We start from the raw sequence: 228637 nt of genomic DNA, 5'->3' as shown, positions 1-228637 counted from the left end.
TCGCCGACCCGGTGGCCGTGGACAGGAGCGAGGTCGCCTCGGCCGGCACGTACGGCGCCGGGCTGGCTCCGTTCTTCGCGAGCCTCGCCGGCTGGATCGGCATCTACGCCCTGTTCCTGATCGTGAAGCCGGTCTCGCGCCGCGCGATCACCGCGCTGCACTCGCCCCTCCGGATCACCCTCGCCGGCTGGCTGACCCCGGGCCTGCTCGGAGTGGTCCAGATGGCCGGGCTGTTCGCGATCATCTCGCTCGCCCTCGGCTTCGACGTCGCCTCGCCGCTCGGCGTCTACGGGGTGATGGCCCTCGCCTCGCTGACGTTCGCCGCGATGATCCTGGCCCTCAACGTCTGGCTGGGGAGCGTCGGACAGTTCCTCGGCCTGGTGCTGATGGTGGTGCAGCTCGTGACTGCGGGCGGCACGTTCCCCTGGCAGACCCTCCCCGGGCAGCTCGCCGCGCTGCACCACGTGCTGCCGATGGGCTTCGCCACCGACGCCGTGCGGCAGCTGATGTACGGCGGCGACGGCGGCGCGGCGCTGCACGACTCCCTCGTGCTGCTCTGCTGGCTGGTCGGCGGTCTGGCCCTCGCGGCGATCGGAGTGGTCCGCATGACGCGGTTCCGCACCCTGCGCGATCTGCAGCCGTCCCTGATCGGGTGACGCCGAGACGGCTCAGACGCTGGCGCCGGAGATAGCATCGGGGGCATGGCAGCACATCGCGGCGAGGTCGAGGCCTGGCTCACCGACATGGACGGCGTGCTCGTGCACGAGAACAAGGCGCTCCCCGGCGCGCCCGAGCTGATCCAGGAGTGGACCGACGCGGGCGTCCCGTTCCTGGTGCTCACCAACAACTCGATCTTCACTCCGCGCGACCTGGCCGCGCGCCTGCGCGCCTCGGGGCTGCACGTGCCGGAGGAGCGCATCTGGACGAGCGCGCTCGCCACCGCCGACTTCTGCGCCTCGCAGATGCCCGGCGGCAGTGCGTTCGTGATCGGGGAGGCGGGCATCACGACCGCGCTCCACGAGGCCGGCTTCATCATGACCGAGACCTCCCCCGACTACGTCGTCGTCGGCGAGACCCGCAACTACAGCTTCGAGGCGATCACGAAGGCGATCCGCCTGATCATCGGCGGGGCCCGGTTCATCGTGACGAACCCGGATGCGACCGGGCCGAGCTCCGAGGGCGTCATGCCCGCGACGGGAGCGATCGCCGCGCTGATCACCAAGGCCACCGGCAAGGACCCGTACGTCGTCGGCAAGCCGAACCCGATGATGTTCCGCTCGGCGATGAACAAGATCGGTGCGCACAGCGAGAACACCGGCATGATCGGCGACCGGATGGACACCGACATCGTCGCCGGCATCGAGGCGGGCCTGCACACGGTGCTCGTGATGACCGGGATCAGCGACGCCGCCGAGATCGAGCGCTACCCGTTCCGCCCCGACGAGGTGCTCAGCGGCGTGCACGAGCTGCTGTCGGGCGAGCCCCTCGAGTCGGAGTTCCCGCCGGACGTCGTGGTCTGACCCGCGGTTTCTCGCGCTCAGAAGCGGACGTGCTGCAGCACCCAGGCGTGCATCGCGACCGCCGCGGCCGCCGACGCGTTGATCGAGCGCGTCGAGCCGAACTGCGAGATCTCGAGCACGGCCTCGGAGGCGGCGATCGCCTCGTCCGACAGGCCCGGCCCCTCCTGACCGAAGAGCAGGACGCAGCGCTCGGGCAGCGCGAAGGTCTCGATCGGGACGCAGCCGGGCACGTTGTCGATCGCGATCAGCGGCAGTCCCTCCGCCCGCGCCCACTCGACGAGCTCGGCGACCGTCTCGTGGTGCTGCACGTGCTGGTAGCGGTCGGTCACCATCGCGCCGCGCTTGTTCCAGCGGCGCCGGCCCACGATGTGGACCCCGCGGGCTCCGAACGCGTTGGCGCTGCGCACGATCGAGCCGATGTTCATGTCGTGCTGCCAGTTCTCGACGGCCACGTGGAACGGGTGGCGGGAGCGGTCGAGCTCGGCGACGATCGCCTCCATCCGCCAGTAGCGAAAGCGGTCGATCACGTTGCGGGCGTCGCCGTGCGCGAGCAGCTCCGGATCCAGCCGCTCGTCCTCGGGAGGCTCGCCGATCCACGGGCCCGCACCGTTGGTCGTCGCCTCGACGGAGGGCGCGGGGCCGGTCCCGGCTGGCCTCTCGTTCTCGTCCACGATCGGCAACCCTACAAGCAGGGGCGGCCGGTTCCCTCGGGCCCTCGACGCCGGGGATACTGACGCAGGGGCACGCCGAGAACGTCTCCCGCGAGGAGACGACCATGACCCGCTTCCACCCCGCTCTGCGCGCCGGAGTCGCGACGGCCGCGGTGCTGCTCGCCCTGGCCGGGTGCGCCGAGCCGGCGACGCGCGCCCCCTCGACCCCGAGCGCCGCGGGGACGGCGGCTCCTGTGCCCGACGCCACGGATCCGAGCGCGACGCCGGGGGCCGCTGATCCGAGCGCGGCGCCGACGACCACCGCTCCGAGCGCCGGGGTGCCGACCGGAGGCGCGACCACCGGCCCGGGTGCGCAGGCCTCGCCTCCCGCGCTCAGCGACCTCGTGCTCACTCCGGACGGGCTGATCGCGCCCGCCGGATCCGCCTCGCTGATCGTCGGGCAGCCGATCCCGAGGGGTGCCGGCGCAGCGGCCCTCGCCGTGTTCGACGCGGACTTCTGCACCCCGGCCTGGACGGAGGCGGGCGTCGAGGTCGACGGAGCGCCCGGCCGCTGGGTGCCGAACTACCCCGACGAGACGCAGGCGGGAGTGCTGGGGCGGTTCCCGTTCGGACTCCTCGCCGACGAGGAGACCGCTCCGCTGCGGCTGATCCTCGTGAGCAGCCCGGCACTCCGGAGCGCGGGCGGTGCCGGCATCGGCTCCACGCGCGCCGAACTCGAAGCGGCGCTCGCGGGCGCGGCGCAGGTGACCGGCACCGACGACCCGGCGGGCGTGGACGTGTACACCGTGCGCGGTGCGAACGCGAGCCTCACCTTCGAGGTGGGCAACGGCACCGACGTCGTCGAGCTCGCGCACGTCGGGCCTCTGCTCGACGTGCCCCTCAGGCTGTGGGGGACGGACGCCGGGCCGTACGGCTGCAGCCTGGTCTGACTCAGCCCGCGGGCGTGCCGGCGAGCGAGCCGACGAGCTCGCCGCCGCCCGCGCGGTCCACGAAGCAGAACGAGCGGCGCTCGCCCGCGTCCCACTGCTCCTGCGTGACCGGGAACGAGGCCGAGACCTGGACGTCGCCGTAGGTCTCGGCCGCCGCGACGTCCACGACTCCGGCGGCCTGGCAGAGCGAGGCGACCGAGAGCGCGAGCGCATCGGATCCGGGGAACACCGTCTCGGTCAGCGGCTCGGCAGCGACCAGCTGGCCGGCGTGCGGCGCGGCGCAGTCGACCACGGTGAACTCCTCGGCCCAGACGGAGTCGAACGGCTGCAGGCACTCCCCGCCGAGGAGGGCGCTCCACGCGTAGGTGCCGGCGGGCAGGGGTCCGACCGTCGGCAGCACCGCGGTGGGCTCCGGAGTCGCGCTTGCCTCCTCGCTCGGCGCCTGGGTCGCGACCGGCACCGCGGCCTCGGGACGGTTCGCTGACGCGACGGCGTAGCCGATGGCCGCGAGGACGGCGAGGATCACGACGACCCCGACCGCGATCAGGGCGATCAGGAGTCGGCGACGTCCCGCCGTCCGCCCGGGGGACGGCGGCGAGAGCGGGGCGATGCTGGGGGGCTCGGTGGCGATGCCGGCCGTGGTGGGGCCGCTCGGCGCCGGGGCGTCCGCGCGAGGGGTCTTCTGCCGTGCGGCGCGCGGGGCCTTCTCGCGTGGAGCCTTCTCGCGGGGAGCCTTCTCGCGGGGAGCCTTCTCGCGGGCGGGCCTGGACCGGGGCGTCTTCTCGCCGGCGGCGTTCGCGTGCGCCGTCGCCGGCGTCGTGCTGAACGGAGCATCGGCACCCTCGGCGGAGGCGGCGTCGCGAGCAGCGGACGGATCGGCGGGATCACCCGAGTCCGTCGGCTCGAGATTCCAGGCGAACGCGGTGCCCCGCCAGAGCTCCTCGTCGCCCGCGTCGTCGTCGTCCGCATCGGCGGGCGGAGTGACGACGTCCTCCCAGACGGGAGGCGCGTCCCAGCCGCCGCGAGGGTCGGGCCACTGGTAGACGGTGCCGTTCGGCGCGGTGTCGCGCTGCGAGGGCGCGGTGGCCCCGGCGGGACGGTCGTCGCGCGGCTCCTCGGGCTGCTGGGCGTCGCGAGCGACGGGAGGTGCGCTGGGCGCGAGAGGCCCGGCGATGGGAGGCGCCGAGCGCGGGGTCGAGGCGCGCTCGGCAGGGTCGCGGCGCGCGGCGTCGAAGCGCGGCTGCGGGCGCACAGGCGGCGCGGTCTGCTCCGGCTCAGGAGCCGGTCCGCGGTCGACGACGGCCTCCGCCTCGGGATCCGCGGGGCGCTCGGGCTCCGGGGCCGGAGCGGGCGGGCGGTTGGCATCGGGCTCGTCGGCCGAGTCGGGCTCGCGCTCCGGGCGGGATTCCTCCTCGCGCTCCTCCGCAGCCCCTGAGGTCTGCAGCGGCGGCGTCGGTTCGAGGACCAGGGTCGGCTCCGGCGGAGCAGAGGCCTCGGCCGCGACGAGCGGCGGCACGTGCACGGTCGTCGCCTGGGGCTCGTCACGGCCGGCCGCCTGGGAAGGATGCTCCGGTGCGGCTCCCTCCGGCGCGGCTTCCTCGAGTGCGGACTCGTCAGGAGCACCGTCGGTCTGCTCCGACGCGTCGGACGACTCCTCCGACGCCGACTCGGCCTCCTCGGACTCGGACGGCGCAGCGGGTGCGGACTGCGGATCGACGGGCTTCCACTCGGATCCGGTCGGGGTAGCGCGCGGCGCGTCGAAGATGCTCTTCAGCCGTCCGCCGCTGAGCTGCTGCAGGAGCCACTCGCTGCCGCCGACCTGGCGCTCCGGCTCCTTCGGGCGGTCCTCGCCCTCGGAGTGGTCGCCGCGTCCGCGGTTGCCGTCGTCGACCATCAGCTCAGCCCGAGGTCGGCCAGCCCGATCGCGGCGAAGTACGGGTAGCCGGCGTCCTCGATGATCTCGCGCGCACCCGTCGCGCGATCGACGACGACGGCGACTCCGGCGATCTCGGCGCCGACCTTCAGCAGCGCCTCGATGGCCTTCAGCGGCGAGCCGCCGGTGGTGGAGGTGTCCTCGACGACGACGACGCGCTTGCCCTCGAGGTCGGGGCCCTCGACCTGCCGACCGCGGCCGTGGTCCTTCGGCTCCTTGCGCACGACGAACGCGTCGTAGGCGAGCCCGCGGGCGGCGCCCTGGTGCAGGATCGCCGACGCAATGGGGTCGGCGCCCATGGTCAGTCCGCCGACGGCGTCGACGCGCTCGATCGGCGCGATGAGGTCGAGCATGACCTGCCCGATCAGCGGGGCGACCCGGTGGTCGAGGCTGACCCGGCGGAGATCGACGTAGTAGCTCGCCTTCTTACCGCTCGTCAGGGTGAAGTCCCCGTGGAAGACGGCGTCGGAGCCGATGTACTCGATGAGCTGCTGGCGTGCGTCGTTCACAGGGCCACTCTACGGGGCGGTCTCGACGCCTCCGGGGAGGCCCGCGGGCGAGGCCGCCCCAGTCTGCTCGTCGCTCCCTCCGCGGAACTGGGTCATGTAGAGCTCGTAGTAGGCGCCGCGGCGGCGCAGGAGCTCGTCGTGAGCACCCTGCTCGACGATGCGCCCCGCCTCCATCACGAGGATCGTGTCGGCGTCGCGGATGGTCGACAGCCGGTGCGCGATGACGAACGACGTGCGGTCGGTGCGCAGCGCCGCCATCGCGTGCTGCACCAGCAACTCGGTGCGGGTGTCGACCGACGAGGTCGCCTCGTCGAGGATGAGGAGCGACGGGTTCGCGAGGAACGCGCGCGCGATCGTGATCAGCTGGCGCTCTCCGGCCGAGACGCTGCCGCCGTCGGCGTCGAGCACCGTGTCGTAGCCGTCGGGCAGCTGCTGCACGAAGCGGTCGACCATCGTCGCGCGGGCCGCGTCGGCGATCTCGTCATCGGTGGCGTCGAGCCGGCCGTAGCGGATGTTCTCGCGGATGGTGCCCTCGAAGAGCCACGCGTCCTGGAGGACCATGCCGACCCGCGAACGCAGGTCGCCGCGGGCGAGGCGGGTGATGTCGACGCCGTCGAGCAGGATCCGCCCGCCCGTGAGCTCGTAGAAGCGCATCACGAGGTTCACGAGGGTGGTCTTGCCCGCGCCGGTCGGACCGACGATGGCGACGGTCTGCCCGGGCTGGGCCGAGAACGAGAGCCCCTCGATCAGCGGCTGCTCCGGGTCGTACGAGAACGAGACGTCCTGGAACTCGACGTGGCCGTCGGTGCGCTCGGGGAGCGAGTCGGTGACGGTCTCGGCGTCCTGCTCGTCGGCGTCGAGCAGCTCGAAGGTGCGCTCGGCCGAGGCGACGCCCGACTGCAGCATGTTGGCCATGCTCGCCAGCTGGGTCACCGGCTGGGTGAACTCGCGCGAGTACTGGATGAACGCGGTCGCGTCTCCGAGGGTCAGCTGCCCCGACGCCACCCGGAGCCCGCCGACGACCGCGATGAGGACGTAGGACAGGTAGGACACGAAGGTCATCGCGGGCATGATCATGCCCGACACGAACTGGGCGCCGAACGAGGCCGTGTAGAGGTCGTCGTTGCGCCGGTCGAACTCCTCGAGCATCTCGCGGTCGCGGCCGAAGGCGCGGACGATCTCGAGGCCCGAGAACGACTCCTCGATGTGGCCGTTCAGTGCGCCGGTGTTCTTCCACTGCGCGGCGAACAGCTTCTGCGAGCGCGCGCCGATGACTCCCGCGATGACGCCGGACAGCGGGAGCGAGATCAGGGCGATCAGCGCGAGCTGCCACGAGACGATGAACATCATCGCCGCGATGCCGATGATCGTCAGCACCGACTGCACGAGCTGCGAGAAGGCCTGCTGGAGCGCCGTCTGGATGTTGTCGACGTCGTTCGTGACGCGCGACATGACGTCGCCGCGCTGACGAGTGTCGAAGTAGCGCAGCGGGAGGCGGTTGAGCTTGGCCTCGATGTCCTGCCGCAGTCCGTAGACCACGCGCATCACGAGGCCGTTGAGGAGGAACCCCTGGGCCCACATCAGCACCGAGGCGACCACGTACATCAGCAGCACGATGATGATGAGCCGGCCGAGCACGACGAAGTCGATGCCCTCGCCGGGAACGATGTCGGTCTTGGAGAGCATGTCGGCGAACGTGCCGTTGCCCGAGGCGCGCTGCTGCTCGATGATCTGCTCGAGCGGGACTCCGGCGGGGAGCTGCGACCCGATCACGCCGTTGAAGATCGTGTCCATCGCCTGGCCGAGGATCTTGGGCGCGATCACGGTGAGGACGACCGACGCCGAGACCAGCGCGACGACCACGATCATCCGGGCCTTCTCGGGGCCGAGCAGGCTGAAGAGCCGCTTCGCGGAGGGCCAGAAGTGCTGGGCCTTGCGGGCGGGCGGCCCGTCGCCGAACATGCCGCCGTCGGCCTCGCCGGGCTCGTACTCGGGTGCGAGCGACTCCGGCTCGGCCGGCTGCTCCTCCACTGCGTCGCGGACGCGCGCCATCTCAGGCCACCCCTTCGGTGCTCAGCTGCGATTCGACGATCTCGCGGTAGGTCGCGTTCGTCTCGAGCAGGTCGTCGTGGGTGCCGCGGCCGACCACGCGACCGGCGTCGAGCACGACGATCTGGTCGGCGTGCCGGATGGTCGACACGCGCTGCGCGACGATGATCACGGTCGCGTCGGTGGTCGCCGCGGCGAGGGACTCGCGCAGTCGCGCATCGGTCGCGACGTCGAGCGCCGAGAACGAGTCGTCGAAGAGGTAGACGCGGGGCCGGGCGACGAGAGCCCGCGCGATGCAGAGCCGCTGCCGCTGACCGCCCGAGACGTTCGTGCCGCCCTGCGAGACCGGCTCGTCGAGACCGTGCTCCTTGCTGCGGACGAAGTCCTCGCCCTGGGCGATGCGCAGGGCCTCCCAGAGCTCGGCGTCGGTGGCCTCGGGCCGCCCGAAGCGGAGGTTCGAGGCGATCGTGCCCGAGAAGAGGTACGGGCGCTGGGGCACGAGGCCGATGACCCGGGCGAGCTGGGCGCGGTCGAGGGAGGAGACCGGCACTCCGTCGATCGTGACCGACCCCTCCTGCGGGTCGAAGAGGCGCGGCACGAGGCCCAGCAGCGTGGTCTTGCCGGCACCGGTCGAGCCGACGATGGCGGTCGTGCGACCCGGCTCCGCGACGAGATCGACGCCCGACAGCACCGGCCGCTCGGCACCGGGGTAGCCGAAGACGACCCCGTCGAACTCGACCCGGCCGGAGGTGGGCGCGTCGGCGCCGCCCTCGGGCGTGGTCAGGCTGGTGCGCGTGGTCAGCACCTCGTCGATCCGCTCGGCGCAGACCACCGCACGCGGGATCATCATGACCATGAAGACGCCCATCATCACCGCGGTGAGGATCTGCAGGAGGTACTGCAGGAACGCGGTCAGCGAGCCGATCTGCATCTGACCCGCGTCGACGCGCTGCCCGCCGAACCAGAGCACGGCGGCGGTGGCCAGGTGCAGGATCATCATGATCGCCGGGAACATCAGCACGAAGATGTTGCCGACCTTGATCGACACCTCGGTGATCGCGGCGTTCGCGCGGCGGTAGCGCTCGGACTCGAACGGCTCCCGCACGAAGGCGCGCACGACGCGGATGCCCGTGATCTGCTCGCGCAGCACCCCGTTGATGCCGTCGATGCGGTCCTGCATGAGGCGGAACAGCGGCAGCAGGAGGAAGACCAGCACGCCGACGACGACGAACAGCACCGGCACCGAGACCCAGACCAGCCACGAGAGGCCGACGTCCTCGCGCAGCGCGAAGACGATGCCTCCGATGCACATGATCGGGGTCGAGACCATGAAGTTGAGGGTCATCAGCACGAGCATCTGCACCTGCTGCACGTCGTTCGTGCCGCGGGTGATGAGGGTGGCCGTGCCGAATCGGCCGACCTCGAGCCCGCTGAGGGAGTCGACGCGGCGGTACACGTCGCGGCGCAGGTCGCGCCCGACCGCCATGGCGGTGCGAGCGCCGAAGTAGACGCCCCCGATCGCGGTGACGACCTGGACGAGGCAGACGCCCAGCATGGTCACGCCGGTCGACCAGATGAAGTCGGTGTCGCCGGTGCCGATGCCCTGGTCGATGATCTCCGCGTTGAGGCTCGGCAGGTACAGCGCCGCGAGCGTCGAGATCAGCTGCAGCACGACGACCGCCGCGATCCAGCGGGAGTAGGGCTTCGCGTAGGACGACGCGAGTCGGAGCAGGATCACGGGGTTCCTCGAGACGGGGTGGGGAGTGCGGGGAGGGGCGACGGGCCGATCCGGAGGGACGGCTGTCGTGATCGGAGGATCCCGTGCAGACGGCGACCGGGCGGATCGGGTGACGGCGGAGGGCGACGGAAGGAGGAGCGGCGACCGCGGGCGGCGGCGCCGAGGACGACGCGGGTGGCGCCGATCGGGACGGCGCACAGACAACCATCGACCACCGACACCGGTTGCGCAATCCGTCGGGCGGATGACCGACGAGCGGGCCGCATCCGGTCGCCCACCACCGCCCGCACCGTCCTGTCGGCGGCGGCTCCTACACTTCGAGGATGCGCATCGCCACGTGGAACGTGAACTCCATCCGGGCCCGCACGGGCCGCGTCGTCGACTGGCTGGTCCGCGAGGACGTCGACGTGCTCGCCATGCAGGAGCTGAAGTGCAAGCCCGAGCAGTTCCCGCACGAGGCCTTCGCCGAGGCGGGATACCACGTCGAGATGGCGGGGATCAGCCAGTGGAACGGCGTGGGCATCGCCTCCCGCCTCCCGATGGAGGACGTGCAGGTCGGCTTCCCCGGCATGCCCGGCTTCGCCAAGGCCCCCGCCGAGGACGGCTCGCTCCCCCTGGAGGCCCGCGCGATCGGCGCCACCGTCGACGGCGTCCGCGTCTGGAGCCTCTACGTGCCCAACGGCCGCGCCGTCGGCGACCCGCACTACTTCTACAAGCTCGCGTGGCTCGCCGCCCTCGAGGCGAGCACCCGCGAGTGGCTGACCGCACAGCCCGATCTGCCGCTCGCGCTCGTGGGCGACTGGAACGTCGCTCCGCTCGACAGCGACGTGGGCGACCCGTCGCTGGGCCCCGGGTCCACGCACGTCTCGATCCCCGAGCGAGAGGCGTTCGCCGCGTTCGAGGCGGCCGGACTGAGCGACGTCGTGCGCCCGCTCGTGCCCGAGGGGTACACCTACTGGGACTACAAGCAGCTGCGCTTCCCGCGCAACGAGGGCCTCCGGATCGACTTCGTCCTCGGCTCGCACGCGTTCGGCGAGCTGGTCACGGCCGCGTCGATCCACCGCGACGAGCGCAAGGGCGACGCCCCGAGCGACCACGTCCCCGTGGTGGTCGACCTCGATCTCGAGACGACCCTCGACGACGACCGGCCCATGATCTTCTGACGATGGCCTCCTCGAAGAAGAAGCGGGCGCGCGCGGCCGCGGACGGCTCCTCCTCCGCCCGGCCCGCGGCACCGCGCCCGGCCGCCCGGCCCGGCCCCGCCGGTCGCGCGCACGACGAGCTGCGGACGGACGCCTACCGCACCGTCCGCGAGGTGCTGGAGGCCGGGCGCCCGCGCCGGCGCCGCTGGGACCTCGTGCTCTCGATCCTCGGCTGCCTGGGGCTCGGACTCGTGGCGATCGTGCTCGGCTACCTCGCCGCCGTCCTCTCGGTGTTCCCCGCGCAGTGCGAGGGGCGGAACATCGCGTGCGACTTCGACCGGATCGACTGGGGCGTCTCGCTCGCCCTGCTCGGCCCGCCGGTGCTGACGCTGATCGCGGTGGCTGTGACGGTCGTGCGCTACCTCGTGGGCCGACGGGCGTTCTGGGTGCCACTGGTCGGCTTCGCGCTGTGCGTCGGCACGGCGTTCCTGGCGTCCTGGCTGGTCACGAGTGCGATCCCGGGGTCTGCTCTGGCCTGAGCGGGCGGGTCGGGCCGGACCTCGGGGAACGTGGGTCTCGATACGCCCCTCCGGGGCTACTCGACCAGCAGGCAGCGGGAACGTGGGTCTCGATACGCCCCTCCGGGGCTACTCGACCAGCAGAGAAGGCGGCATCCTCTTCAGGCAGGCGAGCGGGCGGCCGACGGGTCAGCCGGCGCAGCTGGGGTCGGGGACGAGGGTGACGTCGGTCGCGTTGATCATCGGGGTGACGCGCACGGCCTGCTCACCGAAGCCGGAGGCGGCGCCCGCCGTGAACGTGATCGTGGCGGTGGCGGACTCGCCGGGCGACAGCTGCACGGCGACCTTCGAGACCGGTCGACCGAGGTCGTCGCTCGTCTGCACGACGTCGCCGAGCTCGGAGCCCCAGCTCGCTCCCGACACGGTCGTGCCGGGAGGGCCGTAGACGTAGACGTTCGTGACGAAGTCGCCGCGCGGGAACCTGCCGTCGCCTCCGTTCGCCGCCACGTAGGACGGAAGGGTGCGCGCCACCTGGCGGGAGATCGTGTTGGTCAGCGTCACCTGGGTGGTGAACGTCGCACCGGAGGCGGCGCAGCGGTTCGCGCTCGACTGCGTCACCGCGGTGTCGAGGTAGTAGTCCATCTTCGAGCCGATGGAGGCGTCCTGGAAGAAGACGCCCGTCGTGGTCGTGGCGTCGTTGACGGTGGGGAGGATGCCCGCGATCGGGGTCGGGGCGAGGAGCGCCTGCTCGTCGGGATCCGTGCTGTAGGCCAGGATCCGGCTCTCCTCGACCGACTTGACGATCGCCGGGAGCATGCGGGTCGGCTCCATGTCCCCGCTGAGGATCTTGCCGAGCACCGTCGCGCTCGCCTCCGAGAAGAACGCGTCGGTCCGGTCGCCGACCGTCGAGGCGGGGTAGCGGAAGTAGACCTCGTTCAGCAGCGTCGACACGGTGTTCTCGCTCGTCAGGACGGAGCCGTCGGTCAAGGCGACCGGACCGGTGGAGTCGAGCAGGTACGACAGTGCGACGGGATCGATCGCGAGCACGCCGTCGATCTTCTGGTCGGGGAACTTCTGCGCCCAGAACTGCGTCGCGATGGAGGAGGCGGTGGGGAAGTCGGGGCGGCTGGTCGAGACGTTGAAGGTCGTGGCCAGGTTGCCGCCGAACGTGTCCAGCGCGCTCTGATCGACGTCCACCGACTCGAGCCCGCGGAAGTCCTGGCTCGACTGCTGCTCGGTGATCGAGATGGCGCCGGCGTCGGCCTGGAGCAGCATGACCGAGGAGGCGCCGCCTCCCAGCGCCTGCGCCTCGGCGAGGTTCTGGAACATGACGAGGTAGTTGCGCGGACCGCTCGCACCGAGCGCGTCGGGGAGGATCGCGGTGATCGGCTGGACCTGGTCCATCGCCTCGGTCGCGGTCTCGAGCTGGGGGGCGAAGGCGTCGAGCGCCTCGGCGACCTGCGGCACGAGCGCGCCGCGGTCGATCCCGGCCACCCGCTCGCTCGACTCGTCGACGACCTGCTTCGCGACGTCGATCCTGGCCGAGAGCTCGGTGATCGCGGCGAGGTCGACCCGGCCGTCGACGGGCTTGAGGACGTCGAGCGAGGTTCCCGAGAGCGGAGTGACGATCTTCGCCGACACGTCGTCGGCGATCTCGGTCGCCGCGCGCACGGCCGAGAGGTTCGGACCGAGGATCGGGACGACCTCCATGACACGCCACACCGGGTCGTCGGTCTCGTCGCGCGCCTCGCCGGTGAGGGTCGCGATCTGCCCGGAGGTGGCCTGCGCACCGGCCGTGTCGAAGCCGGTGAGCTGGTCGGCGGCCTGCGAGACGAGCGGGATCGCCGACGTGAGCTTGTCGCGCACCGTCATCGCCTTGTCGTACGTCCGGACGGCCAGCAGGACCGCGACGATCGCGCCGATCACGAGCACCAGGAGGATGCTCAGCGTGATCCACAGTCCGCGGCGACGGCGGCGCGGGGCGCCGGAGGCGCCGCGAGGAGAGGTCGTCGTGGTGGTCATTCGGAAGAGCCTAAGCGACCCTCGGCGCGGGAGTCGTCGCGCGACTGCCCCCCATCCGTCCTGCGACACGGCTGCGGCCGACCGTGATCGCCCGGGACGCGGCCCGGGCCGCGTCAGCCCAGGAGGAGGGACACGGCGATGAGGACCGGCACCGCCGTCACCGTGCTCACGAGCGCCGTGTCGCGGGCGACGGCCACTCCGCGGTCGTAGCGCGAGGCGAAGTTGAAGATGTTCTGCGCGGTCGGCAGGGCGGCCGTGACGGTCACCGCGAACAGGTGCTCGGCGTCCAGCTGGAACACGAAGCGGCCGAGCGTCCACGCGATCGCGGGCATGACGAGCGACTTCAGAGTCGAGGCGACGACGACCTCGACCCGCGCGGGGCCCGCCTCCAGCGGCCGCTGCCCGCGTAGGGACATGCCGAAGGCCATCAGCACGAGCGGGATGGAGGCGTTGCCGATGATCGAGAACGGCTCCAGCACCGGCGCCGGCACCTCCAGCCCCGTGACGGCCACGAGCAGCCCGAGCGCCGAGGCGATGATCATGGGGTTCCGGAGCGGCTGCGTCAGGATCGCGCCGACCGACGTGCGCCCGCTCGTGGAGATGTCGAGCACCGTGAGGATCGTCGGCGCGAGCAGGAGCAGCTGCAGCAGGAGGGTCGGGGCCACCCACTGCGGGTCGCCGAGCACGTAGATCGCCACGGGCAGCCCGATGTTGTTCGCGTTGACGTAGGCGGAGGAGGCGGTGCCGATCACGGTCTCGGGCAGCGGGCGGCGGAAGAACAGCCGCGAAGCGAGCACGTAGACCGCGGCGACGATCAGGACCGTGCTCAGCGACACCAGGAGGAACGACGAGAAGAGCACCGTCACATCGGCCCGCGAGAGCACCGTGAACAGCAGGGCCGGAGTCGTCACGAAGAAGGCGATGCGCGAGAGGACCGCTCGTCCCTCCGGAGGCACGAGCCCGAAGCGGGCGATGAGGTAGCCGACGGCGATCACCACGCCGATGATCGCGAAACCGGTGAGCACGCCCTCCGTGGTGTCCTCCGTCGCTCGGGCGAGCGCAGTGCTCGCGGGGATCGCCTCTCAGCCTAGGGTCCGGCGCCGTTGCGTCCGGAGGGGGCCCGGCCTACCGTGTCGGCATGCCGCATCTCGACGTCCCCGGCGCGAGCCTCCACTGGGAGGCGGACGGCCACGCCTCCTCCCCCGCCCTGCTGCTGGTGCACGCCGGCATCGCGGACCTCCGGATGTGGGACCCGGTGGTTCCGGAGCTCGCCCGCGACCACCTCGTCGTGCGCCTGGACTCCCGCGGCTTCGGCGGCACGACCACCGGCGACGTCGACTTCGACGAGCGCGCCGACCTGCTCGCCGTGCTGGATCACCTCGGGGTCGAGCGGGCCGTCGTCATCGGCTGCTCGCGCGGCGGCTCCGCGGCGCTCGACCTCGCGATCGCGCACCCCGACCGGGTGAGCGGACTCGTCGCGATCTGCCCGGGCGTCGGCGGGTTCCCGTATCCGGAGCTGACGGAGGAGGAGGACGCCCTCTTCGACGAGATCGACGCCCTGCTCACCACCGGCGATCACGCGCAGGTCGCGCGGAAGGAGGCGGAGCTGTGGGCCTTCGGGCCGGGCCGCTCCCCGGACGGGCTCGACCCCTCCTTCGTCCGGACCGTGCGCTCGCTCGCCGAGGGGCGTGCGGGCCACGAGCACGAGAAGCCGCGGCCGATCCCGCTCGAGCCGCCCGCGTACGACCGGGTCGTGGACCTGGACGTGCCGGCGCTCCTGCTCGTGGGTGCGCACGACGTGTCGGAGTCGTTCCCCGTGTTCGAGTACCTCGTCTCGACGATCGCCGGTGCCGAGGGGCACGTGTTCGAGTCGGCTGCTCATCTGCCGAGCGTCGAGCGGCCCGAGGAGTTCCTCGCGGTCCTTCGGCCGTGGCTCGCGAGGCACGGGATCTGACGTCGCTCGCGGGGTCGCTCCGGCGCACGGGCACCCCGATCCAGGGGATGCCCGCGCAATCAGTGGCGCCCTAGGCGACCGCCGCCAGGTCGAAGGCCCAGTCCGCGTAGAGGCTCGGGGGCTCGCCCTTCTCGACGACGTCGACGCGGTCGAAGCCGACCTCGACGCACGTCGCGCTGTCCTCGGCGTCGTCCGTGCGCACGTAGGCGTGCACGAAGCGGGGCAGCGGGAACGCCGCGGCCTCCTCGAGCAGCAGCCGGACCGAGCGCGCGGCGACGCCGCGTCCTCTCGCCTCGGGGGCGAGATCCCAGGCCGTCTCGTACGCGACGATGCCGCGCGAGTGGCCGTACCAATAGCCGATGGAGCCGACGCAGTCGCCGTCGAGCTCGATCACATAGAAGAAGGCGGTGCCCTCGGCCCAACCGCGCAGGTAGCGGTCGTGCAGGGTGCCGTCGTCCTCGTGTCCGGTGTCCGACTCCGCGCGGGTGACGCTGAGTGCGGCGACGTCCGCCTGCGGCCAGGGCAGGAGGCGGATGTTCTCGGACTGCTGATCGATGCTGACTGTTCTGTGGTCGCTTCCGGGTTCGGGTCCCGTCACGCGCTCCGATCCTCTCTCTCAGGATGGCCCGTCGGTCGCGCCCCTCCGCCAGGTGTTCGGAGTGGCCGATCGATCGGATGGCCGCACTCGGGATGCGGCCGCGATGTCCGCCCCATCTTCGACCCCTTGTCGGAGCTGATGTGGGCCGTGGAGGAATCTAGCCCCGAACGGGGGGTCGTACCTCCGAAACCCCTGGTCGAACGCTGATCGGAGCTGGGAACGAGCGCCGAGCGGCGCATGCGTGCGCGGCGAGCGCCGACCTCGCCGTGCAGCTCCGGGTCCACGCAAGAAAAGCGCGCGCAACGGCCCCTACGCTCGGAGTCGGGTCGCATCCGACCCGTTCCACCAGGGATTCGAAGCGTGAGGAGGATCACCATGTCGCAGTTCGTGCAGAGCACAGTCGTCGGAGAGCCGGAGGTCCTCGAGGACTGCGTCGAGTCCTCCTCCGCGTGGCTCGACCTCACGGCGGCGGTCGCTGCCGTGCAGCCCCTGCAGGCCGCCGACGGCTCCCTCGCCGACCCCGACCGCCTCGAGGATGCGCGGGCGGCTCTCGCTCGGATCGTCACCGCGATCCGCACGCTCGCCCCCGCGTTCCCGCACGACGCCGCCTACCTGGAGGCGCTCGTGGTCGACTTCCGCCGGTGGAGCGACGAGGGTTTCGGAGTGCCGGACTTCCTGGACTCCCTCCAGGCCTTCCAGCCCCAGCTCGACCGGATCGACGGACTGCGCCACCTCGTCGTCTTCCCGATGCTGACGCAGAACGGCAGCCGCGAGCGCCACGTCGAGGCGGTGCTCGTCGAGGTCGTCTGGCCGCGCTTCGTCGCCGAGCTCGAGGCCGGCGACTACTCCAACGCGCTGTTCGTGCCGGTTCGCTTCGTCGACTTCACGTCCGGATACGACACGGACAGCGCCGTGCTCTTCCCCGAGACCGTCGCCATGCGCGCGGTCCCCGCCTTCACCTGGGGAGCGATCTTCGCGGATCGCGAAGCGGCCCGGTTCCGCCGAGTCGTCGGCCGTGCCGCCGAGATCACCCGCCTCGAGCTCCCCGAGGACGCGCGCCGGCTGATCGCCGACCAGCGCCTGTCCGAGGAGGCGTTCGTGATGTGGGACCTCATCCACGACCGCACCCACATGCGCGGGGACCTGCCGTTCGACCCGTTCATGATCAAGCAGCGCATGCCGTTCTTCCTGTACTCGCTCGAGGAGCTGCGCTGCGACCTGACGGCGTTCCGCGAATCGGTCGCGATCGAGCGCCGTCTCGCGGCGGCCGAGCACCTCGACGACGAGGAGGGGCAGTTGGCCGAGCGCGCCCGCTCGGTGCAGTACGCGATCCTGTTCGACCGCCTGTTCCGCTTCCCGTTGACGGGCTCACGGGTGCGCAACTACGACGGACTGGGCGGGCAGCTGCTGTTCGCCTGGCTGCACCGCAACGGGGTGCTGCACTGGACCGACACCCGGCTCGCCTTCGAGTGGGACGGCGTCGCCGATGTGGTCGTCGCCCTCTCGGACGCGATCGACGAGCTCTACTGGCGCTCGATCGACCGCCCGAAGACCGCGCACTGGCTGGCCGCGCACGCCCTGATCGCGTCGGTCCTCACTCCGCACCCCGCCTCGGCCTGGGCGCGCGGGCTGCCGGACGAGGTGCTCCTCGGAGCGCCGCGCGGCTTCACGGACGCGGTGCTGGACGACGAGTTCCCGCTGTCGATGTTCTACGAGGCCCTGGCCAAGAAGATGGGCGACGTGATCACGTCGACCCGGGGCATCACCGGACGCGACTGAGAACGCTCGCGGGTCCCGGCGGCGGTCTCCCGACCCCGCCGGGAACCCGTCGCGTACTCTGGACGCCATGTCCCGAGGTGCCGACACCGTCGCCGCCGCCGATCCCTTCGACGCCGGCTGGTCGAGGAGACCGCCCACGCGCTCGAACTACGTGCGCGACGCGGTGGGCGCTGGAGTGCTGCTCCTGGCGACCGTGCTCTCGGTCCTGCTCTACACCTCCGCCGGCTTCCCGGATGCGGCGCATCCGATCGTCAGCGCGCACTGGGCCGTGGCTCTCACGCTGCCGCTGGCGTTCCGCCGCCGGTTCCCGGCCACCGTCGCGATCGTCCTCGCGGTGGTCTACGCGCTCGGCCTCGTGCTGCAGGTGCCGGAGTCGCTGTTCAACCAGATCTGCCTGTTCCTCGCGATCTACACGGTGGGCGCGTGGGGGGCGGACCGGCGCCGCGCCCTCGTGGTGCGCCTCCTGATCGCGATCGCGATGCTGGGCTGGCTCGTGACCACGCTCGTGAGCGGCGACTGGTTGAACCGCACCGTGCCCTCGACCGAGGCCGTCGGCCCGCTCTCGCCCTACCTGGCGGAGTCGGCGCTCGTGGTCCTGGTGAACCTGCTCTACTTCGGCAGCGCGTACATCTTCGGCGAGGCGTCCTGGCAGTCGGCGCGCCGGCTCGAGGCGCTGGAGGCGCGCACGGCCGAGCTCGACGACGAGCGCGAGCGCTCCTCCCGCCGCGCCGTCACGTCGGAGCGGCTGCGGATCGCCCGCGAGCTGCACGACGTCGTGGCGCACCACGTCAGCGTGATGGGCGTGCAGGCGGGAGCGGCCCGCCGCGTCCTCGCGCGGGACCCCGAGAAGGCGGCGCGGTCGCTCAGCGCGATCGAGAACGACGCGCGCTCGGCGATCGACGAGCTGCACCGCATCCTGGTCGCCCTCCGTGCGGAGGAGACGACCCCCGCGGGCGTCACCGACTCTGCTCCCACCGACTCCGCCTCGACCCGCGGAGTCGCGCAGCTCGAGGAGCTCGTCCAGGCGTCCGCGGGCTCCGGACTGCCCACCTCGTTCCGTACCCTCGGTGTTCCGCGGGAGATCCCGGCCACGGTCGGGCTCAGCCTCTACCGCATCGCGCAGGAGTCGCTCACGAACGTCCGCAAGCACGCGGGACCCTCCGCGCAGGCCGAGCTGCGGCTCCGCTACCTCGATGACGCCGTCGAGCTCGAGGTCGCCGACGACGGAGGGACCGGCCCGCACCCGACCGTTCCCGCGTCGTGCGGGCTGGGTCAGACGGGCATGCGCGAGCGGGCCGCGGCCGTCGGCGGGCGCATCGAGATGGGTCCGCGCGGCGACGGGTACCTCGTGCACGTGCACGTGCCGCTGTCGCGGGTGCGCGCTCCGGAGCGACCCCTCGAACCGGTAGCGTCGACCGGGGCGTCGCGGGGGCGCACCGACGCAGCGAGCGGGGGCCGCGCATGACCGAGGACATCCGCGTCCTGCTGGTGGACGACCAGGAGCTGGTCCGGGCGGGGTTCCGCATCATCCTGGAGTCGGAGCCGGGCATCGTCATCGTGGGCGAGGCCCGCACGGGGTCCGAGGCGATCGAGCGCGCCTCCGAGCTCTGCCCCGACGTCATCTGCATGGACGTGCAGATGCCCGGGATGGACGGTCTCGCCGCGACCCGCGAGATCGTCAAGGACCCGCGGCTGTGCTCGAGCGTCCTGATCCTCACCACCTTCGACCGCGACGACTACCTCTTCGACGCGCTCTCGGCCGGAGCGAGCGGCTTCCTGCTCAAGAACGCCTCTCCGGAGGATCTGGTCGACGCCGTGCAGGTGGTCGCGCGCGGCGACGCCATGCTCGCGCCCGACGTCACCCGCCGCGTGATCGAGCGCTTCGCCGCGGAGCCCGCGCGCAACCCGGAGGAGCACCCGGCCGTGGCGGAGCTGACCGACCGCGAGCGCGAAGTGCTCGTGTACCTGGCGCGGGGCTGGTCGAACGCCGAGATCGCCTCGCAGCTGTTCGTGGGCGAGGCGACCGTGAAGACGCACGTGTCGAAGATCCTGATGAAGCTGCGCGTGCGCGACCGGATCCAGGCGGTCGTGTTCGCCTACGAGCACGGGATCGCGGTGCCGGGGCGGTCCTGACGCCCCGGCACGACGTACAGTTCTTGCACTACTGAATGTACAATTCTTGGATGCCGGTCATCCCTCGCCTTCTCGGCTCCGCGATCCTTTCCACGAGCGCGAAGGTCGTGGTCCTTGAGGGGGCCCGAGCGGTGGGGAAGACGACTCTGGCGCGAGGAGTACTGCAGGAGCAAGGTTTTTCCTACGCTTCCCTTGCGGACCCTGCAGTCCTCGCAAGGGCCCGACGCGATCCGGAAGGATGGCTGCGGAGCCTGTCCCTGCCGGCCGTCATCGATGAGGCACAGCTTCTGGACTCGTTGCCACTCCTCGTTAAAGAACTGGTTGATGAGATCTCGAGACCAGGGACGCACCTCGTTCTGACCGGATCAGCGAGTATCGGACGAACCGGCCTCGGCGGTGCTGATCCTCTGACTCGGCGATCTCGGCGCTTCACCATGGGCCCATTGACCGAGTGGGAGATCGCTGGCCGCGATGACTCCCTCGTGGACTTGCTCTTCGACGCCGACATGGACACCGGTGCGTCGACCGCCGTCGACGAGAACGAACTCCTCCGCCGGATAGCTCGGGGAGGCTTTCCTTCCTACGTAGCTCCAGACGTCATCCGCACTCTCGGGGACCTGCAGCGGGATGTCCGCTCTGACATCGAAGGGCTGCTTTCGGACGAAGCTCTTGCTGGCAGGGGAATGGACACCCTCACGGCGCGGAGCGCCCTGGACTGCCTTCTCCGCACGCCGGGCGGAATCTTCAACGCCAGTCGTCTCGCTCAGCAGCTCGACCTCGACCGCCGGACGATCGACCGGTACCTGAGCGTCTTCGAGCGTGTCTTCCTCCTGCACCACCTGACTAATTTCGCTACCTCCGCTCCGCGGCAATCTCATTCCCGAGCCAAGATCCATCCCGTCGACACCTCGTTCGCGGCAGAGTCCCTCGCCCGAGCAGGCATCGACATCTCCGAGGATCGCGAGGCGCTGGGCGCCGTCCTGGAGAGCTACGTCGTCAATCAGTTGGTCACAGCGGCCGAATGGTCCAAGCGTGACATCAGATGTTTCTACTGGCGATCAGCGGAACAACGAGGGCGCGAAGTCGACCTGGTCATGCTCGATGAGCGCGACAGAGTCCTGGGGGTAGAGGTCAAGGCTTCGCGCTCCGTTCACGAGCGAGACGTGCACGGGCTCCTGGCCCTCGCCGGGCATCGTGGCCTCCACCGCGGCTTCATCTTCTACGACGGGCCCGAAACAGTCCGCCTGCGCGAGAACATCTGGGCTGTTCCCCTCGGCGCTCTCGATGGCAGCCATCCGCTCGCCGTCGTCCAACCTGAATCCGCCCCAGCTAGAGAGGTCGTCCTCGTGTCGACGCCACGAACGAGCGCGGAAGCCTCCCTCTTCGTCAGCTACGTCCACTCGGACGATCAAAGTTCTCGAGGGCGCATTCTCGATTTCGCTCGCGACCTCGCGGATCGATACGAGTTCCTGACGGGTCGACCTCTCCGGGTCTTCATCGATCGGGACGACATCTCCTGGGGCGAGAACTGGAGCGCACGTCTGGCTCAGGAAGCGAGCGCAACGACGTTCCTACTCAGCTTCATCACACCTCGGTACCTTGTCAGCGACGCGTGTCGTGAGGAGTTCACCGCTTTCGGGCAGGCTGCGAGCGCGGATCCTGGACAGAAGATCCTCCTTCCGCTCATCTGGGTCGATCCTTCGGCGAGCGGCGTCGTTGCGGAACACGATCCCGTGTGGCGGAAAGTCAAGGAGACCCAGTGGGAGTCAGCCGCAGAGGTCCGGCTGCTCGAGCCCGCCAGCGTCGCTTACGACCTTCTACTCGATCGAGTCGCCGGTCGGCTCAGAGCAGCGGTGGATTCGAAGGCAGCTGAATTCGAGATGCCGTCTAGCGCGGTCACCCGGGGCGAAGACACCGACGATCGCGTTGTGCTCGACGTCGTCGAGTCGATGCAGGTGCATCAGGCTGAGATCGAGCGTTCCGCCGCGAGGTTCAAGAGTGCGATCGACGGGGTCGGCGGGGTGTTCTCGCATCGGCCACCGATCAGAACTGCATCGACATACGCCGCCGCCAAGGCGCTTGCGGAACTGGGCGACGAGTTGCGGGGACCCGTCGACGAACTCGACGGCGCCAGCGATGCACTGGGGGTCGCTTGGGAGCTCCTCGACAGCGATGTTTCGCGGATGCTGCTGCTTCTGTCGTCGAATCCCGACGATCGACAGAGGCGGTCGCTGTTCGAGACGCTCGACGGGTTGGCGCGGACACTCGAGGTCCCCGGAGCTGCCCTTCTCGAGCAGCAGCTGACCTTCATGGGGGACATGTCCCGCCACCTTCGACCAATGAGCCGCTCTCTCTCTGCGGCACTCCGGCTCATCAAGGGGATTCAGACCTCCGCACGCACATGGCGCGATACCCTCATCGGCTCGCAGATCCAGTGAGCGCGGCCTCTCAACGGCGAGGCTGCGGGGCCGCCGGGCGCGGGGGGGAGCGGCGGACGAACTCCATGCGGATGTCCGGCACGATCTTCCGGTCGAGCACGACGGTCATGTACCGGCCGTCGACCCGCGCGCCGATGGCGACGACGTCGGGATCCGTGTCGACCCGGTAGCCGCGCAGCGCCTCTCCGTCGACCACGACCGGGACGCCGCGCACGACGTCCTCGTCGCGCAGCGCCGCGGCGACCACGGGCATCCCTCCGCGACGGCTGCGCACGCGACCGGGGAAGGTGTTGCGCAGCACGTCGCCCATGTGGGCGGCGAGACGCGATTCGAGCGGACGGCTGCGCTCGGCGGGGATCGGCACGGAGGTGCGCACCGCCTCCCAGAGGACCGGGTACCGCATCCGGGTGACCTGGTCGACCATCCACGGCGGGAGGTGGTCGTTCTCGGCCCGTTCGATGGCCCGCTTCTGCTCGGGAGTGAGCGGGACGTGGTTGACGGGATCGGCGCGATTGCGCGGATTCTTGAAGAACGAGTACGACAGCGAGATCTCGACGAACCGCCCGAGCGCCATGGTCTGGGCCGCCGCGAACTCCTCGAGTCGGGGCTGCGGGGCGAACGCGAGGACCGGGTCGCCGAAGCGGGCCGCGATCTCGTCCACCCCGGGAGGGGCCGGCATATCGCGGACCGCCCCCGATGTGTCCATGCGCATAGGACAAGAGTGGCCGTTCGCTCAGCCGATACCAACTTCTTGACGGAGATCGGCTCGACGCTCTCGGGCTGTTCACATGCCGGAAACACGACGGCGGCGGGCGTCGGGCTCCTGAACGGCTCCCGGACGGGGGCTGCGAAGATGGAGGCATGAGCGCTCTGCACGATCCGACCGTCCGCGGTTTCGCCTCCGACAACTACTCCGGAGTGCACGACGAGGTGCTCGCGGCGATCGCCGCCGCCAACGGTGCGCACCAGGTCGCGTACGGCGAGGACGTCTACACCGAGCGGCTCCAGCACGCGTTCCGGCGCGAGTTCGGCGAGCAGGCGCAGGCGTTCCCGGTGTTCAACGGCACGGGCGCGAACGTCACCGGACTGCAGTCGATGCTGCCGCGCTGGGGCGCCGTGATCTCGGCCGGCACGGCGCACATCAACTCCGACGAGGGCGGGGCGCCCGAGAAGGTCGGCGGGATCAAGATCCTCACCGTCGTCTCGCCCGACGGCAAGCTCACCCCGGACCTCGTCGACGAGCAGGCCTGGGGCTACGGCGACGAGCACCGCTCGCAGCCGCTCGTCGTCTCGATCACGCAGTCGACCGAGCTCGGCACCGTCTACACCCCCGAGGAGGTGCGGGCCCTGGCCGATCACGCGCACGCGCACGGCATGCGCCTGCACCTCGACGGGGCGCGGATCGCGAACGCGGCGGCGGCGCTGGACGTGCCGCTGCGCGCCTTCACCACCGACGCGGGCGTCGACGTGCTGTCCTTCGGCGGCACCAAGAACGGGATGCTGCTGGGCGAGGCGATCGTCGTGCTCGACCCCGAGGCGTCCAGCGGACTGCACTACCTCCGCAAGACCAACATGCAGCTCGCGTCGAAGATGCGCTTCCTCTCGGCGCAGCTGCTCGCGATGCTCGGCGAGGACGGCGAGGCGGAGCCGCTGTGGCTGCGCTCGGCCCGGCGCGCCAACGCCATGGCCGCCCGACTGCGCGCGCAGCTGGAGGAGTCGATCGCCGCCGGACGGATCCAGGGGCTCGCGTTCACGCAGCCCACGCAGGCGAACGCGGTGTTCGCGACGCTGCCCTCGGGAGTCGCCGACCGCCTGCGCGAGGTGTCCCGCTTCTACGACTGGAACCCGGCGACGGGCGAGGTGCGCTGGGTCTGCTCGTTCGACACGACGGAGGACGACATCGACGTGTTCACGGCGGCGATCGAGCGCGAGCTGACGGCGTGAAGGCGCGGATCGTCGGGCTCGGAGCGGTCGTCGCGGGGATGCTCGCGGGATGCACGGGCGGTCCGTCGTCAGGGGCGGAGACGGGCGCGGGGACGTCGGCTTCGGCGTCCGCCTCGGCGTCCGCTTCCGCGTCCGTCGCTCCGCTCACGCGCCTCGACTGCGACGCCCTGCTGCCCGTGGAGCGGGCGTCGGAGGCCCTCGGGCTGCCGGCCGACCGCCTCGAGGGCAGCCGCGACGGGGCCGTCCGCACGTCGTCCGAGCTGATCCGCGCCGCCGCGGAGGAGAACGGCGGGCTCCTCACCTGCTCCTGGTTCGAGCAGGACGGGCCGGCCTCGATCGTCGCCTCGGCGGCGACGGACGCGGGCGACGCCTTCGCCGCGATGCCCGCCGGCCCCGCACTCGCGGCGGGCGTGGCGGCCTCGGGCGCCTGCCTCGAGGGGAGCTGCACCGCCCAGGTGCTCGCCGGATCGACGTGGGTCTCGCTCGCGCTGATCGGGGCGCCCGCGACCCTCGACCTCACGGCCCTCGCCTCCTCGACCGCCGTTTCCGCGAACGGACGCCTCGACGACGTCATCGCAGGCACCGCACCCGTCTGCGCCGATCTGCTGACCGACGAGCAGCTGACCTCGCTCGCCGGGCTGGCGCAGCCCGTCGCCGGCGCCGGCACGGAGGCGGCGACTCCGGCGACAGCGGGGGCCGCGGCCGCCGCACGCGCGGGTCTCGCCTCCTGCACCTGGACGGACGCGGCCAGCGCCGCCTACTCCGGTCTGAGCATTGACGCGCTGCCCTCGGGCGAGGAGGGCTGGCGCACGCTGTCGCTGACCACCGGGCTGTCGATCCCGCTGGCGCCCGTCGACGGACTCGGCGAGCGCGCGATCTCGGGCTGCTCGGCGGGGACGTGCGAGGTGGACGTGCTGGCGGAGGACGTCTGGTGGCGCGTGGTCGTGACGGGTGACGAGGCGCGGGCCGACGCGGTCGCGCGGGCGGTGCTCGCGGGCTGATCCGCCGGGCCGGCCTGCGCGAGATGCCACTCCGGTACGCCTCGGCCGGCGTGTCGCGTACTGAAGTGGTATCTCGCGGGGTGGTTCAGGGGCGGCGCCAGTACTCGTACCAGGACGACTCCGTCGCGCCGAGGGCGGAGTAGAGGCGGCGGGCCGGGGCGTTGGCCTCGAGGACCTGGATCCAGTAGTGCGCGACGCCTCGCGACCCGGCCTGCCCGAGGAGCGAGCGGAGGACGGACGCGGCGTGGCCGCGGCGCCGCGCGTCCGGGCGGGTGGCGAGGGAGAAGAGCCCGCACCAGGGCGTGTCCCCGGCGGTCGCGTACGCGAGTCGACCGCAGGCGGCTGCGCCCCGCTCGTCGCGGACGAGGGCGTAGGAGGAGTCGCAGCCCGCGAGGATCCGCTGCGCGACGTCGCGCTCGGCGGCGCCTCCGCGGCCGTCGACGGACCACCAGAGCGACAGCCAGCCCTCGGACGGGGAGGGCTCCACGACCGCGGGCGGCCCGCTCAGCGCGGCGAGCGCCTCCTGGACCGTGCCCGTGAGGACGAGCGTGCGCTCGTGCGGCGCGTAGCCGCGGGCGGCCAGGCGCTCGGGGAGATCGGCGGGCAGGGTCGCCGGTCCGAGCTGCAGGAGCGGAGGGATCGCGTGCTCGAGCGCGAACGCCTCCGCGGCGTCGATCGCGCGCTCGGGGTCGGTGACGGCGCCGGACGTGAGGACCGAGTTGGCGCGCTTCGTGACTCCGGACGCGGCGCGCAGCAGCCAGTCATCGAGCTCACGGGTCTCGAGCGCGGGCCAGGCGGCGGCGGCGAGGCGATCGAGCACGCGCGGGTCCATGCGTTCGACGGTACCCGGCGCTCAGGCGGGTCCTCGGCTCGCAGGAACACGAACGGCTCGCAGGAACCGGGGGTCCGGACGAGCCGGACCGGTTCCTGCGAGCCGGAGGTGGGTGCTGCGGGCCTGTGCGGCCCGCGGCGACTCACATGTTGATCATGTGGCCCTTGAGGCCGTGGAAGCCCTCCTGGAGCGCCTCCGACAGCGTCGGGTGGGTGTGCACGTTGCGCGCCAGCTCGGTCGCGGTGAGGTCCCACTTCTGCGCGAGCGTGAGCTCGGGGAGCAGCTCGGAGACGTCCGGGCCGATCATGTGCGCGCCGAGGAGCTCGCCGTACTGCTTGCTCGCGATGAGCTTGACGAAGCCGGTGGGCTCGCCGAGGCCGTGCGCCTTACCGTTCGCCATGAACGGGAAGGTCGAGACGGTGATCTCGTGGCCCTCGTCGGTCGCCTGCTTCTCGGTGAGGCCGAAGGAGGCGATCTGCGGCTGGCAGAACGTCGCTCGCGGCATCATGCGGTAGTCGCCCAGCGTCTGGGTCTCGGCACCGGCGAGGGTCTCGGCGGCGACGACGCCCTGCGCCTCGGCCACGTGGGCGAGCTGCAGCTTCGCGGTCACGTCGCCGATGGCGTAGATGTGCGGAACGTTCGTGCGCATGTGGTCGTCGATCGCGATCGCTCCGCGCTCGGTCAGCTCGACGCCCGTGTTCTCGAGGCCGAAGCCCTCGACGCGGGGGACCCAGCCGATCGACATCAGGACCTTGTCGACCTCGAGGGTCGACTGCGTGCCGTCCTTCGCGGTGTAGGTCACGGTGACGTAGCCGTCCTTGTCGACGACCGACTCGACCTTGGTCGAGGTGAGGATCTCGACGCCGAGCTTCTTGTACTGCTTCTGGATCTCCTTGGAGACGTCCGGGTCCTCGTTGGGGAGGGCGCGGTCCATGAACTCGATGATCGTGACGTCGACGCCGTAGTTCTTCAGGACGTACGCGAACTCCATGCCGATCGCGCCGGCGCCCACGATGGCCATCGTGTCGGGCAGGTCGCGCGTCATGATCTGCGTCTCGTAGGTGACGACGTTCTCGGAGAGCTCGACGCCGGGGAGCAGGCGGACGCTCGCACCGGTCGCGATGATCGCGTCGTCGAACGTCAGCGACTCCGAGCCGCCCTTGGTCAGCTGGACGTCGAGGCCCTGCGGGCCGGTGAAGGAGCCGGTGCCGTCGAACTCGGTGATCTTGTTCTTCTTCATCAGGAAGTGGACGCCCTTGGTGCGCCCGTCGGCGACCGTGCGGCTGCGGTCGAACGCCGCGCCGAAGTCGAACGAGACGTCGCCCGAGATGCCGAACTGCTTGGCCTGCGAGTGGAAGATGTGGGCGAGCTCGGCGTTGCGCAGCAGCGCCTTCGACGGGATGCAGCCGACGTTGAGGCAGACACCGCCCCAGTACTGCTTCTCGACGATGGCGACGGACTTGCCGAGCTGCGCCGCTCGGATCGCGGCCACGTACCCGCCGGGGCCGGCCCCCAGGACGACGACGTCGAAGTGCTGGGCCATGGATGATCCTCCATCAGAGTCGTGAGTGGTGCGCGCGGGGAACCACGCCGTCTACGAGCGTACCGTTCCCCAGGCGCGGAGCCCGGGGGTCCTCCCTGGGCGAACGGACCTGGTAGGGCTGTGGAGGGACGGTCCGCGGCGACGGACGGGCGGGAATGCGGGCGGGTGCGGAACGGTTGCACCACGCGGGCAACGGAGCCCTCCCCGATCCGCACACTCCCGGAAAGAAGCTCCACCATGGCCCTCGCCACCGCGTCCCGCACCGCCACCACCAGCGCGCCGATCCTCGACGTGCTCGCCGAGCGCTGGAGCCCGCGCTCGTTCGACACGACGGCCGCGATCTCGGACGAGACCCTCGCCTCGCTGCTCGAGGCCGCACGCTGGTCCCCCTCCGCCAGCAACTCGCAGCCCTGGCGCTTCATCGTGGCCCGCCGCGGCACGCCGGAGTTCGACCGCGTGGCGAAGCACCTCGTCGGCTTCAACGCCGCGTGGGCCGGCTCGGCCGCGGCGCTCGTCGTCGCCCTCGCCGAGACCGTCGACGCCGACGGCAAGCCGCGCCCCTGGGCCGTCTACGACCTCGGCCAGGCCGTCGCGCACCTCAGCATCCAGGCCCACCACGACGGACTGCACGTGCACCAGATGGCCGGCTTCGAGAAGGACGGGCTGCGCGAGGAGTTCGCGATCGACGAGCGCTTCGACCCCGTGACCGTCGCCGCCATCGGTGTCGTCGGCGACCCGGAGTCGCTCGCGAACGACGTGCTGCGCGAGCGCGAGGTCGCCCCGCGCACCCGCCTGCCCCTCGAGGAGCTCCTGCTCGTCAGCGCGTAGTCGCTGCACTGCTCGGCCCGGTCCGCGGATCTCCGCGGGCCGGGCCGTTCTGCGTCCGGGGCTGGGGCGGGCGCTGGGGCCTGCTCTGCGGGGGCGGGAGGAGGAGTGGGCGGCGGGCGCTGCCGACGCGGGGCGTCACTCCGATCGCTCTGTTACTCCGCGTTTCATCACGGAATCGGATGAATGGGCCGCCGTCCGTACGATCGGGACGGTCCGCCCGCCCGCCCCGCCGCTCCGGAGCCCCATGACCGACACGCCCACCCGCACGAGCCTGGCCTTCGACGCCGACCTCGGTCAGTCGGCGTTCCCGGTGCGCTTCGAGGGAGTGGGCCGCACGTTCTCGCCCGGATCGCCCGTGCTCGAGGACGTCGATCTCGAGGTCGCCGCCGGCGAGGTCATCGCGATCCTCGGCCCGAGCGGCTGCGGCAAGTCGACGCTGCTGCGCATCGCGGCGGGGCTCGACACGGCCTCCGCGGGTTCCGTGCTGATCGACGGGCGCCCCGTGTCGGGCATCGACACGCGCTGCGCCGTCGCGTTCCAGGAGCCGCGCCTGCTGCCGTGGCGCACGATCGCGGCGAACGTGGCGCTCGGGCTGCCGCGGGGCACCGCGCGCACGGCCGCGCGGCACGCCGTGGAGGAGCTGCTGGCGCTGGTCGGGCTGACCGCGCACGCCTCCTCCCGCCCGCGCGAGGTGTCGGGCGGCATGGCCCAGCGCGCCTCGCTCGCCCGGGCGCTCGCCCGGAACCCCGGTGTTCTGCTGCTCGACGAGCCGTTCGGCGCGCTCGACGCGCTCACCCGCATCCGGATGCAGGACCTCCTGCTCGACGTGCACGCGGCCGCCCCGGCGACGATCCTGCTGGTCACACACGATGTCGACGAGGCCCTGCAGCTGGCCGACCGCATCGTGCTCCTCGGCCGCGACGAGCCGGGAGGCGTCTCGCGGATCCAGCAGATCATGCGGGTTCCGGGCGCTCGTCCGCGCGATCGCGGGTCGGCAGAACTGGCGGAGCGTCGCGCCGAGCTGCTCGCCGGGCTCGGCATCGAGCGGCACTGAGTCCTCCCCAGGCTCGGATCCGTCCGCTCATCCCCCGCTCCTCCCCTCCCCGCACGCACCCCGACTCCCCTCCCCCACACTCGTTCCACCCCCGGAACCGCACCGAAGCAGAGGCCACCATGTCGTTCACCACCACCGCGCTCACGCGCCGCACCGCCCTCGCAGGCCTGCTGACCGCCGCCGCCGTGCCGCTGCTCGCGGGCTGCGTCCAGGGCGAGGGCTCCGGCGGCGCCGCGGCCGCCACCGCCGACGCCGCCGAGGGCGCCGTCACGCAGGGCGGCACCCTCACGCTCGACTTCGCGACCTACAACCCGCTGAGCCTGGTCATCAAGGAGAAGGGCTGGCTCGAGGCCGCCCTCGCCGAGCAGCAGGTCACCGTCGCCTGGGTGCAGTCCGCCGGGTCCAACAAGGCGAACGAGGCGCTGCGCGCCGGAGCGATCGACGTCGGCTCGACCGCCGGCTCCGCCGCCCTGCTCGCCCGGTCCAACGGCTCGCCCATCAAGACGATCGACATCTTCTCGCAGCCGGAGTGGTCGGCCCTCGTCGTCCCCGCCGGCTCGAGCATCACGAGCGTCGAGCAGCTCGCGGGCAAGCAGATCGCCGCGACCAAGGGCACCGACCCCTACTTCTTCCTCGTGCAGGCCCTCGAGGCGGCCGGACTCGGGATCGACGACGTCACCGTGCAGAACCTGCAGCACGCCGACGGCTGGGCCGCCCTGCAGAACGGCTCGGTCGACGCGTGGGCCGGTCTCGACCCGATCATGGCGGGCGCCGAGGCCGCCGGGGCGACGCTGCTCTACCGCAACGTCGACTTCAACTCCTACGGCCTCCTGAACGCGACCGAGAGCTTCCTGGCCGAGAAGCCCGACCTCGCGCAGACGGTCGTGAACGCCTACGAGCACGCCCGCGCCTGGGCGCTCGAGAACCAGGAGGAGACCGCGAGCATCCTCGCCTCCGTCGCCGGTCTCGACGTCGCCGTCGCGACCACGGTGATCACCGAGCGCAGCAACCTCGACGTCGACAACGTGCCCGGATCGGCGCAGACCGACGTGCTCGCGGTGATCGGCCCGATCTTCGTCGAGAACGGCGACGTCGCCTCGCAGGACCAGGTCGACGAGGCGCTCGACACGCTGCTCGACGACACCTACGCGAAGGCCGCCGACGCCGACGCGATCGGCGACTGACCGCTTCCCGCACGCCGACCCGCGACCGCTCCCGAGGAGACGACATGGCGACCCGAGACGACGAGACGACCGACGCCGACTTGATCCGGCGCAGCACCGGGATGGTGCAGGCGCCGGGCGCCGTCGGCGCCGCGATCACGGGGCCGAGCGTCGGGGCGTCGCAGAAGCGGCTCCGCGACGACTCCGCCGCGCACGCCCGCCCGCTGACGTCGAAGCGCTGGTTCGTCGTCGTCGGCGGGGCGCTCGTCCCGGTCGTGCTCCTGATCGCGTGGCAGATCGTCACCACGACGGGTCTGGTCTCGCTGGCCGTGTTCCCCTCCCCCGCGATGGTCTGGGCGGCCGGGATCGATCTCGCCCAGCGCGGCGACCTCGGCCAGGACGTGGCGATCTCGACCCAGCGCGTGCTGATCGGCTTCGCGATCGGATCGGCGCTCGGACTCGTCATCGGCGCTCTCTTCGGCCTCTCGCGCGTCTGGGAGGTCGTGCTCGGCCCGACGCTCGGCGCGATCCGCGCGGTCCCCTCGCTCGCCTGGGTGCCGCTGCTGCTGCTCTGGCTCGGCATCGGCGAGGAGTCGAAGATCACGCTGATCACGATCGGCGCGTTCTTCCCCGTGTTCACCACGGTCGCCACGGCGCTCGGCCACGTCGACCGCCACCTGGTCGAGGCGGGGCGCGCCTTCGGGCTCTCCGGAGTCCGCCTCTTCACCACGGTGCAGCTGCCGGCCGTCGTTCCCGCGGTCATCGCGGGGCTCCGGCTCGCGCTCGCCCAGTCCTGGTTGTTCCTGGTCGCCTCCGAGCTGATCGCCTCGTCGATGGGCCTGGGCTTCCGCCTCATCGACAGCCAGAACAACGGGCGGATCGACCGCGTGTTCCTCGCGATCATCCTGCTCGCGGTGCTCGGCAAGCTCACCGACGCCGTGGTGGGCGTGTTCCAGCGCTACGCCGTGGCCAAGTGGGCGTGACGCGCCCTCCCTCCCGGGACGCCCCCTCCCCCTCCTGAAAGGACGTCGCCATGACGGACACGATCGCGAACCTCCTCGAGGAGCACCGCCGCTTCCCCGCCCCCGAGGCCTTCGCCGCGCAGGCCAACGTGGGCGCCGACGAGTACGAGCGGGCGGCCGCCGATCCCGTCGCCTTCTGGGAGGAGGCGGCCCGGCGCCTCGACTGGGCCGAGCCGTGGACGACCGCACACACCTGGGAGCCCGCGCTGCCGCAGGCCGACGGCACTCTCTCCGTGCCCCGTGCCACCTGGTTCGAGGGCGGGCGCCTGAACGTCGCGGTGAACTGCGTCGATCGGCACGTCGACGCCGGGCGCGGCGACAAGGCCGCCCTGCACTTCGAGGGCGAGCGCGGCGACCGCCGCACGCTGAGCTACTCCGATCTGCAGCGCGAGGTGTCGAAGGCGGCGAACGCCCTGACGGCGCTGGGCATCGGGAAGGGCGACCGCGTCGTCGTCTACCTGCCGGTGATCCCCGAGACAGTCGTCATCACGCTCGCGATCGCGCGCATCGGAGCGATCCACTCGCTCGTCTTCGGCGGCTTCTCGGCCGAGGCGGTCCGGTTCCGCGTGGAGGACACCGGAGCGAAGCTGCTCGTCACCACCGACGGCCAGTTCCGGCGCGGGAAGGCCGTCGCGGTCAAGGCGAACGCCGATCACGCGGTCGCGGGCGTCGAGTCGATCGAGCACGTGCTGGTCGTCCGCCGCACCGGCGACGAGACGCCCGACCTGCCCTGGACCGCGGGCCGCGACGTCTGGTGGCACGACGTCGTCGACACGGCGAGCGACGTACACGAGGCCGAGGCCTTCGACTCCGAGACCCCGCTGTTCATCATCTACACCTCGGGCACCACCGGGAAGCCCAAGGGTCTCGTGCACACCAGCGGCGGCTACCTGACGCAGGCGTCCTGGACGCACTGGGCCCTCTTCGACGCGAAGCCCGACGACGTGCACTGGTGCACCGCCGACCTGGCATGGGTGACCGCGCACACCTACGAGATCTACGGCCCGCTCTCGAACGGGCTCACCCAGGTGATCTACGAGGGCACGCCGAACACCCCGCACACCGCCCGGCACTTCGAGATCATCGAGCGCTACGGAGTGACGGTCTACTACACGGCGCCGACGCTCATCCGCACGCTGATGACCTGGTTCCCCGACGGAGTGCCCGCGCAGTACGACCTGTCGAGCCTTCGGCTGCTCGGCACGGTCGGCGAGTCGATCAACCCCGAGGCGTGGGTGTGGTTCCACGAGCGGATCGGCGGCGGACGCTGCCCGATCGTCGACACGTGGTGGCAGTCCGAGACCGGTGCGGCCGTGATGTGCCCGCTGCCGGGCGTCTCGACGCTCAAGCCCGGATCCTCGCTCGGCGCGCTGCCGGGTCTCACGACGCTCGTCGTCGACGACGCGGGGCAGCGGGTGCCGAACGGCTCGGGCGGCTACCTCGTCGTCGACCGCACCGGGCCGGCCCTCGCGCGCACCGTCTGGGGGAACCCGGAGCGGTACCGCGACTCCTACTGGGCCCGCTTCGCCGAGCAGGGCTACTTCTTCTCGGGCGACGGCGCGAAGTACGACGCCGACGGCGACATCTGGGTGCTGGGGCGCGTCGACGACGTCATCAACGTGTCGGGCCACCGGCTGTCGACGATCGAGATCGAGTCGGCGCTCGTCGCGCATCCGGCCGTCGGCGAGGCGGGCGTGGTCGGAGTCGAGGACGCGACGACCGGGCAGGCCATCGCGGCCTTCGTGATCCCCTCCGACGAGGCGGTCGACCGGGCGCAGGACGACACCGCGTACTGGAACGAGCTGGCCGCGACGCTGTCGGGCGTGCTGCGCGACCACGTCGCAACGGCGATCGGGCCCATCGCGAAACCGCGCGACGTGGTGGTCGTTCCGGACCTGCCGAAGACCCGCTCGGGCAAGATCATGCGGCGACTGCTCGGCGACATCCGCGACGGGCGGGCTCTGGGCGATGTGACGAGCCTGCAGGACGACACGGTTCCGGAGCGGATCGCGCGGATCGTCGCGGCGCGGGGCTGAGGCGGGAGCGGCTCCCTCCCTTCTGCTGATCGAGTAGGCCGCGCAGCGGACGTCTAGAGATCCCCGTCCGCTGGAGCAGGCGGGCCTCGATACGCCGCCTCCGGCGGCTACTCGACCAGCAAGGGTGCGCTCAACGCTCCCGGTCGGCAAGCACTGCCTGCCGATCGAGCACTCGACCAGCGAGCAGGGGGGCGAACGCTCACGGTCGGCTCCGAACTCCGGACGGGCGGCGGCATCGGGAGTAGCGTGAAGACGTGCGTGACCTCCAGCAGCGAATCATCTCCGAGCTCCACGTCTCCCCCACCGTCGATCCGGCCGCCGAGGTCGAACGGCGCGTCGGCTTCCTCGCCGACTACCTCCGCCACACGGGCGCCGAGGGCCTCGTGCTCGGCATCAGCGGCGGCCAGGACTCGAGCCTGGCCGGCCGGCTCTGCCAGCTCGCGGTCGAGCAGGTGCGCGCGGGCGGAGGCGACGCCTCCTTCATCGCTGTGCGCCTGCCGTACCGCGTCCAGGCCGACGAGGAGGACGCGCAGCTCGCGCTGTCGTTCATCCGACCGGACCGGCAGGTGACCTTCGACATCCACCAGGGCGTCGACGGCATCGCCGCGGCGTTCGGCGACGCGGTCGGCGAGCCGATCTCGGACTTCGTGAAGGGCAACGTCAAGGCACGTGCCCGGATGGTCGCCCAGTACGCGATCGCCGGCCAGGCGGGCATGCTCGTCGTCGGCACCGACCACGCGGCCGAGGCGGTCACCGGATTCTTCACGAAGTTCGGCGACGGCGGAGCCGACGTCCTGCCGCTCACCGGACTCACCAAGCGCCAGGGCCGCTCCCTCCTCGAGCACCTCGACGCCCCCGCGCGCCTGTACGAGAAGGCGCCGACGGCCGACCTCCTCGACGAGAACCCCGGGCAGACCGACGAGTCGAACCTCGGACTCGTCTACGCCGATCTCGACGAGTACCTCGAGGGCGGGGACGTCGACCCCGCCGTCGCCGAGGCGATCGAGACGCGGTACGCCGCCACCGAGCACAAGCGGCAGGTGCCGCTCTCGATGTTCGACGACTGGTGGCGCGCCTCCGGCACCTACACACCCGGCAACGGCTGACACCCGAGCCGCCCCCGACAGATCGGGGGCGGCTCGCCCGTTCAGGACGCTGTGACCCGATCGAGCCAGGCGCCGCTGACCTTCGCGCTCTCGGCCGGCGGCATGCTCGCCCGGTCGACCTCGACGATGATCCAGCCGCCGAAGTCCTCGGGCAGCGCGGCGAGCACCCCGTCGAGGTCGATGCCGCCGAGTCCCGGCTCGAGGAACAGCCCGGCGTCGGTCGCGCGGTCGTAGGCGGTCGGCACCGCCCGGCTCGACTCCGCGATCCCCAGGTCCAGGTCCTTCACGTGCAGATCGACCAGGCGGCCGGAGTAGCGCTGCACCGTCGCGACCGGATCGATGCCCGCCCAGACGAGGTGGCCGATGTCGAAGGACGCGCCGAGCAGATCGGCGTCGATCGCGCCGAGGACGCGGTCGATCTCGTGCTCGGTCTCGACCCACGTGCCGACGTGGTTGTGCAGGCCCGCGCGCACGCCCTCCGCGCGCAGCACCTCCGCCGCCTCGCCCAGGATCTCGATGACGCGATCCAGCCGGCCCTCGTCGAAGACGGCTCCCACGGCCACCGCCTCGCGGGTGCGGACGACGCCGGGCTCGAAGCTGACCTCGGGCGCGAGGAAGACGGTGTCGAGTCCGACGTAGTTGGACTCCTCGGCCTTGCGTCGCACGCCGTCGAACCAGTGGATCCACTCGGCCGAGCCGCGGGCGAACGCCCGACCGGTGTCCTCCGGCAGGGCGACGGAGGCGTAGCCGGGGGCGAGCGCGAGGCCCGAGTCCTCGATCATCCGGGCGTAGTCCTGCAGGGTCTGCGTCGAGAGGACCTCGAGCATGGTCGCCTCGAAGCCCGCCTCGCGGATCTCGCGGAGGACGTCGGGGTACTCGGAGCGGAAGTGCGGATCGGCGAAGCGCCAGAGCGATTCGCTCGACGGGTCGGACGGATCCGCCTTCACGTTGATCCACTGGATGGCGTTGAGCGCGAACTGGGAGCGGCGGAGCACGGCGGTCCTCTTTCCTGGTCGGGGTGGTTCGGTCTCGCGACGAACGCGAGGCGGGGTCAGTCGGCGGCGCGCGCGTTGTAGACGAGGACGGAGCCCTCGTCGACGTGGGCGCGGTAGGCGTGGAACACGGCGAGGGCCTCGTCGCGGAGCACTCCGTCGACGACCTCGATGCCGCGCGCCTCGAAGGCGGCGGCCCAGTCCTCGCGCATGGGGCCCTCGTCGAAGGTGGTGATCTCCTCGAGCTCCGGGCCCGACCCGGCGACCACGAGACGGCGCACGCCCGACCACAGCGTCGCTCCGTAGCACTGCACGCACGGACGCCAGTTGACGACCAGCTCGTGCGCCGGCTGCCCCTCGCCACCGAGGTCCCAGCCGCCGATCGCGGTCTGCGCGAGGCCGAGGGCGGTGACCTCGGCGTGCCCGGAGGAGACTCCGCTCGCGAGGACCACGTTCACGCCGACCGAGACGAGGCGGCCGGAGTCGCGCTCGACGACGATCGCGGCGAACGGGCCGCCGTTGCCCTCGCGGAAGTTGCGGTCGGCGAGGGCGTGCACGAGCGCCATGCGGTCCTCGCGCTCGGGGAGCACGTCGGGGACGTCGCGGACGGCGTCCTCGATCCATGCGGGCAGGGCGATCTCGTAGCGGGTGGCGAGCTGGTCGATCTTCACGGGTCCTCCTGGGGACGGGGGTGGGTAGGGGGGTCAGACGCGGGCGGCCGCGAGCTCGGCGAGCACCGCGCGCGTGGCGCGGACGGCGGTGACCGTCCCCGTCAGCGTCGCATTGCAGACCACGGGAGTGGGGATCACGCCGTTGCCGGCGAGGTAGAGGCCCTCGACGCCCCGGACGCGGCCGGACTCGTCGCAGACGCTGGTGCCGTCGTCGACGGATCCCGAGCGGACGGTGCCGGTGAGGTGCAGCGAGGATCCCGGAGCGAGCACCGCGCACTCCGTCTCCGGATCGAACGACCCGAAGCGCTCGGCGATCTCGCGGATCCGCTCCTGGGCCGCGGCGATCAGCTCGCGGTCGCGATCGCTGTACTCGAACTCGACCCGGAGGCGGGGCAGGCCGGTCACGTCGGTCTCCTCCTCCGAGAACACGAGCCGGTTCTCGGGCCGCGACTCGACGGGCGTGTAGAACGACAGCCCGACGGAGTACGCGAACGGCCGGTGCTCCTCGTCGACGAAGACGGTGTTCATGATCTGGCCGTGGAACGGCTGCGCGTCGCCGTTCTGCGGCAGCCAGAGCGAGTCGGTCGCGAACTCCCCCTCGCGCAGGCGCGGCAGATCCTCCGGAGTCAGCCCGAAGCGCTCGAGGTCCATCACGACCCGGCCGGTGACGAAGGCGTGCTCGTTGAGGAACCGGCCGAGCGCAGCGGGCCGGATGCCGGAGGCGAACAGGAGCTGCGGGGTGCGGACCACGTCGGCGCAGACGATCACGGTGCGCGCGTCGATGTCGTCCTCGCGGCCGGTGGCCGTCTCGCGCACCCGCACTCCGATCACGCGGTCGCCGTCGCGGCGGATCGCGATCGCGAGGGTGCCCGCGCGCAGCTCGAACGCCTCGTCGCCGCCGTGTGCGATCGGCGGGAAGATCCGGCTCGGGCCGGTGCGGAGCAGGGTGCCGGTCGGATTCCCCGCGACGGCCATCGGCATCGGCTGCGGGTGACGTCCCTCAGCACTGACTGCGCCGAAGGCGTCCTCGAGCACGTCCAGGACCACGCGGCCGGGCACGGTCGGGCCGAGCGGCGACTCCTGCACGTCGAGCAGCTCCCGCGCGCGGGCGAGGTCCTGCTCCCACTGCACCGGGTCCCCGCCGTCGAAGACCTCCTCGCCGGCCGGCCACGGCGTCGCCGCCGTCCAGTGCACGCCCATGCCGCCGACGTTCCACGACACGGCGGAGGCGGGCATCGCGGCGGCGTCCTCGCCCATCGCCGAGAGGTTGTACATGCCCGGCGCGACCGAGCGGAGCTCGTCGGTGATGTCCGGGGTGACGTCCGCGCCGGTGTACATGCCCTGCACCCCGGTCGCGACGCGCTGGTTGTAGCGGCTCCAGATCTCGGGCTCCTCGCTGTCGTGCAGGTGGAGTCCCGGCACGGAGCCGACGGCCGGGCCGCCGTCGATCATCAGGAGGCGGACGGAGGGGTCGGCGTCGCGCAACCCCCGGGCGAGGGCGGCCCCCATGATGCCGCTGCCGACGATGAGGACGTCGACGGGGGTGGTGGTCTCGGGCATGGTGCTCCTGTCGTGCCGCGCCGGCGGGCGCGGATGAGGGGGAAGGGTTCTCAGACGGCGTGCGGCCGGTCGGCCACCGCGGCGAGGGTCGGGCCGAAGAACGCGAGGTCCATGCGGTCGAGTACGGACTTCACGGCGCCGATCAGGGGTGCATCGGCGCCCAGCGCGGTCGAGCGGACGGACACGTCGAGGGTGCGCAGCCTCCGCATCGCCTCGGAGACGCGCGGGAGGAGCAGGTCCTCCGCGTCCTCCAGCCCGCCGCCCAGGACGAACAGGTCGGGCGACACCGTCCACGCGAGGGTCGACAGCAGCTCGGCGAGGTGCGCGGCGAAGGCGTCGAGCTCGCGCAGCGCATCGGGATCGCCCGCGCGCGCGGCGGCGACGGCCGCGAGTGCGTCCTCCCGCTCGCCGTGCCGGGGCGAGGTCAGGCGGCCGAACGGCGTGTCCTCCATCCGGCTCGCCCCCATGGCGCCGGCCTCGACCACCTCGCCCGCCGCTCCGCGGAAGCCGCGGTGCACGGAGCCGTTGATCACCAGGCCGATGCCGGTGCGGTTGCCGAAGATGCACCAGGCCGAGGTGGCCGCCTCGGCCGACACTCCGCGCCAGCGCTCGGCGAGCGCCGCCAGGTTCGCGTCGTTGTCGGCGAAGACCGGCACGCCGAGCCGGGCCGACACGGCGTCGGCCAGTCCGAAGCCGTTCCACCGCTCGGAGTTGACGAGCCGGCTGACGACGCCGGCCTCATCGATCGCGCCACCGGCGGCGATGGCTCCGGCGCGGATCCGCTCGCGCGGCAGCCCCGACTCCGTCACGGCCGCCTCGACCGCGAGGGCGGCGTCCTCGACCGCGGTCACCGGGTCGTGGTAGTCGCGCAGGGCCAGCATCGCCCGGCCGAGGATCCGGCCGCGGATGTCGGAGACGACCGCCGAGGCGAAGTCCGTGTCGATGCGGACCGCGGCGACCAGCGCCCGGTCGGCGCGGAAGCGGAACGTCCGCGGCGGACGCCCCACGTCGGAGCGCGCCGGATCGGGCGCGGTCTCGTCGACCCAGCCCTCGTCGCAGAGGCTCGAGAGGATCAGCTCGACGGTGCGGCGCGAGAGGGCGACCTCGCGCACGAGCACCGCCATCGTCACCGGCTCGTCGTGCTCGGCGAGCGCGCGCAGCACGACTCCGGAGTTGAGGCGGCGGAGGGTGCTCGGGTCGGCGCCGGCCCTCATGCGACGAGCTCCCCGGGGAGGAGCGGCACGGCTCCGCAGGCGGCCTCGACCACGATCTCCACGCCCGCGGCTCCCCTCACTTCATCCCCGTCGCGACGATACCCTGCACGAAGTAGCGCTGCAGGAGCAGGAAGAGCACCAGCACGGGCAGCATCACGACGACCGCCCCGGCCAGGACGAGTCCGTAGTCGGTGACGTTCTGCGCCGCCTGCCGCGTCGCGGCGAGGCCGACCGGGAGCGTGTAGGTCGAGGTGTCCTGCGCCACGAGCAGCGGCCAGATGAAGTTGTTCCACGCGGCCAGGAACGACATGATCACGACCGTCGCGAGCGCGGGGCCCGCCAGCGGCAGGAACACCTGCGCGAAGATCCGCAGCTCGCTCGCGCCGTCGATCCGCGCTGCCTCGAGGAGCTCCTCCGGGATGCTCTCGGCGAACTGCCGCACGATGAAGATCGAGATCGGCAGCACGAGCGAGGGCAGCGCGATGCCCGCGAGGGTGTTCACCAGCCCCAGGCGCACCGTGACGACGAACTGCGGCACGAAGACCGCCGAGAACGGCATCATCAGCGAGATCAGCACCGCGACCATCGCGAACCGCTTGCCCGCGAAGTCGAGCTTGGCGAGCGCGTAGCCGGCGGCGGCCGCGGCGACCACGTTGCCTGCCACCACGACTCCGGCGACGATCAGGCTGTTGGCGAGGTAGCCGGTGAAGCCCGCCTGCGCGAAGAGGCGGCCGAAGTTCTCGAGGGTCACCGCCGACGGGAGCCACGCGCCGGGGTTCGCGCTGATGTCGGCGGTCGTGCGGAGCGACCCCGAGAAGACCCAGACGAAGGGCAGCAGGGTGATCGCCGCGAGGACGGCGAGCACCGGGTAGAGCACGAGGTGCCGCCGGCGCTCGGCGATCGCGCGCGTGGTGGTCTCGCGGGCCGGCGGACGCGGTGCGGTGGCCGGCGGCGCGACGGGCGGACGGGTGGCGGTGGTGGTCATGAGCGGGACCTCAGCAGACGGAACTGCAGCGCGCTGACGAGCGCGACGATGAGCAGGAGGAGGAAGGACGCGGCCGACGAGACGCCGATGTTCCCGAAGCCGAACTGGCGGTAGGTGTACAGCGCCATCGACTCGGTGGATCCGACCGGGCCGCCGCCCGTGAGCAGGTACGGCTCGTCGAAGACCTGGAGGAAGAAGACCGACAGCAGCACCGAGATGAGCAGCGTCGTGGGCATCAGCAGCGGCACGGTGATCGAGATCAGGCGGCGCCACGGGGACGCCCCGTCGAGCGAGGCCGCCTCGTGCACGTCCTCGGGCACCGACTGGAGGCCCGCGAGGAACAGGAGCATCGCGGTGCCGAAGTTGCGCCAGACGCCCAGCAGGATCACGACGGGCATGGCGAGCTGCTCGTCGCCGAGCCAGTTCGGGCCGGCGAACCCGATCGCTCCGAGGACCTCGTTGACCGTGCCGTTCTGGTTGAACGCGTACTGCCAGATCAGCGCCACCGAGACGATGTTGGTGACGACGGGGGCGTAGAAGAGCGCCCGGAACACGCCACGCAGCCGCCGGATGCCGGAGTTCAGCGCCAGGGCGAGCACGAAGCCCACCATCATCGTCAGCGGCACCCCGATCACGACGAAGTAGAGGGTGTTGAGCACCGAGCGGAGGAACGCCGCGTCGCCCAGCAGGACCGCGTAGTTCTCGAGGCCGGTGAAGTCGACGCCGAACGGCTGCTGCAGATCGGCGCCGCGGATGTCGGTGAGGCTCATGCCGACGGAGGCGAGCACCGGGATCGCCGTGAACACCACGAAGATCACGGCGAACGGCGCGAGGAAGAGCCAGGCGATGCCGGAGTGGCGGCCGTGGCGGGAGCGGCGCTCGCGCACCGCTCCCACCGCGGACCGGCCGGCGAGGGCGGTCAGAGCCACGCGGTCACTCCGTGCCGATCGAGTCGGCCTGGCGCTGGACGGCCGCGAGCGCGTCCGCGGCCGACTCGCTGCCGCGCGCGACCTTCTCCATCTCCTGGCCGAGCAGGGTCGACACCTGGGTCCAGGTGGTGACGGCGGGCAGCGGCTGCACGTTCTGCAGCTGCTCGAAGAACGCGTCCAGCAGCGGCTGGTCGGCGATCACCGGGTCCTGCCAGGCGTCGACCACGGCGGGCATGCTGCCCGCGGCCTCGTACTGCGCGATCTGGGTGTCCTGCTCGGCCGTGGCGCGCACGACCTTCCAGGCCGACGCGGCGTTGTCGGAGGAGGCGGTCACGCCCCAGCTGCCGCCGGCGAGCTGACCGGAGTCGTTGTCGGGACCGGCGGGGAGCACGGCGGTGCCGATGTGCGCGTCGGTCCAGCCCTCCTCCTCGGCCGTGGTGTCGAGGGTAGCGACGACCCAGGGGCCGCTGATCATCGATCCCGTCTTCCCCGACACGAGGTACGGCTGCGCGTCGAGGAACTGCGGGGTGTCGGGCGAGGAGATGCCGTCGGCGAAGACCGACGCGTTGTACTCGGCCGCGGCGAGCATCTCGGGGGTGTCGAGGGTCCACTCCGAGCCGTCGTCGCTGAGGAGCTCGGCCCCGGCCTGGTGCGCGAAGGTGGCGAGGGTCTGCCCGTTGTAGGTGTCCCAGCCGACGTCGGCGCCGAATCCGCTCTCGGCGCCGCCGGCCTCGAGGCCCTCGAAGAAGGGGATCGTCTCGTCCCAGGTCGTCGGGGCCTGGACGCCGCCCGCTTCCGCGAAGTCGGAGCGGTAGATGAGCACGCGGGTGTACGCGTACCAGGGCACGGAGTAGGTCGTGCCGTCGCGCTCGCCCGCCTCCCACGACCCGGCGAAGAAGCTGTCGGAGTCGACGAGGCCGTCGGGCACCGGTGCGAAGGCGTCGGACGCGAGGAACTGCGCCTGCGCCTCCGTGTAGAGGAACGCGATGTCGGGGGCGGTGCCCGCGGCGACGGCGGTCTGCAGCTTGGTGTTGTACTCGTCGGAGGGGACGAGGGTGATCTCGAGGTCGAGGTCGGGGTTCTCGGCCGTGTAGTCGGCGAGGACCGCGTCGAGCTGGGTGGCGTCGCCGTCGGGGGCCCAGAGGGTGACGGTGCCGGTGGCGGCGGAGTCGTCGACCGTGGTGGCGGCGGCGGCGGCGGCGGTGTCGGCCGAGCGGCCGCATCCGGTGAGGGCGAGTGCGGTGACGGCGACGACTCCGCCGAGCAGGGCGAGTCGGGAGGACGGGGCGGTGCGCTTCATGGAGGCTCCTGGGGTCCGGGCGCTTTTCGCTACTTTGTAGCGGAAGTCGGCGCAGGGCGAAGGTCGTGCGGAGGAGGGGCGGGCCGCCGGGTCCGGTTCGGTCCGGATTATGCGACCTTGTAGCAGAAGTGCGGGAAGAAAGACCCGGCCGAAGCCGGGTCGTGAACGAACCTAGGCCCCTGCTGTTTCGGGCGGATTACCCGCGCGGCACGCTCTCGTTACGGAGTGAGGGCCGCGGCGAGGGCCGCGGCCTGGGCGGCCCAGAAGCGCTTCGCGACTCCGGTCCGGCGGAACAGGGCGTCGAAGCCGTGGAACGCGCCCTGCACGATCTCGAGCTCGCAGGGCACGCCGGCCGCACGCAGGCGCTCGGCGTGGCGGACGTCCTCGTCGTGGAAGAGGTCGAGGGTGCCGACGCCGATCCAGGCGGGCGGGAGGCCCGTGAGGTCGTCGCGGCGGGCGGGTGCGGCGTAGGGCGAGACGTCCGCGCCGCCGGGCTCGGTGCCGAGGTAGGAGGTCCAGCCGAAGCGGTTGCTGCCGGGAGTCCAGACACGGACGCCCGGAGGAGTGGGCCCGGGGCGGGTCACGGTGCGGTCGTCGAGCATCGGGTAGACGAGCAGCTGGAACGCGGGCTGAGGCCCGCCGCGGTCGTGGGCGAGCAGGGTCGCGCCCGCGGCGAGGCCTCCGCCGGCGCTCGCTCCTCCGATCGCGATGCGGTGGGGATCGACCCCGCGCTCGTCGGCGTGCTCGACGAGCCAGTGGAAGGCGGCCAGCACGTCCTCGAGGGCGGCGGGAGCGGGATGCGCGGGCGAGAGGCGGTACTCGACCGAGAGGACGGTGATGCCGAGGGTGCGGGCGAAGGCGATGTTCGACGCCTCGTCCTGGAAACGGCTGCCCAGCACCATCCCTCCGCCGTGCACCCAGAGGAGGGCGGGGGCGGTCCCGCGGAGGATGCGGGGCGGTAGCTGCGCGCCCGGATCGGCGGTGCGCCGTCGGCGCCCGGGATCTCGACGTCCTCGACGAGCAGGTCGGCCGGCGCCTCCCCGCCCACGGCCTCGCGCCGGGTGGCGAGGCGGAGCAGGCGCGGCCCGAGGGAGACGGGCGGGATCCAGCGGCCGAGCGCGAGATCCGGGTGGAAGAGGGACGCCGTCGCGGCGGTGCGGGCTGACGCGGTGATGCGCGGGAGGCTACTCCCCGCGCCTCGGCGGACGCCCCTCTCCCCCATTACGGGCGGACCAGCGTCTTGATCGCGCGGCGCTCGTCCATCGCGGCGTACGCCTCCGCGATCTCATCGAGCGGGAGCTCGAGGTCGAAGACCAGGCCGGGCTCGATCGCTCCGCTGAGCACGTCGGGGAGGAGCTCCTCCATGTAGCCGCGGACGGGCGCGACTCCGCCGTTCACGCCGACGTTCGACCCGAACATCTGGCGCACGGGCAGCTCCGGACCGCCGTTGGGCACGCCGACGTAGCCGACCATGCCGCCGGGGCGAGCCGAGTCGAGCGCCTGCTGCATCGACTCCTTGGTGCCGACGCACTCGAGGACGCAGTCGGCGCCGATGCCGCCGGTGAGCTCCTTCACACGGGCGACGCCCTCGTCTCCGCGCGTCTCGACGATGTGCGTGGCGCCGAAGCGGGTGGCGAGCGCCTGACGGGACTCGTGGCGCGACATGGCGATGATCGTCGTGGCGCCGAGTCGCTTGGCGGCGAGCACGGCGCAGAGGCCGACCGCTCCGTCACCCACGACCGCCACGGTCGAGCCCGCGGTGACGCCGGCCGAGACGGCGGCGTGGTGACCGGTGCCCATGACATCGGCGAGCGTCAGGAGGCTGGGGATGAGCTTCGGGTCGGGATCGGTGCCGACGCGGAAGAGGGTGCCGTCGGCCAGCGGCACGCGCACCTTCTCGCCCTGGGCGCCGTCGGCGAAGCCCTCGTCACCCACCTCGGCTCCCCACCAGCCGCCGATGAGGCACGACGTCGAGACGCCGTTGGCGCAGTTCGCGCACGTGCCGTCGCAGACGTAGAACGGAGCGATCACGAAGTCGCCGACGGAGATGTCGCGCACGTCGTCGCCGACCGACTCGACGACTCCGACGAACTCGTGCCCGATGCGGTGCGCCTCCTTCGTCGGCGTGACGCCGCGGTAGGGCCAGAGGTCGGAGCCGCACACGCAGGCCGCGGTGACGCGCACGATCGCGTCGCGCCCGGTCGACAGGGTCGGCTCGGGGACCTCCTCGAGTCGGATGTCGCGCTCGCCGTGGATGAGTGTTGCTCGCATGAGGGATCTCCTGCTCGAGAGGGGGGTGGGGTCGTTTCCACGGTACGCCGGGGCGCGCGCGGGAGGCGGCGCGGGGCGGGGGCTTGCACGGGCGTGCGGAACGGGGCACAGAGGAGACGGGCGCAGAGGAGAGGCGCGGAGACCGCGGCCGCCCCGCTCGTCACGGCGGCGCCTCCGCCCAGCCGTCGCGCCCGACGACCACGTGCGCCAGGAACCCGAGGCCGCACGCCCGGGCCCCGTCGGCGAGCGCGCGGGTGGCGGCGCGGTCGGAGGGGAGCACGGTCGCGTCGCCGGAGTGGCTGTGCGCGAGTGCGACGCCGGCGGCTCCGCGGGAGAGGACCTCGGCCAGGACCGCGGGCACGGGGAGATCGGCGTGGGAGGCGCCTCCGTCGGCCAGGGCGAGGACGTCGCGCACCGCCCCGGAGGCGTCGAGCGCGACGGCGAGCACGGTCTCGTCGGGCCGGGCGCTCAACAGGGGGCCCACGAGAGCGGCGAGCTCGGCGGGAGTGGTGACGCGCGGCGCCCGGTGCGCGCGGTTCATCCGCCGGCGCAGCTCGAAGGACGCGACGATGCGGCACGCCGCGACCTCGCCGATGCCGCGCTGGCGGGCGAGGTCGACGACTCCGGCCCGCGCGACCGCGTCGATGCCGCCGAACCGGGCGAGCAGCTGCTGGGCGACGACGGTCGCGTTGGCGCCGCGGACGCCGTTGCCGATCAGGACGGCCAGGGTCTCGGCGTCGGTCAGCGCCGCCGGACCGTGCGCGCGCAAGCGCTCGCGCGGGCGCTGCTCGGGAGCGAGGTCGGCCATGCGCGGAGCCGGCGGAGGGAGGGACATGGCGGCGACGGTACCGGCGCGGCCGGGTGCCGCGAGGGCCGCTCCCCCGACGCTGTGGACGACTTCGCGGCCCCGCCCCTCTGTGGAGGAGCCTCCGCCGGCAGCCGCGCCCTCGAGTCCGCGGAAGTCGTCGTACTCGAGCTCGAGTACGACGATTCCCGCGGAGTCCGAGCCGCCCTACGCCGCCGTCGGCAGCCCGGCGCTGACCACGAGACCGTCGCCGTCGTCCGACACGTCGACCAGCACCACGTCGCCGTCGCGGATCGACCCGTCGAGCAGCGAGGTCGCCAGCTGGTCGTCGATCTCGTGCTGCATCAGGCGGCGCAGCGGCCGCGCGCCGTACAGCGGGTCGTAGCCTCGCTCGGCGAGCCATCCGCGGGCGCGGGGCGTCACGGCCAGATCGAGCCGTCGCTCCGTCAGGCGACGCGACAGCCGATCGACGTACAGCGACACGATCTCGCCCAGCTCGGTCTCGTCGAGCGTCCGGAAGATCACGATGTCGTCGAGGCGGTTCACGAACTCGGGCTTGAAGGCCTGGCGCACCATCTGCTGCACCGCCTCGTCCTTCTGCTCGTTCGAGAGCGTCGGGTCGACGAGGAACTGCGAGCCGAGGTTCGAGGTCAGGATCAGGATCGTGTTGCGGAAGTCGACCGTGCGGCCCTGACCGTCGGTCAGGCGACCGTCGTCGAGCACCTGCAGCAGCACGTCGAACACCTCGGGGTGCGCCTTCTCGATCTCGTCGAGCAGCACCACCGAGTAGGGGCGCCGACGCACGGCCTCCGTCAGCTGGCCGCCCTGCTCGTAGCCGATGTAGCCGGGAGGGGCGCCGACCAGCCGCGAGACGGCGAACTTCTCGCCGTACTCGGACATGTCGATGCGCACCAGCGCCTTCTCGTCGTCGAACAGGTGGTCGGCGAGCGCCTTCGCGAGCTCGGTCTTGCCGACGCCGGTCGGGCCGAGGAACAGGAACGAGCCCGTCGGACGGTCGGGATCCGAGATGCCGGCGCGCGTGCGGCGGACCGCGTCCGCGACGGCCGACACGGCCTGCTCCTGCCCGATCAGGCGCCGGTGCAGCTCGCGCTCGAGGTGGAGCAGCTTCTCGGTCTCGCCCTGCATCAGCCGGCCGACGGGGATGCCCGTCCACGCCGCGATCACGGCGGCGATGTCGTCGGCGGTGACCTGCTCGTTGACCATGCGGCCCTCGGCGGGCTCCTCCTCCTTCTCGGCGGCCGCGAGATCGCGCTCGATCACGGGGATGTCGCCGTAGAGGAGGCGCGACGCGCGCTCGAGGCGGCCCTCGCGCTGGGCGCGCTCGGCCTCGATCCGCAGGGCGTCGAGCTTGTTCTTCAGGTCGCCGACGCGGTTGAGGGAGGCGCGCTCGCGCTCCCAGCGCTGCTGCAGCTCGTCGAGCTGGGCGCCCCGGCGCGCGAGGTCCTCGCGCAGCTTCTCGAGGCGGGCCTTGGAGGCCTCGTCCTTCTCCTTCTTCAGCGCCAGCTCCTCGAGCTTCAGCCGGTCGACGGAGCGGCGGAGCTCGTCGATCTCGACGGGAGCGGAGTCGATCTCCATCCGCAGCCGCGACGCGGCCTCATCGATCAGGTCGATGGCCTTGTCGGGCAGCTGACGCGCGGTGATGTAGCGGTTCGACAGCGAGGCGGCGGCGACCAGGGCGGAGTCGGCGATCGCGACCTTGTGGTGCGCCTCGTAGCGCTCCTTCAGGCCGCGGAGGATCGCGACGGTGTCCTCGACCGACGGCTCGCCGACGAACACCTGCTGGAACCGGCGCTCGAGAGCGGCGTCCTTCTCGATGTACTCGCGGTACTCGTCGAGCGTGGTGGCGCCGATCATCCGCAGCTCACCGCGGGCGAGCATCGGCTTGAGCATGTTGGCGGCCGCGACCGAGCCGTCGCCGCCACCGGCGCCCATGAGCGTGTGCAGCTCGTCGATGAACGTGATGATGCGGCCCTCGGAGTCGTTGATCTCCTTCAGCACCGCCTTCAACCGCTCCTCGAACTCGCCGCGGTACTTCGCGCCGGCGATGAGGGCGGACAGGTCGAGGCTGACGAGCCGCTTGCCCTTGAGGCTGTCGGCGACGTCGCCCGCGACGATCCGCTGGGCGAGGCCCTCGACGACCGCCGTCTTGCCGACGCCGGGCTCGCCGATGAGCACGGGGTTGTTCTTGGTGCGCCGGGTCAGCACCTGGCTGACGCGGCGGATCTCGGCGTCGCGACCGATCACCGGATCGAGCTTGCCGCTCGCTGCGATCGCGGTGAGGTCGACGCCGTACTGCTCGAGAGCGGACTGCTGCTCGTCCTGCTGGGGCGTACGACCGGCCTGCATCTGTGGTGTCCTCCGTGAAGATCGAAAGTTGAGTTCGACTGACTCAACTTTATCGCGCTGCGGGGTATTCCCGAAGGTCTAAGGGGTTCACGCGGTCAGCCGGCCGTCGCCCGCGCCGCCGCGGAGCGAGGTGAGCGCGTCGCGCAGGATCCGCCGCAGCGCCGGCTCCCCCACTCCGGTGAGCGCCGCGATCTCGGGCTGCGTGTAGCGACCGGCGACCGCCAGGAGCAGCAGCTCCCGATCGGGGCACGGCAGGGCGAGGAGGCCGGTGCCCATCGGACGCCGGGCGACCGCCCTCGAGGTGCCGAGGGTCTCGCAGAGCACCTCGAGCAGCCAGAGCACCGGGGTCTCGGAGCGGGCGCCCTCGGGACAGCGGCGCCAGACCTCGGCGAACGCCTCGGTGCAGAGGCGGTCGCGGGTCGCGGCGTCGGAGTGGACGGCCGCGACGGACGCGGAGAAGAGGGAGCCGAAGCGGTCGAAGAGCGCGGCGAACGCGGCACGGTCGCCGGTGGCGGCGGAGCGGAGCAGGCGCGCGGCAGCGATCCCGACCGAGTAGACCTCGCTCGCGACCTCGTCGTCGGTCCCCGCACTCACAGGCTCAGCGTGTCACCGCGGCGACCCCGGCGTGAGCAGTTGCGCCCGCGGGCGCTGCGGAGTAGGAGCGATCGCTCCGGGGCAGGAGGGCGCGGGTCAGAGACGCGGCCAGCGCGCGCGGGCGAAGCAGAAGACCCCGTACGCGATGAGGCCGACCGCGACGAAGCCGAGCAGGAACACGCCGAACGGCAGCTCCGTCAGCGACTTCAGCGCCTCGTCGAGACCGCCGGCCTGCTCCGGATCGTGCTTCACCGCGGCGACGATCAGCAGGACGCCGAGCGCGCCGAGGACGATGCCCTTGGCGGTGTAGCCGACGATGCCGAGCCAGGTGACGACGGTGCCCGCGGTGCCACCGGGCTCCGCGACGTTCTCGAGGAACTTCTTGCTGACGCCCCGGTAGACGAAGACGCCGCCGACCGCGAGGACGATCACGCCCACGAGCACCAGCAGGACGACTCCGCCCGGAGCCGACAGCAGCTGAGCGCTGGCGCTCTCGGACGACTCGGACGAGCTCGATCCGTCGCCCATCGCGAAGCGCAGCGCGGTCACGCCGAGTGCGGCGTAGACGACGGCCTTCGCCGCCTCCTTCAGCCTGCTGCCCCACTTCTTCAGCTCGGTGTCGCCCTTGACGACGAGGAACGCCTCGAGGATCCCCCACAGTGCGAGGCCGAAGAGGCCGACCGTGCACACCCAGAGCACCACGGTGCCGCCGGGAGTGGAGGAGAGGGCGCCGAGCGCGCCGGACTGGTCGGCCGATCCTCCGCCGCCCCGCGCGACCTGGAGGGCGATGACGCCGATGAGGATGTGCACGAGACCGTTCGCGGCGTAGCCGAACCGGGCGAGGGTGCGCACCGCCGTCGAGTCCTGCGCGTCGTCGGCCGCCTGCTTGGCCTGGGTACCACTCGGAGTGTTCACAGGCGGGACGCTACGCGTTTCCACAGGCCCCCACATCCCCTTGCGCTGTGTTCCCGCGGTCCGGTGGCCCTGTGGAGGAGTTCTCCCCACGGTTGTCCACAGTTCTCCACAGGGTTGTCCACACCTGTGGATTCGCTAGAACGGCTAGACGTCGACGGCGCGGACCAGGCCGTCCTGGACGGCGCCGAGCCAGTCGTAGACGCTGCGGATCGCGGCCGCGTTCTCGTCCTCCGGCTCGAGTCCGTCGTCGGAGTCGAGGATGCCGAGGCGGGCGGCGAGCGCGAGGCGCATGTCGGTGAGCGCGCGCATCCACGAGAGCGCCTGCGGCTCCTCGAGGCGCACCGAGATCTCGCCGAGGCCCGCGAAGACGCGTCCGTGCCCGGAGTCGTCCCCCGCGTCCAGCGCGGCGGTCACCGACCGTGCGTCGTCCATCTTGCGTCCGGCGAGATCGGGGGCGGTGAATCGCCGGAACTCGGCGGCGGCCTCGGCGTCGTCGCGGTAGGCGTCGGGGAGCAGGCGCGCGAGTGCAGGATCGGTGCGGGCGAGGTCGTCGTCGACGCTGCGATCGAGCAGCTCGAGCATCTCGCCGGCGAGGTGGCGGAGGATCCCCGCCTCCTCCCGGTCGAAGCGGGCGACGGCGGCGCCGGAGGAGTCGCGGCGGAAGGCACGCATCAGCGGGGGGCTCTCGAGGGGCGGACGGGGGTGCGGCGGGGCGCGGCGGTGAGGACCGCGGTGCTCATGCGTCGGCCTTCTGCAGCGTCGCCCACAGGCCGAAGCCGTGCATCGCCTCCACGTGCCGCTCCATCTCCTCGCGATTGCCCTGCGCGACGACCGCGCGACCCTCGGTGTGGACCTGCAGCATGAGGCGCTCGGCCTCGGCCCGGCCGAAGCCGAAGTAGCTGCGGAAGACGTACGAGACGTACGACATGAGGTTCACGGGGTCGTCCCAGACGAGCACGATCCACGGGACGTCCGCGGCGGAGCGGGTGCGCAGCCGCTCATCGGGGCGCTCGATGGTCTCAGGCACCCGTCCAGCCTAGGTCGCGGGCGGGCGGAGGGAGCAGCGCGCGGCGACTCTCCAGGAGTCGTCGTACTGGGGCTCGAGTACGACGACTTCCGCGGACTCGGGCCCGCCGGGCCGCCCACTCTCCAGAAGTTGCGGGAAGCGCGAGCGATTACCGCAACTTTTGGAGAAGCGCTGGGCGGGGGGGGGGGGGCAGCCGCGCGACTCCGACTCCGGTACCGCGCTGGGGCCGCGCTGGCCGCGCTGAGGGCGCAGTACTCGAGTCCGCGGAAGCCGTCGTAGTCGGGCTCGAGTACGACGACTTCTGCGGAGTGGGGCGAACCGGGCCGTCCCCTCTCCAGAAGTTGCGGGAAACGCGAGCGGTTACCACGACTTGTGGAGAACCGAGCGCGGCGTCAAGCGGACAGGCGCGGCAGGATCTCGCGGGCGAACAGGTCGAGGTGCTCGAGGTCGTGCAGGTCCATCATCTGCAGGTAGACCCGCTCGACGCCCGACGCGCGCAGCGACTCCAGGCGGTCGACCGCCTCCTGCACGCCGCCGGCGATGCCGTGCTCGCGCAGCTCGGCCGGCTCGCGCCCGACGGCCGCGGCCCGGCGCGTGAACTCCGCCTCGGAAGCTCCGGCCACCGCGATCAGCGCGACCGAGTGCACCAGCGACGACGGCTCGCGCCCGATCGCACGGCACGCCTCGTCGACGCGGTCGAACGAGCCGCGGATCGAGTCGACCTCGGGGAACGGCAGGTTGAACTCGCTCGCGAACCGGGCCGCGAGCCGCGGGGTGCGCTTGGGGCCCCCTCCGCCCACGATCACGGGGACCGGCAGCCGCGCGGGCTTCGGCAGCGCCGGCGAATCGGTGAGCGTGTAGTGCTCGCCCGCGAAGGAGTAGCGCTCGCCGACCGGGGTCGACCAGAGGCCGGTGACGATCTCGAGCTGCTCCTCGAGCAGGTCGAAGCGGCGGGGCGGGAACGGGATGCCGTACGCGGCGTGCTCCTTCTCGAACCAGCCCGTGCCGAGCCCGAGCTCGACGCGGCCGCCCGACATCGCGTCCACCTGCGCGACCTGGATCGCGAGGATCCCCGGCGGGCGGTAGGTGACGGAGGAGACGAGCGTGCCGAGCGCGATCCGCTCGGTCTCGCGGGCGAGGCCGGCGAGCGAGGTCCACGCGTCGGAGGGACCGGGGCCGGGATCGCCCTCGCCCATGCGGAGGTAGTGGTCGGAGCGGAAGAAGCCGTCGAAGCCGAGGGCCTCGGTCGCCTGGGCGACGGCGAGGAGATCCTCGTAGCTCGCGCCCTCCTGGGGTTCGGTGAAGACTCTGAACTGCATTGCTCCAGCCTTGCGCACGTCCGCGGCCGAGTGGGGCGTCCGCGTTCCGAGTCGCGGCTCGACGCAGTGCGCAACCGAGGTCCGGAGGGCCGCGGCGGCCCTCCCCGTGCCCTTCCCCGGATCCTGACCTCGGTTGCGAACACCCGCGGCGCCCGGTCCCGTGCCACGGTGGCTCCATGTCCCGACTCGACGCCGCCGCCTCCGCTCACGTCGCCGCGATGGGGCACCCGCGCCACGAGCAGATCACGCGGGTGCGCGAGGCGGTGCTGTCCGCGGATCCGCGGCTCGTCGAGTCGGTGAAGTGGAACGCGCCGAGCTACGCGATCGGCGAGCACCTGGTCACGCTGCGCCTGCGGCCGGGCGACCGGGTCGAGGTCGTGCTGCACCGCGGAGTCGCGGCGCGCGCCGACGAGGTCGCGCCGGTCCTCGACGACACCCGCGTGCAGTGGCGGGCGCCCGACCGCGCGGTCCGCGCGCTCGACGCCGACGAGGACCCCGCGCTCGTCGCGCCCCTCGTGCGCCAGTGGCTGGCGGCGGTCGCTCCGGACTGACCCCCCGAGCACCGACGCACCCCGCGCACCTCCGCGCCCGATCCGCAAGTCCGTGTTTCCGCCCCGTTCGGGCGTCACGATGACACGGATGAGCATTCTCGACGCCGCGGTGGACGACCGGGTCCGACAGCGGTTCGGCGTGCCGATCGCGCGGCTCGAACCGGTGACCGGCGGACTCGACGACCGGGCCCGTGTCTGGTGCGCGACCGACGACTCCGGAGCCCTGTGGAGCGTCAAGGCGAGCCGCCGCGACGGCCGCTTCGGGCTGTCGCTGGCCGCCTCGCTCGCCGACGCAGGAGTGCCGGGTGTGATCGCTCCGCTGCGCGCCGACGACGGCCGCCCGTGGACGGAGGACGACGGCGTGCTCGTCTCGGTCGCCCCGTGGATCCTCGGCGAGGACGCGGTCGACTCCGGCCCCGACGCCCTCTCGTGGGAGGGGCTCGGCGTCGTGCTGCGCGCCGTGCACGACTCCGAACCGCCCGCCGGCGCTCCCGTCCGCCGCGGGATCCGCCGAGCGGACGCCCCTCCGCTCGCCCGCCTGGCCGATCTCGACGAGCGGATGCACGCCGTGCAGGACCACGCCGTCGCCCGGTTCTGGCGCGATCACCGACCGCGCCTCGAGGCGCTCGCCCGGGCGGAGCGGCGCCTCAAGCGCGAGCGCACGCCGACCGCGCGCGTGCCCCTGCACGGCGATCCGCATCCGGGCAACGTCGTGATCGGCGTCGACGGCCGCCCCTGGCTCATCGACTTCGACGAGGCGACCGTCGCCCCGCGCGAGGTCGACCTGCTGCTGATCGAGCTCGGCGTGATCTTCTCGCAGCCGATCAGCGACGAGCAGCGCCGGGCGTTCCGCTCGGGCTACGGAGCGACCGCGATCGACGACTCGCGCATCGCCCGCTTCGGCTGCGTGCGCGCGATCGAGGACGCGGCCGCAACGGCTCACGCGGCGCTCGACTCCGAGGACCCCGGCGAGTCGCTCGAGTCGCTCGAGGGCCAGCTCGGCCCCCACGGCCTCGTCTCGCTCGTCGAGACCGCGCTCGACCGCCTCGACCCCTGACCCGCAGACCGACACCGCGCACCCGCACGCACCCGCACACCGCAGACACCGCACCGCACACCACAGCAGAGGACACCATGAAGACACGACGACTCCTCCCCACCGCCACCGTCCTGGCCGTCACCGCCGCCCTCACCGGCTGCAGCGGCTTCGGAGGAGGGGGCGGCGGCGGATCCGACGCCGACTCCCTCACCTTCACCACCTGGGCCAGCGAGTCCGAGCAGGCGGCCTTCGAGTCGCTGATCACCGACTTCGAGGCGGCGAACGAGGGCGTCGACGTGCAGCTCAACGTCGTCCCCTACGACCAGATGTTCAGCAACATCGACGCGCAGCTCAGTTCGGGCGAGGCGCCCGACGTGTTCCGCGTCGACTACGGCAACCTCGGCGTCTACTCGAGCCAGGAGCAGCTGCTCGACGTGAGCGAGTACTTCACCGAGGATCAGATCGCCGACTTCACGCCCGCGTTCTGGGAGGCCGTCTCGTACGAGGGCGTGCCCTACGGCGTCCCGCACCAGACCGACGTCTCGGCGCTGCTCGTCAACACGGAGCTGCTCGCCGCCGCGGGCATCACCGACGTGCCGACCACGCTCGACGAGGCCTGGACCTGGGAGGAGTTCACCGACGTCGCCACGACGCTGCGCGCCTCCCTCCCCGCCGAGCAGTACCCCTTCGTCTACAACTGGCAGCTCGGCGGCACCCCGCGCTGGCTGAGCTGGCTGTTCGAGGCCGACGGCGCCCTGCTCGAGGAGGACGGCACCACGCCCGCCATCGACTCCCCCGAGGGCGCGAAGGCGCTCGACTTCACGAAGAGCTTCTTCGAGAACGACTGGGTGCCCCCGACCAGCTCGGTCAAGTCGGCCACCTACGCCGACTCCTTCTTCACGGAGGAGACCGCCGCGATGGCGTTCGCCGGCTCGTTCCTGGTGCCCGACATCGACGACCTCGCCGACTTCGAGTGGGTCGCTACTCCGATGCCCGTCGACCAGCGCGGAGCGACCGACCTCGGCGGAAACGCCCTCGTCGCCACCGCCGACACCGCGAACCCCGAGCTGGCCGCCGAGTTCCTGACCTTCATGACCGAGGCCGAGACCATGGCCGAGTTCTGCGCGGCGACGAACGAGCTGCCCACCCGCTCCGACATCGACCCCGCCTCGATCGAGTTCGCGGTGCGCCCGGATGTCATGCCCGTCTTCGTCGAGCAGGCCTCGACGATCACGCCGCGCGACGTGCAGCAGCTCACCTCGCCGTTCCTCGCGCAGATCTCGGTCGCGATGCAGGACCAGCTCGAGCAGGCCTTCGTGAACGGCCGCAGCACCGAGGAGACGCTGACGGACCTCTCCGACGCCATCGGGCAGGCGACCAGCTGATGACGTCCGCCGCACTCCGCCGCAGGGAAGGCGCACCCGCGCCCGCCCGGCGGCGGTCGGCCGCCCGCACCAGGGAGGCGCTCACGGGCTACGGCTTCGTGGCGCCGAACATGCTGCTGATGGCGCTGTTCCTCTTCGTGCCGATCCTGTGGGCGATCCAGCTGTCGTTCCAGGACTCGCGCGGCTTCGGCACGCCGGAGTGGGTCGGGTTCGCGAACTACCTGCGGATGGGCGCGGATCCGGTCTTCTGGCAGAGCCTCGCCAACACGCTGCTGTTCACCGCCGTGACCGTGCCGATCGAGCTGATCGGCGGGCTGGGCCTGGCCGTGCTGCTCAACTCGGTGCTGCCCGCGCGCGGCGTCTACCGCACGATCATCGTGCTGCCGCTGGTCATCTCCGGAGTCGCCTCCGGCATGATCGCGGTCACGATCTTCAGCGAGTCCTCCGGCATCGTGAACAAGGTGCTGACCTCGCTCGGCGCCTCGCCCGTCTCCTGGCAGTCCGAGGGCGCGCCCGCGATGATCTCGGTGATGATCACCGCGATCTGGCTGCGGATCGGCTTCAACATGGTGATCTACATCGCCGGCCTGCAGAGCGTCTCGCCCGAGCTCTACGAGGCGGCGCGGATCGACGGAGCGACGCGCTGGCAGCAGTTCCGCGCGCTGACGGTGCCGCTGGTCGGCCCGTCGACGTTCTTCCTGCTGATCATGAACGTGATCGCCTCGTTCCAGGTCTTCGACATCGTCTTCGTGATGACCGGCGGCGGACCGGGCTTCGCGACCTCGGTGCTCGGAACCTACGCCTACCGCAACGGCTTCCAGGTGCGCGAGCAGGGCTACGGAGCGGCGCTGGGCGTCGTGATCCTGCTCATCACGCTCCTCTTCACCTACGTCCAGTGGCGCACCAGCCGCACCCGCGACCTCGTCGAATAGGACCCCCGATGACCTCCTCGACCCTCACCCAGATCGCGCCGGCCGTCGACGCGACCCGCGCTGCCTCCGGGACCCGCCGTCGTCGCAGCGGTCGGGACGGCTCCCGCGCCGGCGTCGCCCTGCGCATCGTCGTCGCCGTGATCGCCTCGGCGATCGTCTTCTTCCCGCTCTACTGGATGCTCGTCATCGCGTTCTCGCCCCGCGGCGAGGTCTTCGCGCCCGGCCCGCCCCGGTTCTGGCCGAGCACCCTCAGCCTCGAGAACTTCGCCACCGTGTTCGAGCGCTTCCCGGTCGGCGACTGGTTCGTCAACTCCGTCGTCATCGGCGCCTTCGTGACGGCGCTCACCGTCGCGGTGAACCTCACCGCGGGCTGGGCGTTCGCGCGACTGCGCTTCCCGGGGCGCAACGCCCTGTTCCTCCTGGCGCTCGCGACGATGATGATCCCGGTGCAGGCGATCATGGTCGCCCAGTTCCGGCTGGTCGCCGGGCTCGAGATCTACGGCACCTACTGGTCGGTGATCCTGCCCGGGGCCGCCGCGGCGTTCGGCATCTTCCTCGCCCGGCAGTTCTTCCTCTCGATCCCGGAGGAGCTGCTCGAGGCCGCGAGGATCGACGGAGCCGGTCAGCTGCGCGTGTTCCTCCAGGTGGTGCTGCCGCTCAGCCGCCCGCTGATCGCGGTGCTCGTGCTGCTGACGCTGCTCGGATCGTGGAACGACTTCGCCTGGCCGCTGATCGCACTGAAGGACAACGACCTGTTCACGCTGCCGATCGGACTGCTGTACCTCAAGGGGCAGTCGACGCCGGACTACAGCGCGAGCATGGCACTGGCCCTGGTCTCGGTGCTGCCGATGGTGGTGCTGTTCCTGGCCTTCCAGCGCTACTTCGTCCAGGGCTTCGCGCGGAGCGGCATCCGGTAGTCGCACGGGCCGCGCTCCCATGCCGCTGGTCGAGTAGCCCGCAGGGCGTATCGAGACCCACCCACGCCGAGACACCGTGGATCTCGATACGCCCGCTGCGCGGGCTACTCGATCAGCAAGCAGGGGGCGGAGCAGCGCTCTCACGACGACACGAGGGGAGCCGCAACGGCCACCCTCAGGCCAGTGCGCGCGGCGCCCCGCTGAGGATCGAGCGGCGCTTCTCGGCCTCGCCCCGCTCGATCGCCTCCGCGGCCGCGACGACCGCCTCCGCCTCCGCTGCCTTCACCACCACGACCCCGTCCGCGTCACCGACGACCAGGTCCCCAGGAGCGACGACCACCCCCGAGATCGCGACCGGCTCGTCGAGGCGCCCCGGTCCGTGCTTGTACGGCCCCGCCGGGCTGACCGCCCGCGCGAACACCGGCATTCCGACGTCGCCCAGCGTGCCGGCGTCGCGCACCGCTCCGTCGATGACGAAGCCCGCGATGCCGAGCGTGTCGGCGCGCAGCCCGATCAGGTCGCCGATCAGCGCCCGGGTGACGTCGCCGCCGCCGTTCACGACGATCACGTCGCCGGGCTGCGCGGCGTCGAGCGCCCGGTGGATCAGGAGGTTGTCGCCCGGGCGGGTCCAGACGGTGAACGCCCGACCGGCCAGGCGCGCGCCCGCCCAGACGGGGTGCAGGCCGGAGGCGATGCCGAACCGCTCCTGCGCGTCGCCGATGTTGGCGGTCGGCAGCAGTCGCGCCCGGTCGATCAGCTCATCGGTGATGAGGGGGATCCGTGACATGAGGGGTGTCCTTCCGGTGGGCGGAGCTATTCGGCGATGAGTTCTTCGATGACGGGCTTCGCGGTCTTCTCGCGCTCCTCCCAGAGGGCGGCGACCTCGGCCGCGTCCTCCCAGGTGGGCACGGTGCCGGCGGCCTCGAGCTTCTCGGCGACCTCGGGGTCCTGCGTGGCCGCCTCGAGCGCGCCCTCGAGGGCTGCGATCGTCTCCTCGGGGGTGCCGGCCGGGGCCGAGATGGCGAAGTTGTTCGTCATCGGCTCGAGCTCGAACCCGGCGTCGACGATGGTCGGCACGTCCGGCAGGAACGGGCTCTGCTGGTCGTTGACGACCGCGAGGATCGAGATCTCGCCCGACTTGTACTGCCCGATGAAGCTCGAGACGCCTCCCAGGGCGAAGTCGACCTCGCCCGAGACCAGGGCGGCGATCTTGTCGGCCCCGCTGTTGTAGTGGACGATGTTGAAGTCGAGCCCGAGCTCCTTCTCGATCGTGCGCAGGTTGACGTGATCGTCCCCCGCGCGGGAGTCGGTGCCCACGGTGATCTCGCCCGGCGCCGCCTCGACGGCGTCGAACAGCTCCTCGAGCGACGTGTACGGGCTCGAGGCGTTCACTCCGATGACCACGTCGTTCAGCGCGAACGATCCGATCGGAGCGAAGCTCTCGCGGTCGAAGCCGGCCTGCTTGCTGGGGTCGAGGTACCGTCCGAAGATCGACGGGATGTTCGTGAAGCCGATCGTGCCGCCGTCCTTCGCGGCCGAGGCGAGGTAGTTCAGGCCGATGACCTGGCTGCCGCCCTCCTTGTTCACGACCTTCACGTTCGCGTCGAGCTCCTCCGACAGCACCGGCGCCAGGATGCGGGCGAGGATGTCGTTGCCGGCGCCCGCCGCGGACGGGACGATCCACTCGATCGTCTGCCCGGACTCGGGGAAGGTCGCGTCCGAGGCGCCGCCCGGAGCGGCGGCCGAGGAGGTGCAGCCGGCGAGCAGGGCGGAGCCGGCGGCGAGGGCGATCAGGGCCGCTGCGGTGCGGTGGGGGGTTCGGGTCATGAGACAGACTCCTTCGTCTGGTCGGAGGGGATCGTGCGGGAGGCGCGCCGCGCGAGGGCGGCGGAGAGGGCGGGCCGGACGGCTCCGAAGAGCACGGCCAGCGCGATGACGGTGACGAGCCCGATGCTCAGCGGACCGCTGACGAACACCGAGTAGTCGCCGCGCGAGAGGGCGAGCGAGCGCTGGAAGTTCTCCTCCAGCAGCGGGCCGAGGATGATCGCGAGCACCAGCGGCGTGAGCGGCACCGCGAAGAGCGAGAAGAGGTAGCCGACCACCCCGGCGCCGAGCATCACGAGGATGTCGAACGTCGATCCGTTGATGCTGTAGGTGCCGAGGAACATGAACGCGATGATCACGGCCATCAGGTAGTGGAACGGCACCTTCAGCACCGCGACCCAGACCCGGGCGAGCGGGACGTTGAGGATCAGCAGGATCACGTTGCCGACGATGAGGCTGGCGATGATCGCCCAGGCCACCTCGGGGTTGTCGCGGAACAGCAGCGGGCCCGGGATGAGCCCGTTGATCGTGAAGGCGCCGGCCATGATCGCGACGGTCGCGCTGGTCGGGATCCCGAGGGTGAACAGCGGGATCATCGACGAGACCGCGAGTGCGTTGTTCGCCGCCTCCGGTCCGGCGACGCCCTCGACGGCTCCGCGGCCGAACTCCTCGGGCCGCTTCGACACCTTCTTCTCGAGGGCGTAGGAGGCGAGCGACGTCGCGGCGCCCGGCGATCCGGGCAGCAGGCCCATGGCGAAGCCGATGACGGAGCCGCGGAGGTACGGGAGGAAGGAGCGGCGCAGGTCGCTGCGCGTCGGCAGCAGGCGCCCGACCTTCATGGGCCGGCGCGATCCGGAGGAGCCGCCGCGGGCCTGGGCGAGGATCTCGCTCATCCCGAAGACGCCCATGACCACGGCCACCAGGCCCAGGCCGTCGAAGAGCTCGGGGAGGTCGAAGGTGAAGCGCTGCACGCCCTGGCCCTGGTCGATCCCGACGCTGGCGATCGCGAGCCCCAGCCCCACGCTCAGCAGCGCCTTGACCGGGTCCTTCCCGGCGAAGCTCGCGACGAGCGCCATGCCGAGCACCGAGACCAGGAACAGCTCGGGAGCCCCGAACTCGAGCGCGAGCCTGCTGAAGGGGGCGACGAGGACGAACCCGACGACTCCGATCAGGCCGCCGACGAACGAGGCGATCGCTGCGGTGACCAGGGCGGGACCGCCCCGGCCCTGCTTCGCCATCTGGTACCCGTCGAGGGTGGTGGCGATCGAGGACGCCTCCCCGGGGATCCGCAGCAGCACGGCCGTGGTCGTGCCGCCGTACGCCGCCCCGTAGAGGATCGCCGCGAGCATGATGATCGCGGTCGTGGCGTCGAGCCCGAACGTGACCGGGATGAGCAGCGAGACCGCCGCGGCCGGGCCGAAGCCGGGCAGGACGCCCACGAGCATCCCGATGATGCAGCCGATCAGCGCGAAGAGCAGGTGATCGGGGGTGAGGACGGTGAGGAGGCCGCCCCAGAGCTCGCCGAATCCCATGGTCACAGCCCCAGCCAGGCGAGGGGGACGAGGGTCGAGTGCGGCAGGGCCGTGTTCAGCCAGACCTCGAAGACGAGGCGCGAGGCGCCCGTCGTCGCGATCGCGACGAGGGCCGCGATCCAGAGCTTGCGGCCGCCGACGAGCACGAGCACGGCGGTCAGCAGGGCGACCATGGTGACGGAGTAGCCGAGCACCGGGAGCAGGAGCGCTGCGACCGCGACGGAGCCGACGACGACTCCCACCCGCGTCCATCCCCTCCGGTCGGGGAAGTGCGCGTCGTCGAGCTCGTCGTCCTCGCCCTGGAGGAACACTCCGAGCGTCGAGTCCGACACCTCCGCGATCGGGAGAGCGGCGTGGGCCCGGTGCGCGCGGAGCAGCCGCAGCGACCAGAGCAGGCCGGCGACTCCGACGAAGAGGCCCGCGACGAGGGGCATCATGCCCGCGCCGACGCCGGTCGGGGCGGTGAGGCCGTAGCCGGCACCGGAGACGACCAGTGCGGCACCACCGAGCGCGGAGGCTCCGGCGAGCGCCCACTCCGTGACGGTGCGGGGGTCGAGCGACCGGGATCCGCCGGACGCGGTGCTTCTGGGTTCGATTGTGGACATCGTCGTCCTCCGCCTCTCTGCGGGTTCCTCGAGTCGCGGATGCAGGGCTGCAGCGCCCGACTTGCGACATTGCACAGAATTGCATGCAGCTGTCAGACTGTCAAGGCGGGACCGGTAAGGTCCTCATCGACTCGAAGGGGAGTGCGCGTGAGCTTCAAATCGGTCGTCGCGAGCAACACGCGGCAGATCAGTCCGTCCGAGCGGCGGGTCATGAACGTCCTGCTCTCGGCGACGAACGCGTCCGAGATCACGGCGGCCGAGATCGCCAGCCGATCGCAGACGCACGAGTCGACGGTGGTCCGACTCGCCCAGAAGCTGGGCTACCGCGGCTACCCGGATCTGCGGGCCGACCTGCAGCGCGACGAGGGCTCGCACGTCGAGTCCGTGCCGGTCATGCGGGCGTCGACCGGGCACGACCTGCTCGCGTTCGCGACCGACGAGGCCGCCTCGCTCGAGCGCCTGGCCCGATACATCCCGCAGGAGTCGCTCGACTCCGCCGCCGGGGCGATCCACGCCGCGCGGACCGTCTACCTCTACTCCAGCGCCGACGAGCGCGCGGCGCTCGATCTGCTCGCCGGCCGCCTGCGCCGGCTCGGTCTCGTCGTGGTCACCCTCGGCTACGGCGGCAAGGACCTCGCCGAGCACTTCGTGAGCTTCGACGCCACCAGCGTCCTCGTCGCCCTCGCCCTGCGCGAGGCCCCGACCTCGCTGCCGACCCTGGTCAGCGAGGCGCAGCGCCGAGGAGGCGCGGCGATCCTGGTCACGGACACGCCCGGCTACCACTTCCGCCCCGCTCCCGACCACCTGCTCGCGTCGCCGCGCGGGTTCGACTCGGAGTACAACACGCTCGTCGTGCCGATCGTCATCGCCTACGCGCTGCAGCTGGCCGTCTTCCACCTTGATCCGACCCGCTACGGAGCCGTCCGCAGCGACATCGACGACCTCACGCGCCTGGTGGGCGGAGCCGACGAGATCCCGCTGCGTCCGTGACCGGCCGGCGGTGAGCGAGGGCTGGCGGCCGGCCCTCCGGGTGCAGGCCGCTCTCGTACAGTCGGGCTGGGTCGGCATCCGGCTGATGATCGGGTACCGGGCCGTCGAGCTCGGCGCGGACGCGCTCGTGCTCGGTCTCGTCGCCGCGTCGACCGCCGTCCCCGCGCTGATCGGCGCGCTGCCCACCGGCCGGCTCTCGGACAGGGTCGGCGGCGCGCGGGTCTCGCTCCTCGGGATCGCGGTCTTCGTCCTCGGCCTGGGCCTCCTGGCGCTGCCGGCCGGCGTGCCGGGCCTCCTGGTGGCTGCGGCGGTCATCGGACTCGGCAACCTCTTCGTGATGATCGGCCAGCAGACGTTCGTGGCCCACCGCGCGCGCGGAGGCTCGAGCGACAGCGGCTTCGCCACCCTCACCACCGCCGCCTCGGTCGGGCAGCTGCTCGGCCCTCCGATCGTGACGCTCGTCGCGGCCCTCGGTGCCGGCGCCGGCGCTGCTCCGAACGCGCTGCTCGGCGCCGCGGCCTGCGGCGTCCTGGTGCTCGCGGGCCTGGTCGGGAGCCGGCGGCTCCAGCGCGTCGACAGGAGCACGCCCCCCGCGGCGGAGTCGTCGGCCGGCCCACTCCTGATGCGCGACGTCGCGCGCACCCCCGGGCTCCTCCGCTCGCTCTCGGTCAGCGCGGCCGTGCTCGTGACGGTCGACCTGCTCTACACGTACATGCCGCTGTGGGCCACCGAGCAGGGCGTCCCGGCGGTCGCCGTCGGACTGCTGCTCGCCGTCCGAGCGGTCGTCTCGGTGCTCAGCCGGATCGGACTCGGTCGGCTCGTGTCGGCCCTGGGTCGCAAGACGCTGCTGATCGTGTCGATCACGAGCGGAGTCGCCGCGCTGGTCGCGCTGCCGCTGGTCGACGCGGGCGGAGCGATCGTCGTCATGATCGGTCTGGGCCTCGCGCTCGGGGTCCCCCAGCCGCTGACGATGGCGTGGGTGGTGCGCCTCACTCCGGAGTCGGTGCACGGCGCCGCGCTGGGCCTGCGGATGACCGCGAACCGACTCGCGCAGATCGCCCTGCCCGTCGCCATCGGCACGACGGCGGGCTCGCTGGGCTCGGCCGGCGTGTTCTGGGCGAACGCCGCGGTGCTGGTCGCGGCGGTGGCCGTCACCGCGGGCGCCGACCTCCCGCGGGACCCTCCGCACGACTGACCGGTCGCTCCGTGGCGCCGTGTTACAGGACGGATGGCGGGTGGCTGAGCGAACTCCTAGGTTGGCCGGAGCCGTCCCGCCCCGTCGTTCAGGAGCCCGCATGTTCTCGTCCCCGTCCCGCTCGCGCCTCGCCGTGGCCGTCGGCGCCGTCCTCGTGGCCGGTCTGCTCGCGGGCTGCACCGCCCAGGCCGCGACCGAGCCCGGCGCCGCCTCCGGCACCCCCGTCGAGGGAGGCTCGCTCGTCTTCGCCGACATCGAGCTGCAGACCGACTTCCAGGTGCAGAAGGGCTTCAACTACACGCAGTCGAACGTCTTCCGGAACATCGCCGACCGTCTGACCGCCTTCGACCCGGAGTCGGGCGAGGTCGTGCCGTGGATCGCCTCCGATTGGAGCATCAACGGCGACAACACCGAGTTCACCTTCACGATCCGCCCCGGAGTCACCTTCTCGGACGGCACCCCTCTGGACGCCGCCGCCGTCAAGGCGAACCTCGATCAGCTCGGACTGGGCGACGAGGCGAAGAAGATCGTCAAGAACCGCGACTTCATCGGCTACGCGAGCTCCGAGGTGACCGGCGAGGACACCGTCGTGGTGCGCCTCTCGGAGCCCAACGCCGACTTCCTCAAGGCCACCGCCGCCTCGACCGCGAGCCTCGTCTCGACCTCGACGCTGGCGCTCGACTACGCCGGCCAGGCCGACATCTCGAAGATCGTCGCCTCCGGCCCCTTCGTCTTCGAGTCGCAGGTGCCCGACCAGGAGATCCGCTTCGCGAAGCGCGACGACTACGCCTGGCCGTCGTCGATCTCGACCAACCAGGGCGCCGCGCACCTCGACGAGGTCGTGTTCCGCGCGATCCCCGAGGTGGGTCTGCGGGTCGGAGCCGTCTCCTCCGGTCAGGCCGACATCGCCCGCGGCATCCAGCCGACCGACGAGGCCGCGGCCACCGCCTCCGGCATCGAGCTCGCCGTCGCGCAGGCGCCGGAGCTGACCGCCAACTGGGCCGCCTTCCGCGGGAACGCGCCCGTCGTCTCGGACCAGGACGTGCGCCGCGCGCTGCAGATCGGCTTCGACCGCGAGGCCCTCAAGGCGAGCGTGCTCAGCGACAGCTACCCGCTCTCGGGATCGGTGCTCAACCGCTCCGCTCCCGGTTTCGTCGACCTCGGCGACGACCTCGCCTACGACGCCGACGAGGCCGAGCGCCTGCTCGACGAGGCCGGCTGGGCGGTCGGCTCCGACGGCATCCGCGAGAAGGACGGGCAGCGCCTCGCCCTCTCGGTGGCCGCCAGCCCCCGCAGCGTCGTGATCAAGCCCGCCTTCGAGTTCATCGAGTCGGAGTGGCGCAAGCTCGGCGTCGAGCTCACCAACAACGCGGGCGACAGCGCGATCCTCGCGACCGCCCTGGGCGACCCGTCCTACCCCGCCATCGGCTCGCGCCAGTTCTACCTCGGCGGCCTCGGCCCGCTGTTCAGCGCCGCGGGCAACACCAACACCTACGTCTCGGACGACGAGCTGAACGCCCTGTTCGCCACCGAGCGGGCCTCGACCGACCCGGCCGCCCGCGACGCGGTGCTCGCCGACATCCAGGAGCGCCTCGTGCTCGGCACCAACCTGCTCGTCCCGCTGTGGGACGAGGTGCAGGTGCACGCCGTCGGCCCCGGAGTGAGCGTGACCTTCGACGGCGGCACCGCGCCGCTGCTCCAGGAAGCCTGGATCCAGGAGTAGTCGTCGTGCTCCGGTATCTCGCGGGCCGGGCGGGGCAGGCGGTGCTCGTGCTCTGGCTGACCTACACGATCGTGTTCGTCGTCGTGCAGCTGCTGCCGTCCGACCCCGTCACGATCTTCCTGGCGAGCGACGCCGGAGCCGACCCCGCCCTGATCGCGCAGGTCAGCGCGCTCTACGGCTACGACCAGCCCTGGTACCAGCAGTACCTGCTGCAGCTCGCGAACCTGGTGCGCGGCGACTTCGGCTTCTCGCTCTCCTCCGGGCAGCCCGTGCTCACCCGCATCGGCGACGTGGTCGGGAGCACGGTGGCGCTGGCGTCGACGGGACTGCTCCTGAGCATCGTGATCGCGGTGGCGGTCAGCGCCGCGGCGTTCCTGATCGACTCGCCGCGCCTGAAGGCCGTGATCGTCGCGGTGCCGTCGCTCTTCAGCTCGGTCCCCGTGTTCTGGCTGGGCATCATCGTGCTGCAGGTCTTCTCGTTCCAGCTCCGGATCCTGTCGCTCTTCCCCGACGGATCGCTGCTCTCGCTGCTCATCCCGGCGCTCGTCCTGGCGATCCCGGTGTCGGCTCCGATCGCGCAGGTGCTCCTGAGCGGAGTGGAGCAGGCGTCGGAGCAGGCGTTCGTGAAGACCGCGCGGGCGAAGGGCGCCCGCCCGCTGCGGGTGTTCCTCCGGCACGTGCTGCGCTCGTCGCTGGGCGCGACCACCGCCGTCATCGGCACGACCCTCGGGATCCTGCTCGCCGGCTCCGTCATCACCGAGACCGTCTTCGCCCGCCCGGGCCTGGGCTCGGTGCTGCTGAAGGCCGTGATCGCCCAGGACGTGCCGCTGGTGCAGGGCCTGGTCCTGCTGACGACACTCGTCGTCGTCGTCACCACGCTCGTGCTCGACCTGATCGCGCCCGCGCTCGACCCCCGCGTGCTGCGCAGCCGCGGGCAGAAGGGACTGGTGCGCCTTGGCGCTTGAGCTGACCCGCACGGCCGACGACCGCAGGGCCGGCCTGCTCCGGAGCCTGCCCGCGCCGGGCCCGGCCACGATCCTCTCGGCGGCCCTGATCGTCGTCGTCCTGCTCTGGCTCGTCGCTCCCGGCTGGTTCACGTCGGCCGACCCGCTGACCGGCGACTCCGCCCAGGTCTTCCGGCCGCCCAGCGCCGCGCATCCGTTCGGCACCGACCACCTCGGCCGCGACGTGCTCGCCCGGGTGATCCACGGCACCACCCAGACGGCGCTCACCGCGGGGCTCGCCGTGGTCGTCGGTCTCGTCCTCGGCACACTCGTCGGCATCGCGTCCTCGACGCTCGGTCCGTGGGCGGAGGCGATCGGGATGCGCGTCATCGACGCCCTCATCGCCCTGCCGGCGTTCATGATCGCGCTGTTCGTCGTCTCGGCCTACGGCGCCGGACCGGTGTCGCTGGGCATCGGGGTCGGCATCGGCTCGGTCGTGCTGTTCGCCCGGGTGACGCGCGCCGAGATCCTGCGGGTGCGCTCCCTCGACTACCTCGAGGCGAGCCTCCTCGCCGGCGCCGGCTACCTGCGCCAGCTCGTCGGGCACGTGCTGCCCGCGATCACCGGGGCGCTCGTGGCCCTCGCCGTCGTCGACTTCGGAGCGGCGGTGCTGGCCGTCTCGGCCCTGGGCTTCCTCGGCTTCGGCACTCCCCCGCCCACGCCCGAGTGGGGGCTCATCATCGCCGAGGGGCGCAACTACCTCGCCAACGCGTGGTGGATGACCGCCCTGCCCGGCACCTTCGTCCTGGTCGTCGTCGTCGCCCTCGGCGTGCTCAGCCGCTACCTCGGAAAGGCGACCCGTGCCTGACGCCCCCGCCCTCGAGCTCCAGGGCCTCTCGCTCGACTACCGGCTCGGCCGGCGCTCGGTGCGCGCCCTCGACGACGTCTCGTTCACGGTCGGCCGGGGCGAGATCGTCGCCCTCGTCGGCGAGTCCGGATCGGGCAAGTCCACCATCGCGAACGCCGCGACCGGCCTCCTCCCCTCGGGGGCACGCGTCGCCTCCGGCCGGCTGCTCGTCGACGGCGCCGACGTCACCCGCGCCCCGGAGTCGCGGTGGAGCCGGATCCGCGGCCGCCGCGTGGGCCTCGTCCCCCAGGACCCGGGCTCGAGCCTCACTCCGGTCCTCACCATCGGGGCGCAGGTGGCTGAGATCTTCGCGATCCGCGGCGAGCGCCTCTCTCGCGCCGAGCGGCGGGCCCGGTCGATCGAGCTGCTCGAGATCGCCGAGGTGTCGCGCGCGGCCGACCGGCTCACCCAGTACCCGCACGAGCTCTCGGGCGGGTTGAAGCAGCGGATCCTGATCGCCATCGCCTTCGGGCTGGACCCCGCTCTGCTCGTCGCCGACGAGCCGACGTCGGCGCTGGACGTGACGGTGCAGAAGCAGATCCTGCGCGTGCTCGACCGCCTGGCCGCCGAGCACGGCACCAGCGTGCTCTTCGTCACCCACGACCTGGCGCTCGCGACCGACCACGCCTCGCGCGCCCTGGTGCTGCAGCGCGGCCGGCTGGTCGAGGACGCTCCGGTGGAGCGGATCGTGCGGACGCCCGCCACCGACTACACCCGCGACCTCATCGCCCACGCGCGGGCCACGCAGATCGCGCCACCGCCCACGCCCTCCTCCTCCGTCCCGTCGACGGTGCTCGAGGTGAGCGGGCTCTCGAAGTCGTTCCCGGGGCGGCGCGGAGGAGCCTCCGTCGCCGCCGTCGACGACGTCTCGTTCGCGCTGCCCGCGGGCCGCACGCTGGCGCTCGTCGGCGAATCCGGCTCGGGGAAGTCGACGACGGCGCGCATGGTCCTGCGGCTGCTCGACCCGAGCGCCGGCTCGATCGCGCTCGACGGCCGCGACGTCACCGCGGTCGCGGGCCGCGACCGGCTCGCGCTCTGGCGCACGGTGCAGCTCGTCTACCAGAACCCCGACTCCGCCCTCGATCCGCGCTGGAACGTCGGACGCATCGTCTCGGAGCCGCTGCTCGGCTCCGCGTCGCCGCGCGAGCGCCGGGCCCGCGTCGAGGAGCTGCTCGACGCCGTCTCGCTGCCCGACGGAGTGATCGACAAGCGCCCCGGCGAGCTCTCGGGCGGTCAGCGCCAGCGCGTCGCCATCGCGCGGGCTCTCGCTCCGCACAGCTCGCTCGTCGTGCTCGATGAGGCGCTCAGCGCGCTCGACGTGATCACGCAGGAGCGGGTGCTGCAGCTGCTGGAGCGCCTGCAGCGCGAGCAGGGCGTCTCCTACCTCTTCATCTCGCACGACCTGTCGACGGTGCGCCGCCTGGCGCACGACGTCGTGGTGCTGCGGGCCGGCCGGGTCGTCGAGCAGGGCCCGTCGCACGAGATCTTCGCCGCGCCCCGCACCGACTACGTGCGCGAGCTGCTCGACGCCGTGCCCGGCCGGCGCCTGCTCGCCGACCCCGCGACCACCCCGACCGCCGAGGACCCCCGATGACCGACGCCCCGAAGCCGCTCCGCTTCTCCGCCTTCGTGATGAACACCGCCTCCCACATCCAGCACGGCCTGTGGCGGCACCCGGAGGCGCGCCAGCATGAGTTCACGTCGCTGCGGCTCTGGACCGACCTGGCCCGCACCCTCGAGCGCGGCCGGTTCGACGCGATCTTCTTCGCCGATGTCCTCGGCCTCTACGGTCCCGCCCGCGGCGACTACACCGTGAACGCGCGCGAGGGGCTGCAGTTCCCGAGCAACGACCCGTCGGTGCTGCTGGGGGCGCTGGCCGCCGTCACGGAGCACCTCGGACTCGTGTTCACCTCCTCCGTGCTGCAGGCGCACCCGTTCGAGTTCGCCCGGCGCGTGTCGACGCTCGACCACCTCTCGGGCGGCCGCGTCGGCTGGAACGTGGTGACCAGCGCTCAGGAGAGCGCCGCGCGGAACTTCGGCGCCGACGGACTCGAGGAGCACGACGAGCGCTACCGCTGGGCCGAGGAGTACCTCGAGGTCGTCTACAAGCTCTGGGAGGGGTCGTGGGACGACGACGCGCTCCGGCGCGACAAGGCGCTCGGCCACCCGGACGACGCGGTGTTCGCCGACGCGAGCGGGATCCACCGCATCGACCACGTCGGGCAGCGCTACCGCGTGGCCGGCCCGCACCAGAGCCCGCCGTCGCCGCAGCGCACCCCGATGATCTTCCAGGCAGGCTCCTCCCCCGCGGGGAGCGCCTTCGCCGCCCGCCACGCGGAGGGCCAGTTCGTGCTCACCTCCGGACTCGACAAGACCCGGGCGCTGATCGAGCAGACCCGCGCGAAGGTCGCGGCGACGGGCCGCGCGCCCGAGGACCTCGCCTTCTTCCTCGGCCTCGCCTTCGTCACCGGCGACACCGAGGAGGCGGCGCAGCGGAAGGCGGCCGAGCTCGACGAGTACCTCTCGAGCGACGGCTTCCTCCTGCACAGCAACCTCGCCTTCGACCCGGCGACCGGCGAAGCGCTCGACCCCGACACTCCGCTCTCGGAGCTCTCCACCGGCACCAACGTGAGCCACCTGCAGTGGATGCGCGAGCTCTCGCCCGACCCCGACCCGAAGGTGCGCGACCTCGCGACCCTCGCAGCGAAGCTGCGCGGACGGATCGTCGGCACGCCCGAGCAGATCGCCGACCGCCTCGCCGAGTGGCGCGACGCGGGCATCGACGGGATCAACGTCATCAACTGGACGCTGCCCGGCAGCTTCGAGGAGTTCGTCGACCACGTGACCCCGGTGCTGCAGGAGCGCGGGCTCGCCCAGCGCGAGTACACACCCGGAACCCTGCGGCAGAAGCTCTTCGGCCGCGATCAGCTGCCGGAGGAGCATCCCGCCCGGTCCTACCGCGGCGCGTTCGGGGAGGTCGCGCGATGAGTCTCTCGGCCACCGATCTCGAGCGGTTCCGCTCCGTGATCGAGGAGGTCGGACGGGACGCTCTCGTCCGCGAGCGGGAGCGGCGCCTGCTGCACCCCGAGATCGCGGCGCTGGTCGCCTCCGGGTTCACCGCGATGCGCGTGCCCGTCGAATGGGGCGGCGCCGGAGCGACACTGCCCGAGCTCTTCGAGCTGCTGGTCGCGCTCGGCGCGGCCGACCCCAACCTCCCGCAGGCGCTGCGCGGCCACTTCGGGCTCGTCGAGCGCTTCCTCGTCGGCGGCACCGCGCGCGACGAGGCGTGGCTCCGGCGCGCGGCGGAGGGAGCGCTGTTCGCCAACTCGCAGGCCGAGAAGGGCTCCGCGACGACGACGGAGGCGCGGCTCGTCCCGGTCGAGGGCGGCTGGCGACTCACGGGCCGCAAGTTCTACACGACGGGCACGCTCTACGCCGACTACACGTGGACCGGCGCCCTCGACCCGACCGGCGAGCGCTACGGCGCCGTCGTGCCGACCCGGGCCCCGGGCGTCGAGGTGATCGACGACTGGACCGGCTTCGGCCAGCGCCTCACCGCGAGCGGCACGACCGTGTTCACCGACGTGCCGCTCGACGACGAGCACGTCTACCGAGTGCTGCAGGAGCCCGACTGGTACACGCTCGACTTCCGGCTCCTGCTGCACCTGCTGCTCCAGGCGACCATGGCGGGCATCGGCCGGGCGGCCCTCGATGACACGCTGCGCTTCGTTCGGGCGCGGTCGCGCTCGTTCGGAGTCGCCGGCGAGAGCCTGCCGCGCGAGGACCCGCGGGTGCAGTCGGTCGTCGGCGAGCTGGCCAGCCGCGTCGCCGCGGTGGAAGCGCTCGTGCACGACGTCGCCCGCGACTACGCCGCCGTCCGCGACCGCGAGCACGCCGACGAGGCCGAGCGCACCCGCGACTACGTCCGCGTGCAGATCCGCCAGTTCGAGGCGCAGCAGATCGCCGTGGCCGACATCGTCGCGGTGACCTCCCGCCTGTTCGAGGTGGGCGGCGCCTCCGCGGTGCTGACGGAGTCGGGCCTCGACCGGCACTGGCGCAACGCCCGCACCATCGCCTCGCACAACCCGGCGGCGTTCCGTCAGGCGGCGATCGGCGCCTACCTGCTCAACGGCACCGAGCCCGAGACCGACTTCCGCAGCACCGTCACCGCGCAGGAGCAGCCCGCATGACCCGCCCGCCCCGTCCGCTGCTGTTCAACGCGTTCGTCATGAACACGCCGTCGCACCTCCACCACGGGCAGTGGCGGCGACCGGAGGCGCGCCACGGGTCGTTCGAGGACCTCGCCTTCTGGGTCGAGACGGCCCGCACCCTCGAGCGCGGCGTGTTCGACGCGATCTTCTTCGCCGACGTGGTCGGCACCTACGGCGCGGTCGGCGCCTCGCTCGAGGTCAACGCCCGCGAGGGGCTGCAGCTGCCCACCAACGATCCGTCGATCCTCCTCGCCGCCCTGATCGGCTCGACCGAGCACCTCGGGCTCGCGATGACGAGCTCGATCCTGCAGGCGCACCCGTTCGAGTTCGCCCGGCGCATGTCGACCCTCGACCACCTCTCGAAGGGGCGGGTCGCCTGGAACATCGTCACCAGCTACCAGGAGAACGCGGCCCGCAACTTCGGTCTCGACCGGCTCACCGAGCACGACGCCCGCTACGCGCAGGCCGAGGAGTACCTCGACGTCGTCTACAAGCTCTGGGAGGGGTCCTGGGACGACGACGCCTCGGTCCGCGACAAGGCCGGCGCCTTCTCGCGCCCGGAGGCGGTGCACCGCATCGACCACGTCGGCGAGCACTACCGGGTCGAGGGACCGCACCTGTCGGCGCCGTCGCCGCAGCGCACGCCGTTCCTCTTCCAGGCCGGGTCCTCGCCGGCCGGCCGCGCCTTCGCCGCCCGGCACGCCGAGGCGCAGTTCGTCGGCGGATCGACCCTCGAGCAGACGCGGGAGCTGATCGCGTCGACCCGCGCACTCACGGAGGCGACCGGGCGCCGCGGCGACGACGTCCTGTTCTTCTCGCCCCTGTCGGTCGTCGTCGGGAGCACCGAGCGCGAGGCCCGGGAGCGCGAGGCCGAGCTGGACGCCCGGACCAGCATCGACGCCCACCTGCTGCACGCGGGCCTGAGCGTCGACCAGGCCGACGGCACACCGTTCCCGCCGGACACACGATTGCGCGACATCACGACGAACGGCAACCGCAGCACGCTCGAGTCGATGATCCGCCTGCTGCCCGAGCGCGACGCGACGGTCGCGGACCTCGCCCGCCTCGCGGTGCGGCGCCACCCGCGCGTGGTGGGCACGCCGGAGCAGATCGCGGACCGGCTCGGAGAGCTGCGCGACGCGGGCGTGGACGGGATCAACCTGGCGCACTGGACGCTGCCGGACAGCTACGTCGAGTTCGTGGACGAGGTGATGCCGGTGCTGCGCTCGCGCGGGCTGGCGCGGACGGAGTACTCGCGCGGTGGACTGCGCGAGCGGCTGACGGGGTCGGCGCAGGTGAACCCGCGGCATCCGGCGGCGCGCTACCGCGGCGCGTTCCGCGACTGACGGCGGCGCCCGGCTGAGGACGCCTCTCGAGAAGTCGCGCGCGGTGCCCGCGACCTCTCGAGGAGGGCGTCGCCGCGCCGGTCAGCTCGGCGAGGGGACGACCGGGTGCTCCGGCGGGTCCTGCTCGTCGCCGAGGCGCGCGTCGGCGCCCTCGTCCAGGGCCTCGTCGAGCGCCTCCGGGTCGTCGACCTGCGCCGGGTCCTCCGGGGGCGCCGGGATCGAGTCGGGGTCGGGGCGGCTGGTGTCGGTGACGTCCTCGGGGGCGTCGAAGCCGAAGCTGCTCATGGTTCCTCCTCCGCGGCCCGCACCGGAGGCGGTGCCGCTGTCGGCAGCCTAGGTCGGGCGCGCGAGCCGGTCACGGCCTTGACGGACGGCGGTCGCCTCACCGGCCGTCCATCGAGCCACGGCTCAGTGCACGTACTCCAGCAGGTCGACGCCGAGGGTGCGCATGCCCTCGAGGACCGCGAGGCGGTAGTGGAGCGACGTGTCGTCGAACTGCGTCGTCACCGCGTAGGCGGCGGAGGCGCGCGGACCGCGCAGCACACCCGTCTCGGCGCGCACGCCGACGTCGGTGCCGGTGGTGTTGACGAGCAGCACGCCGTGGTCGGGGCGGCGGTGCGCGAGCGGGTCGAGGCCGAACGCCGAGGAGACCATCGACAGGTCGGGGTTCAGCGAGAGCCAGCCGATGACGCGCGAGCTGACGGTCGAGTCGACGATCTCGCCGTTCGCGAGGGTGGCGAGCAGCCAGGTCAGCTCGCGGGCCGAGCCGATCGAGAGCTGCGGAGCGTCGTCGGGGCCGCGCTCGTCGCGCACGACGTCGAGGAGCGCGGTGCGCGAGAGCCCCAGGCCCTCGGCGCGCTCGCGGACGGCGTCGAGGCCGACCCGGCGGAGGAGCACGTTCGTCGCGAGGGTGTCGCTCGTCGCTCCGACCAGGGCCGCGAGATCGGCGATCGGGAGGGACGGGACCTGCAGGTGCTGCCAGACGCCGGAGCCGGCGACCGCGTCGGCGGCGGTGCGGTCGAGGAGGCGGAGGTTCTCCTGCGGATCGCTCGCCAGACGGGCCGCGACCTCGACGAGCAGCAGGATCGTGCCGATGCCGGCCGTCGGCATCGAGACGGAGTCGTCGACGGCGAACAGCGTGCGCCCGGTCGCGAGGTCGACGGCGCAGGCCGAGACGACCACTCCGTCGAGCGCGAGCCGGCCGAGCGCGTCGAAGCCGCGCTGGAAGTTGTCGCGATCCTCGGAGCCCTTGTGCCGGCCGCGGCGGGCTCGTCGGGTGTCGCGGCGGGTGTCGTGGGGGATCACCACGGATCGGGCCCCTCTCCGGGGTCGGGTGAGCGGGTCGTGCGGAGGGGCGGACCACGGGTCCGTCGACGCGCCGGGAGGGCGCGCGATGCACGGACGGACCCGGCGGCATCGGTCGGCTCTCGATGCCCGGGGTGTCGTCCGCGGGAGGGGTCGGCGGCCGCTCGGCGACCACCGGATCCTGACTACCAGATGGTGACGCGCTCGCTCGGGGAGAGCCATAGGGCGTCGCCTTCGGTGACGTCAAAAGTAGCGTAGAACTCGTCGATGTTGCGGACGATCTGGTTGCAGCGGAACTCGGCCGGGGCGTGCGGATCGATGGCGAGGAGCCGGATCGTCTCCTCGTCGCGCGACTTCTGCTGCCAGGCCTGCGCCCACGACAGGAAGAAGCGCTCGGCGCCGGTGAGACCGTCGATCACGGGCGGCTCCTGACCCTCGAGCGAGAGCACGTACGCCTTCCACGCGATGCTCAGGCCGCCCAGGTCGCCGATGTTCTCGCCGATCGTGAGGGCGCCGTTCACGTGGTGCCCGGGGGTCGTCGCGGGTGCGAGGGCGTCGTACTGCGCGATCAGCGCCTTCGTCCGCTCCTCGAACGCCGCGCGGTCCTCGGCGGTCCACCAGTCGGTCAGGCGGCCGTCGCCGTCGAAGCGCGAGCCCTGGTCGTCGAAGCCGTGGCCGATCTCGTGGCCGATGACCGCGCCGATCGCGCCGTAGTTGGCCGCCGGGTCGCGGGTCTCGTCGAAGAAGGGGAACTGGAGGATCGCCGCGGGGAACACGATCTCGTTGAAGCCCGGGTTGTAGTACGCGTTGATGGTCTGCGGAGTCATGAACCACTCGTCGCGGTCCAGCGGCTTCCCGATCTTGCCGAGCTCGCGGTCGAACTCGAACGCGGCGACGCGGCGGGCGTTGCCCACGAGGTCGGCCGGGTCGATCGTGAGCGCGGAGTAGTCGCGCCAGCGGACCGGGTAGCCGATCTTCGGAGTGAACTTGGCGAGCTTCTCGAGCGCGCGCTCGCGGGTCTCGGCGCCCATCCAGTCGAGGTCGACGATGGAGCGGCGGTACGCCTCGATGAGGTTCGCGACCAGCACGTCCATCTCGGTCTTGGCGCTCTCGGGGAAGTGGCGCGCGACGTAGGTGCGGCCGACGGCCTCGCCGAGCGAGCCCTCGACGAGCGAGACGGCGCGCTTCCAGCGCTCCCGCTTCTGCGGGGTGCCGGTCAGCGTGCGGCCGTAGAAGTCGAAGTTGGCGTCGACGAAGTCGCTCGAGAGGTACGCGGCGGCGCCCCGGACGACCTGCCACGACAGCCAGTCGCGCCACGCGGGCAGGTTGTCGTCGCTCAGGAGACCGGCGAGGCCCTGGAGGAAGCTCGGCTGGCGGACGACGACCTCGGCGAGCGCCCCCTCCGGAGCGCCCATCGCGGTCAGCCAGACGCCGAGGTCGATGCCCGCGGCGAGCTCCTCGACCTCGGACCAGGAGCGGAGGTTGTAGGTCGCCTGACTGTCGCGGCTGCGCACCTTGTCCCAGTGCGCGGCGGCGATCTCGGTCTCGAGGGCGACGATGCGCTCGGCGCGCTGCTCGGCCGCGCCGATGCCGGCCAGCTCGAGCATGCGCGCGACGAACGGCGTGTACTTCTCGCGGACGGAGGCGAACTCCTCCTCGCGGTAGTAGCTCTCGTCCGGCAGCCCGAGGCCGCCCTGGTTCACGAAGACGAGGTAGCGCTCGGGGTCGCCCGGGTCGTTGTCGACGAACAGGCCGAAGAGCCCCGGCACGCCGGTGCGCTCGAAGTCGCCGATCGCGGCGAGCAGGCCCGCGATCGAGTCGACGCGCTGCACGGCGGCGAGGTCGTCGGCGATCGGGGTGGCGCCGAGCTCCTCGGCACGGGCCTCGTCCATGAAGGAGGCGTAGAGGTCGCCGAACATGCGCTCCTCGGAGCCCTGCTCGGCGGTCGCCGCCTCGACGATGATGTCGCGCACCGCCTTCTCGGCCTCCTCCTGCAGCGCGTGGAAGGAGCCGTAGCGCGCCTTGTCGCTCGGGATCTCGGTGCGGTCGATCCAGAGGCCGTTGACGTGCCGGTAGAGGTCGTCCTGCGGGCGCGTCGCGGGGTCGAGTTCGGGGAGGTCGATACCGGAGCGAGGCGTCGTCGAGGTCATGCCGACCACCCTACGACGGGCCGCCGACACCCGCCCGTGCGCGGGCGATCCGGGCATGTCCGCGCCGGTCCGGATGCCTCTCCGGCTCGCAGGAACGCGTTCGGCCCGCGGAATACCCGGAGCGCTGCGAGCCGAACGCGGTCTCACGAGCCCGAGGTGCTCACCAGCGGTCAGAACCTCCTGGGCGGGACGCGCCTCAGGAGACGGGAACGATCAGGCCGAACACCTGGACGGCAGGCGATCCCGTCGAAGATGACCGGGAGGGCGGGACCCGGCGGGGGACCTCCGACGCTCGCCGGGACACCCTTCACCCTGCTCCACCAGGACGCGCAACGGTCACGCGTCCGAAGGCGACCTACGACCCGCAGATGACGGTGCCGTCCATGATGAGCCTGTCGATCCGGCGGACGAGCACGGTGAACGCGCCGAACCCCTCGCCCGTCGAGAGACCACCATCTGGAGGTCCGCGCAGGCAGCAGGAGCAGACCGAGGGTGATCCCTGCGATGAACACTCCCTGACCCGGACTCGTCAGACGCCGCGCTCGGCGGGCGACGACGGCCGCGCGCCGGGCCCCTCGGCGCGACCGCGGACCCCCGCCCCTTCGCCGGTCGAGCACCGCGGGCGTCAGACGACTCGTTCGCCCGTCGTCAGTTCCGGATCGACATGCGCGGGCGTGGGAAACCACGCGAGAAACGTGACCCCTTCTTCTGTCGCGTCGAATCGTGTGATCGTCTCGTCGGCCGGCTCGTAGAAGGTGTCGCCGCTCCGAAGGACGCGTTCCTCTCCCTCGCCCGCTGCGAAGTAGACGGAGCCTGACTCGATGACGCCGAAGACGGGCCCGTTGTGCCAGTGCGGACCGGGGTGGACGCTCGGCGCCATGGTGATGCGTCTCACCTCGACCGTCGCGAAGCGGTCGGCATCGCTGAGCCTGAGGGTGCTGAGGGTGGTCCGGACGACAGGGATCTGGTTCACCCGTCGATGATGGCAGCAGGGACTCCGCCCAGCACGGCTGTCGTCCGATCAACCCCTCGAGCAGTACCCCACCTGTGAGCGGCGACGATCGCATCAACTGGGCCGGGCCCGGACGGACCAGCGCGGAGAGCCTGATTCACCGAGACCGGGGGTCGTCGAGCACCGATCTGGCCGCGCTCCCGACTTGCGCGCGGGAGCTCGGGGACCCTTGCCGGCTCGTCGTTGCGGCGTCCATTGCGAGGATCATCGCGAGCTTGTACCCCGATCGGTCCCCCAAGTTGCCGACATGACGTTTCCTCGACATCGTCGTATCTTGTGAGCGATCGTCAACTGACGGCAGCTATCGACACCAGGGAGTCTCCCATGATCACTCGACGTTCTCGGCGCGGATCACGCCGCTCGCTCATCACTACTCTGGCTCTCGCCGGGACCCTGATCGCGGCGCCTGCCGCGGCTGCGGCGTACACGACCTCGTACCCGGAAGGCGGGACGTGGGTCCACGGCGTCTCCAACGGAGACGTGCTGTCGTCCTACAACCACCCGTCGAGGAAGCACCGCGCGTCGATCGACAACGGCTGGCTGCAGTCGACGGGGTGCAAGAACCCGAAGGTGAACGCCGGGATCTTCGGGAAGGCCCGGATGTGGCAGACCGACTACGCCTACTACGCGTTCTGCTGACCGACTGCTGACATCGCGGGGTGGGGTGCCGAGCATCCCACCCCCGCTTCTCTGGGGATGAGTGGATGAGAAGTCGAAGTGTTGTTGCGGGCTACGTGTCCGCAGTCGTTCTGGCGGTGGTGTTCGCGTTCCTGTTCGTGCGGGCGCTGGAGGTGCGCGGTCCGGTGTGGAACGGCGGCCAGCAGATGCGCGTTTCCGAGGTGACGACTGCGACGACACCCGCCGCGGAGCTGTACGCCCAGCTGACGGCGTACGCGCAGGAACGTCACGTCGACGTCGTCAGATTCGTACCCGACGGCGAGAAGCCCGACTCGGTTCGCCACTTCTTCGTCGCCGACGGCGGCGGCGAGGGCGCGACGTGGTTGCGTGACGGCTACGACGACGCCGACCCGGCACTGACGACGACGATCGCACCGTTGAGCGAGCTCGGCTCGCTCGATCCGCGCGGCTACTACCTTGTCGGCGGAAGCCGAGAGGATGCCCTCGCTGTTCTCGACATCATCCAAGCGGCCGGTTGGACCGGGGGCGTGTACCCCTATCCGGTCGGAACCGATCTCACGACGTACACCGACTTCGGCGACCTGGTCCGAGCCTTCGGAGTCAGCCTCCTCGCGGTTCTCGTGCTCGTCGGCGCCGGCACCGTCCTTCGCGGCACAGCACACGGCATCCAGCGGCTCGCAGGGCGCAGCTCGTTCGGGATCCTGGTCCGCGAGGTCGGCGCGCTTCTGCTGCCCGTCGGACTCCTGTCCACTGCCGCGCTCGCTCTCCTCTGCGCCGGCATCACCTTCTACAACGGCTTCGCCCACGCGAGCACACTGCTCGCGCTCACTGGGCGACTCGGAGCGCTCCTGCTGCTCGCTGCGGTCGGAGCGCACATCGTCGGCGTCGTCCTCACCAACGGCCGCAACCTGGTCGACCAGGTCAAGGGTGAGATCGATGGACGATGGGCGCTCATCGGCGCATACGCCGTCAGGCTCCCCGCGATCTTCGTCCTGCTGAGCGTCGTCGCCGCCCTCGGCCAGAGCGTCTACCTCGCGCAGGTCGAAGCACAGACCCGGGCCTACTGGGACGATGCCGGCGACGCCGTCACGCTCGCCATCTCCGGCAGCCGATCCGAGGACGAGATGACCGCCGCCCGCACCGGCGTCGGCGAGCTCACTCGAGATCTCGACAACCACCGCAGCGCCGTCCTCGTGCAGGGCGATGCCCTTGCACCCGACTATCCGGATGCCCTCGTTGTCAACGAGGAGTATCTGCAGCAGATCGAGGTCCGGGACGCCGCTGGTAACCGCATCACCGCCACCGACCCGAACAGCATCACGATCCTGCTTCCGAACAGTGCAACCGCTACCCAATCCGCCCGAGCGCGGGCCGCCACCGCGGACTGGTACCGGTTCCAGCACGAACTGACCCTCAGCGATGTCCCCGACCCGGACGAGGTCCCCATCGCGCAGACGCGGATCCAAGACGACCAACGGCTCTTCACCTTCCGTACCGGCTCCGGCACAGTCCTGAACGGTCCCGCGATCAGCGAGAACGCCACCCTCATCGTCCTCCCCAGCCTGCGGCTGATCCCCCTCTCCGAACTCTTCGCCGCCGTGAGCACGGGTGACATCGTCTTCACCGACCCGGCCGCGACCACCGCGGCCGTCCACGAGCGCGGCCTCGACTCCGCCATCGCGGCGATCCAGCCCGTCGCCTACCAGGCGAACGAGAGCTACCGAGAGGCCCTCGGCAGCGTCACCGTGAACATCGCGAGCCTCCTCGCCGCGATCATCGTCGTCGCTCTCACCGCCCTCATCGTCGCGATCGTCACCGTGGAGAAGAACCACCAGCGGCTCTTCGTGCAGCACCTCTCCGGATGGTCCTTCATCGGCGCACACCGCGCCGCGTTGCTACTCGAGGGCGCCCTCGTGGCCGGCATCGCCCTGGTCAGCCTCATCGCGGCCTGGAACCGAGACCCTCTCTCCGTGCAGACCGTGATCGACCTCGGCACCATCAGCACGCAGGACTACCTCGTGAACCAGTCCCTCATCGCCCTCGGCGTCTCCGGAGGCGCGGCCGCGCTCCTCATCGCCTCACTCGCGATCGCCGCCCAGCGGATGATCCGCCGCCACTCCGCCGACACCTGAACCACCGGGAGGAACACCATGATCACCGTCACCGGACTCACCAAGTCCTACGGCCCCCGCGAGCTCTGGGGGTCGCTGGCCTTCACCGTCCCCACCGGAAGCCTCCTCGCCGTCACCGGACCCAGCGGCAGCGGAAAATCCACCCTCCTGAACTGCCTCGGACTCCTGGATGAGCCCGACCGCGGCAGCATCGACGTCGACGGCGAAGAACTCACCCGACTCCGCACCCGCGGAGCCCGCGACTACCGCCGGCACCGCCTCGGCTACCTCTTCCAGAACTACGCCCTCGTCGACACCGCCACCGTCGAGCAGAACCTCGCCCTCGCCGTCGTCGAGCGCCGCGGCCGCGCCGGCCGCTTCGACGCAGCCCTGGACCGCGTCGGCCTCTCCGGCCGCGCGCGGGAACGCGTCTCACGCCTCAGCGGTGGCGAACAGCAACGCGTCGCCCTCGCACGCCTCCTCGTGAAGAGCCCCTCGATCGTCCTCGCCGACGAACCCACCGGCGCCCTCGACTCAGGCAACGCCGAGACCGTGCTCGACATCCTCACCGAGATCGCCGACCGAGGAGCCAGCATCGTCATCGCCACCCACGACGACCGCATCGCAAGCCGCTGCGACCAGCAGATCCAGCTCACCTCACCGACGATCCCCTGAGACACGAGGAAGAGCCTCGGTACGAGCGTCGCGCGGGAGTGAGGTGCGCAGCTGCAGGAGCCGGTCGCGCAGCTGCTCCGGTCGCGCCGGAGGTACCGGTTGAGCAGGACTGACTCGTAGGCGTCGGCGAGGCAATGCTCGAGCAGTGCCCGCACGCCGGGGCTCGAGTCGGTGTCCGCCGATGTCGTAGCTGGCGAGCATCGACCGCATCGCCGACGCAGTGCTTACCCGGCCGCCCTCGGGGATGCAGCCGTGCTCGCATGACATCCCGGCGGACGCGCACCAGACTGGGAAGATCATCGACCGACCGGTGTGAACGCTGCACCAGCCGAGCACGCCGGGCTGGTCGGCCGCCTGCACCCAGCGGTCGCCGTCAGACATCGTCTGCGGCGACCGCCGGATCGTCGACGCGGCGTCATCGCGCTGGAGACCGACACCTCCCCGCGCTGTGGTCCTGCTCGCGCAGCGGCGGAAGTCTGCGATCGCTCAGGGTCGTGGGTCGGCTGTGCCGGTGGCGAGGGTGCGTTTGCAGCCCGCACGACGTCGCCCGCGATCGTCTCGAGTTCGATGATCGTCAGCACCCGGTCGCTCACCGGGGCAGGCGCCGGCCGCACCCGGGCGGGGCCGGCATCCAGCTCCCGGAGGGTCAGACCTGCGACTCGACGTAGGCGCGGATCGGAGTGGTCGGGTGGCCGATCAGGCGCGCGAGCGATCCGTCGGTCGCGCCGAGCAGGCCCTCGGCGATGTTCGCGTCGAGTCCGACGAGGAAGCCGACGGCGCCCTCGGGCAGACCGGCCCCGGTGAGGATCCGGGCGTGCTCGGCGGAGTCGACGTGTGTGATCGAGGCGTCGCGGCCCGCGATCTCGCCGACGATCGCGGCGAGATCGTCGAAGCTCCACGCGACGTCGCCGGACAGCTCGTGCACGGTGCCGACGAGCGACGCGTCGACGAGGGCGACGGCCGCCGCCTCGGCGTAGTCGGAGCGGGCTGCGCTGGAGACGCGGCCCTCCCCCGCGCTGGAGAGCGTGGTGCCGGTGGAGGCGAGCTCGGCGACGGTCTGCGCGTAGTTCTCGTTGTACCAGCCGTTGCGGAGGATCACGGCGGGGACGCCGGACGCGGCGATCGCCTCCTCCGTCGCCTTGTGCTCGGGAGCGAGGATCAGGGTGCTCGTCGTGGCCTTCGGGGCGCTGGTGTAGACCAGGCGCGCGCCGGCGCGGACCGCGGCGTCGATCGCGGCGGTGTGCTGGGCGACGCGCTTGCCGACCTCGGAGCCCGAGACGAGCAGGACGGCCTCGGCGCCGGCGAAGGCGGTGTCGAGCGAGGCGGGGTCCTCGAAGTCGGCGACGGCGGTGCGCACGCCGAGGTCGGCGGCGAGCGCCTCGAGCTTCGCGGTGTCGCGGCCGGTGGCGACGATGTCGGAGGCGGCGGTGCCGCGGGCGAGCAGGTGCTCGACAGCGAGGCGGCCGAGGTGGCCGGTGGCTCCGGTGACGACGAGGGTCATGAGGTGGTCCTTCCGTGGGCGGTGCGGCGAGGTTTCCGCCGACCCACCCTGCAACCGCGGATCCGTCCGAGTACTTCCCGGAATGCAGTACGCACTATTTCGTTAGTACTGAGGAGACCACTCCAGGAGGAACCGTGATCGCCACCGCCAGCACCCCGTTCGCCGCCGACGTCTACTCGGCCGACTGCGGGAGTCGCGAGATCTTCGGCCACGTGACGAGCAAGTGGGGCGTGCTCGTGCTCGCAGCACTCGCTCCCGGCACGCAGCGCTGGGCCGAGCTGCGCCGTCGCATCGGCGGCATCAGCGAGAAGATGCTCGCCCAGACGCTCCGCACCCTCGAGGAGGACGGGTTCGTGCACCGCGAGGCGCACCCGGTGATCCCACCGAGGGTCGACTACAGCCTGACTCCGCTGGGCGCGGAGCTCGCCGAGCGCCTCCTCCCGGTCGTCGACTGGATCGAGGAGCACGCCGTGCCGCTGATCGAGGCGCGCGACGCGCGGAAGCGCTAGTGGCGCGACGTCGCCGTTGCACAGGCGGCTCGGAGTAGCGTGGATGCGTAACCACCCGGATGTCTCGACTACCGGGCGCGGCCCCCGCTTCGGCGGGGGCCTGCTTCGTTGGTAGTCAGCTCCACCGGAGCGGTCTTCTGATCCGCCGGCCTTCCGAGTCGACGACGAGCAGGGGGAGTTGAGAGGCGGCAAGGGTGCCGCGACGGATCTGCCGGACTCCGGTTCAGTCCGATCCCCTCGAAGGCCTTGTTGTACCGCGGTCCCACCACCGAGACCAGGGCGACGGAGTACCCGCGCTCGCTCAGCATCCTCAACGGCGGCACGAGATCGGAGTCGTTCGTGACGATCGCGAACGAGTCGGCCCTCTGCTCGAACGCGTCGACGAGCAGGTGCGACGCGAGCGCGACATCCGTCCCCTTCTCCTCAGGCCTCTTCACGCGGACGGTCACCACCCGCCCGCTCTGATCGAGCCGCTCCGGCGACTCCGGGAGGTATTGCTTGGTGAAGGTGAAGATCCCCTCGATGATCTCGACCTCGGTCGTCCGCAGCGCCCGCCAGTAGACCTGCTGCCGCTGCCCTATTCCCGGGTCGTTCGTGAGCGGCTTGAGCGGGGCCGTGAAGTACTTCACTCCGACGACCTCTCGATGAGGGAACAGGCGCTTCGCCAGGGCCGCCAGGTCGAGCCACTTGTACTGCGGGTAGCGCTGCTGCAGGAGCGCTTTGTAGAGCGCGAATCCGTCGAAGTAGACGATGACGGTTCGGCGGGCGCGCACCGCGGAAGGCTACTCGGGCTGAGCCCGTCGGCTCGGATCTGCGCAGAACGTCGTTCGCGACAGAGCGGAGGGGAGGAAGACGGGGTCTCCAGACCCACCTGCGGGGGGCTCGACCAGCAGCGGGGACGGGAGCGGGGGCCTGACGGAGGTGAGGTGAGCCTCTCCTACGTCGATCGACGTTCACCTCGCGTTCAGAGGCGATCCGCCGCCGGGTGACCGGCCCGCCCGCTGCCGCTGATTCCCTCGAGGTCTGCCCACGCCTGCGAATCGAAGGACGAGACGACGATGACCGACACCTCCCGCCGACTGCTGCTGCCCATGGCCGGGCACACCCGGGGGAAGCGCAGCCCCGTCACCTGTGCGCTGAAGTGCGCCAACGCCTGCTCCGCCGCGACCTGCAACACGTCGCACAACAGCTACTTCCGCGACATCGTCGGAGCGCAGATCACGCGCCGCGGCGCGCTGGGCCTGGGCCTGGCCGGAGCGGTCACCATCGCCGTCGCGTCCCCGGGCGCCCCGACCGCCGAGGCCGCCACCGCCGTGGCCGCCGGCGACGCGTCCCCGCTCGTCTTCACTCCGATCGCCCCCGTGCCGGCGACGGTGGACGAGTTCACGGTGCCCGAGGGCTTCGCCTGGCAGCCGATCATCCGCTGGGGCGACCCGCTCTTCGCCGACAGCGCCGAGTTCGACCTCGCCGACCAGACCGGCGCGGCGCAGTCCGGCCAGTTCGGCTACAACAACGACTACACCGACATCGTCGAGATCCCCGGCTCGAAGCGCCTGCGCGCCCTGCTCGTCGTCAACCACGAGTACACCAACGAGACCATCATGTTCCCGGCCGCCCAGCTCGAGTCCGAGCAGGAGCGCGTGCGCGAGGTCGGACGCGCCGCTCACGGCCTGAGCGTCGTCGAGCTCGTCCGCACGGCGGTCGACCGCCCCTGGGCGTACGTCCGCGGCGGCGAGCGCAACCGCCGCTACCTGATCGACACCCCCTACGTGGTGACCGGCGCGGCCGCCGGATCGCCGCTCCTGACGACCGTCGCCGACCCCACCGGGCGCACGGTGCTCGGCACGCTCGGCAACTGCTCCGGCGGCACCACGCCGTGGGGCACGATCCTGTCGGGCGAGGAGAACTTCAACGGCTACTTCCGCGCGACCGGCACGAGCGCCGAGGAGCAGCGCTACGGACTGACCGACGAGGAGACCTCGCGCCTCTGGGAGCTCGACGACCCTCGCTTCGACGCCCGCACCCCCGGCTACGAGAACGAGCCGAACCGCTTCGGCTGGATCGTCGAGTTCGACCCCTTCGACCCGGAGTCGACGCCGAAGAAGCACACCGCGCTCGGGCGCCTGAAGCACGAGGGCGCGAACGTCATCATCGCTCCGGACGGCCGCGTGGTCGCCTACCAGGGCGACGACGAGCGCTTCGACTACCTCTACAAGTTCGTCTCGAAGAAGCGCTACATCGAGGGCGACCGCGCCCACAACAAGACGCTGCTCGAGGAGGGCGACCTGTACGTCGCCCGCTTCACCGGCGACTCCCCCGTCGCCGAGATCACCGGCACCGGCGCGGTCCCCTCGGACGGCGGCTTCGACGGCATCGGCGAGTGGCTCCCGCTCGTGCTCGACGGCGCCTCGAAGATCCCCGGCATGAGCGTCGAGCAGGTCCTGGTGCACACCCGCCAGGCGGCCGACGCGGCCGGCGCGACCAAGATGGACCGCTGCGAGGACGTGCAGCCGAGCCTGGTCAGCGGCCGGATCTACGTGGCCTGCACCAACAACTCCGAGCGCGGCACGGAGGGCACGGAGGGCGCGACCGAGATCAACCCGCGCACCGAGAACCGCGACGGCCACATCGTCGAGATCATCGAGGACGGCGGCGACCAGACCGGCCGCACCTTCACCTGGAACCTGCTGATGCTCTGCGGCGACGCGGCGCAGGGCGACGTCGTCTACTTCTCCGGCTTCCCGGCCGAGCAGGTCTCGCCGATCTCCTGCCCCGACAACCTGGCGTTCGACTCCGTCGGGAACCTCTGGATCTCGACCGACGGCGCGCCCAGCGGCATCGGCTACAACGACGGCCTGTTCAAGGTGTCGCTGGAGGGCGCGGACCGCGGCAAGGTCGAGCAGTTCCTGTCGGTGCCGGTCGACGCCGAGACCTGCGGTCCGATCGTGCACGACCAGGACCAGCACGTCTTCGTCGCCGTGCAGCACCCGGGCGAGGACGGCACCTTCGAGGCGCCGACCTCGTACTTCCCGGACTTCGCGGCGAGCGGAGCGGTCCCCGCCGGGGCGTTCGCCGCGCCGCGTCCGGCGATCGTGCAGATCCTGCCCGCCTCGCAGGTCGTGACGCCGACTCCGACTCCGACGGCCGGGCCGACCACGGCGCCGACCTCGACGCCGACGGCCGCCCCCACGACGGCTCCGACCGCGGGCCCGACCACGGCCCCCACCGCGGGACCCACGGCGGCGCCCACCGCGGCGCCCACGGCCGGACCCGTGCCGACCGGCACCGCCGCTCCGCTGCCCGGCGGCGGCTCCGGCGGAGGCCTCGCCTCGACCGGTGTCGAGTCGGTCGGCCTGATCGGCGGCGCGACGGCGCTGCTCGCGGCCGGAGCCGCGGCGCTGGGCCTGAGCGCCCGTCGCAGGTCCCAGTCCGAGGGCGACTCGGAGGCCTGATCCCCGGGAGGGGGCGGGGGGCGCTGCTCCCCCGCCCCCTCCTCCCCTCTTCGCTAGGATGACCCGATGCCGACCCTCAGGAGCCGCGAGTCGGCGATCATCGCCGCCGTGCAGCGGTCCCCGCTCACCCGCCCCCTGCTGCCGATCGCGCGGGGGCTCAGCTTCTTCGGGGAGCACGCCGCGGGCTGGCTGCTGCTCGGGGTGCTCGCCGCGTTCCTCGACCCGTCGCGGTTCTGGGCCTGGGCGCTCTGCGACGTCGCGATCGTCGTCGCGCACGCGCTCTCGATCGGCGTGAAGCGCGTCGTGCGGCGTCCGCGCCCGCTCGGCGAGGGCGTGGAGGTGCGCGGCAAGGCGCCCAGCAAGCTGAGCTTCCCGAGCTCGCACGCCACCTCGACCACCGCGGCCATGATCGTGTTCGCCGTGATGCTGCCGGCGCTCTGGCCGCTCGCGGTCCTCGTCGTGGTCGCGATGATGCTCTCGCGCCTCGCGCTCGGCATGCACTTCCCGACCGACGTGCTCGCCGGGGCGGCCCTCGGCGCCCTCACGGCGCTGGCCGTCCTGCCGCTGCTGCCGCTCGTCTCGTAGGGCGCGCAGAACGTCGGCTGAGCGTGGGGTCTGTCGCCTGACAGCGGACAGACCCCCTTCTCAGCCGACGTTCTGCGGCCCGGTAGCCGCTCAGGCGCCCGGCACCGGCGGACCCGTGCGCCAGCGCAGCAGCGCGGCCGCGTCCGCCTGGTGCGGCAGGGCGACGACGTCCTCGCCGTCCGGAGCAGTGCGGGAGTCGGTGCAGAGCACGCGGGCGTCGGTCAGCAGCGCCGCCCGTACGAGCGCGAGAGCCGCGTCGACCGGGCCGATGACCTCGGCGCCGAGCGCCTCCTCCGGAGCCGCGGCCACCCACGGCTCGCCCGCGAGCGCCAGAAGCTCGCGCTCGCGGAGCCGCTGCGGGTCGATCACCAGCGTGTCGACCTGGGCCGCCGAGAGCGCCTGCACGATCGCTCCGAGCGAGAACTCGACCGTGTTGTCGTGCCGCCCGTCGTGCGTGCGGAGCGCGTCGAGCACGTCCTCCTTCTCGCGGCGCAGCAGCCGGTCGACCTGCTCCTGCACGAACTCGTCGAGGGCGCCGTCGTCGCTGCCGTCGGCGCGGGTGTTCGCGGGGAGGACCGCCAGGATCGCCGCGCTCGACGGCGAGAGCTGCTCGGCGAGCAGCTGGCGCGCGCGGATCTCCCCGGCGACGACGAGCAGCTGCGGCCGGCGGGTGCGCACGATCTCGTCGACGGAGGAGGCCAGCTCGGCCTGTGTCTGCCGCCAGATCTCCTCGGCGTGGCTGTGGAAGCGATCGTGCCGCCATCCGCCGGCCTGCGCCTTGTGCAGGGTGTCGGTCCGTCCCTGGACCGACTCCTCCTCCTCCGGACACTCGGCGCCCAGGCGGTGCAGGCGCACCTCGCCGCCGTCGCGGGAGGTCTCGACGACGAGGTAGCGGACGTCGGGGCGGTGCTGGAGCAGCGGGACGACATCGGGGAGCGTGCCGTAGGACGTGTGCTCGGGCGCGACCGGGCGGCCCGGCAGCACCTCCGACAGCACGATCGAGCCGTCGACAGCGACGGCGAAGAGGCAGGAGCGGCCCTGCGGCCGACCCGCCCCGGTGAGCAGCGCGGTCAGCGCGTCGATGTCGCCCTGGGACGCCCCCTGCCTCCGCAGCTCGTCGGCGACGGCGGTGCCGCGCTCGAAGGCGATGTCGGGCGGATCGCCCGAGTCGAGCGAGACGTCGAGGTAGACCTGCGAGACCGGTCGGAGGTCGCGGTAGACGTCGGCGAGCGTCCGCAGCGCGTGAATGGTCGGCATCCGTGTCGTCCTTTCCCATCGGGTCCGGACAGTCTCGGTCGGGATGCGCGGCGGACTCCACGGGGTTGACTCCGGGGCGGGCGGGGCGGAGGGCGCCGCGATATCGAGTGCGCAGGATCCGGAGCGGATGCGCACGATCTGCGGGGAAATGTGCGATCTGCAGGGGAAGTTCCTGCGACCCGACGGTCGCGCGCGGCGGGAAGCGCCTTCCGCCTGCAATCGCCTGCAGATCGTACGGACCCCCGGAGGGCACCAGGCCCGGATACGGTGGAGCGGCCACCCCTCCTGAAAGGCGACCATGCAGCACCTCACCGATCGCATCCTGTTCGGCGCGGCCTACTACCACGAGTACCAGCCGACCTCGCGGCTCGGCAGTCGGGACCTGGCGGAGGACCTGCGGCTGATGAAGGCCGCCGGGTTCACCGTGATCCGCGTCGGCGAGTCGGTCTGGTCGACCTGGGAGCCCGAGAACGGGGTCTTCGACCTGGACTGGCTGCAGCCGGTGCTCGACGGCGCGCACGAGCACGGCATCTCGGTCGTGCTCGGCACGCCCACCTACGCAGTGCCGATGTGGCTGGCGCGGCAGTATCCCGAGATCAACGCGGACCGGGCGACCGGGCAGCCCGTCGGCTGGGGTGCGCGCCAGGAGATCGACTACAGCCACCCCGCGTTCCTCTTCCACGCCGAGCGCGTGATCCGCCGCATCGTCGAGCGCTACGCCGCGCACCCCGCGGTCATCGGCTTCCAGGTCGATAACGAGCCGGGCAACGAGATCCTCCACAACCGCCAGGTCTTCGAGCGCTTCGTCGACCGTCTGCGTGCGACGTACGGCACGGTCGAGGCGCTCAACGACGAGTGGGGGCTCACCTACTGGTCGCACCGGCTCTCGACCTGGGCCGACCTGTGGACCCCGGACGGCAACGCGCAGCCGCAGTACGACCTCGCCTGGCGCCGCTTCCAGGCCTCGATCACCACCGACTTCATCGGCTGGCAGGCCGACCTGGTCCGCGGCATCACCGAGCGGATCGGCCGCGACGACCAGTTCGTCACCACCTGCATCTCGTACGAGCGCGCGACCGTGCAGGACGAGGAGCTGGTGCGCCGGCTCGACGTGACCGCCGGCAACCCGTACTACCGGATGCAGGACGGCCTCGAGCTGCCGGACGCGCGGCCGTTCGACCAGCACTGGACCACCTCCGGCACCTGGGCGCTCTACGCGACCGCCGACCGGATGTACGGCTCGAAGCAGGCGCCGTTCCTCGTCACCGAGACGGATGCGCAGGCGATCGGCATGTCGTGGTCGAACGAGCCCGCGTTCGACGGCCAGTGGCGCCAGGCCGCCTGGGCGCTGGTCTCGCGCGGCGCCACGATGATCGAGTACTGGCACTGGCACACGCTCCACCACGGGGTCGAGACCTACTGGGGCGGGGTGCTGCCGCACTCGCAGGAGCCGGGCCGCACCTACGAGCAGATCGCCGCGCTCGGAGCCGACTTCGCCGCCGCGGGCGACCGGGTGACGGAGCTGGTGCCCGACTCGGACGTGGCGATCCTGTTCTCGAACGAGAGCAAGTGGGCGCTGGAGGAGCACCCCGCGTTCAGCGACTCCGCTCGCGGCGGCGACGCGGCGCGTGGCGTGCCCCAGCCGGACCGCCGCAGCTTCCAGACGGCGCGCGACGCGTTCGCGCGGGGGGCGTTCGACGCGGGCCTGCAGGCGTCGACAGTGCACCCCTCGCAGCTGACCGCCGTGCCGGCCGCGGAGTACGCGGCCGCGCATCCGGTGCTCGTCGCGGCGGCGTTCACGATCGCCGACGACTCGGAGCTGCAGTGGCTGGAGGCGTACGCGGCGGCGGGCGGGCACCTGATCGTCGGTGTGCGCACCGGCTACGAGGACGAGGAGGGACGCGCGCGCCTGCAGCGCAAGCCCGCGTTCCTCGCGGAGGCGGCCGGTGTGCACTACGACGAGTTCGCGAACCTCGCGGTGCCGGTGCCCGTCGACGCGGAGTCGGGCTTCGCCCTGCCCGAGGGTGCCCGCGCGACGGTCTGGGCCGACGGGGTGCAGGTCGACGACGCGACGGTGCTCGTGCGCTACCGGCACCCGCACTACGGGCGCTTCGCGGCGGTCACGACCCGCGCGCACGGAGCCGGTCGGGTGACCTACGTGGGCACGGTGCCGGACCTCGAGCTGGCCCGGGCGCTGATGGAGTGGGCGGTGTCGGAGTCGTCCGCCGTCTCGACTCCGTGGCGTGCGGCCTCGCCGTCGCAGACGGTCACGAGCGCCACCAACCGCCACGGGGAGCGCGTGCGGTTCGTGCACAACTGGTCGTGGGAGCCGTCGACGTTCGCGCTGCCGGAGGCGGTCGAGGACGTGCTCTCGGGCGAGGCGTCGGCGGCGGGCGACGTGCTGGAGCTCGGACCGTGGGACGTGCGGGTGCTCGTCTCGCGCGACTGACGGCTCCGGCGAAGTCGGACCACCGACCACCCCGCTGGTCGAGTAGCCCCGAAGGGGCGTATCGAGACCCACCGGACCGAGCGGATCCGTTCGATGATCAGGCGTCCGGCGCAGGTGGATCTCGATACGCCCGCGAGCGGGCTACTCGATCAGCAGAGAGGGCTGGTGGATCTCGATACGCCCGCGAGCGGGCTACTCGATCAGCAGAGAAGGGCGGGGGTGGGTCTACTTGGACGAGACCGCCGCCACCCCGCTGGTCGAGTAGCCCCGCAGGGGCGTATCGAGACCCACGTCTCCCAGAAGATCCGTCTCTTCCCCGCCCTGCGTCGGCGCCGAAGGCGCCAGCTCCGCTCGATAGGCGCGCCAGCGGGGTGCTCGGGCGGGTCCGCCGGGCGCGTCAGAGCAGGCGGCGCGCGGAGGCCCAGGCGGTGAGCTCGTAGCGCGACGAGAGCTGGAGCTTGCGGAGCACGGCCGAGACGTGGGACTCGACGGTCTTGACCGAGATGAAGAGCTCGGCCGCCGCCTCCTTGTAGGCGTAGCCGCGGGCGATCAGGCGCATCACCTCGCGCTCGCGTGCCGAGAGTCGGTCGAGCTCGTCGACCGACTCGGCCTGCTCGCCGGCGAGGGCGCCGAACGCGTCGAGGACGAAGCCGGCGAGGCGCGGCGAGAACACGGCGTCGCCGCCCGCCACCGCCTCGATCGCGCGGCTCACCTCGGCTCCGGAGCTCGTCTTGGTGATGTAGCCGCGAGCCCCGGCGCGGATCACGCCGACGACGTCCTCCGCCGCGTCCGAGACACTGAGCGCCAGGAACCGCACCGACTCGAGGAGCCCTGCGCTCCGCCGCAGCACCTCGGCGCCGCCTCCGCCCGCTCCGCCCGGCAGGTGCACGTCGAGCAGCACCACCTCGGGGCGCGTCTCGGCGACGAGGCGCACGGCGGAGTCGACGTCGGCGGCCTCGCCCACGACCTCGAGGGTCGGGGCGAGATCGGCCCGCAGACCCGACCGGAAGATGGAGTGGTCGTCGACCAGCACGACGCGCGTCACGTCCTGCTCCCCAGGTGGAGGTGGACCTCGGTGCCCGAGCCGCCCGCTCCGGGCCGCACGACGGCGCTGCCGCCCGCGCGGCTCATCCGGCCGATGATCGACTCGCGGATGCCCAGCCGATCGCCGGGCAGCGCCCCGAGATCGACGCCCGGACCGCGATCGCGGACGAAGACGTCGACGCCGTCGGGAGCCGACTCGAGGTAGACCGAGATCTCGCCGCCCGCATGGCGCGCCGCGTTGAGCATCGCCTCGCGGGTCGCGGCGAGCAGCGGAGCGGCGCCCGGCACCGAGACGCCGACGGCGACGACCTCGAGGGTCGCCGGGTAGTCGAGCTCGATGGCGCCGGCGATGGCGCGGATCTCTGCCGCCAGGTCGTTGGCGACCGGCACGTCGCGCTCGAACAGCCAGTCGCGCAGCTCGCGCTCCTGGGCCCGGGCGATGCGGGCGACCTCGCTCGAGGCGCCGGCGCGGTTCTGGATGAGGGCGAGGGTCTGCAGGACGGAGTCGTGCAGGTGCGCGGCGATCTCGGCGCGCTGCTCCTCGCGCACGCGCGCCGCCCGTTCGCCCATCAGCTCCGTCCAGAGGCGCACGATCCGCGGAGCGGCCAGCACCCCCGCGACGACGATCAGCACGCCGACCGCGAGGACCGCGTTCAGGGCGCTCGGCCGGTTCGCGAGCACCGCCGCCCCGGCCAGCAGCAGGGCGGCGCACGAGGCGAGGCGCACGCGGATCTGCGCGCGCGGGGCCGCCGACGGATCGTCGCGTCCGGGCCCGAGCGCCCAGGCGACCGCGCCTCCGGCCAGTGCCGCGACCGCGACGAGCGCCCGCGTCACGGCGACGTCGTCGTACGCCCCGAGGGCGACGAGCACGGCACAGGACGCCACCAGGGCGGCCACCGACAGCAGGCCGGCGACCGGCACGGAGCGCCGGACGGCACGGTCGTCGTCGCCGGAGGGCTCGGCGAGCGGCACGAGCGCCCACAGCCACAGGTAGAGGAGCACCCCGCCCCCGCCCAGCAGGGATCCGACGACCACGAAGAAGCGGGTGGAGGCGAGCGTCCAGCCGAGGTGATCGGCGAGCGCGGCGCAGACGCCGCCGAGGACGACCCGTCGGGGGCGTCGCAGCGGCGGCCTGACCGCGGTGCTCGAGATGCTCACACGAGCATCCAAACAGGTCGTCGGGGACCCGGGGAGGAAACGAGGGTCGAGTCAGGGGATCCCCCGATGGTCGGCGCCTGTGGAGGAGCGGGACACTCTCACCATGACAGCAGAGAGCACTCCCCCGCCGAGCGGCGGAGCGGACGGGCCCGGGGCGCCGGGAACGGCCGAGAGCGGAGCCGAGCAGCCCGCACCCGAGCAGCAGGGCCCGGACACCGCTCCCCCCTCCGACAACCGCTTCTTCCTGTGGCTCCGCGGCCTCGGCATCACCCGTCGCCCCGGCTGGGTCGGCGGCGTCTGCTCCGGCATCGCCGAGCGCCTCGGGATCGATCCCCTCATCGTCCGCGGCATCGTCGTGGTCGTGGCGGTCCTCGGCGGCCCGGCGCTCCTCGTCTACGCGGCCGCCTGGCTCCTGCTCCCCGACGAGGACGGCGCGCTGCCCGTCGAGCAGCTCGTCGCCGGTCGGATCGAGCGGGTGCACGCCGGCATCGGCGCCCTGATCCTCGCCTCGATGCTGCCGCTCGCGCAGGGCTTCTGGTCGCTCGGCGGCGCCTACACCGGCGCGGAGGCCTGGGCCCCCGCCGTCGGCCGCACGATCTGGACCCTCGTGGTCATCGGCCTCCTCCTCGCCCTCACCGTCTGGGTGGCGCGTCAGGCCGTCCGGTCGCCCCGCTCGGAGGCACCGGAGGAGACGCCCGGCGCGACCGAGGCCCGTCCCGACTCCGCCCCCCTCTTCCCGCCCCCGCGTCCCACCGACGTCCGACCCGACTCGCCCGAGGACCTCGCCGAGTGGCGGGCCCGTCAGGAGGCGTGGCGGACCGAGCGCGAGGCGTTCCGCGCCCAGCAGGCCGCCTCGGCCCGCGAGACGGCACGGCAGCGGGCGGAGGAGGCGCGAGCGCGGTCGCGCGCGGCCGCCGCGGTCCGCGAGGAGCGCCGCCGAGTGCGCAGGGCGGGCAACCCGCGGCTGCGGGCGAGCGTCACCCTCGTCGTGCTCGGCGCCGCAGCCGTGACCGGCGCGCTCGCCTCGCTCACCGCCTCCGGCACCACCGCGGTCGTGGTCGGCTTCGCCGCGGCCGCCCTCGTGCTCGCCGCGGCGATCGTGCTGGCCGGCCTGCTGCGCCGCAGGGCCGCCCTCCTGGTCATCGCGTCGGTGCTCGTGCTGCCGACGGCGCTGGTCGCCGCGATGCTGCCGCCGGACCGCGAGCTGCTGCCGATCGGATCGTACGGCGTCTCCAACTACCGGTCCGGCGACTACGCGATGCTCACCGGCCTCCTCGACATCACCGTGGTGGCCGACGCCGGGGAGGACGGCACCGTCATCGACGTCTGGCAGGGCGCGGGCGAGATCTCGATCTGGCCGATGGAGGGGTCAGCGGTCCGGGTCGAGGCCGTGTCGGACAGCGGGGTGCTGGGCGTCGTCTCGGTGATGGACCAGGTGCGGAGCACCCCTGAGGGCGTCTCGGTCGTCGACGGCCGCACCGTGTGGACGCAGACCTTCGGGGATCCGGACGCCGTGCCGGTCGTCGTCCGGATCGAGCAGGCGGCCGGATCCATCACCGTGCACGACCAGACGACCTATTTCCCCGCTGAGGACAGCGCGGGCACGGAGTCCACCATTCCTCCCGAGAGCGCACCCACCGACCCCGCCACCATCACCACCCCGCAGACCACGAGTGAGGACGCACCATGAGCAGCACCGAGACCACTCCCCTCCCGGGCGCGCTGACGCCCCGGCGCCCGCGGATCCGCCTCGGCGCGATCGTCTGGGGCCTCTTCGCCGCCGCCGTCGCCGTCGGCCTGCTGATCGTCTCGGGCGACCAGGGTCTGCGCGCCGAGCTGGTCGACGCCGCCCTCACCCTCTCCCCCGGCGCGATCGCCGCGGTCGTCGTCGCGGCCCTCGGCGGACTCGCCCTGCTGATCGGCCTCGAGCGGGTGCTCGACCGGCGCTGAGCCCCGGGCCCGTGCCCGGATCCCGCCCGGGCGGCAACCCCCTGCCCGGGCCCCGGCACCAGGCGCAGACTCGACCACGGCTCCCGCAGCGCCGCCCGTCCGGGGCGGCGTCCGGGACGACCGGAGACGAGACCGATGCCCGACCGCCGCCCGCCCCGCGCCAGCAGGAGCGACCCCCGATGATGCTCGGGATCGCGGTGATCGTGGCCGTGGCGGTCCTCGTCGCGGTGGCCGTGTTCGCGCGCCGCCTCGGCGTCGCCGCTCCGATCGTCCTGGTGCTCGCCGGAGTCGGCCTCTCGTACCTGCCCGGGGTGCCGGAGGTCGTCGTGCCGCACGAGTGGGTGCTCGACGGAGTCCTGCCACCGCTGCTCTACGCCGCCGCCATCAGCGTCCCGTTCATCGACTTCCGGCGGAACCTGACCACCATCACCGGCCTCTCGGTCGTGCTGGTCGCGATCTCGGCGGCCGGGGTCGGGGCGCTCCTCTTCGTCCTGCTGCCCGAGCTGGGTCTCGCGCTCGCCATCGCGGTGGGAGCGATCATCAGCCCGCCCGACGCCGTCGCGGCCACCTCGGTCGGCCGGCGCCTCGGCCTGCCTCCGCGGCTGCTCACGCTGCTCGAGGGCGAGGGCCTGATCAACGACGCGACCGCCCTCGTCCTGCTGCGCTCGGCCCTCGCCGCCGCGGCCGGCACGCTCGCGACTCCGTGGGCCGCGGTGGGCGACTTCCTCTACGCCGTGGCCGTCGCGGTCGTCGTCGGCCTCGTGGCGAGCATCCTCACCGTCTTCGTGCGCTCGCGCCTCGAGGACCCGGTGCTCAACACCGTCGTCTCGTTCACCGTGCCGTTCGTCGCCTTCATCCCGGCCGAGGGCCTGGGCGCCTCGGGGGTGCTCGCGGTGGTCGTGGCCGGCCTGCACACCGGACACGCCTCCTCCCGCGCCTTCACCGCGCAGTCGCGGGTCAACGACCGCATCAACTGGCGCACGGTGCAGTTCCTGCTCGAGAACGGCGTGTTCCTGCTGATCGGGCTCGAGATCCGCAGTCTGATCCAGGATGCGGACGACGCCGCGCTCACGGTCCCCGCCGCCGTCGGCATCGGCCTGATCGCCACCGTCGGGCTCCTCGTCGTCCGCTTCCTCTGGGTCGGCCCGGTGCTCCTCGGCGAGCGCTGGCAGACCCGGCGGGCCGAGCGGCGCGCCCGCGAGCAGAAGGCGGTGCTCGAGCAGGCCGCCGAGCTCCCCCGCGAGGAGCGGACGAAGGCGCGCCGCCGCTACCAGCTGCGCCGCGCCGACTACCGCCACTTCAGCACCAGCGGCCTCGGCTGGCGGGGCGGCCTGGTGCTCGGCTGGTCCGGGATGCGCGGAGTCGTCACTCTCGCGGCCGCGCAGTCGCTGCCCGAGGACATCCCGTACCGCCCGCAGCTCGTGCTGATCGCCTTCACGGTCGCGGTGACGACGCTCCTCGTCCAGGGCAGCACGCTGCCCCTCGTGATCCGGGCGACCGGGATCCGCGGAGTGGACGAGCCGGAGGACCAGCGCTCCCTCGCCGGGCTGCTCGACGAGATCACCGAGAAGGGGCTGTCGGTCCTCGAGCGCCCGGGCGACGTCGTCGAGGGCGTGACGGAGGTGGACCCGGACGTCCTGGAGCGCGTCCGGCAGACGTCGTTCCTCCGCTCGGAGGCGGCGTGGGAGCGGGCCCGCGGCGGCGAGCGCGACGCGGCCGGCACTCCCCACCGCCTCTACCGCGCGCTGCGGCTGGCCGTGGTGACGGCCGAGCGCGAGGCTCTCCTCGACGCGCGCTCGCGGCGGGCCTACCCGCAGCGGATCCTCACGCAGGCGCAGTCGATGCTCGACCTCGAGGAGACGCGGCTCCGGCTGCGGCGCGGCACGACGTCGTGACCGACGGCCTCGAGTGTCAGGCCGCCGCGCGCGTCAGGATCGCCGTGACGAACAGCGCCGCCCACAGCGCCGCGCAGATCAGCAGCCGGATGTTGCCCAGCACGATGTCCTCGGGAGCCGACGCGCGGCCCTTCTCGATGTCGAGCGCGTAGAGGAACAGCGCGGCGCCGAACGGGACCATGGACGCCATCGACCACAGCGAGTCGTCGCCGTTGAGGAACAGCGACCAGAGCGCGTAGGTGATCATCGTCAGCGACGCGGCCACCGACCACACGAAGCGCAGGTACCCCGCCGTGTAGATCTTCAGCGTCGCCCGCGTGTGGCTCGCCTCCTTGCCCTCGCTCTGCAGCTTCTCGGAGTAGCGCTTGCCCGCGATCATGAACAGCGAGCCGGAGGAGATGGCCAGGAGGAACCACTGCGTGAGCGGGATGTCCGCGATCGCGGCGCCCGAGATGGCGCGCAGCACGAATCCGCCGGCCACGATCAGGATGTCGATCACCGGCTCGTGCTTGAGCCAGATGCAGTACGAGATCTGCATCACCAGGTAGGCGGCGAGCGTCGCGGCGAACCAGGTGTACCCGGCGAGGAACGTGAGCAGCGGCGGAGCGATCATCAGCACGAACGCGGCGATCCAGGCGACGCGCACGGGCAGAGCTCCCGACGCGATGGCGCGGAACCGCTTCTTGGGGTGCAGCCGGTCGGACTCGATGTCGAGGAGGTCGTTGAGCATGTACCCGCCGGAGGAGGCGAGGCTGAAGGCCACGATGCCGATCACGCTCGCCAGCAGGACCTCGGGTTCGAGGATGCGCGCCGAGGCGATCGGGGCGGCGAGCACGAGGACGTTCTTGAGCCACTGCCTGGGGCGCATGGCGGCGACGAGTGCTCGAGCGGTACTCACGGCGTCGTTCCTCCGGGGTGGGTGGGGCGGCCGCACGGCGCGGACCGCCGCGGGATTTTCGCAAGGGGCGGTGCTCAACCTACAATCTCGGGTGTCGTCCTCGTCGTTCCGGCCCGGGCGGCGGCGGGGGACATCGACGATCGGCACGGAGGGACGCTCATGCGCACGGCCGTGCTGTACGTCGTGTTCGCCATCGTCGCCACCGCGGTCAACCTGGGCACCCAGATCCTCCTCGAACACCTCCTCACCGGCGAGTGGGCGACCGTGATCGCCGTCCTCGCGGGCACCCTGACGGGGGTGGTCGCCAAGTACGTCCTCGACAAGCGCTGGATCTTCCGCCACGAGACCGTGAACGCGGCGCACGGCGTGAAGACCTTCTTCCTCTACGGCGTGATGAGCGGGGTCACGACCCTGATCTTCTGGGGCTTCGAGTTCGGCTTCGACGCCCTGTTCGGCACCGACGCCGCCCGCTACACCGGGGCCGTGATCGGCCTCGCCATCGGCTACGCCGCCAAGTACTTCCTCGACAAGAACGTCACCTTCCAGGGCCCGCGTGAGGAGCCAGCATGACCAGCACCGTCTCCTCCTGGGGCCTGCTCTCGCGCGACGAGCACCGCGTCGTCGCCATCACCAGCGTCGAGCAGGCGCAGGCCGCTCTCGCCCGCGGCGACGGCGGCATCGCCTACGGCCTCGGCCGCAGCTACGGCGACGTCGCGCTCAACGGCGGCGGGGTCGTCTGGGACTTCAGCGGCTTCGACCGCTTCCTCGCCTTCGACGACGAGACCGGGGTGCTCCGGGCCGAGCCCGGCGTCCTGCTGAAGGACGTGCAGTCCGTCTTCGCGCCGCGCGGCTGGATGCTCGCCGTCACGCCCGGCACCAAGAACGTGACCCTCGGCGGCGCGATCGCCAACGACGTGCACGGCAAGAACCACGCCTCCGCGGGCACGATCGGCCGCCACGTCGTCTCGTTCACGGTGCTCCGGAGCGACGGATCGACGACCCGCTGCTCCCCGGAGGAGAACGTCGAACTCTTCGCGGCCACCATCGGCGGGCTCGGGCTCACCGGTCTGATCGTCGAGGTCGAGATCGCGCTCAAGCGGGTCCCGGGCCCGTGGATCGTCGCGGAGGACGTGCCGTTCCAGACCCTCGAGGAGTACCTCGGCCTCGTGCACGAGTCGGTCGACGTCTTCGAGCAGACCGTGGCCTGGATCGACGTCACCACCCAGGGCGGCCGCCGCGGCGTCTACACGCGCGGCGACGCGACCGCCGCTCCCGAGCTGCCGGAGGCGCGCGGACGCGGCCTGCGCGTGCCGTTCGCGTTCCCCGCGTCGGTCGTGAACCGCGCCACCCTGCCCCTGCTGAACCGCGCCTACTACCGCCTGAAGGCGACCGGGGCAGGCCGCTCCGTGCAGCACTACGAGCAGTTCTACTACCCGCTCGACGCGATCGAGGGCTGGAACAGCATGTACGGCCCCCGCGGCTTCTACCAGTACCAGAGCGTCGTGCCGTGGGAGGGAGCGCTCGAGGTCACCCGCGAGATGCTGGCGCTGATCGCCGCGTCGGGCACCGGCTCGTTCCTCGGCGTGCTGAAGACCTTCGGCTCGCTGGAGTCGCCGGGGCTGCTGAGCTTCCCCGCGCCCGGCGTCTGCTTCGCGCTCGACTTCCCCAACGACGCGGCGGCCCTGCCGCTGTTCGAGCGGCTGGACGCCCTGGTCCTGGCCGCGGGCGGGCGCCTGTACCCCGCCAAGGACGCGCGCATGCCGCGCGAGATGTTCGAGGCCCGATACCCGCGCCTCGCCGAATTCACCCTTCAGCGCGACCCGGGGATCTCCTCCGGCTTCTCGCGCCGAGTCCTCGGGAGCTGACGTGACCAACCACCCTTCGAAGATCGTCGTCGTCGGAGCGACCTCGGCCATCGCCGAGCACACCCTCCGTCTCTGGCTGGGCACGGGCGCGCGCCAGGCGCTGCTCGTCGGCCGCGACCAGGCGCGGCTCGAGGCCCTCGCGACCGATCTCCGCGTGCGCTTCCCCACCGCGACGCTGTCGGTGTCGGCGGTCGACCTGACCGACCCGGCCGCGATCTCCTCCGTCGTCGCGACCTCGCTCGAGGGCGGGGCGCCCGACACGGTGCTCATCGCCCACGGCGCGATGACGTCGCAGGAGGAGGCCTCGGCCGACCTCGCCGTCGCCCGCGACGTGCTCGTGGTCACCGGCGTCTCGGTGGCGCTGTGGATGGAGGCGTACGCGAACGCGCTGACGTCCGGCACCATCGGCGTGATCGGGTCGGTCGCCGGCGACCGCGGGCGCAAGACCAACTACGTCTACGGCTCGGCCAAGGGTCTCGTCGAGCGCTTCGCCCAGGGTCTCCAGCACCGTCTGGCCGGCTCGCGCCTCTCGGTCGTGCTGATCAAGCCCGGCCCGACCGACACTCCGATGACCGCGCACATCAAGCAGTCCGGCGGCTCGCTCGCGTCGGTGGAGTCGGTGGCGAAGGACGTCGCCGCCGCGATGGCCTCAGGCCGCGCGGTCGCGTACGCGCCGGTGAAGTGGCGCGTGATCATGACGGTGATCAAGGCGCTGCCGGCGCCGGTGTTCAACAAGCTGAACATCTAGGCGTAACGCCTTCGTTGCGGCGCACCTCGCTCCGGCGGGGTGCGCCGTTCGTGCGCTTGCACCCGTGAAATTGTTCACGGTAACATCGGCCGATTCCTCCCCTCGGCTCACGAAGGACACCCATGCGCCCCTCCTCGAACCGCGGTCCGGACTCCTCCCCCCGGATCGGTGTCGTGACGCACCGGGCCGTCGCATGAGCGCGACCGCGCGAGGCACGACCTCAGAGGAGGACCGCCTCGATCAGCTGCGCCGGGGAGCGTCCACGGACGACTCCCGACGGGCGGCGGTCGACCTGCTCATCGCCACCGGCCTGGTCCGGGACGAGCACCCGTGGGTGCTGCACGACTCCGGAACCTGGTGGATCGACTTCGACCGAGCGACCGAGGCGGTCGACGCCCTGACCGTCGAGCACGAGAAGTGGGGCCTGACCCCCTCGCTCCTCAGCGTGCTCGAGATGGCGGCCTCGCTGGCCGACGGACTCACCGTACACCTGCGCCACGTGCTGCCCGAGCTCGACGACGAGCACACGTCGCTGGTGATGGCCGCGATCGCGGAGGCCGCCGGCCACCCGGACGCGGAGCCGCCTCAGGCCTGATCGGCCCTCCGGCGCCGCCACCACCGGCGCGGGCGCTCCGTCTCGGTCTGGATCGCAGGACGGGCGCGCTCGGCGCGGCGCTCGCGCCAGCGCACGAGCTCGGCGTCGACGTCGCGGAGCGGCGTCACGACGGGCGGGCCGCCGAGGAGCTGCCGGCGCGCCTCGACGACGCGCCTGTTGAACTCCTCGAGGTGCGTGCGCACCTCCGATTCGCGGTGCAGGCGGTCGAGCCGCTCGTCGAGCTGCCGGTCCTCGGCACGGAGGAGGAACGCGACCGGGCCGATGCCCGTGAGGTTCTCGCGCTCGATCTTGCGGCGGATCCACCAGTCGGGGTCGTGGCTGCCGTTCAGCCCCTCCAGGGGCTTGCCGGCGCCGGGGAGGTCGTCGAAGTCGCCGCGGCGGATCGCCTGCTGGATCGTCGTCTCGATGAACGCGGCCCGCTCGGCGGGATCCTCCGGGATCGTCGCCTCGGTCTCGTCGGAGGTGTCGGGCGAGGGGTCGCCGGCGGAGCGCTTCGCCAGGTAGCGCGCGGCGTGGTTCTTGGCGTCGGACATCGGGTCACCTCCGTCCCTCCAGGCTAGGTCGGGCTCCGCGGAGGGGTCGATCCCCCTCTCGAGCGCTCAGCGACCACTCGGGATGCGCTCGGCGGACCGGAACGGACGTACTCTCGGATCCCCTCCTGATGGGGGACCTGCAGGGGGATCGCTGCGATCTACGCTCGGCGCATGCCTCATCGCAGCGCCGCGATCGCCTCCGTCCCGCACCTCCGCACCGTCGTCTCCCGTGCTCGACAGCGTGCTGCGGCGGAGATCCTGGCGCACCTCGTCGTCGCGCTGGCGTACGCGTCGGTGCTGCTGCTGGCGGTGTCGGCGAGCTTCGCCGGGCTGCTGCCCGCGCCCACTCCGGTGCCCGCTTTCGAGGCCTGGTCGCTGATGCGAACGTCGGCGACGCTGCAGATCGGAGTCGGCGTGCTCGCCACCGCGCTGGCCGCGCTCGCGAAGGCGGCCGGCTGCGGCTCCTACCCCGACCGCTGGTGCATCGTCGCAGCGCTCAGCGCGGCCGGCGGCGCCCTGCTGCTGGTGGCCCCTCCGGTCTGAGCCGCTCGGCTCCTCCGCCCTGGAGCGCGTCGAATCCTCAGAAGTCGTCGTACTGGGCACTCGAGTACGACGACTCTTGGACACTCGGGGCGGAAGCTCTGCTCCGGTCCGTCGGCGGTGGGCCCGACTCCGCGGAAGTCGTCGTACTCGGCGCTCGAGTACGACAACTGTTGGAGAGTGGGCGGCGGCGAGGCACGACGCCCGCAGACCTACGCCGGCGCGCCGATCGTCGAGTCCTCGTAGTCCTCGGTGAGGCCGTGCGGCGTCTTCTCCCACTTGTGCGGGCTGAACACGATCTGCCAGGCCGCGCGCCAGGCCGAGATCGAGTGCAGCACCCAGTAGACGGGGTTCAGCAGCGCGAACGCCGCGACCCGCCAGTTGTAGCGCTTCCAGGCCGCGAGACCCGAGACCACGATCATCAGCGCGTTCGAGAACAGCATGTTCGTCGTCCCGGCGATGATCAGCCACTCCGGGATGTCGAGCCCGATGAACTGCACCCCGATGTAGGTGATGACCGTGAAGCCCAGCACGAGCGGGTAGAGCAGGAACGCGACGGGCGTGCCCATGATCAGCGCCACCAGGCTCAGCGAGCCGAGGATCCCGTTCACGCGGAACCAGCGGATCGGGTGCCGCGTGTTCACGCCGGCGGTCATCATGTAGCCCTTGATCCAGCGGGTGCGCTGCTTGATCCACGCGGGGACCTCGGCGCACGCCTCCTCCCACGTGTTGGAGTCGACGACTCCCACGCGGTAGCCGTGCGCGGCCACGCGCAGCCCGAGGTCCGCGTCCTCCGTCACGTTGTAGGGGTCCCACGCGCCGAGCTCGCGCAGCACGCGGGTGTCGAAGTGGTTCGAGGTGCCGCCCAGCGGGATCGGCAGGTGCGACTGGTCCAGGCCCGGCAGCATCGCGCCGAACCAGTGCGCGTACTCGACCGCGAACATCCGGGTGAGCACGTTGTAGTCGGCGTTGAAGTAGCTCAGCGCGCCCTGCAGGCACACGAGCTGCTTCTGCGACGGATCGACGTGCTCGCGCTCGAAGGCGTCCTCGCGGAACAGCCGCACGCACTTGCGGAGCTGGTCGGGGTCGGGCCGGTCCTCGGCGTCGTAGATCACGACGAACTCGCCGCGGGCGAAGCTGAGCCCGTAGTTGCAGGCGCGGGGCTTGGTCTGCGGGCCGCCCGGCGGCACGATCACCATGCGGACGTACTCGGGCGGGCTCATCCGGCGCACGGCCGAGATGGTCTCGTCGTCGTCGGCCTCGAGCAGCACGAGCACCTCGAGCTTGGCCTTGGGGTAGTCGAGGGCGCCGATGTTCACCAGCAGCTTGCTGATGATGTTGGCCTCTTTGTAGGCGGGGATGAGGATCGTGTAGATCGGCAGCTCGTCGTCGGTCATGCGCGGAGGGTCGACCACGAGACCGCGGCGGCCGCGCTCGATCGCGACCTCCTCCTCCCACGCCTTCACCGAGCTCTGGTTGAGCGGTGCACGGAGGCCGGCCAGCGCCTTGAAGGCGATGTTCATCAGGAACAGCAGGTTCGCTCCGGCGAGCACGATCACGAAGGTGATGCTGGGCGCCAGCACCGCGCCCGCGACCACCAGGGCGGCCACGACGAGCGGAGTGACGACCTGCCAGCGCCGCAGCCCCGACTTGGCCGATTCGTCGCCGCTCTGCACCGCGAGCGCGTCGGCCGCACCGAACAGCAGCGCGGCACGGCACGCGTTCTCGACCGCCATGAAGATGTCCCAGTCGGTGGTGGTGCGCACCTCGATCCGCTCGACGCCCATCAGCGCGCGGGCGGTCGCGAGGACCTCGTCGGTCGGCGGGACGGACGTGGCGATCACTCCGGTGCCGTCGGGCAGCACCCGCCAGGGCACCCAGCCCGCCTCGACGAGGTTCGGCGCGCCGATGCCGGCGAGCACGACTCCCTCCGGCGGCTCCTCGACCAGGTCGATCAGCGGCGCGTCCCACTGCTCGGCGAGGGCGCCGTACATCTCGCGCCGGGTGACGGCCCCGTCGATGACGAGGTGCCGCCCGATCAGCCCGCCCTCGCGGGCCTGGCGGGCGAGAGCGGCGTCGAGCTGCTCCGGAGTGATGAGTCCGCGCTCGACGAGGATCTCCCCGATGCGCGCCGTGACAGCGGCCATGGTCAGCCTCCCAGCCGTTCGTAGACGACGTAGATGCCCTGCTGGAACACGGGGCGGTAGCGGGTGTCGAAGGACGGATCGCTCGTGATCGCGTCGTAGACGAGGTCGGCGACGCCGGTCTCGGACAGCTCGGGGGCGTCGGCGGTGGTGACGAAGACCCACTTCGCGTGCGTGTACGGGGCCGCGAGGGCCTCGTCGAACAGCTCGCCGGCCGAGCGGTTGAAGTACTCCGAGATCGGCACCCCGATCTCGGGCAGCAGCGCGTTGCCGGCGGCGCTCTCGTCCATCAGGATCCCGCCGCCGTCGTAGTTCTCGCCGAGGAACCGGGCCGCGGCGGTCGCTCCGGTGCCCGCCTTGATCTCGACGTAGCCGGTCGCCTCGGCGATCACGGCGTTGCGGTCGAGGTCCTGAGCCCACCAGGCGGTCTGCGCGCCGAGCAGCACGAGCACGAGGCCCAGCGCGCCGGCTCCGACGCGCGGGACGCGGCGCAGGGCATCGACGAGCACGGCCGCGAGCACCGCGAGGAACGGCAGCACCGACAGGGCGTAGCGGTTGTTCCACCAGTTGGTCGGGAAGGTCTGGTCGTTGTTCATGTGCGTCTGGCCGAGGTAGAGGCTCAGGAGCGAGAACGCGTACGAGACGATCATCAGCCAGATCACGAGGGCGTCGTCCGAGATGCCGCGGCGCCAGGCCAGCACGAGCGCGCCCGCGATGCCCAGGGCCACCGTCAGCAGGCCCGAGGTCTCGAGCACGGCCCAGTTGTACGACCAGAGCGTGAGCCCCGCGTTGCCCTGGTAGGCCAGCAGCCCCGCGTCCGCGACGGCCTTCTGCAGGTTCGCCGCGGAGTACTGCCCGTTCATGAACTCGAGCGGGTTGCTGTAGACGGCGTAGTTGTAGACCAGCCACCAGAGGATCGCGATCAGCGGCAGGATCCCGAAGGCGCAGGCCATCTTGACGGCGTAGAACAGCGACTTCTTCTTGCGCCACGCGACGATCAGCACGACGAGCGTGCCGCCGAACACGAGCACCCAGCCCTCGTAGCGCGAGAGCGTGGCCGCCGCGGCGGGCAGGCCTGAGAACACCATCATCTCGCCGGCGCTGAGGTTGCGGCGACTGGTCACCCAGTGCGCGAGACCCGAGAAGCAGCCGACCATCGTGACGATGAGCACCGGCTCCGTCATCGCGGTCGAGAACGCGTAGAGCACGCCCGGGTTCGCAAGCACGAGCAGCACGGCGGTGAGGCGGCCGGCGCGGAGGTGCCCCACGCGCGCCGAGATCCGGTAGACGCCGCAGGCGGTTCCGGCCAGGCAGATCATGCCCAGCAGCCCCGCCGCCCAGCCGGTGTGCCAGAGCCAGAGCGACTGCACGAACGGGATGAGGATCAGGCTCGGCACCGGCAGCCACACGGTGCCCAGCTGCGAGAACCCGGGCGCCTTCGAGTCGACGATGCGCCGCGAGATCGAGAGGTGGCTCTGCGTGTCGGCGTAGGCGAGGTTGATCCCGGAGGAGGTCGTCACCAGGCACGCCGCGAACCCGACGAGCAGCGCCGCGACGAGCACGACGACGGTGCCGGGGACCTGACGGCCCGTGACGGGCTGCCCGAGGCGGTCCCACGCCTCCCGCCACCACCGGCGGGCGGCGGGCGCGGCGGGCTGCGCCGCCTGCTCCGTCAGCGTGCTCGTCATGGGCGGATCAGTCGGCGGAGGGGGTGCGCGGGGCCTCGGCGGCGTGCTGGCCGTGCGTCGGCTCCTCCGCCGCGCGCTCCTGCGCGTCGACGTAGGCGGCGACCTTGCGGCTGCGGCGACGGCGGGCGAGCCAGCCGAGCAGGATCAGCAGTCCGATGAGGACCGCAGCGACCAGGAACCAGATCGCGTACGACGAGTAGTCGTCCTTGACCTCCTCCTGCGGCGTGATCTCGTTGCTGTCGATCGCGACGGGGTCGGCGGCCGTGGATCCCGAGACCGCCAGGTTGCCGGGCAGCGCGAGCCAGCCCTCCTCGGCCGCCCAGCCGGCCACCGAGGCCTGCAGGGCGGAGGAGGCGGTGGGGTCGCCGTCGGGGCTCCAGCCGCCGAGCAGCACCACGTCGCGGCCGTCGGTGGTGAAGGCCTCGAGCGCCGCGTAGGGAGCGTCGGTGCCGACGCCGTAGGTCAGGCGCGAGCTCTCGATCGCGGTGAAGGGGGCGAGGCGCAGCGGCGTGCGCAGCTCCTCCGCCTCGTCGGTGCCCGCGCCGACGACCAGGCCGGAGCGGTCGGAGCCGACGAAGTCGTCGATCCCGACGACCGACACGGCGAGCGGTTCGGGCTGCACGCGCTGCAGGGCCGTGACCAGGTCGCCCGCGCTGCGCAGCGCATCCGCTCCGGTCGCGGACTCGCCGAACGCCACGGCGAGCTCGCCGCCGAACGCCTGGGGGAAGCGGCCGAAGCCGGGAGCCGCGGACTCGCCGCGGACGCCGGTCACGGTCGAACCGGCGCCGTCGAGGAAGAGCTCGATCGGCACGGAGTCGGCCGAGCCGATGCAGAGGCCGTCGCTCTCGCGCACGGCCGAGAGCCGCACCGACAGGCCGTTCGAGGACGCGAGCTGGCCGGTCGGGACCGAGAGCTCCATGTCGACGGCGGTCTCGGCGCCCAGCACGCTCGAGCCGATCAGGAAGTCGTTCCAGTAGACGTTCGCGGTGGCGGTGACGCCCTCGGGGATCGCGGAGTGGGTGCCGACGAGGTCGAGGTCGATCGAGGAGACCGGGCCGCCGAACGCCGACTGGGTGATGGTCGTGTAGCTCGCGGCGGTGCCCCCGCTGCCCAGCGCCACGCGGTCGGCGCCGAAGTCGGCGAGGGTGCGCTCGAGCGAGCTCGACGGGATCACCTTCTGGGCGAGGCCCGTGGTGGTCGCGCTCGAGGCGAGGCCCGCGTACTCGCTGCCGAAAGCGGCTCCGGCGGCGGCGAGGTCCGCCTCCGCTCCGGTGAGCACGAGCGCCGGGACGCCCGCCTCGTCGCCGAGCGCGGTGACGACGTCGCCGTCGCCCGCCTCGAAGCGCACGACGCGGCCCTGGGCGGCGTCGAGGTCGGGGCGGCCGTCGGTCGCGCTCTCCTCCGAGACCGTGATCGCGGTGCCGGAGGGGTAGCGCGCGGCGAGCGAGGCGGCTGCCGAGAGACCGGCGGCGCGCAGGTCGTCGCTCGCGTCGTCCGGCACCACGATCGAGACGGCGGTGACGGCGTCGGCGAAGAAGTCGCCGACGGTCGTGGGGGCGGCGGGAGCGCCCTCGGTGACGACTCCGAGGCCCGAGACGATCAGCGAGCGGCCCTGCACCTCGCAGAGCGCGCCGGTGGACCCGGTGGCCCCGGTCAGCTGGAAGCCGATCGCGAGCACGCCGTCGACGACGTCGGCCGACCCCACCGGGATGTCGAGGGTCGACGCGGTGGTCGCGTCGAGGGTCAGCACGGTGCGCCCGGAGACGACGACCGCGAGCGAGCCGGTGAGCGGCTCCTGCGCCTCGAGGGCGCCGAGGACACGGGTGGGAGTGACGCCGTCGGCGATCGGGAGGGTCAGGTACTGCAGCGGCGCACCCGCGGTGACCGTGAGGGCCGCGTCGGTCGCGGCGGCCTGCACGACGGCTCCGGTCACCGGATCGACGAAGTCGGCGGCCGCGGCGGCCGACGCGGTTCCGAAGGCGAGGGCCACGGCGAGCGACGGAGCGACGGTGGAGACGAGCGCGCGACGGCGCAGGGAGGAGGAGAGCATCTGGGGTCGACGGTCCGATCGGCATTCGGGAGCCCGGAGCGTCCCGGGTTCGAGGATGGAGAGTCGAACGGTCGTGCTCAGGCCTCGGCGAGTGCCGTGGAGACGGCTGTCTAACGGCCCGTTCTGGGGTCAGTCTAGGGAGTTGACCGAAGCCGATCCGAGGTCGTCAGGATGCGGTGCCGCCCCCCGTTGGAGTGGCACGACAGGGCCTCCTCGCAGGGTGCATGCTGAGCGCACGGTCTCGCGCGCTCGGGCGCGGATCGTATGCCGACGAAGCCTCGCGCACATCGGCCCCCATGGGGAGGTTGCGCCGTCGTACCGCGCGGCACGACCGTGAGCCATGCCCCTTCTCACCGCTGTGACCGCCGAGATCACCCGCCGCGGTCTCTTCGCCGCGCCCCTCGGCACGACCCTCGCCGCCTCCTCCCCCTCCGACCCCGTCCTCCACTCCGAGATCGCTGCGCCCTACGGCGTCGCCGGACTCGACGCCGACGCCCTCGTCCCCCTCGCGCAGCTGCCGGAGTCGGTGCGAACGTCCTCCGGCGAGCGCCCGGTCGCCAAGGGCGAGCTGGTCTACAACGTGCAGGACTACGGAGCGACCGGCGACGGCACGACCGACGACCTCCCCGCCATCGACGCCGCGATCGACGCGGCCGTCGCGACCTACGGCGGAGTCGTCTACTTCCCCCGCGGCATCTACCGCATCGCCGGATCGATCGGACGCGCGAGCGGCCTCGCGAGCATCGCGTTCCGCGGCGCCGGAGAACTGTCGACCCGCATCCGCTCGCTCACCGACGCGCCCGTGGTCACCGGCGCGTTCTCGGCCTGCCGCTTCGACAACCTCATCCTCGACGCGAACGGCCTCGGCTCGCCGTGCATCTCGGCGCACCTCGACAAGACCGTGCTCGACTCGCTGCAGCTCTACGGCTGGACCGGCTACGGCATGCGCCTGAACGACGGCACCTTCGGCGACCTGGGGCTGCTGAACCGCATCCAGCGCTGCAGCATCGACCAGTGCACGGGCATCGGCATCTGGGCGAGCTACCGGATGATCGACTCCTGGATCGTCGAGAACAACATCGGCGCCAGCTACGCCGACATCTCGGTCGAGGGCGGCCCGCTCCGGATCCTCGGCAACCACCTCGACGGCTCACCGCAGATCAACATCGAGCTGCGCGGCAACCGCCGCATCACCATCGCGAACAACATCATGGAGGGCGCGCGCAAGCAGTCGCTCGTCTACACGATGCCGCCGTGGCTGACGGAGGATCTGGCGCAGATCCAGATCGTGGGCAACGCGATCAGCAACGGCGGCAAGGCCGCGGCGAACACCTACGCCGCCATCTCGATCCTCGGAGTCTCGCCGACCGCCCGCACGGCGGGCTTCTCGATCACCGGCAACATCTTCGCGTGCGAGGACGCGGGCGCCGGCTGGACGCACTGCGTCGAGGCGCTGAACGCGCGCGCCGTGTCGGTGCTGGGCAACCAGTGGGCGACGGGGCACATGAACGCCAAGCCGGTGCGCGCCGTGGGCAGCACCGCGTACGAGGTGATCGGGAACCACGGCGACAACGCGGTGAAGACGACGTGAGCGCGCTGCAGAACCTCGGCTGAGAGTGGGGGATGACGGCTGACAGCGGTCATCCCCTCCTCTCAGCTGAGGTTCTGCAGGTCACCGCCAGGCGAGGGCCGACCGGTCGGCCCAGTAGTCCACCGGATCCTGCGTCGGCAGCCCCTCGGGGAGCGGCGCGGGACGGGTGCGCAGGTTCTCGCGCAGCTGCGTCGAGGTCACCGCCCCGCTGAGCACGACGTCGGCCCACGGCTGCGCCAGTGCGGCTCCGAGCGCCAGCTCCTCGGCTGTCCCCGCGAGCCGCCGCACCGCCTCCGGAGCGCGGTCCCCGACCAGCCGCCCGTTCGCGAGCGCCTCCTTCACCACGACGAGCACCCCGGCGTCGTGCGCCTCGGCGAGCGCCGCCCCGGCCGAGCGCTCGAGCAGGTTCCACGTCGTCTGCACCGCCGTGAACGGCGACTCCGGGATCGCCCGGGCGAGCGCGATCGTGCGCGCCTGCTCCGGCCCGCTCGTCGACAGCCCCACCCGCACGCCCGAGGCGGCGAGGCCCCGCAGCCGGTCGAGCAGCACCCGGTCGGTCAGCGCCGGGCTGTCGGGAGTGATCGAGTGCACGAGGTAGCGGTCGGGAGCGGAGCCCAGCGCCTCGAGGGTCGCCGACCACTGCCGCTCGAACATGCCGACCGAGTGCTCCTTGCGCTCGTGCACCGGCGCGTCCATCGCCCAGGCCCCGAGGTACTCGTAGCCCCACTTCGACTCGACCGTCAGCTCGGCACGGCGCTCCGGATGCTCTGCGAGCCAGCTCCCGAGGAACTCCTCGGCCCGCCCGTAGGAGCGGGCGACGTCGACGAAGCGGATCCCTCCGGCCCAGGCCGCGTCGAGCAGCTCGTGGGTGCGGGCGCGGAGGGCGTCGACGCTGCGGTCCTCGGGCGGCCCGAGGTCGCCGTCGCGACCCGCGGTGATGTATGCCGGTCGGCCGACGGCGGCGAGGCCGAGTCCGACGCGCGCGGTGGTGGATGCCATGGTGACCGTTCCGTCCGGGGAGGGGGTGCCTCCACCGTAGACGCGAGCGCGGCGGCCCTCAGCTCCTCGCGCGCCACTCCGCCGCCGTGAGCGCGTACAGGACGGAGTCGTCCGACTCCGAGCGGCACTGCAGCCCCAGCAGCTCCATCGCCTTCACCGAGCCGCGGTTGCGCGGATCCGCCCGCCCGAGGACCCGGTCGGCCTGCAGCGACTCGAAGACCACGTTCAGCAGCGCCCGTCCGGCCTCGAGCGAGTAGCCGAGGCCGGCGGTCTCCGGATGCAGGAACACGCCGAGCTCGCACCCGTCCTCCCGGCGCACGATCACCGCGTCCCCGATGAGCCGTCCCGTCGCGAGCTCCTCCAGGCCGTAGAAGCGCCGGTGCCCGGTCGCGGCGAGGTTCCACTCCGGAGCGCGCTCCGTGAACCACGCCGCGTATCCTCCCGGCGCGAGTGGCGGGTGGCGCAGGAAGCGCGAGGCGCGGGCGTCGCTCCGGTACGCCGTGACCGCCTCCTCGTCGTCCCGCCGGAGCGGACGCAGCAGGAGCCGCTCCGTCCTGCGCTCGTCCCGGGCGTCCATCCGCCCAGAGTAGGAGGGCGGACGCGCGAGAATCGGGGGATGAGCGCCCGACCCGCACTGATCGAGGCGCTCGAGCGGCATCAGGTGGCGGTGTACCTGCTGACCGTCGGCGTGGCCCTCGGCGCGGGTCTGCTGCTCCCCGGGGCCGCGCGGCTCGACGCGGCGATCACTCCGGTGCTCGCGCTGCTGCTGTTCGCGACGTTCCTCGGGGTGCCGTTCGCCTCGGTGCTCGGGGCGTTCCGCGACGGCCGGTTCCTCGCGGCGGTGCTGGTGGTGAATTTCGTCGCCGTGCCCGCGGTCGTCTTCGTGCTGACGCGGCCGGTGGCGGGCGAGCCGGCGCTGCTGATCGGCGTGCTGCTGGTGCTGCTCACACCCTGCATCGACTACGTGATCGTGTTCAGCGGGCTGGCCGGAGGGGCGTCGGCACGCCTGCTCGCCGCCGCGCCGCTCCTGATGCTCGCGCAGATCCTCCTGCTGCCCCTCTCCCTCCTCCTGTTCCTCGGGCCCGGCGCGGGGGAGGCGGTCGAGATCGGTCCGTTCGCCGAGGCGTTCGCGGTGCTGATCGTGCTGCCGCTCGCCGCGGCCGCCGGGCTTCAGGCCCTCGCCGCGCGCACGGCGATCGGTTGGCGGATCGAGGGCGTCGTGCTCGCCTCGATGGTGCCGCTGATGGTCGCGACGCTGGCCGTGGTGGTCGCGTCGCAGGCCGGTGTGGTCGGCGGGGCACTGCCGCAGCTGGGGCTGCTCGTCGTGCTCTACGCGGCGTTCGCGGTCGTGATGACGCTGATCGGCGCCGGAGTCGGCCGTCTCGCGCGGCTGGACGTGCCCGCCCGGCGCGCGCTGCTGTTCAGCGGCGTCACCCGCAACTCGCTCGTGGTGCTGCCGCTCGCGCTGGCGCTGCCCGCGCCGCTGGATCTCGCCCCCGTGGTCGTGGTCACGCAGACGCTGGTCGAGCTCGTGGCGATGGTGCTGCTGGTGCGGCTCGTCCCCCGGCTGATCCCGGCGTCCCCCGGCTGATCCCGGCGTCCCCCGGCTGATCCCGGCGTCCCCCGGCTGATCCCGGCGCGGCACCCGGAGGAGTGACGCACCGGCGCGCGCGGGAGGATCCCGCGCCGTGCGGCCGACTGTCAACCTCCGTCCCTTCTGCGAGCACCCGTCCTAGCGTCGAAGGCGAGGACGCCCCCACGTCCTCGCGCCGGTTCCCGCATGCTCCGGCGCGAGCAGCCAGCATCGGAGTATCCCCGTGGCCCAGACCAGCACCCGGCGCGCGCAGAGCGCGCCCGATCCCGACGACTCCCGCAAGCCCGACGACCCCACCGACGTCACCAAGCGCTCCTGGGGCTACGTCCTGAAGAAGACGCTGCGCGAGTTCGGCGCCGATCAGTGCACCGACCTCGCGGCGGCGCTGACCTACTACGCCGTCCTCGCCCTGTTCCCCGGCCTGCTGGCCGTGGTGTCGATCCTGGGCCTGTTCGGCCAGGCCGAGCAGACCACCGACACCGTGCTCGAGATCCTCGGCGGCTTCGCGTCGCAGGACGTGCTCGACACGATCCGCGGCCCGGTGCAGGAGCTGACCTCCTCCCCCGCCGCCGGTCTCGCCTTCGTCACCGGTCTCGTCGGCGCGCTCTGGTCCGCCTCGGGCTACGTCGGAGCGTTCGGCCGCGCGATGAACCGCGTCTACGAGATCGACGAGGGCCGCCCGATCTGGAAGCTCCGCCCGACGATGCTCGGCGTCACCCTCTTCTCGGTCGTGCTGCTCGTGATCGCCGGGCTCCTCCTGGTGCTCAGCGGACCGGTCGCCGAGGCGATCGGCGGGGCCATCGGACTCGGCGACGCCGCACTGACGGTGTGGAGCATCGCGAAGTGGCCGGTGCTGATCGCGATCATGATCGTGATCATCGCCGTGCTCTACCACTGGTCGCCGAACGTGAAGCAGCCGAAGTTCCGCTGGACGAGCCTCGGCTCGATCCTCGCCCTCGTCATCTGGGCGCTGGCCTCGGCCGGATTCGCGTTCTACGTCGCCAACTTCGGCAACTACAACAAGACGTACGGCGCGCTCGGTGGTGTGATCGTCTTCCTCCTCTGGATCTGGATCACCAACCTGGCACTGCTCTTCGGCGCGGAGTTCGACGCCGAGCTCGAGCGCGGCCGCCAGCTCCAGGCGGGCATCGAGGCGGAGGAGCACATCCAGCTCCCTCCGCGCGACACCCGCAAGAGCGAGAAGCAGGCCGAGAAGCACGCCGAGGACGTCGCGGACGGCCGGAAGCTGCGCGAGACCGCGGGGCGCGAGGCCGCCGACCGCGACTGAGCGGGGCCGCCGAGCGGGCGGGGGCGGCGACGCCCCGCCCGCGCCACCCGTCCCGCTCGCGTAGCGTCGGACGGTGACCTCGCCCGACCGCCGCAGCCTCGACCGCAGGATCCTGCGGCTCGCGGTGCCCGCGCTGGGCTCCCTGGTCGCCGAGCCGCTGTTCCTCCTCACCGACTCGGCACTCGTCGGGCACCTGGGCGCGGTGCCCCTCGCCGGCCTCGCGCTCGGCGCCGCGGTGCTGCAGACGATCGTCGGTCTGATGGTGTTCCTCGCCTACAGCACCACTCCGCTGGTCGGCCGCGCGCTCGGCGAGGGCGACGAGCGGAGGGCCGTCGCGGCCGGCATCGACGGCGGCTGGCTCGCCCTGGCGCTGGGCGCGGTGCTCGCGGTCGCCGGCGCCGTCACCGCGCCGCTCGTCATCGGGCTCTTCGGAGCGGAGGCGGCGGTCACCGAGGCGGGCGTGCGCTACCTCGCCGTCAGCATGGCCGGGATCCCCGCCATGCTCGGGATCTTCGCCCTGACCGGGCTGCTGCGCGGCTTCCAGGACACCCGCACGCCCCTCGTGATCGCGGTGGCCGGATTCGCGCTCAACGCGGGCCTGAACGCGGTGCTGATCTACCCGGCCGGCCTGGGGATAACCGGGTCGGCGCTGGGGACGGTGATCGCCCAGTGGGCGATGTTCGGCGCCTACGCGCTCATCGCCGTGCGGCTGGCGCGACGCGTCGGCGCACCGCTGCGCCCGCACCTCGGCGGCGTCCTCGGCTCCGCCGGGTCGGGCGGCTGGATGCTGTTGCGCACCGCGAGTCTGCGCGCGGCGATCCTGCTCGCCGTCGCGATCGCGGGCTCGCTCGGGGCGGAGGAGCTCGGCGCGTTCCAGGTGGCGATGACGCTCTTCGGTGCGGTCGCCTTCGCCCTCGACGCCCTGGCCATCGCCGCGCAGGCGCTGCTCGGCCGGCTGCTCGGCGCGGGGGACCGCGCGCAGGCCCGCGCGGTCACGAAACGGTGCGTGACCTGGGGAATCGGCGCGGGGATCGTCCTGGGCGCGCTCGTCGCGGGCCTCAGCGGCGTGCTGCCGTTCGCGTTCTCGAGCGATGCGGAGGTGCTGCGCCTGCTGCCCGCGCTGATCGCGATCGTCGGCATCACGGCTCCGCTCGGGGGCTACGTGTTCGTGCTCGACGGGGTGCTGATCGGAGCCGGCGACGGCCGCTACCTCGCGCTGAGCGGACTCGTGAACCTCGCGCTGTTCACACCGCTGGCGCTTCTGGCGACCCTCGCGCCGGCCGACGGGCGGCTGACGGCGCTGTGGATCGCGTTCGCCGGGGGCTACCTGGGGGCCCGCGCGCTGACGCTCGGACTGCGCGTCCGCGGCGAGGCGTGGCTCCGCTGATCCCTCGAACAGAGTTTCGAACAGGCTGTGGACAACCCTGTGGAGAACTCGCCCGTCCGGCGGGCCGTCCCGGCGACGTCCTCGCGCGGTCTGCAGGGGATCCGGGTCGGAACGCCCTTACCGCCGCACCGTGGTCCCTCGCGCTGAGCGGACCCCCTGCGAACCGCACGAGCACCTGCAGTCCGTGCAGGCACCCGTGATCCCCAGGTGCCTGCACCGCCGCGGCAGACGGCGCCGCGACGAGCGGCCCTACCTGCAGATCGTGCCGCGCTCCGGAGTGCAGTAGCGGACGACGACACCCGTCCGCCCGCTCGAACCGGCGGCGGGGCGCAGGCCGAACCAGTCGGTCGCCGCGGGCGCCTCCGGCTCGCTGGTCCACGCGCCGCCCTTCGAGTCGTCACGCGAGGACGTCAGCGTCACCGGCGCCGTGCTCGTCCCCTTGAAGACGAGCACACCGCCGAGCTCCGTCCCCTGCGCGAACTTCACGATCGATCCGGGCTGGAACTCGATCCGGCCGTCGTTGACGAAGATGCGGAGCGATTCCCAGTCGCCCGTCAGCGTGTACCTCTCGCCGGCCGGGATGACCCAGGAGCCTCGGTTGACGACCCGGTTCAGCGAGACGGTCCAGGTCGTGGTGCCGGTGACCGTGTTCCGCGCCATGCCCGCTGATCCGTTGAAGGAGGCGGCGTGCACCTGGTAGGCCGATCTGCCGGTCGGAGGCGTCGCGACCACGTTGTCCGTCAGGACCAGATCGAGGAGCACCTGGCTGTAGCCGTCGGCCACTCCGATCTCGACGATCCCGCCCCTCACCGTGTTGCGGGCGATCGTGGTGGGGATGAGGGGACCGTCCGGCTCCCCGGCAGCGATGACCATGATGCCGCCCGTGATCGTCGAGTCGGCGACGGTGATCCCGGACGGCCGGTCGTCCGCCGACAGGATCAGACCTCTGCCTCCGTAGCGGAGGTCCGCGTACCGGATGTCCGTCGGCCCCGCTCCGTCGCTCCAGATCGCGCCCCAGTCGCTCGCCTTCGGCGTCGTCGCGGAGCCGTCGCCGTTGGTGTCGCCCCCGACGCTGTCGTCGCGGTAGCTGGTCACGGTCACCGGGCTCGTCGCCGTGCCCTTGACGACCACTCCCTGGCCGTAGAGCGAATGGCGGCCGTCGACCTTCACGACCGCGCCGTCGGTGAGCGTCAGCTGACGACCCGCGCCCGTGTTGATCGTCTTGACCACGTAGACGGCCGCCTCCTTGCCCGACAGGGTGATCCCGTTCGAGCAGTCCCATCCGTTCGCGCAGGGGTCGTTCGGGATCCGCAGTACCGGGATCCTGGCGACGGCCGCCGTCGCGGTGCTCGTCGCGGACGCGGGAGCATAGCCGGTCTTCGTCCCCGTCACGCGGACGGTGATCCTCTTGCCGAAGTGCGCGGTCGACAGCACCAGGGTGGCGGCCGTGCGACCCGGGAGCGCGGTGCCGTCGGCGAACCACTGGTACGTGAATCCGGTTCCGCTGGTCCAGGTGCCCGTGCGCGCGGTCAGAGTGGATCGGACCTCGGCCTTCCCCGAGACCGTCGGGGTGCCGACCGTGAGCGCGGCGCCGGACGCGGTCGTCCTGGCCGAGACGGCGGCGCCGGTGCCGACGGCGTTGATGGCCGCGACGGAGAGGGTGTAGGCGGACCCTGCGACCAGGTTCGTGAAGGTCTGGGAACGGGTCGACGCGCCGACGACAGCCGACCACGCGCCGGCCCCGGAGGCGTCGACGCCGTCGCGACTGACGCGGTAGCCCGTGATCGCCGATCCGCCGGGGCTCGACGGCACCACCCAGGTCAGCGTCGCCGATCGGGCAGCCGTTCCAGGCGCCGCAGAGACCGACGTGGGGCTCCCGGGCGCCGCCGCAGCGGATCGGACCGCCGACGTCGCGGCGCTCACCCGCGTCGCGGTGCTGTAGCCGGCCTTCGTCCCGGTCACCTCGACGGTGATCGTCCTGCCGAGCTGCGCGCTGCCGAGGACGAGCGTCGACGTCGCGGCGCCCGTGATCACCGCGCCCGACGCCTTCCACCGGTAAGCGAAGGTCGTGCCCGCGGTCCAGGTCCCGACGGCGGCCGTCAGCGTCGACCCGACGACGGCGGCTCCGGTGATCACGGGAGCGGCGGTGGTCAGGGTGCCCGTCGGCATCGAGACGGTCACCGAGCTCGCCGGGGCGGCGCCTGCACCGTTCTGCGGGCGCACGGTGAACAGGTAGGTCGCCCCCGGCCGCAGGTTCGTGAACGTCTGGGATCTGGCCGTCGCAGCGGTCGTCCTCGACCACGCTCCGGCGCCGCTCGCGTCGGTGCCGTCGCGACCGACTGTGTATCCGGTGACCGGCGATCCGCCGTCCGAGGCGGGCGGCTTCCAGGTGAGGAGCACCGACCGGGCGGCGGGGTCGGCGACGGCTGAGACGGAGGTCGCCGCCGTCGGAACGGAGGCGGCCGCGGCCGCGGGCGCAGCGGCCACGATGCCGCAGACGACGAGCAGGGAGAGCACGAAGGCGACGACGCGCTCGAGTGCGGGGGGTCGGGCTGGCACGGGGTTACCTCACAGGTGGGTGTCGTCGCAGGAGAGCGGAGTGACGCGACCGGGGACGGTGCGCGGTCGGGGACTAGGACGGTCCGGACCCCATCGTGATCCGACGACTCTCGGTGGTCTCGATGCCCTCGTCCGACACCGATGCGACGGACAGCGTGTAGGTCGCTCCGGGGACGAGGTCGGTGAACGTCTGCGAGCGCGTGCCGGAACCGACGACGGCCGACCATGGACCGCGTCCGCTCGCGTCGACCCCGTCGCGCGCGACCCTGTACCCGACGGTCTCCGCGCTGTCGTCCTCCAGAGGCGGCTTCCAGGTCAGCGTCGCTGTGCGCGCGGCGTCGTCCTTCCTCGCCGAGACCTCCACCGGCGCACCCGGCGACTGGTAGTCGTGCCAGAAGTACAGGTATCCGCTCTGCTTCTCGCTCCGGCCGACGGGGTTCACCGCCTCCACGTGGAAGTAGTACTCCATCTCCTCGCGAAGGCCCGTGAACGTGTACGACCTGGTGGTCGAGGACACGATGGCCAACTTGGGGAAGAGGAGCGAGTAGGAATCGAGGGAGACCCGGTAGCTCGTCACAGCGGCTCCGCCCGTGGTCTTCGGAGGCGACCAGGTCACGGTCGCCGTGAGTCGATCCTGGTCGCCGACGACATCGACGCGGGCGGGCGCTCCGGGAACGGTCGCGGCGACGGCGCTCGTCGACGCGCTCGTCCGAGCGGCCGTCGTGTAGCCCGCCTTCGTGCCCGTCACCTCGACCGACACGGTGGTCCCCGCCTGAGCATCGCGCAGCAGAAGCGTCCTGGCCGTCGCGCCCGCGATGGCGGAACCGGATGCGTACCACCGGTAGGTCAGAGCCGTGCCGGTGGTCCAGGTGCCGGTCTGGGCGGTCAGCGTCGCGCCGACCCTCGGGGTGCCCGAGACGACCGGCGCCGCGGTGGTCAGGCTCTTCGCAGCGAGGGTGACGACGATCGATGACGTGGGTCCCGACCCGACCGCGTTCCTCGGCTGGACGGTGAAGGTGTAGGTCCGACCCGCCACGAGGTTCGTGAAGGTCTGCGAGCGAGCGGAGGCCGGCGCGAGGCGGGACCAGGGGCCGGCACCGGATGCATCGCTCCCGGACCGGCCGACGAGGTATCCGGTGATCGCCGAGCCGCCGGACGAGGCGGGCGGCTGCCAGGACACGGTGACGGAGCGCGCCGCTCCGTCCGTGACAGCGGCCACCGCCGTCGCACCGGTGGGCTTGCCGGCCTTCACTGCGGCGGTCGCGGCGCTCCTCCGGATCACGGACGTGTACCCGGCCTTGGCCCCGGTCGCCTCGACCGTCACGGTGGCGCCCAGCTGGGAGGTGGTCGGGACGAACGTCCTCCCCGTCGCCCCTCGGACGGCGACGCCGCTCGCGTACCACCGGTAGGTCAGCGTCGTGCCGGTGGTCCAGGTGCCGGGCTTCGCCGTGAGGACGGCTCCGACCTGAGCGGTCCCCGAGATGGTCGGTGTCGAGGCCGCCACCGGTGCCGCGACGGCAGGGCCGGCGGTCAGTCCGACCAGCACGAGCGCGGCCAGGACGACGGCGAGGAGGCGGGTGAGGGCGGGCGAAGCAGAGGACGAGCGCGGCATTCGGGCACACCAGACGGTCGAGAGAAGGGGGACGACCGGGCCCAGGATCGCCCGTGTGCCTTTTTATAGCGCCGCGATTCCCGCGCCGTCAACGAACTGGGACGTGATGTCTCAGGTCACGGAACGCCCGGCGGATCAGCGCGGCGCCGCGCTCGTGTTCCCGCGGTGGAACACCGCGTGGAAGCACACCGGAGCCGCCTCCTCGCCCGCGAGCAGCGCCAGCGCCGCCCGCCCCGCCGCGCGCCCCTTGTCGACCGCCGGCTGCACCATCGTGGTGAGGTCGTAGCCCGCCGCGAGCCCCGGCACCTGCACGCCGTCGAAGCCGACCACCGAGACGTCCTCGGGCACCCGCAGCCCGAGCTGCTCGGCCGCCAGGATCACGCCCGCCGCCAGCAGATCGCTCTGCGCGAGGACCGCGGTCGGCGGCTCCGGCACGTCGAGCAGCGCCCGCCCGGCCGCGACGCCCTCCTCGACCGTGCTCGCCGTCACCTCGACGGAGTCCAGCTCGCCGAACACGTCGCGCGCCCCGTGCAGCCGCTCCACGGCCGTGATGCTCGAGCTCGTGCGCCAGTCCGCAGGCACGGGCCCCCGGCGGCGGTCCTTCGAGAAGGGCAGGGCCACCGCCGCGACCCGCGAGTGCCCGAGGCCCCGCAGATGCTCGGCCAGCGTCCTGGTCGCCTCGCGGTTGTCGAGGGTGACGATCGCCGATCCGAACTCGGACACGCCCTCGACCACCACGACCGGCACCCGCCGCCTCTGCAGCAGAGCGACCGACTCGTCCACGGTCGGGCTGCAGCCGATCAGGATCATGGCGTCGACCGGCGCCGTGGACATCAGCCCGGAGCCGTCGCCCGTCTCGGTCAGCAGCAGGATCCCCGCGTCGGCGCCGCCCAGCACGTCGGCGATGCCGTCGAGCATCGCGATCCTGATCGGGTCGCGGAAGGCGTGCAGCACGCGCTCGTCGACCACCACGCCGACGATGCCGGAGCGACCGCGCCGGAGCGACTGCGCGCGCGGGTCGGGGCCGGCGTAGTCCAGTTCGGCGGCGGCCTTCAGTACTCGCTCGCGCGTCGAGGCCGAGACGGGTCCCGATCCGCTGAAGACGAGCGAGGCCGTGGAGGCCGAGACTCCGGCGAGCCGTGCCACGCGGGCCAGGGTCGGTCGCCCGGGGCGCTGCTCGGCGCGCGACTTCTGCGACTCCACGATCCTCCTCGACTCAGCCGGCCGGTGCGGTGCTTCTTGACCGCCCCGGAGGTTCTGGATAGCTTAGTCCGGCCCGCCTCGAATCGATTCGACCGGGTGGAACCCCGCCCCGCGGGCCCGGCGGCGCCGCTGTGAGCGCCCGGGCGCGCCCGCCACAGGAAACCCGGTCATGACCAGCACCTCCGCCCTCTCGCGCCGCGAACTCGTCGCGTGGCGCAACGCCGTCTTCACGATCTTCGTGCTGAGCGGCCTGTCGATCGCGACGTGGGTGTCGCGCACTCCGGCCATCCGCGACGAGCTGCAGCTCTCGACCTCCGGGGTCGGCCTGCTGATCCTCGCCATGTCGATCGGCGCCATCGTCGGCCTGATGCTCTCGACCGCGATCATGTCGGCGCTCGGGGCCCGTCGCGGCATGGTCGCGGGGCTCTCCGTCTGCGCGTCCGGCCTCGCGATCCTCGGGGTCGCGGCCGACACGCTCGGCGCGCTCCCCGTCGCCTTCGCGGGCATGGCGCTGCTCGGCTTCGGCAACGGCGCGGTCGACGTGATGATGAACGTCGAGGGAGCCGCCAACGAGAAGGCCTTCGGCAAGACCCTGCTTCCCCTCTTCCACGCCTTCTTCAGCCTCGGCACCGTCGCGGGCGCGCTGGTGGGAGCCGCCGCCTCCGCCCTCGCGATCCCCGTGGCGGCGCACTTCGTCGGCGTCGCGGTCGTGGTGGTGGCCACCGTCGCCGTGGCGATCCGCTTCGTGCCCGTGCGCGCCGATCTCGACACCCAGGGCGTCGCGACCGCGAAGCCCCCGATCCGGGAGCGGGTCGCCGCCTCGCTCGGCGTCTGGCGCGACCTGCGGCTCGTGGTCATCGGCCTGATCATGCTCGGCATGGCGTTCGCCGAGGGGTCCGCCAACGACTGGATGACCCTCGCGATGGTCGACGGCCACGGCTCCTCCACGACGACCGCCGCGATCGTGTTCGGCGTCTTTGTCGCGGCGATGACCGTCGGCCGCGTGCTCGGCGGCCCCGTGCTCGACCGCTTCGGCCGCGTCCCCGTGCTGCGCGGATCGGCTCTGCTGGCTGTCGTCGGCATCCTGCTCTTCATCCTCGCCCCGGTCGACGCGCTGGTGATCGCCGGCGCCGTCGCGTGGGGGCTGGGCTGCTCGCTCGGCTTCCCGGTCGGCATGTCGGCGGCGGCGGAGGGACCGCACTCGGCCGCGCGGGTCAGCGCCGTCGCCACGCTGGGCTACGTCGCGTTCCTCGTCGGACCGCCGGCGATCGGGTTCCTCGGCGAGCACGTCGGCATCCTGAACGCGCTGTTCCTCGTGCTGGCCCTGGTGGTCGTGGCGGGACTCGCCTCGCCCGCCGCGCGCCCCGCTCGGGCCCGGGTGGACGCATGACGGCCCCGAGCAGCGAGCCCTGCCGGGTCGCGCTGGTCACCGGCGCGAACCACGGCATCGGAGCCGCGATCGCCGAGCGCCTCGCGGCCGACGGCCTCGCCGTGCTGGTCGCGTTCCTCGCCGAGGACCTGCCCGAGTACGAGCCCGAACGGCAGAGACGCGCCCACGCGAGCGACGGCGAGCAGGTGGCCGAGCGGATCCGCGCCGCGGGCGGCCGCGCACTGGCTGTCTCGGCCGACCTCCGCGACGCCTCCTCGCCCGCCCTGCTCTTCGACGCCGCCGAGCGGTCGCTCGGCCCGGTCGACGTACTCGTCCACAACGCGACCGGCTCGGTGATCGACACCTTCCGCGCCCGCGAGAGCGACTGGATGGGCCGCCCGCAGCGCCGCGTCGACGCCGCGAGCATCGACGCCGTCCTCTCGGTCGACGCCCGAGCCGGTGCGCTGCTGATCGCCGAGCTCGCCGCCCGCCTCGAGGCCCGCGGCGGCCACGGCGGACGCATCGTCACGCTCACCTCGGGAGGCGAGCGCGGCTTCCCGGGCGAGGTCTCCTACGGCGCCGCGAAGGCCGCGCTGGTGAACTACACGATCTCGGCGTCCCTCGAGCTCAGCCCGCTCGGCATCACGGCCAACGCCGTGCACCCGCCCGTCACCGACACGGGCTGGGTGACCGACGACGTCCGCGAGGCGGTCGCCGCGAACGACTCCTTCTTCGACGTCGCCGAGCCGGAGGAGGTCGGCGACCTGGTCTCGTACCTCGTCTCCCCCGCGGGCCGGCGCGTGACCGGGAACGTCGTCCGTCTGGCCTGACGACTCCCACGCCCTAGGATCGCCACCACGGCGGAGGGGGTCGCGCATGACGGAGTTCCGAGCGCGTGACGGCGCCCTGCTGCACGCCGACGAGCACGGCACGGCCGGCAGCCCGCCCCTCGTGGTCCTCCCCGGCGGGCCGGCCCGCCACCCCGACTACCTCGGCACCTTCGAGCCGATCGCCGGGTGCCGGCGGATCCTCGTGCTCCATCCACGTGGAGTGGGCGGCTCGGCGGCGGCGCCCGTGCGGTCCTTCGCCGAGCAGGCCGACGACGTGGAGGACCTGCGCCGGCACCTCGGAGTGGAGTCCGTCGACGTCCTCGCGCACGCCACCGGCTGCCGCACCGCGCTCGTGCACGCCGCGCGGCACCCCGAGCGCGTCTCGCGGCTCCTCCTGATCTCGCCCGCGACGGGATGGCTCGACTTAGGGCGGGACGACCGCCACGAGATCGCCGCGCGACGGATCGGCGCGAGCTGGCTGGGCGACGCGATCGAGGCCGCGGTGCTGATGCAGGAGGAGACGGACGCGCGGCGGCGGATCGAGCTCTACCGCCGCGCGGCTCCGCTGGGCTGGTCGACGTGGGACGAGCGGGCGCAGGCGCACGAGCGGGCGGCGACCTGGTTCCCGGACGCCTTCGCGGGGTTCTTCACCTCCGTCGACGCGACGGCGCTGCGGCAGGCGCTGACCCTCCTCCGCTGCCCCGTGATGATCGTCGGCGGCGAGGACGACGCCCTCGTCGGCGTCGAGCCGCTCGCCGAGCTCGGCGCTCTCTTCCCCTCGTGCAGCCTCGCGGTGATCGAAAGATCCGGCCACTACCCCTGGATCGAGGCGCCCGCCGAGTTCGCGCTCGCCCTCCGCGCCTTCGTCTCGGAGGCGCCCTCCGCTCCCCCTACGGGTCGGCGGAGACCGAGCAGCCGCGCCTGACCGCGTCTATCCTCGACGGGTGCGTCTCGTCATCGCGCGCTGCTCCGTCGACTACTCCGGCCGTCTCAGCGCCCACCTCCCCCTCGCCACCCGCCTGCTGCTGGTCAAGGCCGACGGCAGCGTCCTCGTGCACTCCGACGGTGGCTCCTACAAGCCGCTGAACTGGATGAGCCCGCCCTGCACGCTGATCACGGGCGAGCCGGACGAGACGGCGCGGGAGTCGGGAGTCGTCGAGCAGTGGACGGTCGCGCACAAGAAGACGGGCGACGCCCTCGTCGTCTCGATCCACGAGGTGCTGCACGACTCCGCGCACGAGCTCGGCGTGGATCCGGGCCTCGTGAAGGACGGCGTGGAGGCGCACCTGCAGCGCCTCCTGGCCGAGCAGATCGATCTTCTCGGCGACGGACACACTCTCGTGCGCCGCGAATACATGACGGCGATCGGACCGGTCGACATCCTCGCGCGGGATTCCCACGGGGCCGCAGTGGCGGTCGAGATCAAGCGCCGCGGAGAGATCGACGGAGTCGAGCAGCTGACCCGATATCTCGAACTGATGAATCGCGATCCGCATCTGGCACCGGTCACCGGAGTGTTCGCCGCGCAGGAGATCAAGCCGCAGGCGCGGACGCTCGCGCAGGACCGCGGGATCCGCTGCGTCGTCCTCGACTACGAGACGATGCGCGGCGTGGACGATTCGCACACCCGGCTCTTCTAGCCCGCCGCTCCGAGCAGGAGCACTCGACTACCGAGTGACGCTCCGGAACACGGGAAAGGCCCCCGCGGAATCCCGCGAGGGCCTTTTCCGAGCGGATGCGGCGCTCTACTTGTTGGCCGCCGCGTAGGCCGCCTGGACCTCGGCCGGGATGCGGCCGCGGTCGGACACCTGGTGCCCGTTGGCGTTCGCCCACTCGCGGATCGCCTTCAGCTGCTTGGGGTCGCTCTTGGACGCCGAGGCGACCGATGCGGCCGCGGCCGGGCGCGAGCCGACGCGGCGGGCGCTCGAGACGAACTTCTCGAGAGCGGAGTGCAGCGCCTCGATGTTGTCGGGCCCGAGATCGATCTCGTAATTGGCGCCGTCGATGCTGAAGCGGACGGTTCCGCCCTCTCCGGAATCGATGGGCGTTCCGTCGATGTCGTCGACGAGAGTGATCTTCTGAGCCACTTTTCCTCCTGTAGTACTGATGACGCGTGAAGTACTGCGTATGCTTTCCGCGCCGCGTACCGACCGCACTGTAGAACCTATGTCGGTGGAAGACATTACCCTCTTTCCTCTCAGAAGAAGAGCATTCGGCAGTGCGTGGCGCTTCTCGAGTGGTGGATAGGCGATTCTTCTCTGCACGGATGACCGCGGATAAAGGCGGACAGCGCTCTGCGCATCACCTGTCGGGGCATTCCCTGCGAATTCCCTCAGCGATGCCGTTCGCCCCCGATTCGAGAGCCGGAGCGATCCCGGATACCGTGAAGGCATGGCACGGAGAGTCGGTCCCCCCGCGCGCCCGGCGAAGCCCGGCCCCTACCGCAACGTCCCGGCGCGGGAGGCCCTCGAGGCCCTGATCGCCGCTCCGTCCGCGGAGGCCGTGGAGCGGCTCCTGACCGCGTGCCTCGACGGCTCGCTCGTCGTCGACGTCACGGGATCGCAGCCCGGAGGCGTGCCGCACGTGCGCACGGTCGCCACGACGACCGGCGAGCAGGTCCTGCCGCTGTTCACCTCGACCGACGAGGTGCGCACGGCGATCCCCCGCCAGCAGCACCCCCGCGTGCAGATGCTGGTCCTGCCCGGACGGGAGGCCTTCGCGCTGATCCGCACCGCCGACTTCGTCGCCGTGCAGCTCGACCCCGGGTCGCTCGCACAGGTCGTCACCCGTTCGTTCATCGAGAACGCCCTCGAGGCCGTCGAGCGCCCGTAGAGTGTTCTCCCCCGACGGGGCAGCGTCGGCGTCCACGAGTCACCCGAGGTCAGGAGCCCCGCCATGTCCTACACGACACTCGCCCCGAGCGGCCTCGACGAACGCGCCGGCACCTGGACCTGCATCCTCTTCGACCTCGACGGCACCATCACCGACTCGGCGCCCGGCATCACCGGCACGCTCGTGGACACCTTCGTCGAGCTGGGCCGCCCCGTCCCCACGCCCGTCGAGCTGCTGGCCTACGTCGGCCCGCCGCTCCTCGACGCCTTCCGCGCCCTGGGCGGCATGAGCGTCGAGGAGGCGCAGGCCGCCCTCGAGGTGTACCGCCGCCGCTACAACGCCGGCGGGCTCTTCGACTCGTCGCTCTACCCGGGCGTGCCCGAGGTCCTCGCGCGCATCGCCGAGGCGGGGGTGCCGCTGTCGCTCGCGACCTCGAAGCCCGAGTCGGCCGCCCGACGGATCCTCGAGCACTACGGCCTCTCGCACTACTTCACCGTGATCTGCGGCGCCTCCGAGGACGAGGTGCGCAGCGCCAAGGCCGACGTCGTCGAGGAGGCGCTGCGCCGGCTCCGCGAGCTCGACGTCGACCTCTTGACGCCCGTCATGGTCGGCGACCGCGAGCACGACGTGCACGGAGCCGCGGCCCACGGCATCCCGACGATCATGGTCGAGTGGGGCTACGGATCGCCCGCCGAGGCGGCCGGGACCGTGGCCGTGGTGTCCGGGGCTGAGGAGCTCGCGACCCTCCTGCTCCCCTGAGCCCCGTACGATGAAGGCATGACTGGTCTGGGCGTCATCCTCTCGTTCGCGCTGTTCCTCGGCGGGATCCTCCTCCTGGGGAACGCCTTCCTGTTCCCCGCGCTGGGCGGATTCATCTTCTTCGGCGGCATCCTCGCGATCTCGCTGTCGCTCGGCGTCGCGTTCCACATCCTGCCGAAATCGCAGTAGCCGACCCGCGCTGAGCGGGCACCGCGTCAGCCCAGGGTGCTCGCGTCGAGGTTGATGACCCGGCCGATGTACACGGCCTCGCCGGCCCCCGCGACGTCGGCGTTCATCCGGAGCAGCTGCTGCACGGGGATCCCGAACCGCTGCGCGATGTCGAAGAACGTGTCCCCCTCGACGACCGTGTAGCTCACGATCTCGCCCGCGCCGTCCGTGGTCGGCGTGCCCGTGGCTCCGGGAGCCGCGCCGAAGTCGGTGGCGTAGGCGGTCTCGGGGATCACGGGCACCGGATTCGGCGTGATCGTCACGGTGACCTCGGGCTGCGGCACGAAGACGGTCGCGGTCGCCTGCGGCAGCGCGGCGGTGACGGTGGGGTCGGGCGTCGGGGTCGCCTCCGCGAAGACGGTGACCGTGACGGTGGGAGTGGGGCTCGGAGCCGCGCACCCCGTGAGCGCGAGCAGCGCACCCGTCGCCAGTGCAACTCCGACTCGTCCTGCGCGCACGTCCCCGCCCCTCGTCGAGCCCCCGCCCCGGGCACTCCCGACCACCCTAGGAGACGGGCGGGCGGTGCGGTCGCGGCGCGTCGGGATCAGGCGTGCGGCTCCGGCAGCACGCGCAGGCCGCCGCCGCCGTTCGCCGAGTCCATCAGCACCTCGACCCAGGCCGGGTTGATGGTGGGCTGGCGACTGCCCGCGAAGTGGAACTGCAGGGCGATGTTCGGGTTCATCCAGAAGGAGTGGCGGCCGCGCGCCCCCTCGGGCATGGAGTCGAGGGTGAGCGGGAAGCGCTCGTCGCGGCGGAACTTCGCGTAGACGACGATCTGGAGATGGGCCAGGGTCCGGTCCTCGATCTCGATGACGGCCGGTGGTGTGCCGTAGAGGAATTGACCCATGGCCTCAGCCTATCTCTAGACAGACTTTCTACTAGAGAATCTAGCTAATTCTCGGAATGCGGCTCATCCGCCTCGACCTCGGCGTCGATCTCGTCGACGGCCGAGCTCATCCGGCGGAGGAAATTCACGACGACCTCGGCCTCGCGCGCATCGAGGTCCTCGGCGATCTCGAGCATCCGCCGGTGCATGTGCTCCAGCGTCTCGCGCACCTCGCGGTCGCTGTCGACGGTCGCCTCGACGACGATGCCGCGCCGATCGGTCGGATGGGGCTTGCGCACGAGGTGCCCGCTGCGCACGAGGCGGTCGATCAGCACCGTCGTGGAGGCGGAGGAGATGGAGAGGTGGCCGGCCAGATCCTTGGCGCTCACGATCTCGCCGCTGCGCTGGCGCCGCAGGAGGTACTGGATGGCGATCAGGTCGGTCTCGCCCATCGCCATCTTCTCGCGCGTGCGGCGGCGCATCGCGACCTCCGAGACGCGGTACGTGCGCATCGCGCTCAGCACCTCGACGGCACGCCTGGTGGAGGACTCGTCCGGGTACCAGTACCCGGCGCCGCTCCTGACCGTCGTCTCGCTCATCCGGCCATCCTAGACGCGCGTGTTACGAGAGGGTCTAGCGTTCGCCGCAGAGCTCCTCCACGCCGCCGCCTACGCTGGACCGGTGACCGCCACCCTCGTCGCCAAGGGCCTCTCCGGAGGCTATGCGCACCGCACCCTGTTCGACGGACTCGACCTGACGGTCGCCCCCGGGGACGTGGTCGGCGTCGTCGGGGCGAACGGCGCCGGCAAGTCCACCCTGCTGCGCATCCTCGCCGGCGAGACCGCTCCGCTGGACGGCACCGTCGTGCTCGCGCCCGGCGACGCGTTCGTCGGCTGGCTGCCGCAGGAGCACGAGCGGCGCGAGGGAGAGACCGTCTCGGCGTACCTCGCGCGGCGCACCGGCTGCGCGGAGGCCTCGGCCGAACTGGACGCGGCCGCCTCCGCCCTCGCCGAGCCCGACCCGGACGGGAGCATCGCCGACCGCTACGCCCTCGCGCTCGACCGCTGGCTCGCGAGCGGCGCCGCCGACCTGGACGAGCGGACCCCCGTCGTCCTCGCCGATCTGGGCCTGGCGCTCGCCCAGGGCGTGTCGGGCGGAGTCGCCGCCGACTCCCTCATGACGTCGCTGTCGGGCGGACAGGCGGCCCGCGTCGGCCTCGCCGCGCTTCTGCTGTCGCGCTTCGATGTCGTGCTGCTCGACGAGCCGACCAACGACCTCGACCTCGACGGCCTCGAACGGCTCGAGGCGTTCGTCCGGGGACTGCGCGGAGGCGTCGTCCTCGTCAGCCACGACCGCGAGTTCCTGCGCCGCAGCGTCACCCGCGTGCTCGAGCTCGACCTCGCCCAGGGCACCACGACGGTCTACGGAGGCGGGTACGAGGCCTACCTCGAGGAACGCGAGACCGCGCGCCGTCAGCGCCGCGAGAAGTACGAGGACTTCGAGGAGAAGAAGTCCGACCTCGTCTCTCGCGCCCGCGTCCAGCGCGAGTGGTCGAGCCAGGGCGTCCGGAACGCCATGAAGAAGGCGCCCGACAACGACAAGATCCGGCGCAAGGCGTCGGCGGAGTCGAGCGAGAAGCAGGCGCAGAAGGTGCGCCAGATGGAGAGCCGGATCGCGCGCCTCGAGGAGGTCGAGGAGCCTCGCAAGGAGTGGCAGCTGGCCTTCACGATCGGCACCGCCCCGCGCTCGAGCTCGGTCGTCTCGACGCTCAACGGCGCCCTCGCGCGCCGCGGCACGTTCACCCTGGGTCCGGTGTCGCTCCAGGTCGACGCCGGCGACCGCATCGGCATCACCGGGCCCAACGGTGCCGGGAAGTCGACGCTGCTGTCGCTGCTGCTCGGGCGCGTGGAGCCGGAGGAGGGCTCGGCGTCGCTCGGCGCCAGCGTCGCGATCGGCGAGATCGACCAGGCCAGGGCGATGCTCGCCTCCGATGTGCCGCTCGCCGACGCCTTCGAGGCGCTGGTGCCGGAGTGGCCGACCGCCGAGGTGCGCACGCTGCTGGCGAAGTTCGGGCTGAAGGCGGACCACGTGGGGCGGCCGGTGGGCGAGCTGTCGCCGGGCGAGCGCACCCGCGCGGCGCTCGCGCTGCTCCAGGCCCGCGGCACGAACCTGCTGGTGCTCGACGAGCCGACCAATCACCTCGATCTGCCGGCGATCGAGCAGCTCGAGCAGGCGCTCGAGGCGTACGAGGGGACGCTGCTGCTGGTCACCCACGACCGGCGGATGCTCGAGACGGTGCAGCTGAACCGGCAGTGGCGGGTCGAGGGCGGCGTGGTCACGGAGGCGTGACTGCGGGCGGGGGTGGATCTCGATACGCCGGCTGCGCCGGCTGCTCGATCAGCAGGAACGCCCCCACCCCTCGCTGGTCGAGCAGCCCCGCCGGGGCGTATCGAGACCCGCCCCCCCTCTGCTGGTCGAGTAGCCCCGCAGGGGCGTATCGAGACCCGCGAGATCCAGGCTCACAGCGACGCCGCCCGCGCCTCCAGCAGCGCGCGCGTGCGCTCGTTGCCGGCCAGGGCGGCGGCCGTCGCGAGCTCGGAGCGCGCCTCCTCCCTCCGGTCGAGCCGCGCGAGCAGCTCGCCCCGCACGCTCGGCAGCAGGTGCGACCCGCGCAACGCCCCCTCCGACGCCAGCCGGTCGACGAGCAGCAGGGCCGACGCGGGTCCGGTCGCCATCGACACGGCCACCGCGCGGTTGAGCTCGACGACCGGGCTCGGCGCGATCCGGCCCAGCACCTCGTACAGCAGCACGATCCGCTCCCAGTCGGTGGCGGCGACGCTCGGAGCGACCGCGTGGCACTCGGCGATCGCCGCCTGCAGCGCGTAGGCGCCGCGTCCGCGGCCCAGCCGGTCGGCCCGGAGCAGCGCCTCGCGGCCCCGGGTGATCTGCGCGCGGTCCCAGCGGGTGCGGTCCTGGTCCTCGAGCAGCACCGGAGTGCCGTCGGCGGCGGTGCGTGCGGCGAACCGGGACGCCTGCAGCTCCATCAGGGCGAGCAGCCCGAGCACCTCCGGCTCGCGCGGCAGGAGGGAGGCGAGCACGCGACCCAGCCGCAGCGCCTCCTGCGCCACCTCCGCGCGCACCCAGCGGTCGCCCGACGTCGCCGCGTACCCCTCGGTGAAGATCAGGTAGACGACCCCGAGCACCGCGGTGAGGCGCTCCTTCCACTCCGCCGGCTCCGGCGTCTCGAACGGCACGCCCGCGGCCGTGAGCGATTTCTTCGCCCGCACGATGCGCTGCTGCACCGTCGCGACCGGCACGAGGAACAGCCGCGCGATCTCCTCCGTGCCCAGGCCCCCGACCAGGCGAAGGGTGAGCGCGATGCTCGCCTCCCGCGCCAGCACCGGGTGGCAGGCGACGAAGACGAGGCGGAGGACGTCGTCGGCGAACGGCTGCCACTCGTCCTGCGCCCCCTCCTCGAGATCCCTCGCCAGAGTGCGGTAGCGGTCGTCGAGCCTCTCGCGGCGCCGCCAGCCGTCGATCGCCCGGCGCTTCGCGACCGCGGTCAGCCAGGCGCCCGGGTTCCGCGGGACGCCCGACTCCGGCCATTGCTTCAGCGCCTCGACGAGCGCCTCCTGGGCGAGGTCCTCGGCCGCCCCGACGTCACCGGTCGTCCGCACGAGCGTCGCGACGATCCGGGCGCTCTCGATGCGCCAGACCGCGTCGACGGCCGCCCGGGTCGTGTCCATCGTCAGCGGGCCTGCCCGAGCTCGTCGCGCCAGCCCTCCTCCTTCTGGATGTACTCGTTGTCGGCGAAGTCCGCGAAGTCGCTCTCGTCGGTCACCCGGCGCACCTCGAGCTTGTTGCCGGGGACGAGCGGGCAGCGCAGCGCCCACTCCTTCGCCTCCTCCTTGGACGAGACCTGGATCATCCAGAAGCCGTTGAACAGCTCGTGGGTCTCGCCGTAGGGGCCGTCGGTGACGGCGGGCGGCTCGGACGAGAAGTCGACGACGAAGCCGGTCGTGTCGACGTCGTCGGCGAGGCCGTCGCCCGCGAGCAGGACGCCCGCGGTGATCAGTGCCTCGTTGTACTGGCCCATCCGGGTGATGATCTCGTCGAACGGGATCGACTCGTAGGCCTTCTTGGCCTCGTCGGTCGCGCGCATGATGAGCATGTACTTCACGGTTCTCTCCTTCGTCCGGGACGCCGGTGCGTCCTCCTACTGTGGCGTCGAACGGCGAAGACGGATATCGACATCTCCGGGAGGAATTCCCGTCACGGGATCGCCGGGGTGCTCCGCAGGTGCTCGTAGACGACCGAGGTGCGGACGTCGGCGACCTCGCGCCGCTGAGTGAGGCGGTCGATGACGAAGGCGTAGAGCGCATCGTTGTCGGGCACGGCGACGTGGATGACGAAGTCGTCGGTGCCGGCGGTGACGAACAGGCCGATGGTCTCCGGCAGCGCCGAGACCCAGTCGCGGAACGCCTCGATGGCGACGCGCGACGGCGGGCGGATGCGCACGGCGATGAGCGCCTGCACGGGGCGGCCGATCGCGGCGAGGTCGACGTCGAGCAGGGCGCCGCGGATCACTCCGCGCGCCCGGAGCGCCCTGGTGCGGTCGAGCGCCGTGGTCGGCGAGACCCCGACGGCCGCCGCGACTTCGCGGTTCGACTTCCGTGCATCCGACTGGAGTTCGCGGAGGATCGCCGCATCGAGTCCGTCCATGGAGGCGATTGTAGGGGTCTGGCCGTACGTCGTACGGATTTGGAGCGCTCGGGCCGTTCTTCGTCTTAGCATCGAGCCCGCACACCGCACAGGAGGAGACCCATGCCACTCGGATTCGCGCCCGACGAGATCGACACCGCCGCATCCACCCGCTCCGCCCGACTGAAGTGGGTGATCGTCGTCGACGCCGCCCTGCCCGCCGGGCGTGCGGTCAACGCGGCGGTCTGTGCTGCGGCGGCCACGTCAGCCGGGGTGACGGGGCTCCTGGGACCCGAGGCCGTGGACGCCGACGGCTCCGCGCATGTGGGACTGCCGTGGGCGGGGTGCTCGATCCTGGTGGCCGACCGCGAGGCTCTGGCGGTGATCCGCAGGAAGGCGGGCGAGCACGCCGAGGTGTTCGTGGCGGACGTGCCGGTCGCGGCGCAGGAGACGCGGGTGTACGACGAGTTCCTGGCGGCGGTCGCGGAGGCGGGGGCCGACGCGATGGAGTGCCTGGCGGTGAGCCTGGTCGGGCCGCGGAACCGGGTGGACAGGATCGTGGGGCGGCTGGCGCTGATGCCGTGAGGCTCTGGAGGACGGGGATCTCGATACGCCCGCTGCGCGGGCTACTCGATCAGCAAGGAGCCCCTGCTGGTCGAGTAGCCCCGCAGGGGCGTATCGAGACCCGCCCCCGTCAGACGCCGAGCAGGCGGCCCTCCGCGCGCACCCAGGCGACGCGGTGGGACGCGTCGAGCAGCACCAGGTCGGCGCGGTGGCCCGACTGCAGGAGGCCGAGGTCGGTGCGGCCGAGTACGCGGGCCGGAGTCGCGGTGAGCGCGCCGACCGCGGTGGGCTCCGAGAGGCCGACCGTATCGAGAGCGAGGCGCAGCGCGCGGTCCTGGGTCAGGGTCGAGCCCGCCAGCGTGTCCGCCCCATTCAGCACCGCGCGCCCCGCCTGCACCGAGACGTCCAGGCCGCCCAGCCGGTAGACCCCGTCCGCCGATCCCGCCGCGGCCATCGCGTCGGTGACGAGGGCGATGCGGTCCGGAGCCGCCGCGAAGGCCAGCCGCGCCACGTCCGGGTGCACGTGCTCGCCGTCGAGGATCAGCTCCAGCACGACCCGCGGATCGGCGAGCGCGGTGGGAACCGGCCCGGGAGCGCGGTGGTGGATGCCGGGCATCGCGTTGAACGCGTGCGTCATCAGCCGGACGCCGCGGTCGACGGCCGTCCGCGCGAGATCGGCATCCGCCTCCGTGTGCCCGAGGGCGACGACGACGCCCGCCGCCGCGAACCGCGAGATCGCGTCGAGAGCGCCGGGCAGCTCCGGCGCCACGGTGACCTGCACGAGGGTGCCGCGGGCCGCCTCGAGGAGTCGGTCGACCACCTCCGGAGTCGGCAGCGCCAACGCCTCGAGCGCGTGGGCGCCCCGCCGGCCGGGAGCGAGGAACGGGCCCTCGAGGTGGGAGCCGAGGACGAGGGGATCGGCCGCCGCGAGGTCCGCGATCACGGCGAGCGAGCGCTCCAGCTCCTCGAGCGGAGCGGCGACCAGGCTGAGCACCGAACGGGTCGTGCCGTGCGCGCGGTGCGCGGCGAGCATCCGCGCGATCCCGTCGGCTCCGTCGTCGACCGCCGCTCCTCCTCCGCCGTGCACGTGGAGGTCGACGAAGCCGGGGACGAGCGTCGCCCCGCCGGCGTCGACGACCTCGGCTGCGGCAACGGCGCGCCACGAGTCGCCCGTGCCGGTCGCGGTGATCGCGCCGTCGGCGACGGCCACCCAGCCGTCCTCGACGACCCCCCGCGCATCGACGAGACGGGCGCGGTGGACGACGAGGGCGTAGGACACGGTCGGGAGCCTAACGGCGGGCCCCGGCGAGCAGCAGGTCGTGGCCGAGGCCGGCGGCAGCCGCGCGGTCGAGCAGCACGGTGACGCGCGGGTGCTCCCGCACGAACGACGCGGGCATCCGCTCGTCGATCGGGCCCTGCAGGGCGGCCGCGACCGCCTCGGCCTTGCCCGCGCCGGTCGCGACGAGCAGCAGCTCTCGGGCCGAGAGGATCGTCGCGACGCCCTGGCTGATCGCGTGCGTGGGCACGGCGTCGAGGTCGCCGCCGAAGAAGCGGCGGTTGTCGAGCCGGGTGCGCTCCGCCAGCGCCACGACGCGGGTGCGCGAGTCGCGCGGGGATCCCGGCTCGTTGAAGCCGATGTGCCCGTTGCTCCCGATGCCCAGGATCTGCACCGCGGCGCCCCCGACCGCGGCGAGCGCCTCCTCGTGCGCGCGGGCCGCCGCGTGCGGGTCGGCCGCCGCTCCGTCGGGCACGTGCAGGCGGGCGGGGTCCAGGCCGAGCGGAGCGACGACCTCGCGCTCGAGCACCGACCGGTAGCTCTCGGGGTGGCCGGCAGGCACGCCGACGTACTCGTCGAGGGCGAAGGCCGAGGCTCGGGAGAGGTCGAGGCGCAGGCGGGCGAGCGCACGGTAGAGCGGCTGGGGCGTGGATCCGGTCGCGACGCCGAGCACCGCGGACGGGTCCGCCGCGATCACCGAGGCGATGAGACCGGCGGCGAGCTCGCCGACCTCCTCCGGGTCTGCTCCGACGACGATGTTCATGCGGTCTCCTTGCTGGCGAGTCGGGCGTGGAAGTCGGGGAGCACCGCGTCCTCCGGCGAGAGGCCGAGGTGCTCGGTGAGTGCGACGGCGAGCAGCTGCAGCGGCACGATCGCGGGGAGCGGAGTGAGCTCCTCCGGCAGCCCCGGCGCCAGGCGCACCGCGGTGACGCCCTCGGGCAGGGGCGCGTCCGTGTCGGTCACGACGAGCAGCCCGGCGACGAGCGGCGCCGCGTAGTCGATCAGGGCGAGCGCGCGGGGCAGCAGGGGTCCGTCGAGGGCGAGGACGACCAGCGCGAGGCCGGGGCCGAGGCGCCGGTGCGGACCGTGCAGGAACTCCTCCGTCTCGACGGCCTCGACGGGGATCCGCGCGGTCTCGAGGATCTTCAGCGCCGCCTCCTGCGCCGTGGCGAGGTTCGGGCCGGAGCCGGTGATCGACACGGAGACGGAGGGATCGAGCGAGCGGGCCCACGCGCTCACGAGCGGCTCGGAGTCGAGCGCCGCGGAGACCCGGTCGGGGATCCCGGCGAGGTCCTCCGCTCCCCCGAGCACCGCGGCGAGGGTCGCGATCGTGGCGGTGAAGCCCTTGGTCTTCGCGCCGACCTCCTCGGGGCCGCAGCGCAGGTCGACGACGACGTCGGCGAGGCCCGGGCGCACGGGCTCCCCGGTGACGAGGACCGTGCGGGCGCCCCGGTCGCGGGCGAGGGCGAGGCAGCGGAGCGTCGCGGTGCTGCGGCCGGACTGCGACACGGCGACCACCAGGGTCCGCTCGTCGATCGCGTCGGGCAGGTAGTGCAGCACGTCGGTGGGCAGCGCCACCTCGACCGGGACGCCGAGCAGTCGGGCCGCGCGCCCGCGGATCACCCGGGCGGCGAAGGACGAGGTGCCGGAGCCGACGAGCAGCACGCGCTCGGGCGCCAGGGCCTGCACCGAGTCCAGCACCGCCGGCTCCAGCGGCGCGAGCGCACGCCGCAGCGCGGCCGGCTGCTCGTGGATGTAGGCGCGGACCGTGCTCACGAGAACCTCAATCGGAGGACGGCGGGAGCGGAGGTGCGCCCCGTCACGAGCAGGCGCAGTCCCTCGATCCGGTCGCGGCCGCCGACGTACTCGACGAGCTCTCCCGGGTCGAAGACCGGCGGGCGGTCGGGGGCGGAGCCGGTACCCGGGCCGATCTCGAGGGTGTCGGCGCCGACGCGGTAGCGGGCCGTGCCGCCCGCGGGGATGAGGAACGCGCCGTCGGCCGGCTCCTCGACTCCGCTGAGCACGCCTCCGGGCCGCAGCACGATCTCGCCGACCCACGAGGTGTCGGTGCCCGCGAAGTCGAGGGCCAGCTCGACCCCGTCCTCGTCGACGGACACCTCGGCGCGCGTCTCGAGCGCGACCGTGGAGGTCGCGCGCGCTGGGAAGCTCATCGAGCCGAAGAAGCGGCCCTCGCTGCCCAGCTCGTAGTCGCCGTCGGGGCGCCGCGCCGACGCGGGCAGCGGCTGGTGGTAGGCGGCCTCGACCCGCGAGGACAGGGCGATCCGCGGCCCCGCGACGATCGACTCCGGTCGGAACGGGCCGAGGCCGAAGAAGTGCGGCGATACCCGGACCGCCTCGACCACGAGGGCGCCGCGGCGGGCGCGCACGAGCACCGCCGAGTTCGCGAGCCCGGAGGCGATGCGGCGGTGCCGCGGCACGTCGCTCCCCCCGAAGACGCTCGCGCTCACGGCTCCGGCGCGCACCCGCACCAGGCCCGATTCCGTGAAGACCGCGGTCCCGGAGGAGGACCACGGCACCGACTCCGACAGCGCGCCGGCGAGGTGCGGCCGGGCGAGCGCCTCCGCGAGGTGGATCTCGGGCTCGGTGACCCCCCGGTCGAGGATCGCGCGCACGACCGCCGCGAAGCGCCCGTCGCCGTCGGCCACCGCGAACTCGCGGAACTGCGAGAGGAAGCTACGGCCGTCGAAGCGCTCGGTCTGGTCCTGGCGGCGCGACTGCACCGTCTCGACCTGCAGGTCGTCCTCGAGGAGGTCGAGGGTGACCGCGAGGTTCCGGCGCACGGCGTCGCGGTAGCGCTCCTCCCCCGTCGCCTCGGCGATCACGAGCAGCGACGGGTTCGAGACGTAGGCGGCGTAGTTGGGGCTGCGCTCGGAGTAGAGGCCGTCGGCCTGCAGGTCGATCCCCTCCGCGAGCCACTCGTCGGCCCGCTCGCGCAGCCGCGGGTCGCCGGTCAGCGCGTGCAACCGCAGCAGGCCAGCGGTCAGCTCCCAGCGGTGGTTCGGCGTGTGCACGCCACCCACGAGCAGCGCCTCGACGGTGCGCAGCAGCAGCGCGCGGATCCGCTCGGCGACGCCCTCGAGGAGCGGATCGGGGTGCGCGGCGATCACGTCGAGCACGAGCGCGGCGTCGTTCACCGTGAAGCAGGTGTCCGGGGGCGACGCGAGGTTCTCGCTGTCGAACAGGCCGTCGGGGCGCTGCATCCGCTCGAGGCGGTCGAGGAGTGGACCCGCGGCCGACAGGACGGACGCGTCGCGGTGCCGGGGCGACTCCGGGGCCGCGAACGCCGCGACCAGGGTCTTCACCCCGCGCATCGACGGACGGTGCGAGAGCGTCGCGGGGTCGCGCGCCTCGACGCCGGCGACGAGCCCGGCGGTCGCCTCGGCCAGCAGCCGCAGGTACTCCATGCTCAGTCCTTCAGGCCGGCGTTGACGTCGGCGCCGATCACGTACTTCTGGAACACGAAGAAGATCAGCACCAGCGGGATCATCGAGATCACCGAGGCGGGCAGCAGCACGGTCCACTCGATGTTCTCGGCGCCGACCAGGCTCCGCAGCGCCACCTGCAGCGTGTACTTCGACGGGTCGTTGAGCACGAGCAGCGGCCAGATGTAGTCGTTCCAGCGCCACTGGAACGAGAAGATCGCGAGGGTCAGCACGATCGGCCGGGCGATCGGCAGCATGATCCGGAAGAAGATCGAGAACTCGTTCGCGCCGTCCATCCGCGCCGCGTCGATCAGCTCGTCGGGCACCGTGAGGAAGAACTGGCGGAACATGAAGATGCCCGTCGCCGTGATCACCGACGGGATGATGATGCCCGGCAGCGAGTTGTAGAGCCCCAGGTCGCGGATGACCGTGAAGGTGGGGTTCAGGATCACCTCGGTCGGCAGCATCGTCGTGGCCAGGATCGCGACGAACAGCAGCGAGAGCCACTTCGCCCGGTACTTCGCGAGGGCGTAGCCCGTCATGGCGCTGAAGAGCACGGTCAGCACGGTCGTCACTACGGCGACGATCAGCGTGTTGCCGAAGTAGCGCGCGAAGTCGACGCGCTCCCAGGCGCGGACGTAGCCGTCGAGCGTCCACTGCTCGGGGAGGAAGGACAGCGGGTAGGTGAAGAGCTCGCCGCCGGGCTTGAAGGACGAGAGCAGCAGCCACAGCACGGGGAAGAGGAAGATCGCGGCGAGCAGCCACAGGATCGACGTGGGGAGGACGCTGCGCGCGAATCCGCCGGAGCGGCGCCGCTTCCGCACTCCCTTCAGCACGAGCGCGGTGGTCTCGGGAGTCGCCAGGCCGATGCTCATGAGGCGTCCTTCTTCCGTCGTTCGAAGCCGAGCTGCACGAGGGCGATCGCGAGCAGGAGGACCATCAGCACCATGGAGGCGGCGCTGGCGTAGCCGACCTCGGCCCGCTCGAACCCCGTCTCGTAGATGTACTGCACGATCAGGCGGTTCTGGGTGCCCGGTCCGCCCTCGTTGAGCGCCTGGATCATCGCGAACTCCTTCATCGAGTTGATGGTGGAGAGCAGGATCACGAGGAAGCTCGTGGGCGCGATGCCCGGCAGGGTGATGTGCACGAAGCGCTGCCACGGGTTCGCCCCGTCGAGCGCGGCGGCCTCGTAGTAGCTGCTCGGCACGTTCTTGATCGCGGCGATGAAGAGCAGCATGGTGAAGGCCGCTCCTCCCCACGCGGAGGCGAAGACGACGACCGCCAGCGAGAGGTCGCCGTTCGAGGACCACGGCACCGCGGAGCCGCCGGCCGCCTCGATGACGAAGTTGATGAATCCGAAGTTCTCGCCGAACATCCAGCGCCAGATCACGCCGGTGACGATCGGAGAGACGAGCCACGGGATGAAGAAGATGATCTTCGCCGGCACGGAGCCGCGGGCGTTCGCGTTGACGAGCAGGCTCGCGAGGCCGAGCGAGAGCACGTAGCCCAGCGGCACCGAGAGCAGCGTGTAGAGGGCCGTGCGGCCCAGCGACGCCCAGAAGTCGGGGTCGGCGAGCAGCTCCTGGTAGTTGCCGATGCCGATGAGATCGGGCGAGCCGACTCCGCGGTAGTCCGTGAAGGAGTAGAAGACCCCCAGCGCTCCGGGCCAGAGGAAGAAGAGCGCGAAGAGCACGACGACGACGGCGGTGAAGAGCACCGGGGCGAGCCGGTAGCTCGCCTGCGTGCGCCGGCGGGTGCGCCGCGGGCGGGGCGGAGTCGCGGCGGCCGACGGAACGGCCGTGGCGACCGCGGGGACCTCGCGGTCGAGGATGGGACTGGTCAACGCTCTCGTCTCCTTCCGGCGGACGATCGGGGCGAGCGGGGCCGCAGCCCCGCCCGCCGTCGATCGTCAGTCGCCGATCTGGTCCTCGGTGACCGAGATGATGTTCTCGATCGTGGTGTCGAGGTCCTGCTCGTCGGCGAGGTAGCGGACGACCTCAGACTTCAGGGGCTCGTTCACGAGGATCTTGTCGTTGTAGCCGTCCTCGAGCGCGCTCGCGCTCTGCACGGCCGCGATCGGGTCGGACGCCGCGATCTCCTGGTTGTAGACGTCGAACGCCTCGGCGTTCTCGGGGTACGCGACCTCGAGGCCGGTGGTCGCGGGCAGGAAGCCCGAGATCGCCGACAGCTCCGCGTAGTTCTCGGGCTGGTACATCCAGTCGATGAAGTCCTGCGTCTGCTCCTCGACCCCGGTGCCGTCGAAGGCGACGATCCAGTTGGTGCCGAGGTTGGTCGCCTGGACCGGCTGCGCGGGGGTGCGCACCGACGCCCAGTCGAAGGCGGTGATGTTCTGCGAGAAGTCGGTGATCTGCCAGACGCCCGAGTAGTACGCCACGACCTGGCCGCTCTTGAACAGCGCGCTGGGGTCGTCGCCCGAGAGCCAGACCGAGCGCGGCATGAACGAGTCGTCGTTGAGCGACTTGAAGTACTCGAGGCCCGTGCGCGAGGCCTCGTTCATCTCGAACGAGCCGTCCTCCTGGCGCTCGACGCCCTTCGAGCCGAACTCGTAGAGGAAGGAGCGGAGGCGGTGCGCGGACGAGTCCATCACCATGCCGTACTTCGCGCCGGCCTTGGCCTGCACGTCCTTGATGGTGGCCACGTACTGGTCCCAGGTCCAGACCTCGTCCGGGCCGGGCAGCGGGACGCCGGCCTGCTCGAAGAGGCTGGTGTTGAGGTACATGCCGACGGCGGTCAGGTCGCTCGGCAGCGCCTTCACCTTGTCGTCGTCGTTCGCGTCCTGCACGAGCAGCTCGGGCACGATGTCGGTCTTCTCGGCGACGCTCGAGAGGTCGAGCAGCTCGCTGCTCCAGATCGGGTCGAGAGCGGAGGCGCGGGCGAGGGCCGGCAGGTCGCCCGCCTGGGCGCCGTTGCGCAGCTTGGTCACGAGGTCGTCGTAGGGGATGTCGACGATCTCGACCTCGATCCCCGTCTCCTCCTCGTACTTGTCGGCCATGGCCTGGTAGCCGCCGCCCTGGGAGGCGTCGCCCGAGAGGATGAACTGGAGCTTGTCGGGGGTGCTGGAACCGCCGGTTCCGGCACAGCCCACCAGAGCGGTGAGCGTGGCGGCGGCGAGGCCGACTGCGATCGCGGAGCGAGCTTTCACGAAGGTCGCCTTTCGGTGAAGGGGAAGAAGAGGGCACGAGCGGAGGGACGAGCCCAGGTGCGACTCGGTGGGGACTTTCTTATCAGTGCGATAAAGAACGAGTCAACGCGAAAACGTGTGCCGCGCGGTATTGATACGGCCCGGAAATACGCCGTAACACGCCGGAAACGACCGCCCCGCCTCCTCCGCGCTTGAGGCTTAGGCGGGATTGCCGAGCCGTGCGATGCTGTGGTTATATCTCGCACTGATGGAGAACTCCGAGCCGGAGCTCCGCTGATGCGACGAGAGGAGAGGCGACGATGACGACGCCCCAGCCCCGCATCGCGACCACCCGCGTGGTCACCGAGATCAACCGCACGGCGATCCTCGACGCGCTGCTCCAGCACGGACCCCTCTCGCGCAAGCAGATCGTGCAGCGCACCGGGCTGAGCTCGGCCACCGTCGAGCGCCTCTCGGCCGCCCTGCTCTCCGAGAACCTGATCGCGGTCGACGGCCTCGAGCGCTCCTCCGGCGGCCGCCCCTCCTACCTCCTGCGCTACGCCGGGTCCTCCCGCGCCGTCGCGGCGATCGAGGTGTCCGAGACCGCGGTCCGGGGCCGGCTCGTCGACTTCGACGGCGCGAGCGTCGCGGAGGAGCGGATCGAGTTCGAGACGGGCCCCGCCTCCTCCGCCGCGACCGTGCGCCTCGAGGGCACCCTCGCGCTGGTCGAGGCGCTCGTGGCGGCCGCGGCGCAGCAGGGTCGCCTCTGCACGGGCATCGGGGTCTCGGTGCCCGGCATCGTGCACGAGGGCCGCGTGATGAACACGGTCGAGCTCGGCTGGCGCGAGATCCCGCTCGGAGCGATCATCGAGACCCGCACGGGCATCCCGACCCTCGTCGAGAACGACGCCAACGCCATCGCGTACGGCGAGTGGTCGCAGGGTGCCGCGGTCGGCACGCAGAGCGCGGCCTCGTACGTGCTGGGCGTCGGAGTCGGCGCCGGAGTCGTGAACGACGGCGCGATCTACCACGGGGCCCGCTCGGGAGCAGGCGAGATCGGCTTCCTCTTCGCCGACTCCTCCGCCCTGCGCCGCTACTTCACCGAGCAGGGCGACCTCGAGACCCGCATCGCCGCGATCGGCGAGCGCAGCGACTCCGGACCCGCCGCCGTAGCGCGGCTGATCGACTCCGCCGCGGCCGGCGACCCGGCCGTCTCGGCGGCCGCCGACGAGCTCTTCGACCTGCTCGCGTTCTCGTGCGGCGCCCTCGCGACGATCCTCGACCCCGAGGTGATCGTGCTCGCCGGGCACCTCACCCGCGCCCCCGAGTTCGCGATCGAGCAGATCTCGAAGCGGCTGGTCGGCCGCATCCCGTTCCCCCCGAGGCTCCTGGCGGGGTCGCTCGGCCCCGACGCCGCCCTCGTCGGCGTGGGCGAGCTGATCGCCCGACACGTGAGAGGTTCCACCTACCTTGCTCGATGAACTCCCCCTGGCCGCCGTCCGCACGGCGACCCCGCTCGCCCTGCGCATCGGGATCGACGTGGGCGGCACCAAGACCCACGTCGCCGCGGTCGGCGACGACGGCGCCCGCCTCGACCACGTCGTCCCCTCGTCGAGCTGGCGCACGGGAGCCCTCTTCTCGGACTCGGGCAATCTGGCCCGTCTGGCCGACCTGATCCGCTCGCTCGTTCGTCTCGACGAGCGCACGACCCTCGCCGCCGGGATGCACGGCTGCGACACCCCCGCGCAGGTCGCCCTCGCCGCGCGCACGCTCGAGCGGCTGCTCGCCGTGCCGGTCCGCGTCGTCAACGACGCCGAGCTGCTGGGCCACGCGGCACGGGTCGGCGAGTGCCTGCAGATGATCGTCGGGACCGGCGCCGTGGTCGTCGGGCGCACCGCGACGGGAGCGACGATCACCGCGGACGGCTACGGCTGGCTGCTCAGCGACTTCGGCAGCGCGCCCGCCCTGCTCCGCGAGAGCGTGCGCGAGGCGCTGGTGCGCGCCGACCGCGACGAGCTCGGCGACGACTCCCTCGTCGCGGCGCTGCAGAGCGCCTACGGGGTCCCGGATCTGACCGAGCTCGCCCTCGCCGTGACCGAGCGCGCGGGGCTGACGGAGTGGGGCGGGCACGCTCCGCTCGTCTTCACCCACGCCGACCGCGGCTCGGCCGTGGCTCTGCACGTGATCACGGAGGCGGCCCGCCGGCTCGCGGCGAACGTCGCGTCGCTCCTGGCCCGAGGCGCTCTCGGCGACTGCGTGGTGGCGGCCGGCGGAGTGATCACGAACCAGCCGCGCCTGCAGCACGAGCTGCGGCTCGCCCTGGCCGAGGTCGCTCCCGGCGTGCGGCTCGAGGTGCTCGACGCGCCTCCCGTCGACGGAGCGCTCGTGCTCGCCGGCGCCGCCCCCGACGAGCGCCACCACCCCGCCCCGTGAGAGGGGCCGGGCTCCTCGAACCCGGCCGCCGCGGAGTCGCCCTGGCCTACGCGTTCAACGGGTTCGCGCTCGCGAGCTGGACCGCGCGGCTGCCGGGCATCCGTGCGGCGGTCGACCTCGATGCGGCGGGGCTCGGCGTCCTGCTCACCGCCGGCGCGATCGGCACCCTGCTCACCGTCCCCGTCGCCGGACGCCTCGTCGCCCGCCTCGGCGCGCTGCCCACCTACCGTCTGGCCACGCTCGTCTTCGCCGCCGCGTACCTCCTGCTCGCCGTCGCGCTGCTGCTCGGGCAGGTGCCGCTGCTGCTCGTCGGCAACGCGGTGCACGGAGTGGCGTTCGCGCTGACCAACGTGCCGCAGTCGATCCTCGCCGCGGGCAGCGAGCGCCGGGTGGGGCGCACGATCCTGCCGCAGTTCCACGCGGGCTACTCGATCGGATCCGCGCTGGGCGCGCTGCTCGGAGGGGCGTCCTCGGCCGTCGGAGTGTCGCCGGCCGCGCAGTTCCTCGCCCTGGCCGTGGCGGCGGTCGTCGTGCGGTGGAGCATCGGCCGCCACGTCGCTCCGCTCGCCGCCTCGCTCGCCCACGAGCGCCGCTCCGCCCTGGCCGCTCGCGCCGCGGCGCTGGTGCAGAGCGGACCCGTGCCGGTGGTGCCGCGCGGGAGCCGCCGCTTCGGACTCGGCGTCTGGACGCATCCGCAGGTGCTGCTGCTCGGGCTGATCGTGTTCGCGGCAGCGCTGTCGGAGGGCACGGCCACCAACTGGTCGGCGGTCGCCGTGGTCGACGCGTTCGGAGTGACCGAGGCCGACGCGTCCCTCGGCATCACCGTGTTCCTGGTCGCGCAGACCGTGCTGCGGCTGACCGGCGGGCCGCTCATCGACCGGCTCGGGCGGGTGCGGGTGCTGACGCTGTCGTGCGCGGCGGCGGTCGCCGGCATCGCGCTGTTCGTGCTCGCTCCGGGGTTCCCGGCGGCGCTGGCGGGGCTCGCGCTCTGGGGAGCCGGATCGGCTCTGGCGGTGCCGATCGGCATCGCGGCCGCCGCGGCGGATCCGATCGACGGGCCCTCGCGCGTCGCGGCGGTCACGTCGCTGTCCTCGGTCGCGAACATCGCAGGGCCACCCGCGATCGGCGCTCTGGCGGTGCCGCTTGGCGTGCGCCCGGCGATGCTGGCGGTGTCGGTCGTCGTCGCCGCGGCGGTCGCGGCGGCTCCGCGCGCTCTGCGCCCACGGCGCTGAGGGTGCACCCGGAGGCGGGGCCGGGGCAACCCCTGGGGCACGCCTCCCGAGCGGGCGCAGACTGGCACCGGCCCCACCGACCGGTGGGCGCTCTTCGACGGAAGGAACGACCATGGACCTCGGTGGACTCGGCGACAAGGCCAAGGACTTCGCGAACAGCGACAAGGGCGAGAAGCTGACCGATCAGGGCCTCGACAAGGCGGGCGACGCCGCGGGCAAGGCCTCGGGCGGCAAGTTCGACGGGCAGATCGACGGCGCCGAGAAGGCGGCCGACCAGCGCATCGGCGACGAGTAGCCGCCCCGACGACTCGACGCGAACGGGGCCCTGCGCACGGCGCGGGCCCCGTTCCGCGTCCACTGGGCCCCGACGGCGAGCGCGAGTGGGCGCGAATCGGGGCCTGCAGCTCGCGCAGACCCCGGAACGTGTCGTCTAGCGAGCGGCGCCCGATCAGCTCGCGCGCAGCACCCGGAGCAGCGCCAGCACCACGGCCGCCGAGCGATCCGCCGCGTCGTCCACGTGCGCCTCGAACTGCCCCGGCGCGCACAGGTCCGAGATCCCGCGGACCGACACGAACGGCACTCCGTGCACGTGCGCCGTCTGCGCCAGCGAGACCGACTCCATGTCGGTCGCCAGCGCGGCGGGGAACGCCCCGAGCACCCGCTCGACGTGGTCGCCCGAGACGAACACGTCGCCCGACACGATCAGCCCGCGGCGCACCGGGACCGCGCCGTTCGGCACCTCCGCGACCAGCTCGGCCGCCAGAGCGGGGGCGTGGCCGGAGTAGCGCGCCGGCATCCCGGGCACCTGTCCGAGCGCGTAGCCGAAGGCCCGCGCGTCGGCGTCCGTCTGCACGTACTCGTCGCCGACGACCACGTCGCCGACCCGCACGTCCACCCCGAGACCGCCCGCCGATCCGGCGCTGACGACCAGCGGCGACGGATCCCGGAGGATCGCCGCCGTCAGCCCGCCGGCCGCGTTCACGAGGCCCACGCCGGTGCGCACCAGCAGCACCGATCCGCCGTCGATCTCGAGGTCCCACTGCAGGGCGTTGCCGACCGTCCGCGGCTCGGAGGCGCGCTCGGCCTTCGCGAGGAACGGCTCCGCCTCCTCGTCCATCGCCACCAGGACGATCGCGTCGCTCACGCGGTCACCGTCTCCCACTCGTCGCGCTGCGCGAGGAACGTGCGCGCCGCCTCCTGCGCGCCCTCGAGCGAGTGGTTCGCGCCCCAGCCGCACTGCGTCTCGTTCGCGGCGGGCACCTCGTCGGCCTCGGTGATGTCGCGGAGGGTGTCCTCGACGAGCGAGAGCACCTCGGGCAGCTCCGGCTCGCCCGAGAGGATCAGGTAGAAGCCGGTCTGGCAGCCCATCGGCGAGAAGTCGACCACGCGGTCGGAGTGATTGCGCGACTTCTCGGCGAACAGGTGCTCGAGCGAGTGCACGGTCGGCATCTCGAGGTGGGCGCGGTTGGGCTGGGTGAAGCGCACGTCGTACTTCACGAGGCGGCTGCCGCCCGGCAGGGTCTTGGCGTCGGCGAGGCGCACGTACGGCGCGGCGACGGTGCGGTGGTCGAGGTTGAACGACTCGACGTTCATGCGCGGCTGATCCACGGTGGTCTCCTTCGCTGGGGTCCCTCCATTCTCCTCCGCCCGCGCCGGGGGAACCCTCACGCCCCCGGCACGAACCGGTAGCCCATCCCCGCCTCCGTCAGCAGGTACCGCGGGTGCGACGGGTCGGGCTCGAGCTTCTTGCGCAGCTGCGCCAGGTAGAGGCGCAGGTAGCCGGTGTCGGTGACGTGGGTCGGCCCCCAGATCTCGTCGAGCAGCGAGCGGCGCGTGACCAGCCTGCCCGCGTTCCGTACCAGGATCTCGAGCACCTGCCACTCCGTCGGGGTGAGCCGCACCGAGGCCCCCGCCCGCGTCGCGCTCTTCGCGACCAGGTCGATCGTCACCTCGCCGATGACCACGAGCGGCTCGCCGTCGGCCGGCTGCACGCGCCGCGACAGGGCCCGGATGCGCGCGAGCACCTCGTCCATCGAGAACGGCTTCGTGACGTAGTCGTCGGCTCCGGCGTCGAGCGCGTCGACCTTGTCGGCCGCGCCCGTCCGCCCCGACACCACGAGGATCGGCGCGCTCGTCCAGCCGCGCAGCGCGTGGATCACCTCGACGCCGTCGAGCCGCGGCATGCCCAGATCGAGCATGTAGAGGTCCGGATGCTCGTCCACGGCGCGGTTGACCGCCTCCGTGCCGTCGCCCGCGGTCACGACCTCGTAGCCGCGCGCCGTGAGCGTGATGCGCAGGGCCCGCAGGATCTGCGGGTCGTCGTCGGCGATCAGGATCTTCACTCGTCCCCCTCGGTCGCGGTCGGCGCCAGCGGCAGCGTCACCACCATGGTCAGTCCGCCTCCCGGCGTGTCCTCGGTCTCGAGTGTGCCGCCCATGCCCTCGGTGAACCCCTTCGACAGGGCGAGTCCCAGGCCGAGCCCCGTCAGGTTGTCGTCGTCGCCCAGGCGCTGGAACGGCACGAAGATCTGCTCCCGGCGCTCGGGCGCGACGCCCGGTCCGTGGTCGACGATGCGGATCTGCCCCGAGCCGCCGAACGCGCTCGTCGCGATCCGCACCCGGGTGCCGGGAGGCGCGTAGCGCGCGGCGTTGGCCAGGAGGTTCACGACGACCCGCTGCAGCAGCCCCGCGTCGGCGAGCATCGACGGCCCGTCGAGGTCGAGGTCGAGGTCGACCTCGCCGGGTCCGAGTCCGAGCTCGTCCAGCGCCGGCAGCACCACGTCGGCCGCGTCCAGCGGAGCGAGCGCCACGGCGAGCGCCCCCGCCTCGAGCCGCGTGACGTCGAGCAGGTCGGTCACGAGCGCGGCCAGCACGGTCAGGCTCTCGTCGGCCGTGGCGAGCAGCTCCTGCCGGTCGCGATCGCTCCACGCGATGTCGGGCGAGCGCAGCCCGCTGACAGCGGCGGTCGCGGCGGCGAGCGGGCGACGCAGGTCGTGGCTGACCGCCGACAGCAGGGCGCTGCGCACCCGGTCGGTCTCGGCCAGCGGAGCGAGCTCGCTCGCCGTCTCGGTCAGCGCCGCGTTCTCGAGGACGGAGTCGAGCTGCGCCGCGATCACCTGCAGCAGCCGCCGCTCGCCCGCCTCCAGCTCGCGGCCGTGCAGCTCGAGCACGGCGGCGGGCCCGACCGGCACCGTCACCGGATCCTCCTGCGGCTCCCCGTCGACGGCCACGACGACTCCGTCGCGCACGAGCCGCACACCGGTGAGCCCGAACGCCTCCCGCGCGCGCTCGAGGATCGCCTGCACGGCGCCCTGCCCGCGGATCACCCCGCCCGCGATCGTCGCGAGCAGCTCGGACTCGGCCCCCGACCGCTCCGCCGCCCGCGAGCGCCGCGCCGCCCGGTCGACCACCGAGCTGACGAGCACCGCGTTCACCACGTAGAGCGCGAGGGCGAGCGCGTGCAGCGGCTCGTCGACCGTGATCGTGTAGAGCGGATCGACGAAGAAGAAGTCGAGGGTGAGTCCCGAGAGCACGGCCGCGAACAGTGCCGGCCAGATCCCTCCGATCAGCGCCACGAGCACCACGAGCAGCTGGTACGAGAGCACGTCGCTCGTGATCGACTCGTCGTTCCGGAGCATCGACAGCAGCCAGGTGAGCAGCGGCCCGCCGACGAGGGCGAGGCCCATGCCCGCCAGCCGGCGCCGCAGGGTCAGCGCCCCCGCGCGCCGGGGCAGCAGCGCGCTCCGCCCCGCCGCCGAGTGGCTGACGATGTGGACGTCGATGTTGCCGGACTCGCGGATGACGGTGGCGCCGATCCCCGGGGTCAGGGCCGCGGCGAGCCGGCTGCGGCGGCTGACGCCCAGCACGAGCTGGGTCGCGTTGACCGAGCGGGCGAACTCGACCAGCGCGCGCGGCACGTCCTCGCCGACGACCTGGTGGTAGCTGCCGCCGAGCGATTCGACCAGCGCGCGCTGCGCCTCGAGCAGGTCCGGGCGCGGCGACCGCAGCCCGTCGGGCGACACGATGTGCACCGCCAGCAGGTCGCCTCCGGAGGAGCGCGCCGCGATCCGCGCCCCGCGCCGCAGCAGGGTCTCGCCCTCCGGCCCTCCGGTGAGCGTCACGACGACGCGCTCGCGCGCCTCCCACGTGCTGTCGATGCCCTGCTCGACGCGGTAGTCGCGGAGCGCGCTGTCGACCTCGTCGGCCAGCCAGAGCAGGGCGAGCTCGCGCAGCGCGGTGAGGTTGCCGAGGCGGAAGTAGTTCGAGAGCGCCGCGTCGATGCGCTCGGGAGGGTAGACGCGGCCGTCGGCGAGGCGGTCGCGCAGCGCCTGCGGGGCGAGGTCGACGACCTCGATCTGGTCGGCGGCGCGCAGCACCGCATCCGGGATCGTCTCGCGCTGCGGCGCCCCGGTGATCGCGTGCACCACGTCGTTGAGCGACTCGATGTGCTGGATGTTGACCGTCGAGAAGACGGTGATGCCGGCGTCGAGCAGCGTCCGCACGTCCTGCCAGCGCTTGTCGTGCCGCGATCCGGGGGCGTTGGTGTGCGCGAGCTCGTCGACCAGGGCGATGTCGGGGCGGCGGGCGAGGACCGCGTCCAGGTCCATCTCCTCGAGCGCGACTCCGCGGTGCTCGACGCGGCGGCGCGGCACGACCTCGAGGCCCTCGAGAACGGAGGCGGTGGCCGAGCGGCCGTGCGTCTCGACCACGGCGACCACGACGTCGCGGCCCTCGTCGGCGAGCCGGCGGCCCTCCTCGAGCATCGTGTAGGTCTTGCCCACGCCGGGCGCCGCACCCAGCAGCACGCGCAGGCGGCCCTTCGTCATGCTCCTGGCCTCACCCTCGGCTCGCAGGACCGGCGCGCGGGAGGCGGGCCGCTCGCGATTCTACGAGCCGGGGGTCGGAGCAGGGCCGTCACAGCCGGTCCAGTGCGAGGTTCAGCTCGAGCACGTTCACGGTCTCCTCGCCGAGGTACCCGAGCCCGCGCGGCTGCACCGAGCTCTCGACGAGCGCGCGGACGTCCTCCACAGCGAGTCCGCGGGCCTGGGCGATGCGGTCCGCCTGCAGCAGGGCGTACTCCGGGCTGATGTCGGGGTCCAGGCCCGAGGCGGAGGCGGTCAGCGCGTCGGCGGGCACGTCGGCCGGGTCGACGCCCTCGAGCGCGGCGATCGCGGCGCGCCGCTCCTGGATCGCGGCGACGAGCTCGGCGTTCTCGGGTCCGAGGTTGCTGCCGCTCGAGGCACCCGCGTCGTAGCCGGCCGCAGACGGCCGCGACTGGAACCACTCCGGCAGCGGGGCGCCGTCGGCGTCGGTGAAGGACTGGCCGAGCAGCGACGAGCCGACGACCCGCCCGTCGGCGGACACGAGCGAGCCGTTCGCCTGGGCGGGCAGGGCGAGCTGCCCGACGCCGAGGACGACGAGCGGATAGGCGAGCCCGAGGACCGCGGTCATCGCGATCATCGCGCGCAGGGCGACGGAGTAGGTGCGGAGCGTCATGGTCTCTCTTCTTCCGGGAGCAGTAGGTGGGTTCCCGCGGGACGTCACTCCAGGACATGCCCGAAGAGGCATGCGCCGGTGACGTCCCGCGGACGGGTCGGTCAGAACCCGGGGATCGTCGCGACCACGAGGTCGACGAGCTTGATGCCGACGAACGGAGCGACGACTCCGCCGAGCCCGTAGACGAGCAGGTTGCGGCTGAGCACCTTCGACGCCGAGAGCGGCCGGTAGGCCACCCCGCGCAGCGCCAGCGGGATGAGCGCCACGATCACCAGGGCGTTGAACACGATCGCCGAGAGGATCGCCGAGGCGGGCGAGTGCAGCTGCATCACATTGAGCACCGCGAGCCCCGGGAAGACGCCGGCGAACATCGCCGGGATGATCGCGAAGTACTTCGCGACGTCGTTCGCGATCGAGAACGTGGTCAGCGCCCCGCGGGTGATCAGCAGCTGCTTCCCGATCCGCACGATGTCGATGAGCTTCGTCGGGTCGGAGTCGAGGTCGACCATGTTGCCGGCCTCCTTCGCCGCCGACGTGCCGGTGTTCATCGCCACGCCCACGTCGGCCTGCGCGAGGGCCGGCGCGTCGTTCGTGCCGTCCCCGGTCATCGCGACGAGGTGGCCGCCCTTTTGCTCGCGCCGGATGAGCGCGAGCTTGTCCTCGGGAGTCGCCTCGGCGAGGAAGTCGTCGACCCCCGCCTCCGCCGCGATCGCGCGGGCCGTCAGCGGGTTGTCGCCCGTGATCATCACGGTGCGGATGCCCATCTCGCGGAGCTCCGCGAAGCGCTCGGCGAGGCCGTCCTTCACGACGTCCTTCAGGTGCACGACACCCAGCACGCGGGCACCGGCGCCGTCCTTCACCGCGACGACGAGCGGAGTGCCTCCGCTGCCCGAGACCGCGTCGACCGTCTGCGCGAGCTGTGCGGACAGGGGCGCGGCGAGCGGACCCTCCTGCTCCACCCAGGCGCGGACCGCCGAGGCGGCGCCCTTGCGGATCTCCGTGCCGTCGGGCAGGTCGAGTCCGCTCATCCGGGTCTGCGCCGTGAACGGCACGACCACCGCGGGTCCGGGATCCGCGACCGTGCGACCGGACGCGATCGCCAGGTCCACGATCGACCGCCCCTCGGGGGTCGGATCGCTGAGCGAGGACGACGCCGCGGCGTCCGCGAGCGCGGCCTGCGCCACTCCCGCCACCGGCAGGAACTCGGTGGCGCGCCGGTTGCCGTAGGTGATCGTGCCGGTCTTGTCGAGCAGCAGCGTCGTCACGTCGCCCGCCGCTTCGACCGCGCGGCCCGACATCGCGAGCACGTTGCGCTGCACGAGCCGGTCCATGCCGGCGATGCCGATCGCCGAGAGCAGCGCTCCGATGGTGGTCGGGATGAGGCAGACCAGCAGCGCCACGAGCACCGGCACGCTGACCGGGGCCGCCGCGTACGACGCGATCGGGTTCAGGGTCAGCACGACGACCACGAACACGATCGACAGGCTCGCGAGCAGGATGTCGAGCGCGATCTCGTTCGGCGTCTTCTGCCGCGACGCGCCCTCGACCAGCCCGATCATGCGGTCGACGAAGGTCTCGCCGGGCTTCGAGGTGATGCGCACGACGATGCGGTCCGAGAGCACCCGGGTGCCTCCGGTGACCGCGCTGCGATCTCCCCCGCTCTCGCGGACGACCGGAGCCGACTCCCCCGTGATCGCGGATTCGTCCAGGGAGGCGATGCCCCAGACGATGTCGCCGTCGCCGGGGACGAGGTCGCCGGCCTCGGCCACGACCACGTCGCCGAGCTGCAGCTCCGACGACGGCACCTCGCGCAGCTCGGCCCCCGCGGCCGACGGATCCGCCGGGTCGTAGTCGATGACGCGGCGGGCCGGAGTGCTGGTGCGGGTCCTGCGCAGACTCTCGGCCTGCGCCTTGCCTCGCCCCTCGGCCACCGACTCCGCGAGGTTCGCGAAGACCACGGTCAGCCAGAGCCACAGCGCGATGCCCGCCGTGAACGTGACCGGCACGGTCGAGCCGCCCGACGGCTCCGGCCCGCCGAGGAACGGCTCGGCGATCGCCAGCACCGTCAGCAGCACCGCGCCGATCTCGACGAGGAACATCACCGGGTTGTGCCGCATCAGGCGCGGATCGAGCTTCCGGACGGCGCCCGGCAGCGCGGCGACGAGCTGGCGCGGCCCGAAGGCGGCCCGCCCCGCTCGCGGAGCCGGAGTCGGCTCGACAGGGGGTGCGGTGAGAGTGGACGACATGATCAGAGCCCTTCCGCCAGGGGTCCCAGCGCGAGTACGGGGAAGTAGGTGAGGGCGGTGACGACGAGGGTCACTCCCACGAGGAGCCCGACGAACTGCGGTCGCGCGGTCGGCAGCGTGCCCGCGCTCGCGGGCACCGCCTTCTGCGCGGCGAGCGATCCGGCGAGCGCGAGCACCAGCACGATCGGCAGGAACCGGCCGAGCAGCATCGCGACTCCGAGAGCCGTGTTCAGCCACGGAGTGTTCGCGGTGAGCCCGGCGAAGGCCGAGCCGTTGTTGTTCGCGGCCGAGGTGAAGGCGTAGAGCACCTCCGACAGACCGTGCAGTCCGGGGTTCCAGATCGACGTGCTCTCGACGTCCTCGCGCACCGCGGGGATCGCGAAGCTCAGCGCGGTGCCGGCGAGCACGAGGGTCGGGGTGACCAGGATGTACAGGCTCGCGAGCGTGATCTCGCGCTGCCCGAGCTTCTTGCCCAGGTACTCCGGGGTGCGCCCGACCAGCAGCCCGCCGACGAACACGGCGAGGATCGCGAGCACGAGCATCCCGTAGAGCCCCGAGCCGACACCGCCCGGCGCGACCTCGCCGAGCATCATGTTCAGCATCGGCATCATGCCGCCGAGCGGCGTCGCGGAGTCGTGCATCGAGTTCACCGCGCCGGTCGAGGTGAGCGTGCTCGCGCTGCCGAAGAGCGTCGAGCCCGCGATGCCGAAGCGCGTCTCCTTGCCCTCCATCGCGGCTCCCGCGGCCTGCGCCGCCGATCCGCCGCCGGCCAGCTCGAGCGCGGTGAACGCGCCGAGCGACACGGTGAAGACGACGGCCATCGCGGCGAGGATCGCGCGGCCCTGCCGCACGTCGCCGACCATCCGCCCGAAGGTGCGCGGCAGGCTGAACGGGATCGCCAGCATGAGCACGATCTGCAGCAGATTCGTCCAGGCCGAGGGGTTCTCGAACGGATGCGCGGAGTTGACGTTGAAGTACCCGCCGCCGTTCGTCCCCAGCATCTTGATCGCCTCCTGCGACGCGACCATGCCGCCCGGGATGCTCTGCGCGCCGCCCGTCAGCGTCTCCACCTCGAGCGGAGAGGCGAGGTTCTGCACCACTCCTCCCGCGACCAGCACGAGCGCGGCCACGACCGAGAGCGGCAGCAGCAGGCGCAGCACGCCGCGGGTCAGATCGACCCAGAAGTTGCCGAGCGTGCCGGAGGAGCGCCGCGCGAATCCGCGGATCAGCGCCACGGCGACGGCCAGGCCCACCGCGGCCGAGACGAAGTTCTGCACGGCGAGCCCGCCGAGCTGCACGGCGTAGCCGAGGGTGAGCTCCGGCGAGTACGACTGCCAGTTCGTGTTCGTGACGAACGAGATCGCGGTGTTGAACGCGAGTCCCTCGGGCACGGCGGGCAGCCCGAGCGAGCCGGGCAGCACCGCCTGCAGGCGCTGCATCCCGTAGAGCAGCAGCACGCCGATCAGCGAGAACGCGAGCACGGCGCGCAGGTACGCGCGCCAGCTCTGCTCGGACGAGGAGTCCACTCCGATCACCCGGTAGAGGCCGCGCTCGAGGGCGAGGTCGCGGCGAGAGGAGTAGAGGCGCGCCATGCCGTCGCCCAGCGGACGGTGCACGAGCGCGAGAGCGAGGCCGACGGTGGCGACCTGGAGGACGGCGAGGAGCGTGTCCATCAGAACCGCTCCGGTCGCACGAGCGCGACGAGGAGGAACACCACGGCGCCGATCGCGAGGGTCGCGGCGAGCGCGTCGAAGACGATCACCGCGACTCCTCCGACTCGCGGGCCGCACGGGGGTCGGCGGTGCGGACCGGCGGCCCGACCTTCTCCACCCCCCGGGCGGTGAGGCCGATGACGAGGACCAGGGCGAGCACGCCGAGGAGGTAGGCGAGGTCGAGCACGGAGGACTCCATCCGGAGGCGGACGGCGCTCGAGCGAGCGCACGAGTCCCGATGCAACACCTACGAGCGGCCCGAAGATCCGCTCCTCACGGTTTCCCTACGGCCCGCCCCGGATTGCTCACGGTTCCCCTACGGCCGAGCTCGTGAGAGCGGTCTCCCCCTGCAACAGCGGGGGTCCCGCCACGAAGGTCACGGTTCGGCAACGGTCGTCAGCGCGCTTTACAGCGGCCGGGTCGCGCAATATGTTGTCTCCGTGGACAAAGCCCCTCGGGGCTCCCCGCCCTACCCCGGGCGACGACACGACGGCGTGCATCCATCCGTGCACGCTCTCGCGCCGTCCTTCTCACTCGGACACTGCTTTCAGAGAGGAATGCACTCCATGACGTTCTCGCGTGGACTCACGACGCTGGCCACCGCCGGCCTCATCACCCTCGGCCTCGCCGCCTGCTCGGCCAGCCCCGCCAACTCCGGCGGCGCCGCGAGCGGCGAGGGCGCCGAAGGCGACTGCACCGTGGGCATCTCGATGCCCACCCGCAGCCTCGAGCGCTGGATCAACGACGGCGAGGGACTCCAGTCCCAGCTCGAGGACGAGGGCTGCACCGTCGACCTCCAGTACGCCGACAACAAGACCGACCAGCAGATCTCGCAGATCCAGAACCAGATCGCCGGCGGCTCCAAGATCCTCGTGATCGCGGCCATCGACGGAGAGGCGCTCGCGCCGGTCCTGTCCGAGGCGAAGAAGCAGAACGCGACCGTCATCGCCTACGACCGCCTGATCAACGGCACCGCCGACGTCGACTACTACGCGACGTTCGACAACTACAAGGTCGGCCAGCTCCAGGGCCAGTACATCGAGGAGACCCTCGACCTCGCCAACGCCGCGGGTCCCTTCACCCTCGAGCCCTTCGCCGGCAGCCCCGACGACAACAACGCCAAGTTCTTCTTCTCGGGTGCGTGGGACGTCCTGCAGCCCTACGTCGAGAGCGGCAAGCTCGTCGTCCCCTCGGGCAAGTCGCCCGCCTCGAACGACGACTGGGCCTCCATCGGCATCCAGGGCTGGGCCTCCGACAAGGCGCAGTCCGAGATGGACAACCGCCTCTCCTCCTTCTACACGGGCGACCAGAAGGTCGACGTGGTCCTCTCCCCCAACGACAGCCTCGCGATCGGCATCGAGGCCTCGCTGAAGTCGGCCGGCTACGCGCCGGGCGCCGACTACCCGGTGATCACCGGTCAGGACGCCGACAAGGCCAACGTCAAGGCGATCCTCGCCGACGAGCAGTCCATGACCGTGTGGAAGGACACCCGCACCCTGGGCGACCGCGTCTTCCAGATGGTGCAGTCGATCGTGGCGGGCGAGGAGCCCGAGGTGAACGACACCGAGACGTACGACAACGGCGAGAAGGTCGTCCCCTCCTACCTCCTCGAGCCGCAGGTCGTCGTGAAGGACGACGTGCAGTCGACCCTCGTCGACTCCGGCTTCCTGAAGGCCGGTGACGTCGGGCTCTGATCCCGAGGCGGGGGCGGGGAGGAGTGATCCTCCCCGCCCCCGCTCACCCCGTCCTCACCCACCACGACCACGAAGCGAGGCCCCGTTGGCCAGTCCCATCCTCATCATGCGCGACATCGTCAAGGAGTTCGGCGGCGGCGTCCGCGCCCTCGACGGCGTCTCGCTCTCGGTGCAGCCCGGCGAGGTGCACGCGATCTGCGGCGAGAACGGCGCCGGCAAGTCGACGCTGATGAAAGTCCTCTCGGGCGTCTACCCCACCGGCAGCTTCGAGGGCACGATCGAGTTCGAGGGCCGGGCGGCGCAGTACCGCTCGATCAACGACAGCGAGGCCGACGGCATCGTGATCATCCACCAGGAGCTCGCCCTCAGCCCCTACCTCTCCATCGCCGAGAACATCTTCCTCGGCAACGAGAAGTCCAAGCGCGGAGTCATCGACTGGAACGCGACCAACGCCGAGGCGGCGACGCTGCTCGCACGCGTCGGCCTCGCCGAGAACCCCGCTACGAAGATCCTCGAGCTCGGAGTCGGCAAGCAGCAGCTCGTCGAGATCGCCAAGGCCCTGGCCAAGCGCGTGAAGCTCCTCATCCTCGACGAGCCCACCGCGGCGCTGAACGACGAGGACAGCGACCACCTGCTGGGCCTGATCGACCAGCTGCGCCGCCAGGGCATCACCTGCATCATCATCAGCCACAAGCTGAAGGAGATCCGCGCGATCGCGGACACTGTCACGATCATCCGCGACGGCCGCACGATCGAGAGCTTCGCGATGACGGCGGAGCAGGCGAGCGAGAGCCGCATCATCCGCGCGATGGTCGGCCGCGACCTCAACAGCATGTTCCCGCCGCGCGATCCGCAGATCGGCGAGGAGAAGCTGCGCGTCGAGAACTGGACCGTGCACCACCCCGTCGACGTCGACCGCGTGGTCGTCGAGAACGCCTCCTTCACCGTGCGCGCCGGCGAGATCGTCGGATTCGCGGGGCTGATGGGCGCGGGCCGCACCGAGCTCGCGATGAGCATCTTCGGCCGCAGCTACGGCACCGGCATCTCGGGCCGCGTCTTCAAGGACGGCAAGGAGATCCAGACCCGCACCGTCGACGAGGCGATCCGCAACGGCCTCGCCTACGCGACGGAGGACCGCAAGCGCTACGGCCTCAACCTCATCGGCGACATCACCGTGAACGTCTCGGCCGCAGCGCTCTCGCGCCTCGCCCGTCTGGGCGTGATCGACAAGCACCGCGAGTACAAGGTCGCCGACTCGTACCGCTCGAAGATGAACATCAAGGCCCCGAGCGTCTCGGCCGTCACCGGCAAGCTCTCCGGAGGCAACCAGCAGAAGGTCGTCCTCTCGAAGTGGATCTTCTCGGGTCCCGACGTGCTGATCCTCGACGAGCCCACCCGCGGCATCGACGTGGGGGCCAAGTACGAGATCTACGGCATCATCAACGAGCTCGCGGCCCAGGGCAAGGCCGTCGTCGTGATCTCGTCCGAGCTGCCCGAGCTGATCGGGCTCTCCGACCGCATCTACACCATCTCCGAAGGCCGCATCTCGGGCGAGATCGCCCGCGCCGATGCGACCCAGGAGCACCTCATGCACTTCATGACCGCAGGGAAGGACCAGGCCCGATGAGCGCCACGACCACCACAGCGCCGAGCGGCACGCCCGCGAACACGCCGTCCACGCCGCCGCGGCGCGGGCTCCGGATGAACGTCAACCTGCGTCAGTACGGCATCCTCGCCGCGCTCGGCGTCATCATCCTGCTCTTCCAGCTCCTCACCGGCGGGCGCCTGCTCCTGCCCGGCAACGTCAACAACCTGATCCAGCAGAACGCCTACGTGCTGATCCTCGCGATCGGCATGGTCATGGTGATCATCGCCGGCCACATCGACCTCTCGGTCGGCTCGGTCGTGGCGATGGTCGGAGCGATCTCGGCGATCGCGATGAACAACTGGGGCCTGCCCTGGGGCGTCGCCGTCGTCGTGGCGCTCCTCACCGGAGCGCTGGTCGGCGCCTGGCAGGGCTTCTGGGTGGCGTTCGTGGGCATCCCCGCGTTCATCGTCACCCTCGCGGGCATGCTGATCTTCCGCGGATTCACGCTGGTGCTGCTCACCGGCGGCACGATCAACGGCCTCCCGACCGCCTTCACGGCCATCGGGGCCGGCTGGCTCCCGGGCGTCCTCGGCGGCATCCTCGGCCGCGATGCGCTCACCCTCCTGCTCGGAGTCGTCGTCTCGGCGGTCCTCGTCGTGCAGCAGCTGCGCACCCGCGCCACGCTCCGCCGCCTCGAGCTCCCGCGCGAGCCGATCGCGTCGTTCTGGATCAAGGCCGCCATCGCGGTCGTCGCGATCATGGCCCTCGCCTGGCTCCTCGCCGGCTACAGCGGCACCCCGATCATCCTGATCGTGCTCGCCGTGCTGATCCTCGCCTACAGCTTCGTCCTCGGCCGCACCGTGTTCGGCCGCCACATCTACGCGATGGGCGGCAACCTCTTCGCCGCGATGATGTCGGGCGTGAAGACGAAGTGGGTCAACTTCTTCATCTTCGTGAACATGGGCGTGCTGGCCGGAGTCGCGGGCGTCGTGAGCACGGCCCGCGCGGGCGGTGCCGTCGCCTCCGCCGGGCAGAACTACGAGCTCGACGCGATCGCCGCGGTCTTCATCGGCGGAGCCGCGGTGCAGGGCGGAGTCGGCACCGTCGTCGGCGCCGTCATCGGCGGCCTCGTGATGGGCGTGCTCAACATGGGCCTGTCGATCCTGTCGGTCGACGCCGCCTGGCAGATGGCCATCAAGGGCTTCGTGCTGCTGCTCGCCGTCGCGTTCGACATCTTCAACAAGCGGCGGGCGGGCGGCCGCTAGCCGCTCCCGGATCGCCTCGGGCGGGCCCTCTACTATGACGGGGCCCGCCCGAGTCGTCCGACCGCGCCGCGGGCCACCGACGAGAGACGGATCACCATGGCTGGAGCAGTCGGAGCGTCGAGCAACGCCCTGCTCCGCCGCCACAATCTCGCCGCGATCGCCACGCTCGTCCACCGCTCCGGACCCCTCAGCCGGGCCGAGCTCGGCCAGCGCACCGGCCTGAACCGCTCCGCCGTCGCGAACCTGGTCGGCGAGCTGTCCGGCCTGGGGTGGGTGGAGGAGGAGACGACGGCTCCCACGGGCCGCATCGGCCGCCCGAGCGCCACCGTCGTCCCCGGTCGCGCCTTCGCCGTGGTCGGGGTGCACCTCGACACCGACGCGATCATCGTCGGCCTCATCGGGATGAACGGCGACCTCCTGCGCCGCGTCCGCTTCGACACCCCCACTCCCGCCACCCCCGACACCGTCGTGCGCGTCGTCTCCGGCATCGTCGAGGGCTTCCGCTCCGAGAAGGAGGGGCACCGCATCCTGGTCGGCGCGGGGGTCGCGGTCCCGGGCCTCGTGCACGGCGACTCCGGCTTCGTGCACATCGCGCCGCATCTGGGCTGGCGCGACGTCGACCTCGCGACGCGCCTGGGCCGCGCGCTCGCCCTGCCGGTCTCGGTCGGCAACGACGCGAGCCTCGGTGCGATCGGCGAGTCGCTCTTCGGAGCCGCGCGCGGCGTCGCCGACGTCGTCTACGTCACCGGCGGCGCGAGCGGCATCGGCGGCGGAGTGATCATCGACGGCCTCCCCCTGCGCGGCTCCTCCGGATTCGCCGCCGAGCTCGGCCACACCCTCGTCGCCGCCGGGGGGACCCGCTGCGGCTGCGGCCGCCACGGCTGCCTCGAGGCCGAGGTGCGGATGCGCTCCCTCCTCGACGTCCTCGGCGCGCGGGTCCTCGACCAGGACGAGCTCGACATCGCGCTCGGCACCTCCCGCGACCCCGCCGTCCTCGCCGAGGTCGCCCGCCAGGTCGACCTCCTGGCCGAGGGCCTCTCCACCTTCATCAACCTGTTCAACCCCACCTCCGTCGTCCTCGGCGGCTTCCTCGGCTCCCTCCTCACCGTCGACCGCGAGCGCCTCGCCGCGCGGGTCTCGGCGCGCGCCCTCAGCGACCTCGCCCGCGGCGTCCGGATCGAGCGCGCGGCGCTCCGGTCGCGTCTGGAGCTGGTGGGCGCCGCGGAGCTACCCTGGCGGCGGGCGCTCGCGGATCCGGCAGCCGTCGGCGGCGGCTCCCCCGAGTCGGACCCGGTCGCCGCGACCGAGGCCGTCGACGCCCGCTGGTGATCGCGGCGCCCGAGACCGGCGAGCGCCGCCCGCCGCAGAAGTAAGGAGAACGTCGTGGCCGACTTCAACGAGATGATCATCGAGGAGTTCCGCTCGAACGGCGGAACGGTGACGACCGCCGGCTTCGGCCGCTCGCTCGTGCTGCTGCACCACGTCGGCGCCCGCTCCGGCGAGGAGCGCATCGCGCCCCTGATGGCGCTGCACCCCTCGAACGACGTCTGGCTCCTGGCCGCCTCCGCCGCGGGCGCGCCGAAGCACCCCGCCTGGTTCCACAACCTCGTCGCCGAGCCCGACACCGTGATCGAGACTCCCGACGACGGCACCGTCCCCGTCCGGGCCCGCGTCCTCGAGGGCGCCGAGCGCGACGCCGGCTGGACCCTCTTCACCGACGCCTCCGAGGGCTTCTCCGGCTACGAGAAGAAGACGACCCGCGTCATCCCCGTCGTCGAGCTCACCCGCCGCTGACCTCTGCCGCGAGACCGGAGTCGCGTCCTCAGCGGAACGGCACCGGCACGATGTCCGGCGTGCTCCAGCGCAGCGCGACCCGCTCGCCGAACCCGTCGCGCCGCAGCTCCGCCTCGAGCGCGTCGATCACGAGCGGCAGCAGCCGTCGGTGCTCCGTCATCACGTCGAGCACGAGCACCGGCCCCACCGTGACGAGGGTCGAGCCCACCCCCGGGACGATCGCGAGGAACCGCTGCGCGTCCACCTGGACGTGCCGGTGCCCGCGCAGCCGGCGCAGCAGCACGGGCAGGGCGAGGGCGTCGAGCGGAGTCACATCGGCACGCAGCGGGATCACCCGCCGAGCATCGCGCCCGCCGGCGTCCGCCCGGTGAACGCCCGCCCGTCCCCCGGTGTCCGCCGTCCCTCCGCGAGGTGCCGGTCCCGTGCCCGACGCGCCACGCGGGGGTCCTCGCCGTGACGAGTCGCGGAAGGATGACCGCCATGACCTCCTTCACCGACGGCTTCGACCACCGCCGCCTCGACCCCGAGCGCTGGATCGATCACTACCTGCCGCAGTGGACCGAGCCCGAGCGCTCGCGCGCCCGCTGGTCCCTCGACGACGACGGCCTCCTCCTCCGCATCGACGCCGACCAGCCGCCGTGGCGCGACGACGACGGAGCGATGCGCGTCTCGAACCTGCAGACCGCGTCGTTCGCGGGTCCGCTCGGCAGCGACCGTGGCACCCATCGCCACCGCCCCGACCTGCGCGTGCGCACCGAGGTGCCGACCCGCCGTCTCTGGACCCCCACCGGCGGGCACGTCGAAGCGCTCCTCTCGGCGAACCCCGACCCTTCCTGCATGCTCGCGGTCTGGCTGGTCGGCACCGAGGAGTCGAGCCCCGACGACTCCGGCGAGATCACCGTCGCCGAGCTCTTCGGCTCCCTCCGCGGAGAGCGCCGCTCGACCGTCCGCACCGGCGTGAAGTCCGTGAACGACCCGCGCCTGCGCACCGACGTCGTCGACGTCGAGCTTCCGATCGACGCCGCCGAGCCGCACCTCTACTCCGCCGACTGGTCCGAGGACGGAGTCGTCCTCTCAATCGACGGCGCCGTCGTGCACCGCGTCGCCCAGTGGCTCCCCTACCCCCTGCAACTCATGATCGACCTCTTCGAGTTCCCGGAGGAGGGCCCGCGCGACCCCGCCGCGTACCCCCGCACCGCCCGCGTCCACCACGTCCGCGGCCACTCCTGACCCGCCTGGAACTCTGAAGTTCCTCTGATCTCGATCACTCTGCACGCGACGCCGGTTCGACAACCGAGATGGACCACGGACCTGGCCGGTAGGAGAAGGGGACCTCCCGGTAGAGGCCCAGAGTGGGCTGCCTGTTCATGTGATCAGTGACCCGCACTCCTCCCGCGCGAGAGCCGGCTGATCCTGCGTATCGGTGCTCCAACGCGCGCATACGCGCTCCGTAGCGCAGCCGGACAGCCTCGAACTCGGGGGTGATGTGCACGTTGTCGAGGAGGGACGAGCAGTAGCCCGCGCAGGCCATCGGGAAGAGCAGCGCAGAGACGATGAGGTCGGCGAGCTGGAGTACGACGTGAGCATCACTGTGACCGAAGAGAGGGGCCTCGACCAGGTGGGGAAACGGATCCCCTCCCGACTTGAAGCGCTTGGTCGTGATCCTGTGGACGCTCGGGACGTTCTTGCTCTTCGTGCGGGCGTCGAGAATCATCTGGCCAGGTGTCTCTGCGGCGGACAGAGCCGCTTCGAAGTGCTCCGCGATCCAGGCGATCGAGTCCGAGTACACCCACCGTCGCAGCGGTGCGCTTCCTTTCACGTTCACGTCCCCGACGACCATCACGCCGTGCTCCTCCAGCAGGGCGACGACGTCGTCGAGAACACCGAAGGCGCGCCGACGCGGGCGCCGAGAGCCCGACCGGATGTCCTTCCGCAGCTCACTGCCCTTCATCTCGAAGCGGATGACGTCCGAGAGGTGCACGTCGTCGGCCCCGAGACTGGTGTTGTACTTCTTCTTGATCTGGAGGAACTTCCAGATCAGCGACTTCGCCTTCCGATGCTCGACGACCAGCCCACCGATGACGAGGACGGGAGGATCCGTCGGCATCCGGAGGGCTGCTTCATCCCCCGACTCATCGACGTAGCAGAGCAGCACACGGTTCCCTCCGCAGAAACAACTACAGCCACCTCGCGAACGAGATGGCTGTAGGACTTGCCGCACCGAGTGCGGCGGACGCTTGACGCAACGGTCACCTTGCCACCTCTGTCGGCGCCGATCAAGCCCGGCGCGCAGTGGTGCCGAGCTCGGCGCGCGGTGACGCTTCCGCCCGGGGGATGTGCCTCGTCCGACTCCCCCTGCGAACGACGAAGCCCCCGACCGGACATCCGATCGGGGGCTTCGTCTTCTGCTGGTGCGCGAGGGGGGAGTTGAACCCCCACGCCCTTTCGGGCACACGGACCTGAACCGTGCGCGTCTGCCTATTCCGCCACTCGCGCTCACCACGATGCCTGAGCACCGACGAGAAAGACTACCACCCTCCGCGCCCACTCGTGAACTCGCCCCCACCGACCGCCTCGCGCGTCGCAGGCAGCGCTCCCGCCGATCCGGCAGGAACGGCCGCGCAAGGGCGCTCCCAGCGGCCGTTCGCGCCGGATGAGCACCGACGACCGTACGTCCGCGACGGATCGAGCCGCACCCACCGACGCGACCCCGTCCACGACTCCCGCCCACCGCGCGAAAACACCCCGAGGAGCCCGTATCCAGAGCATCCCAGTAACATGCCCGTAGCCGTGCGCGGCAAGCAGACGACAACGGAAGCCACGTGAGCGCGCAGACACCTCGATCCGTGCGCGACCGCCGAGAAGGCGACGGAACGGAAGATCGGAAGACTGTGGGCATACTGGACAACTTCGAGAAGGGACTCGAGCGCGTCGTCAACGGCGCGTTCGCGAGGACCTTCAAGTCGGGGCTGCAGCCGGTCGAGCTCGCGTCCGCGCTCCGGAGGGAGCTCGACACCACCGCCGCGGTCGTCACGCGCGACCGCATCCTCGTGCCCAACAGCCTGACCCTGCGCATGTCCGCCGCCGACCTCTCGCGCATGGAGCGGATGGGCGCCACCCTGATCGACGAACTCACGACCGTCGCCACCGAGCACGCGAAGAAGCAGGGCTACCGCTTCCCCGGCCCCATCGACATCCGGCTCGAGGCCGACGGGTCGCTGAGCGACGGCATGGTCGAGGTCGACTCCCGCAGCGTCAAGGGCACCGTCGCCTACACGCCGGTCGTCGACATCGCCGGTCGCCGCCACCCGATCACCAAATCCCGCACCGTCATCGGCCGCGGTGCCGACGCCGACATCACCGTCGACGATTCCGGCACCTCGCGCAAGCACGTCGAGATCCTCTGGGACGGCTCGCGGGCCCAGGTCCACGACCTCGGCTCCACCAACGGCTCGAAGCTCGACGGCAAGCCGGTGACGCAGGCCGTCCTCTCGCCCGAGCAGACCATCACGATCGGGCGCACGTCGATCGTGTTCCGCCTCGTGCAGGGCGCCGCACCCGCGCGCGCCGACCGCTCGCCGTCCGGTCGCTCCGGACGCGCCTCCGATGGATTCTGGGACGACCGGCTATGAGCGAGCTCACCCTCTTCCTCCTGCGCATCGCGTTCCTCGCGCTGCTGTGGTTCTTCGTGTTCGGCATCGTCTACGCGCTGCGCTCCGACCTGTTCGGGCAGCGCGTGCGCAAGATGCCGCCGACCGCGCAGCAGGACGACGCGCCGTTCGTCACGGCCGCCCAGCCCGTCGTGCAGTCCGCCCCGCAGCAGGCGGCCCCGCAGCCCTCCTCCCCGCAGCAGCAGCCCGCTCCCGTGCAGCAGCAGGCCCCGTCGGCCCGCCGCTCCCGCGAGGCCGCGGCCGAGCGCACCGATTCCGGAGGCGTCGCCACGGTCCACACGGCGCAGCGCCTCGTCATCACCTCGGGTCCCAAGCGCGGCACCGAGCTCGAGCTCTCCGGCGAGCCGCTCACGATCGGCCGCTCCTCCGAGTCGACGCTCGTGATCCGCGACGACTACACCTCCACCCACCACGCGCGCCTGCTGATCTGGAACGACGAGTGGATGATCCAGGACCTCGACTCCACGAACGGCACGTTCCTCGACGGCCGCCGGGTCGGCGCACCGACGAAGGTGCCGCTGAACACCCCGGTCAAGGTGGGCACGACCACCTTCGAACTGCGACGGTCGTAGGCAGCCCGTGACCTCCACTCCTGACAGCGCCGTCGGCGCGGCGCGCGAGAGCGCCGCCGTGTCGCACGTCGGCCGCATCCGCTCCAACAACCAGGACTCCGGCTACGCGGGCCGGCAGCTCTTCGTCGTCGCCGACGGGATGGGCGGGCACGCGGGCGGCGACGTCGCGTCCTCCATCGCCATCAAGCGCATCGCGGAGGCGGACCGCACCTACGCGTCGACGTACGAGGCCGAGGACGAGCTCAAGCGCACCCTCCTCGCCGCGAACGCCCTGCTCGCCGAGGCGGTCATCGACCACCCCGAGCTGACCGGCATGGGCACCACGGTCAGCGCCATCGCCCGGGTGGGCGAGTCGGTCGCCATCGCGCACATCGGCGACTCCCGCATCTACGTCCTCCGCGACGGGAAGCTCGAGCAGGTCACCACCGACCACACCTTCGTGCAGCGCCTCGTCGACTCCGGCCGCATCACCGAGGAGGAGGCGATGACGCACCCGCGCCGCTCCGTCCTCATGCGCGTGCTCGGCGACGTGCACACCAATCCCGAGATCGACACGCTGACTCTCGAGACGGAGCCGGGCGACCGCTGGCTCATCTGCTCCGACGGCCTCTCGGGCGTCGTCCCGCACGACGAGATCCTGAAGGAGCTGTCGCGCAGCGAGTCGGCGCAGCAGGTCGCCGACCGTCTCATCCGCGACAGCCTCGCGCACGGCGCTCCCGACAACGTCACCGTCGTGATCCTCGATGTGCCGGGCGAGAACGACACCGCTCAGGTCCTCGTCCCCACCCCCGAGCCGGTGATCGTCGGCTCGGCCGCCGCCCCCACTCCGATCAGCACCGACGACTCGCAGAACCGCCTGCGGATCCCGGGCCTGCGCCTGCACACCCGCGCGCCCGCCGCGCAGGGACCCACCCACTTCGAGCCCGCCTCCGAGGACTACCTCGACGAGCTCATCGAGGAGGATCGCCGCCGGCACCTCCGCCGCCGCATCACCTGGCTCGTCGGCCTCTCGCTCGTCCTCATCGCCGGGTTCCTCGGCGTGCTGCTCGCCTACGACTGGACCCAGTCCCGCTTCTACGTCGGCACCGACGGCGACACCGTGATCATCTACCAGGGCATCCAGCAGTCCGTGGGCCCGCTCTCGCTCTCGAGCGTCAAGGAGGACACGGGCATCCCGCTCGACTCTCTCCGCGAGTACGACGTCGAGCAGCTCGAGCAGACCATCAACGCCGAGTCCTACGCCGGAGCGGTCGACGTCGTCGAGCGCCTGACCGACGCGAACGGAGCCCCGTGACCGACACCCGGACCGCGGCCGCCGAGCGCCGGCGCCCCCGCCTCCTCAAGCAGAAGCTGCGCAACCTCGAGCTCCTGCTGCTGATCGGCGCCTGCCTGATCGACACCTCCGCGATCCTGCTCGTGCAGCTCGGCGCGCTGGGCGCCGTCGACACCACGCTCGTCTCCCTCGGCGCCGGTCTCTCGGCCCTCGTCCTCGTCGTCCACGTCGTGCTGCGCTTCGCGGCCCCGGAGGCGGATCCGTTCCTCCTGCCGATCGCCACGGTCCTGAACGGGCTGGGCATCGCCGAGATCTACCGCATCGACATCGCCGACGGCGCTACGGGCTGGGAGTCGGTCGCCGTCCGCCAGATCATCTGGAGCGGCCTGGCGATCGTCGCGGCGATCGTGGTCCTCGTCGTCATCCGCAACCACCGCATCCTGTTCCGCTACACCTACGTCGCCGGCTTCGTCGCCATCGTGCTGCTCCTGCTGCCCCTGCTGCCCTTCATCGGGCGCGAGGTGAGCGGCGCGCGGGTCTGGATCGGCATCGGCGACTTCTTCAGCTTCCAGCCCGGCGAGATCGCGAAGATCGCCCTCGCCGTGTTCTTCGCCGGCTACCTGGTGCGCAACCGCGACTCCCTGTCCATGGTCGGCAAGACCTTCCTCCGGATGCGCTTCCCGCGGTTGCGGGACCTCGGCCCGATCCTGGTCGTCTGGGCCGTGTCGATGTCGGTCATCGTCTTCCAGCGCGATCTCGGCACGGCGCTGCTCTACTTCGGCCTGTTCCTCGTGATGCTCTACGTCGCCACCGGCCGCACCAGCTGGGTCCTGATCGGCGTCGGCTTGTTCCTCGGCGGCGCGATCTTCGCCAGCCAGACGCTCGACTACGTCGGCAACCGCTTCTCGAACTGGCTCGATCCCTTCAGCGCCGACCGCTACGGCGCGGATCCCGGCGGCAGCTTCCAGCTCGTGCAGGGCCTCTTCGGCCTCGCGCACGGCGGCCTGCTCGGCACGGGCCTCGGCCAGGGCATGCCCGACATCACGCCGGTCCCCCAGTCCGACTACATCATCGCCAGCCTCGGCGAGGAGCTGGGCCTGGCCGGGATCTTCGCGATCTTCGGCCTCTACCTCCTGCTCGTCTCGCGCGGCTTCCGCATCGGCTTCGCCGGCCAGGACGACTTCGGCCGCCTCCTGGGCGTCGGCCTCTCGTTCGTCATCGCACTGCAGTGCTTCATCGTGATCGGAGGCGTCACCCGCGTCATCCCGCTCACGGGCCTCACCACTCCGTTCCTCGCGGCCGGCGGCTCGTCCCTCGTGGCCAACTGGATGATCGTCGCCGTGCTCCTCCGCCTGTCGGACACAGTCCGCAGCCAGCCTCGTCTGGTGGTGTGATCCGTCGATGAACCGTGAACTCAAGCGCGTGAGCATCGTCGTCCTGACGATGTTCGTCGCCCTCTTCCTCTCCACCACCACGATCCAGGTGATCCAGGCGGATGCGCTGTCCGAGGACTCGCGCAACACCCGCACGCTCTACGAGAGCTTCTCGACCGAGCGCGGCGCGATCCTGGTCGGCGGCCAGCCGATCGCCTCCTCCGTGCCGAGCGACGACCTGTACAAGTTCCAGCGCCAGTACGCGAACGGGCCGCTCTACTCGGGCGTCACGGGCTACTTCACCCTGAACCAGGGCACCACCGGCATCGAGCGCTCGCTCAACGACTACCTCTCGGGCACCTCGAACTCGCAGTTCTTCGACGAGATCGACAACCTGGTCTCCGGTCAGGATCCCGAGGGCGCGTCGGTCGAGCTCTCGATCGACCCGGTCGCCCAGCAGGCGGCGTTCGACGCGCTGGGCGACTACACCGGAGCGGTCGTCGTGACGGAGCCGGCCACCGGCCGCATCCTCGCGATGGTCTCCAAGCCCACCTTCGACCCCACGGCGCTCACCTCGCACGACACGAACGAGGTGCTCGCGGCCTACCAGGCACTCGACGACGACCCGGAGAACCCGCTGATCAACCGCGCCATCGGCGGCTCCCTGAACCCTCCCGGCTCCGTCTTCAAGCTCGTGGTCGCCTCCGCGGCGATCGAGTCGGGCCGCTTCACGCCCGAGTCGAGCTTCCCGAACCAGCAGGCGTACACGCTGCCCGGCACCAGCACGCAGGTCACGAACTCCGGAGGCGGCCTCTGCGGCCCCGGCGACACCGTCACGCTCGCGACGGCCGTGAAGCTCTCGTGCAACGTGCCGATGGCCGAGATGGGCGTCGAGCTCGGGGCCGACGCGATCCGCGAGACCGCCGAGAAGTTCGGCTTCGACACCGAGCTCGAGATCCCGATGTCGGTCGAGGCGAGCACCTACCCCGAGACCGAGAACGACGCGCAGACCGCGCTGACCGCCTTCGGCCAGTACGAGGTGCGGGCCACTCCGCTGCAGATCGCGATGGTCTCGGCGGCGATCGCGAACGGCGGCGAGGTCATGCGTCCGAGCCTGGTCGACGTCATCCGCTCGCAGGACCTCAGCGTCCTCGAGCAGTTCGAGGAGGACCCGCTGGGCCGTGCCGTGAGCGAGGAGACGGCGGACGCCGTGAAGGCGATGATGGTCGCCAGCGTCGAGGACGGCGCGGCGACGAATGCAACAATAGGAGGCGTCACCGTGGCCGGTAAGACCGGCACCGCCGAGAACGGCAGGGACGACCCTTACACCCTCTGGTTCACCGGATTCGCTCCTGCGGACGATCCGCAGTACGCCATCACCGTCCTCGTCGAGGACGGCGGGGGACTCGGCCAGACCGGGTACGGCAACCTGATCGCCGCACCCATCGCACAACAGGTACTAGAGGCGGTGCTGAACAAATGAGACCCACATCAGGCCTCACCTTCGGGGGACGCTACGAGCTGCAGTCCAGGATCGCCATCGGCGGAATGGGCGAGGTGTGGCAGGCGACCGATCTCGTCATCGGCCGGACCATCGCGATCAAGATCCTGAAGGACGAGTACCTCGGCGATCCCGGGTTCCTCGAGCGCTTCCGCGCCGAGGCCCGCCACGCCGCGCTCGTCAACCACGAGGGCATCGCGAACGTCTACGACTACGGCGAGGAGGACGGCTCCGCGTACCTCGTCATGGAGCTCGTCCCCGGCGAGGCGCTGTCGACCGTGCTCGAGCGCGAGCGCGTGCTCTCGACCGACAAGGTCCTCGACATCGTCGCGCAGACCGCCCTGGCGCTGCACGCGGCCCACGCGGCCGGCCTGGTGCACCGCGACGTGAAGCCGGGCAACCTGCTGATCACGCCCGACGGCCGCGTCAAGATCACCGACTTCGGCATCGCCCGCATCGCCGATCAGGTCCCGCTCACCGCGACCGGCCAGGTCATGGGCACGGTCCAGTACCTGTCCCCGGAGCAGGCCAGCGGCCAGCCCGCATCGCCCGCGACCGACATCTACTCGCTGGGCATCGTCGCGTACGAGTGCCTGGCCGGGCGCCGTCCGTTCACGGGCGAGTCGCAGGTCGCCATCGCGATGGCGCAGATCAACGACACTCCCCCGGAGCTGCCCGTCACGGTCGCCGAGCCCGTGCGCAACCTCGTCTACTCCTGCATCGCCAAGAAGCCCGCCGACCGTCCGGCCACTGCCGCGCACCTCGCCCGAGCGGCGCAGGCGCTGCGCATCGGCGACGTCCGCGGCGCCGCCCTCGCGGTCCCGGCGGTCGCCGGCGACCTCCCGGCCACGCAGGCGACCACTGTCCTGCCGTCGGCGGCGGGAGCCACGCAGGCCACGACCGTCCTGCCCTCCAACACGACCACCGCCTTCGCCGCGGGATCCCTCGTGGGCGCTCCGGACGAGCAGGACGAGATCCAGGAGCCGCGCAAGCGCAGCCCGTGGACCTGGCCGCTCCTCGCCCTCATCGTGATCCTCGCCGTCGTGATCGGCGGCACGATCTTCGCGCTGACCACCGGCGACGGGAACGAGGCCGAACCGACGCCGCCGGCGACGCAGAGCCAGACCCCGTCGCAGACCCCCAGCACGACACCCACGCCGACTCCCACGCAGACCTCGAACCTCGTGCCCATCAACGAGGACGACTTCATCGACCGCCCCTTCGAGGACGTCGAGGCGGAGCTCGGTGCGCTCGGCATGGGCGTCGAGCGGGTCGACGGCCCGAACGCCGCGACGGCCGAGCAGGTCGGCACCGTGTCGGCGCTGACCCCCACGGCCAACGTCGCGCAGGGCACCACGATCCGCGTCTCGGTGTACCTCGACGTCGCGACCCCCGACGCCCCCACCGCGGTCCCCACCGTCACCCCCGCGGCCTCCAGCGTCGACGCCGGCGCGACCTTCAACGTGACCTGGACCAACTACAACCAGTGCCCGAGCGGCACCTCGGTCACCGGCTACCGGGTCACCGCGACCGGCGAGGGCGCGTCCGTCACGAGCACCAACCCGTCGAACTCAACCACCGCCACGATCCAGGCCGGCCCGGCGGAGGGCTCTCTCGACATCACCTACACGGTGATCTGCGGAGAGACGGAGTCGGCGGCCTCGCCGACCCTCACGGTCGCGGTCGACGCCCCCGCTCCGACGCCGACGCCGACGCCGACCGGTACCGGGACGTCGACGGGTACTCCGACCGGGGACCCCGAGGAGTAGCGCGCCGTCGCCACGACGGGCCCGGAGGAGCGATCCTCCGGGCCCGTCGTCGTCTGCACCGCCGCGCCCCGCGGGTTCGCTGCGGGGCCGCGGGTACACTTGCCGTGGCTCCTGCGGGGGCCGGTGCTGGACGGGATCAGGGCGGGAGCGTACGCGTGACGGAAGAGGGTCGCCTGATCGCGGGACGGTATCAGGTCGGGCCTCGGCTCGGCCGCGGCGGGATGTCCGAGGTCTACCTCGGCACCGACACCCGCCTCGGGCGCACGGTCGCGGTCAAGGAGCTCAAGCTCTCGCTGTCCTCCGACTCCGCCTTCCGCCTGCGGTTCCGCCAGGAGGCGCAGGCCGCGTCGCGCATGTCGCACCCCACCATCGTCCGCGTCTTCGACGCCGGCGAAGAGGTCACCGTCGACGAGCAGGGCACCGAGTCGCGGCGTCCGTTCATCATCATGGAGCACATCGAGGGGCGCCTGCTCAAGGACGTCATCGCCGAGGGCCCGGTCGACGTCGACGAGGCCGTGCGCATCACCGAGGGCATCCTCACCGCCCTCGAGTACTCGCACCGAGCGGGAGTGGTGCACCGCGACATCAAGCCCGGCAACATCATGCTGACCCCGTCGGGCCAGGTGAAGGTGATGGACTTCGGTATCGCCCGGGCCGTCTCCGACTCCGCGGCGACGGTCGCCCAGACCACCGCGATCCTCGGCACCGCGGCCTACTTCTCCCCGGAGCAGGCGAAGGGCGAGCAGGTCGACGCCCGCAGCGATCTCTACTCCGCCGGCATCGTGCTGTTCGAGCTCCTCACCGGTCGTGCGCCCTTCCGCGGCGACACCCCGGTCGCCGTCGCCTATCAGCACGTGAGCGAGACGCCTCCGGCGCCGAGCTCGATCAACCCCGCCGTCAGCCCGGCGCTCGACTCGATCGTCGCCCGGGCGCTCTCGAAGGACCGTTACGAGCGCTTCCAGGGCGCGGCCGAGTTCCGCGACGACCTGCGCGACGCCGCCTCCGGCCGGCTGGCCGATCACCGCCCGATCGACGAGCTGACCACCTCCCTCTTCGCCGCCCGCAGCCAGGGCGGCATGAACGACTCCGAGCTGGCCCTGCGCCAGCTCGCCGAGGACAACTCGATCGTCCGCACGCAGCGCCGACCGCCCGTGCTGTGGATCTGGTCGTCGATCGTCGTGCTCGCCGTGATCGTGGCCGCGCTCGTCATCTGGGTGCTGACCCTGCAGCCGTCCACGACACTCCCGTCGCAGTCGCGGGAGGTCCCGAGCCTCACGAGCACGAGCTACGACAGCGCCCAGTCGACGCTGACGGCCCTCGACCTCGTGCCGAGTCAGGTCACCGAGTTCAGCGACTCCGTCCCCGAGGGCGAGGTGATCCGCACGGATCCCGGCTCCGGCACGATCGTCGCCCCCGACACGGTGATCCGCGTCTACGTGTCGCAGGGCGCCGAACCGGTCGCGGTCCCGGCGACCGCGGGCAGCGCCCTCTCGGACGCGATCGCCGCCCTCACCGCAGCGGGGTTCGAGGAGGGGTCGCAAACCCGGACGAACTCGCCCACCGTCCCGGCCGACATCGTGATCTCCAGCGCTCCGTCCGGAGGCGACCTGGCCGCACCGGGCACCCCGGTCGACGTCGTCGTCTCCTCCGGCACCGTCGTGCTGCCCGACCTCGTCGGCCTGTCGCTGAGCGCCGCTCTCGCAGCCCTCGAGGCCGAGGATCTGCAGCTCGTCGGCGAGGAGGCCCCCGACGAGACGTGCGAGTCGGTGCGCCGCACCAACCCACCGGTCACCACCCAGTCGTCCGCTCCCGGCGAGGTCCCCCAGGGCTCCACCATCGAGCTCGGCTACTGCGCGGGCTGAGCGCCCGCAGCACGGCGAGCACGAGTGCCCCGCGGCTCCGTGCCGCCGAGGCTCCGTGCCTCCGAGGGTCTACGCCCGGCGGGCGTCCGCCAGCGGCTGCTCGAGTCGCACGACCCGGTCGGCCGACGACGGAAGGCCGCCCCGGATGTCGCTCGGAGTGAGCCCCTCCCGGCGCTTCAGTGCGCGGCGGAGGTGGTCGGCGGACGAGAACCCGGACGCGGCGGCGATCGTCTCGAGGGGTACCTCGCGCGGACGGCGGCGCAGCAGCTCGACGGCGCTGGCCACCCGGGCGAGCTCGATCTCGCTGGCGACGGTGGTGCCGGCGTCCTCGAAGAGCCGCTGCAGCGAGCGGGTCGACACGTTGACCGCGTCCGCCACGGCCTCCGGAGTGCAGCGGGGCGTCCGGTGGGTGCGGTCGATCACGGTCCTGGCGCGACCCAGCGTCGCCGCACGGATGCTCGTGGCGCCGGCCTGAGCCCCCTGCGAGGCGAGGAACGCGCTGACCAGGAGCTGCTTGACGACGTGGACGAAGTTCGCGAGCTCGGCCTCCCCGGGGATCCCGGGACCCGATTCGGCCGCGAGGACGAACGCCGTGGTGAACGCGGAGGCGGCGCGCGTCGTCCGGGCGTCGGGATCGAGCGCGTAGACGCCCGCGTTCGTGTCGAAGCCGTAGCGGCGCATCTCGTCGGAGCGGATCGAGACCTGCAGCAGCGAGACCGGGGTCGTCGATTCCGTCGTGAACGTGGTCGTCCCCGGCTGGTACGAGATCGATCCGGGACGCAGGAGCGTCGTCCGCTCCGGTCCGACCATGCGGACGAAGCCCTCGAGCAGGAACGTGAAGGTGAGCACGGACGTGTCGTCGGCGCTCCAGGTCCCCCGGAGCACGCGCATCGGCGACGACGTGATCAGGACCACCTGCACGCCGTTCGCTGAGAAGCCCGAACCCGTCAGGCGCGGAACCGTCCCCGGCTTCACCACGACCCGAGGACCGAGCGTCTCGATCTCGCGTATCCCGGAGTACTCCCACGAGACCTGTTCCACCATCGTCGCCCCCGGATGATTCGTTCCAGCAGTCGATCCCCTTGCCGGATGTCCTCCGATTATGCCGGGAAGGGGTACTGCACCCTCCGCCGCACACCCGTCAAAACACGCCACCAGGGCGGGGTCCATAGCCGTGCGATCGGAGCTCCCGCTCCCGCCGTTCTGCGGATCGGGCAGCTCTAAACGACAGTCATAGCGCATCGGCGGCGGCTTCCGCACGAGGAGTGGCGCGTCCTGATGGCCCCTGTCCGAGGGTCACTTCGACAGCGAGTCGCTCGATGCGCGGTCGCAAAGAGACGGAGCCGTGCCGACCTCGTCGAGCCAGTTCGCGAGCAGCACGCGCCCGGACGGCGTGAGGATCGACTCCGGATGGAACTGCACGCCGACGACCGGGGCCGAGACGTGCCGCAACGCCATGACGACACCCTCCGCGGTGGTCGCCGTCACCGCCAGCTCGGGCGGCAGCGAGCCGAGCTCGACCGCGAGCGAGTGGTACCGCATGGCCTCGAACCCCGAGGGGATCCCCGCGAACAGCCCGTCGCCGTCGTGCTCGACGATCGAGGTGCGGCCGTGCAGGAGCTCCGGAGCCTCGCTCACGCGGCCACCGAGGGCGTGCGCGATCACCTGGTGCCCGAGGCAGACGCCGAGCAGCGGATGCGCGCTCGCCACAGCGTGCCGCACCAGCGCCGTCGACGTGGGGACGTCCTCGGGTCGGCCCGGGCCCGGCGACACGAGGACACCGTCGGCCGCCTCGGCGCGGAGCACCGCCTCGGCCGGCGACAGCTCAGCGCCCTCGACGACCTCGACGTCCGCTCCGAGCTCGCGGAGGTAGGCGACCAGGGTGAAGACGAAGCTGTCGTAGTTGTCGACGACGAGGATCCCCGTCGACCGGCGGCCGCTCACTCCTCGACGGTGACGTTCTGATCGAGCACGATCGACTGCACCCACGGGAACACCCACTCGGCGAGAGCGGCCAGCACGGCCGCCACGAGGACGAGGACGAGGAGGAGCCGGACCCACCAGGGGCCGGGCAGGACCCGCCACAGCGCTGCGTACATCTCAGCCCTCCTGATCGAGCGTCGCGGCGAGCTCGGCCGGGGCACCCGCGGAACGCGGCTGCCAGGACTCGAGGACGCCGTAGGCGATGATCCGCTCGGCGGTCGAGTACAGCGGGTTGCAGCTCGTCAGCGTGATGAGCCGGTCGGTCGGCGCCACGTCGGTCGACCACGGCACCGGATCGATGACCTGCACGTCCGACGGCTGCACGTACTCGAGATTGCGGTAGCGGTAGGTGTACCAGCCGTCCGCCGTCTCGATGTAGATGGCGTCGCCGAGCTGGAGCTGATCGATGAGGTGCATGCCCCCGCCGTACGCGCTGCGGTGCGCCGCCAGGGCGAAGTTGCCGACCTCTCCGGGCATCTGGGTGCCCGGGTAGTGCCCGATGCTGCCCTCGTCGAGGACGTTCGCCGCGTCGACCCCCTCGGCGATCGTGCGGACCCAGCCCTCGCCGTAGCGGGGGATGTAGAGGTTGCCGAAGGACGTGTCGATCGCTGCGACCGTCGACACGACGGGAGCCCCGAAGTCGGCCGGGGCGAGGGACTCGGCCTGCGTCGGAGCGGGCGCGGGCGCCGGATCCCCCCAGCTCTCCCGCAGCTCCGCCGCCTCGCTCGTCTGCTGACCGGCGATCACCGCATCGTTCCACCACAGCTGCCAGCCGAGGAAGAGGAGGACGAGGACGCCCGCGGTCATCAGCAGCTCGCCGAGCACCCCGAAGACGGACAGCCGGCGGCGCGGGCGCGGAGCACGGCGCCGGGTTCGCGGCCGCAGGGGTGCTTCGGCGGGCTGCTCGGCTGACATGCGACGAGTCTAATCGGCGGCCTCCCACGGATCCTCGGCTCTCTGCGCCCCTGGGGAGAGCTCTGCGCAGCCTGTGGAGAACGCCGGAAAGCCGTCTCGACCGGAGCCGGCGGGCGGCCTGCTCCCGGTCGGAGTGCTCCGCCCGGTACAGTGGTCGGCATGGCACGAGCGACGAAGAGCCCGAAGCCGGAGCGCGACGAGGCCCGGACCGGAGAGAACTCCCCCAACCCGGTCTGGTTCAAGCCGGTGATGTTCGGCTTCATGCTGATCGGACTCGCCTGGATCATCGTCTTCTACGTGAGCCAGGGCGTGCTGCCGATCCCCGATCTGGGCAACCTCAACATCCTCATCGGCTTCGGGATCGCCTTCATCGGCTTCCTGATGACCACCCGCTGGCGCTGACCGCGTCCCCGGCATGACCGACGCCCCGTCCGATCCCCGGACGGGGCGTTCGTCGTCCGTGGCCCGACTCCGAGCGGCCGGCTGTGTGTTCGCGGAGGACGAGGCACGCCTGATCGAGGAGGAGGCGTCGTCGGAGGCGCAGCTCGACGCGCTGCTGCGGCGCCGCGAGGCGGGCGAGCCGCTCGAGCAGATCCTCGGCTGGGTCGACTTCCGCGGATTGCGCGTCCGCGTGGCTCCCGGAGTCTTCGTGCCGCGTGTGCGGACCGGCTTCGTGGTCGACGCGGCCCTGTCCCTGCTCGAGGGGTGCGCCCCGGGCACCACGGTGCTCGACCTGTGCTGCGGCTCCGGAGCGATCGGGCGCGCGCTGGCGGGCGAGCGCAGCGACCTGCGGCTGCTCGCCGCCGACGTCTCCTCCGCTGCGGTCGCCTGCGCGCGGACCAACCTCGACGGGTTCGGCGAGGTGTTCGAGGGCGACCTCTTCTCCGCGCTGCTCGCCGGGGAACGCGGGCGCATCGACGTCGTCGTCGTGAACGCCCCCTACGTGCCGACGGAGGCGATCGCCCTGATGCCGCCGGAGGCTCGGCTGCACGAACCCGCCGCCTCGCTCGACGGGGGGAGCGACGGTCTCGAGCTGCATCGCCGCATCGCCCGGGAGTCCCGCAACTGGCTGTCGGCGGGCGGTGCGGTCGTCATCGAATCGGGTCGCGAGCAGGCTCCGGTGAGTGCGGCCGCGTTCGCCGCGTCGGGCTTCTCGACGCGGATCCTCGAGGACGACGACCGGGACGCCACCGTCGTCGTCGCGCGTCTTCCTCGAACTACACGCCTGTAATTATCCCCAGCTGTGCAAACTCCTGTGGAGAGAGCGCAACGCCCTCCGGATCCGCGGGATCCCGGGGCCGCTCACCCCGATCCGCGGTCTGACGCGGCAGGATCGGGGACCCTCCCGTCCCTCGGCCGCACCCCGCGGAATGACATCCGCGTAGTTCTCCCCATTGTTAACAACCCTGTGGATAACTTTCTCCCCACCTGTGCACAGCACCTGTGGACGAACCCTTCGAGCCGGTTACACCCCCGCGCGCGGGATCGAGCGGATCTCGATACGGCCGCTTCGCGACCTACTCGATCAGCAAGAGTGCCCGCCGCTCGCGCAGCCCCCCTCCGAGCGAGTGCCGCTCACCTCCGCTGGTCGAGCAGCCGCGCAGCGGCGTATCGAGACTCGAGCGCGGATCATCGCCTCTGCCCCGCTTGCTGGTCGAGTAGCCGCGAAGCGGCGTATCGAGACCCACGTCCTCCCACACCCCCAGCATGAGGACGCGCCCTCCGGTAACCCCCTCAGCCGGTCACCCTCGACTCACGCCAGGACGTACGCCCCCGCCGTGATCGCGACCAGGCCCACGCCGATCAGGCCGACGAGCAGGTTCTGCGTCCGGCGCTGCGACCGCTGCCGCGTCCGGGTGAAGACGAGCCCGATCAGCGCACCCGCCACGAGGCCGCCGACGTGCGCCTGCCAGGCCACGTTCATCCCGGGCAGGAAGCCGATGACGAGGTTGAGACCCACGAGCACCAGCAGCTGCGACGCCTGGCCGCCCAGGTGCCGCAGGATCACCAGGTAGGCGCCCATCAGTCCGAAGATCGCTCCGGAGGCGCCGATCACCGTCGTCAGCGGACCCGCCAGCAGCAGGACTCCGACCGAGCCGGCGAAGCCGCTCAGCAGGAAGAGCGCGAGGTACCGCCCGCGCCCGAGCATCCGCTCCAGCGCCATCCCGAAGATCCACAGCGTGTACATGTTCAACGCGAGGTGGAAGGGGATGACGAAGAAGACCGACGTGCTGTGCAGGAAGACCGAGGTGAGCATCCGCCACGGCTCGAACCCGGCGCCGAAGCCGGGGAGCGTGTAGGCGGGGACGTAGGCGAGCCCGCCGATGACGAGGTTGCCCACGACGGGGAGGACCTCGAGGATCCAGAGGAACACGCAGAGGGCGATGATCGCGTAGGTGACGGTCGGCTGATCGGCGCGGGTCATGGCGCGGACCCTCGAGACCAGGGGACTGCGCGTGCGCGGGGCCTCCGCGCGCTGCTGCGCCATGTCGTCCGGGCAGATCACTCCGACCGGGGCGGGCGTCTGGCACTCGCCGCAGATCGTGCGACCGCACCGCTGACAGCGCACGAAGCTCTGCCGGTCGGGGTGGCGGTAGCACGCGTACGCGCTGGTCGGCGGGACCTGGGTCACGGATTCGCCTCCGGGGAGAACGAGGGCCGGATCCAGACGGATCCGGCCCTCGGGGAGAAGGGGGAAGAGGGGATCAGACCTCGGTGATCTCGACGCTCTCGATGACGACGTCCTCGAGGGGCTTGTCACGGCCGTCGGTGGCGACGGTGGAGAGCGACTGGACCAGCTGCTTCGAGGCGTCGTCGGCGACGGCACCGAAGATCGTGTGCTTGCCCTGGAGCCAGGTGGTCGGCGCCACGGTGATGAAGAACTGCGAGCCGTTGGTGCCGCGGCCCGCCTGCTTGCCGGCGTTCGCCATCGCGAGGATGTAGGGCTGCGTGAAGTCGAGCTCGGGGTTGATCTCGTCGTCGAACTGGAAGCCGGGGCCGCCGATGCCCTGGCCGAGCGGGTCGCCGCCCTGAAGCATGAAGTCCGGGATGACGCGGTGGAAGACGGTGCCGTTGTAGAGCGGCTCCTTCGTCTTCGCACCGGTGGCCGGGTGGGTCCACTCGATGTCGCCGGTCGCGAGACCGACGAAGTTGCGGACCGTCTTGGGAGCGTGATTCCCGTAGAGGTTGACGACGATGTCGCCCTTGTTGGTGTGGAACGTCGCGACTGCGGTGTGCAAAGGCATGGGTGGATTCTCGCACAGCGCGTATGTAGGGGTCCCCTGCGCCCGGTGTCAATGCGCTGGGTGCGCGATGCGGAGCCCGATCGATGAGTGGCAGTATTGAGGAGTTCGCTGCTCGTAGCCGATGGAGGACCACATGGGTCTGTCACGTAAGCACAAGAAGGATCTCAAGCGCCTCCGCAAGAACGCCGAGGCGGTCTGGAGTGAGCAGCAGGAGGTGCTGGCGCACGCCGCCTCCGTTCTCGAGAAGAGCCGCGCTCACGCCGCCAAGTACGCGAAGAAGGAGCTCGTCCCCTTCGCGAAGGACACGTACCAGTCGCGGGTGAAGCCCGTCTACGACAACGGCGTCCACGCCGTCGAGGGCACGTACTCCTCCGCGCGCGACACCGTTCTGCACAAGGTCGTCCCGACGTTCGCCGCGGTCGGAGGCACTGCCGCCGCCGCGTTCGAGGCCGCGAAGGACTCGAAGAACCGCGCGAAGCTCGCCGAGATCTCGAAGGCGCGCTGGGAGGAGCTCACCACTCCGCCCAAGAAGAAGTCGAACATCGGCACGGTCTTCGCCATCGGTGCCGCGCTCGTCGCGGTCGGCGGGATCGGCTACGCCGTCTGGCAGACGTTCCGCGCCGACGACGAGCTGTGGGTCGCCGAGGACGAGCCGGCCAGCGCCGCTCAGTCCGCGGCCTCGACCGCGTCCTGATCCTCACCGTCCGGCCCGGATCCCGCCTCGCGGGGTCCGGGCCTGTCGTATGTCCGGAATCGTCCGGAGATAGGCTGCTGCAGTGGACATCCGGGTCGCCGCGTACGGCGTGATCATCGACGGCGACCGCATGCTCCTCGCGCACTGGAGTCAGGGCCCGTGGCAGGCGTGGACCCTGCCGGGCGGCGGCATCGACGAGGGCGAGTCCCCGGCCGACGCCGCGGTCCGCGAGATCTTCGAGGAGACCGGGTACCACGCCGAGCTCGAGGCCCTGATCGGCGTGGACTCGCACGTGATCCCGGCCCACCGACGGAGCGACCCCGCCGCCGGCCCGCTGCACGCGATCCGCGTCGTCTACCGCGCGCGCATCACGGGCGGTGAGCTGACGCACGAGGTCGACGGATCGACGGACGCCGCGTCCTGGTTCCCCCTCGGCGACGTCGAGTCGCTCGAGCGGGTCGAGCTCGTCGACGTCGCGCTCGGCATGAACGAGGCCTGGCTCGTCCGCTGAGCGGTCGGGGAATCCGCGGGTCCCGCGACGCGTTGTCCCGAGTGTGATCGTCGAGCTGTACACCTCCGCCTTCTGCGGCGCCTGCCACGCGGCGCGCGCCGTACTGGAGCGGGCTGTCGAGCTGGTGCCCGCCGCCGAGCTGCGGGAGTACGACGTCGCGTTCCGGCCCGACGAGGCGGAGGCGGAGCACATCCGCTCGACCCCGACCGTCGTCGTGCGCGCCGCCGACGGGCGAGCGGTGTTCCGCGCGGAGGGAGCCCCGTCGCTCCCCCAGGCACTGTCCGCCCTCGCCCGCGCCGTCCCGGAGCCCTCCGCCGCATCGTAGGGTGGCGGCAGGAGGTCCTGTGCGTCGTCGTCCCGTGTTCGTGAGCTCCTCCGTCGTGCTCGGCGCTGCTGCCGTGCTGGCCCTGGCGGGCTGCTCGAGTGCTCAGGAGTCGAGCGCCACCGTGGGTCTGGGCCGCGGCGGGCAGCGCGGCGAGGTGATCGGGATCGTCGTCGTCTGCTCCGGAGTCGTGGACGGCCTGGATCTCGCGGTCGACGACTCCGCGCCACTGCTGGTCGGCGACGGTCTGCGTCGCCTCACCCGCTGGGCCTCCCCGGACACGGTGGTCGACCTCGGCGCGACGGACCTCGTCGGGCGTACGGTCTGGCCGGCGGACACGGTGATCGAGCGCTTCGCCCCCGGTATCGACTACACGCTGGGCGCGTACGCCGAGGGCAGGTCGATGTCGGCTCGCCCGGTCGTGTTCCACGCCGAGCAGTTCGACACCCTGTCGGTCGGCGAGGTCATCGTCGGCGATGTGCGCGACGAGACGGGCGAGGTCCTCTCGGTCGAGAACTTCCTCGGCCTGGCCTGCGAGAGCCCGTGACATCCTGCTCGACGCGGCGGGCGGAGCGGGACGGCGGGGACGTGTGGAGCCTAGGAGATTCGAACTCCTGACATCCTGCTTGCAAAGCAGGCGCTCTACCAACTGAGCTAAGGCCCCGGGCCGGAGACGGGGCGATCCGTCTCCGAGAGCCGAACGGCCCGCCACCGTGAGGTGACGGGCCGAGCGGCACGGGTGGGGGTACCAGGACTTGAACCTGGGACCTCTTCATTATCAGTGAAGCGCTCTAACCGCCTGAGCTATACCCCCGAAATGGCCAGATGAGACTCTACCCGACGCGGCGTCAGAATCCCAATCGGGCCGCGGGCCCCGCGCGCGGCGGGACCCGAGCGGCTCACTGGTTGGTGAAGCCGACGAGCAGGCCGCCCGTGATCTTGACGCTGAGGTTGTACAGCAGCGCCACGATCGCGCCGAGCGCGGTGGTGACTATGGTGTTCAGCACGGCGACGACGACCGCGAAGCCCATGATCTGCGGCAGCGAGATGATGGCGTTGAGGTCGAACGCGTCGGCGCCGGCGATCTCCTGCACGAGGCCGTTGATCTGGTCGAACACACCGGTCTGCGCAAGCACGGTGTAGACGAGGTAGACGACGACGATCGTGATGATCGCGAGCGTGAGCCCGAGCAGGAACGAGAGCTTCACGGCCGACCAGAAGTCGACGTAGACGAGCTTCAGGCGGACCTGCTTCGCCGCCGGGCTCTTCGCTGACTTCTTGGCGAGCTTCTCGGCGACGGTGCTACTCATCTACGGACCCATCCTCCTCCGACACCGGTTCGGAGTCGGAGGACGCCGCTGCGGCGTCGGGATCCTCGTCCGGGGCGTCGAGATTGCGTTCGGTGTTCTTGGCGAGTGCGATGATGCGGTCGTCCTCTGCGAATCGTGCGAAGACGACTCCCATGGTGTCGCGACCCTTGGCCGGTACCTCGGCCACGGCAGAGCGTACCACCTTGCCTCCGGCGAGCACGACGAGCACCTCGTCGTCCTCGCCCGTGATGATCGCGCCGACGAGATCGCCGCGCTTCTCCTCGAGCTTGGCCACCTTGATGCCCAGTCCGCCGCGGTTCTGCAGGCGGTACTGGTCCACCGCGGTGCGCTTCGCGTAGCCGCCCTCGGTGACGATGAACACGAAGCCCTCGTCGCTGACGACATTGGCGTCGAGCAGGCGGTCCTCGCCGCGGAACGACATGCCCCGCACGCCGGAGGTCGATCGGCCCATCGGGCGCAGCGCCTCGTCGGACGCGGTGAAGCGGATCGACATGCCCTTGCGGGAGACCAGCAGCACGTCGCTGTCCTCGTCGACCAGCAGCGCCGAGACGAGCTCGTCGCCCTCGCGCAGCTTGATCGCGATGATGCCGCCGGAGCGGTTGGTGTCGTACTCGGACAGCGCCGTCTTCTTGACCAGTCCGTCGCGCGTCGCGAGCACGAGGTAGCGGGCCGCCTCGTAGTCGCGGATGTCGAGGATCTGCGCGATCTGCTCGCCCGGCTCCAGCGCGAGGAGGTTCGCGATGTGCTGGCCCTTCGCGTCGCGGCTCGCCTCCTGCAGCTCGTACGTCTTGGCGCGGTACACGCGTCCGGTGTTCGTGAAGAAGAGGAGCCAGTGGTGCGTGGTGGTCACGAAGAAGTGCTCGACGATGTCGTCGGCCTTCAGCTGAGCGCCGCGCACTCCGCGTCCGCCGCGGTGCTGCGCACGATAGGAGTCGCTGCGGGTGCGCTTGAGGTAGCCGCCGCGGGTGACGGTGACGACCATCTCCTCCTCGGGGATCAGGTCCTCGACGCTCATGTCGCCGTCGAAGCCGAAGAGGATCTCGGTGCGGCGGTCGTCGCCGAAGCGGTCGACGATCTCGTCGAGCTCGTCCGAGATGATGCTGCGCTGGCGCTCCGGGCTCGCGAGGATCGACTTGTAGTCCTCGATCTCGGCCTGGATGCGGTCGTGCTCGTCGATGATCTTCTGGCGCTCGAGCGCGGCGAGCCGGCGCAGCTGCATGTCGAGGATCGCCCGCGACTGCACCTCGTCGATGTCGAGCAGCTCCATCAGGCCGTCGCGCGCCTCCTCGACGGTGGGGGAGCGGCGGATGAGGGCGATGACCTCGTCGAGCGCGTCGAGCGCCTTGAGGTAGCCGCGCAGGATGTGGATGCGCGCCTCTGCCTCGTCGAGGAGGTACTGGGTGCGGCGGACGATGACCTCGACCTGGTGGTCGACCCACGCGCGGATGAAGCCGTCGAGCGAGAGCGTGCGCGGGATGCCGTCGACGATCGCGAGCATGTTCGCGCCGAAGTTCTCCTGCAGCGGGGTGTGCTTGTAGAGGTTGTTCAGCACGACCTTCGCCACGGCGTCGCGCTTGAGCACGACGACGAGGCGCTGACCGGTGCGGCCCGAGGTCTCGTCGCGGATGTCGGCGATGCCGGAGACGCGGCCGTCCTTGACGAGCTCGGCGATCTTGATCGCGAGGTTGTCGGGGTTCACCTGGTACGGCAGCTCGGTGACGACGAGGCAGGTGCGGCCCTGGATCTCCTCGATGGAGACGACCGCGCGCATCGTGATGGAGCCGCGACCGGTGCGGTACGCGTCCTGGATGCCGCGCACACCGAGGATCTGCGCTCCGGTGGGGAAGTCGGGGCCCTTGATGCGCTGCAGGAGCGCCTCGAGCAGCTCCTCGCGCGACGCCTCCGGGTGCTCGAGCGCCCACTTGGCGCCGGCCGCGACCTCGCGGAGGTTGTGCGGCGGGATGTTGGTCGCCATGCCGACCGCGATGCCGACCGAGCCGTTGACGAGCAGGTTCGGGAAGCGCGCGGGGAGGATCGCGGGCTCGCGCGTGCGGCCGTCGTAGTTGTCCTGGAAGTCGACGGTGTTCTTGTCGATGTCGCGGACCATCTCGAGGGCCAGCGGGGCCATCTTGGTCTCGGTGTACCGCGGCGCCGCCGCGCCGTCGTTGCCGGGGGAGCCGAAGTTGCCCTGGCCGAGGGCGAGCGGGTAGCGGAGGCTCCACGGCTGCACCAGGCGCACGAGGGCGTCGTAGATGGCGGAGTCGCCGTGCGGGTGGAACTGGCCCATGACGTCGCCGACGACACGCGAGCACTTCGAGAACGCCTTGTCGGGGCGGTAGCCGCCGTCGTACATGGCGTAGATCACGCGGCGGTGCACCGGCTTCAGGCCGTCACGCACCTCCGGGAGCGCGCGACCCACGATGACGCTCATCGCGTAGTCGAGGTACGAGCGCTGCATCTCGAGCTGCAGGTCGACGGGCTCGATCTTGTCGTGCCCGTGGATCACCACACCGGTCTCGGTGACGATGTCCTCGCTGTCGTCCGGACCGGTGGGGGTGGTGGGTTCGTCTGCCATGATCTCTGGTCTCTCAGGTGGGTCCGGGTCTCGAGTGCTGCTCGAGGGCGGTCGCGCTGGGTGTCAGTCGTTGTAGGGCTGATGCGGCCCATTGAGGGCCGCCGTCACGTTGTCGAGATGGTCGCTCGCCGCGGCCGTGTGCCGCGGGGCTGCCGCCTTGTAGATCGCGATGCGATCTAGATGTCGAGGAAGCGCACGTCCTTCGCATTCTTCTGGATGAACGAGCGCCGGGATTCGACGTCCTCGCCCATCAGGGTCGAGAAGATCTCGTCGGCGGCGGCCGCGTCGTCGAGCGTGACCTGGAGGAGCGTCCGGGTGGCCGGATCCATCGTGGTCTCCCACAGCTCCTTGTAGTCCATCTCGCCGAGACCCTTGTAGCGCTGGATCCCGTTCTCCTTCGGCATGCGCTTGTTCGACGCGGCGCCGTGCGCGATCAGCGCGTCGCGCTCGCGGTCGCTGTAGACGTACTCGTGGGGCGAGTTCGACCACTTCAGCCGGTACAGCGGCGGCTGCGCGAGGTAGACGTAGCCCAGATCGATCAGCGGTCGCATGTAGCGGAACAGGAGCGTCAGCAGCAGCGTCGTGATGTGCTGGCCGTCGACGTCGGCGTCGGCCATCAGGATGATCTTGTGGTACCGCGCCTTGTCGGGGTTGAAGTCCTCCCCGATGCCGGCGCCGAACGCCGTGATCATGGCCTGGACCTCGTTGTTGCCGAGTGCCCGATCGAGGCGCGCCTTCTCGACGTTGAGGATCTTGCCGCGGAGGGGGAGGATCGCCTGCGTCTCGGGATTGCGTCCCTGCACCGCGGATCCGCCGGCCGAGTCGCCCTCGACGATGAAGATCTCGGAGAGCGACGGGTCCTTCGACTGGCAGTCCTTGAGCTTGCCGGGCATGCCGCCGCCCTCGAGCAGGCCCTTGCGGCGGGCGGTCTCGCGCGCCTTGCGGGCCGCCATCCGTGCCGACGCGGCCTGGATCGACTTGCTGATGATGTCCCTGGCCTGGGTGGGATTGCGGTCGAACCAGTCGGCGAGCTGCTCGCCCGTCACGCGCTGCACGAACGCCTTGGCCTCGGTGTTGCCGAGCTTGGTCTTGGTCTGGCCCTCGAACTGCGGCTCGCCGAGCTTGATCGAGACGACCGCGGTGAGGCCCTCGCGGATGTCCTCGCCGGAGAGGTTGTCGTCCTTGTCCTTCAGGAGGTTCTTGGCCCGGGCGTACTTGTTCACGAGGGTGGTGAGCGCCGCGCGGAATCCCTCCTCGTGGGTGCCGCCCTCGTGGGTGTTGATGGTGTTCGCGTAGGTGTGGACGCTCTCGGTATAGGCCGTCGTCCACTGCATCGCGACCTCGAGCGAGATGCGGCGCTCCTTGTCCTCGCTCTCGAAATCAATGATCTCGGAGTGCACGAGATCGGACTTCTTGAGCGAGTTGATGTACTCGACGTAGTCGACGAGGCCCTTCTCGTAGTGGAAGACGTCGCCGCGGACGCCGACGGTCTCGTCCTCGCCCTCTCCGTCGAACTCGACCTCGTTCTGGTCGGTCAGCGCGATCCGGAGGCCCTTGTTGAGGAAGGCCATCTGCTGGAAGCGCGCGCGGAGGGTCTCGTAGTCGAACTCGGTCGTCTCGAAGATCTCGCCGTTGGGCCAGAAGGTGATCGTGGTGCCGGTCTCGTCGCTCGCCTCGCCCTTCTCGAGCGGGGCCACGGGCACGCCGTCGGCGAACGACATCCGGTAGACCGAGCCCTGGCGCTTCACCTCGACCTCGAGCTTCGTCGAGAGGGCGTTGACGACGGAGGAGCCGACGCCGTGGAGTCCGCCGGAGACCGCGTAGCCGCCGCCGCCGAACTTGCCGCCCGCGTGCAGCACGGTCAGCACGAGCTCGACGGTCGAGATGCCCTCGGTCGGGTGCATGTCGACGGGGATGCCGCGGCCGTTGTCGGCGACGGTCACGCCTCCGTCGGCGCGCATGACGACCTCGATGTTGTCGCAGTAGCCGGCCAGCGCCTCGTCGACGGCGTTGTCGACGATCTCGTAGACCAGGTGGTGCAGACCGCGCGGCCCCGTGGATCCGATGTACATGCCGGGGCGCTTGCGCACGGCCTCGAGGCCCTCGAGGACCTGGATCTGACTGGCGCCGTAGTCGCCGGAGGACTTGGTGGACATCCCCGAGGACGGGGCGTCGGTGGAGCCGTTCGCGTCCAGGTCGTTCGCTGCGGGTGACGTGGAGTCGTTCGGCTCGGGTGTCATAGCTGTGGAGTTCTCCTCTGACGGTCCGACGCGACGCGGGGGAGGATCTGGAGATCACTCCGCTCGCGATGCCACGAGAGGTGGATCGCGCTGCTCCCGAACGGACTCGGGGGCGGCGTCGCTGCGGTTCGGCGGCCCTCCATTCTATCGCGCGGGAGGACGATCCGCGGCTCTCTGCGGCGATCTGAGGGCCTGGATCGACGGGGTCGACCGAAAATGCGTCCTCAGCCGTAGGTGTCGCGCGGACCACGCCCTGGAATCGACCTGGGGCCCCTTTTCCAGTTCGGTACGTCGGGGCCCTGGAAACGGATCGAGACGATGCCCGCGTCGGGGTGGTTCACGGCGATGTGGTTCATGATCTCGATCCGCATGAGGCGCAGCTGCGTCGCCCAGGCCGTCGACTCGCACGCGACGGTCAGCACCCCGTCGACGACGCCGAGCGGAGTGGAGTGCTTCGAGGTCTCCTCGCCCGCGATCGCGGTCCAGGAGGAGATGAGGTCGCCCTGCGCCAGCGGAGCGGTCCAGTCGAGCTTGCGGGTGAGCGCGTCGAGCACGTCGCCGAGGTCGTGCGGGTCGCGCCCCTTGCCGAACGGGATCGCGTCGCCCTTGGGTTCCGCGCGCTCGACCGTCTTGCGGATGCGGCGCGGTCCGTCGCCGCCGAACACCTCCTTGAGGTGCTTGTAGACGCGGGCCGCCTCGGAGTCCGGGGCGGGGGCGGGCCGTCGGGGGGCGTCAGCCATCGGTCCGGTCCTCTGCGACGTCGTCCTGAACGGCGGTCGGCGGAACGGCAGTCTCGACCGGATCGACGATGCTGCCCGCCTCGATCCGCACCGTGTGCGCGGCCAGCGCCTCCGGGACGTCGTCGAAGACCGCGGCGGTGATCAGCACCTGCTCGTAGTCGGCCACGACGGAGGCGAGGCGCTCGCGCCGTCGCGAGTCCAGTTCGGCGAAGACGTCGTCGAGCATCAGCACGGGATCGCCCATGGGGGAGTCGCGGCGCAGCAGCTCCGCCGCGCCGAGCTTGAGCGCCAGGGCGAACGACCAGCTCTCCCCGTGGCTGGCGTAGCCCTTGGCGGGGAGGTCGTTGAGCTCGAACTGCACGTCGTCCCGGTGCGGGCCGACGAGCGAGATCCCGCGGTCGAGCTCCTTGCGGCGGACCGATACGAGAGCGGAGGCGAAGGCCTCGCTCAGGCCGGCCCGCTCGACGGGGGAGCCCGGCTCGGACGTCTCGAGCGGCTCCCCGTCGTCGTCGACGGCACCCTCGATGCTCAGGCGCGAGCGCAGGACCGGGCGCTGGTCCGCGCCGGCGACCGCCTCGTAAGCACCGCGGACAGGACCGCTGAGCTCGTCGACCAGCGCGAGGCGAGACTGCATGATCTCGGAGCCGAGCGCGATCAGCCGCTCGTCCCAGATGTCGAGGGTGCCGAGCTTCGAGACGTCGCGGATGCCGCTCGCCCTCGCCGACTTCAGCAGCGAGTTGCGCTGGCGCAGCACGCGCTCGTAGTCGGACTGCACCGCGCTCATGCGGGGGGAGAGGAGCACCACGAGCTGGTCGAGGAAGCGGCGGCGGGCCGACGGGTCGCCCCGGATGAGGAGGAGATCCTCTGGCGCGAAGAGGACGCTCGAGAAGAACCGCGGCAGCTCGCGCGGCTTGATGCCGCCGCGGTTGATCTGCGCGCGGTTGGGGGAGGAGCGGTTGATCTGCACCTCGGCCAGCAGCTCGCGGTCGCCGTTGCGCAGGCGCGCGCGCACCACAGCGCTGTCGCGGCCGGCCCGGATGAGCGCCTGATCGCTCGAGACGCGGTGCGACCCCAGGGTGGAGAGGTACCCGAGCGATTCGACGAGGTTCGTCTTGCCCTGCCCGTTCCGCCCCACGAAGAGGTTCGGCCCCGGCACGAGCGCGACGTCGACGGAGGCGTAGTTCCGGAAGTCGCTCAACGCGAGCTGCGTCACCTGCACGCCACCACCTCCTCCTCCACTCTGCCCGACCCTCCTGCGCGCCGCCCCTCCCCTGAACCGCGCCGGTCTCGCCGCGCGCCTCCGAGAGGCCCGACCTCCGGTGCATCCGGGTCTCGATACGCCCCTTCGGGGCTACTCGACCAGCAGGCCGGAGGCGACGTCTCCGCGGCCCCGGCCTCCGAACTCGCCCGACTCCTGGATCAGGTGGGTCCCGATACGCCCCTGCGGGGCTACTCGACCAGCAGAGACGGGGGTCTGCAGGCCGGACAGGAGCGGATGTTCCCTCGCCGTCCGAAGGACGCGGCCTTCCCGCAGTCCTCCAATCGATCGGCCCCCAAGACCGCCGTCCGCAGGACGCGGCCCCCTGCGGAAGCAGGGAAGGAGGCGGCCGGAGGCCCGCCGGCGCCCTGAGAGCATCTCTGCCTCAGGGCGGCGGCGGGCCGAAGGTCGCCGGACGCGACCGGCTCTGCGGAACGCGGCCATCTCGAGAGCCGACCGCCCGAGGACCGGCGCAGCCGGACCGAGCCGGTCGGCTCAGCCGACTGCCGCGAGGACTGCCACAGGCAGTCCGAACCCGTGGGCACAGCCGGACCGAGCCCGTCGACTCAGTCGACGGCTTTGACGCTATGCCCGCCGAACTGGTTGCGGAGCGCCGCCACGGCCTTCATCGCGGGCGAGTCCTCCTGGCGGGAGACGAAGCGGGCGAAGATCGAGGCGCTGATCGTGGGCACCGGGACGGCGTTGTTGATGGCCTCCTCGATGGTCCAGCGGCCTTCGCCCGAGTCCTGGACGTAGCCCTCGATGTGCTCGAACTCGGGGTCCTGCTCGAGGGCGCGGACGAGGAGCTCGAGGAGCCAGGAGCGGACGACCGTGCCGCGCTGCCACGCCTTGAAGGTGCCCGTGACGTCCTTGATGATGTCCTTGCGCGTGTCGAGGAGCTCGTAGCCCTCGGCGAACGCCTGCATGAGCGCGTACTCGATGCCGTTGTGGACCATCTTCGCGTAGTGGCCGGCGCCGACCTCGCCCACGTGGACGAAGCCCTCCTCGCGGGGGCCTTCGGGGCGCAGCGCGTCGAAGACGGGCATGGCGTACTCGACGAGCTCGCTCGGGCCGCCGACCATGAGGCCGTAGCCGTTCTCGAGGCCCCACACGCCGCCGGAGACGCCGGCGTCGATGTAGTGGATGCCCTTGGGCTTGAGGAGCGCGTCGTGCTTGAAGTCCTCGGTGAAGCGCGAATTGCCGCCGTCGATGACGAGGTCGCCCTCGTCGAGCTTCTCGGACAGGTCGGTGATGACGCTGTCCGTGATGGCGCCGGCGGGGACCATGACCCACACGACGCGGGGCGTGGGGAGCGCGGCGATCATCTCGTCGAGGGAGGCGGAGTCGGACACGTCCGGGTTGCGGTCGTATCCGGTCACCTCCACTCCCTTCTCACGGAGGCGGGAGCGCATGTTGTCGCCCATCTTGCCGAGTCCGACGAGTCCGATGTGCATGGTGAACCTTCCTGGATTCATGAGCCGGCGGGCGGGCGCTCGTCGGGAGCGGGGAGGGTCGCGACGGTGCGATCGAGGAACGGGGGTCAGCGCAGCAGCAGGTTGGGCTGCAGCAGGTAGCGGTAGCTGTCGTTGCCGGGCTGGTCGCGCGAGGTCTGGGCCGTGAGGAGCACCGGACCGGGCTTGTTGGGGTTCTCGGTCTTCGTGAACGCGATGCGCACGAACTCCGAGTGCACCGCAGCGAGCCCGTCGAGCAGGAACTGCGGCTTCAGCGAGACGACGACGTCGCCTCCGGTCAGGATCGCGTCGATGCTCTCGGACGCCTGCGCCTGCTCCGATCCGATGGCCTCGAGGGTGAGTCCGTCGCTGCTGAAGCTGAAGCGGAGTGCGGCCTCGCGCTCGAGGACGAGGGAGACGCGGCGGGTGGCCTCGATGAGGTCGCTCGTCGCCATGACCGCGTAGTTCTCGACCGAGGCGGGGAAGAGGCGCTTGACCGGGGGGAAGTTCCCCTTGATCAGGAGCGACGTGACGGTCTTGCGGTCGGCGGTGAAGGCGATGAGCTCGCGCTCGTCGCGCTGCGTGATCGCGACCGAGACGGTGCCGGAGTGGCCGAAGGTCTTGCCGACCTCCTGCAGGGTGCGGGCCGGGACGAGTGCGGTGAGGGGCTGGGTCGGAGCGGGGTTGTCGCCGTTGTCCCAGTCGATCTCGCGGACGGCGACGCGGTAGCGGTCCGTCGCGACGAGTCCGATGGTGTTCTCGGTGATCTCGAGCTGCACGCCCGTGATGACCGGGGTGACGTCGTCGCGGGACGCGGCTACGGCGACCTGCGAGATCGCGGCCGAGAAGGCGTCGGCGGGGACGAGCCCGGTCGACGCGTCGATCTCGGGGATCGACGGGTACTCCTCGACCGGCATCTGCAGCAGCGTGAAGTGGGCGGACCCGGCCGAGACCGAGACGCGCGACTCCTGCGTGGCGATGCGCACGGGGGCGTTCGGCAGACGGTTGGCGATGTCGGCGAGAAGGCGGCCCGAGACGAGGACGGTGCCGGTCTCCTCGACGTCGGCGGCGATCTGCGTCTGCGCCGAGACCTCGTAGTCGAAGGAGGAGAGCGTGAGGCCCTCGCTCGTCGCTTCGATGAGGACGCCGGAGAGGATCGGCAGGGTCGTGCGCTGCGGCAGCAGCTTGACCGCGAACGACACGGCCTCGCTGAAGACATCGCGGTTGGCTTGGAACCTCACGAAAACACCCCTGACGAGTCGCTGAAGAAGACCGACGCCCATCGTACTCGTGACTCTCGTCGTGCTCAGAAGGGGGTGGACCCGCTGCCCGCTCGTCCGCTCCTCCACAAGGTTGTCGTTCGCGCCCTGATTAAAGAGAGAACTGCGTTAACAGTGTTAACACGTGTGGAAACTGTGGAAAACGCTCCGGACGCTTACTCGTTGCTGGCATGCGCGCCCTGTGCCCCTGTGGAGGAGGTGTGAGCGCGTCGGTGGACGCCCTGTTGACAGATCCGGATGCCCCGGCCCGATTCCACAGGCGGCTCGATCGGCCGCACAGTTCGAGGCCGGTTGTCCACAGTTATCCACAGGTTCTGCACACGTGTGGAAATCGACGGAATCCGTTCGATCCGTCGAACGCGGGTGGGCGCGGCGGCGTGTCGGAGGCGGTGACACTCGGCGGACGTGGGTCTCGATACGCCGCCGCGCGGCTACTCGACCAGCAAGGGAGCGGTCGCGATCGTTCGACTAGCGGAAGGGACTCCTGCTGATCGAGTAGCGCCTGCAGGGCGCGTATCGAGATCCCCGTCATCAGGAGGGCGGGTCTCGATACGCCGCTCCGCGGCAACTCGACCACAGGAAGGGCTGTGCGACTGCTGGGTCAGCGGAGAGAAGGCTGCGCCGGCTAGCGGTTCGTCTTGATGCGGGTGGTCAGCTCGGTGACCTGGTTGTAGATGCTGCGGCGCTCCTTCATGAGCTCCGAGATCTTCTTGTTCGCGTACATGACCGTCGTGTGGTCGCGGTTGCCGAACAGCTGGCCGATCTTGGGCAGCGACAGGTTCGTCAGCTCCCGGCACAGGTACATCGCGATCTGACGCGCGGTGGCCACGGCCTGCGAGCGGGACGAGCCGTAGAGGTCGTCGACCGTCAGCTTGAAGTAGTCGGCGGTGTGATTGATGATGTCGACCGGCGAGATGACGTTGTCCTCGTCGAGCGTGATCAGATCCTTGAGCACCGTCTGCACGAGCGACATGTCGACGGGCGTGCGGTTCAGGCTGGCGAACGCGGTGACGCGGATCAGCGTCCCCTCGAGCTCGCGGATGTTGCTCGACACCTTCGACGCCATGAACTCGAGGATGTCGTCCGGCACGAGCAGCTTCTCGCTGACCGCCTTCTTGCGGAGGATCGCGATGCGCGTCTCGAGGTCGGGCGCCTGCACGTCGGTGATGAGGCCCCACTCGAAGCGCGAGCGCATGCGGTCCTCGAAGCCGGTGAGCGCTTTGGGCGGCAGATCCGACGTGATCACGACCTGCTTGTTGTGATCGTGCAGCTGGTTGAACGTGTGGAAGAAGGCCTCCTGCGTCTCGGCCTTCCCCTGCAGGAACTGGATGTCGTCGATCAGGAGGATGTCGACGTTGCGGTACCGGCCGTGGAACGCGTTGCCCCGGTTGTTCGCGATCGAGTTGATGAAGTCGTTCGTGAACTCCTCGGAGGAGACGTACCGCACCCGGATGCCGGGGTAGAGGCTCATCGCGTAGTGGCCGATGGCGTGGAGGAGGTGGGTCTTGCCGAGGCCGGAGTCGCCGTAGACGAAGAGCGGGTTGTACGCCTTCGCGGGGGCCTCGGCGACAGCGACCGCTGCGGCGTGGGCGAAGCGGTTGGAGCCTCCGATGACGAAGTTGTCGAAGCTGTACTTCGGGTTGAGCCTCGTGTCGGTGGCCGGCACGGTCCGCATCTCGTCGACCGAGCGCACGGGGGCGAGGGAGGGGGAGGAGGCGGTGATCGGCTCGAACGGGTTCATCGACTCGGACGAGGTCGGCGAACTCAGTGGCTCGTGCTCGATGTCGGGGTTCACCACGAAGGCGAAGGTCGAGACCCCGAAGGAGTCGTCGAGCGTGCCGATCGCGCTGAGCAGCGGCACCCGCACGCGCTGCTCGAGCATGCCGCGGGTGAACTCGTTCGGGACCTCGAGGTAGAAGGTGCCCGCCATGATGCCCTTGGGCTCCACCAGTGAGACGAATCCGTACAGCGGAGCGGTGATGCGCTCGTCCTGCGAGAGGGCCCCGAGGATCACCTTCCACGCGTCGACGATCGACGTGTCCTCTGGCATCTGTCTCCGGTCCTCGGTCGCTGTCGACATCCTGTGCGCCCTGCGGCGTCGTTCACGACGGCGAACCCGCGGTTCCGTCGGCCGTCCGGACCCTTCGGGGGACGGACGTCTTCCACAGGGTCTTCCACAGGGGGGAGCCGATGCCAGCGCGGACGCGGGCACGAGCCGTCTCGGCCTGTGGATAACTGCGGCTCAACACGGTAACGAAGGAGCCGACGGGAGACAAATCCACCACAGGGGCCTCCGCGTGTCAATGCGCGGAACGCGCCTCGTGCACGGGCAGAATCGAGGTTTCGGCCGCACCGTATTTGACCGGTGACGGGAGAGGCCGTAGTTTTAATCAGTTGACGCCTGCCCGGGGTCGCACGGTCGGTCCTCACGGACGGCGCCGGATCGGAGCCGGGCACCCTTTCTTCCCGGGGAACCGGGGCACCGCTCCGGCGGACGCCCCGCTGGTACCGAGGAACACGTACGTGGAGATTGAACTATGAGCAAGCGAACCTTCCAGCCGAACAACCGTCGTCGCGCCAAGGTGCACGGCTTCCGTCTGCGCATGCGCACCCGCGCCGGCCGCGGCATCCTGAGCGCGCGTCGCGCCAAGGGCCGCACCGAGCTCTCGGCGTAGAGCCCAGCGGTACCGACCAGCGGTGCTGGCCAGAGCCAATCGCATCGTCCGAGGTGACGAGTACCGGACAGTCGTCCGTCGCGGTGTGCGGTCCACAGGACCGCACACCGTCACGTATGTCCGGAGGTCCTCTTCGGCGACTCCCCCGCGGTTCGGCTTCATCGTGGCCAAGTCCGTCGGGTCGGCCGTGACGCGCAACACCGTTCGCCGCCGCCTCAAGGCGATCGCGTTCGAACTGGTCGGGCAGACCGACCACGGCACCGACGTCGTGATCCGCGCGCTGCCCAGCAGCGCGACCGCTCCCTGGTCGGAGCTGCGCCGCGAGGTCGTGGGCGCGATGACGCGGAACCCGCGCTCCGCCCGGGTCGCCGAGGTCCGCTCGTGACCACCTCCGTCCTCGACCGTCCGCTCTCGTGGCCGGTCCGGGTGGCGTGGGGCGTGCTCCTGCTCCCCCGGAACATCGGGATCCTGCTGCTGCTCGTCTACCGAGCGGTCGTCTCCCCTCTGTACGGGGACGTCTGCCGCTACTACCCCTCGTGCTCCGCGTACGCGCTGCAGGCGGTCCAGCTCCACGGACTCGTCCTCGGCTCCGTCCTCGCTGCTCGTCGTCTTCTCCGCTGCCACCCGTGGGCGGCCGGCGGGGTCGACGACGTACCGACCTCGATCCCTCTGCACCGGCCGGCTCCGGGCCGCATCCGCTTCGCTGTGACGCGATTCGGATTCGTCGCGGGCCCTCGAAAGGACTGACCCCTCCCATGGACCTCCTCGGCACGATCCTCTGGCCCCTCAAATGGGCTGTCGAGCTGATCCTCGTCGCCTTCCATCAGCTGCTGACGCTGACCGGTATGGAGGCGGCGGCCGGCATCACCTGGGTGCTGTCGATCGTGGGCCTCGTCCTCGTCATCCGCGCCGCTCTGATCCCGATCTTCGTGAAGCAGATCAAGAGCCAGCGCCGCATGATGGAGGTGGCGCCGCAACTGAAGAAGATCCAGGACAAGTACAAGGGCAAGCGCGACCAGCTCTCCCGCGAGGCGATGTCCCGCGAGACCATGGAGCTCTACAAGAAGACGGGCACCAACCCGCTCGCCTCGTGCCTGCCCCTGCTGATCCAGATGCCGATCTTCTTCAGCCTGTTCTCGGTGCTGAACGACGCCCAGCGGAGCGAGCGGGGCGTCGGACCCCTCGACGCGGCCCTCGCTCGTCAGTTCGGCGAGGCGAACCTCTTCGGCATCGCCCCGCTGCACCAGTCCATCCAGGGCGCCCTGCAGGAGGGTGGCCAGGAGCTCGTCGTCATCATCGCCGTCGTGATGGTCGTCCTGATGACGGCTTCGCAGTTCATCACCCAGCTGCAGATCGTCTCGAAGAACATGTCGCCCGAGGCCAAGGCCTCGCCGACCTTCAAGCAGCAGCGGATCCTGCTCTACATCCTCCCCCTCGTGTTCGCCTTCTCGGGCTTCGCGTTCCCCCTCGGCGTCATGTTCTACTGGCTGACCTCGAACATCTGGACGATGATCCAGCAGTTCATCGTCATCCGGAACATGCCCACCCCCGGCAGCGAGGCCGCCAAGGCCCGTGAGGAGCGACTGCGCCGCAAGGGCAAGCTCGTCGAGGAGACCAACGTCGCGGGCGAGACCACCCTGGTGGAGAAGAAGGTCGTGCAGCGTCAGCAGCCCGTCGGCAAGAACCGCGCCAAGAAGCAAGCCGGAAAGAAGTAGGACCGCCATGACCGACCAGACGCAGACCACTCCGGCCCTCGCGCCGTCGTTCGACGAGGCCCCCCTGCCCGCCGAGGCGCCGGCCGCTGCCGCCGTTCCGACGGTGGAGGGCGACGCTCCCGCATCGACTCTGGCCCAGCTCGAGGACGAGGGAGACGTCGCCGCGGACTACATCGAGGAGTTCCTCGACATCTGCGATCTCGACGGCGACATCGACATCGAGGTGCGCAACGGCCGCGCCTACCTGTCGGTCACGGCGACCGGCGACACCAACCTCCGGGTCCTGTCGCGCCCGGACGCGGTCCAGGCCCTGCAGGAGCTGACGCGCCTCGCGGTGCAGACGAAGACGGGTGCCTTCTCGCGCCTCATCCTCGACATCGGCGGCTCGCGGGACGCCCGCGAGAACGAGCTCGCCCAGCTCGTCGACCGCGCCATCGAGCGCATCGAGGAGGGCGCGACGTCGGCGTCGCTCCCCCCGATGTCGTCCTACGAGCGCAAGCTGGTGCACGACATGGTGGGCGAGCGCGGTTTCGTGTCGGAGTCGCGTGGCGAGGCGCGCGAGCGCCACACCGTCATCACCCGCGGCTGATCGCCGTGGAGCCGACCCTCGAGGCCGAGCCTGAGGCCGCTGCGGCGATCGCGGGCGATCGGCTGCCGGTCCTCCGTGCGTTCACGGAGTCGCTGGCTGCGCAGGGTGAGGAGCGCGGTCTGATCGGCCCACTCGAGCTCCCCCGCCTGTGGACCAGACACGTGCTCAACAGCGCGCTGGTGGCCCCTCTGCTGCGTCCGGGGCTGGTGGGTGATGTCGGCAGTGGGGCCGGCCTTCCCGGGCTCGTGCTGGGCATCGTGCGGCCGGACGTGCGGTTCGTGCTGATCGAGCCCATGGAGCGGCGCATCGTATGGCTCCGCGAGCAGGTTGCGGAGCTCGGACTCGAGAATGTCTCAGTTGTTCGGGCCCGCGCTGAGGAGGTGCGACTCGAGGAACCGCTGGATCAGGTCACGGCCAGGGCCGTCAGTGCGCTGTCGAAGCTGATCCCTCTCACCGCACCGCTGCTCCGCCCCGGCGGCGAGCTCGTCCTGCTGAAGGGCGTCAACGCCGAGAAGGAGATCGCGGCCGCCGAGAAGGTTCTCCGTCGATTCCGGGTGTCTCCTCCCGAGGTCGTGGTGCTGGGCGACGGCGTGCTCTCCGAGGTCACGCGCGTGGTCCGGGCTACAGTGGGTTGATCCGCCGACCTCGCAGATGATCCGTTCCGGATCCTCGATCGTCGGCCCCGGTGGCACCCGCCCTGATCCGATTGCCGAGCGAAGGTTTCACGTGAAACGACCCGATTCCGATGTGGCCGGACAGTCCGGGGGATTCGACGCCTCCACTCCCCTGGCCCGCGAGATCGCCGACATGACCCGCCGGCGCGCGTTGCTGAATGCTCAACCGCTGCCGAAGCCGGAGTCGACGCGTGTCATCACCATCTCGAACCAGAAGGGCGGGGTCGGCAAGACGACCACGACCGTGAACCTGGCGGCCGGGTTGGCGCGGGGCGACGCGAAGGTCCTGGTCATCGACCTCGATCCTCAGGGCAACGCCTCGACCGCACTCGGGATCGAGCACCGGGCGGACACCCGCAGCGTGTACGACGTCATCGTCAACGACACTCCCCTCGCGGAGGTCGTTCAGAAGAGCCCTGAGTTCGACTCGCTCTACGGGGTGCCGGCGACGATCCACCTCGCCGGCGCCGAGATCGAGCTCGTCTCTCTCGTCGCCCGCGAGCAGCGTCTTCGCCGAGCGCTCGACAAGATGCTCGAGAAGATGGAGGAGCCCTTCGACTACGTGTTCATCGACTGCCCGCCGTCACTCGGGTTGCTGACGATCAACGCCTTCGTTGCGGCGCGGGAAGTGCTGATCCCCATCCAGTGCGAGTACTACGCGCTCGAAGGACTCAGCCAGCTGCTGAAGAACATCGACCTGATCGAGCGGCACCTGAACCCGAACCTCGGGGTGTCGACGATCCTGCTCACCATGTTCGACGGCCGCACGAACCTCTCCCACCAGGTCGCGGCCGACGTGCGTGAGCACTTCCCCAAGGAGGTCCTGAGGGCGGTCATCCCCCGGAACGTCCGCATCTCCGAGGCGCCGAGCTACGGGCAGAGCGTGATCAGCTACGACCCGCAGTCGTCAGGATCGCTGGCGTACCTCGAAGCCGCGGCGGAACTCGCGCGGCGGGGCGCACGGAAGGTCGAGAACACCGAGAACGAAGGGCAGGCACGCTGATGGCGACGAAGCGGACTGGACTGGGCCGGGGCATCGGCTCGCTCATCCCGACCAGCGATGAGACGCGCGCGCGTCCGGTCGATGTGTTCTTCCCCGACCAGAAAGTCGACGTCGAGTCGGCGGACGATCTGCTCGACGTGCCGGGCGCGCGGCTCGCACGACTCCCCCTCGAGGACATCGTGCCGAACGCGGCTCAGCCTCGGACGGTCTTCGATCAGGACGACCTCGCCGAACTGATCCACAGCGTGCGGGAGTACGGGGTTCTGCAGCCGATCGTGGTGCGGCCGGTCTCCGGCCGTGGTGGTGCGAAGTTCGAGCTGGTGATGGGGGAGCGCCGATTCCGGGCCTCCCAGGCGGCCGGGCTGACGACGATCCCTGCGGTCATCAAGGACACCGCGGACGAGAACATGCTGCGCGATGCGCTGCTCGAGAACCTGCACCGGGCGGAACTGAACCCGCTCGAAGAGGCGTCGGCGTATCAGCAGCTGCTCAGCGACTTCGGGATCACGCAGGAGGCTCTCGCCACTCGCCTGGGCCGATCCCGCCCGCAGATCTCGAACACGCTGCGCCTCCTGCGTCTTCCGTCCGACGTGCAGTCTCGTGTCGCCGCCGGAGTCCTCACTGCCGGCCATGCTCGAGCGGTACTCTCGCTCGATGACGTCGAGCTGATGCGGCGTCTCGCGGACAAGATCGTGAACGAGGACCTCTCTGTGCGCGCGGCAGAGGCCGCCGCCGCACAGATGAAGGCTCCGCGTAGTGCGGTTCGCCCGGCGCCGGAAGAGCGTGGCGGCCATGTGGGACACCTGAGCTCGATCGCGGATCACCTCGGAGACCGGCTGAACACTCGCGTGAAGGTCACCTTGGGTGCTCGCAAGGGCCAGATGGTGATCGACTTCGCGACCATCCAGGATCTGAACCGCATTCTTGCCGAGATCGGCGAGCCGTCTGAAGTGTCGCTCGCGCCGTAGGTCGCTGTGATGTTTCACGTGGAACGCCCCGGAGTGATCTACTCCGGGGCGTTCTCGCGTTGAGAGAAGAGCGATCTGAGCCGTCTTTTCGCCGAGGACAGGTTTGGGCTGTTAATATCCATACGCCGCGCTGCGCGGGCTACTTGATCAGCGACTACTCGTCACTTCCGCCGTTTCACGTGAAACGGTGGAGAAAACTCCGTCACTGTCGTCGTCGCGCAATCTCACTTGGCTGCATCGCGAGTCTTCACCTCGACAGCCACGCTGCGCGGACTACTCGCTCAGAGATCTCGTGTGTTTCAGGTGAAACGGCGGAGTCCGCTTCATCACGATTGTTGTCGCGTTGCCTGGCTGAGCCGTATCCGCGGGTGGATCTACTAGAAAGGACTCCCGCCTCCTCGCTGGTCGAGTAGCCCCGAGGGGGCGTATCGAGACCCAAGTCTCCCAGAAGATCCGTCTCGTCCCTGCCCTGCGTCGGCGCCGAAGGCGCCCCTGCGCCCGGTGCGCGAGCTCTTCGACCAGCAAGTACTGAAGAATTGCCGCCCGGCGGTATGCACGGCGCACGGCTCGTGGCCTCGGCTACAAATGGAGCCGTTCACTCCCGTCTTCGGTGGAGCGCGACGCGATCACGTTTCACGTGAAACCCTTGGCACGGGATCATCTCCGCGGGTTGCTGCCGCTGTGCCATTCGACTGCTGCGGCGCGGATCGTTTCTCGTGCGCCGATCTCGATCGGCCTGCTGCGTGTCTAGTCGGACAGTGGCTGCAGGACACTTTCGATCTTCTCTCAAGGAGTTCCAGGCCGAGTGCAGCGGTCAGTGCAGAGGCGAGATCGAAGAGGGCTGGCACGGCAAAGCGTTTCACGTGAAACGCTCGACAAGCAGGTATCAGATGCGCGCGGTATGTCCGAGTATCGCGCAGTGCGCCAGAGTCGAATAGACGTCGCCGAGATAGCGGCCGGAGGCCTCGATGGCCTGGGGGACGAGGGACGTCTCGGTCAGGCCGGGGATGACATTCGCATCGAAGAACCAGGGATGACCATCGGCGTCGATGACGAAGTCGATCCGGGAGAGATCCCGGAGTCCGAGGAACCGGTGAACAGCGACGGCCGCGGCGGAGACTTCGGTGAGTGCCTCAGGAGCGACGCGCGCAGGAACGTAGAAGCGGGTCTCCCCAGCCGTGTAGCGCGCGTCGAACGTGTACACGCCTCCGATCGGCTCGATCTCGATCACGGGAAGAGCGACCGGGCCGTCTCCGAGGTCGAGGACACCGACCGCCACTTCCGTCCCATGGACGCGCTCCTCGATCAGGACGACGTCACCGTAGGTGTAGGCGCTGACCATGGCTCGTGAGAGGTCGCCGTCGGCGTCGACGATGCTGACCCCCTGAGCGGAACCGCCTTGAGCCGGCTTGACCACCAGATCGCCGGTCAGATGAGATCGCACCTGCGCGAGGATGGCTGTGGCGCCGAGCTCGCGGAATGTGTCGCGGGGGAGGGTGAGGGAGCGCGGTGTGAGGATCCCCGCTCGCGCTACCAGGGTCTTCGCGGTCGGCTTGAACCAGGCGAGCCGCGCGGCGTCGGCGTCGGATCCCACGTAGGGCAGACCGGCGGCCTCGAGCAACCCCAGCAGCGCTCCGTCTTCTCCGCTGGCTCCGTGGACCGCAGGCCAGACGAGGTCCGGGCGAGCATCGGCCAGGAACGGGAGCAGATCCGCATCCGGTTCGCGAGTGGTCACGCGGTGCCCGAGCGCGGCGAGTCGGTCGGCGACACGACGCCCCGACCGGAGGGATACGTCCCGCTCATGGCTGATACCGCCGCTCACGACGACGATGTCGAGGGAGTCGTCGGACGTGCGGAAACTGGTCATGATCAGGCCTTTTGTTGAAGATTGGGCGGTCAGGAGACCGTCGGGGGCAGGCTGACGACCGTCTGCTCGTCCGGGGAAGTGCGCATCGGCTTCGTGTCGGCGAAAGTCGACAGGAGATCGCGCTCGCCGTCGATGACCGTGGCGAGCCGCCGGATCCCGTCACCGATCCGCTCGGGAGTCGGATAGCAGAAGGAGAGACGGATGTTCTGTCGGCCGTCGCCGTTGCCGAAGAAGGCGGTCCCGGGGGTGTAGGCCACCAGTTCCTTCACGGCCCGGGGGAGCATCGCCTTGGAGTCGAGCTCGTCCGGCAGCGTGAGCCAGACATAGAAGCCTCCGTTGGGGTTCGTCCAGGTGAGCGAGGGCAGATGAGTCTCGAGCCCGCGCAGCATCGCCTCCTTGCGCTCGCGGTAGACACCGCGGAACGTGTCGATCTGCGCTTTCCAGTCCGCGGTGGCGAGGTACTTCGAGATGACCAGCTGACTGAAGGAGGACGGGCTGAGCACCGCGGCCTCGTTGGCGAGGATGAGCTTCTCGCGGATGGCGTGCGGCGCCAGCGCCCAGCCGACACGGAAGCCGGGAGCGAGGGTCTTCGAGAAGGTCCCGAGATAGATGACACCATCGTCCTCGAGCGACCGCATCGCCTTCGGCGGGACGTCCTCGAAGTAGAGGAGTCCGTACGGGTTGTCCTCGAGCACGAGGATCCCCTCGCTCTTGCAGATCTCGAGGATCTCGACTCGTCGGTCCCAGCTCAGCGTGACGCCGGCCGGGTTGTGGAAGGTCGGGATGGTGTAGAGGAACTTGATGGTCCTCCCCTGCCCCCGGACCCGAGCGATGCGCTCGCGGAGGGACTCCGGGATCAGGCCGTGCTCGTCCATGGCGACGTGCTCGATGTCGGCCTGGTACGAGCGGAAGATGACCATCGCGGTGACGTAGCTGGGCCCTTCGGAGAGGACGACGTCCCCCGGGTCGAGGAAGATCTTCGAGACGAGCTCCAGGGCGTGCTGAGAACCCGTGGTGACGACCACGTCGTCAGCGCTGGCCGAGATGCCTTCGAGGGCCATCACCTCGAGGATCTGCTCGCGCAGGACGGGAACGCCCTGTCCCGAGCCGTATTGCAGCGCGACCGGGCCCTGCTCGCGCATCACCGAGTCGATCGCCCCCGTGACGAGATCCTGCGGGAGGGCGGACACGAACGGCATGCCTCCCGCGAGCGAGACCACCTCGGGGCGCGAGGCGACCGCGAACAGGGCTCGGACCTCGCTGGCGGCCAGACCGGCCGTCCGCTCCGCATAGGAGTCGTACCAGGGGTCGAGGTTGGTGCCGCGGTTGATCACGATGTCGTCGTTCCGGTCGTCGAATGGAGGCCCGGCCGTTCGACCGGGTCCGTCCACACTATCCGGCGACTGTTCCGCCGAAGCGGGGCCGGTCGACTCCACTCCGCTGTCGGTGGCCCGAGCTGTTTCACGTGAAACAGCACGAAGCCCCCGCCCGAAGGGGCGAGGGCTCCGTGGATCCGACTCGGCCGGATCAGAGGATCGCGTGGATCAGAGGAATGCGGCCAGGTCGGCCTCCAGGGCCGGCTTCGGCTTGGCGCCGATGACGGTCTTGACGACCTCGCCCTTCTGGTAGACCTTCATCGCGGGGATCGAGGTGATCTGGTACTTCGCGGCGGTCTGCGGGTTCTCGTCGACGTTCAGCTTGACGATCTCGATCTTGTCGCCGTGCTCGGCCGAGATCTGGTCGAGGATCGGCGAGACCATGCGGCACGGGCCGCACCACTCGGCCCAGAAGTCGACGAGGACGGTCTTCTCGGAGTCGAGGACGTCGGACTGGAACGAGGCGTCGGTGACGCTCTTCGCGGTGGACATGGTTTCTCCTTCGCGAACCGGTCGAGCCGGTTCCACTGGTGTTGACCGGGGGGTCAGCGGGTGATGAGTTCAGCCTCGACCGAGGCGGCCACCTGGGGTGCCCCCTCGGTGTGGGCGGTGCCATCGGCGAGCGCAGCGAGGTAGTGCTCCGCGTCGAGGGCTGCGACCGTTCCGGATGCGGCGGCGGTGACGGCCTGACGGTAGGTCGGGTCGATCACGTCGCCCGCGGCGAAGACGCCGGGAACGGAGGTCTGGGAGGAGCGGCCGACCACCGAGATGGTGCCGTCGGTCGTCAGGTCGAGCTTGCCGTGGACGACGTGCGTCCGCGGGTCGTTGCCGATCGCGATGAAGAGACCGTCGATGTCGAGGGCGCTCTCGGTGCCGTCGACCGTGTCGCGCAGCTTCACTCCGGTGACGTGGTTCTCACCGCGGATGCCGACGACCTCGGCGTTCCACACGAACTCGATCTTCTCGTTGTCGTGGGCACGCTTCTGCATGACCTTCGAGGCGCGGAGCGTGTCCTTGCGGTGGATGACGTAGACCTTCTCGGCGAACTTGGTGAGGAAGGTGGCCTCCTCCATCGCGGAGTCTCCGCCGCCCACGACGGCGATCGTCTTGCCCTTGAAGAAGAAGCCGTCGCAGGTCGCGCACCATGAGACACCGTGTCCCGACAGGCGCTCCTCGTCGTGCAGGCCGAGCTTGCGGTAGGCCGAGCCCGTCGCCACGACGACGGTCTTCGCCTCGATGCTCTCGCCCGATCCGAGGTGGACGGTCTTGGTCTCGCCCTCGAGGTCGAGGGAGGTGACGTCGTCGTAGTAGGTCGTCGCTCCGAAGCGCTCGGCCTGGGCCTGCATGGAGGCCATGAGCTCGGGCCCGAGGACACCGTTCGGGAAGCCCGGGAAGTTCTCGACCTCGGTGGTGTTCATCAGGTCGCCGCCGATCTCGACCGAGGAGGCGACCACGATCGGCTTCAGGTCGGCGCGGGCCGCGTAGATGGCGGCAGTCCAGCCGGCGGGGCCGGATCCGATGATGACGATGTCGCGCACGGCAACTCCTCGAGGTCTGTGCTGAGCGGGTGCTGGTGGGAGACGGCGCCCCAGGGGCGCTGTCGTGATGCTGAACGGTCGTGCGGAGCCCGGATCCGGTCGCTCGGTCGTTCCCCGGCTCCACGGGCTACAACACATCCTAGGCGGGCGCTATTCCGCGCCGACCCGGGCGCTCGGCCCGCGGTCAGGGTCCGGACCCGCGATCTCGTGGATCGAAATGAATAGTGCCCCTGATCAGGATTTTCCCACTCCTCGACCGACAGCGGGTCAGCGGCCGAGGCGGCGCAGGAACGGAGCGGCCATCGCGCGCAGCTCGGGGTTGCGGGCGACCCAGAGGATCCCGAAGTAGACGATCGCCATGGTCGTGCCGATCACCGCCATCGAGAGCAGCGGTTCGACGTAGTTCGACACCGCGAAGCCGCCCGCCCGTGTGCCACCGAGCAGGATCAGCACCCCCCAACCCGCGGCCATGGCGGGGATCGCGGTCACGAGGTACTGCAGGAGGCGCACGACGATGCGACGACCGCCTCGGCCTCCGAGCGTGCGACGCAGCAGCAGGGCGGCCGTGATCGCCTGAGCGGCGATGCCGAGCGAGGTCGCGGAGGCGATCCCGACAGCGACCCGATCGGCGGGAAGCTGCAGGACGACGAGGTAACCGGTCACGGCCACGACGACCTGCACGATCGTGAAGACGAACGGGCGAGCTCCGTCGCTGAGTGCGTAGAACGCCCGCTGCATGATCGCGATCGAGGAGAAGAGCGGAAGGGACACGACGTACGCGATCGCGATCGCTCCGATGGCCCGCGCGTCCGCGAAGGAGTCCGAGAACACCGACCCGAACGGTACCGCGACGACCACGATCGCAGCGGCCGCGAAGACGATCATCATCTGCACGACCCGGAGCGACGTCGACACGTCCGACCGGAACTCCTTCATCTCGCCGCGAGCGGTGTGACCGCTCATCTTGGTGAAGTAGGCCATGGCGATCGAGATGGCGATCACGGAGTGAGGCAGCATGAAGATGAGCCACGCCTTCTGCAGCGCCGCCGCCGACGGCCCCTCTCCCGAGGCGTTGGAGGCGACCCGGCTCTCGACGATCCCCGCTCCGATGGTCAGCAACACGGTCGCGAACGACCAGAGAGACATGCGGCCGGCTGTCGCCAGGCCCACCCCTCGGAAGCGGAAGTCCGGTCGGTAGCGCAGTCCCACTCGCCGCCAGAAGAAGGTGAGGAAGCCGGCCTGAACGACGATGCCGAGGGTGGCGCTGCCTGCGAGGACCGCGATCATCACCGGTGTCCACGATCCGACGGGACGGTCGCCCTCCGGATCCGATCCGAAGAGCAGCGTGAAAGCGACGAGGCCCGTGATCGCGACGACGTTGTTGAGGACCGGCGCCCAGGTGAAGGGACCGAACGATCCGCGGGCGTTGAGGACTTCGCCCAGGATCGTGAACAGGCCGTAGAAGAAGATCTGCGGAAGGCACCAGAACGCGAAGGCGACCGTGAGCTCGTACTGAGCCGGCCCGTATCCGGGCGCGTAGAGCCGCACGAGGAGTGGACCGAGGAGGGTCGCTGCGACGGTGGTCGCGAGGAGGAGTCCGAGGGCCAGGGTGATCAGCCGGTTGATGTAGCCGGCGCCGCCGTCGGCATGCAGACCTGCTTTGACGATCTGCGGCACCAGGACGGCGTTGAGGGCGCCTCCGGCGATGATCGAGTAGATCGTGTTCGGGAGAAGATTCGCGGTCGTGAAGGCATCGGCACCCGGAGCGACGGCCGCGCCGATCGCGTTGGCCATGACGATCGACATGACGAAGCCGAGGATGCGCGAGACCATCGTGCCGGAGGCGAGGACGGCGCTCGCGCGTCCGAGGGAGAAGCTAGCCACGCGGGTCCGTTCGTCGGTCGTCCGGTCCGGGCTGGACCGCCAGGGGGGCGTTGGGGTCCTCCTCCGGCTCCACCGCCGCTCCGCCGCGGCGACGGCGGCGGATGTTGCGGAGGATCCCGACGCCGAAGACGACGACGAGCAGGAGGCCGAACGAGAGAGTGCCGACGGTCTCCCAGTCGGCGCGCACGTTGGTGCTCACGCGCGCCGGGAGGCCGATGACCGTGCCGTCGAGTGCGGTGAGCTGCATCCGGAGCGTCGTCTCGCCGCTGCCGACCCGCGCCTTGACCGGAATGAGGACGCGGCCCTGCGACCGCGCATCGATGGCGGTCGGCTCGATCGAGCTCTCGTCGATGTCGAGAACGGCGTTGGAGGTGGACGCGCTGATCTCGACAGTGACGGGCCACGGGAGGTCGTTGCGCACGTAGACCGGGATGCTGGAGTCGCGGGACAGCTGGTTGAGCGTGCTCGTGGCCTCGATCGAGACACCACTCAGTGTGGTGTCGGCGTTGTCGAGGCTCGTCGTGACCGCCTCCGCCCAGCCGGCGTCGTCGTCGCGCCACGAGACGGCCAGGACCGCGAGCATGTCGTTGCGCCGCTTTCCGCTCAGCAGCTGCGGGTCGGTGAGGACGGCCGAGAACTCCTCCACGCGGGAGGCGGCGTCCAGGAGGGTCGAGACGGTCTCGAGGCGCTCCTCCGATTCCGGCGCGTCGACGACGGCGGCGTCCGCCGTCTCGGGGGCCGTCAGAGCGGCGGCGAGCGAGGTCCCCTCCGCATACGGGAGCGCGTCGAGCGCGTCGAGCGTCTGCGCGAGGCGGACCCCGTCGAGAGCTGCGCCGCGCTCGAGGGCGAGGACGACGTCGGGCACCTCGCCCTCGCGCTGGACCTGCGCGAGGTCCGCGGTCAGCGCGGTCATGCGCGCGCGCCACTCCGAATCGGTGCCGGCCGTGACGGCGTCGTCGAGCGCGGTGGAGAGGACGCTGTCGCTGACGACCAGGTCGTGGCCGTCGACGACGGTCCGGGTCGCCGTGTCGTCCGGGAGGGTGAGGTTTGCCGAAGCGACGATCGTGCGGCTCATGCCGCTCGCGGCATAGACGTCGAGGTCCGCGGCCCGCACGGTCAGATCGTCGGGCCAGGCGATGGACCCGACGGTCGGCGACCAGTCGAACGCGAGCAGCGACTCCGCCGTCGGTCGGGCGGGCAGGACCTCGTCGGCCTGCTCGGTCGGGACGGGCTCCGGCGTCGCGGAGGGAGTGGCCGTGGTGGCCGGCTCGGCGAACAGGGTCGGATCGATGCCGTACTCGAACGACGTCGGCCCCAGCAGCGTCGCGAGGCCCGACTGCGCCTGCGCCGAGACGTCCGCATCCGCGTAGGGAAGGGGGAAGACCTCGTTCGGCGCCGACTCGAGGCGCTCGAGCCAGGCCGTCGCCGACTCCGGAGCGGCAGCGCCGAGGATCCGGATCGACGCGAGGATCCGCGGATCGACCCCGATCGCGACGGCGCGGCCGAGCACGGAGTCGAGCTGCCGCGAGAGCGTGCCGGTCGACTCCGTGTAGTCGGCGAGGGTCTCGGCCGGGATCAGGCCCTCGCCGGTGCCCGGGATCGTGAGCGGGACGAGGACGGCGACGCCCGTCTCCTGCGTCGACGGGACGCCGTCGGTCAGCTCCACCGCCGTGCGCGCCGTGGCGACGGGGCCTCCCGGACCGGTGACGGTGACGGCGACGGCGTGCGATCCGCGAGCGGCGGGATCGGAGGAGAACGGAACGGCGGCCGCGGGGATCGTGAGCGAGACCTGGGCGGAGCTCGAGGGGAGCAGGCGGACGTCCGCTCCGTCGCCGATCGGGAGGCCGGCGTCGTCGTCCTCTCCCCCGAGCCACTCGGCGAGCTCGTCGCGCGAATCGAGCGTGTCGGAGTCGATGGTCACCTCGACGCGGGCGCCGTCGATCGACTCCGTGGTGCCGTTGCGCACCGAGACCGACAGCTGCAGGTCCTGACCCGCGAGCAGGACGCCGTCGTTCGCTGCGCCGACCGTCGCGGTGACGGTGCCGTCGGCCGGGTCGTCGGGCGACGGCGAGCTCAGAGTGCTCGGCGCCGGAGTCGGAGTGGTGGCGAAGGCAGACGGGGCGACGCCGACGAGCGCGACCGCGAGGGCCGCCGCGCCGACGGCGCGGAGCAGCTGCGGGACCGGGGATCGATCCGAGAGGGTGGGGCCGCGCCGATGCATCGAACTCACTCGGCCTCCATGCGGGTGATTCTACGTGCAGGCCCGCCGGGGGCGGCGGGGCGGGTCGTGGGAACGGCTGTAACCGGTCTTAGCGGTTAGCACCACCAGCGCCCCTGGGCGCGTCGCCCGCCGCGACTACACTCGTGCGAATGCACAGCGTCCAGGCGGCACTCGAGACCCTCCGCGCACTGGCGGCCACTCCCACGGTGGCGCGGCTGGCGGAGGCGTTCGCCGCCGAGGGCCACGAGCTCGCGCTGGTCGGCGGTCCGGTCCGCGACGCGTTCCTGGGTCACGGGGTGCACGACCTCGACTTCACCACGTCCGCCCGCCCCGACGACATCGTGCGCATCGTCGCTCCGATCGCCGAGGCGCACTGGGACATCGGGCGCGCCTTCGGCACCATCGGCGCGCGTCTCGCCGGCGAGACCGTCGAGATCACGACCTACCGCAGCGACAGCTACGACGGGGTGAGCAGGAAGCCCGAGGTGGAGTTCGGCGACACTCTCGAGGGCGACCTCGTGCGGCGGGACTTCACCGTCAACGCGATGGCGCTGCGGATCCCCGAGGTCGTCCTCGTGGATCCGTCCGGGGGTGTGGAGGACCTGCTCGCCGGGCGCCTGCGGACGCCCGCCGACGCCGAGGTGTCCTTCGGCGACGACCCGCTCCGCATGCTGCGGGGTGCGCGCTTCACCTCCCAGCTCGGGTTCCGCACCACGGAGGAGGTCGAGTGGGCGATGGCCGAGCTCGCGCCGCGCATCCGCGACGTCTCGGCCGAGCGGGTGCAGGAGGAGCTGCGGAAGCTGCTCTCCACCGCCTCCCCGCGCGCGGGCCTCGAGCTCCTCGTCGACACCGGTCTGGCCGGTTACTTCCTCCCGGAGCTGCCCGCCCTGCGCCTGGAGCAGGACGAGCACCACCACCACAAGGACGTCTACGTGCACAGCCTCACGGTGCTCGAGCAGGCGATCTCGCTCGAGCAGTCGCGGAACCCCGGAGCGGCACCCGACGTCGTGCTGCGGCTCGCCGCCCTGCTGCACGACATCGGCAAGCCCGCGACGCGCCGCCTCGAGCCCGGAGGAGCGGTCAGCTTCCACCACCACGATCTCGTCGGGTCCAAGCTCGCGACCAAGCGGATGCGCTCGCTCAAGTTCGACAAGCAGACGACCACCGAGGTGGCCCGGCTGATCGAGCTGCACCTGCGGTTCTTCGGCTACACCGACGGAGCGTGGACCGACTCCGCCGTGCGCCGCTACGTGACGGACGCCGGGCCCCTGCTCGAGCGGCTGCACATCCTCACGCGGGCCGACGTGACCACCCGCAACAAGCGGAAGGCCGACCGGCTGGCGCACGCCTACGACGACCTCGAGCACAGGATCGCGGAGCTCGCCGAGAAGGAGGAGCTCGCGTCCAAGCGGCCCGACCTCGACGGCACGGCGATCATGCGGATCCTCGACCTGCCGCCGGGGCCCGAGGTCGGAGCGGCGTACCGCTTCCTGCTCGAGCTGCGGCTCGAGGAGGGTCCGCTGGGCGAGGAGGTCGCGACGCAGCGGCTGAAGGAGTGGTGGGCGGCGCGCTGAGTCGGCGCGCGCACAGGCGCAGATCTCCTGACCGCGGGAACGGCCGCGATGGTAGGGTGTCCAGGTTGTCCACGACCAGACGCACTCGCGTCCGCGGGAGTGGGCAGATGCTACATACCCTCCTGTCACGGAAATACCGTGGCCGTTCAGTCCGAAGGAGGTGGGTTAGTGACGCATCAGTACGAAATCATGGTCATCCTGGACCCCGAGATCGATGAGCGCACCGTCGCTCCGAGTCTCGACAAGTTCCTCAACGTCATCCGCACCGATGGTGGATCCATCGACAAGGTGGACGTCTGGGGTCGCCGTCGTCTGGCGTACGAGATCAACAAGAAGACCGAGGGCATCTACGCCGTCGTGGACTTCACGTCGACCTCCGCCGCTGCGAACGAGCTCGACCGTCAGCTGAAGCTGTCCGAGGCCGTCATGCGCACCAAGGTGCTGCGGGCCGAAGAGGGCATCGCCCAGGTCGCGGCCGCCGCGAAGCTCGCCGACGAGAAGGCCGCCCGCAAGGCTGCCAAGGCCTCGGCCGCTCCCAAGGCGTAGCGCTCATGGCCGGCGAGACGATCATCACCGTGGTGGGGAACCTCACCTCCGACCCCGAGCTGCGCTACACGCAGAACGGGCTCGCGGTCGCGAACTTCACCATCGCCTCCACTCCGCGCACCTTCGACCGTCAGGCGAACGACTGGAAGGACGGCGAAGCGCTGTTCCTCCGGGCCTCCGTCTGGCGCGAGTTCGCCGAGCACGTCGCGGGATCGCTGACGAAGGGGAGCCGCGTCATCGCGACCGGCCGCCTGAAGCAGCGCTCGTACGAGACGAAGGAAGGCGAGAAGCGCACCAGCATCGAGCTGGAGATCGACGAGATCGGTCCCTCGCTCCGCTACGCGACCGCTCAGGTCACGCGTGCCTCCGGTGGAGGCGCGGGCGGCGGACGCGGCCAGGTCGGCGGCGGTCAGGGCGGGAGCCAGGGCGGTCAGGGCGGCTTCGGCGGCAACCAGGGGGGCTCCGGCGGCAACGCGGGAGGCAACCGCGGTGGCCAGGCCGAGGAGCCGTGGGCGCCGAGCGCGCCCGCCGGTGGCGACGTCTGGAGCACGCCGGGCAGCTACAACGACGAGACGCCGTTCTGAGCCTCGGGCTCGGACGCGACCTCACCTGAATCACGCCTTTCCCGCAGACCGCACGAGCGGCCGCGGGCGGGGGCGAACCAGAATCTAAGGAAACCACTATGGCTGGAAAGAGCAGCGGCGACCGCCGCAAGCCGATCCGCGGCAAGGGCGCGAAGAACGCGGCCCCCGCGAAGTCGGTCCGCGTGGGTGTCATCGACTACAAGGACGTCGCGACCCTCCGCAAGTTCATCTCGGAGCGCGGGAAGATCCGCGCCCGTCGTATCACCGGCGTCTCCGTCCAGGAGCAGCGCCTCATCGCCCGCGCCGTCAAGAACGCCCGCGAGATGGCGCTCCTGCCCTACGCCGGCAGCGGAAGGTAGGTAACGGTATGTCCAAGGTCATCCTGACCCACGAGGTCGACGGTCTCGGCTCCGCCGGTGACGTCGTCGACGTCAAGAACGGCTACGCCCGCAACTACCTCATCCCGCAGGGCTTCGGCGTCGCGTGGACCCGAGGCGGCGAGAAGCAGGTCGAGCAGATCAAGTCGGCCCGCGCCGCGCGCGAGCACAAGACGATCGAAGAGGCGCAGCACACCAAGCAGGTCCTCGAGGCCAACCGGGTGAAGCTCACCGTCAAGGCGGGCCGCGACGGCCGCCTGTTCGGCTCGGTCAAGACGAGCGACATCGCGAACGCGGTGGCGTCGGCCGGCTTCGGCGAGCTCGACAAGCGCAAGATCGTGATCGTGAACGCGATCAAGACGGTCGGCGAGCACGAGGCCGTGGTGCGTCTGCGCGACGACATCCAGGCCACCGTGAAGCTCCAGGTGGTCGCGGCCAAGTAAGGCCGCGAGACACGCCTCGAAGGGCGGTGCGGCGGGATCCCCGGGTCCTGCTGCACCGCCCTTCGTCGTCCCGTTCTCCACAGCTCCATCCACATACACCCAAACGCGCAGGCAACCTTCAATGTGGTCTGGAGACTCTTTTCCCCACAGGCCTGTGGAATAAACATTTCCCCTGGTCAGCGCAGTGAAAAAAGATCCGTACCGCTTCTGTTTCCACAGGGTTCTCCACATGTTGCTCACACGGAGTGCGGCGTTTCCCCGAAGTTGTCCACACTCTCCTCCACAGGGCGGTTTGACCCCGGTGTCGAGCGGTACGTAGTGTGGCGCAGCGCCCCGCGAGGGGAGCGGGACGACGCGTCCGGAGCACCGGCGCCGACCCTGTCGGAGGTCGCTGGTAGACCGGATCCGACGCTCGCGATCGCGGCTCGGCCGACGATCCGCGCGTTCCCGCGAGGCACCCGACAGGAGGAGGCGAAGGCATGACGATCGCGCACCTGGCGGTTCCCGGCTCGGACGGACGGAGCGAGGGCCGAGGCGAGGGCCGGGGCGACTCCCCGCGCCACGAGCGCACCCCTCCGCACGACCTGCTCGCCGAGCAGTCGGCACTCGGAGGCATGCTGCTCTCGAAGGACGCGGTCGCCGACGTCGTCGAGAGCGTCAAGGCCACCGACTTCTACATCCCCAAGCACGAGATCGTGTTCGACGCGATCCTGCAGCTCTACTCGCACGGCGAGCCCACCGACGTCATCGCGGTGACCGACGAGCTCACCAAGCAGGGCGAGCTGCAGCGCGCCGGCGGCGCCGACTACCTGCACTCGCTGACCGCGATGGTGCCCACGGCGGCGAACGCCGGCTACTACGCGTCGATCGTCGCCGAGCGGGCGCTGCTGCGCCGCCTGGTCGAGGCCGGCACCCGCATCGCGCAGATGGGCTACCAGGGCGAGGGCGAGGTCCTCGACCTGGTCAACACCGCCCAGGCCGAGATCTACAACGTCACGGGATCCGAGGCGGCGGAGGACTACGTCCCGCTGACCGATGCGGTGACCGTCGCGATCGACGAGATCGAGGCCGCCGCGCACAAGGACGGCGCCTTCACCGGAGTGCCGACCGGATTCGCCGACCTCGACGACCTCACCAACGGCTTCCACCCCGGTCAGATGATCATCGTCGCCGCGCGACCGGCGCTCGGGAAGTCGACCCTCGCGCTCGACTTCGCGCGGGCCGCCGCGATCAAGCACCAGATGCCGACGATCTTCTTCTCGCTCGAGATGGGGCGCAGCGAGATCGCGATGCGCCTGCTCTCGGCCGAGGCCTCCGTGCCCCTGCAGCACATGCGCAAGGGCACCGTCGACCAGCGCGACTGGACGACCATCGCGTCGACCCGCGGTCGCATCAACGACGCTCCGCTCTACATCGACGACTCGCCGAACCTCACGCTCGTCGAGATCCGCGCGAAGTGCCGCCGGCTCAAGCAGCGCATCGGCCTCAAGATGGTCGTCATCGACTACCTCCAGCTGATGACCTCCGGCAAGAAGGTCGAGAGCCGCCAGCAGGAGGTCTCGGAGTTCTCCCGTGCGCTCAAGCTCCTCGCGAAGGAGCTGCAGGTGCCGGTCATCGCTCTGTCGCAGCTGAACCGTGGACCGGAGCAGCGCGCGGACAAGCTCCCCGCGATCTCCGACCTCCGCGAGTCCGGCTCGATCGAGCAGGACGCCGACATGGTGATCCTCCTGCACCGCGAGAGCGCCTACGAGAAGGACAACCCGCGCGCGGGCGAGGCCGACCTCATCGTCGCCAAGCACCGCAACGGCCCGACCCGCACGGTGACCGTGGGCTTCCACGGCCACTTCTCGCGCTTCGCCGACATCCCGGCGGTCTGACGCTCCCACGATCAGGAGGCCGAGTTGGAGAGTGCCGTTGACGCTCCAACTGCACTAGGTTGAAATCCGCCAGTTCCAACTCGAACCGCATTTTCGTTGTAGCGTCGGTGCATGGATCAGCGCCGCTTCGCCGACTCGCCGTTCGGATGTCCGACTCGGGAACCGGGGAACAAGTGGGCCTTCACTTACTACCTGCCGAAGCCGATACCTCGCACCCTCGACCTCTCTGCGGACGTCGTATCGGCTCTCTCCGAGGCTGACGCGGCGCTGGGCCATCTTCAGGGTCTGGGAATGCTCATCACCGATCCCGGGCAGCTCATCGGGCCGTATCTGCGGAGGGAGGCTTTGGCGAGTTCCCGCATCGAGGGAACCCAGGCGTCCCTCTCCGACGTCTTCCAGTCGGAGATCGATGAGGATTCACGGAACGACGACACGGCCGAGGTCCACCGCTACCTCGAAGCGACGAGCCAGGCCTACGAGCTGGCGAAGACCCTTCCCATCACCCAGCGGCTGATCCTCGCGGTGCACGCGACGCTTCTCACGGGGGTGCGAGGCGAGGAGAAGAGCCCTGGTGAGTTCAGGACGTCGCCGGTCTGGGTCGGACATGCCGGCGCGACTCCGGAGACCGCCACCTTCGTGCCTCCGCTACCTGTCCATCTGGGTGATCTGCTCGCCGACTGGGAGCGATTCGTGAACGACGACGGCCGCCACCTCCCCGCGTTGATCCAAGCGGGTCTCATGCATTACCAGTTCGAGACGATCCACCCCTTCCTCGACGGGAACGGGCGGATCGGGCGTCTGCTGATCAACCTGCTCCTCATGGAACGGAGGCGACTTCCTCTGCCCCTCCTGTACCTCTCCCATTTCTTCGAGACGCATCGCGAGGAGTACTACGAGCGCCTGCAGGCCGTTCGGGAGACCAGCGACGTGGACGGATGGCTGATGTTCTTCCTCAGGGCCGTTCGCGCGCAATCGGACGATGCGGTGGCGCGCTCTCGGAAGCTCATTCGAATCCGTGAGCGTTACTACGAGGAGGCCATCAAGGAGAGGTCGAGCCTGCCGCGACTGGTCGAGATCATCGTTCGGAATCCGTTCGTCACTGTCCGACATGTCCAGACGCGACTCGACATCACGAACCAGGGAGCGAGGAATCTCATCCGCAATGCCGAGGCCCGGGGATGGCTCAGGTCATTGGGCACTCATGGTCGTGGAGGAAAGGAGCATTGGTATTCGCCCGACATCTTCGAGGTGATGGAGTTGCCGATGGAGTACGACGAGACCGCCGATGCTCCCGTGGGTGGACGCTGGTGAAGGGCCGTCAGCAGGTCGAGGACGTGCCGCTGGACGGCGGGTCCATCCGCCTCGGGCAGTTCCTGAAGTTCGCGGGGATCCTCGACACCGGGGGCGAGGTGAAGGAGGCGGTCGCCGACGGTCTCGTGCGGGTGAACGGGGAGGTCGACCGCCGACGCGGGCGCCAGCTGGCGGTCGGCGACGTCGTCGAGATCGGCGGGCGGCGGTTCCGCGTCACGGCGTGACTCCGTCCGTCCAGAACTGAGCGCCGGTCGAGCGGCGCCGATGCGGTGACCGGCTCTTCCTGAGGGCCGTGCGGGGTGCACCCGTGAATGCTGTCAGGACGATGACCTCCGCGAGGGGAGGGGTGACAGGCTCGGAGGACACCGACCTCCGGGTGCTCTGCGTGGTGGGCGCGGATCCGGACGTCGCCTCGCGAACGACAGGAGAGCGTCCCATGCAGGTAGGCATTCATTTCATGAACTTCACGCTGCCGGGTGGCAGCGCGGGGATCGCTCCGATCCTCGGGGCCACGGCCCGGACGGCCGAGGACGTGGGCTGCGAGTGGTTCACGCTGATGGACCACTACTTCCAGATGGAGCAGTTCGCGACGAGCGAGGATCCGATGCTCGAGGGGTACACCTCGCTCGGGTTCCTCGCGGGACGGACGGAGCGGCTCCGTCTGGGGCTGCTCGTGACCGGGGTCACCTACCGGCACCCGGGGCTGCTCGCGAAGATCGTCACGACGCTCGACGTGCTCTCGGGCGGGCGCGCGATGCTCGGGATCGGCGCGGCCTGGTACGAGCGCGAGCACCTCGGGCTCGGCGTGCCGTACCCGCCGCTGAAGGAGCGGTTCGAGCGGCTCGAGGAGACGCTGCGGATCTGCCGGCAGATGTGGAGCGAGGACGACGGTCCGTTCGAGGGCGAGCACTACCGGCTCGCCGAGACGCTGAACCACCCGGAGCCGATCCAGAAGCCGGGTCCGCCGATCCTGATCGGAGGCGGTGGCGAGAAGAAGACTCTGCGGCTCGTGGCGCAGTACGGCGACGCGTGCAACCTGTTCGCGACGGGTGCCGAGGCGGTCGCGCACAAGCTGGACGTGCTGCGGCGGCACTGCGACGAGCTCGGACGCGACTACGACGCGATCACCAAGACGATCATCGGCGGCGGGGACCCGATCGGGGACCCCGACGGCTTCGTGCGGGCGATGGAGGAGTACGCGGCGATCGGCATCACGCTCGTGGAGCTGGCGCCGCAGGGGCCGGACCCGGAGGGGTACGTGGCACGGCTCGGCGAGGGCGTGATCGGCCGGCTGAGGGAGCTGGGCTGAGAGGCGGTTCAGCCGGCTCGTGGGAACGCGTTCGGCTCTCAGGAACTGAGTGTTCTCGCGAGCCGAAGGCGTTTCTGCGAGCCGAAGCTGCAGACGACGTGGTCGCTGCGAGAGTGGAATCGCGTGGGGGCACGAGTGTCGCCCGGATGGAGGAGGTCCGATGGACGCGGAGTCGACGGGCGAGCTGGTGGATCGGCTGAGCGTGGACGGACGAGTGCTCGAGAGGGTGCGGCGGCCGGCGCTCGCCGTGACGATGGGGCTGGAACCTCATCCGGAGGGCGGCTGGTACCGGCGCACCTGGACGTCTCCGGAACGGCTGACGCTCACGGCGCCCGACGGCTCGACGCGCGAGCGGCCGGCGGCGACGCTGATCGTGTTCCTGCTGCCCTCCGGTGAGAGCTCGGCGTGGCATCGGGTGTCGTCGGCCGAGACGTGGATCTGGAACGGACCGGGGCGGGTGGCGCTGCAGTTCGGCGGGAACGGTGACGAGCCGGTGGACGGGGAGACCGTGCTGCTCGGGTCGGCGGTCGACGGGCTGGCGGTGCAGGCGCTCGTGCCGGCTGACGTGTGGCAGCGGACGCTGCCGTCGACCGAGGACGCGGTGGTGAGCTGCCTGGTGTCGCCGGGGTTCGACTTCGCGGACTTCTCGATGCCGGAGGAGTGACGGCGGGTACCGGCACCGGGTCGAGGGCCGGCATCCGGAGTGGCGGAGTCCGGACGGCGTGCTGCCGCGCTGAGACGGCACGACGCCGGCCCGATCTGAGCAGGGTCGGCGTCGTGCGGGGGTGCCCGACTACTCGAGCAGCTTGCCTGCGGTGGCGACCTCGCGGATGAGGGACTGGATCTCCTCCGGGACCGCGGGGATCTGCTCGCGGGTGATCCCGGTGGCGGGGGACCAGACCAGGTTCACCTGAAGGGCCGGGTCGAGATCCGGGTAGTCGCTGCGGTTGTGGCAGCCGCGGCTCTCGCGGCGCTCGAGGGCGGCCTCGAGGGTGGCGCGGGCGGCCATGGCGGCGGACTTGAGGTCGAAGGCGTGCGCGAGGTCCTGGAAGCCGGCGATGTCGGGGTGCACGCCGATGTCGGCGATGCGGGCCTCGATCGCGTCGAGCTCGGCGAGGCCCGCGAGAAGGCCGGCCTCGTCGCGGACGACTCCGGCGTGCTCGGTCATCGTGTTGCGGATGGCGCGCTGCAGGGCGCGGACGTTCTCGGTGCCGTCGGCGGCCAGCAGGTCGGCGATCTCGTCGCGGGCGACCTGCAGCGAGGCCGCCGAGCGGGTCTGCGCGGTCAGCGACGCGGAGTACTCCGCGGCGGCCTGTCCGACGATGCGGCCGAAGACGAGCAGCTCGATCAGCGAGTTGCCGCCGAGCCTGTTCGCGCCGTGCAGGCCGCTGGAGGCCTCGCCGATGGCGTAGAGGCCGGGGACGTCGGTGCTGTGGTCGTCCGAGCGGACCCAGACGCCGCCCATCGAGTAGTGCGCGGTCGGCGCGATCTCGATCGGGTCCGTCGTGATGTCGAGCATCTGCAGCTCGAGCATCGTCTGGTAGACGCGGGGGAGGCGGGTCATGATCGTCTCGCGCGGCAGGTGCGAGACGTCGAGCCAGACTCCGCCGTTCGGCGTGCCGCGACCCTCCTTGATCTCGGTGTAGCAGGCCAGCGCGACGCGGTCGCGGGTCGAGAGCTCGAGCCGCTCGGGGTCGTACTTGTGCATGAAGCGCTCGCCGAGTCCGTTGCGGAGGATGCCGCCCTCGCCGCGCGCCGCCTCCGAGATGAGCGTGCCGGCCGCGTTCTCGGGCTCGATGATGCCCGACGGGTGGAACTGCACCAGCTCGGGGTCGCGCAGGCGTCCGCCGGCCTCGACGGCCAGGCGGAACGAGTCGCCCGTGTTCTCGTCACGGCGCGAGGAGGTGCGGCGCCAGATGCGGTTGTGGCCGCCCGCGGCGAGGATGACGGCGTCGGCGTGGATGAGGTAGCGGGTGCCGTCGACGAGGTCGAAGCCGTAGGCGCCGAAGACGGCGCCGTCGTCGTTGGTGAGGATGCGCGTGACGTAGACGGTGTCGAGGATCGGGATCTCGAGCTGAGCGGCGCGGTTGACGAGTGTGCGCTGGATCTCGAGGCCGGTGTAGTCGCCCGCGAAGGCGGTGCGACGGTAGGTGTGGGCGCCGAAGAAGCGCTGCGAGATGCGGCCGTCGTCCTCGCGGGCGAAGGGCATGCCGTAGCGCTCGAGGTCCTGGATGCCGCGGGCGGCGTTCTTCGTGACGATCTCGACGGTGTGCGGGTTCGCGAGCAGGTACGACTCGGTGATGGTGTCGGCCGCGTGCTGCTGCCAGCTGTCGTCGGGGTCCATCGTGGCGAGGGCCGCGTTGATGCCGCCGGCCGCGAGCGAGGTGTGGGCGTCGGACTTCGAGCGCTTGCCCAGCGCGAGGACGTCGACGCCGGCCTCGGCCAGCTCGATCGCGGCGCGCAGGCCCGAGCCGCCGGTGCCGATGACGAGGACGGAGGTGGAGATCCGGCGCTCCGGGGTGGTGGTCGCTGAAGTGGTCATGCCTCCACGCTAGGTTTCAGCGTTCGATTACTCCAATGCATCTTCCGCCTGCTGGCGATGCGCTTAGGCTATGTTCGTGAACTTGGAGCAGCTGACCGGATTCGTCGAGATCGCGCGGTCGGGCAGCTTCACCCGCGCAGCCGAGTCGCTGCATCTCGCGCAGCCCTCGTTGAGCCGCCAGATCGCCGCGCTGGAGCAGGATCTGGGGTCGGAGCTGTTCCACCGCTCCCGCGCCGGCAACACGCTCACCTCGGCCGGCGAGCTCCTCCTGCCTCTCGCACGGCGCATGCTCGCCGACGCGGAGTCGGTGCGCCGCGAGCTGGCGGAACTCGCCGGGCTCGAGCGCGGCCGGGTACGGTTCGGCGCGACTCCGACGCTCTGCATCAGCCTCGTCGCCGAGGTGCTGCACGCGTTCCACGCGGCGCACCCCGCCATCGAGCTGCACCTCGCCGAGGACGGCTCGCGCAGCCTCTTCGACCGCCTCGCCCGGGGTGAGCTCGATCTCGCGCTCGTGACGACGTCGACCGCGGCGGCCCTCGGCGCGTTCACCGTGACTCCGCTGCTCGTCGAGGAGCTCGTCGTGGTCTCGTCGGCCGCGGAGCCCGCGTTGGCGGAGTCGGGCGCGCTCGATCTGGCGGCCGTGGCCCGCCTGCCGCAGATCGTCTTCAACTCGAGCTACGACCTGCGCCGCACGACCGACGCGGCGTTCTCGGCGGCCGGACTGACGCCCGACGTCGTGCTGGAGGGGGCGGAGATGGACGCGGTGCTGCGCTTCGCCGAGCGGGGCCTGGGCGTCGCGATCGTGCCGGCGATGGTGCTGCAGGGGCGGCCGGGGCTGCGGTCCGTGCGGATCGAGGAGCCGACGCGGCTGACCCGGACCATCAGCCTCGCGCGGCCGGCGGACCTGGCGCCGACGGCGGCGGTGCGGGTGATGCAGCGGACGATCGCGGCGACGGCGCGGGCGTTCGCGGCGCAGGCGGGCGGGACGATGCGGGTGGCGGAGGCTCGGGAGTCGGCGGAGGGGCGCGGGTAGGGGCAGGCGATCGTGGAGGAGGCCGCTCCGTACAGGGCGGCGGAGCGGCTCCTGTCTGGGAGGGCTCCGACGCGGTGTCACCATCAGGCCGACACCGGCGTGATCAGCGGGCGGAGCCGTCCTCGATCCGGGCCGGACGACTTCGCACAATGCCCGTGACATCCGTTCGGCCCCCTGCATACACTCCTCGGAGCACAGGCCGCACAAGGGATCCGAGCAGCCGCTCGGCGTCTGCATCTCTTCCCTCCGCTCGGTCGTTCGTCTTCGCAGAGAGACGAGCGGAGAGGCTCGATGACCATGTCTGAGAGAAGGACTCCGTCCAGGCGGACGATCCTCGCCGCCTCCGTGGCCGGCGCGGGAGCCGTCGCCTTCGCCACCCCGGCCGTCGCCGCGGGCGACCTCGGTGCGGTCCCGAAGCTCCCCGGCGAGGTGTCCCGGATGGCGACCGCGACGTCGCGCACGGGGAGGAAGCGCTACGAGATCATCGACGTCGTCGTCGCGGGAGACCGATCCCGACTGTTCGTCCCGCACGCCGCCCCGCCTTCGCAGAGCGTCGGAGCGACGATGCTCTGGTACTACCACTCCCTCAACGCCAACCACACCGCGCTCTCGAGCGCCTTCGCCTACTCGGCGGACCTGGCGGTGGATCGCGGGATCGTCAGCATCTGCCCGACCTACGGCGGCGGCACCTACACCAGTGACAGGGCGATCGAGATCCAGGTCGCGGTGGCTGCATGGGCGTCATCTCTCTGGCGCATCGAGGCGAGCCTGCTGCGCTCGGACTCCGGTGGCGGTCCACTGCTCGCCTGGGCCTACGGCAAGCGGCTGGTCCCGAGGGTCCTCGGTGCGTATCTCGCCAGCAGCTCCTACGACCTGGAGGAGCGCGCGGCCAGCGAGCCGCAGAAGGTGCTGCCCTACTTCCGCGACGCCGCGGCCATCGCCGCCGCGAATCCTGCTCGTCTTCCCCAGGAGGTCTGGCGCAACGCTCGGCTCCGCATCACGGGCTCACCGGACGACGTCGTCGTGCCCTTCGCGAAGCACGGCATGGCGCTGCATGCGAGGGCGCTCCCGGTCGCGAAGGAGGCGACCCTCCGCTCCCATCCGGGCGAGGGCACCAACGGGCACGCCGCTCCGAGCTTCACGAACAAGGAGATGCTGGAGTACTTCACCCGGTGGCTCGCCGAGGGACCGGTGAGCGAGCCGTCGGCGGTTCTCCCGGGCGCGGGGACGTACGAGAACGGCTCCGACAAGATCGCGACGACCGGGACGTGGTCGACGCTGACGTCGGCGTCGGACAGCGGAGGGAGCATCGCGTACTCGAGCACGGCGGGGGCTTCGGCGACGCTCGCGTTCACGGGCACGGGGATCAGCTGGGTGAGCCGCCTCACCTCGTCCTCGGGCATCAACGAGGTGCGGCTCGACGGAGTGAAGGTCGCGACGGTCGACCGGTACAGCGCGACGTCCCGTGCGAAGCAGACGGTGTGGAGCAGCGGTCCTCTTCCCGCGGGCAAGCACACGCTCACCGTCTCCCGTGGAACCACGCGCAACCCTGCGGCCACGGGCTCGAACCTCATCCTCGACGCGTTCGTCGTCACCGCCGCACCGCCGCCTCCGTCGGCGCTTCCGGGCGCGGGGACGTACGAGAACGGGTCGGATCGGATCGTGACGACCGGGACGTGGTCCACGCTGACGTCGGCGTCGGACAGCGGCGGGAGCATCGCGCACTCGAGCACGGCGGGCGCGTCGGCGACGCTGCGGTTCACGGGGACGGGGGTGAGTTGGGTGAGTCGCCTCACGAGTTCGTCGGGGATCAACGAGGTCGAGCTGGACGGGGTGAAGGTGGCGAGCGTCGACCGGTACAGCGCGACGTCGCGGGCGAAGCAGACGGTGTGGAGCAGCGGGCCCTTGGCCGCGGGGCCGCACGAGGTCACGGTGTCTCGCGGGACGGGGCGCAATCCTGCGTCCACGGGGTCGAACGTGATCCTCGACGCGTTCGTCGTCGTCGACACGACTGCGGCGCCGGCGACGTAGGGTCCGATCGCGCTCGCGACGCAGCCCCTCAGCGTCAACCGGTCCGAGCAAGACGGAGGCTCGAGTCGTTCTCGTCGTCACGAGTGCGCTCCCGGCGCCGGCATCCCTCGCCGCCACGGGTGCCGGCTTCCTCCTCCTGAGCACGAGCACCGTTCGCCGGAGGCGACGATCGCGTCAGAGCGTCGGAACAGAACCTCGAGGCGCGCGTCCTCCGCGCCTCGACGATCGGTGAGCGACCACTTGTCGCTCGCCGGCAGCATCGACGCGCGCGCCGCCCGAGACCGCAGACGAACAGGACGGTGGGAGCGGCGACGTGACGGGAGGATCCGTGTCCGTGTCAGCAGTTCACCGGGTGGTGGGGCGGTGGCCGCCCTCACCCGAAGAGTTCGGCCACCGCGCAGCGCTGAGCGGGGGAATCTCAGCGGCATTCCAGGGTAGGCAGAGGTGTGCGCCCGCCTCTATCCGTTGCACGCGGAGGAGTGTCCGTTCCGCGCGAGCGGCCGACTGCAGCAGGAAGCGGGCGCGGCTGAGGATCACGGGATGAGAACCGGCTCGGCGGAGATGTTCGCGAGTCGACGCATGGCGTCGACGCGCGGTCTCGACGAGACGCGGCAGGCACTGTCCGAGGCCTTCCTCCCGGTCGGCTTTCCCGCGGCGCGGTCGGACGACGACGTCAGGATGCACCTGAACGCTCTGCTCGTGGGGCGGATCACCTGCGGCTTCATGAGGTTCCGGGGGGCGGTGCGGATCGAGACGGTCGAAGCGCAGGACTATCACGTCGACATCCCCATGGACGGGCGTTCGGTCATGCGCGCAGGTGCGGGTGCGCCCGTTCACGCCTCCTCGACGACGGCGGGCGCCTTCGTGCCCGGCGAATCGGTCGAGCTCGACTGCAGCGACGACTTCGCGCAACTCTCCGTGATGATCCCCCGCGACCTGATGCAGCTCGAAGTGGAGGCTCTGCTCGGGCGAGATGATCTCGCGCCTGTCCACTTCGCCTCCGAGATCGACCTGAGCACACCCGCGAGTCGGCTCGTCCTCCAGGCGCTGCAGTTGATCGACGGCGCGTCCGACCAGGCGTCCGGGCCCCTGGCGCACCCGCTGGCACTGCAACGGCTGGAGCAGGTCCTGCTGCACAGCCTGCTCTTCGGGCAGCCGCACAACTACTCGTCGGAGCTGACCGGACCAGCACCGAAGGGCGGCCCACGCCCTCTCTCGCAGGCGGTGGAGCTCCTGCGGCGCCGGCCTGAGCATCCGTGGACCGTGACCGAACTGGCGGCGGCCGTATCGACGAGTGCTCGCAGCCTTCAGGAGGCGTTCCGCCGCACTCTCGACACGACACCGATGGCCTACCTACGGCGGCAGAGGCTCGAGCGGGTCCGCGAGGAACTGCTCGTCGCCGCGCCGGAAGCTGTCAGCGTGACCGAGGTGGCCACTCGATGGGGGTTCATCCACCTCAGCCGATTCGCCGCCAGCTATCGCGCAACGTTCTCCGAGAACCCCTCCGACACCCTCCGCTCGTAGCGCGCGTCGAGCAGAGGTCGACGTCACAGCATGGGCAGCCGGCGCGGTCGCGGTCCGCGGGGGAACGCGGCGTCGATCCGGTCGAGCTCGGCGGTACTGAGCTCCAGTGCGCCCGCCCCTGCATTGTCGTCGGCGTGCGCGACGGTGGAGGCCTTGGGGATGGCGAAGACGGCCGGCCGGCGCACGAGGAAGCGCAGGGCGACCTGCCGGGCGCTCGCACCGTGCTCCGCCGCGATCTGCTCGAGCACGCGGCCCCCCGGCGTCCGCGGATCGGGGAAGCGGTCGTGACCGAAGGGACTGTACGCGACGACGGCGACCCCCTGCCGCTCGCACCATGGGAGCACGGCGTGCTCGATCGCGCGCTCCTCGAGGTGGTACAGCACCTGATTGCAGGCGAGGTGCCCTTCCCCGCCCGACCGCCAGGCCTCCTCCAGATCGTCGACATCGAAGTTGCTCACGCCCCACGACCGGATCTTGCCCTGCTCGCGCAGCTGCTCGAACCCGGCGAACGTCTCCTCCAAAGGGTGCGAGCCGCGCCAGTGCAGGAGGTAGCAGTCCAGCCTGTCGGTGCCCAACCGCGTCAGCGTGCGCTCGCACGCCGCCACCACTCCGGCACGCGAGGCGTTGCTCGGGAGCACCTTCGAGACGAGGAAGACCTCGTCCCGCCGTCCGGCGATCGCCGCACCGACCACCGGCTCGGCGTCGCCGTACATCTCGGCGGTGTCGATGTGCGTCATGCCGCTGTCGATCCCGTGACGTAGCGCGGCCACGGCGGTCGGGCGGTGGGCATCGTCGATGTACCAGGTGCCCTGCCCGATCACGGAGACCTCCGACGGAGGGCGGCCGAACAGGCGGTGCTCCATGAGCGTCGTCCTGCCGCGCCTACGCGGGCTGCTTCTCGGCGACGACATCGACCTCTTCGACGGTGGGCTCCCCGAACAGGACCCCGGTGTTCTCGCCGAGCGCTCGGCCGACCTCGCCCGACAGGTGCGCCTGGCGCCCGGAGTCGTCGGGGAACGCGTCGAAGATGCCGAACGACGTGGGTCCGAACTGCAGCGCGAACCACCGGACCGTCTTCGGCTCCCCTTCCACGATCGTCAGCCCCTGGTTCAGGAACGCCCGCAGGTCGTCCGCCTTGCCGGGCAGCGCCTCCAGACGGACGAGAAGTGCCTTGCTCACCTGGGTTGCCATCATCGGTCTCCCTTGCTCGATCGGCGTAGCCGGCCCCGGATCACATCCGCCCGGTGACGGTCCCATGATGCCCACTGCGACCCCTCGGCACCTACGACCTCGACGACTTCGCCAGCCGCTCGACCGCGGCCTTCGGCGGCGTCGCCATCGGAACCGCCCCTGCTCCTCAGGGTGGAGCGGGGGCGGTTCCTCGACGGTCAGGGTCGGAAGACCGCCCGCACGCACCCGTCGGTCTTCTCCTTGAACATGGCGTAGCCGGCGGGGCCGTCCTCGAGCGGCATGACGTGCGTGGCGAGGTGCTCGGTGACGATCTCGTCTCGCGCCATCCTCTCGAGGAGCATCGGGATGTACCGGTGCCCGTGCTGCTGAGCGGACCGGAGCGTGAGGCCCTTGTTCATCACCGCCCCCAGGGGGAACTTGTCGACGAAGCCGCCGAAGACTCCCAGCACGAAGAGACTGCCGCCCTTGCGCGCGGCGAAGACCGCCTCGCGGACGGCGGTGGGCCTGTCCGTCTGCAGCCGCAGCTGCTGCTTCACCTGGTCGTAGGCGAAATCGGGTCCGTCGCGGTGCGCCTCCATGCCGACCGCCTCGATGCACACGTCGGGGCCGCGTCCACCGGTCAGCTCGCGGAGCTCGGCCGTCACCTCGCTGGTCTCGTAGTTCATGGTCTCCGCGCCGATGACCTGCTCGACCTGGGTCAGCCGCTCCTGGAAGCGGTCGATCACGATGACGCGCTCGGCGCCGAGCAGCAGCGACGCGCGCGCCGCCATCTGCCCGACACCGCCGGCGCCCCAGACCGCGACGGTGTCTCCGGGTCGGACTCCGCCGAGGTCCGCTCCCATCCATCCTGTCGGAGCGGCATCGGAGGCGAAGAGCGCCCGCTCGTCGCTGATGCCCTCGGGAACGGCGAAGGCGCCCTGGTCGGCGTACGGCACGCGGATGTACTCGGCGTGGCTGCCGGCCCACCCGCCCAGCGCGTGGGAGTAGCCGTAGCAGCCGCCGGGCGCCTGGCCCCAGAGCATCTCGGGGATGCCCGCGTTCGGGTTGCCGTTGTCGCACAGGGAGTAGAGCTCGTTGCGGCAGTACCAGCACTTCCCGCAGCTGATGAACGAGCAGACCACCACACGGTCGCCGACCCGGTGCTTCGTGACGGCCGATCCGACCTCGACGATCTCGCCGATGAACTCGTGCCCGAGCACGTCGCCCGCTCGCATCGTCGGGACGTACCCGCCCAGGAGGTGGAGATCGGACCCGCAGCTCGTGCTCAGGGTCACCTTGACGATCGCGTCCTGAGCATTGAGGATCCCGGGATCCTCGACGGTCTCGACCGAGAGCTCGTTCACTCCGGTCCAGCACAGAGCCTTCACAGCACACCTCCGCCTTTCGCCTCGTCCTCTGCTTCGTCGACCGCGCCACCGAGCAGGGTGCGCGGTCGTTCTCCGTGCGGTCTCGGGGTCGCCTGCAGGACCTCGCCCGTCTCGAAGATCTGCTTGGCGTCGCGCAGAGCCTCGCGCAGCGCCTTGCCCGGATCGTCGTCCACCCCGGGATCGGCACCCTCGCGGAACCGGGCGTGCACCTCGAAGCCCTTGTCCCCGGGGGCCGGATCGATCCGGATCTCGAGCGACTCCGCCAGACGCGCCAGCGGCTCGGGATACCCGCCGCTCTCGAAGTCCCGGGCCTCGCCCAGGACGGTGACCGCCTTCCACCCTTCCGGGTGCGGCCCGTCCCCGTCGGACTCCCGTTCCTTCTTCACGAGGGAACGGGCGACGAGGCCCACCGCGACCCCTGCGATGCCGACTCCGACTGCCGCAGTCGCTCTTCCGGCCATGATCACGCCGCCTTCCCGGGCTTGAGGACGACCTTGGTCCACCCGTCGTCCCGATTGTCGAAGTGCTCGTAGGCGTCCGGTGCCTGCTCGAGCGGCAGCTCGTGACTGACGAGGAACGACGGCGTCGCCTTCCCTGCGGCGATCAGGTCGCGGAGCCGGCGGTTGTACTTCTTGACGGGCGCCTGTCCGGTTCCCAGGGTCTGGCCCTTGAACCAGTGCAAGCCGATGTCGAAGGCGATCCGCCCCTCCTTCGCGAGCTCGTCGGGGCCGCCGGGGTCCTGCGGCACGAAGACGCCGACGGTGCCGATCCGCCCGGTGAAGCGCACCGACTGGACCAGGCGGTTCAGCGTGAGGTTCGGCTGCTCCTCGCCGCCGGGGTCGTGCGCCTGATAGCCGACGCACTCGCAGCCGTTGTCGGCGCCGAGCCCCATCGTGTACTCCAGCACGGCCTCCACAGGATCGACCTTCGAGTCGTCGATGGCGATCGCGCCGATGGACTCCGCCAGTCGCAGACGATCCGGATGCCGATCCACGACCATGACTCGGCTCGCACCCTTGATGGTGGCGGACAGCGCGGCCATCAGGCCGACGGGGCCGGCACCGTAGATGACGGTCTGGTCTCCGGGCTTCACCCCCGCCATCTCGGTCGCGTGGTAGCCGGTCGGGAAGATGTCGGCGAGCATTACGTAGTCGGCGGACTTCTCCTCCGCGTCCTCTCCCAGCCGGAGGCAGTTGAAGTCGCCCCAGGGCACCCGCAGCAGCTCGGCCTGGCCGCCGGCCCACGGTCCCATGTCCGGCGAATCCGTAGGCCGCACCGGCCCATTCCGGGACGGGCTGAGCGGTGAGGCAGTAGTTGGTCAGCCCGCGCTCGCAGTTCTTGCAGTGCCCGCACGCCACGTTGAACGGCAGGACGACGTGATCCCCCACCCTGACCTTGTCGACGCCGTCGCCGACCTCGATCACCTCGCCCATGTTCTCGTGACCGAACCACCGCCCGGTCTCGAAGCTGGTGCGCCCCTCGTACATGTGCAGGTCGGACCCGCAGATGTTCGTGGTCGTGATGCGCACCAGCACGTCGGTGGAGCGCTCGATCCGCGCATCCGGGACGTCTCTCACCGCGACTGTGCGCGGCCCCTCGTACACCACTGCTCTCATGCTCGTTCCCCTCCGTGCGCGACGTTCGGTCGAAGCCGCCTCGGGTCGGTCGACCGGGCGACACCTCGATCTCACGCCCGCCGAACGGGAGGCACCATCGGCAGAACTGCCGATCCGGTGAGCCGTCGAGGGGGTCCCTCCGACGGGGCTCGCAGTGGTATCCCGGTAAGCACCGGTCTTCGGACAATCCCTTCGCATCCCCTGCCCCCGGTCCTGAGGTGGTCGAGTCCCGTGTCACGCACTGCTGCGCTCCACCTCGCCGAGACGGCCGCGCGCCCGGGCCCGGTCCGCGAGCGGGCGCAGGCGATGCTGGACGAGCTGCACCACCACATCCCCTTCGACGGCGCGTGGATGGCGCTGGCCGAGCCGAACGGCACGGGATACCGCTCGGTCGCGAGCACCGACCTCGACGAGTCGTGCGTCCGCTACCTGAGCGGTCCGCAGATGGCGCTCGACATCGAGAGGACCGGTGCGGATCGCGACCGGCCCCCCATCAGCCTGTCGGACGTCCCCTACTCCCCGAGGGACCTGCAGACCTGGGCGGAGTGCCTGCTCCCCGCGGGATTCCACGAGACCCTCTCCGTCGCTCTCTTCGAGGACGGGGGCCGGCACGTGGGCTTCATGACGGTGCTGTTCCGGAGCGCGGAACCGCCGTCGCCGGCGGTCCGCCGACGCCTCGCTCGACTCGTGCCGACGCTCACCTCGGGCATCGACCCCGTCCGCTCGCTCGCCGCGTCGGCCTCGGTCGTCGGCGGAGCCGGTGCAGGCGTGGTCCTCCTCCCGGACCACGGCGTCGCCTCCCTTCCGGGTCTCTCCGCGGACGAGCTGCTCACCGCCGATTCGGCTCTGATCGACGCCGCGAGGGACGCCCTCGCCGAGGGGCAGAACTACGCCTCGTTCCTGTGGCCCCGCGGACGCCGGCAGTCGCCGGACGGCTACGTGCGGGTGACGGTGCTGGCCTGCGAGAGAGAGCTCGCCGCAGTGTCCCGCGGAGTCGTCGTGCTCTCCCCCGCGACGCGCCTGCGGGGCCTGACACCGCGGGAGCTCGAGGTGCTGGGCCACGTGATCGAGGGGTGCTCCAATCTCGAGATCGCCCGGGCGCTGAGAGTCGCTCCCCGCACGGTCGCCTCTCACCTCGAGCACATCCTGGTCAAGCTGGACGCCACGTCGCGCACGCTCGCGGCCGTCCGCGCCGAGCGTGCCGGCCTCTACGTCCCCCTCTCGCGAGCCCGGCCCGGATGAGCTCCGCGCGGAGCATCACCGCACCGCGCGACCGGACGACGAACCACCGATCGGAAAGGAACCGTCATGTCCCACCTGTCAGTCAAGGCCGGTGTGGCCGCACTCGTCGGCGCGGCCGTCGCGGCGATCACCGCGCTCCTCGGTGTCCCCGATCTGTCGCCTCTGCTCGGCTGGGCGATCGCCGCGGCGGTGTTCCTCGTCTGGGCCTGGTCGACGGCGTGGCCGGCAGGCCCCGAACGCACCCGCGACCTCGCCCGCCACGAGGACCGGTCCCGGAAGCTGGTCGACTCGCTCATCATCGCCGCCACCTTCCTCAGCCTCGTCCTCGTGGTCGTCGCGCTCCTCCGCAGCCAGCAGAAGGACCCCGTCGGATCCGCGGCCGCGATCCTCGCGGTCGTCGGGGTCGTCGCGGCCTGGGCGCTCATCAACACCGTCTACGCCTTCAAGTACGCGCGCATGTACTACCTCGACGACCGCCACCGCTTCGACTTCGACCAGGACGAGGACCCGTCCTACAGCGACTTCGCCTACACGGCCTTCTCCATCGGCATGGCGTACAGCGCCGACAGCATCACCCGGTCCTCGACCCCCTCACGCCGCATCGCCCTGGCCCACGCTCTGCTGTCCTACTTCTTCGGCACCTTCGTGGTGGCCGTCGCCATCAACCTGATCACCGGCCTCACCCAGGGAGGGTGAGGAGCGCGGCACATCGTCCGTCTCAGGGCCGCGTCCGCGAACCTCGTCGGACGCGAGTTCATGTCGTCTCAGCAGGATGCTCGGAGGGGCATACCGAGTCCGACGGGGTTCGGGACTCTTCTCGGGTGCTGATCACTCTCGGCTGCACACCCTGGGTGAGGTGAGTGCGAGCGGTGTCTTCGGAGGCGATCGTCCAGGCGAGCCTCGTCTGCACCCGAGCGCCGCCTCACGCCGATGATTCGCGCGGCACCAGCCGCACCGGCATCCGACGGACGCCCGGCGTCGCTCCGCCGCGGATCGCGTGCGACAGCTCCTCCGCTGCGGCGCGCCCCAGCGTCTCGAGCTGCATGTCGATGCTCGACAGCGGCGGCCGCGCGGCCTCGACCAGCAGATCCCAGTTGTCGAATCCCACGACCGCGACGTCCCGCGGCACCCGTCGCCCGCTCTCGCGCAGGTGGTCCAGCGCCCCGCGCGCGATCTGGTCGCTCGCGCAGATGATCGCGTCGAGGTCCGGGTGCGCGTTCACGAGCTCCTCCGCGCACTGCCGCCCCCAGCTCTCGGACCACTGGCCGTAGAGCACGTCGCCGCCGACGAGCGTCAGACCCGCCTCCGTCAGCGCCTGCTGCACACCGGCCGCGCGGTCGCGGGCGGCCGCGTAGCTGGGTTCGCCGTTGATGAGGGCGATGCGGCGGCGGCCGCGGTCGAGCAGGTGTCCCGCGGCGAGGACGCCGGCCTGCGCGTTGTCGGGCGTGAAGGACGAGTCGGCGGGATCCTCCGAGGGGGCGTAGGCGTAGACCACCGGCACGGGGATCGTGCTCGTGATCGACGGGCGCGAGTTCGTGGTGCGGCCCAGGATCACGATGCCGTCGACGCGCTTGGCGAGCAGGTTCTTGATGTGGTGCTGCTCGCGGATGGAGTCGCCGCGGGCGTCGCAGAGCAGGACCGAGGTGGAGCCGGCGCCGAAGGCGTCCTCGGCGCCGAGGAGGACCGGCAGCACGAAGCGGTTGTCGAGGTCGCTGGTGAGCATGCCGATGGTGCCGGTGCGCGACGAGTTCAGGGCCTTCGCGAACGGGTTCGGGGTGAACGACAGGGAGGCGGCGGCGTCGAGGACGCGCTGGCGGGTCTCGGCGCGCACCTGGTCGCGGTTGTTCAGGGCCTTCGACGCCGTGGCGACCGAGACGCCGGCGACGCGGGCGACGTCGGTCAGGGTGATCGAGCCTGTGGGCTTGCGCGGGGTCACGGCGTCCTCCGATCGGCGGCGCGGATGAGCGCTCCGCCCGATCCTCGCACGAGTGCGCGAAAAACCGAAAATGCCGAAACGTAACGTGCTCTTGACGCCCGACAGCGGCGTGCGTAGGTTCATCCCGCAGAAAGTAGTTTCGGTAACACCGCGAAGGCGGACCGGAACCGACCCGTCAACGACGAAGGGAACATCCGTGAGGACGAGGAAGTACGCACGGGGCCTCAGCGCCGCCGTCGCGCTGGGAGCGGCGGCGGCCGCACTGACCGGCTGCGCAGGAGGATCCGGAGACGGCTCCAGCTCGGCCGCGGGAGGAACCTACACGTTCTGGGACCCGTACCCCCAGTTCGACGAGAGCAGCGACTGGGCGAAGCTCATCGACGCCTGCGGGACGGAGGCGGGGGTGACCGTCGAGCGCACCGGCTACGACACCACCGACCTGACCAACAAGGCGCTGCTCGCAGGGCAGCAGGGCAACTCGCCCGACATCCTGCTCGTCGACAACCCCGTCGTCTCGACGCTGGCCGAGTCGGGGATCCTGACCACCACCGCCGAGAACGGGCTCGAGACCGGCGACATCGACGCGAACATCCTCGCGGCGGGGCAGACCGGTGGCGACACGTTCGGCGTGCCGATCGGGGCCAACACCCTCGCGCTCTACTACAACACGACCGTCCTGGCCGCGGCGGGCGTCGACATCGCCTCCGTCACCGACTGGGCGAGCCTGACCGACGCGCTCGCGAAGGTCACCGCCTCGGGCGGCAAGGGCATCACGTTCTCGGGCATCGGCACGGAGGAGGGGAGCTTCCAGTTCCTCCCGTGGTTCTGGGGATCGGGCGCCGAGCTCACCGAGCTCGACTCGCCCGAGGCCGTCCAGGCCGTCTCGCTGTGGACCGACTGGGTCGAGAAGGGCTACGCGCCCAACTCCGTCATCGGCAACACGCAGACCACCAGCTGGCAGGAGTTCGAGACCGGCGAGTACGCGTTCGGCGAGAACGGCACCTGGCAGCTGGCCAACGCGAAGGCCTCCGGCATCGACTACGGGATCCTCACGATCCCCGCGATCGACGGCGGATCCGCTCCGGCGCCGACCGGCGGCGAGTTCCTCAC

208 protein-coding genes, 3 tRNA genes and 2 pseudogenes (2 of these 213 only partly in view) are annotated in these 228637 nt (G+C 71.3%); 107 read left to right on the top strand and 106 right to left on the bottom strand.

The genetic code is table 11. The annotated features are described in order from the left end of the window. Positions 1-656, top strand: partial view of a YhgE/Pip domain-containing protein gene (locus tag LRG51_RS12665; RefSeq protein ID WP_230673126.1) — the 3' end only. It extends 1411 nt beyond the left edge of the window; only the last 656 of its 2067 coding nucleotides appear in the window; the start codon falls outside the window, past its left edge; the stop codon is at positions 654-656. A gap of 45 nt (positions 657-701) precedes the next feature. After that, the gene (locus LRG51_RS12660; RefSeq protein WP_077224455.1) at positions 702-1520 is read left to right on the top strand and encodes an HAD-IIA family hydrolase; all 819 of its coding nucleotides are present in this window, start codon (positions 702-704) and stop codon (positions 1518-1520) included. 17 nt (positions 1521-1537) lie between these two features. On the opposite strand, the gene LRG51_RS12655 is transcribed toward LRG51_RS12660, so the two are convergent. Continuing rightward, positions 1538-2191, bottom strand: coding sequence for a TrmH family RNA methyltransferase (locus LRG51_RS12655; protein WP_230673005.1), 654 nt, complete (start codon positions 2189-2191; stop codon positions 1538-1540). 104 nt (positions 2192-2295) lie between these two features. Between LRG51_RS12655 and LRG51_RS12650 the strand changes: the two genes are divergently transcribed. Then, positions 2296-3120: a hypothetical protein gene (locus tag LRG51_RS12650; RefSeq protein ID WP_230673004.1), complete on the top strand. Its 825-nt coding sequence runs from the start codon at positions 2296-2298 to the stop codon at positions 3118-3120. Between the two features lies 1 nt (position 3121). Here the strand turns inward: LRG51_RS12650 and LRG51_RS12645 are convergent, their stop codons facing one another. From LRG51_RS12645 to LRG51_RS12630, 4 genes are read right to left on the bottom strand one after another with little or no spacing between them, the layout of a single operon-like run. After that, a complete protein-coding gene (locus LRG51_RS12645) occupies positions 3122-5014 on the bottom strand; it encodes a hypothetical protein (RefSeq protein WP_230673003.1) in 1893 nt (630 codons plus the stop codon). Next, a complete protein-coding gene (gene pyrE / locus LRG51_RS12640) occupies positions 5014-5562 on the bottom strand; it encodes an orotate phosphoribosyltransferase (protein WP_055794176.1) in 549 nt (182 codons plus the stop codon). The genes LRG51_RS12645 and pyrE overlap by 1 nt, the downstream gene beginning before the upstream one ends. 9 nt (positions 5563-5571) lie before the next feature. Beyond that, positions 5572-7614, bottom strand: coding sequence for an ABC transporter ATP-binding protein (locus LRG51_RS12635; RefSeq protein WP_055794174.1), 2043 nt, complete (start codon positions 7612-7614; stop codon positions 5572-5574). Between the two features lies 1 nt (position 7615). Further along, on the bottom strand, positions 7616-9349 hold the full coding sequence (locus LRG51_RS12630; RefSeq protein ID WP_230673002.1) for an ABC transporter ATP-binding protein: 1734 nt from the start codon (positions 9347-9349) through the stop codon (positions 7616-7618). A 323-nt stretch (positions 9350-9672) separates the two neighbouring features. Here LRG51_RS12630 and LRG51_RS12625 point away from each other — a divergent pair, with 323 nt between their 5' ends. Beyond that, on the top strand, positions 9673-10512 hold the full coding sequence (locus LRG51_RS12625; protein ID WP_055794171.1) for an exodeoxyribonuclease III: 840 nt from the start codon (positions 9673-9675) through the stop codon (positions 10510-10512). Between the two features lie 2 nt (positions 10513-10514). Continuing rightward, positions 10515-11030 (top strand): DUF6264 family protein, encoded by a 516-nt coding sequence (locus LRG51_RS12620; RefSeq protein ID WP_230673001.1) that lies wholly within the window; start codon positions 10515-10517, stop codon positions 11028-11030. Between the two features lie 168 nt (positions 11031-11198). On the opposite strand, the gene LRG51_RS12615 is transcribed toward LRG51_RS12620, so the two are convergent. After that, positions 11199-13031 carry a DUF4012 domain-containing protein gene (locus tag LRG51_RS12615; protein WP_230673000.1) on the bottom strand — a complete coding sequence of 611 codons (1833 nt, stop codon included), beginning with the start codon at positions 13029-13031 and terminating at the stop codon, positions 11199-11201. Between the two features lie 113 nt (positions 13032-13144). Further along, a complete protein-coding gene (locus LRG51_RS12610; protein ID WP_230672999.1) occupies positions 13145-14056 on the bottom strand; it encodes an AEC family transporter in 912 nt (303 codons plus the stop codon). 113 nt (positions 14057-14169) lie between these two features. Here LRG51_RS12610 and LRG51_RS12605 point away from each other — a divergent pair, with 113 nt between their 5' ends. After that, entirely contained in the window at positions 14170-14985 is an 816-nt protein-coding gene (locus tag LRG51_RS12605) for an alpha/beta fold hydrolase (RefSeq protein WP_055794162.1), read from the top strand. Positions 14986-15055: 70 nt separating this feature from the next. Here LRG51_RS12605 and LRG51_RS12600 read toward each other — a convergent pair whose 3' ends face one another. Beyond that, positions 15056-15583 (bottom strand): GNAT family N-acetyltransferase, encoded by a 528-nt coding sequence (locus LRG51_RS12600; RefSeq protein ID WP_055794161.1) that lies wholly within the window; start codon positions 15581-15583, stop codon positions 15056-15058. Between the two features lie 375 nt (positions 15584-15958). On the opposite strand from LRG51_RS12600, the gene LRG51_RS12595 reads away from it, so the two are divergent. The 4 genes from LRG51_RS12595 (at position 15959) to LRG51_RS12580 (ending at position 21933) form a co-directional block, all read left to right on the top strand. Beyond that, positions 15959-17362 (top strand): DUF6421 family protein, encoded by a 1404-nt coding sequence (locus LRG51_RS12595; RefSeq protein WP_230672998.1) that lies wholly within the window; start codon positions 15959-15961, stop codon positions 17360-17362. Positions 17363-17429: 67 nt separating this feature from the next. Further along, on the top strand, positions 17430-18827 hold the full coding sequence (locus tag LRG51_RS12590) for a sensor histidine kinase (protein WP_230672997.1): 1398 nt from the start codon (positions 17430-17432) through the stop codon (positions 18825-18827). Continuing rightward, a complete protein-coding gene (locus LRG51_RS12585; protein WP_055794153.1) occupies positions 18824-19495 on the top strand; it encodes a response regulator in 672 nt (223 codons plus the stop codon). The genes LRG51_RS12590 and LRG51_RS12585 overlap by 4 nt, the downstream gene beginning before the upstream one ends. Positions 19496-19545: 50 nt before the next feature. Continuing rightward, positions 19546-21933 (top strand): DUF4143 domain-containing protein, encoded by a 2388-nt coding sequence (locus LRG51_RS12580; RefSeq protein ID WP_230672996.1) that lies wholly within the window; start codon positions 19546-19548, stop codon positions 21931-21933. A gap of 10 nt (positions 21934-21943) precedes the next feature. Here the strand turns inward: LRG51_RS12580 and LRG51_RS12575 are convergent, their stop codons facing one another. Continuing rightward, a complete protein-coding gene (locus tag LRG51_RS12575) occupies positions 21944-22594 on the bottom strand; it encodes a hypothetical protein (protein ID WP_157602721.1) in 651 nt (216 codons plus the stop codon). A gap of 200 nt (positions 22595-22794) precedes the next feature. Here LRG51_RS12575 and LRG51_RS12570 point away from each other — a divergent pair, with 200 nt between their 5' ends. Both LRG51_RS12570 and LRG51_RS12565 read left to right on the top strand, forming a co-directional pair. Next, positions 22795-23877: a threonine aldolase family protein gene (locus LRG51_RS12570; protein ID WP_055794150.1), complete on the top strand. Its 1083-nt coding sequence runs from the start codon at positions 22795-22797 to the stop codon at positions 23875-23877. Then, the gene (locus LRG51_RS12565; RefSeq protein WP_055794148.1) at positions 23874-24878 is read left to right on the top strand and encodes a hypothetical protein; all 1005 of its coding nucleotides are present in this window, start codon (positions 23874-23876) and stop codon (positions 24876-24878) included. Before LRG51_RS12570 ends, LRG51_RS12565 begins: the two co-directional genes overlap by 4 nt. A gap of 85 nt (positions 24879-24963) precedes the next feature. Here LRG51_RS12565 and LRG51_RS12560 read toward each other — a convergent pair whose 3' ends face one another. Next, positions 24964-25710, bottom strand: coding sequence for a GNAT family N-acetyltransferase (locus tag LRG51_RS12560; protein ID WP_230672995.1), 747 nt, complete (start codon positions 25708-25710; stop codon positions 24964-24966). A 142-nt stretch (positions 25711-25852) separates the two neighbouring features. Continuing rightward, complete coding sequence (gene lpdA / locus LRG51_RS12555; RefSeq protein ID WP_107573864.1) at positions 25853-27253, bottom strand: dihydrolipoyl dehydrogenase; 1401 nt, start codon at positions 27251-27253, stop codon at positions 25853-25855. Positions 27254-27490: 237 nt separating this feature from the next. On the opposite strand from lpdA, the gene LRG51_RS12550 reads away from it, so the two are divergent. From LRG51_RS12550 to nadE, 6 genes are all read left to right on the top strand, one after another. After that, positions 27491-28081 (top strand): nitroreductase family protein, encoded by a 591-nt coding sequence (locus LRG51_RS12550; protein ID WP_230672994.1) that lies wholly within the window; start codon positions 27491-27493, stop codon positions 28079-28081. 244 nt (positions 28082-28325) lie between these two features. After that, positions 28326-29135 carry an ABC transporter ATP-binding protein gene (locus LRG51_RS12545; protein ID WP_107573866.1) on the top strand — a complete coding sequence of 270 codons (810 nt, stop codon included), beginning with the start codon at positions 28326-28328 and terminating at the stop codon, positions 29133-29135. A gap of 119 nt (positions 29136-29254) precedes the next feature. Then, positions 29255-30319 carry an aliphatic sulfonate ABC transporter substrate-binding protein gene (locus LRG51_RS12540; protein WP_230672993.1) on the top strand — a complete coding sequence of 355 codons (1065 nt, stop codon included), beginning with the start codon at positions 29255-29257 and terminating at the stop codon, positions 30317-30319. Positions 30320-30420: 101 nt separating this feature from the next. After that, positions 30421-31281, top strand: coding sequence for an ABC transporter permease (locus LRG51_RS12535; RefSeq protein ID WP_442966666.1), 861 nt, complete (start codon positions 30421-30423; stop codon positions 31279-31281). Between the two features lie 50 nt (positions 31282-31331). Further along, entirely contained in the window at positions 31332-33356 is a 2025-nt protein-coding gene (gene acs / locus LRG51_RS12530) for an acetate--CoA ligase (protein ID WP_230672991.1), read from the top strand. Positions 33357-33610: 254 nt separating this feature from the next. Beyond that, positions 33611-34462, top strand: coding sequence for an ammonia-dependent NAD(+) synthetase (nadE, locus tag LRG51_RS12525; protein WP_230672990.1), 852 nt, complete (start codon positions 33611-33613; stop codon positions 34460-34462). A 41-nt stretch (positions 34463-34503) separates the two neighbouring features. Here nadE and LRG51_RS12520 read toward each other — a convergent pair whose 3' ends face one another. The 16 genes from LRG51_RS12520 to LRG51_RS12445 all read right to left on the bottom strand — a co-directional run bounded on the left by LRG51_RS12520 (position 34504) and on the right by LRG51_RS12445 (position 51411). After that, complete coding sequence (locus LRG51_RS12520; RefSeq protein WP_230672989.1) at positions 34504-35457, bottom strand: sugar phosphate isomerase/epimerase family protein; 954 nt, start codon at positions 35455-35457, stop codon at positions 34504-34506. 56 nt (positions 35458-35513) lie between these two features. Then, positions 35514-36125: a nucleoside deaminase gene (locus LRG51_RS12515; protein ID WP_211315564.1), complete on the bottom strand. Its 612-nt coding sequence runs from the start codon at positions 36123-36125 to the stop codon at positions 35514-35516. A 33-nt stretch (positions 36126-36158) separates the two neighbouring features. Further along, positions 36159-37685, bottom strand: a complete 1527-nt coding sequence (locus LRG51_RS12510; RefSeq protein WP_230672988.1) for a GMC oxidoreductase — start codon at positions 37683-37685, stop codon at positions 36159-36161. 50 nt (positions 37686-37735) lie between these two features. Beyond that, positions 37736-38899: an ROK family transcriptional regulator gene (locus LRG51_RS12505; protein WP_230672987.1), complete on the bottom strand. Its 1164-nt coding sequence runs from the start codon at positions 38897-38899 to the stop codon at positions 37736-37738. Positions 38900-38975: 76 nt separating this feature from the next. Continuing rightward, on the bottom strand, positions 38976-39884 hold the full coding sequence (locus tag LRG51_RS12500) for a carbohydrate ABC transporter permease (protein WP_082481660.1): 909 nt from the start codon (positions 39882-39884) through the stop codon (positions 38976-38978). Beyond that, on the bottom strand, positions 39881-40813 hold the full coding sequence (locus LRG51_RS12495) for a carbohydrate ABC transporter permease (protein WP_055794129.1): 933 nt from the start codon (positions 40811-40813) through the stop codon (positions 39881-39883). Before LRG51_RS12495 ends, LRG51_RS12500 begins: the two co-directional genes overlap by 4 nt. 4 nt (positions 40814-40817) lie before the next feature. Continuing rightward, positions 40818-42113 carry an extracellular solute-binding protein gene (locus LRG51_RS12490; RefSeq protein ID WP_268966586.1) on the bottom strand — a complete coding sequence of 432 codons (1296 nt, stop codon included), beginning with the start codon at positions 42111-42113 and terminating at the stop codon, positions 40818-40820. A 218-nt stretch (positions 42114-42331) separates the two neighbouring features. After that, on the bottom strand, positions 42332-43015 hold the full coding sequence (locus tag LRG51_RS12485) for an alpha/beta hydrolase (protein WP_230672986.1): 684 nt from the start codon (positions 43013-43015) through the stop codon (positions 42332-42334). Between the two features lie 319 nt (positions 43016-43334). Next, positions 43335-44384, bottom strand: a complete 1050-nt coding sequence (locus LRG51_RS12480; RefSeq protein ID WP_230672985.1) for a zinc-dependent alcohol dehydrogenase family protein — start codon at positions 44382-44384, stop codon at positions 43335-43337. 160 nt (positions 44385-44544) lie between these two features. Next, complete coding sequence (locus tag LRG51_RS12475) at positions 44545-45219, bottom strand: JAB domain-containing protein (protein ID WP_230672984.1); 675 nt, start codon at positions 45217-45219, stop codon at positions 44545-44547. A gap of 177 nt (positions 45220-45396) precedes the next feature. Further along, positions 45397-47556 carry an ATP-dependent Clp protease ATP-binding subunit gene (locus tag LRG51_RS12470; protein ID WP_082481656.1) on the bottom strand — a complete coding sequence of 720 codons (2160 nt, stop codon included), beginning with the start codon at positions 47554-47556 and terminating at the stop codon, positions 45397-45399. A gap of 87 nt (positions 47557-47643) precedes the next feature. Then, positions 47644-48150 (bottom strand): RNA polymerase sigma factor, encoded by a 507-nt coding sequence (locus LRG51_RS12465; RefSeq protein WP_230672983.1) that lies wholly within the window; start codon positions 48148-48150, stop codon positions 47644-47646. A gap of 96 nt (positions 48151-48246) precedes the next feature. Further along, on the bottom strand, positions 48247-49065 hold the full coding sequence (locus tag LRG51_RS12460) for a DUF1206 domain-containing protein (RefSeq protein WP_230672982.1): 819 nt from the start codon (positions 49063-49065) through the stop codon (positions 48247-48249). A gap of 144 nt (positions 49066-49209) precedes the next feature. Continuing rightward, positions 49210-49737: a DUF2017 domain-containing protein gene (locus LRG51_RS12455; RefSeq protein ID WP_055794116.1), complete on the bottom strand. Its 528-nt coding sequence runs from the start codon at positions 49735-49737 to the stop codon at positions 49210-49212. Between the two features lie 64 nt (positions 49738-49801). Further along, a complete protein-coding gene (clpS, locus tag LRG51_RS12450) occupies positions 49802-50092 on the bottom strand; it encodes an ATP-dependent Clp protease adapter ClpS (RefSeq protein WP_055794114.1) in 291 nt (96 codons plus the stop codon). A gap of 392 nt (positions 50093-50484) precedes the next feature. Continuing rightward, positions 50485-51411 (bottom strand): LLM class F420-dependent oxidoreductase, encoded by a 927-nt coding sequence (locus tag LRG51_RS12445; protein WP_230672981.1) that lies wholly within the window; start codon positions 51409-51411, stop codon positions 50485-50487. 176 nt (positions 51412-51587) lie between these two features. On the opposite strand from LRG51_RS12445, the gene LRG51_RS12440 reads away from it, so the two are divergent. The 5 genes from LRG51_RS12440 to LRG51_RS12420 all read left to right on the top strand — a co-directional run bounded on the left by LRG51_RS12440 (position 51588) and on the right by LRG51_RS12420 (position 56235). Continuing rightward, positions 51588-51962, top strand: a complete 375-nt coding sequence (locus LRG51_RS12440; RefSeq protein WP_055794111.1) for a DUF1801 domain-containing protein — start codon at positions 51588-51590, stop codon at positions 51960-51962. An 88-nt stretch (positions 51963-52050) separates the two neighbouring features. After that, complete coding sequence (locus LRG51_RS12435) at positions 52051-53019, top strand: aminoglycoside phosphotransferase family protein (protein ID WP_230672980.1); 969 nt, start codon at positions 52051-52053, stop codon at positions 53017-53019. A 77-nt stretch (positions 53020-53096) separates the two neighbouring features. Next, positions 53097-54386 carry an ABC transporter substrate-binding protein gene (locus LRG51_RS12430; protein ID WP_230672979.1) on the top strand — a complete coding sequence of 430 codons (1290 nt, stop codon included), beginning with the start codon at positions 53097-53099 and terminating at the stop codon, positions 54384-54386. Beyond that, the gene (locus LRG51_RS12425) at positions 54386-55318 is read left to right on the top strand and encodes a carbohydrate ABC transporter permease (protein WP_230672978.1); all 933 of its coding nucleotides are present in this window, start codon (positions 54386-54388) and stop codon (positions 55316-55318) included. Before LRG51_RS12430 ends, LRG51_RS12425 begins: the two co-directional genes overlap by 1 nt. Positions 55319-55326: 8 nt before the next feature. Next, complete coding sequence (locus tag LRG51_RS12420; protein ID WP_082485639.1) at positions 55327-56235, top strand: carbohydrate ABC transporter permease; 909 nt, start codon at positions 55327-55329, stop codon at positions 56233-56235. Between the two features lie 175 nt (positions 56236-56410). Here LRG51_RS12420 and LRG51_RS12415 read toward each other — a convergent pair whose 3' ends face one another. The 4 genes from LRG51_RS12415 to LRG51_RS12400 are packed head-to-tail and all read right to left on the bottom strand — an operon-like array spanning position 56411 to position 60196. Next, positions 56411-57022: a methyltransferase gene (locus tag LRG51_RS12415; protein WP_077223988.1), complete on the bottom strand. Its 612-nt coding sequence runs from the start codon at positions 57020-57022 to the stop codon at positions 56411-56413. Positions 57023-57048: 26 nt separating this feature from the next. Continuing rightward, entirely contained in the window at positions 57049-58062 is a 1014-nt protein-coding gene (locus tag LRG51_RS12410) for a Bug family tripartite tricarboxylate transporter substrate binding protein (RefSeq protein WP_230672977.1), read from the bottom strand. Beyond that, positions 58059-59591, bottom strand: coding sequence for a tripartite tricarboxylate transporter permease (locus LRG51_RS12405; protein ID WP_055794102.1), 1533 nt, complete (start codon positions 59589-59591; stop codon positions 58059-58061). Before LRG51_RS12405 ends, LRG51_RS12410 begins: the two co-directional genes overlap by 4 nt. Positions 59592-59593: 2 nt before the next feature. Next, positions 59594-60196, bottom strand: coding sequence for a tripartite tricarboxylate transporter TctB family protein (locus LRG51_RS12400; protein ID WP_056868759.1), 603 nt, complete (start codon positions 60194-60196; stop codon positions 59594-59596). A 147-nt stretch (positions 60197-60343) separates the two neighbouring features. Between LRG51_RS12400 and LRG51_RS12395 the strand changes: the two genes are divergently transcribed. The 9 genes from LRG51_RS12395 to LRG51_RS12355 all read left to right on the top strand — a co-directional run bounded on the left by LRG51_RS12395 (position 60344) and on the right by LRG51_RS12355 (position 71512). After that, positions 60344-61186, top strand: a complete 843-nt coding sequence (locus LRG51_RS12395) for a MurR/RpiR family transcriptional regulator (protein WP_146168360.1) — start codon at positions 60344-60346, stop codon at positions 61184-61186. 10 nt (positions 61187-61196) lie between these two features. Then, on the top strand, positions 61197-62381 hold the full coding sequence (locus tag LRG51_RS12390; protein ID WP_055794096.1) for an MFS transporter: 1185 nt from the start codon (positions 61197-61199) through the stop codon (positions 62379-62381). Positions 62382-62481: 100 nt separating this feature from the next. Further along, positions 62482-64104 (top strand): ABC transporter substrate-binding protein, encoded by a 1623-nt coding sequence (locus tag LRG51_RS12385; RefSeq protein WP_230672976.1) that lies wholly within the window; start codon positions 62482-62484, stop codon positions 64102-64104. A gap of 5 nt (positions 64105-64109) precedes the next feature. Then, positions 64110-65069, top strand: a complete 960-nt coding sequence (locus LRG51_RS12380; protein ID WP_055794094.1) for an ABC transporter permease — start codon at positions 64110-64112, stop codon at positions 65067-65069. After that, on the top strand, positions 65059-65916 hold the full coding sequence (locus LRG51_RS12375; protein WP_157603205.1) for an ABC transporter permease: 858 nt from the start codon (positions 65059-65061) through the stop codon (positions 65914-65916). Before LRG51_RS12380 ends, LRG51_RS12375 begins: the two co-directional genes overlap by 11 nt. After that, positions 65909-67549, top strand: coding sequence for a dipeptide ABC transporter ATP-binding protein (locus LRG51_RS12370; protein ID WP_055794092.1), 1641 nt, complete (start codon positions 65909-65911; stop codon positions 67547-67549). Before LRG51_RS12375 ends, LRG51_RS12370 begins: the two co-directional genes overlap by 8 nt. Further along, positions 67546-68943: an LLM class flavin-dependent oxidoreductase gene (locus LRG51_RS12365; RefSeq protein WP_230672975.1), complete on the top strand. Its 1398-nt coding sequence runs from the start codon at positions 67546-67548 to the stop codon at positions 68941-68943. The genes LRG51_RS12370 and LRG51_RS12365 overlap by 4 nt, the downstream gene beginning before the upstream one ends. Then, positions 68940-70145 (top strand): hypothetical protein, encoded by a 1206-nt coding sequence (locus LRG51_RS12360; protein ID WP_055794088.1) that lies wholly within the window; start codon positions 68940-68942, stop codon positions 70143-70145. The genes LRG51_RS12365 and LRG51_RS12360 overlap by 4 nt, the downstream gene beginning before the upstream one ends. Continuing rightward, positions 70142-71512 (top strand): NtaA/DmoA family FMN-dependent monooxygenase, encoded by a 1371-nt coding sequence (locus LRG51_RS12355; protein WP_055794086.1) that lies wholly within the window; start codon positions 70142-70144, stop codon positions 71510-71512. The genes LRG51_RS12360 and LRG51_RS12355 overlap by 4 nt, the downstream gene beginning before the upstream one ends. An 81-nt stretch (positions 71513-71593) precedes the next feature. On the opposite strand, the gene LRG51_RS12350 is transcribed toward LRG51_RS12355, so the two are convergent. The 4 genes from LRG51_RS12350 to LRG51_RS12335 form a co-directional block, all read right to left on the bottom strand. Beyond that, complete coding sequence (locus LRG51_RS12350; protein ID WP_055794084.1) at positions 71594-71797, bottom strand: hypothetical protein; 204 nt, start codon at positions 71795-71797, stop codon at positions 71594-71596. A 123-nt stretch (positions 71798-71920) separates the two neighbouring features. Continuing rightward, the gene (locus LRG51_RS12345; protein ID WP_055794082.1) at positions 71921-72820 is read right to left on the bottom strand and encodes a serine hydrolase; all 900 of its coding nucleotides are present in this window, start codon (positions 72818-72820) and stop codon (positions 71921-71923) included. Between the two features lie 182 nt (positions 72821-73002). After that, entirely contained in the window at positions 73003-74967 is a 1965-nt protein-coding gene (locus LRG51_RS12340; protein WP_055794080.1) for a M13 family metallopeptidase, read from the bottom strand. Between the two features lie 625 nt (positions 74968-75592). Then, positions 75593-75940: a cupin domain-containing protein gene (locus LRG51_RS12335; protein WP_055794079.1), complete on the bottom strand. Its 348-nt coding sequence runs from the start codon at positions 75938-75940 to the stop codon at positions 75593-75595. A gap of 363 nt (positions 75941-76303) precedes the next feature. Between LRG51_RS12335 and LRG51_RS12330 the strand changes: the two genes are divergently transcribed. The 3 genes from LRG51_RS12330 (at position 76304) to LRG51_RS12320 (ending at position 79404) form a co-directional block, all read left to right on the top strand. Next, positions 76304-76618 (top strand): lactococcin 972 family bacteriocin, encoded by a 315-nt coding sequence (locus LRG51_RS12330; protein WP_230672974.1) that lies wholly within the window; start codon positions 76304-76306, stop codon positions 76616-76618. A gap of 95 nt (positions 76619-76713) precedes the next feature. Beyond that, positions 76714-78750: a hypothetical protein gene (locus tag LRG51_RS12325; protein WP_230672973.1), complete on the top strand. Its 2037-nt coding sequence runs from the start codon at positions 76714-76716 to the stop codon at positions 78748-78750. Between the two features lie 18 nt (positions 78751-78768). Then, a complete protein-coding gene (locus LRG51_RS12320; protein ID WP_230672972.1) occupies positions 78769-79404 on the top strand; it encodes an ABC transporter ATP-binding protein in 636 nt (211 codons plus the stop codon). A 646-nt stretch (positions 79405-80050) separates the two neighbouring features. Here the strand turns inward: LRG51_RS12320 and LRG51_RS12315 are convergent. Further along, positions 80051-80905 (bottom strand): NAD(P)H-binding protein, encoded by an 855-nt coding sequence (locus LRG51_RS12315; RefSeq protein WP_230672971.1) that lies wholly within the window; start codon positions 80903-80905, stop codon positions 80051-80053. Positions 80906-81039: 134 nt separating this feature from the next. Between LRG51_RS12315 and LRG51_RS12310 the strand changes: the two genes are divergently transcribed. Further along, positions 81040-81414, top strand: a complete 375-nt coding sequence (locus LRG51_RS12310) for a winged helix-turn-helix transcriptional regulator (protein ID WP_230672970.1) — start codon at positions 81040-81042, stop codon at positions 81412-81414. Between the two features lie 68 nt (positions 81415-81482). Here LRG51_RS12310 and LRG51_RS12305 read toward each other — a convergent pair whose 3' ends face one another. Then, positions 81483-82187 (bottom strand): NYN domain-containing protein, encoded by a 705-nt coding sequence (locus LRG51_RS12305; RefSeq protein ID WP_230672969.1) that lies wholly within the window; start codon positions 82185-82187, stop codon positions 81483-81485. Between the two features lie 285 nt (positions 82188-82472). Here LRG51_RS12305 and LRG51_RS12300 point away from each other — a divergent pair. Beyond that, positions 82473-84521: pseudogene (locus LRG51_RS12300) on the top strand (PhoX family protein); the annotation flags it as partial. Positions 84522-84932: 411 nt separating this feature from the next. Then, positions 84933-85451, top strand: a complete 519-nt coding sequence (locus tag LRG51_RS12295) for a phosphatase PAP2 family protein (protein ID WP_230672968.1) — start codon at positions 84933-84935, stop codon at positions 85449-85451. 90 nt (positions 85452-85541) lie between these two features. Here the strand turns inward: LRG51_RS12295 and LRG51_RS12290 are convergent, their stop codons facing one another. Further along, positions 85542-86708, bottom strand: a complete 1167-nt coding sequence (locus LRG51_RS12290; protein WP_230672967.1) for a baeRF2 domain-containing protein — start codon at positions 86706-86708, stop codon at positions 85542-85544. Positions 86709-87006: 298 nt separating this feature from the next. Here LRG51_RS12290 and LRG51_RS12285 point away from each other — a divergent pair, with 298 nt between their 5' ends. Then, complete coding sequence (locus LRG51_RS12285) at positions 87007-89157, top strand: beta-galactosidase (protein ID WP_230672966.1); 2151 nt, start codon at positions 87007-87009, stop codon at positions 89155-89157. Between the two features lie 397 nt (positions 89158-89554). On the opposite strand, the gene LRG51_RS12280 is transcribed toward LRG51_RS12285, so the two are convergent. Both LRG51_RS12280 and LRG51_RS12275 read right to left on the bottom strand, forming a co-directional pair. Then, a complete protein-coding gene (locus LRG51_RS12280; protein ID WP_230672965.1) occupies positions 89555-90202 on the bottom strand; it encodes a LuxR C-terminal-related transcriptional regulator in 648 nt (215 codons plus the stop codon). After that, complete coding sequence (locus LRG51_RS12275; protein ID WP_230672964.1) at positions 90199-91359, bottom strand: sensor histidine kinase; 1161 nt, start codon at positions 91357-91359, stop codon at positions 90199-90201. Before LRG51_RS12275 ends, LRG51_RS12280 begins: the two co-directional genes overlap by 4 nt. 103 nt (positions 91360-91462) lie before the next feature. Here LRG51_RS12275 and LRG51_RS12270 point away from each other — a divergent pair, with 103 nt between their 5' ends. The 3 genes from LRG51_RS12270 (at position 91463) to LRG51_RS12260 (ending at position 95204) form a co-directional block, all read left to right on the top strand. Beyond that, positions 91463-93049, top strand: coding sequence for a PspC domain-containing protein (locus LRG51_RS12270; protein ID WP_230672963.1), 1587 nt, complete (start codon positions 91463-91465; stop codon positions 93047-93049). Further along, positions 93046-93309: a hypothetical protein gene (locus tag LRG51_RS12265; RefSeq protein ID WP_055794051.1), complete on the top strand. Its 264-nt coding sequence runs from the start codon at positions 93046-93048 to the stop codon at positions 93307-93309. The genes LRG51_RS12270 and LRG51_RS12265 overlap by 4 nt, the downstream gene beginning before the upstream one ends. A gap of 179 nt (positions 93310-93488) precedes the next feature. Beyond that, entirely contained in the window at positions 93489-95204 is a 1716-nt protein-coding gene (locus tag LRG51_RS12260; RefSeq protein ID WP_230672962.1) for a cation:proton antiporter, read from the top strand. Between the two features lie 16 nt (positions 95205-95220). Here LRG51_RS12260 and LRG51_RS12255 read toward each other — a convergent pair whose 3' ends face one another. Then, the gene (locus LRG51_RS12255) at positions 95221-96138 is read right to left on the bottom strand and encodes a decaprenyl-phosphate phosphoribosyltransferase (RefSeq protein ID WP_268966584.1); all 918 of its coding nucleotides are present in this window, start codon (positions 96136-96138) and stop codon (positions 95221-95223) included. A 123-nt stretch (positions 96139-96261) separates the two neighbouring features. Here LRG51_RS12255 and LRG51_RS12250 point away from each other — a divergent pair, with 123 nt between their 5' ends. From LRG51_RS12250 to LRG51_RS12235, 4 genes are all read left to right on the top strand, one after another. Continuing rightward, positions 96262-96672 carry a GtrA family protein gene (locus LRG51_RS12250; protein ID WP_055794048.1) on the top strand — a complete coding sequence of 137 codons (411 nt, stop codon included), beginning with the start codon at positions 96262-96264 and terminating at the stop codon, positions 96670-96672. After that, complete coding sequence (locus tag LRG51_RS12245) at positions 96669-97967, top strand: FAD-binding oxidoreductase (RefSeq protein WP_230672960.1); 1299 nt, start codon at positions 96669-96671, stop codon at positions 97965-97967. Before LRG51_RS12250 ends, LRG51_RS12245 begins: the two co-directional genes overlap by 4 nt. Position 97968: 1 nt before the next feature. After that, the gene (locus LRG51_RS12240; RefSeq protein ID WP_107573911.1) at positions 97969-98715 is read left to right on the top strand and encodes an SDR family NAD(P)-dependent oxidoreductase; all 747 of its coding nucleotides are present in this window, start codon (positions 97969-97971) and stop codon (positions 98713-98715) included. Positions 98716-98908: 193 nt separating this feature from the next. Further along, positions 98909-99310, top strand: coding sequence for a hypothetical protein (locus tag LRG51_RS12235; RefSeq protein ID WP_230672959.1), 402 nt, complete (start codon positions 98909-98911; stop codon positions 99308-99310). Here the strand turns inward: LRG51_RS12235 and LRG51_RS12230 are convergent. Further along, a complete protein-coding gene (locus LRG51_RS12230; RefSeq protein ID WP_055794044.1) occupies positions 99301-99864 on the bottom strand; it encodes a J-domain-containing protein in 564 nt (187 codons plus the stop codon). The two genes, LRG51_RS12235 and LRG51_RS12230, sit on opposite strands and share 10 nt — an antisense overlap. Positions 99865-100035: 171 nt before the next feature. Here LRG51_RS12230 and LRG51_RS12225 point away from each other — a divergent pair, with 171 nt between their 5' ends. Next, on the top strand, positions 100036-100407 hold the full coding sequence (locus tag LRG51_RS12225) for a hypothetical protein (RefSeq protein ID WP_230672958.1): 372 nt from the start codon (positions 100036-100038) through the stop codon (positions 100405-100407). 209 nt (positions 100408-100616) lie between these two features. Here the strand turns inward: LRG51_RS12225 and LRG51_RS12220 are convergent, their stop codons facing one another. From LRG51_RS12220 to LRG51_RS12210, 3 genes are read right to left on the bottom strand one after another with little or no spacing between them, the layout of a single operon-like run. After that, complete coding sequence (locus LRG51_RS12220) at positions 100617-102551, bottom strand: glycosyltransferase (protein WP_230672957.1); 1935 nt, start codon at positions 102549-102551, stop codon at positions 100617-100619. 2 nt (positions 102552-102553) lie between these two features. Further along, complete coding sequence (locus LRG51_RS12215; RefSeq protein WP_230672956.1) at positions 102554-104236, bottom strand: ArnT family glycosyltransferase; 1683 nt, start codon at positions 104234-104236, stop codon at positions 102554-102556. A gap of 7 nt (positions 104237-104243) precedes the next feature. Then, positions 104244-106286: a hypothetical protein gene (locus tag LRG51_RS12210; protein ID WP_230672955.1), complete on the bottom strand. Its 2043-nt coding sequence runs from the start codon at positions 106284-106286 to the stop codon at positions 104244-104246. Between the two features lie 340 nt (positions 106287-106626). Here LRG51_RS12210 and LRG51_RS12205 point away from each other — a divergent pair, with 340 nt between their 5' ends. Continuing rightward, positions 106627-107877 (top strand): glycosyl hydrolase family 28-related protein, encoded by a 1251-nt coding sequence (locus LRG51_RS12205; RefSeq protein WP_230672954.1) that lies wholly within the window; start codon positions 106627-106629, stop codon positions 107875-107877. An 81-nt stretch (positions 107878-107958) separates the two neighbouring features. Here the strand turns inward: LRG51_RS12205 and LRG51_RS12200 are convergent, their stop codons facing one another. Next, on the bottom strand, positions 107959-108876 hold the full coding sequence (locus LRG51_RS12200) for an aldo/keto reductase (RefSeq protein ID WP_230672953.1): 918 nt from the start codon (positions 108874-108876) through the stop codon (positions 107959-107961). 58 nt (positions 108877-108934) lie between these two features. After that, the gene (locus LRG51_RS12195) at positions 108935-109453 is read right to left on the bottom strand and encodes a GNAT family N-acetyltransferase (RefSeq protein WP_230672952.1); all 519 of its coding nucleotides are present in this window, start codon (positions 109451-109453) and stop codon (positions 108935-108937) included. A gap of 39 nt (positions 109454-109492) precedes the next feature. Here LRG51_RS12195 and LRG51_RS12190 point away from each other — a divergent pair, with 39 nt between their 5' ends. The 3 genes from LRG51_RS12190 (at position 109493) to LRG51_RS12180 (ending at position 113145) form a co-directional block, all read left to right on the top strand. Further along, on the top strand, positions 109493-110467 hold the full coding sequence (locus LRG51_RS12190; protein ID WP_230672951.1) for an arsenic resistance protein: 975 nt from the start codon (positions 109493-109495) through the stop codon (positions 110465-110467). A 226-nt stretch (positions 110468-110693) separates the two neighbouring features. Next, positions 110694-111758, top strand: coding sequence for a YihY/virulence factor BrkB family protein (locus LRG51_RS12185; RefSeq protein ID WP_055794036.1), 1065 nt, complete (start codon positions 110694-110696; stop codon positions 111756-111758). A gap of 73 nt (positions 111759-111831) precedes the next feature. After that, positions 111832-113145: an MATE family efflux transporter gene (locus LRG51_RS12180; protein WP_055794035.1), complete on the top strand. Its 1314-nt coding sequence runs from the start codon at positions 111832-111834 to the stop codon at positions 113143-113145. 249 nt (positions 113146-113394) lie between these two features. Here LRG51_RS12180 and LRG51_RS12175 read toward each other — a convergent pair whose 3' ends face one another. The 3 genes from LRG51_RS12175 to LRG51_RS12165 all read right to left on the bottom strand — a co-directional run bounded on the left by LRG51_RS12175 (position 113395) and on the right by LRG51_RS12165 (position 118519). Further along, positions 113395-115704 carry a fibronectin type III domain-containing protein gene (locus LRG51_RS12175; protein ID WP_055794034.1) on the bottom strand — a complete coding sequence of 770 codons (2310 nt, stop codon included), beginning with the start codon at positions 115702-115704 and terminating at the stop codon, positions 113395-113397. Positions 115705-115777: 73 nt separating this feature from the next. Next, positions 115778-117316, bottom strand: a complete 1539-nt coding sequence (locus LRG51_RS12170; protein ID WP_055794033.1) for a fibronectin type III domain-containing protein — start codon at positions 117314-117316, stop codon at positions 115778-115780. Between the two features lie 135 nt (positions 117317-117451). Next, positions 117452-118519 carry a LacI family DNA-binding transcriptional regulator gene (locus tag LRG51_RS12165; protein ID WP_055794032.1) on the bottom strand — a complete coding sequence of 356 codons (1068 nt, stop codon included), beginning with the start codon at positions 118517-118519 and terminating at the stop codon, positions 117452-117454. A gap of 169 nt (positions 118520-118688) precedes the next feature. Between LRG51_RS12165 and LRG51_RS12160 the strand changes: the two genes are divergently transcribed. From LRG51_RS12160 to nucS, 4 genes are read left to right on the top strand one after another with little or no spacing between them, the layout of a single operon-like run. Then, positions 118689-119909, top strand: a complete 1221-nt coding sequence (locus tag LRG51_RS12160) for an MFS transporter (RefSeq protein WP_230672950.1) — start codon at positions 118689-118691, stop codon at positions 119907-119909. Then, positions 119906-120718 carry an SDR family NAD(P)-dependent oxidoreductase gene (locus LRG51_RS12155; RefSeq protein ID WP_055794030.1) on the top strand — a complete coding sequence of 271 codons (813 nt, stop codon included), beginning with the start codon at positions 119906-119908 and terminating at the stop codon, positions 120716-120718. Before LRG51_RS12160 ends, LRG51_RS12155 begins: the two co-directional genes overlap by 4 nt. Positions 120719-120764: 46 nt before the next feature. Continuing rightward, complete coding sequence (locus LRG51_RS12150) at positions 120765-121643, top strand: alpha/beta fold hydrolase (RefSeq protein ID WP_230672949.1); 879 nt, start codon at positions 120765-120767, stop codon at positions 121641-121643. A 19-nt stretch (positions 121644-121662) separates the two neighbouring features. After that, on the top strand, positions 121663-122358 hold the full coding sequence (nucS, locus tag LRG51_RS12145) for an endonuclease NucS (RefSeq protein ID WP_056868799.1): 696 nt from the start codon (positions 121663-121665) through the stop codon (positions 122356-122358). A 105-nt stretch (positions 122359-122463) separates the two neighbouring features. Here nucS and LRG51_RS12140 read toward each other — a convergent pair whose 3' ends face one another. Continuing rightward, a complete protein-coding gene (locus tag LRG51_RS12140; RefSeq protein ID WP_055794027.1) occupies positions 122464-122805 on the bottom strand; it encodes a histone-like nucleoid-structuring protein Lsr2 in 342 nt (113 codons plus the stop codon). Between the two features lie 304 nt (positions 122806-123109). Between LRG51_RS12140 and LRG51_RS12135 the strand changes: the two genes are divergently transcribed. The 3 genes from LRG51_RS12135 to LRG51_RS12125 all read left to right on the top strand — a co-directional run bounded on the left by LRG51_RS12135 (position 123110) and on the right by LRG51_RS12125 (position 124498). Next, positions 123110-123550, top strand: a complete 441-nt coding sequence (locus LRG51_RS12135; protein WP_230672948.1) for an SseB family protein — start codon at positions 123110-123112, stop codon at positions 123548-123550. Between the two features lie 63 nt (positions 123551-123613). After that, entirely contained in the window at positions 123614-124309 is a 696-nt protein-coding gene (locus tag LRG51_RS12130; RefSeq protein WP_230672947.1) for an HAD hydrolase-like protein, read from the top strand. A gap of 18 nt (positions 124310-124327) precedes the next feature. After that, positions 124328-124498: a hypothetical protein gene (locus LRG51_RS12125; RefSeq protein WP_157602737.1), complete on the top strand. Its 171-nt coding sequence runs from the start codon at positions 124328-124330 to the stop codon at positions 124496-124498. A 26-nt stretch (positions 124499-124524) separates the two neighbouring features. Here LRG51_RS12125 and LRG51_RS12120 read toward each other — a convergent pair whose 3' ends face one another. From LRG51_RS12120 to LRG51_RS12110, 3 genes are all read right to left on the bottom strand, one after another. Then, on the bottom strand, positions 124525-124995 hold the full coding sequence (locus LRG51_RS12120; protein ID WP_230672946.1) for a LysM peptidoglycan-binding domain-containing protein: 471 nt from the start codon (positions 124993-124995) through the stop codon (positions 124525-124527). 86 nt (positions 124996-125081) lie between these two features. After that, a complete protein-coding gene (locus LRG51_RS12115) occupies positions 125082-125384 on the bottom strand; it encodes a DUF7882 family protein (RefSeq protein ID WP_055794023.1) in 303 nt (100 codons plus the stop codon). A 44-nt stretch (positions 125385-125428) separates the two neighbouring features. Next, positions 125429-125962: a MarR family winged helix-turn-helix transcriptional regulator gene (locus LRG51_RS12110; RefSeq protein ID WP_055794022.1), complete on the bottom strand. Its 534-nt coding sequence runs from the start codon at positions 125960-125962 to the stop codon at positions 125429-125431. 82 nt (positions 125963-126044) lie between these two features. Here LRG51_RS12110 and LRG51_RS12105 point away from each other — a divergent pair, with 82 nt between their 5' ends. After that, entirely contained in the window at positions 126045-127712 is a 1668-nt protein-coding gene (locus tag LRG51_RS12105) for an ABC-F family ATP-binding cassette domain-containing protein (protein WP_230672945.1), read from the top strand. Between the two features lie 170 nt (positions 127713-127882). On the opposite strand, the gene LRG51_RS12100 is transcribed toward LRG51_RS12105, so the two are convergent. The 3 genes from LRG51_RS12100 to LRG51_RS12090 all read right to left on the bottom strand — a co-directional run bounded on the left by LRG51_RS12100 (position 127883) and on the right by LRG51_RS12090 (position 130085). Continuing rightward, on the bottom strand, positions 127883-129109 hold the full coding sequence (locus tag LRG51_RS12100; protein WP_230672944.1) for an RNA polymerase sigma factor: 1227 nt from the start codon (positions 129107-129109) through the stop codon (positions 127883-127885). Between the two features lie 2 nt (positions 129110-129111). After that, entirely contained in the window at positions 129112-129543 is a 432-nt protein-coding gene (locus tag LRG51_RS12095) for a YciI family protein (RefSeq protein ID WP_055794019.1), read from the bottom strand. A gap of 92 nt (positions 129544-129635) precedes the next feature. Continuing rightward, on the bottom strand, positions 129636-130085 hold the full coding sequence (locus LRG51_RS12090; protein WP_056868804.1) for an Lrp/AsnC family transcriptional regulator: 450 nt from the start codon (positions 130083-130085) through the stop codon (positions 129636-129638). 102 nt (positions 130086-130187) lie between these two features. Here LRG51_RS12090 and LRG51_RS12085 point away from each other — a divergent pair, with 102 nt between their 5' ends. Then, on the top strand, positions 130188-130649 hold the full coding sequence (locus LRG51_RS12085) for a DUF2000 domain-containing protein (protein ID WP_230672943.1): 462 nt from the start codon (positions 130188-130190) through the stop codon (positions 130647-130649). A 109-nt stretch (positions 130650-130758) separates the two neighbouring features. Here the strand turns inward: LRG51_RS12085 and nagA are convergent, their stop codons facing one another. The 7 genes from nagA to LRG51_RS12050 all read right to left on the bottom strand — a co-directional run bounded on the left by nagA (position 130759) and on the right by LRG51_RS12050 (position 138510). Beyond that, entirely contained in the window at positions 130759-131907 is a 1149-nt protein-coding gene (gene nagA / locus LRG51_RS12080) for an N-acetylglucosamine-6-phosphate deacetylase (RefSeq protein WP_230672942.1), read from the bottom strand. Between the two features lie 10 nt (positions 131908-131917). After that, positions 131918-132667: a glucosamine-6-phosphate deaminase gene (locus tag LRG51_RS12075; RefSeq protein ID WP_230672941.1), complete on the bottom strand. Its 750-nt coding sequence runs from the start codon at positions 132665-132667 to the stop codon at positions 131918-131920. Beyond that, complete coding sequence (locus LRG51_RS12070) at positions 132664-133680, bottom strand: SIS domain-containing protein (RefSeq protein ID WP_230672940.1); 1017 nt, start codon at positions 133678-133680, stop codon at positions 132664-132666. The genes LRG51_RS12075 and LRG51_RS12070 overlap by 4 nt, the downstream gene beginning before the upstream one ends. Then, complete coding sequence (locus LRG51_RS12065) at positions 133677-135329, bottom strand: hypothetical protein (RefSeq protein ID WP_230672939.1); 1653 nt, start codon at positions 135327-135329, stop codon at positions 133677-133679. The genes LRG51_RS12070 and LRG51_RS12065 overlap by 4 nt, the downstream gene beginning before the upstream one ends. A gap of 2 nt (positions 135330-135331) precedes the next feature. Then, a complete protein-coding gene (locus LRG51_RS12060) occupies positions 135332-136222 on the bottom strand; it encodes a carbohydrate ABC transporter permease (protein ID WP_055794012.1) in 891 nt (296 codons plus the stop codon). After that, positions 136219-137190, bottom strand: coding sequence for a carbohydrate ABC transporter permease (locus LRG51_RS12055; RefSeq protein ID WP_230672938.1), 972 nt, complete (start codon positions 137188-137190; stop codon positions 136219-136221). The genes LRG51_RS12060 and LRG51_RS12055 overlap by 4 nt, the downstream gene beginning before the upstream one ends. Before the next feature lie 66 nt (positions 137191-137256). Next, positions 137257-138510: an ABC transporter substrate-binding protein gene (locus LRG51_RS12050; protein WP_055794011.1), complete on the bottom strand. Its 1254-nt coding sequence runs from the start codon at positions 138508-138510 to the stop codon at positions 137257-137259. Between the two features lie 299 nt (positions 138511-138809). Here LRG51_RS12050 and LRG51_RS12045 point away from each other — a divergent pair, with 299 nt between their 5' ends. The 4 genes from LRG51_RS12045 to LRG51_RS12030 all read left to right on the top strand — a co-directional run bounded on the left by LRG51_RS12045 (position 138810) and on the right by LRG51_RS12030 (position 142449). Continuing rightward, positions 138810-139970, top strand: a complete 1161-nt coding sequence (locus tag LRG51_RS12045) for an ROK family transcriptional regulator (RefSeq protein ID WP_055794010.1) — start codon at positions 138810-138812, stop codon at positions 139968-139970. After that, on the top strand, positions 139960-140922 hold the full coding sequence (locus LRG51_RS12040) for a hypothetical protein (RefSeq protein ID WP_230672937.1): 963 nt from the start codon (positions 139960-139962) through the stop codon (positions 140920-140922). The genes LRG51_RS12045 and LRG51_RS12040 overlap by 11 nt, the downstream gene beginning before the upstream one ends. Then, positions 140919-142154 carry an MFS transporter gene (locus LRG51_RS12035; protein ID WP_230672936.1) on the top strand — a complete coding sequence of 412 codons (1236 nt, stop codon included), beginning with the start codon at positions 140919-140921 and terminating at the stop codon, positions 142152-142154. Before LRG51_RS12040 ends, LRG51_RS12035 begins: the two co-directional genes overlap by 4 nt. 112 nt (positions 142155-142266) lie before the next feature. Beyond that, the gene (locus LRG51_RS12030; protein WP_055794007.1) at positions 142267-142449 is read left to right on the top strand and encodes an antitoxin; all 183 of its coding nucleotides are present in this window, start codon (positions 142267-142269) and stop codon (positions 142447-142449) included. Positions 142450-142602: 153 nt separating this feature from the next. Here the strand turns inward: LRG51_RS12030 and mtnN are convergent, their stop codons facing one another. From mtnN to LRG51_RS11985, 9 genes are all read right to left on the bottom strand, one after another. Next, a complete protein-coding gene (gene mtnN / locus LRG51_RS12025; RefSeq protein WP_230672935.1) occupies positions 142603-143298 on the bottom strand; it encodes a 5'-methylthioadenosine/S-adenosylhomocysteine nucleosidase in 696 nt (231 codons plus the stop codon). After that, positions 143295-143747, bottom strand: a complete 453-nt coding sequence (locus LRG51_RS12020; protein ID WP_230673123.1) for an S-ribosylhomocysteine lyase — start codon at positions 143745-143747, stop codon at positions 143295-143297. The genes mtnN and LRG51_RS12020 overlap by 4 nt, the downstream gene beginning before the upstream one ends. Before the next feature lie 71 nt (positions 143748-143818). Continuing rightward, positions 143819-144496, bottom strand: a complete 678-nt coding sequence (locus LRG51_RS12015) for a response regulator (protein WP_055794006.1) — start codon at positions 144494-144496, stop codon at positions 143819-143821. Continuing rightward, on the bottom strand, positions 144493-146979 hold the full coding sequence (locus LRG51_RS12010; protein WP_230672934.1) for a DUF4118 domain-containing protein: 2487 nt from the start codon (positions 146977-146979) through the stop codon (positions 144493-144495). Before LRG51_RS12010 ends, LRG51_RS12015 begins: the two co-directional genes overlap by 4 nt. A gap of 88 nt (positions 146980-147067) precedes the next feature. Next, positions 147068-147649 carry a potassium-transporting ATPase subunit KdpC gene (kdpC, locus tag LRG51_RS12005; protein ID WP_230672933.1) on the bottom strand — a complete coding sequence of 194 codons (582 nt, stop codon included), beginning with the start codon at positions 147647-147649 and terminating at the stop codon, positions 147068-147070. 101 nt (positions 147650-147750) lie between these two features. Then, positions 147751-149895, bottom strand: coding sequence for a potassium-transporting ATPase subunit KdpB (kdpB, locus tag LRG51_RS12000; RefSeq protein ID WP_230672932.1), 2145 nt, complete (start codon positions 149893-149895; stop codon positions 147751-147753). Between the two features lie 2 nt (positions 149896-149897). Beyond that, the gene (gene kdpA / locus LRG51_RS11995) at positions 149898-151568 is read right to left on the bottom strand and encodes a potassium-transporting ATPase subunit KdpA (RefSeq protein ID WP_230672931.1); all 1671 of its coding nucleotides are present in this window, start codon (positions 151566-151568) and stop codon (positions 149898-149900) included. Beyond that, positions 151568-151657 (bottom strand): potassium-transporting ATPase subunit F, encoded by a 90-nt coding sequence (locus LRG51_RS11990; protein ID WP_230672889.1) that lies wholly within the window; start codon positions 151655-151657, stop codon positions 151568-151570. Before LRG51_RS11990 ends, kdpA begins: the two co-directional genes overlap by 1 nt. Then, the gene (locus LRG51_RS11985) at positions 151654-151794 is read right to left on the bottom strand and encodes a hypothetical protein (RefSeq protein ID WP_230672887.1); all 141 of its coding nucleotides are present in this window, start codon (positions 151792-151794) and stop codon (positions 151654-151656) included. Before LRG51_RS11985 ends, LRG51_RS11990 begins: the two co-directional genes overlap by 4 nt. 379 nt (positions 151795-152173) lie before the next feature. On the opposite strand from LRG51_RS11985, the gene chvE reads away from it, so the two are divergent. The 5 genes from chvE (at position 152174) to LRG51_RS11960 (ending at position 157948) form a co-directional block, all read left to right on the top strand. After that, positions 152174-153301, top strand: coding sequence for a multiple monosaccharide ABC transporter substrate-binding protein (chvE, locus tag LRG51_RS11980; protein WP_372488181.1), 1128 nt, complete (start codon positions 152174-152176; stop codon positions 153299-153301). 106 nt (positions 153302-153407) lie between these two features. Next, entirely contained in the window at positions 153408-154928 is a 1521-nt protein-coding gene (gene mmsA / locus LRG51_RS11975) for a multiple monosaccharide ABC transporter ATP-binding protein (RefSeq protein WP_329958736.1), read from the top strand. Next, positions 154925-156154: a multiple monosaccharide ABC transporter permease gene (gene mmsB, locus LRG51_RS11970; RefSeq protein ID WP_055793997.1), complete on the top strand. Its 1230-nt coding sequence runs from the start codon at positions 154925-154927 to the stop codon at positions 156152-156154. Before mmsA ends, mmsB begins: the two co-directional genes overlap by 4 nt. A gap of 96 nt (positions 156155-156250) precedes the next feature. Next, complete coding sequence (locus LRG51_RS11965; protein WP_230672883.1) at positions 156251-157483, top strand: ROK family transcriptional regulator; 1233 nt, start codon at positions 156251-156253, stop codon at positions 157481-157483. Positions 157484-157537: 54 nt separating this feature from the next. Next, positions 157538-157948, top strand: coding sequence for a nitroreductase/quinone reductase family protein (locus LRG51_RS11960; protein ID WP_230672881.1), 411 nt, complete (start codon positions 157538-157540; stop codon positions 157946-157948). 28 nt (positions 157949-157976) lie between these two features. On the opposite strand, the gene LRG51_RS11955 is transcribed toward LRG51_RS11960, so the two are convergent. After that, positions 157977-158282: a hypothetical protein gene (locus tag LRG51_RS11955; protein ID WP_055793987.1), complete on the bottom strand. Its 306-nt coding sequence runs from the start codon at positions 158280-158282 to the stop codon at positions 157977-157979. Between the two features lie 146 nt (positions 158283-158428). Here LRG51_RS11955 and LRG51_RS11950 point away from each other — a divergent pair, with 146 nt between their 5' ends. Then, positions 158429-159178 (top strand): glycoside hydrolase family 16 protein, encoded by a 750-nt coding sequence (locus tag LRG51_RS11950; RefSeq protein WP_211315566.1) that lies wholly within the window; start codon positions 158429-158431, stop codon positions 159176-159178. Between the two features lie 34 nt (positions 159179-159212). Here LRG51_RS11950 and LRG51_RS11945 read toward each other — a convergent pair whose 3' ends face one another. Both LRG51_RS11945 and LRG51_RS11940 read right to left on the bottom strand, forming a co-directional pair. Continuing rightward, on the bottom strand, positions 159213-160103 hold the full coding sequence (locus tag LRG51_RS11945) for a DUF3800 domain-containing protein (RefSeq protein ID WP_107573946.1): 891 nt from the start codon (positions 160101-160103) through the stop codon (positions 159213-159215). Positions 160104-160357: 254 nt separating this feature from the next. Continuing rightward, positions 160358-160444: transfer RNA gene (locus tag LRG51_RS11940), tRNA-Leu, on the bottom strand. Positions 160445-160839: 395 nt separating this feature from the next. On the opposite strand from LRG51_RS11940, the gene LRG51_RS11935 reads away from it, so the two are divergent. The 7 genes from LRG51_RS11935 to pknB all read left to right on the top strand — a co-directional run bounded on the left by LRG51_RS11935 (position 160840) and on the right by pknB (position 169969). After that, entirely contained in the window at positions 160840-161580 is a 741-nt protein-coding gene (locus tag LRG51_RS11935; RefSeq protein ID WP_055793985.1) for an FhaA domain-containing protein, read from the top strand. Beyond that, the gene (locus tag LRG51_RS11930; RefSeq protein WP_055793983.1) at positions 161577-162191 is read left to right on the top strand and encodes an FHA domain-containing protein FhaB/FipA; all 615 of its coding nucleotides are present in this window, start codon (positions 161577-161579) and stop codon (positions 162189-162191) included. Before LRG51_RS11935 ends, LRG51_RS11930 begins: the two co-directional genes overlap by 4 nt. A gap of 7 nt (positions 162192-162198) precedes the next feature. Beyond that, positions 162199-163485, top strand: coding sequence for a Stp1/IreP family PP2C-type Ser/Thr phosphatase (locus LRG51_RS11925; protein WP_055793981.1), 1287 nt, complete (start codon positions 162199-162201; stop codon positions 163483-163485). Continuing rightward, positions 163482-164858 carry an FtsW/RodA/SpoVE family cell cycle protein gene (locus LRG51_RS11920; protein WP_230672879.1) on the top strand — a complete coding sequence of 459 codons (1377 nt, stop codon included), beginning with the start codon at positions 163482-163484 and terminating at the stop codon, positions 164856-164858. Before LRG51_RS11925 ends, LRG51_RS11920 begins: the two co-directional genes overlap by 4 nt. A 7-nt stretch (positions 164859-164865) precedes the next feature. Next, the gene (locus LRG51_RS11915; RefSeq protein WP_230672877.1) at positions 164866-166320 is read left to right on the top strand and encodes a peptidoglycan D,D-transpeptidase FtsI family protein; all 1455 of its coding nucleotides are present in this window, start codon (positions 164866-164868) and stop codon (positions 166318-166320) included. Continuing rightward, positions 166317-168107: a protein kinase domain-containing protein gene (locus LRG51_RS11910; protein ID WP_230672875.1), complete on the top strand. Its 1791-nt coding sequence runs from the start codon at positions 166317-166319 to the stop codon at positions 168105-168107. The genes LRG51_RS11915 and LRG51_RS11910 overlap by 4 nt, the downstream gene beginning before the upstream one ends. Positions 168108-168328: 221 nt before the next feature. After that, positions 168329-169969 (top strand): Stk1 family PASTA domain-containing Ser/Thr kinase, encoded by a 1641-nt coding sequence (pknB, locus tag LRG51_RS11905; protein WP_230672873.1) that lies wholly within the window; start codon positions 168329-168331, stop codon positions 169967-169969. A 69-nt stretch (positions 169970-170038) separates the two neighbouring features. Here pknB and LRG51_RS11900 read toward each other — a convergent pair whose 3' ends face one another. The 4 genes from LRG51_RS11900 to LRG51_RS11885 all read right to left on the bottom strand — a co-directional run bounded on the left by LRG51_RS11900 (position 170039) and on the right by LRG51_RS11885 (position 172867). Further along, the gene (locus LRG51_RS11900) at positions 170039-171013 is read right to left on the bottom strand and encodes a helix-turn-helix domain-containing protein (protein ID WP_055793973.1); all 975 of its coding nucleotides are present in this window, start codon (positions 171011-171013) and stop codon (positions 170039-170041) included. Positions 171014-171265: 252 nt separating this feature from the next. Further along, positions 171266-171913, bottom strand: coding sequence for an anthranilate synthase component II (locus LRG51_RS11895; protein ID WP_230672871.1), 648 nt, complete (start codon positions 171911-171913; stop codon positions 171266-171268). Further along, the gene (locus tag LRG51_RS11890) at positions 171910-172068 is read right to left on the bottom strand and encodes a hypothetical protein (RefSeq protein ID WP_170116314.1); all 159 of its coding nucleotides are present in this window, start codon (positions 172066-172068) and stop codon (positions 171910-171912) included. The genes LRG51_RS11895 and LRG51_RS11890 overlap by 4 nt, the downstream gene beginning before the upstream one ends. Before the next feature lies 1 nt (position 172069). Next, entirely contained in the window at positions 172070-172867 is a 798-nt protein-coding gene (locus LRG51_RS11885) for a class E sortase (protein WP_055793970.1), read from the bottom strand. Between the two features lie 159 nt (positions 172868-173026). On the opposite strand from LRG51_RS11885, the gene LRG51_RS11880 reads away from it, so the two are divergent. Beyond that, complete coding sequence (locus LRG51_RS11880) at positions 173027-173269, top strand: cell division protein CrgA (protein ID WP_055794313.1); 243 nt, start codon at positions 173027-173029, stop codon at positions 173267-173269. Between the two features lie 13 nt (positions 173270-173282). Then, positions 173283-174098, top strand: a complete 816-nt coding sequence (locus LRG51_RS11875) for a putative protein N(5)-glutamine methyltransferase (RefSeq protein ID WP_230672869.1) — start codon at positions 173283-173285, stop codon at positions 174096-174098. Positions 174099-174620: 522 nt separating this feature from the next. Here LRG51_RS11875 and LRG51_RS11870 read toward each other — a convergent pair. Continuing rightward, positions 174621-175499, bottom strand: coding sequence for a rhomboid family intramembrane serine protease (locus tag LRG51_RS11870; RefSeq protein WP_056868834.1), 879 nt, complete (start codon positions 175497-175499; stop codon positions 174621-174623). A 73-nt stretch (positions 175500-175572) separates the two neighbouring features. Beyond that, positions 175573-176112 carry a peptidylprolyl isomerase gene (locus tag LRG51_RS11865; RefSeq protein ID WP_056868835.1) on the bottom strand — a complete coding sequence of 180 codons (540 nt, stop codon included), beginning with the start codon at positions 176110-176112 and terminating at the stop codon, positions 175573-175575. A gap of 133 nt (positions 176113-176245) precedes the next feature. Here LRG51_RS11865 and LRG51_RS11860 point away from each other — a divergent pair, with 133 nt between their 5' ends. The 4 genes from LRG51_RS11860 (at position 176246) to LRG51_RS11845 (ending at position 178186) form a co-directional block, all read left to right on the top strand. Continuing rightward, a complete protein-coding gene (locus tag LRG51_RS11860) occupies positions 176246-176806 on the top strand; it encodes a hypothetical protein (RefSeq protein WP_230672867.1) in 561 nt (186 codons plus the stop codon). Between the two features lie 82 nt (positions 176807-176888). After that, complete coding sequence (locus tag LRG51_RS11855) at positions 176889-177317, top strand: NUDIX hydrolase (RefSeq protein ID WP_055784482.1); 429 nt, start codon at positions 176889-176891, stop codon at positions 177315-177317. 43 nt (positions 177318-177360) lie between these two features. Further along, the gene (locus LRG51_RS11850; RefSeq protein ID WP_055784485.1) at positions 177361-177642 is read left to right on the top strand and encodes a glutaredoxin family protein; all 282 of its coding nucleotides are present in this window, start codon (positions 177361-177363) and stop codon (positions 177640-177642) included. 19 nt (positions 177643-177661) lie between these two features. After that, positions 177662-178186: a hypothetical protein gene (locus tag LRG51_RS11845; protein ID WP_162238010.1), complete on the top strand. Its 525-nt coding sequence runs from the start codon at positions 177662-177664 to the stop codon at positions 178184-178186. A gap of 44 nt (positions 178187-178230) precedes the next feature. Here the strand turns inward: LRG51_RS11845 and LRG51_RS11840 are convergent. The 10 genes from LRG51_RS11840 to dnaA all read right to left on the bottom strand — a co-directional run bounded on the left by LRG51_RS11840 (position 178231) and on the right by dnaA (position 190444). Next, a tRNA-Ala gene (locus tag LRG51_RS11840) sits at positions 178231-178303 on the bottom strand. Between the two features lie 76 nt (positions 178304-178379). Next, positions 178380-178453 (bottom strand) — tRNA-Ile (locus tag LRG51_RS11835). 85 nt (positions 178454-178538) lie between these two features. Then, the gene (locus LRG51_RS11830) at positions 178539-178949 is read right to left on the bottom strand and encodes a DUF3566 domain-containing protein (protein WP_055784492.1); all 411 of its coding nucleotides are present in this window, start codon (positions 178947-178949) and stop codon (positions 178539-178541) included. Next, positions 178942-181545 (bottom strand): DNA gyrase subunit A, encoded by a 2604-nt coding sequence (gene gyrA / locus LRG51_RS11825; protein WP_107573957.1) that lies wholly within the window; start codon positions 181543-181545, stop codon positions 178942-178944. The genes LRG51_RS11830 and gyrA overlap by 8 nt, the downstream gene beginning before the upstream one ends. Before the next feature lie 176 nt (positions 181546-181721). Next, a complete protein-coding gene (gene gyrB, locus LRG51_RS11820) occupies positions 181722-183701 on the bottom strand; it encodes a DNA topoisomerase (ATP-hydrolyzing) subunit B (protein WP_055788603.1) in 1980 nt (659 codons plus the stop codon). 308 nt (positions 183702-184009) lie between these two features. After that, the gene (locus tag LRG51_RS11815) at positions 184010-184525 is read right to left on the bottom strand and encodes a DUF721 domain-containing protein (protein ID WP_107573958.1); all 516 of its coding nucleotides are present in this window, start codon (positions 184523-184525) and stop codon (positions 184010-184012) included. Continuing rightward, complete coding sequence (recF, locus tag LRG51_RS11810; RefSeq protein WP_230672866.1) at positions 184518-185744, bottom strand: DNA replication/repair protein RecF; 1227 nt, start codon at positions 185742-185744, stop codon at positions 184518-184520. Before recF ends, LRG51_RS11815 begins: the two co-directional genes overlap by 8 nt. A gap of 605 nt (positions 185745-186349) precedes the next feature. Then, a complete protein-coding gene (gene gnd, locus LRG51_RS11805; protein WP_055784501.1) occupies positions 186350-187237 on the bottom strand; it encodes a phosphogluconate dehydrogenase (NAD(+)-dependent, decarboxylating) in 888 nt (295 codons plus the stop codon). 86 nt (positions 187238-187323) lie between these two features. Continuing rightward, the gene (dnaN, locus tag LRG51_RS11800; RefSeq protein ID WP_055784504.1) at positions 187324-188475 is read right to left on the bottom strand and encodes a DNA polymerase III subunit beta; all 1152 of its coding nucleotides are present in this window, start codon (positions 188473-188475) and stop codon (positions 187324-187326) included. Between the two features lie 664 nt (positions 188476-189139). Then, positions 189140-190444 (bottom strand): chromosomal replication initiator protein DnaA, encoded by a 1305-nt coding sequence (gene dnaA, locus LRG51_RS11795; RefSeq protein ID WP_442966665.1) that lies wholly within the window; start codon positions 190442-190444, stop codon positions 189140-189142. A 607-nt stretch (positions 190445-191051) separates the two neighbouring features. On the opposite strand from dnaA, the gene rpmH reads away from it, so the two are divergent. The 8 genes from rpmH to LRG51_RS11755 all read left to right on the top strand — a co-directional run bounded on the left by rpmH (position 191052) and on the right by LRG51_RS11755 (position 196138). Next, complete coding sequence (gene rpmH / locus LRG51_RS11790) at positions 191052-191189, top strand: 50S ribosomal protein L34 (RefSeq protein ID WP_055784512.1); 138 nt, start codon at positions 191052-191054, stop codon at positions 191187-191189. A 22-nt stretch (positions 191190-191211) separates the two neighbouring features. Next, positions 191212-191574, top strand: coding sequence for a ribonuclease P protein component (rnpA, locus tag LRG51_RS11785; RefSeq protein WP_055784515.1), 363 nt, complete (start codon positions 191212-191214; stop codon positions 191572-191574). Continuing rightward, positions 191571-191936, top strand: coding sequence for a membrane protein insertion efficiency factor YidD (yidD, locus tag LRG51_RS11780; protein WP_055784517.1), 366 nt, complete (start codon positions 191571-191573; stop codon positions 191934-191936). Before rnpA ends, yidD begins: the two co-directional genes overlap by 4 nt. Before the next feature lie 8 nt (positions 191937-191944). Then, positions 191945-192904 carry a membrane protein insertase YidC gene (gene yidC, locus LRG51_RS11775; RefSeq protein ID WP_055784520.1) on the top strand — a complete coding sequence of 320 codons (960 nt, stop codon included), beginning with the start codon at positions 191945-191947 and terminating at the stop codon, positions 192902-192904. A gap of 7 nt (positions 192905-192911) precedes the next feature. Next, positions 192912-193493, top strand: a complete 582-nt coding sequence (locus LRG51_RS11770; protein ID WP_082480871.1) for a Jag family protein — start codon at positions 192912-192914, stop codon at positions 193491-193493. Continuing rightward, the gene (rsmG, locus tag LRG51_RS11765; RefSeq protein ID WP_442966664.1) at positions 193493-194128 is read left to right on the top strand and encodes a 16S rRNA (guanine(527)-N(7))-methyltransferase RsmG; all 636 of its coding nucleotides are present in this window, start codon (positions 193493-193495) and stop codon (positions 194126-194128) included. Before LRG51_RS11770 ends, rsmG begins: the two co-directional genes overlap by 1 nt. Before the next feature lie 91 nt (positions 194129-194219). After that, complete coding sequence (locus LRG51_RS11760; RefSeq protein WP_329958734.1) at positions 194220-195170, top strand: ParA family protein; 951 nt, start codon at positions 194220-194222, stop codon at positions 195168-195170. Next, positions 195170-196138, top strand: a complete 969-nt coding sequence (locus LRG51_RS11755) for a ParB/RepB/Spo0J family partition protein (protein ID WP_230672863.1) — start codon at positions 195170-195172, stop codon at positions 196136-196138. Before LRG51_RS11760 ends, LRG51_RS11755 begins: the two co-directional genes overlap by 1 nt. 886 nt (positions 196139-197024) lie before the next feature. Here the strand turns inward: LRG51_RS11755 and LRG51_RS11750 are convergent. The 6 genes from LRG51_RS11750 to LRG51_RS11725 all read right to left on the bottom strand — a co-directional run bounded on the left by LRG51_RS11750 (position 197025) and on the right by LRG51_RS11725 (position 205024). Then, complete coding sequence (locus LRG51_RS11750) at positions 197025-198005, bottom strand: D-alanine--D-alanine ligase family protein (RefSeq protein WP_230672862.1); 981 nt, start codon at positions 198003-198005, stop codon at positions 197025-197027. 29 nt (positions 198006-198034) lie between these two features. Next, the gene (locus tag LRG51_RS11745) at positions 198035-199336 is read right to left on the bottom strand and encodes an aminotransferase-like domain-containing protein (RefSeq protein ID WP_230673119.1); all 1302 of its coding nucleotides are present in this window, start codon (positions 199334-199336) and stop codon (positions 198035-198037) included. Between the two features lie 213 nt (positions 199337-199549). Next, positions 199550-199873 (bottom strand): thioredoxin, encoded by a 324-nt coding sequence (gene trxA / locus LRG51_RS11740; RefSeq protein ID WP_055784535.1) that lies wholly within the window; start codon positions 199871-199873, stop codon positions 199550-199552. A 53-nt stretch (positions 199874-199926) separates the two neighbouring features. Next, positions 199927-200919, bottom strand: coding sequence for a thioredoxin-disulfide reductase (trxB, locus tag LRG51_RS11735; RefSeq protein ID WP_230672861.1), 993 nt, complete (start codon positions 200917-200919; stop codon positions 199927-199929). A gap of 267 nt (positions 200920-201186) precedes the next feature. Further along, positions 201187-202803 carry a murein biosynthesis integral membrane protein MurJ gene (murJ, locus tag LRG51_RS11730; protein WP_230672860.1) on the bottom strand — a complete coding sequence of 539 codons (1617 nt, stop codon included), beginning with the start codon at positions 202801-202803 and terminating at the stop codon, positions 201187-201189. Further along, on the bottom strand, positions 202796-205024 hold the full coding sequence (locus LRG51_RS11725) for a DUF6049 family protein (protein WP_230673118.1): 2229 nt from the start codon (positions 205022-205024) through the stop codon (positions 202796-202798). Before LRG51_RS11725 ends, murJ begins: the two co-directional genes overlap by 8 nt. 149 nt (positions 205025-205173) lie before the next feature. Here LRG51_RS11725 and LRG51_RS11720 point away from each other — a divergent pair, with 149 nt between their 5' ends. The 10 genes from LRG51_RS11720 (at position 205174) to LRG51_RS11675 (ending at position 213709) form a co-directional block, all read left to right on the top strand. Further along, complete coding sequence (locus tag LRG51_RS11720) at positions 205174-206598, top strand: CCA tRNA nucleotidyltransferase (protein ID WP_230672859.1); 1425 nt, start codon at positions 205174-205176, stop codon at positions 206596-206598. A 168-nt stretch (positions 206599-206766) separates the two neighbouring features. Further along, on the top strand, positions 206767-207144 hold the full coding sequence (gene rpsF / locus LRG51_RS11715; RefSeq protein ID WP_055784548.1) for a 30S ribosomal protein S6: 378 nt from the start codon (positions 206767-206769) through the stop codon (positions 207142-207144). Between the two features lie 5 nt (positions 207145-207149). Beyond that, positions 207150-207728, top strand: coding sequence for a single-stranded DNA-binding protein (locus LRG51_RS11710; RefSeq protein WP_056868853.1), 579 nt, complete (start codon positions 207150-207152; stop codon positions 207726-207728). A gap of 98 nt (positions 207729-207826) precedes the next feature. Continuing rightward, entirely contained in the window at positions 207827-208087 is a 261-nt protein-coding gene (gene rpsR / locus LRG51_RS11705) for a 30S ribosomal protein S18 (protein ID WP_055784551.1), read from the top strand. An 8-nt stretch (positions 208088-208095) separates the two neighbouring features. Beyond that, the gene (gene rplI / locus LRG51_RS11700) at positions 208096-208548 is read left to right on the top strand and encodes a 50S ribosomal protein L9 (RefSeq protein WP_055784554.1); all 453 of its coding nucleotides are present in this window, start codon (positions 208096-208098) and stop codon (positions 208546-208548) included. A 479-nt stretch (positions 208549-209027) separates the two neighbouring features. Beyond that, positions 209028-210425, top strand: a complete 1398-nt coding sequence (gene dnaB / locus LRG51_RS11695) for a replicative DNA helicase (protein ID WP_055784557.1) — start codon at positions 209028-209030, stop codon at positions 210423-210425. A 111-nt stretch (positions 210426-210536) separates the two neighbouring features. Further along, the gene (locus LRG51_RS11690; RefSeq protein ID WP_230672858.1) at positions 210537-211736 is read left to right on the top strand and encodes a Fic family protein; all 1200 of its coding nucleotides are present in this window, start codon (positions 210537-210539) and stop codon (positions 211734-211736) included. Next, positions 211733-211960, top strand: coding sequence for an RNA-binding S4 domain-containing protein (locus LRG51_RS11685; protein ID WP_230672857.1), 228 nt, complete (start codon positions 211733-211735; stop codon positions 211958-211960). The genes LRG51_RS11690 and LRG51_RS11685 overlap by 4 nt, the downstream gene beginning before the upstream one ends. Positions 211961-212172: 212 nt before the next feature. Next, positions 212173-213045 (top strand): LLM class F420-dependent oxidoreductase, encoded by an 873-nt coding sequence (locus tag LRG51_RS11680; RefSeq protein ID WP_230672856.1) that lies wholly within the window; start codon positions 212173-212175, stop codon positions 213043-213045. 160 nt (positions 213046-213205) lie between these two features. Continuing rightward, entirely contained in the window at positions 213206-213709 is a 504-nt protein-coding gene (locus tag LRG51_RS11675; protein ID WP_230672855.1) for a cupin domain-containing protein, read from the top strand. A 129-nt stretch (positions 213710-213838) separates the two neighbouring features. Here the strand turns inward: LRG51_RS11675 and LRG51_RS11670 are convergent, their stop codons facing one another. After that, positions 213839-215587, bottom strand: coding sequence for an L-aspartate oxidase (locus LRG51_RS11670; RefSeq protein WP_230672854.1), 1749 nt, complete (start codon positions 215585-215587; stop codon positions 213839-213841). A 70-nt stretch (positions 215588-215657) separates the two neighbouring features. Here LRG51_RS11670 and LRG51_RS11665 point away from each other — a divergent pair, with 70 nt between their 5' ends. The 3 genes from LRG51_RS11665 (at position 215658) to LRG51_RS11655 (ending at position 220175) form a co-directional block, all read left to right on the top strand. Further along, positions 215658-216620 carry a LysR family transcriptional regulator gene (locus tag LRG51_RS11665; RefSeq protein ID WP_230672853.1) on the top strand — a complete coding sequence of 321 codons (963 nt, stop codon included), beginning with the start codon at positions 215658-215660 and terminating at the stop codon, positions 216618-216620. 297 nt (positions 216621-216917) lie between these two features. Further along, positions 216918-218651, top strand: a complete 1734-nt coding sequence (locus LRG51_RS11660; RefSeq protein WP_230672852.1) for a hypothetical protein — start codon at positions 216918-216920, stop codon at positions 218649-218651. A gap of 540 nt (positions 218652-219191) precedes the next feature. Further along, a complete protein-coding gene (locus tag LRG51_RS11655) occupies positions 219192-220175 on the top strand; it encodes a helix-turn-helix domain-containing protein (protein ID WP_230672851.1) in 984 nt (327 codons plus the stop codon). A gap of 23 nt (positions 220176-220198) precedes the next feature. Here LRG51_RS11655 and LRG51_RS11650 read toward each other — a convergent pair whose 3' ends face one another. The 6 genes and pseudogenes from LRG51_RS11650 to LRG51_RS19595 all read right to left on the bottom strand — a co-directional run. Beyond that, positions 220199-221038: an aldo/keto reductase gene (locus tag LRG51_RS11650; protein ID WP_230672850.1), complete on the bottom strand. Its 840-nt coding sequence runs from the start codon at positions 221036-221038 to the stop codon at positions 220199-220201. 19 nt (positions 221039-221057) lie between these two features. Then, complete coding sequence (locus LRG51_RS11645) at positions 221058-221369, bottom strand: putative quinol monooxygenase (RefSeq protein ID WP_230672849.1); 312 nt, start codon at positions 221367-221369, stop codon at positions 221058-221060. A 194-nt stretch (positions 221370-221563) separates the two neighbouring features. After that, entirely contained in the window at positions 221564-222733 is a 1170-nt protein-coding gene (locus tag LRG51_RS11640; protein WP_230672848.1) for a zinc-dependent alcohol dehydrogenase, read from the bottom strand. Next, a complete protein-coding gene (locus LRG51_RS11635) occupies positions 222730-223194 on the bottom strand; it encodes a hypothetical protein (protein ID WP_230673127.1) in 465 nt (154 codons plus the stop codon). Before LRG51_RS11635 ends, LRG51_RS11640 begins: the two co-directional genes overlap by 4 nt. Positions 223195-223196: 2 nt before the next feature. Further along, complete coding sequence (locus tag LRG51_RS11630) at positions 223197-223985, bottom strand: zinc-binding dehydrogenase (protein WP_230672847.1); 789 nt, start codon at positions 223983-223985, stop codon at positions 223197-223199. Positions 223986-224064: 79 nt separating this feature from the next. Then, a pseudogene (locus LRG51_RS19595) lies at positions 224065-224220 on the bottom strand (alcohol dehydrogenase catalytic domain-containing protein); the annotation flags it as partial. Between the two features lie 360 nt (positions 224221-224580). Here LRG51_RS19595 and LRG51_RS11620 point away from each other — a divergent pair. Both LRG51_RS11620 and LRG51_RS11615 read left to right on the top strand, forming a co-directional pair. After that, positions 224581-225591, top strand: coding sequence for a response regulator transcription factor (locus LRG51_RS11620; protein ID WP_230672846.1), 1011 nt, complete (start codon positions 224581-224583; stop codon positions 225589-225591). A gap of 66 nt (positions 225592-225657) precedes the next feature. Further along, entirely contained in the window at positions 225658-226287 is a 630-nt protein-coding gene (locus tag LRG51_RS11615) for a DUF1345 domain-containing protein (RefSeq protein ID WP_230672845.1), read from the top strand. Positions 226288-226513: 226 nt separating this feature from the next. Here the strand turns inward: LRG51_RS11615 and LRG51_RS11610 are convergent, their stop codons facing one another. After that, a complete protein-coding gene (locus LRG51_RS11610) occupies positions 226514-227527 on the bottom strand; it encodes a LacI family DNA-binding transcriptional regulator (protein WP_055784606.1) in 1014 nt (337 codons plus the stop codon). 196 nt (positions 227528-227723) lie between these two features. On the opposite strand from LRG51_RS11610, the gene LRG51_RS11605 reads away from it, so the two are divergent. After that, positions 227724-228637, top strand: the 5' portion of a protein-coding gene (locus LRG51_RS11605; RefSeq protein ID WP_230672844.1) for a sugar ABC transporter substrate-binding protein. It continues 340 nt past the right edge of the window; 914 of the gene's 1254 nt are visible here — the first part of the coding sequence; its start codon is at positions 227724-227726; the stop codon falls past the right edge of the window.

Origin of the sequence: Rathayibacter sp. Leaf248, from assembly GCF_920939495.1 — a bacterium.
Classification (GTDB): Bacteria; Actinomycetota; Actinomycetes; order Actinomycetales; family Microbacteriaceae; genus Rathayibacter; species Rathayibacter caricis.
This window is presented reverse-complemented; position numbering and strand designations above follow the sequence as displayed.

What these genes read in the sequence shown, in the direction of transcription:
- LRG51_RS12660 (WP_077224455.1), top strand. Translation starts at nt 702, where the DNA reads ATGGCAGCACATCGCGGCGAGGTCGAGGCCTGGCTCACCGACATGGAC.
- LRG51_RS12650 (WP_230673004.1), top strand. Translation starts at nt 2,296, where the DNA reads ATGACCCGCTTCCACCCCGCTCTGCGCGCCGGAGTCGCGACGGCCGCG.
- LRG51_RS12645 (WP_230673003.1), bottom strand. Translation starts at nt 5,014, where the DNA reads ATGGTCGACGACGGCAACCGCGGACGCGGCGACCACTCCGAGGGCGAG.
- LRG51_RS12635 (WP_055794174.1), bottom strand. Translation starts at nt 7,614, where the DNA reads ATGGCGCGCGTCCGCGACGCAGTGGAGGAGCAGCCGGCCGAGCCGGAG.
- LRG51_RS12625 (WP_055794171.1), top strand. Translation starts at nt 9,673, where the DNA reads ATGCGCATCGCCACGTGGAACGTGAACTCCATCCGGGCCCGCACGGGC.
- LRG51_RS12620 (WP_230673001.1), top strand. Translation starts at nt 10,515, where the DNA reads ATGGCCTCCTCGAAGAAGAAGCGGGCGCGCGCGGCCGCGGACGGCTCC.
- LRG51_RS12615 (WP_230673000.1), bottom strand. Translation starts at nt 13,031, where the DNA reads ATGACCACCACGACGACCTCTCCTCGCGGCGCCTCCGGCGCCCCGCGC.
- LRG51_RS12605 (WP_055794162.1), top strand. Translation starts at nt 14,170, where the DNA reads ATGCCGCATCTCGACGTCCCCGGCGCGAGCCTCCACTGGGAGGCGGAC.
- LRG51_RS12595 (WP_230672998.1), top strand. Translation starts at nt 15,959, where the DNA reads ATGTCGCAGTTCGTGCAGAGCACAGTCGTCGGAGAGCCGGAGGTCCTC.
- LRG51_RS12590 (WP_230672997.1), top strand. Translation starts at nt 17,430, where the DNA reads ATGTCCCGAGGTGCCGACACCGTCGCCGCCGCCGATCCCTTCGACGCC.
- LRG51_RS12585 (WP_055794153.1), top strand. Translation starts at nt 18,824, where the DNA reads ATGACCGAGGACATCCGCGTCCTGCTGGTGGACGACCAGGAGCTGGTC.
- LRG51_RS12580 (WP_230672996.1), top strand. Translation starts at nt 19,546, where the DNA reads ATGCCGGTCATCCCTCGCCTTCTCGGCTCCGCGATCCTTTCCACGAGC.
- LRG51_RS12570 (WP_055794150.1), top strand. Translation starts at nt 22,795, where the DNA reads ATGAGCGCTCTGCACGATCCGACCGTCCGCGGTTTCGCCTCCGACAAC.
- LRG51_RS12560 (WP_230672995.1), bottom strand. Translation starts at nt 25,710, where the DNA reads ATGGACCCGCGCGTGCTCGATCGCCTCGCCGCCGCCGCCTGGCCCGCG.
- lpdA (WP_107573864.1), bottom strand. Translation starts at nt 27,253, where the DNA reads ATGGCCCAGCACTTCGACGTCGTCGTCCTGGGGGCCGGCCCCGGCGGG.
- LRG51_RS12550 (WP_230672994.1), top strand. Translation starts at nt 27,491, where the DNA reads ATGGCCCTCGCCACCGCGTCCCGCACCGCCACCACCAGCGCGCCGATC.
- LRG51_RS12545 (WP_107573866.1), top strand. Translation starts at nt 28,326, where the DNA reads ATGACCGACACGCCCACCCGCACGAGCCTGGCCTTCGACGCCGACCTC.
- LRG51_RS12540 (WP_230672993.1), top strand. Translation starts at nt 29,255, where the DNA reads ATGTCGTTCACCACCACCGCGCTCACGCGCCGCACCGCCCTCGCAGGC.
- LRG51_RS12535 (WP_442966666.1), top strand. Translation starts at nt 30,421, where the DNA reads ATGGTGCAGGCGCCGGGCGCCGTCGGCGCCGCGATCACGGGGCCGAGC.
- acs (WP_230672991.1), top strand. Translation starts at nt 31,332, where the DNA reads ATGACGGACACGATCGCGAACCTCCTCGAGGAGCACCGCCGCTTCCCC.
- LRG51_RS12510 (WP_230672988.1), bottom strand. Translation starts at nt 37,685, where the DNA reads ATGCCCGAGACCACCACCCCCGTCGACGTCCTCATCGTCGGCAGCGGC.
- LRG51_RS12505 (WP_230672987.1), bottom strand. Translation starts at nt 38,899, where the DNA reads ATGAGGGCCGGCGCCGACCCGAGCACCCTCCGCCGCCTCAACTCCGGA.
- LRG51_RS12500 (WP_082481660.1), bottom strand. Translation starts at nt 39,884, where the DNA reads ATGACCACCACCGCCACCCGTCCGCCCGTCGCGCCGCCGGCCACCGCA.
- LRG51_RS12490 (WP_268966586.1), bottom strand. Translation starts at nt 42,113, where the DNA reads ATGAAGCGCACCGCCCCGTCCTCCCGACTCGCCCTGCTCGGCGGAGTC.
- LRG51_RS12485 (WP_230672986.1), bottom strand. Translation starts at nt 43,015, where the DNA reads ATGGTGCTGGGCAGCCGTTTCCAGGACGAGGCGTCGAACATCGCCTTC.
- LRG51_RS12480 (WP_230672985.1), bottom strand. Translation starts at nt 44,384, where the DNA reads ATGCGAGCAACACTCATCCACGGCGAGCGCGACATCCGACTCGAGGAG.
- LRG51_RS12475 (WP_230672984.1), bottom strand. Translation starts at nt 45,219, where the DNA reads ATGTCCCTCCCTCCGCCGGCTCCGCGCATGGCCGACCTCGCTCCCGAG.
- LRG51_RS12470 (WP_082481656.1), bottom strand. Translation starts at nt 47,556, where the DNA reads ATGCAGGCCGGTCGTACGCCCCAGCAGGACGAGCAGCAGTCCGCTCTC.
- LRG51_RS12455 (WP_055794116.1), bottom strand. Translation starts at nt 49,737, where the DNA reads ATGCGTGCCTTCCGCCGCGACTCCTCCGGCGCCGCCGTCGCCCGCTTC.
- LRG51_RS12445 (WP_230672981.1), bottom strand. Translation starts at nt 51,411, where the DNA reads ATGCAGTTCAGAGTCTTCACCGAACCCCAGGAGGGCGCGAGCTACGAG.
- LRG51_RS12440 (WP_055794111.1), top strand. Translation starts at nt 51,588, where the DNA reads ATGTCCCGACTCGACGCCGCCGCCTCCGCTCACGTCGCCGCGATGGGG.
- LRG51_RS12435 (WP_230672980.1), top strand. Translation starts at nt 52,051, where the DNA reads ATGAGCATTCTCGACGCCGCGGTGGACGACCGGGTCCGACAGCGGTTC.
- LRG51_RS12430 (WP_230672979.1), top strand. Translation starts at nt 53,097, where the DNA reads ATGAAGACACGACGACTCCTCCCCACCGCCACCGTCCTGGCCGTCACC.
- LRG51_RS12425 (WP_230672978.1), top strand. Translation starts at nt 54,386, where the DNA reads ATGACGTCCGCCGCACTCCGCCGCAGGGAAGGCGCACCCGCGCCCGCC.
- LRG51_RS12420 (WP_082485639.1), top strand. Translation starts at nt 55,327, where the DNA reads ATGACCTCCTCGACCCTCACCCAGATCGCGCCGGCCGTCGACGCGACC.
- LRG51_RS12415 (WP_077223988.1), bottom strand. Translation starts at nt 57,022, where the DNA reads ATGTCACGGATCCCCCTCATCACCGATGAGCTGATCGACCGGGCGCGA.
- LRG51_RS12410 (WP_230672977.1), bottom strand. Translation starts at nt 58,062, where the DNA reads ATGACCCGAACCCCCCACCGCACCGCAGCGGCCCTGATCGCCCTCGCC.
- LRG51_RS12405 (WP_055794102.1), bottom strand. Translation starts at nt 59,591, where the DNA reads ATGGGATTCGGCGAGCTCTGGGGCGGCCTCCTCACCGTCCTCACCCCC.
- LRG51_RS12400 (WP_056868759.1), bottom strand. Translation starts at nt 60,196, where the DNA reads ATGTCCACAATCGAACCCAGAAGCACCGCGTCCGGCGGATCCCGGTCG.
- LRG51_RS12385 (WP_230672976.1), top strand. Translation starts at nt 62,482, where the DNA reads ATGTTCTCGTCCCCGTCCCGCTCGCGCCTCGCCGTGGCCGTCGGCGCC.
- LRG51_RS12365 (WP_230672975.1), top strand. Translation starts at nt 67,546, where the DNA reads ATGACCGACGCCCCGAAGCCGCTCCGCTTCTCCGCCTTCGTGATGAAC.
- LRG51_RS12360 (WP_055794088.1), top strand. Translation starts at nt 68,940, where the DNA reads ATGAGTCTCTCGGCCACCGATCTCGAGCGGTTCCGCTCCGTGATCGAG.
- LRG51_RS12355 (WP_055794086.1), top strand. Translation starts at nt 70,142, where the DNA reads ATGACCCGCCCGCCCCGTCCGCTGCTGTTCAACGCGTTCGTCATGAAC.
- LRG51_RS12350 (WP_055794084.1), bottom strand. Translation starts at nt 71,797, where the DNA reads ATGAGCAGCTTCGGCTTCGACGCCCCCGAGGACGTCACCGACACCAGC.
- LRG51_RS12340 (WP_055794080.1), bottom strand. Translation starts at nt 74,967, where the DNA reads ATGACCTCGACGACGCCTCGCTCCGGTATCGACCTCCCCGAACTCGAC.
- LRG51_RS12330 (WP_230672974.1), top strand. Translation starts at nt 76,304, where the DNA reads ATGATCACTCGACGTTCTCGGCGCGGATCACGCCGCTCGCTCATCACT.
- LRG51_RS12320 (WP_230672972.1), top strand. Translation starts at nt 78,769, where the DNA reads ATGATCACCGTCACCGGACTCACCAAGTCCTACGGCCCCCGCGAGCTC.
- LRG51_RS12315 (WP_230672971.1), bottom strand. Translation starts at nt 80,905, where the DNA reads ATGACCCTCGTCGTCACCGGAGCCACCGGCCACCTCGGCCGCCTCGCT.
- LRG51_RS12295 (WP_230672968.1), top strand. Translation starts at nt 84,933, where the DNA reads ATGCCGACCCTCAGGAGCCGCGAGTCGGCGATCATCGCCGCCGTGCAG.
- LRG51_RS12290 (WP_230672967.1), bottom strand. Translation starts at nt 86,708, where the DNA reads ATGCCGACCATTCACGCGCTGCGGACGCTCGCCGACGTCTACCGCGAC.
- LRG51_RS12285 (WP_230672966.1), top strand. Translation starts at nt 87,007, where the DNA reads ATGCAGCACCTCACCGATCGCATCCTGTTCGGCGCGGCCTACTACCAC.
- LRG51_RS12270 (WP_230672963.1), top strand. Translation starts at nt 91,463, where the DNA reads ATGACAGCAGAGAGCACTCCCCCGCCGAGCGGCGGAGCGGACGGGCCC.
- LRG51_RS12265 (WP_055794051.1), top strand. Translation starts at nt 93,046, where the DNA reads ATGAGCAGCACCGAGACCACTCCCCTCCCGGGCGCGCTGACGCCCCGG.
- LRG51_RS12260 (WP_230672962.1), top strand. Translation starts at nt 93,489, where the DNA reads ATGATGCTCGGGATCGCGGTGATCGTGGCCGTGGCGGTCCTCGTCGCG.
- LRG51_RS12250 (WP_055794048.1), top strand. Translation starts at nt 96,262, where the DNA reads ATGCGCACGGCCGTGCTGTACGTCGTGTTCGCCATCGTCGCCACCGCG.
- LRG51_RS12245 (WP_230672960.1), top strand. Translation starts at nt 96,669, where the DNA reads ATGACCAGCACCGTCTCCTCCTGGGGCCTGCTCTCGCGCGACGAGCAC.
- LRG51_RS12235 (WP_230672959.1), top strand. Translation starts at nt 98,909, where the DNA reads ATGAGCGCGACCGCGCGAGGCACGACCTCAGAGGAGGACCGCCTCGAT.
- LRG51_RS12230 (WP_055794044.1), bottom strand. Translation starts at nt 99,864, where the DNA reads ATGTCCGACGCCAAGAACCACGCCGCGCGCTACCTGGCGAAGCGCTCC.
- LRG51_RS12225 (WP_230672958.1), top strand. Translation starts at nt 100,036, where the DNA reads ATGCCTCATCGCAGCGCCGCGATCGCCTCCGTCCCGCACCTCCGCACC.
- LRG51_RS12220 (WP_230672957.1), bottom strand. Translation starts at nt 102,551, where the DNA reads ATGGCCGCTGTCACGGCGCGCATCGGGGAGATCCTCGTCGAGCGCGGA.
- LRG51_RS12215 (WP_230672956.1), bottom strand. Translation starts at nt 104,236, where the DNA reads ATGACGAGCACGCTGACGGAGCAGGCGGCGCAGCCCGCCGCGCCCGCC.
- LRG51_RS12210 (WP_230672955.1), bottom strand. Translation starts at nt 106,286, where the DNA reads ATGCTCTCCTCCTCCCTGCGCCGTCGCGCGCTCGTCTCCACCGTCGCT.
- LRG51_RS12205 (WP_230672954.1), top strand. Translation starts at nt 106,627, where the DNA reads ATGCCCCTTCTCACCGCTGTGACCGCCGAGATCACCCGCCGCGGTCTC.
- LRG51_RS12200 (WP_230672953.1), bottom strand. Translation starts at nt 108,876, where the DNA reads ATGGCATCCACCACCGCGCGCGTCGGACTCGGCCTCGCCGCCGTCGGC.
- LRG51_RS12195 (WP_230672952.1), bottom strand. Translation starts at nt 109,453, where the DNA reads ATGGACGCCCGGGACGAGCGCAGGACGGAGCGGCTCCTGCTGCGTCCG.
- LRG51_RS12190 (WP_230672951.1), top strand. Translation starts at nt 109,493, where the DNA reads ATGAGCGCCCGACCCGCACTGATCGAGGCGCTCGAGCGGCATCAGGTG.
- LRG51_RS12170 (WP_055794033.1), bottom strand. Translation starts at nt 117,316, where the DNA reads ATGCCGCGCTCGTCCTCTGCTTCGCCCGCCCTCACCCGCCTCCTCGCC.
- LRG51_RS12160 (WP_230672950.1), top strand. Translation starts at nt 118,689, where the DNA reads ATGACCAGCACCTCCGCCCTCTCGCGCCGCGAACTCGTCGCGTGGCGC.
- LRG51_RS12155 (WP_055794030.1), top strand. Translation starts at nt 119,906, where the DNA reads ATGACGGCCCCGAGCAGCGAGCCCTGCCGGGTCGCGCTGGTCACCGGC.
- LRG51_RS12150 (WP_230672949.1), top strand. Translation starts at nt 120,765, where the DNA reads ATGACGGAGTTCCGAGCGCGTGACGGCGCCCTGCTGCACGCCGACGAG.
- LRG51_RS12135 (WP_230672948.1), top strand. Translation starts at nt 123,110, where the DNA reads ATGGCACGGAGAGTCGGTCCCCCCGCGCGCCCGGCGAAGCCCGGCCCC.
- LRG51_RS12130 (WP_230672947.1), top strand. Translation starts at nt 123,614, where the DNA reads ATGTCCTACACGACACTCGCCCCGAGCGGCCTCGACGAACGCGCCGGC.
- LRG51_RS12125 (WP_157602737.1), top strand. Translation starts at nt 124,328, where the DNA reads ATGACTGGTCTGGGCGTCATCCTCTCGTTCGCGCTGTTCCTCGGCGGG.
- LRG51_RS12115 (WP_055794023.1), bottom strand. Translation starts at nt 125,384, where the DNA reads ATGGGTCAATTCCTCTACGGCACACCACCGGCCGTCATCGAGATCGAG.
- LRG51_RS12110 (WP_055794022.1), bottom strand. Translation starts at nt 125,962, where the DNA reads ATGAGCGAGACGACGGTCAGGAGCGGCGCCGGGTACTGGTACCCGGAC.
- LRG51_RS12100 (WP_230672944.1), bottom strand. Translation starts at nt 129,109, where the DNA reads ATGGACACGACCCGGGCGGCCGTCGACGCGGTCTGGCGCATCGAGAGC.
- LRG51_RS12090 (WP_056868804.1), bottom strand. Translation starts at nt 130,085, where the DNA reads ATGGACGGACTCGATGCGGCGATCCTCCGCGAACTCCAGTCGGATGCA.
- LRG51_RS12085 (WP_230672943.1), top strand. Translation starts at nt 130,188, where the DNA reads ATGCCACTCGGATTCGCGCCCGACGAGATCGACACCGCCGCATCCACC.
- LRG51_RS12075 (WP_230672941.1), bottom strand. Translation starts at nt 132,667, where the DNA reads ATGAACATCGTCGTCGGAGCAGACCCGGAGGAGGTCGGCGAGCTCGCC.
- LRG51_RS12065 (WP_230672939.1), bottom strand. Translation starts at nt 135,329, where the DNA reads ATGGAGTACCTGCGGCTGCTGGCCGAGGCGACCGCCGGGCTCGTCGCC.
- LRG51_RS12060 (WP_055794012.1), bottom strand. Translation starts at nt 136,222, where the DNA reads ATGAGCATCGGCCTGGCGACTCCCGAGACCACCGCGCTCGTGCTGAAG.
- LRG51_RS12045 (WP_055794010.1), top strand. Translation starts at nt 138,810, where the DNA reads ATGACGACGCCCCAGCCCCGCATCGCGACCACCCGCGTGGTCACCGAG.
- LRG51_RS12030 (WP_055794007.1), top strand. Translation starts at nt 142,267, where the DNA reads ATGGACCTCGGTGGACTCGGCGACAAGGCCAAGGACTTCGCGAACAGC.
- LRG51_RS12020 (WP_230673123.1), bottom strand. Translation starts at nt 143,747, where the DNA reads ATGAACGTCGAGTCGTTCAACCTCGACCACCGCACCGTCGCCGCGCCG.
- LRG51_RS12010 (WP_230672934.1), bottom strand. Translation starts at nt 146,979, where the DNA reads ATGACGAAGGGCCGCCTGCGCGTGCTGCTGGGTGCGGCGCCCGGCGTG.
- kdpC (WP_230672933.1), bottom strand. Translation starts at nt 147,649, where the DNA reads ATGACGCTCCGCACCTACTCCGTCGCCCTGCGCGCGATGATCGCGATG.
- kdpB (WP_230672932.1), bottom strand. Translation starts at nt 149,895, where the DNA reads ATGTCGTCCACTCTCACCGCACCCCCTGTCGAGCCGACTCCGGCTCCG.
- kdpA (WP_230672931.1), bottom strand. Translation starts at nt 151,568, where the DNA reads ATGGACACGCTCCTCGCCGTCCTCCAGGTCGCCACCGTCGGCCTCGCT.
- chvE (WP_372488181.1), top strand. Translation starts at nt 152,174, where the DNA reads ATGACGTTCTCGCGTGGACTCACGACGCTGGCCACCGCCGGCCTCATC.
- mmsA (WP_329958736.1), top strand. Translation starts at nt 153,408, where the DNA reads ATGCGCGACATCGTCAAGGAGTTCGGCGGCGGCGTCCGCGCCCTCGAC.
- mmsB (WP_055793997.1), top strand. Translation starts at nt 154,925, where the DNA reads ATGAGCGCCACGACCACCACAGCGCCGAGCGGCACGCCCGCGAACACG.
- LRG51_RS11965 (WP_230672883.1), top strand. Translation starts at nt 156,251, where the DNA reads ATGGCTGGAGCAGTCGGAGCGTCGAGCAACGCCCTGCTCCGCCGCCAC.
- LRG51_RS11950 (WP_211315566.1), top strand. Translation starts at nt 158,429, where the DNA reads ATGACCTCCTTCACCGACGGCTTCGACCACCGCCGCCTCGACCCCGAG.
- LRG51_RS11930 (WP_055793983.1), top strand. Translation starts at nt 161,577, where the DNA reads ATGAGCGAGCTCACCCTCTTCCTCCTGCGCATCGCGTTCCTCGCGCTG.
- LRG51_RS11915 (WP_230672877.1), top strand. Translation starts at nt 164,866, where the DNA reads ATGAACCGTGAACTCAAGCGCGTGAGCATCGTCGTCCTGACGATGTTC.
- LRG51_RS11910 (WP_230672875.1), top strand. Translation starts at nt 166,317, where the DNA reads ATGAGACCCACATCAGGCCTCACCTTCGGGGGACGCTACGAGCTGCAG.
- pknB (WP_230672873.1), top strand. Translation starts at nt 168,329, where the DNA reads ATGTCCGAGGTCTACCTCGGCACCGACACCCGCCTCGGGCGCACGGTC.
- LRG51_RS11900 (WP_055793973.1), bottom strand. Translation starts at nt 171,013, where the DNA reads ATGGTGGAACAGGTCTCGTGGGAGTACTCCGGGATACGCGAGATCGAG.
- LRG51_RS11890 (WP_170116314.1), bottom strand. Translation starts at nt 172,068, where the DNA reads ATGTACGCAGCGCTGTGGCGGGTCCTGCCCGGCCCCTGGTGGGTCCGG.
- LRG51_RS11885 (WP_055793970.1), bottom strand. Translation starts at nt 172,867, where the DNA reads ATGTCAGCCGAGCAGCCCGCCGAAGCACCCCTGCGGCCGCGAACCCGG.
- LRG51_RS11880 (WP_055794313.1), top strand. Translation starts at nt 173,027, where the DNA reads ATGGCACGAGCGACGAAGAGCCCGAAGCCGGAGCGCGACGAGGCCCGG.
- LRG51_RS11875 (WP_230672869.1), top strand. Translation starts at nt 173,283, where the DNA reads ATGACCGACGCCCCGTCCGATCCCCGGACGGGGCGTTCGTCGTCCGTG.
- LRG51_RS11865 (WP_056868835.1), bottom strand. Translation starts at nt 176,112, where the DNA reads ATGCCTTTGCACACCGCAGTCGCGACGTTCCACACCAACAAGGGCGAC.
- LRG51_RS11860 (WP_230672867.1), top strand. Translation starts at nt 176,246, where the DNA reads ATGGGTCTGTCACGTAAGCACAAGAAGGATCTCAAGCGCCTCCGCAAG.
- LRG51_RS11830 (WP_055784492.1), bottom strand. Translation starts at nt 178,949, where the DNA reads ATGAGTAGCACCGTCGCCGAGAAGCTCGCCAAGAAGTCAGCGAAGAGC.
- gyrA (WP_107573957.1), bottom strand. Translation starts at nt 181,545, where the DNA reads ATGGCAGACGAACCCACCACCCCCACCGGTCCGGACGACAGCGAGGAC.
- gyrB (WP_055788603.1), bottom strand. Translation starts at nt 183,701, where the DNA reads ATGTCCACCAAGTCCTCCGGCGACTACGGCGCCAGTCAGATCCAGGTC.
- LRG51_RS11815 (WP_107573958.1), bottom strand. Translation starts at nt 184,525, where the DNA reads ATGGCTGACGCCCCCCGACGGCCCGCCCCCGCCCCGGACTCCGAGGCG.
- gnd (WP_055784501.1), bottom strand. Translation starts at nt 187,237, where the DNA reads ATGCACATCGGACTCGTCGGACTCGGCAAGATGGGCGACAACATGCGC.
- dnaA (WP_442966665.1), bottom strand. Translation starts at nt 190,444, where the DNA reads ATGGCGGGCACCTTCTACCTCGAGGTCCCGAACGAGTTCACCCGCGGC.
- rpmH (WP_055784512.1), top strand. Translation starts at nt 191,052, where the DNA reads ATGAGCAAGCGAACCTTCCAGCCGAACAACCGTCGTCGCGCCAAGGTG.
- yidC (WP_055784520.1), top strand. Translation starts at nt 191,945, where the DNA reads ATGGACCTCCTCGGCACGATCCTCTGGCCCCTCAAATGGGCTGTCGAG.
- LRG51_RS11770 (WP_082480871.1), top strand. Translation starts at nt 192,912, where the DNA reads ATGACCGACCAGACGCAGACCACTCCGGCCCTCGCGCCGTCGTTCGAC.
- LRG51_RS11755 (WP_230672863.1), top strand. Translation starts at nt 195,170, where the DNA reads ATGGCGACGAAGCGGACTGGACTGGGCCGGGGCATCGGCTCGCTCATC.
- LRG51_RS11750 (WP_230672862.1), bottom strand. Translation starts at nt 198,005, where the DNA reads ATGACCAGTTTCCGCACGTCCGACGACTCCCTCGACATCGTCGTCGTG.
- trxA (WP_055784535.1), bottom strand. Translation starts at nt 199,873, where the DNA reads ATGTCCACCGCGAAGAGCGTCACCGACGCCTCGTTCCAGTCCGACGTC.
- LRG51_RS11725 (WP_230673118.1), bottom strand. Translation starts at nt 205,024, where the DNA reads ATGCATCGGCGCGGCCCCACCCTCTCGGATCGATCCCCGGTCCCGCAG.
- LRG51_RS11720 (WP_230672859.1), top strand. Translation starts at nt 205,174, where the DNA reads ATGCACAGCGTCCAGGCGGCACTCGAGACCCTCCGCGCACTGGCGGCC.
- LRG51_RS11710 (WP_056868853.1), top strand. Translation starts at nt 207,150, where the DNA reads ATGGCCGGCGAGACGATCATCACCGTGGTGGGGAACCTCACCTCCGAC.
- rpsR (WP_055784551.1), top strand. Translation starts at nt 207,827, where the DNA reads ATGGCTGGAAAGAGCAGCGGCGACCGCCGCAAGCCGATCCGCGGCAAG.
- rplI (WP_055784554.1), top strand. Translation starts at nt 208,096, where the DNA reads ATGTCCAAGGTCATCCTGACCCACGAGGTCGACGGTCTCGGCTCCGCC.
- dnaB (WP_055784557.1), top strand. Translation starts at nt 209,028, where the DNA reads ATGACGATCGCGCACCTGGCGGTTCCCGGCTCGGACGGACGGAGCGAG.
- LRG51_RS11690 (WP_230672858.1), top strand. Translation starts at nt 210,537, where the DNA reads ATGGATCAGCGCCGCTTCGCCGACTCGCCGTTCGGATGTCCGACTCGG.
- LRG51_RS11680 (WP_230672856.1), top strand. Translation starts at nt 212,173, where the DNA reads ATGCAGGTAGGCATTCATTTCATGAACTTCACGCTGCCGGGTGGCAGC.
- LRG51_RS11675 (WP_230672855.1), top strand. Translation starts at nt 213,206, where the DNA reads ATGGACGCGGAGTCGACGGGCGAGCTGGTGGATCGGCTGAGCGTGGAC.
- LRG51_RS11670 (WP_230672854.1), bottom strand. Translation starts at nt 215,587, where the DNA reads ATGACCACTTCAGCGACCACCACCCCGGAGCGCCGGATCTCCACCTCC.
- LRG51_RS11665 (WP_230672853.1), top strand. Translation starts at nt 215,658, where the DNA reads ATGTTCGTGAACTTGGAGCAGCTGACCGGATTCGTCGAGATCGCGCGG.
- LRG51_RS11660 (WP_230672852.1), top strand. Translation starts at nt 216,918, where the DNA reads ATGTCTGAGAGAAGGACTCCGTCCAGGCGGACGATCCTCGCCGCCTCC.
- LRG51_RS11655 (WP_230672851.1), top strand. Translation starts at nt 219,192, where the DNA reads ATGAGAACCGGCTCGGCGGAGATGTTCGCGAGTCGACGCATGGCGTCG.
- LRG51_RS11650 (WP_230672850.1), bottom strand. Translation starts at nt 221,038, where the DNA reads ATGGAGCACCGCCTGTTCGGCCGCCCTCCGTCGGAGGTCTCCGTGATC.
- LRG51_RS11645 (WP_230672849.1), bottom strand. Translation starts at nt 221,369, where the DNA reads ATGATGGCAACCCAGGTGAGCAAGGCACTTCTCGTCCGTCTGGAGGCG.
- LRG51_RS11635 (WP_230673127.1), bottom strand. Translation starts at nt 223,194, where the DNA reads ATGGCCGGAAGAGCGACTGCGGCAGTCGGAGTCGGCATCGCAGGGGTC.
- LRG51_RS11630 (WP_230672847.1), bottom strand. Translation starts at nt 223,985, where the DNA reads ATGGGACCGTGGGCCGGCGGCCAGGCCGAGCTGCTGCGGGTGCCCTGG.
- LRG51_RS11615 (WP_230672845.1), top strand. Translation starts at nt 225,658, where the DNA reads ATGTCCCACCTGTCAGTCAAGGCCGGTGTGGCCGCACTCGTCGGCGCG.